General features: G+C 69.2%; 192 protein-coding genes and 21 pseudogenes (2 of these 213 cut by a window edge). 126 read left to right on the top strand and 87 right to left on the bottom strand.

Translation table 11 applies throughout. The features are described from left to right. Together OH735_RS02085 and OH735_RS02080 are read left to right on the top strand one after the other, a co-directional pair. Positions 1–91 (top strand): IS3 family transposase gene (locus OH735_RS02085; protein WP_406378924.1) (it extends 1,120 nt beyond the left edge of the window). Within the gene, positions 1–91 belong to an annotated coding region that runs on past the window's edge; the region does not span the whole gene. 51 nt (positions 92–142) lie between these two features. Further along, positions 143–1,015 (top strand): hypothetical protein, encoded by an 873-nt coding sequence (locus OH735_RS02080; RefSeq protein WP_406378923.1) that lies wholly within the window; start codon positions 143–145, stop codon positions 1,013–1,015. A 715-nt stretch (positions 1,016–1,730) separates the two neighbouring features. On the opposite strand, the gene OH735_RS02075 is transcribed toward OH735_RS02080, so the two are convergent. Continuing rightward, a complete protein-coding gene (locus OH735_RS02075) occupies positions 1,731–1,901 on the bottom strand; it encodes a hypothetical protein (RefSeq protein WP_406378921.1) in 171 nt (56 codons plus the stop codon). A gap of 118 nt (positions 1,902–2,019) precedes the next feature. After that, entirely contained in the window at positions 2,020–2,703 is a 684-nt protein-coding gene (locus OH735_RS02070; protein WP_406386370.1) for a maleylpyruvate isomerase N-terminal domain-containing protein, read from the bottom strand. 129 nt (positions 2,704–2,832) lie between these two features. On the opposite strand from OH735_RS02070, the gene OH735_RS02065 reads away from it, so the two are divergent. The 4 genes from OH735_RS02065 to OH735_RS02050 all read left to right on the top strand — a co-directional run bounded on the left by OH735_RS02065 (position 2,833) and on the right by OH735_RS02050 (position 5,574). Next, a complete protein-coding gene (locus OH735_RS02065) occupies positions 2,833–3,516 on the top strand; it encodes a hypothetical protein (protein ID WP_406378919.1) in 684 nt (227 codons plus the stop codon). Continuing rightward, positions 3,513–4,091, top strand: coding sequence for a hypothetical protein (locus OH735_RS02060; protein WP_406378918.1), 579 nt, complete (start codon positions 3,513–3,515; stop codon positions 4,089–4,091). Before OH735_RS02065 ends, OH735_RS02060 begins: the two co-directional genes overlap by 4 nt. Further along, a complete protein-coding gene (locus OH735_RS02055) occupies positions 3,995–4,933 on the top strand; it encodes a MerR family transcriptional regulator (protein ID WP_406378916.1) in 939 nt (312 codons plus the stop codon). Before OH735_RS02060 ends, OH735_RS02055 begins: the two co-directional genes overlap by 97 nt. A 74-nt stretch (positions 4,934–5,007) precedes the next feature. After that, on the top strand, positions 5,008–5,574 hold the full coding sequence (locus OH735_RS02050; protein ID WP_406386369.1) for a GNAT family N-acetyltransferase: 567 nt from the start codon (positions 5,008–5,010) through the stop codon (positions 5,572–5,574). A 324-nt stretch (positions 5,575–5,898) separates the two neighbouring features. Here OH735_RS02050 and OH735_RS02045 read toward each other — a convergent pair. Further along, positions 5,899–6,303: pseudogene (locus OH735_RS02045) on the bottom strand (M15 family metallopeptidase); the annotation flags it as partial. Between the two features lie 153 nt (positions 6,304–6,456). On the opposite strand from OH735_RS02045, the gene OH735_RS02040 reads away from it, so the two are divergent. The 3 genes and pseudogenes from OH735_RS02040 to OH735_RS02030 all read left to right on the top strand — a co-directional run bounded on the left by OH735_RS02040 (position 6,457) and on the right by OH735_RS02030 (position 8,196). Beyond that, positions 6,457–7,158, top strand: a complete 702-nt coding sequence (locus tag OH735_RS02040; protein WP_406386940.1) for a hypothetical protein — start codon at positions 6,457–6,459, stop codon at positions 7,156–7,158. A gap of 64 nt (positions 7,159–7,222) precedes the next feature. Then, a pseudogene (locus tag OH735_RS02035) lies at positions 7,223–7,448 on the top strand (IS701 family transposase); the annotation flags it as partial. Positions 7,449–7,668: 220 nt separating this feature from the next. Further along, positions 7,669–8,196: an SMI1/KNR4 family protein gene (locus OH735_RS02030; protein WP_406378915.1), complete on the top strand. Its 528-nt coding sequence runs from the start codon at positions 7,669–7,671 to the stop codon at positions 8,194–8,196. A gap of 85 nt (positions 8,197–8,281) precedes the next feature. Here OH735_RS02030 and OH735_RS02025 read toward each other — a convergent pair whose 3' ends face one another. Beyond that, on the bottom strand, positions 8,282–9,610 hold the full coding sequence (locus tag OH735_RS02025) for an FG-GAP and VCBS repeat-containing protein (protein WP_406378913.1): 1,329 nt from the start codon (positions 9,608–9,610) through the stop codon (positions 8,282–8,284). Positions 9,611–10,125: 515 nt separating this feature from the next. Here OH735_RS02025 and OH735_RS02020 point away from each other — a divergent pair. Next, positions 10,126–10,536, top strand: coding sequence for a RidA family protein (locus OH735_RS02020; protein WP_406378911.1), 411 nt, complete (start codon positions 10,126–10,128; stop codon positions 10,534–10,536). A gap of 188 nt (positions 10,537–10,724) precedes the next feature. Here OH735_RS02020 and OH735_RS02015 read toward each other — a convergent pair whose 3' ends face one another. The 3 genes from OH735_RS02015 to OH735_RS02005 form a co-directional block, all read right to left on the bottom strand. Then, positions 10,725–11,693: a LysR family transcriptional regulator gene (locus OH735_RS02015; protein WP_406378909.1), complete on the bottom strand. Its 969-nt coding sequence runs from the start codon at positions 11,691–11,693 to the stop codon at positions 10,725–10,727. A gap of 225 nt (positions 11,694–11,918) precedes the next feature. Then, the gene (locus OH735_RS02010; protein ID WP_406378907.1) at positions 11,919–12,713 is read right to left on the bottom strand and encodes a VOC family protein; all 795 of its coding nucleotides are present in this window, start codon (positions 12,711–12,713) and stop codon (positions 11,919–11,921) included. A 108-nt stretch (positions 12,714–12,821) separates the two neighbouring features. Then, positions 12,822–13,211 (bottom strand): DUF2267 domain-containing protein, encoded by a 390-nt coding sequence (locus OH735_RS02005; RefSeq protein WP_406386367.1) that lies wholly within the window; start codon positions 13,209–13,211, stop codon positions 12,822–12,824. Between the two features lie 355 nt (positions 13,212–13,566). Here OH735_RS02005 and OH735_RS02000 point away from each other — a divergent pair, with 355 nt between their 5' ends. Further along, the gene (locus tag OH735_RS02000) at positions 13,567–14,289 is read left to right on the top strand and encodes a hypothetical protein (protein ID WP_406378905.1); all 723 of its coding nucleotides are present in this window, start codon (positions 13,567–13,569) and stop codon (positions 14,287–14,289) included. Between the two features lie 84 nt (positions 14,290–14,373). Here the strand turns inward: OH735_RS02000 and OH735_RS01995 are convergent, their stop codons facing one another. Then, a complete protein-coding gene (locus tag OH735_RS01995; RefSeq protein ID WP_406378903.1) occupies positions 14,374–14,700 on the bottom strand; it encodes a CbiX/SirB N-terminal domain-containing protein in 327 nt (108 codons plus the stop codon). A gap of 207 nt (positions 14,701–14,907) precedes the next feature. Here OH735_RS01995 and OH735_RS01990 point away from each other — a divergent pair, with 207 nt between their 5' ends. The 7 genes from OH735_RS01990 (at position 14,908) to OH735_RS01960 (ending at position 24,653) form a co-directional block, all read left to right on the top strand. Then, the gene (locus tag OH735_RS01990; protein ID WP_406378901.1) at positions 14,908–16,422 is read left to right on the top strand and encodes an MFS transporter; all 1,515 of its coding nucleotides are present in this window, start codon (positions 14,908–14,910) and stop codon (positions 16,420–16,422) included. After that, complete coding sequence (locus OH735_RS01985) at positions 16,419–17,492, top strand: glutathione S-transferase family protein (protein WP_406378899.1); 1,074 nt, start codon at positions 16,419–16,421, stop codon at positions 17,490–17,492. Before OH735_RS01990 ends, OH735_RS01985 begins: the two co-directional genes overlap by 4 nt. 115 nt (positions 17,493–17,607) lie before the next feature. Beyond that, positions 17,608–19,827 carry an NADP-dependent isocitrate dehydrogenase gene (locus tag OH735_RS01980; protein ID WP_406378897.1) on the top strand — a complete coding sequence of 740 codons (2,220 nt, stop codon included), beginning with the start codon at positions 17,608–17,610 and terminating at the stop codon, positions 19,825–19,827. Positions 19,828–20,021: 194 nt separating this feature from the next. Then, entirely contained in the window at positions 20,022–20,759 is a 738-nt protein-coding gene (locus OH735_RS01975) for a glucose 1-dehydrogenase (protein WP_406378896.1), read from the top strand. A 327-nt stretch (positions 20,760–21,086) separates the two neighbouring features. Next, positions 21,087–22,787 carry a cytochrome c oxidase subunit I gene (ctaD, locus tag OH735_RS01970; protein ID WP_406378894.1) on the top strand — a complete coding sequence of 567 codons (1,701 nt, stop codon included), beginning with the start codon at positions 21,087–21,089 and terminating at the stop codon, positions 22,785–22,787. 29 nt (positions 22,788–22,816) lie between these two features. Further along, positions 22,817–23,158, top strand: a complete 342-nt coding sequence (locus tag OH735_RS01965; protein WP_406378892.1) for a hypothetical protein — start codon at positions 22,817–22,819, stop codon at positions 23,156–23,158. Positions 23,159–23,291: 133 nt separating this feature from the next. Then, positions 23,292–24,653: an NAD(P)/FAD-dependent oxidoreductase gene (locus tag OH735_RS01960; RefSeq protein WP_406378890.1), complete on the top strand. Its 1,362-nt coding sequence runs from the start codon at positions 23,292–23,294 to the stop codon at positions 24,651–24,653. Positions 24,654–24,760: 107 nt separating this feature from the next. Here the strand turns inward: OH735_RS01960 and OH735_RS01955 are convergent, their stop codons facing one another. Then, positions 24,761–25,759 (bottom strand): aldo/keto reductase family protein, encoded by a 999-nt coding sequence (locus OH735_RS01955; RefSeq protein WP_406378888.1) that lies wholly within the window; start codon positions 25,757–25,759, stop codon positions 24,761–24,763. A 135-nt stretch (positions 25,760–25,894) separates the two neighbouring features. On the opposite strand from OH735_RS01955, the gene OH735_RS01950 reads away from it, so the two are divergent. After that, positions 25,895–26,056: a toxin-antitoxin system HicB family antitoxin gene (locus tag OH735_RS01950; protein WP_406378886.1), complete on the top strand. Its 162-nt coding sequence runs from the start codon at positions 25,895–25,897 to the stop codon at positions 26,054–26,056. Next, the gene (locus OH735_RS01945; protein ID WP_406378884.1) at positions 26,053–27,261 is read left to right on the top strand and encodes an RNA-guided endonuclease InsQ/TnpB family protein; all 1,209 of its coding nucleotides are present in this window, start codon (positions 26,053–26,055) and stop codon (positions 27,259–27,261) included. The genes OH735_RS01950 and OH735_RS01945 overlap by 4 nt, the downstream gene beginning before the upstream one ends. Positions 27,262–27,374: 113 nt before the next feature. Here OH735_RS01945 and OH735_RS01940 read toward each other — a convergent pair whose 3' ends face one another. From OH735_RS01940 to mutA, 4 genes are read right to left on the bottom strand one after another with little or no spacing between them, the layout of a single operon-like run. Beyond that, positions 27,375–27,590, bottom strand: a complete 216-nt coding sequence (locus OH735_RS01940) for a hypothetical protein (RefSeq protein ID WP_406378883.1) — start codon at positions 27,588–27,590, stop codon at positions 27,375–27,377. 27 nt (positions 27,591–27,617) lie between these two features. Beyond that, positions 27,618–28,637 carry a methylmalonyl Co-A mutase-associated GTPase MeaB gene (gene meaB / locus OH735_RS01935; RefSeq protein WP_406378881.1) on the bottom strand — a complete coding sequence of 340 codons (1,020 nt, stop codon included), beginning with the start codon at positions 28,635–28,637 and terminating at the stop codon, positions 27,618–27,620. A gap of 12 nt (positions 28,638–28,649) precedes the next feature. Further along, positions 28,650–30,851 (bottom strand): methylmalonyl-CoA mutase, encoded by a 2,202-nt coding sequence (gene scpA, locus OH735_RS01930; RefSeq protein ID WP_406378879.1) that lies wholly within the window; start codon positions 30,849–30,851, stop codon positions 28,650–28,652. Next, the gene (mutA, locus tag OH735_RS01925; protein WP_406378877.1) at positions 30,851–32,716 is read right to left on the bottom strand and encodes a methylmalonyl-CoA mutase small subunit; all 1,866 of its coding nucleotides are present in this window, start codon (positions 32,714–32,716) and stop codon (positions 30,851–30,853) included. Before mutA ends, scpA begins: the two co-directional genes overlap by 1 nt. 207 nt (positions 32,717–32,923) lie before the next feature. Here mutA and OH735_RS01920 point away from each other — a divergent pair, with 207 nt between their 5' ends. The 6 genes from OH735_RS01920 (at position 32,924) to OH735_RS01895 (ending at position 38,585) form a co-directional block, all read left to right on the top strand. Continuing rightward, positions 32,924–33,319 carry a molybdopterin-binding protein gene (locus OH735_RS01920; protein WP_406378875.1) on the top strand — a complete coding sequence of 132 codons (396 nt, stop codon included), beginning with the start codon at positions 32,924–32,926 and terminating at the stop codon, positions 33,317–33,319. A 226-nt stretch (positions 33,320–33,545) separates the two neighbouring features. Continuing rightward, the gene (gene modA, locus OH735_RS01915; RefSeq protein ID WP_406378873.1) at positions 33,546–34,352 is read left to right on the top strand and encodes a molybdate ABC transporter substrate-binding protein; all 807 of its coding nucleotides are present in this window, start codon (positions 33,546–33,548) and stop codon (positions 34,350–34,352) included. 114 nt (positions 34,353–34,466) lie between these two features. Continuing rightward, positions 34,467–36,437 (top strand): ABC transporter permease, encoded by a 1,971-nt coding sequence (locus OH735_RS01910; protein WP_406378871.1) that lies wholly within the window; start codon positions 34,467–34,469, stop codon positions 36,435–36,437. Positions 36,438–36,720: 283 nt separating this feature from the next. Continuing rightward, entirely contained in the window at positions 36,721–37,518 is a 798-nt protein-coding gene (locus OH735_RS01905) for a tyrosine-protein phosphatase (protein ID WP_406378869.1), read from the top strand. Positions 37,519–37,604: 86 nt separating this feature from the next. Beyond that, positions 37,605–38,009, top strand: coding sequence for a DUF1992 domain-containing protein (locus tag OH735_RS01900; protein ID WP_406378867.1), 405 nt, complete (start codon positions 37,605–37,607; stop codon positions 38,007–38,009). Positions 38,010–38,093: 84 nt separating this feature from the next. Then, positions 38,094–38,585 carry a GNAT family N-acetyltransferase gene (locus tag OH735_RS01895; protein ID WP_406378865.1) on the top strand — a complete coding sequence of 164 codons (492 nt, stop codon included), beginning with the start codon at positions 38,094–38,096 and terminating at the stop codon, positions 38,583–38,585. Between the two features lie 71 nt (positions 38,586–38,656). Here the strand turns inward: OH735_RS01895 and OH735_RS01890 are convergent, their stop codons facing one another. After that, positions 38,657–39,046 (bottom strand): VOC family protein, encoded by a 390-nt coding sequence (locus OH735_RS01890; protein ID WP_406378863.1) that lies wholly within the window; start codon positions 39,044–39,046, stop codon positions 38,657–38,659. Positions 39,047–39,240: 194 nt separating this feature from the next. Here OH735_RS01890 and OH735_RS01885 point away from each other — a divergent pair, with 194 nt between their 5' ends. Next, entirely contained in the window at positions 39,241–39,756 is a 516-nt protein-coding gene (locus OH735_RS01885) for a DUF6328 family protein (RefSeq protein WP_406378862.1), read from the top strand. A 51-nt stretch (positions 39,757–39,807) separates the two neighbouring features. Here OH735_RS01885 and OH735_RS01880 read toward each other — a convergent pair whose 3' ends face one another. Further along, positions 39,808–40,635: a VOC family protein gene (locus OH735_RS01880; protein WP_406378860.1), complete on the bottom strand. Its 828-nt coding sequence runs from the start codon at positions 40,633–40,635 to the stop codon at positions 39,808–39,810. A 157-nt stretch (positions 40,636–40,792) separates the two neighbouring features. Next, positions 40,793–41,125: a DUF6479 family protein gene (locus tag OH735_RS01875; RefSeq protein ID WP_406378858.1), complete on the bottom strand. Its 333-nt coding sequence runs from the start codon at positions 41,123–41,125 to the stop codon at positions 40,793–40,795. Positions 41,126–41,340: 215 nt separating this feature from the next. Between OH735_RS01875 and OH735_RS01870 the strand changes: the two genes are divergently transcribed. The 7 genes from OH735_RS01870 to OH735_RS01840 all read left to right on the top strand — a co-directional run bounded on the left by OH735_RS01870 (position 41,341) and on the right by OH735_RS01840 (position 48,009). Continuing rightward, a complete protein-coding gene (locus tag OH735_RS01870; protein ID WP_406378856.1) occupies positions 41,341–41,547 on the top strand; it encodes a hypothetical protein in 207 nt (68 codons plus the stop codon). Continuing rightward, positions 41,544–41,960 (top strand): hypothetical protein, encoded by a 417-nt coding sequence (locus OH735_RS01865; protein WP_406378854.1) that lies wholly within the window; start codon positions 41,544–41,546, stop codon positions 41,958–41,960. The genes OH735_RS01870 and OH735_RS01865 overlap by 4 nt, the downstream gene beginning before the upstream one ends. 99 nt (positions 41,961–42,059) lie before the next feature. Beyond that, entirely contained in the window at positions 42,060–42,626 is a 567-nt protein-coding gene (locus OH735_RS01860; protein WP_406378852.1) for a 2Fe-2S iron-sulfur cluster-binding protein, read from the top strand. Next, on the top strand, positions 42,623–43,609 hold the full coding sequence (locus tag OH735_RS01855) for an FAD binding domain-containing protein (RefSeq protein WP_406378851.1): 987 nt from the start codon (positions 42,623–42,625) through the stop codon (positions 43,607–43,609). Before OH735_RS01860 ends, OH735_RS01855 begins: the two co-directional genes overlap by 4 nt. 43 nt (positions 43,610–43,652) lie before the next feature. Then, positions 43,653–45,752 (top strand): xanthine dehydrogenase family protein molybdopterin-binding subunit, encoded by a 2,100-nt coding sequence (locus tag OH735_RS01850; protein ID WP_406378849.1) that lies wholly within the window; start codon positions 43,653–43,655, stop codon positions 45,750–45,752. A gap of 173 nt (positions 45,753–45,925) precedes the next feature. After that, positions 45,926–46,435: an ATP-binding protein gene (locus OH735_RS01845; protein ID WP_406378848.1), complete on the top strand. Its 510-nt coding sequence runs from the start codon at positions 45,926–45,928 to the stop codon at positions 46,433–46,435. Positions 46,436–46,605: 170 nt separating this feature from the next. Next, positions 46,606–48,009: an NADP-dependent succinic semialdehyde dehydrogenase gene (locus tag OH735_RS01840; protein ID WP_406378846.1), complete on the top strand. Its 1,404-nt coding sequence runs from the start codon at positions 46,606–46,608 to the stop codon at positions 48,007–48,009. An 81-nt stretch (positions 48,010–48,090) separates the two neighbouring features. Here the strand turns inward: OH735_RS01840 and OH735_RS01835 are convergent, their stop codons facing one another. The 3 genes from OH735_RS01835 to OH735_RS01825 form a co-directional block, all read right to left on the bottom strand. After that, on the bottom strand, positions 48,091–48,414 hold the full coding sequence (locus OH735_RS01835; protein WP_406378845.1) for a plasmid stabilization protein: 324 nt from the start codon (positions 48,412–48,414) through the stop codon (positions 48,091–48,093). Between the two features lie 125 nt (positions 48,415–48,539). Continuing rightward, positions 48,540–48,710: a hypothetical protein gene (locus tag OH735_RS01830; protein WP_406386939.1), complete on the bottom strand. Its 171-nt coding sequence runs from the start codon at positions 48,708–48,710 to the stop codon at positions 48,540–48,542. A gap of 68 nt (positions 48,711–48,778) precedes the next feature. Continuing rightward, entirely contained in the window at positions 48,779–49,618 is an 840-nt protein-coding gene (locus OH735_RS01825) for an endonuclease I family protein (protein WP_406378843.1), read from the bottom strand. Between the two features lie 251 nt (positions 49,619–49,869). Here OH735_RS01825 and OH735_RS01820 point away from each other — a divergent pair, with 251 nt between their 5' ends. From OH735_RS01820 to OH735_RS01810, 3 genes are all read left to right on the top strand, one after another. Continuing rightward, complete coding sequence (locus OH735_RS01820) at positions 49,870–50,091, top strand: hypothetical protein (RefSeq protein WP_406378842.1); 222 nt, start codon at positions 49,870–49,872, stop codon at positions 50,089–50,091. A 74-nt stretch (positions 50,092–50,165) separates the two neighbouring features. Beyond that, positions 50,166–51,323, top strand: coding sequence for a methyltransferase (locus OH735_RS01815; protein WP_406378840.1), 1,158 nt, complete (start codon positions 50,166–50,168; stop codon positions 51,321–51,323). 102 nt (positions 51,324–51,425) lie between these two features. Further along, a complete protein-coding gene (locus OH735_RS01810) occupies positions 51,426–52,604 on the top strand; it encodes an acyl-CoA dehydrogenase family protein (protein WP_406378838.1) in 1,179 nt (392 codons plus the stop codon). 270 nt (positions 52,605–52,874) lie between these two features. Here the strand turns inward: OH735_RS01810 and OH735_RS01805 are convergent, their stop codons facing one another. The 4 genes from OH735_RS01805 to OH735_RS01790 all read right to left on the bottom strand — a co-directional run bounded on the left by OH735_RS01805 (position 52,875) and on the right by OH735_RS01790 (position 56,847). Continuing rightward, the gene (locus tag OH735_RS01805) at positions 52,875–53,006 is read right to left on the bottom strand and encodes a hypothetical protein (RefSeq protein WP_406378837.1); all 132 of its coding nucleotides are present in this window, start codon (positions 53,004–53,006) and stop codon (positions 52,875–52,877) included. A gap of 615 nt (positions 53,007–53,621) precedes the next feature. Then, complete coding sequence (locus OH735_RS01800) at positions 53,622–54,530, bottom strand: carbohydrate ABC transporter permease (protein ID WP_406378835.1); 909 nt, start codon at positions 54,528–54,530, stop codon at positions 53,622–53,624. Beyond that, entirely contained in the window at positions 54,527–55,543 is a 1,017-nt protein-coding gene (locus OH735_RS01795) for a carbohydrate ABC transporter permease (RefSeq protein WP_406378833.1), read from the bottom strand. Before OH735_RS01795 ends, OH735_RS01800 begins: the two co-directional genes overlap by 4 nt. Further along, positions 55,540–56,847, bottom strand: coding sequence for an ABC transporter substrate-binding protein (locus OH735_RS01790; protein WP_406378831.1), 1,308 nt, complete (start codon positions 56,845–56,847; stop codon positions 55,540–55,542). Before OH735_RS01790 ends, OH735_RS01795 begins: the two co-directional genes overlap by 4 nt. Positions 56,848–57,305: 458 nt before the next feature. Here OH735_RS01790 and OH735_RS01785 point away from each other — a divergent pair, with 458 nt between their 5' ends. From OH735_RS01785 to OH735_RS01775, 3 genes are all read left to right on the top strand, one after another. Next, the gene (locus OH735_RS01785) at positions 57,306–59,009 is read left to right on the top strand and encodes a class I mannose-6-phosphate isomerase (protein WP_406378830.1); all 1,704 of its coding nucleotides are present in this window, start codon (positions 57,306–57,308) and stop codon (positions 59,007–59,009) included. Beyond that, complete coding sequence (locus tag OH735_RS01780) at positions 59,006–59,953, top strand: ROK family protein (RefSeq protein ID WP_406378828.1); 948 nt, start codon at positions 59,006–59,008, stop codon at positions 59,951–59,953. Before OH735_RS01785 ends, OH735_RS01780 begins: the two co-directional genes overlap by 4 nt. A 311-nt stretch (positions 59,954–60,264) precedes the next feature. Then, positions 60,265–62,034, top strand: coding sequence for a glycoside hydrolase family 35 protein (locus OH735_RS01775; RefSeq protein WP_406378826.1), 1,770 nt, complete (start codon positions 60,265–60,267; stop codon positions 62,032–62,034). Positions 62,035–62,141: 107 nt separating this feature from the next. Here the strand turns inward: OH735_RS01775 and OH735_RS01770 are convergent, their stop codons facing one another. Then, positions 62,142–63,302 carry a Gfo/Idh/MocA family protein gene (locus OH735_RS01770; RefSeq protein ID WP_406386365.1) on the bottom strand — a complete coding sequence of 387 codons (1,161 nt, stop codon included), beginning with the start codon at positions 63,300–63,302 and terminating at the stop codon, positions 62,142–62,144. A 424-nt stretch (positions 63,303–63,726) separates the two neighbouring features. Between OH735_RS01770 and OH735_RS01765 the strand changes: the two genes are divergently transcribed. The 3 genes from OH735_RS01765 (at position 63,727) to OH735_RS01755 (ending at position 66,012) form a co-directional block, all read left to right on the top strand. Next, positions 63,727–64,503 carry a FadR/GntR family transcriptional regulator gene (locus tag OH735_RS01765; protein ID WP_406378824.1) on the top strand — a complete coding sequence of 259 codons (777 nt, stop codon included), beginning with the start codon at positions 63,727–63,729 and terminating at the stop codon, positions 64,501–64,503. A gap of 30 nt (positions 64,504–64,533) precedes the next feature. Next, positions 64,534–65,577 (top strand): enolase C-terminal domain-like protein, encoded by a 1,044-nt coding sequence (locus OH735_RS01760; RefSeq protein WP_406378822.1) that lies wholly within the window; start codon positions 64,534–64,536, stop codon positions 65,575–65,577. 105 nt (positions 65,578–65,682) lie between these two features. Continuing rightward, positions 65,683–66,012, top strand: coding sequence for an L-rhamnose mutarotase (locus OH735_RS01755; protein WP_406378820.1), 330 nt, complete (start codon positions 65,683–65,685; stop codon positions 66,010–66,012). 104 nt (positions 66,013–66,116) lie between these two features. Here the strand turns inward: OH735_RS01755 and OH735_RS01750 are convergent, their stop codons facing one another. The 6 genes from OH735_RS01750 to OH735_RS01725 form a co-directional block, all read right to left on the bottom strand. Then, on the bottom strand, positions 66,117–68,489 hold the full coding sequence (locus tag OH735_RS01750; RefSeq protein ID WP_406378818.1) for a hypothetical protein: 2,373 nt from the start codon (positions 68,487–68,489) through the stop codon (positions 66,117–66,119). Between the two features lie 41 nt (positions 68,490–68,530). After that, positions 68,531–69,508: an aldo/keto reductase gene (locus OH735_RS01745; protein ID WP_406378817.1), complete on the bottom strand. Its 978-nt coding sequence runs from the start codon at positions 69,506–69,508 to the stop codon at positions 68,531–68,533. A 92-nt stretch (positions 69,509–69,600) separates the two neighbouring features. Further along, positions 69,601–70,434 carry a carbohydrate ABC transporter permease gene (locus tag OH735_RS01740; protein ID WP_317862217.1) on the bottom strand — a complete coding sequence of 278 codons (834 nt, stop codon included), beginning with the start codon at positions 70,432–70,434 and terminating at the stop codon, positions 69,601–69,603. A 38-nt stretch (positions 70,435–70,472) separates the two neighbouring features. Beyond that, positions 70,473–71,471, bottom strand: coding sequence for a carbohydrate ABC transporter permease (locus OH735_RS01735; protein ID WP_406378815.1), 999 nt, complete (start codon positions 71,469–71,471; stop codon positions 70,473–70,475). Further along, on the bottom strand, positions 71,471–72,769 hold the full coding sequence (locus tag OH735_RS01730; RefSeq protein WP_406378813.1) for an ABC transporter substrate-binding protein: 1,299 nt from the start codon (positions 72,767–72,769) through the stop codon (positions 71,471–71,473). Before OH735_RS01730 ends, OH735_RS01735 begins: the two co-directional genes overlap by 1 nt. 452 nt (positions 72,770–73,221) lie before the next feature. After that, entirely contained in the window at positions 73,222–74,022 is an 801-nt protein-coding gene (locus tag OH735_RS01725) for a FadR/GntR family transcriptional regulator (RefSeq protein WP_037692222.1), read from the bottom strand. A 491-nt stretch (positions 74,023–74,513) separates the two neighbouring features. On the opposite strand from OH735_RS01725, the gene OH735_RS01720 reads away from it, so the two are divergent. The 5 genes and pseudogenes from OH735_RS01720 (at position 74,514) to OH735_RS01700 (ending at position 88,480) form a co-directional block, all read left to right on the top strand. Then, positions 74,514–76,838 (top strand): Ig domain-containing protein, encoded by a 2,325-nt coding sequence (locus tag OH735_RS01720; RefSeq protein WP_406378811.1) that lies wholly within the window; start codon positions 74,514–74,516, stop codon positions 76,836–76,838. A gap of 118 nt (positions 76,839–76,956) precedes the next feature. Next, entirely contained in the window at positions 76,957–79,323 is a 2,367-nt protein-coding gene (locus OH735_RS01715) for a discoidin domain-containing protein (protein ID WP_406378809.1), read from the top strand. 135 nt (positions 79,324–79,458) lie between these two features. Then, the gene (locus tag OH735_RS01710; protein WP_406378807.1) at positions 79,459–82,848 is read left to right on the top strand and encodes a putative Ig domain-containing protein; all 3,390 of its coding nucleotides are present in this window, start codon (positions 79,459–79,461) and stop codon (positions 82,846–82,848) included. A 127-nt stretch (positions 82,849–82,975) separates the two neighbouring features. Next, positions 82,976–85,357: an Ig domain-containing protein gene (locus OH735_RS01705; RefSeq protein WP_406378805.1), complete on the top strand. Its 2,382-nt coding sequence runs from the start codon at positions 82,976–82,978 to the stop codon at positions 85,355–85,357. Positions 85,358–85,944: 587 nt separating this feature from the next. Then, positions 85,945–88,480, top strand: a pseudogene (locus tag OH735_RS01700) (ATP-dependent Clp protease ATP-binding subunit). A gap of 24 nt (positions 88,481–88,504) precedes the next feature. Here OH735_RS01700 and OH735_RS01695 read toward each other — a convergent pair. After that, positions 88,505–89,512 (bottom strand): LysR substrate-binding domain-containing protein, encoded by a 1,008-nt coding sequence (locus tag OH735_RS01695; protein WP_406378803.1) that lies wholly within the window; start codon positions 89,510–89,512, stop codon positions 88,505–88,507. 361 nt (positions 89,513–89,873) lie between these two features. Here OH735_RS01695 and OH735_RS01690 point away from each other — a divergent pair, with 361 nt between their 5' ends. Genes OH735_RS01690 through OH735_RS01680 form a run of 3 tightly spaced genes read left to right on the top strand, consistent with a single transcriptional unit; the run spans position 89,874 to position 94,632 of the window. Next, positions 89,874–90,761: an oxygenase MpaB family protein gene (locus tag OH735_RS01690; protein ID WP_406378801.1), complete on the top strand. Its 888-nt coding sequence runs from the start codon at positions 89,874–89,876 to the stop codon at positions 90,759–90,761. Positions 90,762–90,788: 27 nt separating this feature from the next. Beyond that, the gene (locus OH735_RS01685) at positions 90,789–93,035 is read left to right on the top strand and encodes a tetratricopeptide repeat protein (RefSeq protein ID WP_406378799.1); all 2,247 of its coding nucleotides are present in this window, start codon (positions 90,789–90,791) and stop codon (positions 93,033–93,035) included. 52 nt (positions 93,036–93,087) lie between these two features. Next, the gene (locus OH735_RS01680; RefSeq protein WP_406378797.1) at positions 93,088–94,632 is read left to right on the top strand and encodes a phytoene desaturase family protein; all 1,545 of its coding nucleotides are present in this window, start codon (positions 93,088–93,090) and stop codon (positions 94,630–94,632) included. Positions 94,633–94,693: 61 nt separating this feature from the next. Here the strand turns inward: OH735_RS01680 and OH735_RS01675 are convergent, their stop codons facing one another. Beyond that, complete coding sequence (locus OH735_RS01675; protein WP_406378796.1) at positions 94,694–95,914, bottom strand: MFS transporter; 1,221 nt, start codon at positions 95,912–95,914, stop codon at positions 94,694–94,696. Between the two features lie 145 nt (positions 95,915–96,059). Here OH735_RS01675 and OH735_RS01670 point away from each other — a divergent pair, with 145 nt between their 5' ends. Then, positions 96,060–97,262, top strand: a complete 1,203-nt coding sequence (locus OH735_RS01670; protein ID WP_406378794.1) for an RNA-guided endonuclease InsQ/TnpB family protein — start codon at positions 96,060–96,062, stop codon at positions 97,260–97,262. A 141-nt stretch (positions 97,263–97,403) separates the two neighbouring features. Here the strand turns inward: OH735_RS01670 and OH735_RS01665 are convergent, their stop codons facing one another. Together OH735_RS01665 and OH735_RS01660 are read right to left on the bottom strand one after the other, a co-directional pair. Further along, entirely contained in the window at positions 97,404–98,279 is an 876-nt protein-coding gene (locus OH735_RS01665) for a phosphotransferase (protein ID WP_406378793.1), read from the bottom strand. 295 nt (positions 98,280–98,574) lie between these two features. Beyond that, on the bottom strand, positions 98,575–100,431 hold the full coding sequence (locus tag OH735_RS01660; RefSeq protein WP_406378791.1) for a serine hydrolase: 1,857 nt from the start codon (positions 100,429–100,431) through the stop codon (positions 98,575–98,577). Positions 100,432–100,623: 192 nt separating this feature from the next. On the opposite strand from OH735_RS01660, the gene OH735_RS01655 reads away from it, so the two are divergent. The 5 genes from OH735_RS01655 to OH735_RS01635 all read left to right on the top strand — a co-directional run bounded on the left by OH735_RS01655 (position 100,624) and on the right by OH735_RS01635 (position 107,074). Next, entirely contained in the window at positions 100,624–101,733 is a 1,110-nt protein-coding gene (locus OH735_RS01655; protein ID WP_406378789.1) for an NAD(P)H-dependent flavin oxidoreductase, read from the top strand. Further along, entirely contained in the window at positions 101,730–103,280 is a 1,551-nt protein-coding gene (locus OH735_RS01650; protein ID WP_406378788.1) for an acyl-CoA synthetase, read from the top strand. Before OH735_RS01655 ends, OH735_RS01650 begins: the two co-directional genes overlap by 4 nt. Before the next feature lie 469 nt (positions 103,281–103,749). Next, a complete protein-coding gene (locus OH735_RS01645; protein ID WP_406378786.1) occupies positions 103,750–103,890 on the top strand; it encodes a hypothetical protein in 141 nt (46 codons plus the stop codon). A gap of 245 nt (positions 103,891–104,135) precedes the next feature. Beyond that, on the top strand, positions 104,136–105,497 hold the full coding sequence (locus OH735_RS01640; protein WP_406386363.1) for an MFS transporter: 1,362 nt from the start codon (positions 104,136–104,138) through the stop codon (positions 105,495–105,497). A gap of 77 nt (positions 105,498–105,574) precedes the next feature. Beyond that, positions 105,575–107,074: an acyl-CoA synthetase gene (locus OH735_RS01635; protein WP_406378784.1), complete on the top strand. Its 1,500-nt coding sequence runs from the start codon at positions 105,575–105,577 to the stop codon at positions 107,072–107,074. A 134-nt stretch (positions 107,075–107,208) separates the two neighbouring features. Here the strand turns inward: OH735_RS01635 and paaK are convergent, their stop codons facing one another. Together paaK and OH735_RS01625 are read right to left on the bottom strand one after the other, a co-directional pair. Then, entirely contained in the window at positions 107,209–108,498 is a 1,290-nt protein-coding gene (paaK, locus tag OH735_RS01630) for a phenylacetate--CoA ligase PaaK (protein ID WP_406378782.1), read from the bottom strand. Between the two features lie 335 nt (positions 108,499–108,833). Continuing rightward, a complete protein-coding gene (locus OH735_RS01625; protein ID WP_406378780.1) occupies positions 108,834–110,537 on the bottom strand; it encodes an FAD-dependent monooxygenase in 1,704 nt (567 codons plus the stop codon). Between the two features lie 191 nt (positions 110,538–110,728). Between OH735_RS01625 and OH735_RS01620 the strand changes: the two genes are divergently transcribed. The 7 genes from OH735_RS01620 (at position 110,729) to OH735_RS01590 (ending at position 116,078) form a co-directional block, all read left to right on the top strand. After that, positions 110,729–111,850 (top strand): SchA/CurD-like domain-containing protein, encoded by a 1,122-nt coding sequence (locus tag OH735_RS01620; RefSeq protein WP_406378779.1) that lies wholly within the window; start codon positions 110,729–110,731, stop codon positions 111,848–111,850. Positions 111,851–111,926: 76 nt separating this feature from the next. Next, on the top strand, positions 111,927–112,397 hold the full coding sequence (locus OH735_RS01615; protein WP_389997512.1) for a cupin domain-containing protein: 471 nt from the start codon (positions 111,927–111,929) through the stop codon (positions 112,395–112,397). After that, positions 112,394–113,662: a beta-ketoacyl-[acyl-carrier-protein] synthase family protein gene (locus OH735_RS01610; RefSeq protein WP_406378777.1), complete on the top strand. Its 1,269-nt coding sequence runs from the start codon at positions 112,394–112,396 to the stop codon at positions 113,660–113,662. The genes OH735_RS01615 and OH735_RS01610 overlap by 4 nt, the downstream gene beginning before the upstream one ends. Beyond that, positions 113,659–114,909, top strand: coding sequence for a ketosynthase chain-length factor (locus OH735_RS01605; RefSeq protein WP_406378775.1), 1,251 nt, complete (start codon positions 113,659–113,661; stop codon positions 114,907–114,909). The genes OH735_RS01610 and OH735_RS01605 overlap by 4 nt, the downstream gene beginning before the upstream one ends. A gap of 15 nt (positions 114,910–114,924) precedes the next feature. Further along, complete coding sequence (locus tag OH735_RS01600; protein ID WP_406378773.1) at positions 114,925–115,182, top strand: phosphopantetheine-binding protein; 258 nt, start codon at positions 114,925–114,927, stop codon at positions 115,180–115,182. A 1-nt stretch (position 115,183) separates the two neighbouring features. Beyond that, positions 115,184–115,663, top strand: coding sequence for an SRPBCC family protein (locus tag OH735_RS01595; RefSeq protein WP_406378771.1), 480 nt, complete (start codon positions 115,184–115,186; stop codon positions 115,661–115,663). Positions 115,664–115,745: 82 nt separating this feature from the next. Then, entirely contained in the window at positions 115,746–116,078 is a 333-nt protein-coding gene (locus OH735_RS01590) for a TcmI family type II polyketide cyclase (RefSeq protein WP_406378769.1), read from the top strand. A 77-nt stretch (positions 116,079–116,155) separates the two neighbouring features. Here OH735_RS01590 and OH735_RS01585 read toward each other — a convergent pair whose 3' ends face one another. From OH735_RS01585 to OH735_RS01575, 3 genes are all read right to left on the bottom strand, one after another. Then, positions 116,156–117,244 carry a methyltransferase gene (locus OH735_RS01585; RefSeq protein WP_406378767.1) on the bottom strand — a complete coding sequence of 363 codons (1,089 nt, stop codon included), beginning with the start codon at positions 117,242–117,244 and terminating at the stop codon, positions 116,156–116,158. Between the two features lie 34 nt (positions 117,245–117,278). Continuing rightward, positions 117,279–118,346: a nitrous oxide reductase family maturation protein NosD gene (locus OH735_RS01580; RefSeq protein WP_406378765.1), complete on the bottom strand. Its 1,068-nt coding sequence runs from the start codon at positions 118,344–118,346 to the stop codon at positions 117,279–117,281. A 349-nt stretch (positions 118,347–118,695) separates the two neighbouring features. Further along, positions 118,696–120,324, bottom strand: coding sequence for an acyl-CoA synthetase (locus tag OH735_RS01575; RefSeq protein ID WP_406386362.1), 1,629 nt, complete (start codon positions 120,322–120,324; stop codon positions 118,696–118,698). A 167-nt stretch (positions 120,325–120,491) separates the two neighbouring features. Here OH735_RS01575 and OH735_RS01570 point away from each other — a divergent pair, with 167 nt between their 5' ends. The 8 genes and pseudogenes from OH735_RS01570 to OH735_RS01535 all read left to right on the top strand — a co-directional run. Beyond that, entirely contained in the window at positions 120,492–121,292 is an 801-nt protein-coding gene (locus tag OH735_RS01570) for a crotonase/enoyl-CoA hydratase family protein (protein WP_406378764.1), read from the top strand. Positions 121,293–121,307: 15 nt separating this feature from the next. Then, positions 121,308–122,252, top strand: a complete 945-nt coding sequence (locus OH735_RS01565) for a Zn-ribbon domain-containing OB-fold protein (protein ID WP_406378762.1) — start codon at positions 121,308–121,310, stop codon at positions 122,250–122,252. Continuing rightward, entirely contained in the window at positions 122,253–123,308 is a 1,056-nt protein-coding gene (locus OH735_RS01560; protein ID WP_406378760.1) for a thiolase domain-containing protein, read from the top strand. It abuts the gene before it with no gap. Next, positions 123,301–124,467, top strand: coding sequence for a thiolase domain-containing protein (locus OH735_RS01555; RefSeq protein WP_406378759.1), 1,167 nt, complete (start codon positions 123,301–123,303; stop codon positions 124,465–124,467). Before OH735_RS01560 ends, OH735_RS01555 begins: the two co-directional genes overlap by 8 nt. A 102-nt stretch (positions 124,468–124,569) precedes the next feature. Next, the gene (locus OH735_RS01550; protein WP_406378757.1) at positions 124,570–124,812 is read left to right on the top strand and encodes a DUF397 domain-containing protein; all 243 of its coding nucleotides are present in this window, start codon (positions 124,570–124,572) and stop codon (positions 124,810–124,812) included. A 512-nt stretch (positions 124,813–125,324) separates the two neighbouring features. Next, positions 125,325–125,726 (top strand): ACT domain-containing protein, encoded by a 402-nt coding sequence (locus OH735_RS01545; RefSeq protein ID WP_406386361.1) that lies wholly within the window; start codon positions 125,325–125,327, stop codon positions 125,724–125,726. 127 nt (positions 125,727–125,853) lie between these two features. Next, positions 125,854–126,354, top strand: coding sequence for a hypothetical protein (locus OH735_RS01540; protein WP_018550733.1), 501 nt, complete (start codon positions 125,854–125,856; stop codon positions 126,352–126,354). A gap of 46 nt (positions 126,355–126,400) precedes the next feature. Next, positions 126,401–127,180: pseudogene (locus tag OH735_RS01535) on the top strand (glycosyl hydrolase family 95 catalytic domain-containing protein); the annotation flags it as partial. Here the strand turns inward: OH735_RS01535 and OH735_RS01530 are convergent. Next, positions 127,156–129,369 carry a germacradienol/geosmin synthase gene (locus OH735_RS01530; RefSeq protein ID WP_406378756.1) on the bottom strand — a complete coding sequence of 738 codons (2,214 nt, stop codon included), beginning with the start codon at positions 129,367–129,369 and terminating at the stop codon, positions 127,156–127,158. The pseudogene OH735_RS01535 and the gene OH735_RS01530 overlap by 25 nt on opposite strands. Positions 129,370–129,753: 384 nt before the next feature. Between OH735_RS01530 and OH735_RS01525 the strand changes: the two genes are divergently transcribed. Both OH735_RS01525 and OH735_RS01520 read left to right on the top strand, forming a co-directional pair. Further along, a complete protein-coding gene (locus OH735_RS01525; RefSeq protein ID WP_406378754.1) occupies positions 129,754–131,085 on the top strand; it encodes an N-acetylmuramoyl-L-alanine amidase in 1,332 nt (443 codons plus the stop codon). Between the two features lie 239 nt (positions 131,086–131,324). Then, the gene (locus OH735_RS01520) at positions 131,325–132,425 is read left to right on the top strand and encodes a hypothetical protein (RefSeq protein WP_406378752.1); all 1,101 of its coding nucleotides are present in this window, start codon (positions 131,325–131,327) and stop codon (positions 132,423–132,425) included. A 66-nt stretch (positions 132,426–132,491) separates the two neighbouring features. On the opposite strand, the gene OH735_RS01515 is transcribed toward OH735_RS01520, so the two are convergent. The 3 genes and pseudogenes from OH735_RS01515 to OH735_RS01505 all read right to left on the bottom strand — a co-directional run. Beyond that, on the bottom strand, positions 132,492–132,794 hold the full coding sequence (locus OH735_RS01515) for a hypothetical protein (RefSeq protein ID WP_406378751.1): 303 nt from the start codon (positions 132,792–132,794) through the stop codon (positions 132,492–132,494). A gap of 662 nt (positions 132,795–133,456) precedes the next feature. Next, positions 133,457–133,924, bottom strand: a complete 468-nt coding sequence (locus OH735_RS01510; RefSeq protein WP_406386359.1) for a group II intron maturase-specific domain-containing protein — start codon at positions 133,922–133,924, stop codon at positions 133,457–133,459. Beyond that, a pseudogene (locus OH735_RS01505) lies at positions 133,901–134,050 on the bottom strand (group II intron reverse transcriptase/maturase); the annotation flags it as partial. The gene OH735_RS01510 and the pseudogene OH735_RS01505, both read right to left, overlap by 24 nt. Positions 134,051–134,143: 93 nt before the next feature. Between OH735_RS01505 and OH735_RS01500 the strand changes: the two are divergent. Continuing rightward, positions 134,144–134,266: a hypothetical protein gene (locus OH735_RS01500; RefSeq protein WP_406378750.1), complete on the top strand. Its 123-nt coding sequence runs from the start codon at positions 134,144–134,146 to the stop codon at positions 134,264–134,266. A 98-nt stretch (positions 134,267–134,364) separates the two neighbouring features. Here OH735_RS01500 and OH735_RS01495 read toward each other — a convergent pair whose 3' ends face one another. Beyond that, positions 134,365–134,949 carry a DinB family protein gene (locus OH735_RS01495; RefSeq protein ID WP_406378748.1) on the bottom strand — a complete coding sequence of 195 codons (585 nt, stop codon included), beginning with the start codon at positions 134,947–134,949 and terminating at the stop codon, positions 134,365–134,367. Positions 134,950–135,382: 433 nt separating this feature from the next. Here OH735_RS01495 and OH735_RS01490 point away from each other — a divergent pair, with 433 nt between their 5' ends. Then, positions 135,383–136,447 (top strand): IS30 family transposase, encoded by a 1,065-nt coding sequence (locus OH735_RS01490; RefSeq protein WP_406378747.1) that lies wholly within the window; start codon positions 135,383–135,385, stop codon positions 136,445–136,447. After that, positions 136,444–137,358 carry a recombinase family protein gene (locus OH735_RS01485; protein WP_406378746.1) on the top strand — a complete coding sequence of 305 codons (915 nt, stop codon included), beginning with the start codon at positions 136,444–136,446 and terminating at the stop codon, positions 137,356–137,358. Before OH735_RS01490 ends, OH735_RS01485 begins: the two co-directional genes overlap by 4 nt. A 190-nt stretch (positions 137,359–137,548) precedes the next feature. Here OH735_RS01485 and OH735_RS01480 read toward each other — a convergent pair whose 3' ends face one another. Next, complete coding sequence (locus OH735_RS01480) at positions 137,549–138,736, bottom strand: ROK family protein (RefSeq protein WP_406378744.1); 1,188 nt, start codon at positions 138,734–138,736, stop codon at positions 137,549–137,551. Between the two features lie 165 nt (positions 138,737–138,901). Here OH735_RS01480 and OH735_RS01475 point away from each other — a divergent pair, with 165 nt between their 5' ends. Genes OH735_RS01475 through OH735_RS01450 form a run of 6 tightly spaced genes read left to right on the top strand, consistent with a single transcriptional unit; the run spans position 138,902 to position 147,657 of the window. Further along, on the top strand, positions 138,902–140,389 hold the full coding sequence (locus OH735_RS01475; protein WP_406378742.1) for a sugar ABC transporter ATP-binding protein: 1,488 nt from the start codon (positions 138,902–138,904) through the stop codon (positions 140,387–140,389). After that, positions 140,386–141,402, top strand: a complete 1,017-nt coding sequence (locus tag OH735_RS01470) for an ABC transporter permease (RefSeq protein WP_406378741.1) — start codon at positions 140,386–140,388, stop codon at positions 141,400–141,402. Before OH735_RS01475 ends, OH735_RS01470 begins: the two co-directional genes overlap by 4 nt. Continuing rightward, positions 141,399–142,403: an ABC transporter permease gene (locus OH735_RS01465; protein ID WP_406378739.1), complete on the top strand. Its 1,005-nt coding sequence runs from the start codon at positions 141,399–141,401 to the stop codon at positions 142,401–142,403. Before OH735_RS01470 ends, OH735_RS01465 begins: the two co-directional genes overlap by 4 nt. After that, on the top strand, positions 142,400–143,617 hold the full coding sequence (locus OH735_RS01460; RefSeq protein ID WP_406378737.1) for a substrate-binding domain-containing protein: 1,218 nt from the start codon (positions 142,400–142,402) through the stop codon (positions 143,615–143,617). Before OH735_RS01465 ends, OH735_RS01460 begins: the two co-directional genes overlap by 4 nt. Beyond that, entirely contained in the window at positions 143,614–144,489 is an 876-nt protein-coding gene (locus OH735_RS01455) for a sugar phosphate isomerase/epimerase family protein (protein WP_406378735.1), read from the top strand. The genes OH735_RS01460 and OH735_RS01455 overlap by 4 nt, the downstream gene beginning before the upstream one ends. Before the next feature lie 51 nt (positions 144,490–144,540). Next, the gene (locus tag OH735_RS01450; RefSeq protein ID WP_406386358.1) at positions 144,541–147,657 is read left to right on the top strand and encodes a ThuA domain-containing protein; all 3,117 of its coding nucleotides are present in this window, start codon (positions 144,541–144,543) and stop codon (positions 147,655–147,657) included. Positions 147,658–147,723: 66 nt separating this feature from the next. Here OH735_RS01450 and OH735_RS01445 read toward each other — a convergent pair whose 3' ends face one another. Continuing rightward, entirely contained in the window at positions 147,724–148,860 is a 1,137-nt protein-coding gene (locus OH735_RS01445; RefSeq protein WP_406378733.1) for an aminoglycoside phosphotransferase family protein, read from the bottom strand. Positions 148,861–149,091: 231 nt separating this feature from the next. On the opposite strand from OH735_RS01445, the gene OH735_RS01440 reads away from it, so the two are divergent. After that, the gene (locus tag OH735_RS01440) at positions 149,092–150,591 is read left to right on the top strand and encodes a hypothetical protein (protein ID WP_406378731.1); all 1,500 of its coding nucleotides are present in this window, start codon (positions 149,092–149,094) and stop codon (positions 150,589–150,591) included. 162 nt (positions 150,592–150,753) lie between these two features. Here OH735_RS01440 and OH735_RS01435 read toward each other — a convergent pair whose 3' ends face one another. After that, a complete protein-coding gene (locus OH735_RS01435) occupies positions 150,754–152,199 on the bottom strand; it encodes a PP2C family protein-serine/threonine phosphatase (RefSeq protein ID WP_406378729.1) in 1,446 nt (481 codons plus the stop codon). A 344-nt stretch (positions 152,200–152,543) separates the two neighbouring features. On the opposite strand from OH735_RS01435, the gene rpmG reads away from it, so the two are divergent. Continuing rightward, positions 152,544–152,708 (top strand): 50S ribosomal protein L33, encoded by a 165-nt coding sequence (gene rpmG / locus OH735_RS01430; RefSeq protein ID WP_406378727.1) that lies wholly within the window; start codon positions 152,544–152,546, stop codon positions 152,706–152,708. A 184-nt stretch (positions 152,709–152,892) separates the two neighbouring features. Here rpmG and OH735_RS01425 read toward each other — a convergent pair whose 3' ends face one another. Beyond that, positions 152,893–153,495: a YoaK family protein gene (locus tag OH735_RS01425; protein ID WP_406386357.1), complete on the bottom strand. Its 603-nt coding sequence runs from the start codon at positions 153,493–153,495 to the stop codon at positions 152,893–152,895. A 90-nt stretch (positions 153,496–153,585) separates the two neighbouring features. Here OH735_RS01425 and OH735_RS01420 point away from each other — a divergent pair, with 90 nt between their 5' ends. From OH735_RS01420 to OH735_RS01410, 3 genes and pseudogenes are all read left to right on the top strand, one after another. After that, positions 153,586–154,365 carry a tyrosine-protein phosphatase gene (locus tag OH735_RS01420; protein WP_406378725.1) on the top strand — a complete coding sequence of 260 codons (780 nt, stop codon included), beginning with the start codon at positions 153,586–153,588 and terminating at the stop codon, positions 154,363–154,365. Positions 154,366–154,452: 87 nt separating this feature from the next. Beyond that, a complete protein-coding gene (locus OH735_RS01415; RefSeq protein WP_406378723.1) occupies positions 154,453–154,968 on the top strand; it encodes a DinB family protein in 516 nt (171 codons plus the stop codon). A gap of 167 nt (positions 154,969–155,135) precedes the next feature. Continuing rightward, positions 155,136–155,322: pseudogene (locus tag OH735_RS01410) on the top strand (chitin-binding protein); the annotation flags it as partial. Positions 155,323–155,791: 469 nt separating this feature from the next. Here the strand turns inward: OH735_RS01410 and OH735_RS01405 are convergent. Beyond that, complete coding sequence (locus OH735_RS01405; RefSeq protein ID WP_406378721.1) at positions 155,792–156,397, bottom strand: hypothetical protein; 606 nt, start codon at positions 156,395–156,397, stop codon at positions 155,792–155,794. 440 nt (positions 156,398–156,837) lie between these two features. On the opposite strand from OH735_RS01405, the pseudogene OH735_RS01400 reads away from it, so the two are divergent. The 4 genes and pseudogenes from OH735_RS01400 to OH735_RS01385 all read left to right on the top strand — a co-directional run. Beyond that, a pseudogene (locus OH735_RS01400) lies at positions 156,838–157,775 on the top strand (glycoside hydrolase family 2 TIM barrel-domain containing protein); the annotation flags it as partial. Between the two features lie 87 nt (positions 157,776–157,862). Then, positions 157,863–159,140: a beta-galactosidase domain 4-containing protein gene (locus OH735_RS01395; RefSeq protein ID WP_406386356.1), complete on the top strand. Its 1,278-nt coding sequence runs from the start codon at positions 157,863–157,865 to the stop codon at positions 159,138–159,140. Continuing rightward, the gene (locus OH735_RS01390) at positions 159,127–159,918 is read left to right on the top strand and encodes a PQQ-binding-like beta-propeller repeat protein (protein ID WP_406378719.1); all 792 of its coding nucleotides are present in this window, start codon (positions 159,127–159,129) and stop codon (positions 159,916–159,918) included. Before OH735_RS01395 ends, OH735_RS01390 begins: the two co-directional genes overlap by 14 nt. Positions 159,919–160,026: 108 nt before the next feature. Beyond that, positions 160,027–160,536 carry a GNAT family N-acetyltransferase; N-acetyltransferase gene (locus tag OH735_RS01385; protein ID WP_406378717.1) on the top strand — a complete coding sequence of 170 codons (510 nt, stop codon included), beginning with the start codon at positions 160,027–160,029 and terminating at the stop codon, positions 160,534–160,536. A 33-nt stretch (positions 160,537–160,569) separates the two neighbouring features. On the opposite strand, the pseudogene OH735_RS01380 reads toward OH735_RS01385, so the two are convergent. Beyond that, positions 160,570–160,800, bottom strand: a pseudogene (locus OH735_RS01380) (RNA polymerase subunit sigma-24); the annotation flags it as partial. A gap of 6 nt (positions 160,801–160,806) precedes the next feature. Here OH735_RS01380 and OH735_RS01375 point away from each other — a divergent pair. Continuing rightward, on the top strand, positions 160,807–161,205 hold the full coding sequence (locus OH735_RS01375) for a carboxymuconolactone decarboxylase family protein (RefSeq protein ID WP_406378716.1): 399 nt from the start codon (positions 160,807–160,809) through the stop codon (positions 161,203–161,205). A 487-nt stretch (positions 161,206–161,692) separates the two neighbouring features. Here the strand turns inward: OH735_RS01375 and OH735_RS01370 are convergent, their stop codons facing one another. Both OH735_RS01370 and OH735_RS01365 read right to left on the bottom strand, forming a co-directional pair. Then, positions 161,693–162,496, bottom strand: coding sequence for a methyltransferase domain-containing protein (locus tag OH735_RS01370; protein WP_406386355.1), 804 nt, complete (start codon positions 162,494–162,496; stop codon positions 161,693–161,695). Between the two features lie 45 nt (positions 162,497–162,541). Next, a pseudogene (locus tag OH735_RS01365) lies at positions 162,542–162,685 on the bottom strand (LysR family transcriptional regulator); the annotation flags it as partial. A 150-nt stretch (positions 162,686–162,835) separates the two neighbouring features. Here OH735_RS01365 and OH735_RS01360 point away from each other — a divergent pair. Beyond that, the gene (locus tag OH735_RS01360) at positions 162,836–164,080 is read left to right on the top strand and encodes an MFS transporter (RefSeq protein WP_406378714.1); all 1,245 of its coding nucleotides are present in this window, start codon (positions 162,836–162,838) and stop codon (positions 164,078–164,080) included. Here the strand turns inward: OH735_RS01360 and OH735_RS01355 are convergent. Further along, complete coding sequence (locus OH735_RS01355) at positions 164,073–164,372, bottom strand: hypothetical protein (protein WP_406378712.1); 300 nt, start codon at positions 164,370–164,372, stop codon at positions 164,073–164,075. The two genes, OH735_RS01360 and OH735_RS01355, sit on opposite strands and share 8 nt — an antisense overlap. A 259-nt stretch (positions 164,373–164,631) precedes the next feature. Between OH735_RS01355 and OH735_RS01350 the strand changes: the two genes are divergently transcribed. Continuing rightward, positions 164,632–165,060, top strand: a complete 429-nt coding sequence (locus OH735_RS01350; RefSeq protein ID WP_406378710.1) for an SRPBCC family protein — start codon at positions 164,632–164,634, stop codon at positions 165,058–165,060. Between the two features lie 351 nt (positions 165,061–165,411). Further along, on the top strand, positions 165,412–167,814 hold the full coding sequence (locus OH735_RS01345) for a discoidin domain-containing protein (protein ID WP_406378708.1): 2,403 nt from the start codon (positions 165,412–165,414) through the stop codon (positions 167,812–167,814). 273 nt (positions 167,815–168,087) lie between these two features. On the opposite strand, the pseudogene OH735_RS01340 reads toward OH735_RS01345, so the two are convergent. After that, positions 168,088–169,725: pseudogene (locus tag OH735_RS01340) on the bottom strand (glycosyl hydrolase); the annotation flags it as partial. 59 nt (positions 169,726–169,784) lie between these two features. Between OH735_RS01340 and OH735_RS01335 the strand changes: the two are divergent. Beyond that, on the top strand, positions 169,785–169,937 hold the full coding sequence (locus OH735_RS01335; RefSeq protein ID WP_406386937.1) for a hypothetical protein: 153 nt from the start codon (positions 169,785–169,787) through the stop codon (positions 169,935–169,937). A gap of 358 nt (positions 169,938–170,295) precedes the next feature. Here the strand turns inward: OH735_RS01335 and OH735_RS01330 are convergent, their stop codons facing one another. Continuing rightward, complete coding sequence (locus OH735_RS01330) at positions 170,296–170,925, bottom strand: TetR/AcrR family transcriptional regulator (protein WP_406378706.1); 630 nt, start codon at positions 170,923–170,925, stop codon at positions 170,296–170,298. A 138-nt stretch (positions 170,926–171,063) separates the two neighbouring features. Between OH735_RS01330 and OH735_RS01325 the strand changes: the two genes are divergently transcribed. Further along, entirely contained in the window at positions 171,064–171,909 is an 846-nt protein-coding gene (locus OH735_RS01325; RefSeq protein ID WP_406378704.1) for a class I SAM-dependent methyltransferase, read from the top strand. 205 nt (positions 171,910–172,114) lie between these two features. Here OH735_RS01325 and OH735_RS01320 read toward each other — a convergent pair. Both OH735_RS01320 and OH735_RS01315 read right to left on the bottom strand, forming a co-directional pair. After that, positions 172,115–172,421, bottom strand: a pseudogene (locus tag OH735_RS01320) (cation transporter dimerization domain-containing protein); the annotation flags it as partial. Between the two features lie 332 nt (positions 172,422–172,753). Then, positions 172,754–173,584, bottom strand: coding sequence for a DUF6597 domain-containing transcriptional factor (locus OH735_RS01315; protein WP_406378702.1), 831 nt, complete (start codon positions 173,582–173,584; stop codon positions 172,754–172,756). 46 nt (positions 173,585–173,630) lie between these two features. On the opposite strand from OH735_RS01315, the gene OH735_RS01310 reads away from it, so the two are divergent. Beyond that, positions 173,631–174,227, top strand: coding sequence for a TIGR03086 family metal-binding protein (locus OH735_RS01310; protein ID WP_406378700.1), 597 nt, complete (start codon positions 173,631–173,633; stop codon positions 174,225–174,227). A gap of 255 nt (positions 174,228–174,482) precedes the next feature. Here the strand turns inward: OH735_RS01310 and OH735_RS01305 are convergent. The 4 genes and pseudogenes from OH735_RS01305 to OH735_RS01290 form a co-directional block, all read right to left on the bottom strand. Beyond that, positions 174,483–174,653 (bottom strand): annotated as a pseudogene (locus OH735_RS01305) (IS256 family transposase); the annotation flags it as partial. Between the two features lie 116 nt (positions 174,654–174,769). Beyond that, positions 174,770–174,941: pseudogene (locus OH735_RS01300) on the bottom strand (transposase); the annotation flags it as partial. A gap of 151 nt (positions 174,942–175,092) precedes the next feature. Beyond that, positions 175,093–175,406 (bottom strand): annotated as a pseudogene (locus OH735_RS01295) (helix-turn-helix domain-containing protein); the annotation flags it as partial. Between the two features lie 73 nt (positions 175,407–175,479). Beyond that, complete coding sequence (locus tag OH735_RS01290) at positions 175,480–176,364, bottom strand: discoidin domain-containing protein (RefSeq protein WP_406378699.1); 885 nt, start codon at positions 176,362–176,364, stop codon at positions 175,480–175,482. A gap of 59 nt (positions 176,365–176,423) precedes the next feature. On the opposite strand from OH735_RS01290, the pseudogene OH735_RS01285 reads away from it, so the two are divergent. The 4 genes and pseudogenes from OH735_RS01285 to OH735_RS01270 all read left to right on the top strand — a co-directional run. Continuing rightward, a pseudogene (locus tag OH735_RS01285) lies at positions 176,424–176,705 on the top strand (ISAzo13 family transposase); the annotation flags it as partial. Positions 176,706–176,726: 21 nt separating this feature from the next. Beyond that, positions 176,727–176,819 (top strand): annotated as a pseudogene (locus tag OH735_RS01280) (IS5/IS1182 family transposase); the annotation flags it as partial. A gap of 296 nt (positions 176,820–177,115) precedes the next feature. Continuing rightward, positions 177,116–179,401, top strand: a complete 2,286-nt coding sequence (locus OH735_RS01275; RefSeq protein ID WP_406386354.1) for a family 20 glycosylhydrolase — start codon at positions 177,116–177,118, stop codon at positions 179,399–179,401. A gap of 213 nt (positions 179,402–179,614) precedes the next feature. Further along, entirely contained in the window at positions 179,615–179,989 is a 375-nt protein-coding gene (locus OH735_RS01270; RefSeq protein WP_406378698.1) for a hypothetical protein, read from the top strand. Between the two features lie 70 nt (positions 179,990–180,059). Here the strand turns inward: OH735_RS01270 and OH735_RS01265 are convergent, their stop codons facing one another. From OH735_RS01265 to OH735_RS01255, 3 genes are all read right to left on the bottom strand, one after another. Next, positions 180,060–180,743 carry an MMPL family transporter gene (locus tag OH735_RS01265; protein WP_406386353.1) on the bottom strand — a complete coding sequence of 228 codons (684 nt, stop codon included), beginning with the start codon at positions 180,741–180,743 and terminating at the stop codon, positions 180,060–180,062. After that, on the bottom strand, positions 180,665–181,414 hold the full coding sequence (locus tag OH735_RS01260; RefSeq protein ID WP_406378696.1) for a hypothetical protein: 750 nt from the start codon (positions 181,412–181,414) through the stop codon (positions 180,665–180,667). The genes OH735_RS01265 and OH735_RS01260 overlap by 79 nt, the downstream gene beginning before the upstream one ends. Before the next feature lie 95 nt (positions 181,415–181,509). After that, a complete protein-coding gene (locus OH735_RS01255; RefSeq protein ID WP_406378694.1) occupies positions 181,510–181,875 on the bottom strand; it encodes a DUF4277 domain-containing protein in 366 nt (121 codons plus the stop codon). A 188-nt stretch (positions 181,876–182,063) separates the two neighbouring features. Here OH735_RS01255 and OH735_RS01250 point away from each other — a divergent pair, with 188 nt between their 5' ends. Further along, positions 182,064–183,593, top strand: coding sequence for an FAD-dependent monooxygenase (locus OH735_RS01250; RefSeq protein ID WP_406378692.1), 1,530 nt, complete (start codon positions 182,064–182,066; stop codon positions 183,591–183,593). A 93-nt stretch (positions 183,594–183,686) separates the two neighbouring features. Here the strand turns inward: OH735_RS01250 and OH735_RS01245 are convergent, their stop codons facing one another. Both OH735_RS01245 and OH735_RS01240 read right to left on the bottom strand, forming a co-directional pair. After that, positions 183,687–184,022, bottom strand: coding sequence for a hypothetical protein (locus OH735_RS01245; protein WP_406378691.1), 336 nt, complete (start codon positions 184,020–184,022; stop codon positions 183,687–183,689). A 6-nt stretch (positions 184,023–184,028) separates the two neighbouring features. Beyond that, complete coding sequence (locus OH735_RS01240) at positions 184,029–190,253, bottom strand: DNRLRE domain-containing protein (protein WP_406378689.1); 6,225 nt, start codon at positions 190,251–190,253, stop codon at positions 184,029–184,031. Positions 190,254–190,890: 637 nt separating this feature from the next. On the opposite strand from OH735_RS01240, the gene OH735_RS01235 reads away from it, so the two are divergent. Then, entirely contained in the window at positions 190,891–191,820 is a 930-nt protein-coding gene (locus OH735_RS01235) for a transposase (protein WP_406378688.1), read from the top strand. 115 nt (positions 191,821–191,935) lie between these two features. On the opposite strand, the gene OH735_RS01230 is transcribed toward OH735_RS01235, so the two are convergent. Then, a complete protein-coding gene (locus OH735_RS01230) occupies positions 191,936–192,064 on the bottom strand; it encodes a hypothetical protein (protein ID WP_406378687.1) in 129 nt (42 codons plus the stop codon). 595 nt (positions 192,065–192,659) lie between these two features. Between OH735_RS01230 and OH735_RS01225 the strand changes: the two genes are divergently transcribed. After that, entirely contained in the window at positions 192,660–193,841 is a 1,182-nt protein-coding gene (locus tag OH735_RS01225; RefSeq protein ID WP_406378685.1) for an ice-binding family protein, read from the top strand. A 413-nt stretch (positions 193,842–194,254) separates the two neighbouring features. On the opposite strand, the gene OH735_RS01220 is transcribed toward OH735_RS01225, so the two are convergent. Next, entirely contained in the window at positions 194,255–194,470 is a 216-nt protein-coding gene (locus tag OH735_RS01220) for a hypothetical protein (RefSeq protein ID WP_406386936.1), read from the bottom strand. On the opposite strand from OH735_RS01220, the gene OH735_RS01215 reads away from it, so the two are divergent. Both OH735_RS01215 and OH735_RS01210 read left to right on the top strand, forming a co-directional pair. After that, entirely contained in the window at positions 194,429–195,250 is an 822-nt protein-coding gene (locus OH735_RS01215) for a helicase associated domain-containing protein (protein WP_406386351.1), read from the top strand. The two genes, OH735_RS01220 and OH735_RS01215, sit on opposite strands and share 42 nt — an antisense overlap. Before the next feature lie 29 nt (positions 195,251–195,279). Beyond that, positions 195,280–195,567 carry a hypothetical protein gene (locus tag OH735_RS01210; protein WP_406378683.1) on the top strand — a complete coding sequence of 96 codons (288 nt, stop codon included), beginning with the start codon at positions 195,280–195,282 and terminating at the stop codon, positions 195,565–195,567. Between the two features lie 210 nt (positions 195,568–195,777). Here the strand turns inward: OH735_RS01210 and OH735_RS01205 are convergent, their stop codons facing one another. Further along, positions 195,778–195,966: a hypothetical protein gene (locus OH735_RS01205; RefSeq protein WP_406378681.1), complete on the bottom strand. Its 189-nt coding sequence runs from the start codon at positions 195,964–195,966 to the stop codon at positions 195,778–195,780. A 550-nt stretch (positions 195,967–196,516) separates the two neighbouring features. Between OH735_RS01205 and OH735_RS01200 the strand changes: the two genes are divergently transcribed. Both OH735_RS01200 and OH735_RS01195 read left to right on the top strand, forming a co-directional pair. After that, positions 196,517–197,860: an endonuclease domain-containing protein gene (locus OH735_RS01200; RefSeq protein ID WP_406378679.1), complete on the top strand. Its 1,344-nt coding sequence runs from the start codon at positions 196,517–196,519 to the stop codon at positions 197,858–197,860. Between the two features lie 311 nt (positions 197,861–198,171). Further along, the gene (locus tag OH735_RS01195) at positions 198,172–199,524 is read left to right on the top strand and encodes a transposase family protein (RefSeq protein ID WP_406378677.1); all 1,353 of its coding nucleotides are present in this window, start codon (positions 198,172–198,174) and stop codon (positions 199,522–199,524) included. Between the two features lie 47 nt (positions 199,525–199,571). Here the strand turns inward: OH735_RS01195 and OH735_RS01190 are convergent, their stop codons facing one another. Next, positions 199,572–199,940 carry a VOC family protein gene (locus OH735_RS01190; protein WP_406378675.1) on the bottom strand — a complete coding sequence of 123 codons (369 nt, stop codon included), beginning with the start codon at positions 199,938–199,940 and terminating at the stop codon, positions 199,572–199,574. Between OH735_RS01190 and OH735_RS01185 the strand changes: the two genes are divergently transcribed. Next, positions 199,939–200,283 (top strand): hypothetical protein, encoded by a 345-nt coding sequence (locus tag OH735_RS01185; RefSeq protein WP_406378674.1) that lies wholly within the window; start codon positions 199,939–199,941, stop codon positions 200,281–200,283. The genes OH735_RS01190 and OH735_RS01185 overlap by 2 nt on opposite strands. On the opposite strand, the gene OH735_RS01180 is transcribed toward OH735_RS01185, so the two are convergent. Further along, entirely contained in the window at positions 200,273–200,575 is a 303-nt protein-coding gene (locus OH735_RS01180; RefSeq protein ID WP_406378672.1) for a hypothetical protein, read from the bottom strand. The two genes, OH735_RS01185 and OH735_RS01180, sit on opposite strands and share 11 nt — an antisense overlap. A 403-nt stretch (positions 200,576–200,978) precedes the next feature. Between OH735_RS01180 and OH735_RS01175 the strand changes: the two genes are divergently transcribed. Continuing rightward, entirely contained in the window at positions 200,979–202,670 is a 1,692-nt protein-coding gene (locus OH735_RS01175; protein ID WP_406378670.1) for a DUF885 domain-containing protein, read from the top strand. A 111-nt stretch (positions 202,671–202,781) separates the two neighbouring features. Here the strand turns inward: OH735_RS01175 and OH735_RS01170 are convergent, their stop codons facing one another. Further along, a complete protein-coding gene (locus tag OH735_RS01170; RefSeq protein ID WP_406378668.1) occupies positions 202,782–203,372 on the bottom strand; it encodes a putative immunity protein in 591 nt (196 codons plus the stop codon). Between the two features lie 109 nt (positions 203,373–203,481). On the opposite strand from OH735_RS01170, the gene OH735_RS01165 reads away from it, so the two are divergent. Further along, positions 203,482–203,670 carry a MerR family DNA-binding transcriptional regulator gene (locus OH735_RS01165; RefSeq protein ID WP_406378667.1) on the top strand — a complete coding sequence of 63 codons (189 nt, stop codon included), beginning with the start codon at positions 203,482–203,484 and terminating at the stop codon, positions 203,668–203,670. 284 nt (positions 203,671–203,954) lie between these two features. Here the strand turns inward: OH735_RS01165 and OH735_RS01160 are convergent, their stop codons facing one another. The 3 genes and pseudogenes from OH735_RS01160 to OH735_RS01150 all read right to left on the bottom strand — a co-directional run. Further along, on the bottom strand, positions 203,955–204,068 hold the full coding sequence (locus OH735_RS01160) for a DUF6207 family protein (protein ID WP_406378666.1): 114 nt from the start codon (positions 204,066–204,068) through the stop codon (positions 203,955–203,957). Positions 204,069–204,288: 220 nt separating this feature from the next. Then, complete coding sequence (locus OH735_RS01155; RefSeq protein ID WP_406378664.1) at positions 204,289–204,924, bottom strand: hypothetical protein; 636 nt, start codon at positions 204,922–204,924, stop codon at positions 204,289–204,291. A gap of 467 nt (positions 204,925–205,391) precedes the next feature. Then, a pseudogene (locus tag OH735_RS01150) lies at positions 205,392–205,919 on the bottom strand (integrase core domain-containing protein); the annotation flags it as partial. Between OH735_RS01150 and OH735_RS01145 the strand changes: the two are divergent. Then, positions 205,833–206,378 carry a cytochrome P450 gene (locus tag OH735_RS01145; RefSeq protein WP_406378662.1) on the top strand — a complete coding sequence of 182 codons (546 nt, stop codon included), beginning with the start codon at positions 205,833–205,835 and terminating at the stop codon, positions 206,376–206,378. The pseudogene OH735_RS01150 and the gene OH735_RS01145 sit on opposite strands and share 87 nt — an antisense overlap. 217 nt (positions 206,379–206,595) lie before the next feature. Here OH735_RS01145 and OH735_RS01140 read toward each other — a convergent pair whose 3' ends face one another. From OH735_RS01140 to OH735_RS01130, 3 genes are all read right to left on the bottom strand, one after another. Beyond that, positions 206,596–207,024, bottom strand: a complete 429-nt coding sequence (locus OH735_RS01140; RefSeq protein ID WP_406386350.1) for a relaxase domain-containing protein — start codon at positions 207,022–207,024, stop codon at positions 206,596–206,598. Between the two features lie 62 nt (positions 207,025–207,086). Beyond that, positions 207,087–207,914: an XRE family transcriptional regulator gene (locus OH735_RS01135; RefSeq protein WP_406378660.1), complete on the bottom strand. Its 828-nt coding sequence runs from the start codon at positions 207,912–207,914 to the stop codon at positions 207,087–207,089. A gap of 6 nt (positions 207,915–207,920) precedes the next feature. Further along, positions 207,921–208,208 carry a hypothetical protein gene (locus tag OH735_RS01130; RefSeq protein WP_406378658.1) on the bottom strand — a complete coding sequence of 96 codons (288 nt, stop codon included), beginning with the start codon at positions 208,206–208,208 and terminating at the stop codon, positions 207,921–207,923. Positions 208,209–208,756: 548 nt separating this feature from the next. Here OH735_RS01130 and OH735_RS01125 point away from each other — a divergent pair. Genes OH735_RS01125 through OH735_RS01115 form a run of 3 tightly spaced genes read left to right on the top strand, consistent with a single transcriptional unit; the run spans position 208,757 to position 211,157 of the window. After that, entirely contained in the window at positions 208,757–210,391 is a 1,635-nt protein-coding gene (locus OH735_RS01125; RefSeq protein WP_406378657.1) for a hypothetical protein, read from the top strand. Further along, positions 210,388–210,633, top strand: a complete 246-nt coding sequence (locus OH735_RS01120; protein WP_406378655.1) for a hypothetical protein — start codon at positions 210,388–210,390, stop codon at positions 210,631–210,633. The genes OH735_RS01125 and OH735_RS01120 overlap by 4 nt, the downstream gene beginning before the upstream one ends. Further along, on the top strand, positions 210,633–211,157 hold the full coding sequence (locus OH735_RS01115) for a hypothetical protein (protein ID WP_406386935.1): 525 nt from the start codon (positions 210,633–210,635) through the stop codon (positions 211,155–211,157). The genes OH735_RS01120 and OH735_RS01115 overlap by 1 nt, the downstream gene beginning before the upstream one ends. Here the strand turns inward: OH735_RS01115 and OH735_RS01110 are convergent. Beyond that, the gene (locus OH735_RS01110; protein WP_406378654.1) at positions 211,052–211,315 is read right to left on the bottom strand and encodes an integrase core domain-containing protein; all 264 of its coding nucleotides are present in this window, start codon (positions 211,313–211,315) and stop codon (positions 211,052–211,054) included. The two genes, OH735_RS01115 and OH735_RS01110, sit on opposite strands and share 106 nt — an antisense overlap. Further along, on the bottom strand, positions 211,312–211,569 hold the full coding sequence (locus OH735_RS01105; RefSeq protein WP_406378652.1) for a hypothetical protein: 258 nt from the start codon (positions 211,567–211,569) through the stop codon (positions 211,312–211,314). Before OH735_RS01105 ends, OH735_RS01110 begins: the two co-directional genes overlap by 4 nt. A 939-nt stretch (positions 211,570–212,508) precedes the next feature. Here OH735_RS01105 and OH735_RS01100 point away from each other — a divergent pair. Continuing rightward, complete coding sequence (locus tag OH735_RS01100; protein WP_406378651.1) at positions 212,509–214,560, top strand: phosphocholine-specific phospholipase C; 2,052 nt, start codon at positions 212,509–212,511, stop codon at positions 214,558–214,560. A gap of 122 nt (positions 214,561–214,682) precedes the next feature. Here the strand turns inward: OH735_RS01100 and OH735_RS01095 are convergent, their stop codons facing one another. Further along, a complete protein-coding gene (locus tag OH735_RS01095) occupies positions 214,683–216,017 on the bottom strand; it encodes a GH1 family beta-glucosidase (protein WP_406378649.1) in 1,335 nt (444 codons plus the stop codon). 61 nt (positions 216,018–216,078) lie between these two features. On the opposite strand from OH735_RS01095, the gene OH735_RS01090 reads away from it, so the two are divergent. After that, positions 216,079–216,702, top strand: coding sequence for a TetR/AcrR family transcriptional regulator (locus OH735_RS01090; RefSeq protein WP_266751471.1), 624 nt, complete (start codon positions 216,079–216,081; stop codon positions 216,700–216,702). A gap of 6 nt (positions 216,703–216,708) precedes the next feature. On the opposite strand, the gene OH735_RS01085 is transcribed toward OH735_RS01090, so the two are convergent. The 3 genes from OH735_RS01085 to OH735_RS01075 all read right to left on the bottom strand — a co-directional run bounded on the left by OH735_RS01085 (position 216,709) and on the right by OH735_RS01075 (position 222,356). Then, on the bottom strand, positions 216,709–218,007 hold the full coding sequence (locus OH735_RS01085; RefSeq protein WP_406378648.1) for an MFS transporter: 1,299 nt from the start codon (positions 218,005–218,007) through the stop codon (positions 216,709–216,711). Further along, complete coding sequence (locus OH735_RS01080) at positions 218,004–220,070, bottom strand: alpha-galactosidase (protein WP_406378646.1); 2,067 nt, start codon at positions 220,068–220,070, stop codon at positions 218,004–218,006. Before OH735_RS01080 ends, OH735_RS01085 begins: the two co-directional genes overlap by 4 nt. A gap of 150 nt (positions 220,071–220,220) precedes the next feature. Next, complete coding sequence (locus OH735_RS01075) at positions 220,221–222,356, bottom strand: discoidin domain-containing protein (RefSeq protein WP_406378644.1); 2,136 nt, start codon at positions 222,354–222,356, stop codon at positions 220,221–220,223. A 302-nt stretch (positions 222,357–222,658) separates the two neighbouring features. On the opposite strand from OH735_RS01075, the gene OH735_RS01070 reads away from it, so the two are divergent. Next, positions 222,659–223,003: a hypothetical protein gene (locus OH735_RS01070; protein WP_406386934.1), complete on the top strand. Its 345-nt coding sequence runs from the start codon at positions 222,659–222,661 to the stop codon at positions 223,001–223,003. Here the strand turns inward: OH735_RS01070 and OH735_RS01065 are convergent. Next, positions 222,937–223,212 (bottom strand): annotated as a pseudogene (locus OH735_RS01065) (transposase); the annotation flags it as partial. The gene OH735_RS01070 and the pseudogene OH735_RS01065 overlap by 67 nt on opposite strands. On the opposite strand from OH735_RS01065, the gene OH735_RS01060 reads away from it, so the two are divergent. Both OH735_RS01060 and OH735_RS01055 read left to right on the top strand, forming a co-directional pair. Continuing rightward, positions 223,154–223,783, top strand: coding sequence for a transposase (locus OH735_RS01060; RefSeq protein WP_406378642.1), 630 nt, complete (start codon positions 223,154–223,156; stop codon positions 223,781–223,783). The pseudogene OH735_RS01065 and the gene OH735_RS01060 sit on opposite strands and share 59 nt — an antisense overlap. Before the next feature lie 392 nt (positions 223,784–224,175). Continuing rightward, positions 224,176–225,000, top strand: a complete 825-nt coding sequence (locus OH735_RS01055) for an SAM-dependent methyltransferase (RefSeq protein WP_406378641.1) — start codon at positions 224,176–224,178, stop codon at positions 224,998–225,000. A gap of 314 nt (positions 225,001–225,314) precedes the next feature. On the opposite strand, the gene OH735_RS01050 is transcribed toward OH735_RS01055, so the two are convergent. Continuing rightward, positions 225,315–226,373 carry an aminoglycoside phosphotransferase family protein gene (locus OH735_RS01050; RefSeq protein WP_406378640.1) on the bottom strand — a complete coding sequence of 353 codons (1,059 nt, stop codon included), beginning with the start codon at positions 226,371–226,373 and terminating at the stop codon, positions 225,315–225,317. A gap of 211 nt (positions 226,374–226,584) precedes the next feature. On the opposite strand from OH735_RS01050, the pseudogene OH735_RS01045 reads away from it, so the two are divergent. Then, a pseudogene (locus OH735_RS01045) lies at positions 226,585–226,770 on the top strand (transposase); the annotation flags it as partial. Continuing rightward, positions 226,770–227,309, top strand: a pseudogene (locus OH735_RS01040) (transposase); the annotation flags it as partial. The pseudogenes OH735_RS01045 and OH735_RS01040, both read left to right, overlap by 1 nt. A gap of 29 nt (positions 227,310–227,338) precedes the next feature. On the opposite strand, the gene OH735_RS01035 reads toward OH735_RS01040, so the two are convergent. Next, entirely contained in the window at positions 227,339–228,499 is a 1,161-nt protein-coding gene (locus OH735_RS01035; protein ID WP_406378638.1) for an IS30 family transposase, read from the bottom strand. Positions 228,500–228,549: 50 nt separating this feature from the next. Between OH735_RS01035 and OH735_RS01030 the strand changes: the two are divergent. Then, a pseudogene (locus OH735_RS01030) lies at positions 228,550–229,296 on the top strand (IS256 family transposase); the annotation flags it as partial. Between the two features lie 227 nt (positions 229,297–229,523). Next, positions 229,524–230,686: the 5' portion of an alkaline phosphatase family protein gene (locus OH735_RS01025; RefSeq protein ID WP_406378636.1), read on the top strand. 880 nt of this gene lie beyond the right edge of the window; the window shows 1,163 of its 2,043 coding nt (coding positions 1–1,163); the start codon lies at positions 229,524–229,526; the stop codon falls past the right edge of the window.

Below are 230,686 nucleotides of genomic sequence, written 5' to 3'. Positions count from 1 at the left end.
ACGCCGGCATTCCCGGCTCGGCCAGCGATCACCGATCGCTTACGAGAACACCTTCCACTCAACATCAACTACCCTGACCCGAGCCGCATAGACGTGTTCAAGATCCGGGGTCAAGGCCCAGGGCCGGACCGCCGGCGAGAGCGTGAACCTGCCGAAGAGGGCGGTGCGGCTGCTGGAACAGTGGCTTGCACACTCTGCACTGCTGCGAAGCCACGCCGGTCCCGAGACTGCCCGTCAGTTGTGGCTGGGCGTCACCCGGCCCGGAACCGCGGGGACCTTCAGCGGTGCGATCCACCGCAACACCGTCAAAGCGTGGACCCTGCAGCGTGGCCTGACCGGCGATGACGGCAAGGTGTTGAAGATCCACCGGGGAAGAATCCGTACGACGCATCTGGCGATGCGCGACCGGCGGGCCTGGAACGGCCAAGGACGGGCGACCATCGACCCCAACCACAGCCCGCAGGTCGAGGGCGACCACTACCTGACCGCGACGACGCCGTCCCAGCAGCGGGCAGTGCACGCACTCGTTGAGGACGCCCAGCATGACCTGCTGCGAAGAGCCCACCCTCCGACCGTGGTCACGAACGAGGACGCCGCCGCCCTGGCCCGGGACTACCCGCAGCTGATCAACGCGCTCCAGCTCGACAACACGGTGATCGCCGAGCTGGTCGGCGGGGAACGCGATGTATTCACGGCGGCCTGCGCTGATCAGCTGTCCGGGCTGCACGGGCCGAAGGGCAAACCGTGCCCGGCCCGGCCATGGGTGTGTCTGCTCTGCCCACTGGCGGTTTTCGCGCCTCGCCATGTCCCCAATCTCCTGAGGCTGAAGGCGTTCTTCTCCCGGCAGTGGCAGCAGATGCCCGCTGCCCACTTCATGGCCGTGTTCGGCCCGTACTCCCAGCGGATCGGTCACGTCCTGGACCGGTTCGACCCGGCGGTGGTGGCGGATGCCGCCACAGCAGTCGGTGACCATGACGACGAGCTGTCACTGCGGCCCGAGGAGACGACACGATGACCATCCTGCATGCACTTACCAGCCCCACTGCGGCCGCCAGCTCGGTCTTCGCTGGCGTCGATGTCTGCCGCGAAGCCAGTCTCCCGCTGCCCGAGGGAGTACGGCGCCCCGCCTTCGAAGACGATCTGTGGGACCTGGCCGAGGTCGTCGGCCTCCCGATCTCGCTGGCACCTCAGCACCGGCGCTTCAACTTCGCTGCCATCAGCAATCCCCGCTGGCGGCTGGTCGCGAAGGAGCTGGTCATGGCCCTCCTCGCTCCCCATCATGAGGCGGTGGCCTCCCTGGCGCGGGCCTACCGGACTCCGCTGCACGTCAGCACCAGTCACGGTCGTCTCGCCGAACTCATCCGTTTCATGAAGTGGCTCCCCACACACGGTGTGACCAACCTCGAAGACCTGAACAGCAACGACTGCGACGCCTACCTGGCCCATCGCCGCTACGAGCGGGACGAGGACGACATCGTCGCCGGTGAGCGGGGCTCAAGCACCCGGCGGCTCGCCGCGCTGATTGTCACTGACCTGCTCAACTACCGGGAACTCTTCGCCGCCGATCGCGTCCCGGCGGACCTGCGGCCCTGGAGCGGGGCCGCACCCTCGGCGATCGCCGAGGACAACAGCGGTGTCGGGCAGAACAAGACCCCGCCGGTCTCCGACGCAGTGCTTCAGCCGATGCTGGCCGCCCCTACGCTCACCTCCGCGTCGAGTTCGAGCGACGCCTACAGGCCCTGCAGCAGGCCGGCGAGATCCCCGACCCGCGGGAAGCCCAGATCGCCCGCCTCAAAACGGAGGTCACGAAGCTCAAGGAACGGCTCGTCCAGTCGGAGAGCACCGTCGATGAACTCTCCGACTTCCGCATCCAGGCCCTGGCCCGGCTCGCCGCCCAGCATGAGGAGATCGTCCGGCTTCGCGCTGCTGCCGACGGAGCGAGTCGCGTCGCCCGGCTTCCCTCCGCGAGGACGGCTGTCATCGGGTCGTGCAGTTGATTGCGGGTCTGTGGTCGCGGCGTCAGCCCAGCGTGAGCCATCGAATGCCGAGCCGTTCGACCTGCGCGGTCTCCGCCGCGTCGAGCGGCTCGCGCCCGGTGACCTTGCGCAGGAACTTGGGCTGGTCCCAGTCGAGTTCGAGCGTCGCGGTCATCCGGTCCGGGCCGAGCAGCAGTTCCAGCACGGCATCTGCGGCCTGCGGGGTCAGCCACGGCTCGCGCCCCAGCGCTTCGGCCAGGTCCAGGCCATGGACGGCGACCTCGACCACCCGGGTGACCAGGAACTGTGACAGGAGCATCGCATCCTCGTGACGAGTACGCACGACGCGGTCCTCGGGCTCGGCGCGGCACAGCCGGTCCACCCGCTGCCAGGTCGCGGCGAAGTCGTCGGCGAGCGCGGCACCGCTGGCCTGCCTGGCCACGTGGTCTTGGGCCAAGGCAATGCGGGCCGTGTTCGTCTGCGGGGCGAAACGGTCGTCGGGCCGGTAGTACTCCACCGCGGACACCTCAGCCTTGTCCGGCGGCGGAGCATCCAGCATGCCCGGCAACCATGCGATCACCACTCGGACATGCCCCAACAGCTCTCGCACGGACCATGGTTCACACCGTGTCGGAAGATCCCACTCCGCCTCCGACAGACCTGCAACCGCCCGAGAGACCTCCCCGGCTTCGAGGCGAAACGCTTCCAGCACCCGGCCCTGATCCATGGTGATCAAGCTACCAACGGCTTCCACCCAGCAAACCAAGGAGTGATCTGCATCACTGCGAGACGATGGAAACGCAACACCGCCGACCATGAGCGTCGCGAACCCGCTCCCGAAGGGAGCACCTACTCAATGGCAACACGGACACCACCGCGCACGGCTTCTGCGGACACAAGCCGCACCCTTGCATGGCACATCGCCCGCCGACCTGGCGGGCTCGTCGCGCTCGCGATCCAGTACGGCCACATGCGCACCGTCCTCGACGCCCGTACGTCCAGCGGCTACGGCAGCCGCAGCCGCCGCGGCATCCACAGCGTCCTCGACGTCGAGACCGCCCTGGCCGCTGCCGACACCGCGGCGCGGCTGCGGGACCGCCTCGCCGCCGGCGAGAAGATTTCCGGGCCCGCCGCCCGACGAGCCCTCACCGCAGCGGTCCAGGGACCACGCTTCGAAGGCCGTACCATCACCCAGAAGTTCGCCAAACAGGCCGCCGACTACCTGGCACGCGACGGCCTGGTTCTCTTCGACAACCCAGACGCTTTCCTGATCTGCGTCTTCAAGCGCGATAACGCGCTCTGCGAACCAGGCCCCAACGCAACCGCACCGAACCAGTTCGACTGCCGCCCCGGCTGCGGGAACGCCGTCCGCCTCGACAGGCACGCGAACGAACTACTGGAAGAAGCCGACCGCATCAACCAACTCGCGGCCCACGCCCCTCAGCCGCTAGCCAGGCGCCTTCGCGCCACCGCTGAGCGGCACCGCGCCACTACCGACACTCACCACGCCACCGCTCAGCCCGCCGAGGACCTGACATGACCGAGCAATCCACCGACGAGCGCGCACGCATCCGCGCAGCCATCGACCGGCTCCTCACCGGCCGGCCCACAGCCTCCAACGGCGCGCTGACCATCGTTGCTCTCGCTGCCGAGGCCGGTGTCCACCGCATGGCCCTTCAGAAACGCCATGTCGACCTGAAGCACGAGTTCTACGAGCGCGTCCGCGCCGAGACGAAGCAACTCCCCGAATCGGAGAAGCGGCTCCGCGAGACCGTGTCCGACCTCAAAGAGTCTGTTGCCGCGCAGAAGGCCGAAATCATGGCACTCCGGCACCAAGTCACCCAGCTTGCGCTCGCGAACGCCGTACTCACCCGCGGGGCCGGCATCCGGAGAATCGCCCGGAAGAGGCCCTGGACAATGTCGTCCGTCTCGACCGCGTTCATCCTGCTTCTGACTGATCCCCTGGGGCAGGCAAGACGGCTTGAGTCTCCCGTAGGGGGAGACATAAAGGTGGGGACATGGACGGCACCACGCTCTACTCGATCGGCGAGCTCGCTCGGCGGACCGGTCTCACGGTCAAGACCATTCGGTTCTACTCCGATCGCGGAATCGTGAAGCCGACGGAACGCAACCCGGCCGGCTACCGCCTCTACGACACCAACGCCCTCGCACGCCTGGCCTTCGTGCGGACCCTGCGTGAGCTGGGACTGGACCTTCCCACGATCCGCAAGGTCGTGGACCGGGAGCTCTCGCTTCCCGAAGTCGCCGCGGCGCACGCCGACGCACTGGCCGTGCAGATCGGCGTCCTGCGTCTGCGGCGCGCGGTGCTGACGGCAGTGGCCGAGCGCGGGTCTACCCCTGAGGAGACAGAACTCATGCACCAGCTGGCACAGCTCTCCGAGGATGAACGCCGACGTCTGATCGGAGATTTCCTCGATGCTGTTTTTGGTGGTCTCGACACCGCCCCCGCATTCGCGGGGGTTATACGTTCGATGACCCCCGAACTCCCTGATAACCCCGAGGCCGAGCAAGTTCAGGCGTGGGTGGAGCTGGCCGAGCTGTCCCTGGATCCGGACTTCCGTGCCGGACTGCGCCGGATCGCAGAGGACCAGGTCGCCGAACAGGCCCACGACGGCGTTCCGGGGCCTCGCCGTGACGCGGTGGCAGTCATTCGCGACCAGGTCGGCCCGGCCCTGGCCGTCGGCATCGCCCCCGCCTCGCCCGAGGCCGATCCGATCGTCGCGGCGTTCACGGCGCACTACGCCCATATCCTCGGCCTCCCCGACAACGCCGAACTTCGCCACCGGCTGTCGACTCGGCTGGAGAGCGTGAACGACCCTCGCAGGGAGCGGTATCTCCGGCTCCTCGCGGTCGTCAACGGCTGGCCGGCCCCGGAGAGTCTGGCGCCCGCGTTCGACTGGTCCGTCGAGGCCCTGCGCGTCCGGGCACAGCGATGACTGGCCGGCCACAAGGCGGCATGGCCCAGCCATGGTCGGCGTCGGGCGAGCACACCGCCGCACGTGATCGGCCAGTGCATACCCCCGTCGTCCTTCAGACAGCCGCGACAACGACCTCTCCCGCTCTCATTCTTCGCCCCTGGTGCATGGAGGACGTTGCCGCATTGGTCGAGGTGTTCCGGGATCCCGTACTGCGCCACTGGACGAGCCACGTCGTGGAGAACGAAGCCGACGGGGCACGGTGGGTATGGGCCCAACAGCGAGGATGGGCAGCCGGGAACCGCTTTGGCTTCGCGGTCTGCGAGACACAACCCAGCTCTGTTCGCGAACAGTTGGTGGGTAATGTGGTCCTCAAGGAGGTCACCTCCGGCAAACCAGCGGCCGAGGTGGGCTACTGGACCGCGGCGCACGCGCGCGGAAGGGGAGTGGCCCCCCGCGCTCTGGAGACACTCACTAGCTGGGCCTTCGGCACCTTCGAAGCCGACGGGCTGGAGCGTCTGGAACTCCTCCACCAAGTCGGCAACCTGGCATCGTGTCAGGTTGCGCGAAAGAGTCGGTACGACTTTGACAGTGTCCTGCCAGCGGCGCCTCCTTCTTTCCCCCACGAAGGCCACCTGCACACACGGCACACGAGCGCCTGAGATCCCCCACTCTGCTGCTTCGGCGAATCAGAGGAGGACGCCCACGCCGTGCGGAGCCTCGAGGCGCACGACGAGATGACTGTGTTCGAAGCGAGCTCCGATGCCGCCCAGGACAACGAGGCGGGACACAGTCACAATCCTCCCGCGGGAGCAATGCTCGGATGCCTGCGGATCTTGCCCTCGGGTCGAAGTTCAACCGGTGCACCAGACCCGATCACGAATGGACTGTTACGGAGTTGCCCGCGACTACCGTCATCCGTCCGCCCCTTCAAGGCACCTGCTACTGACACCCAAAGTCTGAACACAAGAACTTGACTGGGAACACCACTCGGTGCCGTAGTTGATCAAGCCTGCGGCGGACAGCGCGCGGCCCAACGTGGCCCGGTTCGTGCGGGCCCGGTCGCTGAGGCCGGGGGCGTCGGTGTAGCAGGCGCCGTCGGACTCCCCCGGGGAGGCGTTGACGCGCGTGCCCATGTCCAGCTCGCGGCCGAGGTGGTCGATCAGCGCCACGTCGACGGCCGCGCCGGCGGAGTGCGGTGAGATCTCCGGAGGCGAGACGAAGCGGCTGGCGGCCTCCCGGAGCTCGGCGGCCTGCCAGTCCGGATGGGCGCGGGCCAGCTCGTCGGAGTACTCCTCGAAGTACCGCCGCTGCAGGGCCGGCGGCCGGAAGCCCTCGACGAACAGCAACCGCACGCCGGTGGGCAGCAGCGACTGCGCGTGCAGCAGCCGGGGGTGGTCAGCGACCAGGTGATGTCGCGGGAGTGTCTGCTCGATACCCCACTGCCCGGTGGCACGGCTTGCGCCGGGGGAACCGCGGCCCTGGGCGGGCTCGTGTCCTAGTACGGGTGGAAGAGAAACCGGGCGAGGTTTGCGGGGGGAATCATGCAGATTATCGAGGTGACCGGTTATGCCGTTCGATCTGCTGTGATCACCATGAGGCGGACAGGAACGCCACTTGAGTTTGTGATCTTCCCGATGCTGCATGTGGCTTCGCCGACGTTCTACTCCCAGGTCCGCATCAGGCTCAGGGAATGCGACCTCATTGTCATCGAGGGAATCCGAGGGAAGTCGGTCGGAGTGAGTGCCCTCACGCTCGCTTACCGGTTCACCCCACGCCGGCGGCGCAACGGCCTGCAGGAGCAGCGCGAGGAGCTGCTGCTCCCCGAGGACGTGCCGGTTATCAACCCTGATGTGACCGCGGCGGAGGCGATCGCGGACCTGAAGACGCTGCCGCGGTGGACGTACCTGCTGCTCATGGTCGCGGCTCCCGTGATGGGCCTGGTGTTCGCGCTGCGCGGTCCGCGCGCCTTCCTCGATGAGGACCTGGTAGTTGAGGATCTGCCGTCGACGCTGCGGGCGGAGCTGATGGCCGACGATCCTGTGGAGCACGCGATGACCGGTCGGCGCGATCAGCAGTTGCTCGACGCGCTCGGCGAAATCCACGCGGAGCGCGGCGACGAGCCGATCCGGGTGGCCATCGTCTACGGGGCCGGCCACGTCCCGGCGATCGTGTCGGGGCTGGGGGATCGTTACGGGTACCGGCCACGCGAAGCGGAATGGCTCACCGTCCTTATCCCGGCGTAGACCGCCTGGCGAATCCGGTTGGGTGCAGATCTTGTGGGTGCCTCGTTGGGTGATTCGGAGGGCGCTGCCACAGCAACGCTGGAAGCGCCTGTCGGGCGGGCAGGGCGCGCACGGGGAACGGATCTACGACTGGGGCCCGCGTTGCGATCCGCCCCTGCTGGGAAGAGGGATTCGGGCACTGGGTCCTGGCCCGCCGCAGTGTCAGCGACCCTACCGAGATCGCTTACTACGTCTGCTACGGACCGGCCACCTCCCGACTGAAAGACCTGGTCAGGGTGGCCGCCGCGAGGCACTGTCACGTTGACTGACCGGGTGGGATGATCTTCTGGTTGGGCATTAAGCCTTCTGAGCGCTCGGATGAATCGGCATCTTGAAGATGGCGATGCTGGGACGACCCGCCGTCTGTGAGGGAGGCGGGCCGTGGGGTGGGGGCGGCCACCCAAGGCTGACAGAGAGGGGAGCGCTCTGCCCTGTGAGCGAGGCCGGTTGCCGTGTCGCTAGCCTGTGTGAGTGACGCCTACCGATGATCGACAGTTCCCCGCCGCGCTCGCCGCTGCGATGGCCGTACCGTTTGACTACGCGGGCGGCGACGGGGTCGACTTCGAGCCTTTCGGGGCTTTCCTGTCCGCTGAGGAGACCACCGACTGGTTCCGGGCATGGACCGGCAACGGTGAACTGGACGGCGTCGGCTTCCGCGTCTTCGGCCAGGATGGCGCGGGCGGGTATGCGGCGTTCTGGCTGATCCGCCCGAGTCGGCCACTGGCCGATCAACCCGTTGTTTTCCTCGGGTCCGAGGGGGAGACGGGCGTTGTGGCGCGTGATCTGGGCGACTTTCTGTGGCTGCTGGCAGGCGGCTTCGGCCCCTGGGAGGCGGCCACCTCCTATGGGCCTGACTGGATCCCGCGCCCCAACCGCGATCTGACGGCCATCGCTGAACAGTTCGCACCGGGCCGGCATCGGTCCGCCGCTACCGTGATCGACCTGGCCGCCCAGGAGTTCCCCGAATTCGATGACACCATCATGGAGCTCTGCCGCTGAGTGCCTGGGCACTCACCTTCGCCGCATAATGCTCTACCGGCCGGTAGAGCAGTAGCCCCGTGCCCGGTAGCGGCGGCCGGCTGTTTCAGTGGCCGAATTCGGAGCTGCTGTTCCCCGGCGCCGGCTTCAGTCCCAGATCTGCGGGCCCGATGAGCGTCGGCCTGGAGGTGCTGATGCCGGACGGGCCGCCGCGCAGAACCCGCACCGTGTCGTCGGCCCCGCTCGCGTACCACGTGCCGACCGCCAGTTCGGCCGCGCCGTCGCCGTTCAGGTCCTGGATCGCCAGTATGGGCCGCATCGGGAGGCCGGACAGGCTCTTCGCGTTCTTGCCGGTCAGGCCCGTCGGTCCGCCGCGCAGCACCACGGTCACCATCTTGTTGCCCTTGGCCGGGGCGCTGAAGGCGACGTCGGCGTAACCGTCGCCGTTCACGTCACCCGTCGTCGGTGCGTAACCGAAGTCGCATTGGGAGGAGACCGGTTTGCCCGGCAGCCCGGGTGTCTTCTCGTTGATCGTCGTGGGCTTCAGGCTGGTGCTCTGTCCGCTCTTTCCGCCATACGCGACCATCAGCCGGCTGCCGCCCTCGGGCGTGGCTACGTCGCCGATGATTTCGCAGGTGAGGCTGACGATCACATCGGCGAAGCCGTCCTTGTTCACGTCGGACGTGAGGGTGGTCGAGCCGTACATGTCCTTGCCGCGCGCGTCCTTGAGGCGCGGACCCTTCTTCAGTACGCCGTTGGCCGCTCCGCGGTACACAACGGTGGCGCGGGGGGTCGGCATCTCGTCCGCGAACACGTGCGACCAGGTGACCACCAGATCGTCCGTGCCGTCGCCGTTCACGTCGCCGACCCCGGTGGGCCGGGGGGTGTAGTACGACGGCTTGTCTGGGGTGAGGTCGAGCGTCTTCGTACGGGCGGGCTTGCCCGTCCGGGTGAACGGGCCGAACCGGACCATCGCCTTGGAGTCCGTGCTCCTGCTCGTGACGAGGTCGGCGTGGCCGTCGCCGTCGAAGTCGCCGGCGACCGGCCTGGCGCCGGTCAGCCTGGCCGCTCCGGAGAGCTTCTTCTTTCCGCCCCAGACCACGAAGACCGTATTGCTGCCGGCCTGCGTGATGAGGTCGCTGTGGCCGTCGCCGTCGAGGTCGGCCGAGATGGCACCGCTGCCGAAGCGGCCGCCGGTGCCCGCCTTGCCGAGGTCGAGGCTGTCCTGGGTGATCACCTGGTGGCGCTGGGTGTCGGGTCCGGCCGTCGAGCCGTGCACCACGGCCGCGTAGCCGGCGGCGTACTTGCCGTTGACCGTGGCCGAGGTATCGGTGATGACGAGATCCTCTTTCCCGTCGCCGTCGAAGTCGGCGTGGGCCCCGGCGGTGTCGGGGTCGGCCGCAGGCCGCTTCGTGGTTGTGGGGGGCTGCGTCACGCTCGGTGAGACGGTGGAGTCGGGTACGACCCCGGGGGCCCCGCAGGCGGCTGCCGCGGTCAGGGCCAGGGTGGTGACAAGTCGTTTCCGCACGTGGAGTTGGACCGGGGCCGCCCCCGAATGGTTGTGCGGGCGGTCAGGCGGACCGTACGGTGGTGCCCACGCCGGTACGGGGCACAGCCGCCCTGCCGCCCTGCCGCCCTGCCGCCCTGCCGTCCGGCCGTTCCGGGACCGGCACGGGCCACGGACCCTCGGCGCCCAGGTCCGCCGTCACCCGCTTCCGCAGCCGGCGGTCCCGCCGCCACTGCCTGCCGCGCTCCCGGCCTCAGCTGTTCACCGCAGCCCCCGCACACCCGCTCCCGGACACCACGCCGGCGTAGGGCCCGAGGCCACCCGTCAATGCAGTTTAGGAACAGGAACTGATCTTGTTTTTTAACTTTGGGCCGCTGCAGAGTGCCTGCCGGTGGGTGGAATTGAGGTGCATGCTGGCATGCGTACTGGTCAGACTCGCAGGCATGACTGAGAAGATCACTCGTATCAACCCCGAGCAGTTGCATCAGACGCCTGGCTACCACCATGTCACCGTGGTTGAGGCCGGCCGCACGGCCCATCTTGCGGGGCAGTGTCCGCTTGATGGAAATGGTGCCCTTGTCGGAGCCGGCTCCTTTGAGACACAGGTCGACCAGGTTGTGGCGAACGCGTCCGTTGCTCTCGCAGCCGTGAGCGCTCAGCCGCAACATGTAGTGCGGTCAGTGATCTACGTGCGGAGCGACGACAGGGACGTCCTGGGGGCTGTGTGGGATCGGCTCATCGACTCTGCCATCGGCCCGGCGTTCACCACCGCCAGCACGTTGCTGGGCGTCACCCAGTTGGGCTTTTCCGGACAACTCGTCGAGGTGGATCTCACCGTGGCGCTGCCTGACTGAGTCTGCTCGCCGACAGGTCTCCAACGACGTCTCGAACTGGGAAGCAATGCTGGGTATTCGTCGTACGTGGGGGCGGCCTTCGTCTGATCCTGTGCTCCGACCAAGGTGCACGTGACCACGACGAAGGCCGTGAGGGTGAGTCTGCTGTCTGATGCTGTCCGGAGGGAAGCGTTCGCTGGAAGTGACCGTTAGCGGCGGGTGTGTTCGATGTTTCCGTCGCTGCGGCGTGGTGTCGTTGCCCAGGATGGTAGCCAGACTGTCTCGGGGAGCGGTGCCAGGCTTCGGAAGTGGTTGATGATTGCCTGGAGTCCTGGGTGTGGGTTCGCTCGGGGGAAGATGAGCGAGAGCGGGTATGCGAGCGTCGGATTCACGATCGGGATGCGGCGTAGGTCGTGGTTCGTCGGCCAGATGTACCGGTCTCGCGAGCCTACGAGGGTTGCCACGTCTGCGGAGTCCGCAAGGATGTCGAGGAGTACCTCATTGCCGAAGTTCGGGCCCGCGGCGTCAATGCGGAGGTCGAACTCGGTGGCGAGCTGATCGTAGAACTCTGCCCATTCGCTTCGCGGCGCGATGCCCGGCACCCAGATCCGGTGCCGGCGCAGCTGGGATGGTGTCAGTGTTCGTGCGGAGGCGAGCGGGTGCCTCGGGCCGACGAGGAGTTCCAGCGGGGAGTCGAACGCGTGGATCATTTGCACGTCGCGCGGCAGTGTGGCCGGATCGGTGACCGAGCGGAACGAGGCGTCGATATCGCCTGTTTGGACGGCGGTGACCGCCACGCGCGGGTCGTTGACCCTGAGGGTCACCACGTCGAGGTCGGTTTCGGGATGCGACCGCCAATAGTCGTGCAGGACGACGGCCTGCGCGGATCGCAAGCCGAGAACGTCGATCCGAAGGGCCCGCGAGCCCGGTCTGATCGCGGTGATGGCGCGATCGACATCCGTGATGATGTTCCGGGCGTGCGCGAGGAAAACTTGGCCGTCAAGTGTCAGCTCGACCCCTCGGGCGGTGCGGGTGAACAACCGGACGTCGAGTTCGCGCTCGAGGGTTGCGATCCGCTTCGACACGGCCTGTTGCGTTACGCCGAGCTCGTCGGCCGCGTGTTGCAGCTGTCCGAGCTCGGCCGCGCGGACGAACGATCGCACCGCCTCCGTATCCATTGATCCAGCATAAATGTGCACAACTGATGGTTGTGGCTCGCCCGGGAGTCGGTTGTTTGATGCCGTGACGGTGCGGCCGGAGTGATTCGGAGACCCGAACATCGTTGATCCGCACGAGCACGATCACATCAGCCTCCGACAGCCGGCGGCAGCGCCCACCGTGGCGCAGCTGTGGCGGACGCGGCAGCATGCGCGGGCGGGTCCGTTCGTTATGGCGGGTCCGTATTACGTCTCCGGTCGCTCTACCTCGGACACGGTGAAGAGACCGCCGTCCGGGTCGCGAATGACGTACGCGGTCTTCGGGGAACCGGCGTGCGCGGAGGCGACCGGTGAGAACTCGCCCCCGGCGGCGTTCGCCGCCGCCGCGGTCCGCTCGATGTCCGGGACGTGGAAGTCCACGATCCAACGGGGCCGGATCTTCGGGTCCGGGGCGGATTCGTCGCCCCCGCCGCGCAGGGTGACGACCGTACGCCCGGCGACCTGGACGAAGACATGGTCCTGCGCGTAGTCGACCATGCAGCCGCCGGGCGGTCTGGCCCAGCCGAAGACCGCTGTGTAGAAGACGGCGGCCTCGAAGGCGTCACGCGTCTGCAGATCCAGCCGGGCGGGAGCGCCGCCGTACCCGACCGACCAGGCCAGGGCGGGGCCCTGCCAGAAACCGAAGACGGCCCCGTCGCGGTCGGTGGCGAGCGCTGCTCGCCCCTCGCCCAGGTCCAGCGGCCCGTTCTCGAGGGTCGCGCCACGCTCCTTGACCCGGTCCGCCGTCTCATCGGCGTGCTTCACGGCGAAGTACGGCGTCCAGACCGTGGGCGGGCCGCTGCAGGGGCAGCGCGATCCGACCCCGGCAACGGGTTTGCCGTTCGCCGTGGCCACCGAGAAATCGCTGCCGAGGTCGCTGTCACGGAAGTCCCAGTCCATGACCGACGCGTAGAAGGTCTGTGCGGCAGGCAGATCGTGTGTCATCAGGTTCACCCAGCACGGTGCGCCGGTCACCGGCGTGATCCGTTCGAAGGCCGACATTCGATGCTCCTTCCGGTCGACGCGCCGTCCGCGCGGTGGGCGCCGGGGCGTTTCCGGCGACCGGTGGCGCCTTCGGACGACCAGGGCGTACCGGTCACCACCGGCCTCTCAGCCGGACACGGGGCGACCGAAGAGGACGTCGTATCCGGGGGGAAGCTGCAACAGGACGCGGTGCAGGAGATCCTCGTCGCAGGCGTCGGCCACCACGCTGAGAACGGCGCTGGTGTCCCAGGCGGCGGTCTGCTCGGTGGCGCCCTCGACCCACGCGGCGGTGGCGCGTAGGAACCGTTCGGGGGTGAGTGGTTCGGCGGCCTGCAGCGGGTTGAGCAGGATCAGCGCGAACGTTTCGGGGAGCCGGGCGGCCAGCTCGCTCCGCTCCTTGCCGACCAGATGTGCCCCGAGCAGCGCCAGGACTACGCGAGCGGCCCGTTCCGCTTCCTGGGGCGTGGGATAGGCGCCCCGTTCCTGGACCGTTTCGAGGAACGCCTGCCATCGCATGTGCGTCAACGCAGGTCCCTTCCCGTGGACCACGGGCGGAGTGCGGGGCGAGGAAGGGGGAAGGGGCGTGTACCCCGCCCTCCGCGGTCCATCGATCCAACGTGTCAGGCGGTGATCCGCTTGTCGGAGCCGGTACTCCGGATCGGTCGTGATCCGGGCCCCGGGCGGGCCGGCCTCCCGGGTGAGCCGATCGGGTTCGCGGAGGGGCCGGTGCGCATCAGCATCACGGATCACCTTCAGGGCAAGTCCGGACAATCTCGTCATACCCCCAACTCGGTTGTAGCATGTCATCCAAAGGATGACAAGTGTGATGTCATGCGAACGATGACACGCATGCGTCCGGGAGGGCTGGTCCGTGACCGAAGTCGACGCGCATGCCTCAGCCGAGATCCCCGGCACCGCCGGTGTTCCGGCCTCGCTCCTCGCTGCTGTCACCGCGCTCGGCACGATCGACGCCGTCCTGCGGCAGGCCTGCACGCCCGACGGCCCGGAACCCGCAGCCGTCGCGCCCGAGCGCGCGGACGCGCTGGACGCACTCCTGCTGCTCCGGGACGTACGCCGGCGGCTCGCGGTATGGGAGCCGTCGCTCATCGAGGTCGCCCGCGACGCCGGAGCCAGCTGGGCCGAGATCGCCCAGCCGCTCGGCGTCACGAGCCGGCAGGCCGCCGAACGCCGCTATCTGCGGCTGCGTACCGGCCCGCTGGGCACCACCGGCGAACAACGGGTACAGGCCACCCGCGACCGCCGCGCCGCCAACCGCACGGTCGCCGCCTGGGCGCGGGACAACGCGGCGGACCTGCGTCGGCTCGCCGGCCGGATCACCTCCCTCGCCGGCCTTCCCGAGCGGGCCGCCGCAGCCGTCGACGAGCTGAACGACGCCCTCGGCGGCGACGACCCCGCCCGTCTCATCGGGCCGCTCGCCAACGCGCGCTTCCACCTGGAGGACCATCGCGACCTCGCCGACCGCGTCGACCGCCTCGTCGAGCAGGTCGACAACCTGCGCAGGCACACCGCCAGCCAGCGGCGCGGAGTGACCATGCCCCCGGAGCGGCAGAATCCGGGGACCGCGCGACGGTGAGTCCACGGGTCCGGCGTACGCGGCCACGCGGCAGCCAGGCGCCCGGCCGGTCCGTCACAGGAAAGGACGGGCGGTACTTCTGCGTTACGCCGTGCCCCCGGCCGCCTCGTCGAAGCGTTTCAGTACCAGCCGCGCCACGTCCGGGTGCGCGCCGAGCGGCGCTGAGGTGAGGCAGCCGCCGGCTCGCCCCGCGCGAGGGGCGAAGTGGCCCGGGGCCATCAGGAAGCGGGCCACCGCCACCCGGCGGTGGCCCGCCACGCGCAGGGACTCCACCGCGTCGGCCGGAGTCGGCGTACTCGCACAGAGGTAGGCGGGTACGACCGGGTGCCCGAGCCGCTGCCGGAGCAGGCCGGTCATCAGCACGGTGTCCGCACCGGCCGCCGGATCGGTGGACCCGGCGGCCGTGAGCACGACGGCATCCGACCCGGACCGTGTCCGCGACCACCCCGCCTCGGCGAGCTTGTCGCCGAGAGCGGCGGCGAGCAGCGGGTCCGGGCCGAGCGCCGGCCGTGCACCGCGACGTGCGAGGCGGGGGAGACCGCCGTCCGATGCCGGAAAATCCGCCGTCGCGGCCCTGCCGGGATGAGTATCGGGCCGCTTCGTCCTAGGGTGCGAGCCATGGCAGAGAGTGCAGCTCACCAGGGTGCTGCGGGGTGGGGTGATCACTCTGCCGCCGGCCCCGGCACCCCCGACCCGCGCCGATGGCAGGCGCTCACGGTGTGTCTGATCGCAGGGTTCATGACCCTGCTGGACGTATCCATCGTCAACGTCGCCCTGCCGTCGATCAGGGAAGGGCTCCACACCCCGGAGTCCGACCTGCAATGGGTCCTCTCCGGCTACGCACTCGCCTTCGGTCTGTTCCTGATCCCCGCCGGACGGCTCGGTGACGCGCGGGGGCGCCGCGTGGTGTTCATGGTCGGGCTGGCCCTCTTCACCCTGGCGTCGGCGGCCTGCGGAGCCTCCCAGTCCAGTCTCTGGCTGGTCGTCGCCCGGCTGGTCCAGGGCCTCGCCGGAGGCATGATCTCGCCGCAGATCTCCGCGCTGATCCAGCAGATGTTCTCCGGCCAGGAGCGTGGCCGGGCCTTCGGCATGTTCGGCACCGTGGTCGGCATCTCCACCGCCGTGGGCCCGCTGTCGGGCGGGCTGCTGATCCAGGCGGCCGGGGCCCAGGAGGGCTGGCGCTGGGTGTTCTACGTCAATCTGCCGCTCGGGGCCGTCTGCCTCCTCCTGGCCCGGCGGCTGCTCCCGGACACCCCCTCGGCCGGCCGGGTGCGACTGCGTGATCTGGACCCCCTCGGGGTCCTGTTGCTCGGCGCGGGCGTACTGGCGCTGCTGCTGCCGTTCGTCCAGGCACAGCAGTGGCCGGGCGACCGGAAATGGCTGCTGGTCCCGGTGGCCGCGGCGCTGCTCGCCGCCTTCATCGGCTGGGAGTCCCGGTGCGGCAGGCGCGGCACGCAACCCGTCGTCGACCTGTCGCTCTTCCGGGTCCGCTCCTACTGGCTCGGCTGCCTGCTGATCCTGCTGTACTTCTGCGGATTCACCGCGATCTTCTTCATCACCACGCTCTACCTGCAGAACGGACTGCACTACTCCGCCCTGCAGGCCGGGATCGCCATCACGCCCTTCGCGCTGGGCTCGGCCGTCGCGGCGGGCCCGGGCGGCCGGTGGGTCGGCCGGCTGGGACGGCCCCTCGTCGTGGCCGGGCTGATCACGGTGACCGTGGGGCTGGCGGGCACCGCGCTCGCCGTGCACCTGGTGCCGGGGCGGGGCGCGGGATGGGCGATGGCGGCCCCGCTGCTGCTGGCCGGCCTGGGCAGCGGCCTGGTCATCTCCCCGAACCAGGCGCTGACCCTGTCCGAAGTGCCGGTGGCCACGGCCGGGAGCGCCGGCGGCACCCTCCAGACCGGCCAGCGCGTCGGTTCGGCGATCGGGATCGCGGCGGTCGGCTCGGTGTTCTTCGCCCAGCTCGGCGGCGACGGGTGGGCCACCGCGTACGACCACGGACTGGTCGTCGCGGTCGCCTTCATCGTGGCCGCCCTGCTCATCGCACTGGCAGACGTGTTCGGGGAACGCCGGGGCAGGGGCCGTCCACAACGACACGTCCGCATTCCATCCGCAGGGAGAACGCCATGAAGGACGGCGAGCCGAGCGAAACCACCGGCACAGACACCCTCGGCACGGAGCCCGACATCGCGCCCGACGGCAACGCGACGTACGGGCACAAGGCATTCAAACGCTCCAGGAGCCACTTCGCGGACCGGATCACCGCCGACGGCCGCGACGGCTGGCCCATCGAGGCCGGCCGTTACCGGCTGGTCGTCAGCCGCGCCTGCCCGTGGGCGAGCCGCGCACTCGTGTCCCGGCGCCTCCTCGGACTGGAGGGAGCGCTCTCGCTGGCCGTCGCCGATCCGATCCAGGACGACCGCAGCTGGCGCTTCACCCTGGACGAGGGCGGCCGGGACCCGGTGCTCGGCATCAGGTACCTCAGCGAGGCGTACGACGCGCGGGAACGGGACTACCCCGGCGGCGTCAGCGTGCCCGCGATCGTCGACGTACCCAGCGGCAGACTCGTCACCAACGACTTCCAGCAGATCACGCTGGACTTCGCGACAGAGTGGACCGCGCTGCACAGGCAGGGCGCCCCCGATCTGTATCCCGAAGCCCTGCGCGACGAGATCGACGAGGTCATGGAGGGCGTCTACCGCGATGTGAACAACGGCGTGTACCGCGCGGGCTTCGCCGCGGAGCAGTCCGACTACGAAGCCGCGTACGAGGATGTGTTCCGCCGCCTGGACCTGGTGTCCGAGCGGCTCGCGGACCGGCGCTACCTCGTCGGCGAAACCCTCACCGAGGCGGACATCAGGCTGTTCACCACGCTGGTGCGCTTCGACGCCGTCTATCATGGACACTTCAAGTGTAACCGCTCGAAACTGGCCGAGGACCGGGTCCTGTGGGCGTACGCCAGGGACCTCTACCAGACCCCCGGATTCGGTGACACGGTCGACTTCCACCACATCAAGCAGCACTACTACCGGGTCCATACCGGCATCAACCCCACCGGCATCGTGCCCGTCGGCCCCGAGCTGTCCGGCTGGCTGACCCCGCATCACCGGGAGGAGCTGGGCGGCCGTCCGTTCGGCGACGGCACCCCGCCCGGGCCGGTGACGCCCGGCGAGGAGGTCCCGCCGTCGGGGCGTCCCTGAACCGGGCACCCGCGGCGGCTCCCGTCGAACCAGGGGGCAGGGCCCTGTCGAGTCGGCAGCGACCACGAGATATCTTGATGTCAAGCAATGTTGCAGACGTGGAGCGGAGCACAGGGTGACTGACTCGACCATCATCTATACACACACCGACGAGGCCCCGGCCCTGGCGACGTATTCGTTCTTGCCCGTCGTCCAGGCCTACGCCTCCACGGCCGGGGTCAATGTCGAGAGCCGTGACATCTCGCTGGCCGGGCGCATCATCGCCGGCTTCCCCGAGCGTCTCCAGGAGAGCCAGCGCATCGACGACGCGCTCGCCGAGCTCGGTGCGCTGGCCAAGACGCCCGAGGCCAACATCATCAAGCTGCCGAACATCTCGGCCTCGATCCCGCAGCTGAAGGCTGCCATCGCCGAGCTCCAGGCGCAGGGCTACGCGCTTCCGGACTACCCGGACGACCCGCAGACCGATGAGGACAAGGACGTCCGCGCGCGCTACGACAAGGTCAAGGGCAGCGCGGTGAACCCCGTGCTGCGCGAGGGCAACTCCGACCGCCGCGCCCCCGCCTCGGTCAAGAACTACGCCAAGACGCACCCGCACCGCATGGGCGCCTGGTCGGCCGACTCGAAGACGAACGTCGCGACCATGGGCGTCGACGACTTCCGCTCCACCGAAAAGTCCACGGTCATCGCCGAGGCCGGTTCGCTGCGCATCGAGCTCGCCGGTGACGACGGCAGCACCACCGTGCTCCGCGAGTCGGTGCCGGTGCTCGCGGGCGAGGTCGTCGACGCGGCGGTCATGCGCGTCGCGGCCCTGCGCGAGTTCTTCACCGCGCAGGTCGCCCGCGCCAAGGCCGAGGGCGTGCTGTTCTCCGTCCACCTCAAGGCCACCATGATGAAGGTCTCCGACCCGATCATCTTCGGCCACGTGGTCCGCGCCTTCTTCCCGAACACCTTCGCCAAGTACGGCGATGTGCTCGCCGCGGCCGGCCTCTCCCCGAACGACGGCCTCGGCGCCATCCTCACGGGCCTGAACTCCGTGCCCCAGGGCGCCGAGGTCAAGGCGTCCTTCGAGGCCGAGCTCGCCGAAGGCCCCGCGCTGGCCATGGTCGACTCCGACAAGGGCATCACCAACCTGCACGTACCTAGCGATGTCATCGTCGACGCCTCCATGCCGGCCATGATCCGCACCTCCGGTCACATGTGGGGCCCGGACGGCAAGGAGGCCGACACCCTCGCGGTGCTCCCCGACAGCAGCTACGCGGGTGTCTACCAGGTCGTCATCGACGACTGCCGCGCCAACGGCGCCTTCGACCCGTCGACCATGGGCTCCGTGCCGAACGTCGGTCTGATGGCGCAGAAGGCCGAGGAGTACGGCAGCCACGACAAGACCTTCGAGATCCCCACCACCGGTACGGTGCGGGTCGTCGACGGCAGCGGCAACGTCGTGCTGGAGCAGGCCGTGGGCGCCGGCGACATCTTCCGCATGTGCCAGGCCAAGGACCTGCCGATCCAGGACTGGGTCAAGCTCGCCGTCACCCGCGCCCGCGCCACGGGCGCCCCGGCCGTGTTCTGGCTCGACGAGGACCGCGCCCACGACGCGCAGCTGATCGCCAAGGTCAAGACGTACCTCGCCGACCACGACACCGACGGCCTGCAGATCGAGATCATGTCGCCGGAGAAGGCGACCGCGTTCTCGCTGGAGCGCATCCGCCGCGGCGAGGACACGATCTCCGTCACCGGCAACGTGCTGCGCGACTACCTGACCGACCTGTTCCCGATCCTCGAACTGGGCACGAGCGCGAAGATGCTCTCCGTCGTCCCGCTCATGAACGGCGGCGGCCTGTTCGAGACCGGCGCAGGCGGTTCCGCGCCCAAGCACGTCCAGCAGCTCGTCAAGGAGAACTACCTGCGCTGGGACAGCCTGGGCGAGTTCTTCGCGCTCGCTGCCAGCTTCGAGCACCTGGCGAAGACCACGGGCAACGCGCGTGCCCAGGTCCTCGCCGACACGCTCGACCGCGCGACCGGCACCTTCCTCAACGAGGACAAGTCGCCGAGCCGCAAGCTGGGCGGCATCGACAACCGCGGCAGCCACTTCTACCTGGCCCTCTACTGGGCCCAGGAGCTGGCGGCGCAGACCGACGACGCGCAGCTGGCGCAGGCGTTCGCCGGCCTGGCGAAGACGCTGAGTGAGCAGGAGCAGACCATCGTCGACGAGCTGATCGTGGTGCAGGGCTCGCCGGCCGACATCGGCGGCTACTACCAGCCCGACCCGGCCAAGGCGGCGGCCGTCATGCGTCCGTCGGCGACGTTCACCCAGGCCATCGCCGGCCTGCGCTGACAAGACCGGTACGGGAGTGGGGCGTCTGGGCGCCCCACCTCTCGCCCCTCGCTCCTTCCGCCCCGGTCGGCATCACGCCCGGCCGGGGCGGTCGCGTACGCAGCGGTTCGTTCTCCGAGTAATCGCGTACGACGAGCCGCCGCGCCGGTAGGTTCGAACGACCGGATCAACTGCTCGTCGAGAGGGGAGAGACCGTGCCGGCAGGCAAGAACGCGGTGGTCACCGGAGGATCGCGGGGTATCGGCCGCGCGATCGTCGAGCGCCTGTGCCGCGACGGGGCGCACGTCGTCTTCAACTACGCCACCAGCGACGACGCGGCCGAGGAGGTCGTCCGCACGGTGCGGGACAACGGCGGCACGGCCACGGCCATCCGTCTCGACCTCGCGGACCCGGACGGGGCCCGGCAGCTGATGGAAGCCGCCGAGGAGCGGCTGGACGGACTCGACATCCTGGTCAACAACGCCGCACTGTGCCTCCCCCCGTCCCTCATCGCGGACACCGACCCGGAGGTGTTCGACCGCGTGATGACGGTCAACACCAGAGCGGTCTTCATGACGATCCGCCACGCGGCGGTGCGGATGCGCGACGGCGGCCGCATCGTGAACATCTCCACCGCGAACACCGTGCGGCCGGGACCCGGCATCTCCGCGTACGCCGCCAGCAAGGGCGCCGTCGAACAGCTCACCGCCATCGCCGCCCACGAGCTCGGAGCACGCGGGATCACGGTCAACACCGTCTCGCCCGGCGCGACCGACACCGAGCTGCTGCGCGGCACCAACCAGCCGGAGGCGCTCGAAGCAGTCGCGGGCATGACCCCCCTCGGCCGACTGGGCGAACCCGCGGACGTGGCCGATGTGGTTGCCTTCCTGGTCGGCCACGACGGCCGGTGGATCACCGGCCAGAACGTACGCGCGACGGGCGGGCTGGCCTGAGATACGTCGGGGCGCCTGGACCGGTCACCGGTCCGGGCGTTCACCTTCGTACCTGGTAACAACGTTGCCCGGTACGACAGTTCGGGCTGCCCCGGAGCGCGCGCAGGCGAGCGGGGGCGTGCGGGGCGGAGGCCCGGACCGGAGGACGCCCTGACGAGTGAAAGTCACGTGACGGCGGGCGCAGGGCCGCACAGAGGGGCCCCGCGGCTGATTTGCTGCACCTGGAATCTGGCGTGACGCGCGCGGGAGCGGCCGGTCGGCCGGTGGAGGCGGTGCCCCTGGCGGGTGCGCGGTCCACTCGCGAATGACAATCGAAGGAGCGTCCCAGTGACGACGACGGGCACAACAGGGGCAGCCGACGAAGAAGAGACGTACGCGAACGAGATTCCGGTACGCGCCAAGCAACCGGGCAACGTCGTCATCAAGTGGCTGACCACCACGGACCACAAGACGATCGGCACGCTCTACCTCGTCACGTCATTCGCCTTCTTCGTCGTCGGTGGTGCGCTGGCCCTGGTCATGCGTGCGGAGCTGGCCCGTCCCGGGCTCCAGATCATTTCGAGCGAGCAGTTCAACCAGGCGTTCACGATCCACGGCACGATCATGCTGCTGATGTTCGCCACCCCCCTGTTCGCGGGCTTCACGAACTGGATCATGCCGCTCCAGATCGGTGCGCCCGATGTGGCGTTCCCGCGGCTGAACATGTTCGCGTACTGGGCGTACCTCTTCGGCTCGATCATCGTCGTGGCCGGCTTCCTCACCCCGCAGGGCGCGGCCGACTTCGGCTGGTTCGCCTACTCCCCGCTGACCGACGCGGTCCGCTCGCCAGGCATCGGCAGCGACATGTGGATCATGGGCCTGGCCTTCTCCGGCTTCGGTACGATCCTCGGTTCGGTCAACTTCATCACCACGATCATCTGCATGCGCGCCCCCGGCATGACGATGTTCCGCATGCCGATCTTCGTCTGGAACGTCCTGCTGACCGCCCTGCTCGTCCTACTGGCCTTCCCGGTCCTCGCCGCGGCCCTGCTGGTGCTGGAGGCCGACCGCAAGTTCGGTGCGCACGTCTTCGACCCGGCCAACGGCGGCGCGCTGCTCTGGCAGCACCTCTTCTGGTTCTTCGGCCACCCGGAGGTGTACATCATCGCCTTGCCGTTCTTCGGGATCGTCACCGAGATCCTTCCGGTCTTCAGCCGCAAGCCGGTCTTCGGCTATCTCGGTCTGATCGGGGCGACGATCTCCATCGCGGCCCTCTCGGCGACCGTGTGGGCGCACCACATGTTCGTCACCGGCGGTGTGCTGTTGCCGTTCTTCTCGTTCATGACCTTCCTCATCGCGGTACCGACCGGTGTGAAGTTCTTCAACTGGATCGGCACGATGTGGAAGGGGTCGCTGTCCTTCGAGACACCGATGCTCTGGTCGATCGGCTTCCTGGTCACCTTCCTCTTCGGTGGTCTGACCGGTGTGATCCTGGCGTCGCCCCCGCTGGACTTCCATGTCTCGGACTCGTACTTCGTCGTCGCGCACTTCCACTACGTCGTCTTCGGCACCGTGGTCTTCGCGATGTTCGCGGGATTCCACTTCTGGTGGCCGAAGTTCACGGGCAAGATGCTGGACGAGCGGCTCGGCAAGATCACGTTCTGGACGCTGTTCGTGGGCTTCCACGGCACGTTCCTGGTGCAGCACTGGCTCGGTGCCGAGGGCATGCCGCGCCGCTACGCGGACTACCTCGACGCCGACGGCTTCACCGCGCTGAACACGATTTCGACGATCTCCTCGTTCGTGCTCGGCCTGTCGATGCTGCCGTTCTTCTACAACGTGTGGAAGACCGCCAAGTACGGCAAGAAGATCGAGGTCGACGACCCGTGGGGCTACGGCCGTTCGCTGGAGTGGGCGACGTCCTGCCCGCCGCCGCGGCACAACTTCCTCACCCTGCCGCGGATCCGTTCCGAATCCCCGGCGTTCGACCTGCACCACCCCGCGGTACGGGCCCTCGACGAAGCCGTCCACCGTGACCAGCAGGCGTGAGCACAGCGGTACCCGGAGAGGAGGAGCGCGTGGACCCCGACAAGGACACCGCCCGCGGTCTGGCACAGCTGGAGGGCTACCTGCTGTGGAACGCCGAGGTCGAGGAGGCACGACGACGGGCGGGCCGCTTCACCGACGAGCTGCCCTGGCTCACCACGGCACAGCGCGAGGACGTGCAGCGGGTCTACACCGCGGACCACATCGCCGCGTCACGGGCCATGCTCTGCCGGATCTGTGCCCGCGCCGCCGAACTGCGCGATGAATACGAAGCGCGCTACCGCAGGCTGCGGGCGCGCTGTGTGGCCGTCGGCGTCGTGCTCGCCGGCGCGGTCGGCGGCACCTGTACTGCGGTCACTCTCCTGGTGCGCTGACCCCGGTGACATCGTCCGTCCGCCGTCCTCAGCAGGCGAAGTCGGACGCGGCTCGTGAAGATGAGAGAGGACGGGCGCGTGCGACGGGGCAGGCGAACGGACGACCGTGCAGGCCCGAGAAGGGACGAATACCGTGGCACGACCCAGGATTCTCGTTGTCGGCGCCGGATTCGCGGGGGTGGAATGCGTACGCCGCCTGGAGCGCGGCCTCATCCCCGGCGAGGCGGAGATCGCGCTCGTCGCCCCGTTCTCGTACCAGCTCTACTTGCCGCTGCTGCCCCAGGTGGCGGCGGGTGTGCTCACCCCGCAGTCGGTCGCGGTGTCACTGCGCCGCAGCCGCAAACACCGCACCCGGATCATCCCGGGCGGATCCATCGGAGTGGACCCCAAGGCGAAGATCTGCGTCATTCGCAAGATCACCGACGAGATCGTCTACGAGCCGTACGACTACCTCGTCCTCAGCCCCGGGAGCGTCACCCGTACCTTCGACATCCCCGGCCTGCTCGACCACGCCTGCGGCATGAAGACGCTCGCCGAGGCGGCGTACGTACGCGATCATGTGATCGCGCAACTCGACCTCGCGGACGCCAGCCACGACGAGAACGAGCGCGCCTCGCGCCTGCAGTTCGTGGTCGTCGGCGGTGGCTACGCCGGCACGGAGACGGCCGCGTGCCTGCAGCGCCTCACCACGAACGCGCTCACGCAGTACCCGCGGCTCGACCCGAAGCTGATCAAGTGGCATCTCATCGACATCGCCCCGAAACTGATGCCCGAACTCGGGGACAAGCTCGGCCGGAGCGCCCTGGAGGTGCTGCGCGGACGCGGCATCGACGTGTCGCTCGGGGTGTCCATCGCCGAGGCCGGACCGGAGAGGGTGACCTTCACCGACGGCCGGGTCGTGCCCTGCCGCACCCTGATCTGGACGGCGGGAGTCGCCGCGAGCCCGCTGGTCTCCACCTTCGACGCGGAGACGGTACGCGGCCGGCTGGCCGTGACGCCCGAGATGGTCCTGCCGGGCTTCGACGGCATCTTCGCGCTCGGTGACTGCGCGGCCGTACCGGACCTGAGCAAGGGCGGCGGCGCGGTCTGCCCGCCCACCGCGCAGCACGCCATGCGCCAGGGCCGCAGGCTCGCCGACAACCTCATCGCCACGCTGCGGCACCAGCCGCTCAAGCCGTACGTCCACAAGGACCTCGGCCTCGTCGTGGACCTCGGCGGCAAGGACGCGGTCTCCAAACCGATCGGCTTCGAAATGCATGGAGTCGCCGCCCAGGCCGTCGCCCGCGGCTACCACTGGTCGGCGCTGCGCACCAATGTGGCCAAGGTGCGGGTGATGACCAACTGGATGCTCAACGCCATCGCGGGCGACGACTTCGTACGCACCGGATTCCAGGACCGGAATCCGGCCAAGCTGCGTGACTTCGAGTACACGGACTCCTACCTCACCCCGGCACAGGTCCGCGAGCACACCGCCTCGCTGCACACCCGCACCTGACCCGAAACCGCTCGGCAGGACACGGCGTATGCCCTGGCCGAAGACATCGGAAACGGCCACCGGCTCCGGGCCGGGGCAGCAATGCGCGCACTTCCCGGCCGGCTGGATCAGCGGTTGCCCTCGTGCCCGGTCGTCAGCCCCGGGTCCAGTTCCGCCACCGGTTCCAGGATGTCGTCGATGCTCTTCAGCAGTTCCGCGTCGAGTGTCACACCCGCCGCTCCGACGTTCTCCGTCACCTGCTCGGGCCGGGAGGCGCCGATGATCGCGGCGGAGACGTTGGGGTTCTGCAGTACCCAGGCGACCGCGAGCTGGGCGAGACTCAGACCGGCCTGGTCGGCGAGCGGCCGCAGCTGCTGCACGCGCTCCAGCACGTCGTCGCGGAGCCAGCCGGCGACCATGTTCGCGCCGCCCTTGTCGTCCGTCGCCCGGGAGCCCGCCGGGAGCGGCGCGCCGGGCTTGTACTTGCCCGTGAGGGCGCCCTGCGCGACCGGCGACCAGACGATCTGACCGATGCCCAGCTCCTCCGACGCGGGCACCACTTCGCTCTCGATGACCCGCCACAGCGCCGAGTACTGCGGCTGGTTGGAGATCAGCGGGACGTGGAGCTCGCGGGCCAGTCCGTGGCCTTCCCGGAGCTGGTCGGCCGTCCATTCCGAAACGCCGATGTACAGGGCCTTGCCGGAGCGGACGACGTCGGCGAACGCCTCCATGGTCTCTTCCAGCGGCGTCGAGTGGTCGTAGCGGTGCGCCTGGTACAGGTCCACGTAGTCCGTCTGCAGGCGGCGCAGCGAGTTGTCGATGGACTCCATGATGTGCTTGCGGCCGAGCCCCCGGTCGTTGTGGCCGGGACCGGTCGGGAAGTACACCTTGGTGAACACCTCCAGTCCCTCGCGGCGCTCGTTCCTGAGCGCCCGGCCCAGGACGGCTTCGGCCCGCGTCTGCGCATAGACGTCCGCCGTGTCGAAAGTGGTGATCCCGGCGTCGAGCGCGGCACGGATACAGGCGACCGCCGCGTCCTCCTCCACCTGGGAGCCGTGGGTGAGCCAGTTTCCGTAGGCGATCTCACTGATGGTCAGGCCGCTGCGGCCGAGTCGGCGGAATTCCATCAGACTCCTTTCGAGGGGGACCACCGGCTTCAGCCGGTGGGTGGGGCGGGGGGAATCGAATCCGCGACCGTGCTGCGGAGCAGCGCGGAGTGGTCTTGAGCCTGACTTAACGTCATGTATGGTAGCATTTTGGTTGTGGCTAGAGGTGATCGCCGGGAGTCGCTGAATCTGCGTGTCCCCCCGGAGCTGAAGCGACAGGTCGAGGAGTACGCCGACGAGGCGGGCATCTCGATCAACGCTGCGGCGTGTGTTCTCCTCGCCGATGCCCTGCGTCATGAGCGGAGGCGCCAGAGGTGATCCGTACCTACAAGTTCCTTCTGCGCCCCACTGTCGGACAGGAAGCCGCGCTGCGGGCCATGCTCGCCGATCACTGCTCCCTGTACAACGGCGCGCTTCAGGAACGGCGGGACGCCTACCGGCACAGCTCGAAGACCGGCATCAAGTACGGGGACCAGTCGGCGCAGCTCAAGGAGATCCGGGCGTTCGACCCCGGGCGTCAGGGCCGCTGGTCCTTCTCTTCGCAGCAGGCCACGCTTCGGCGCCTGGACAAGGCATTCCAGGCGTTCTTCCGCCGCGTGAAGGCCGGTCTCACACCCGGATACCCCAGGTTCAAAGGCGTCGGCCACTTCGACACCGTCGTCTTCCCCAAGGACGGCGACGGCTGCCGGTGGGACTCCACCCCGCACGACCGTCAGACCCGTGTACGCCTGCAAGGCGTCGGACACGTCCGCGTGCACCAGCACCGGCTGGTCAAGGGCCGCGTGAAGACGATCAGCATCAAGCGGGAAGGCGACCGCTGGTACGTGGTCCTCTCGTGCGGCGGGGTGCCCGTCGAGCCGCTGTCGGCCACTGGTGCGGTCCTCGGTATCGACATGGGCGTCATCCACTTCCTGACCACCTCCGACGGCGAGCACATCACCAACCCCCGCTTCCTCGAAATGGCGGCCGGAGAACTGGCCGAGGCGCAACGGCACCTGGCGACGTTCCCCAAGCGCACCAAGCGGCGCACGAAGGCGCACCGAGCCGCCGCACGGAGGGTCGCCAAGATCCACGCGAAGATCCGGCGCCAGCGCCTGGACCACGCCCACAAGACCGCACGCACCCTCGTACGCGACCACGACACGATCGCGCATGAACGGCTGAACACCGTAGTCATGACCCGCACCCCCAAGCCGAAACCCGACCCCGAACAGCCCGGCGTCTTCCTCCCGAACCAGCGAGCCGCAAAGGCTGGACTGAATCGATCGATCCTCGACACGGGTTGGGGGGTGTTCCTCGCGATCCTCACCAACAAGGCTGAAAGCGCCGGTCGGACCGTCATCGCAGTGGCCCCCCGCAACACCTCCCGCACCTGCCCGTCCTGTGGGCATGTCGCCAAGGAGAACCGCGTCACCCAAGCGAAGTTCCAGTGCACGACATGCGGCTTCACCGCGAACGCGGACCACGTCGGCGCGCTGAACGTCCTCAACAGGGCCGGGCTGGCCCTCTGCGACGTGGCCTAGCCACCGACGCAGGAAGCCCGCGCGTTCACGCGTGGGTGGAGTCACGTGCCTGCTCTCCCTGTGCTCGTGGGCCACGGATCATGCGAGGGCGTCCAGGCTATTGCGTCGTCCGGCTAGGCTCGGACAGGCTCAGGCATCCGGGACGGTGCGGTGAACGTACGGAGGAAGGCCGCGTTGTCCGGAGTGCTCCGGATGCGGTCCAGGAGCGTGTGGAGCGCGGTCTGCGGATCCCTGGAGTGCAGCGCGTGCCGCAGTCCGCACACCACTCTCAACTCGGTTTCCGGGACGATGAGTTCCTCGCCCCGGTTGCCGGATGCCTGGATGTTCACGGCCGGACGGGTGCCGTCGAACCGTCGTCACCCGTCAGCCCGCGGGGCCTCCGCCGCCGAGGCCGTGCCCCGGAACGCGCCCAGGATCTGCTCGGCCGCCAGCGTGGCCGTCAACTCGCCGTCCCGTACCCGCTGTTCCAGCCCCGGGGCGAGCGTGCGCACTTCCGGATGGGCACGCAGACTCTCCAGCAGCTCGTCCCGCACCATCGTCCAGGTCCAGTCGACCTGCTGGGCACGCCGCTTCGCCGCGAGGCGCCCGGTCGATTCGAGCAGCGCACGGTGCTGCTCAAGCCGCTCCCACAGGGTGTCGAGGCCGGTCGATTCCCGGGCGCTGCAGGTGAGGACCGGGGGTGTCCACGCCGCGTCCACCGGGTGCATCAGCCGCAGCGCGCCCGCCAGTTCGCGTGCGGCCGCACGCGCGTCGCGCTCGTGCGGGCCGTCCGCCTTGTTGACGGCGATGGCGTCCGCCAACTCCAGGACGCCCTTCTTTATGCCCTGGAGCTGATCGCCGGTACGCGCCAGTGTCAGCAGCAGGAACGTGTCGACCATATTGGCGACCGCCGTCTCCGACTGGCCGACGCCGACCGTCTCCACCAGCACCACGTGGTATCCCGCGGCCTCCATCACCACGATGGACTCCCGGGTCGCCTTGGCGACCCCGCCGAGCGTCCCCGCGGTGGGGGAGGGGCGTACGAACGCCGCGGGGTCCACCGCGAGGCGCTCCATCCTGGTCTTGTCGCCCAGGATGGAGCCGCCGGTACGGCTGGAGGACGGATCGACGGCCAGCACCGCGACCCGGTGGCCGAGCCCGGTGAGCATCGTGCCGAGGGCGTCGATGAACGTGGACTTCCCGACCCCGGGCACGCCGCTGACGCCGATGCGCCGGGCCCGGCCGGAGTGCGGCAGCAGCTCGCGCAGCAACTCCTGGGCCAGCGCCCGGTGATCGGGACGGGTGGACTCGACGAGAGTGATGGCGCGCGCGATGTACGCCCGCTTTCCGTCGAGCACGCCCTTCGCGTAGCTGTCGATGTCGATCTTCGGAGCCATCGGTTCAGCGGCTCACAGCTCGTGGCCGAGCGCGGCACCGAGCCGCGTCACCAGGTCGTACGCGGCATCCGGGATCACGGTGCCGGGCGGGAACACGGCCGCGGCCCCCGCCTCGTGCAGCGCCTGGACGTCCTGCGGCGGAATCACCCCGCCCACCACGATCATGATGTCGTCGCGGCCCTCGGCGGCGAGCTCCTCGCGGAGCGCCGGGACGAGCGTGAGGTGCCCGGCGGCCAGCGAGGAGACGCCCACGATGTGCACGTCCGCCTCCACCGCCTGCCGCGCCACCTCGGCGGGCGTCTGGAACAGCGGGCCGACGTCGACGTCGAAGCCCAGGTCGGCGAAGGCCGTCGAGATCACCTTCTGGCCGCGGTCGTGGCCGTCCTGCCCCATTTTGGCGACCAGGATGCGCGGACGACGCCCCTCGGCCTCCTCGAACTGCTCCACCAGCGCCCGGGTACGGTCCACGGAGGGGGACTCACCTGCTTCGTTGCGGTACACACCGGAGATCGTACGGATCTGGCCGGCGTGCCTCCCGTACACCTTCTCCAAGGCGTCCGAGATCTCGCCCACGGTCGCCATCGCGCGTGCCGCGTCGACGGCGAGTGCCAGCAGATTGCCGTCGAGGCCGGGTCCGGGATCCCGCCCGGCCGCCGCGGTCAGCGCGCGCAGCGCCTCCTGGCAGGCCGACTCGTCGCGCTCCTCGCGCAGCCGACGCAGCTTCTCGATCTGCTGGGTGCGCACCGAGGAGTTGTCGACCTTGAGCACATCGATCTGTTCGTCGGTCTCCACCCGGTACTTGTTGACCCCGATCACCGGCTGGCGTCCGGAGTCGATCCGCGCCTGCGTACGGGCCGCGGCCTCCTCGACCCGGAGCTTGGGGATGCCCGCGTCGATGGCCCGCGCCATGCCGCCCGCCGCCTCGACCTCCTCGATGTGCTGCCATGCCCGCCGCGCCAGGTCGTACGTCAGCTTCTCCACGTACGCGCTGCCGCCCCACGGGTCGATGACCCGGCCGGTGCCCGACTCCTGCTGGAGCAGCAGCTGGGTGTTCCGGGCGATGCGCGCCGAGAAGTCCGTCGGCAGGGCGAGCGCCTCGTCGAGCGCGTTGGTGTGCAGCGACTGGGTGTGGCCCTGGGTCGCGGCCATCGCCTCCACGCAGGTCCGGGTGACGTTGTTGAACACGTCCTGCGCGGTCAGCGACCACCCGGACGTCTGTGAATGGGTGCGCAGGGACAGCGACTTGGCATTCTTCGGCTCGAACTCCCGGACCAGCTTGGCCCACAGCAGGCGGGCCGCCCGCAACTTCGCGATCTCCATGAAGAAGTTCATGCCGATCGCCCAGAAGAACGACAGCCGCGGCGCGAACGCGTCCACGTCGAGACCGGCGTCCCGCCCGGCCCGCAGATACTCCACCCCGTCCGCCAGGGTGTACGCCAGCTCCAGATCGGCGGTCGCACCCGCCTCCTGGATGTGATAGCCGGAGATGGAGATCGAGTTGTAGCGCGGCATCTTCTGCGAGGTGTACGCGAAGATGTCGGAGATGATCCGCATCGAGGGCTTCGGCGGATAGATGTATGTGTTGCGGACCATGAACTCCTTCAGAATGTCGTTCTGAATGGTCCCGGCCAGCTTCTCGGGCGGCACGCCCTGTTCCTCGGCGGCGACGATGTACAGCGCCAGTACGGGGAGCACCGCGCCGTTCATCGTCATCGACACCGACATCCGGTCCAGCGGGATGCCGTCGAAGAGCTGGCGCATGTCGTAGATCGAGTCGATCGCCACACCCGCCATGCCGACGTCGCCGGTCACCCGCGGGTGGTCGCTGTCGTAGCCCCGGTGGGTCGGCAGGTCGAAGGCGACGGAGAGACCCTTCTGCCCGGCCGCGAGATTGCGGCGGTAGAAGGCGTTGGACTCCTCGGCGGTGGAGAACCCGGCGTACTGCCGGATCGTCCAGGGCTGGTTGACGTACATCGTCGGGTACGGGCCCCGCAGATACGGGGCGATGCCCGGATACGTACCGAGGAAGTCGAGTCCCTCCAGGTCACGGCCGGTGTACAGCGGCTTGACCGTGATGCCTTCCGGGGTCTCCCACAGCAGATCGCCGTCGGAACTGCCGGAGGACTCCTTCACACAATCGCGCCACTGGTCCTCGGACACCTCGGCGGCGCCGCCCGGTCCGAGCCCGATGTCGGAGAAGTCAGGGATACGCATTACGCCACACCCATACTGTCGAGAACGGAGGAGAGCACGGCCACCACATCGGAGCCCGCGAAGACGTACTCGTCGACACCGGTGTACCCGCCGGGCCGGCCGGCGAGGAACACCCGCAGGGCGCCCGCCGAGCCCAGTGCTTCGGCGACCGCCCCGGCCTGCTCGGCGTAGAGCGCGTCGCTGGAACAGAGGCACGCCACGGTGGCCCCGCTCGCCCTGAACGCGTCGGCGGCCGTCGCCGCGTCGATCGCGGCCGGGTCGTGGACCGGCTCGATTCCGCCCGCCTGGAACAGGTTCGAGGCGAACGACGCCCGCGCCGTGTGCGCCGCGGCCGGGCCGAGCGCGGCGAGGAACACCCGCGGCCGCTGTCCGGTCGCCGCGAGATGGGCGTCCGACCGGGCGCGCAGCGCCTCGAACGCCTCGTCACGACGGACCCTGGGCAGACCGCCCGACGCCGGGGCGGACACCTCGGCGGGGGCCGCCTCGCGTTCCACCGGGCGCTCCGCCAGCTGCGGGAACTCACTGACCCCGGTGACCGGCTCCTTGCGCCGCGCCAGATCCTTGCTGCGGGCCGCCCACGTCGCCGCGAGCCGTTCCCCGATCATTCCCGAGCGCAGGGCGGCCGCCTGGCCGCCCGAGCGCTCGATCTCCTGGAAGAACGCCCAGGCGGCTTCGGCGAGTTCGGCGGTGAGCCGCTCCACGTACCAGGAACCGCCCGCCGGGTCGATCACCCGGGCCAGATACGACTCCTCCAGCAGGATCGTCGACGTATTACGGGCGATGCGCCGGGCGAAGGCGTCCGGCAGACCCAGGGCGTGATCGAACGGCAGCACGGTGACGGAGTCGGCCCCGCCGACCCCCGCGCCCAGGCAGGCCAGCGTCGTCCGCAGCATGTTCACCCACGGGTCGCGCCGCGTCATCATCACCGACGACGTCACCGCGTGCTGGCGCTGCGCCCCGGCACCGGCAGCCCCGCAGACCTCGGCGACCCGGGCCCACAGCCGCCGCGCGGCCCGCAGCTTGGCGATGGTCAGGAACTGATCGGCCGTCGCCGCGTACCGGAACTCCAGCTGGGCACACGCCTCTTCGACGCCGAGCCCGGCCTCCGTCAGTGCCCGCAGATAGGCGACCCCGGTCGCCAGCGAAGCACCCAGCTCCTCGGCGGCCGAGCCGCCGGCCTCGTGGTACGGCAGGGCGTCGACGGTCAGCGCCCGCAGGCCGGGATACTCCCGGGCGCATCGCCCGGCCCAGTGGACCGCCGCCGTGAGGTCGGGCCCGGCGCCGCTGCGGGCGGCTTGCCCGAGCGGGTCGGCACCGAGGTTGCCGCGCGCGGCCTGCGCATCGACGCCCCGCTCCGCGTAGAGCCGGAGCAACTCCGTGGCCGCTGCGTCGAGTTCACTTCCCGCGTCGAGCGAAACGGGAGCGAGATCCAGCAGGACGCCGTCCAGCGCCGCCGCCAGAGCATCCACCGGAATGCCGCCCGCTTTGCCCACGGTCAGCCACAACGAGGTGACGCCGTTCTCCAGATCGGCGAGCACAGCCTCGTTGAGGCGGGCGGCATCCGGCAGGGTGTGCCGCTGCCGTACGTCCCAGCCGCCCGCCGCGTTGCCCTCGGCCTTGCCGCCGCGAGTGAAGGGGGCGAAGCCCGGATATCCGGCATTGGGCGCGCTGTCGCGCGAGGTGTAGAGGGGGCGGGTGATGAGCCCGTCCTCCACCGTGGTGGACAGTGCTTCCTCGGCGGCCGAACCCGCAACATCCTTGCCCGACTTGCGCAGCACGCCTTCTACAAGGCTCTGCCACTGTTCGTGGGCGGGGTGAGGGAATTCCGCGGCCAATGAAAACCCGTCGGCAGGCTGGACCGTCATGGCCCAGATGCTAGGTCAGGTCTCGGACGAGCAGCAGGGGCTCCGTCTGTGACCTTGCCCTCCCCGAACGCACTTGATCCTTCACACAGGGTCGCGTAGCCGACCCGGATGCGGACCTTGGTGCTTCCTCCAATGAGCCTGGCATTTGCTCCATGAATCATCCGGATGGATTGCAGCTGCCAGATCAATCGGAATATCTTGTGGCACATGCAGTCCTACACAATCGGGCAGGCAGCGCGTCTGCTGGGGGTCAGCCCCGACACGGCCCGCCGCTGGGCGGACGCCGGACGGGTCGCGACCCACCGCGACGAAGGCGGCCGCCGACTCATCGACAGCCGGGATCTGGCCGCGTTCTCCATCGAGATCGGCCAGGGCGGGGGAGGCGAGGACGACCCCTCGTACACGTCGGCCCGCAACGCCTTCCCGGGCATCGTCACCGCAGTGAAGCTCGGCGATGTCGCGGCCCAGGTCGAGATCCAGGCGGGCCCGCACCGGCTGGTGTCGTTGCTCACCCGGGAGGCCGTCGAGGAACTCGGACTGGAGGTCGGCATGCAGGCCACCGCTCGCGTGAAGTCCACCAACGTGCACATCGACCGCGTCTGATCGCGCCTCACCCACGACGCGCCTCACCCACGGCGCGCGTCACCTACGACGTGCATCACCTACGACGCGCGTCACCCACGACTCGCCTCACCCACGGCGCGCGTCACCTACGACGTGCATCACCTACGACGCGCGTCACCCACGACTCGCCTCACCCACGGCGCGCGTCACCTACGACGTGCATCACCTACGACGCGCGCATCAACTTCAAGGAGCCCCCGGCACCATGACGACCACCCTCACCAGGCGCCGCGCCGCCGCCGCGATCGTGACCGCCGCGCTGCTGGTCCCACTCGCCGCGTGCGGCAGCGGTGACGACACGGGGAAGGACTCCACCGGGAAGTCCGCGGCGTCGTCCGGCACCCCCGGGGCACGGCTGACGGTGCTGGCCGCGGCCTCGCTCACCGACGTGTTCAAGACCGCGGGCGCCGCGTATGAGAAGGAACACCCCGGCACGAAGGTGACGTTCTCCTTCGCCGGCTCCCAGGAACTCGCCGCCCAGGTCAAGCAGGGCGCCCCCGCCGACGCCCTGGTCACCGCGGACACCAAGACGATGGACGGGCTGAAGTCCGACACCGACACCCCCACCGTCATCGCCAAGAATCGCCTCGTCATCGCCACCGGGGAGGGCAACCCGGAGAAGATCGCGAGCTTGAAGGACCTGACGAACCCCGACCTCAAGGTCGTCCTGGCCGCACTCGAGGTTCCGGTCGGCCGGTACAGCAAGCAGGTCCTCGACGCCCAGAAGCTCAGTGTCAAGGCGGTCTCCCAGGAGCCCAGCGTCCGCGCCGTCCTCAGCAAGGTCGAGCTGGGTGAGGCCGACGCCGGCATCGTCTACAAGACGGACGCCGCCACGGCCACCGGCAAGGTCGACGCCATCGACATCCCCGACGCGCAGAACGCCGTCGCCTCCTACCCGGCGGCGACGCTGCGGCAGTCCAAGAACGCCGAGGCCGCCACGGCGTTCGTGAAGTGGCTGAGCACCCCCGAGGCGCAGAAGATCCTGCAGGCCGCGGGCTTCCAGCAGCCTTAGGCCCTGACCGGCACGCCGTACACACCGCACAGGGGCTCCCCGGCCGGGGGGACGGGGAGCCCCTGTGCGGCCGAACCAGTTCCACACGTACCGACCGATGACCCAGGGAATCCGATGAGAGCACTCCACAGCCGGGTGCCCGGCGCGCGTACCCCCGTCGCCCTGGCCCTCCCCGCGCTGCTCGCCGTCGCGTTCCTGCTGATGCCGCTGATCGGCATCCTGGCCCGCACCTCCTGGGCCGACCTGGGCACCCATCTGACCAGCCCGGGAGTCACCCAGGCGCTCCAACTGTCGCTGCTCGTCTCGTTCTGGGCCCTGGGCCTCTCGCTGCTGCTCGGGGTGCCCCTGGCCTGGCTGCTGGCCCGGGTCGACTTCCCCGGCAAGGCGCTCGTCCGCTCGCTGGTCCTGCTGCCGATGGTGCTGCCGCCCACCGTCGGAGGCGTGGCGCTCCTCCTCGGCTTCGGCCGCCGGGGCCTGCTCGGCCCCTGGCTGGAGAGCACCTTCGGGATCACCCTGCCGTTCCACACCTCCGGCGCGGTGGTCGCGGCGACCTTCGTCGCGATGCCGTTCCTCGTCATCAGCCTCGAAGGCGCACTGGCCGGTCTGCGCGCCTCGTACGAGGAGACCGCGGCCTCCCTGGGCGCCTCACCGGTCCGGGTATTCTTCACGGTCACCCTCCCGATGGTCGCCCCCGGTCTCGCCGCCGGGGCCGCACTCACCTGGGCGCGGGCGCTCGGCGAGTTCGGCGCGACCATCACGTTCGCGGGCAACCTGCCCGGCACCACCCAGACGCTGCCACTCCAGGTCTACCTGCTGCTCCAGGACTCCCCGGAGGCCGCCACCTCCGTCTCGCTCCTGCTCCTCGCCATCGCCATGGCCGTGCTCATCGCACTGCGCGGGCGCTGGACCGGCACACCGCGCGACCGCGCACGCGCCCCCGGGCGCGCCGCGGACGACCTGGCGGCGATGGACGGCACGGACAGCACGGGCCCGGCCGGCGCCCCGACCGTCCGGCCGGGCCGCGAAGCGCCTCCCGTCCCGCAGGAGACCCGGTCGCTGCACGCCGAGGTCACCGGCTTCACCCGGCTGATCCTCGACGCGGCGCCCGGCACCACCATCGCCGTCGTCGGACCCAACGGCGCGGGCAAGACGACCCTGCTGCGCGCCCTCCTCGGCCTCACCCCGCGCGCCCGGGCCCGGCTGCGCCTCGGCGACACCGACGTCACCGCACTGCCCCCGCACCGCCGCCAGGTCGCCTGGGTGCCGCAGGACGGTGCGCTCTTCCCGCACCTGAGCGCGCTGACGAACACGGCGTACGGACTCCGCGCCCACGGCGTCCCCCGGGCCGAGGCCCGGCGCGAGGCACAGGAGTGGCTCGACCGGCTGGGTGTCGGCGGTCTCGCCCACCGCAGGCCCGCCCAGCTCTCCGGCGGCCAGGCCCAGCGCGTGGCCCTGGCCCGGGCGCTTGCCGCCCGCCCCTGGCTGCTGCTGCTCGACGAGCCGCTAGCCGCCCTCGACCAGACCACCCGCGCCCACGTTCGGCACACCCTGCGCACCCATCTCGCCGGCTTCGGCGGCGTCTGCCTGATCGTCACCCACGACCCCGTCGAAGCGGTCTCACTGGCCGACCGGGTGCTGGTGCTCGACGAGGGCCGCATCCTCCAGTACGCGGCACCGGCCGAGGTGACCCGGCATCCGCGCTCGCCCTGGGTCGCCCGGATGCTCGGCCGCAACGCCTGGCCCGGTACCGCCGCCGCCGACGGCACCCTCGGCCTCGCCGACGGGGGCCGGCTGGTCGTCGCGGACTCCCTCGCCGAGGGGACGGCCGCCCTCGCGATCATCGCGCCGGAAGCGGTCTCCGTGCACGAGGACAGGCCCGGCGGAAGCCCCCGTAACGTCTGGCCCGGCACGGTCCGTGAGCTCACCGCCGTGGGCAGCAGGCTGCGGGTGGTGATCGCCTCGGAGGAGGTTCCGGACCTGGTCGCCGAGATCACCCCGGAAGCGGCGACCGAGCTGGGCCTCAGCGAGGGCACGGCCGTGTGGACCGGCGTCAAGGCGACCGAGGTCACTGTCGTCACCCTGTGACCCATCACCGGGAATCATGTGGTCAAAAACCCAATGGCCGCCGCGTCCTCGCGCGCGGTCAATTCTTCCGGGTCGCGGAGAGAAACGGAGAGAACTGGAGGGAAGAGGTGGCGATTTCACATTCTCGCTATCTCCTTCTCCTTCGGTGTCCTCTATCCGCGTCCCTGCGGCGTTTTACTTTGTCGAATTCCCGGCAGCGTGCGACGTTTGACCCGGTCGGCTGACGAATCAATCCAGCTGGCGAATCCATTCGGATACGTGTCGGGAAAAGGGGAAGTTCATCGTGCAGACCGCCAGGGCCGTCCCGGCATCCACCATCGTCAATCTGCGCGATCTGGGCGGCATCTCCCTGGGCCGCGGCTGCCAGGTCCGGCCGGGCACCGTACTGCGCTCCGGTCAGCTCAGCGGGCTGGACGCGGCTCGGGACATGGCGGTGGCCGAGCTCGGCATCCGCACCGTCGTCGATCTGCGGACCGCCGACGAGCGCACGGCGGCCCCCGACCGGCTGCCTCCGGGTGCACGGCTCTTCGTCGCCGACGTGCTCGGCGACAACCCGGGCGTGGCGCCCGCCCGGCTGCGCGCGCTGCTCGCCGACCCGGTCGAGGCGGAGCAGTTGCTGGGCAGCGGGAAGGCCGAGGAGATGTTCGCCGAGACCTACCGCCAGATGGTGCTCTCGCCGGGGGCCGCCGCCGCATACCGGGCCTTCGTCGAGACGGCCGCCGACGACCGGGCCCGCCCGGTGCTCTTCCACTGCACGGCCGGCAAGGACCGTACCGGCTGGGCCACGGCGCTGCTGCTGATGATGCTCGGTGCGGAACGCGATGTGGTGCGGGCCGAGTTCCTCGCGGTGAATCCGGTCGTACGGGTCGCCTACGCCCCGTACGTACAGGGCTTCCTGGACGCGGGCGGCGACCCGGAGATCGCCTCCGCGATCATCGAGGTCCGCCCCCGCTATCTCGACATGGCGCTGGACGCCATGGACGAGCGGTGGGGCGGGCTCGACGGGTACGTGCGCGACGGACTGAGGATTCCCGAGGCTGCGGTGGAGCGGCTGCGCGGCGGACTCACGATGTCCACCTGAGCCCGTGCGGCGTGCGCGGCGGGCGCTGCCGGGGGCCTGGGTATGGTGAAAGGGCCGGAATGCGAATCCGCCGAGAGGGGCGCACGTTGACCGAACGCAAACCTGCGGGCGTCAGCTTCGAATCATGGGTCGACAAGCAGATCCGCGAGTCCGAGCAGCGCGGTGATTTCTCACAGTTGCCGGGATTCGGGAAGCCTCTCGAATCCCTCGACGCCCCGTACGACGAGACCTGGTGGATCAAGCGGAAGATGCAGCGGGAGGGGGTGTCGGTGCTCCCGCCGGCCCTGGCGCTGCGCAAGGAGGCGGAGGACGTGCGTGAGGCCGTGTCCCGGGCGCGGACCGAGGCCGACGTGCGGCGCATGCTGGCCGAGGTCAACGAGAAGATCCGGGCAGCCGTTCGGCGGCCGCCGCCCGGGCCCCTGCTGAACCTCAAGCCGTTCGACATCGACGCCGTGGTCGAGGAGTGGCGCGTGGCCCGGCGCTCGGCGTAGCCCCGCGCCGGGAGCTCGGAGGCAAGGGCCCCGCAGCGACCGGGTACGTACCGGGCGCGCAACCTGATGCGTAATACTCCCTCTATGAGATCGAGCATTACGCGCACGAGTGGCGGTGCGCGTCGCGAGAATGTACGGATCAGGCGCGCGACCGCACAGGACGCCCGGCGGCTCACCCGGTTGGTCAGGAACTCCCGCGCCTACGAGGGCCATTACGCCGCCATGGTCGCCGGATACCGGGTGGGGCCCGACTACATCGAGACCCACCGGGTCTTCGCGGCCGTCGAGGCAGGCACCGACCGGCTCCTCGGCTTCTACGCCTTGATCCTCGACCCGCCGGAACTCGACCTCATGTTCGTCGCCGACGACGCACAGGGCCTCGGTATCGGGCGGACGCTCGTCACGCATCTGCGCGAGGAGGCGCGGCGCACCGGCCTGACCGGCGTCCGTATCGTCTCGCATCCGCCCGCCGAGGGCTTCTACCGGAGCGTGGGCGCCCGGCGCACCGGCACCCTCGCTGCCAACCCGCCCGCGGTGATGTGGGACCGGCCCGAACTGGTGCTGCCGGTCGGCTGAACCGTCGCCGGAAGGGTTCGGCCCGAACCCGTGCCCGGATTCCGGCCGAACCCCCTTTCCCGTACGCCGGGTTACGAGGGGAAGCCCCCGTACGGACGCGTGATGATCTCCATGGCGTGACCAGCGGGATCGAGGAAGTACACACCCCGGCCGCCGTCATTGTGGTTGATCTCGCCCGGATGCTTCCGATGCGGGTCCGCGTAGTAGGTGAGCCCGAGCTCCTTGATACGGGCGTACGCCCTGTCGAACTCGGGCTCCGAAACGAGGAAGGCGTAATGCTGCAGGGCGATCGACGCTTCGGGAACGGTCGCGAAGTCCAGGGTGACGCCGTTCGCGGTGGCGACCGGGACGAACGGGCCCCATTCCGTGCCGACTTCCAGGCCCAGTACGTCCGCGAGGAACTCGGCGGACTCTCGGTTGTCCCGGGCGGAAACGATGGTGTGATTCAACTCGACTGACACTGTGGAATGCCTCCAACAGGCATCTCACGAGCACCTCCACGCCTCACCCGGCCGGTGACCGACGCGCGATGCCGTACTCAAAATCCTAGATGCGTCCGGACGGCTCGTCGAGGGCACGGCATGATCGCCGTGAGGTCTACGGTGGTTGAGGCGGGACAGGCGATGCACTTCGCGCATCGGGACGGAGGCTCACAGTGACCTCGACATCCCACGGTCCCGGCGGCCGGGACCCCGACACGGGCCGCGACGAGACGCCCGAGGAACGGGCGGACCGGCGGTGGGGGGAACTGCTCCAGGAACTACGGGTCGCCCAGACGGGCGTCCAGATCCTGTTCGGCTTCCTGCTCGCCGTCGTCTTCCAGCCGCGCTTCGCCGAGCTGTCGGACGCCGACCGCACCATCTACGTGGTCACCGTGATGCTGGGCTCCGCCACCGCCGCCGCCCTGATCGGGCCCGTGTCGTACCACCGGCTGGTCACCGGACGGCGGCTCAAGCCGCAGACGGTCACCTGGGCGTCCCGGCTGACCGTGCTCGGACTGGTCCTGCTGCTGTGCACCATGTGCTCCAGCCTGCTGCTGATCCTGCGGGTGGCCCTGCACAACTCCCTCGCCCTGTGGCTCGTCGGCGGCATGGCGCTGTGGTTCCTGATCTGCTGGTTCGTGTTCCCGGCCCGGGCGCTGGCCCGATCCTCGCGCGATCGCGACAAATGACCACCGCACGGGGCGGCCCTTTACGGGGCGGCGCTGTACCGGGCGGGTGGATCAGCCCGCATCGGCCGCCGTGGGGTCCCGGACGTCCGTAACCGTGAAGAGCCCGCCGTCCGGGTCCAGCAGGGTCGCCTCGCTGCCCTGCCCCAGCGGACGCTGTTCGACCAGGCTGCCGCCGTGCTGCCGTGCCGCCTCGACCGTGGCCGCCACATCGGCGACGGGGAAATGGACCTGCCAGTGCGGACGGACCAGCGGATCGGGTGCCGCCTCCACTGCTCCGGAGCTGATCCGGGCGAGTTGGCGCCCGTTGCAGTCGACGATGACCTCGTCCTTCTCGTACGACACCTCGCAGCCCCCGGGGCGACCGCTCGCCCAGTCGAGCACCCCGCCGTAGAAGATCGCCGCGTCGAAGGCGTTCCTCGTGTGCAGCCGCAGCCAGGCGTGCGAGTAACCGTCCGGCGCCGGGGGCGAGGTCGCGGGCTCGGTCCGCTCCCAGATGCCGAACACCGCGCCGTCGAGATCGGCCGCCAGCGCCCCGCGCCCCTTGCCGAGGGCGAGCGGCCCCACCGCGACCGTGCCGCTGCGCTCACGGATCCGTGAGGCCGCCGCGTCGGCGTCCGGGACGGCGAAGTAGGGCGTCCAGGCAACGGCCACCCGGTAGGCGGTCGCCACCGCGCCGATGCCGGCGACCGGCACGTCCCCGCGGCGTGCGACGGAGAATTCCTGCCCCAGCTTGCCCGGCCGGAAGGTCCAGCCCAGCACGGCGCCGTAGAACTCCTGCGCCGATCCCAGGTCGCGGGTCATGAGATTGACCCAGCAGGGCGCTGCGGATCCGGTCAGCGGTGCCGGCATCGACGCCGCCCCGGGATGGCTTCCGGTCATGGTTCTAACTGCCTTCATCGGTTCTGCGGCCTGCGCGTGCCGGTGGCCGTCGGAGCCTCACCAGCCTCACCGCGGGCAGCCACTCCCGCAACACGCGGCCGCGCCGCGCACTCCGCTGCGGCGCGGCGCCGGGACCGGCATCCCGGCCGCCGGGAGGTCAGTCCCGCTGCTCGTCCGTGTCGCGATGGATGGGCTCGTTCCCGCGGTCACCGAGCTCGTAGGGGGACAGCCCCCGGCCATTGGGCGGGAAGCTGTCGTCGGCGTGGACATCGCGTTGCTCGACGTGGCTCCGGTGGTCCGGCCGCGGTGGCTGGTCCTCGGGCCGGGGCGGCGGCGGCTCCTGGGCCCGGCGCTTCTTGCCCAGCCAGAAGCCGCCGATCAGCATGGCCACGACCGCCACTCCGACAATGCCCATCACCGCACCGACGGCGCCGCGCCCGTCGGCGAGGGTGAGGGCCAGTGAACTGAGGTCTGCGTTCGATACGTCCATGCCTCCCGGATACCCCGAGGGGCAGGCATCACTCGGTAATGACTGCGAATTCATGTTTTAAGTGGATATGAACCTAAAAGTGTTTCGGTGGTGCGGGGCGCCCGGCGGGCCGGGTCCGGCGCCTCTCCCCGTCCGCCGGCCGGCGGCCTCGTGTCGCCGTCACCTGGCAGTGGGGCGAGCCTGGAGAGGATCGCCGAATTCGCCGGAGGGAAGCGATGGGAGTGCCGAATTTGCTCAGCCGGTGGCCGCAGGACGACGGCTCGACCGCCTGCGGCTGCTGGATCTACTGCGGGGTGTACGCGGACCGCACACGCTTCGGGATCTTCGCCGCGGGCATCGCCTTGGCCGAGGACCCCGTCTACACCGTCGGCCCCCAGCGCGGGGTCGCACCACACAACGCCGAGCGGAAGGAGCCGCGGTGAACACCATCAAGGAGAGGAAGCCGGAGGAGAGCCTGCACGGACAGGAGGTCACGGTCGTCATCAGCGGGTGCGACACGGGTGACGCGCGGATGGTCTTCGACGCGCTGCGGGCCGCTTTCACCACTGACCGGGCCTCGGTCGACGTACCGAGGAAGCTCGCGGAGAGGCGCCCCACGGCATGGGTGGCGACCGTCGACGTCACCGAGGAGCGGGTGATCTCCGGACCGCTCGCACTCGGCGCACCCGTGAAGATCGATGTGCAGGGCGGCTACTGGGCGGTCGAACGGCTCCGGCGGAGCCTGGCGCACGCCTTCGACGTACGCGTCGTCGGGACGGTCTCCGGAGACCAGGAGGAAGAGGTACGCCTGCGCCTGGAAAGCCACCTGAGCCACCGGAGCAACGGGAGCCGATAGGCCGGCGGGCCACCGCCCGGCGACGGAGCAATGAAGCGGGAAGGCAGGACACGTCTGGTAGAAAACGGACAAAAGGCCACCTCTGAAAGGTGCGAGTGAGTGGACCCCTCTCGCGGGCGGGACGACGGTGCGCGACAGCCGGGAGCAACCGGTGACCGCTCCACCCTGACCCTGCACATCAACGGAACCGAGCAGACCCTGACGCTCGATCACCGCACCACGGTCCTGGACACTCTGCGCGAACATCTCGACCTCACCGGAGCGAAGAAGGGTTGCGACCACGGACAGTGCGGGGCGTGCACCGTCATCGTCGACGGGCGGCGCGCCAACAGCTGCCTGCTGTTCGCCGTCGCCCACGACGGCGCCCGCATCACCACCGTCGAGGGCCTCGCCGACGGGGACCGGCTCCACCCCGTCCAGGAAGCCTTCCTGGACCGCGACGCCCTGCAGTGCGGCTACTGCACCCCCGGCCAGATCTGCTCGGCCGTCGGCATGCTCGGCGAGGCAGCGGACGGCTTCCCGTCCCATGTCACCGCGCGCACCGCGCCCGTATCCACCCCGGTGCCGCTCGACGCCCTTGAGATCCGCGAGCGGATGAGCGGCAACCTGTGCCGCTGCGGCGCCTACCCCCGTATCGTCGAGGCGATCGAGGACGTGGCGCCGTGAAACCTTTCTCCTACCTGCGCGCCCGGTCCGCCGAGGAAGCGGTCCGCGAGAGCAGCGCCCACCCCGGTGCCGCATTCCTCGGCGGCGGCACCAACCTCGTCGACCTGATGAAGCTCGGTGTGGAAACCCCCGGCCTGCTCATCGACATCAGCCGACTGCCCCTGGACCGGGTGGCCGACAGCGACGACGGCGGGCTGCGCATCGGCGCGACCGTACGCAACAGCGACCTGGCCGCCCATCCCGCGGTACGCACCCGCTACCCCGTCCTGTCGCAGGCCCTGCTGTCCGGCGCCTCCGGGCAGCTCCGCAACACCGCCACGACCGGCGGCAACCTGCTGCAGCGCACCCGCTGCCCGTACTTCCAGGACACGTCCAAACCGTGCAACAAACGGGAACCCGGCACCGGCTGCCCCGCCCGTGAAGGCGCCCACCGCGACCTCGCCGTGCTCGGCAACTCCGAGCACTGCGTCGCCACCCACCCGTCCGACATGGCCGTCGCCCTGGCCGCCCTCGACGCCACCGTCCACCTGCACGGGGCGGACGGTGAACGGACCGTGCCCGCCACTGAATTCCACCGCCTGCCGGGCGACACCCCCCACCTGGACACCGAGATCAGAACGGGCGAACTCATCACCGAGGTGGTCCTCCCACCGCGCCCCGACGGTGCCGGATCCCTCTACCGCAAGGCCCGCGACCGCGCCTCGTTCGCCTTCGCCCTGGCATCCGTCGCCGCGGTACTGGGCGTCCGTGACGGCCGTATCGCGCATGCGGCGCTGGCCTTCGGCGGGCTCGCCCACCGACCCTGGCGCGCACGCACCGCGGAAGACGTGCTCCGGGGCGCGCCGGCCACCGACGAGACCTTCGCCCGCGCCGTGGACGCCGAACTCGCCGCGGCCCGGCCCCTGCGCGACAACGCGTTCAAGGTGGGCCTCGCCCGCAGCCTGGCCGTCGGCGCGCTGGCCGAACTCGCCGCCGACAGCTGAGCCACCGCAGATTACGCCGACCAGCAGACGTGAGGACCCCGTCATGAGCCAGGCCCCTCCGCCCCTGGGCACCCCCGTCGTCCGCCGCGAGGGCCGGGACAAGGTCACGGGCACCGCCCGCTACGCCGCAGAGCACACCCCGCCGGGCTGTCTGTACGGCTGGCCCGTCCCCGCCACCATCGCCCGCGGCCGCGTCCGCGCCATCCACACCGACGAGGCGTTGGCCGTGCCGGGCGTGTGCGCCGTCCTCACCCACGAGAACGCCCCGAGGCTGAAGCAGCTCGACGACCCGATCCTCGCCGTCCTCCAGGACGACCGGGTTCCGCACCGGGGCTGGCACATCGCGCTCGTGGTGGCCGACACGCTCGACCGGGCCCGCGCCGGGGCCGAGGCGCTGCGGATCTCCTACGAGCCCACCGGGCACGACGTCCTGCTGACCGAGGACCATCCCGGCCTGTACACCCCGAAGATCGTCAACGGCGACTACCCCGCCGTCCGCGAACGCGGCGACGCCGACCGGGCCTTCGTCACCGCACCCGTCCAGGTCGACGTCACCTACACCCTCGGCGCCCTGCACAACCACCCCATGGAGCCGCACGCGTCCACCGCGCAGTGGACGGACGACGGCGGGCTGACCGTCATCGACGCCAGCCAGGGCTCCACCAAGGTCCGCGACAGCCTCGCCATCGCGTTCGGACTCCGCCCGCAGCAGGTCACCGTGGTCTCCGAACACGTCGGCGGCGGCTTCGGCTCCAAGGGCACGCCGCGCCCGCAGACCGTCCTCGCCGCCATGGCCGCACGCCACACCGGGCACCCCGTCAAGATCGCCCTGCCCCGCCGCCAGATGGCCGCCGTGGTCGGTCACCGCGCACCCACCGTGCAGCACATCCGGCTCGGCGCCGAACTCGACGGCACCCTCACCTCGGTCACCCACGAGGTCGTCACCCAGACCTCCACCATCAAGGAGTTCGTCGAGCAGGCAGCCGTACCGACCCGGATCATGTACGGATCCGACCACAGCCGTACCGCCCATCGGGTGACCGCCCTGGACGTGCCGAGCCCCTCCTGGATGCGCGCACCGGGCGAGACCCCGGGCCTGTACGCGCTGGAATCCGCCATGGACGAACTCGCCTCGGCCCTCGGCATGGACCCCGTAGAACTGCGGTTGCGCAACGACCCGGTGACCGAACCCGACTCCGGTCGCCCGTTCAGCAGCCGCGGCCTCGCGGCCTGCCTGGAGAAGGGCGCCGCACGCTTCGGCTGGTACGAGCGCGATGCCCGCCCCGCGGTCCGCGAAGAGGGACCGCTGCTGCTCGGTACGGGCGTCGCCGCCGCCACGTACCCCGTGTACATCCTGGCCTCCAGCGCCTCGGCGCACGCGGCACCCGACGGCTCGTACCTCATCCGGGTCAACGCCACCGACATCGGCACCGGCGCCCGCACCGTACTGGCGCAGATCGCCGCCTCCGTGCTGGAAACCCCGGTCGAGAACGTCCGGATCGACATCGGCAACAGCGAACTGCCCGACGCCCCGCTGGCCGGCGGCTCCTCGGGCACGGCCTCCTGGGGCTGGTCCGTGCACAAGGCGGCCACGGACCTCCGGCGGCAACTGCGCGAGCGAACCGGCCCGTTGCCCGCCGGGGGACTGACCGCCTTCGCGGACACCGAACAGGAGACGTCGGCGCGATCCCCTTACGCCCGGCACGCGTTCGGGGCGCACTTCGCCGAGGTCGCCGTCGACTCCCGCACCGGAGAAGTGCGGGTGCGGCGGATGCTCGGCGTCTTCGCCGCCGGGCGCATCCTCAACCCCCGTACCGCACGCTCCCAGTTCACCGGCGGCATGACCATGGGAATCGGCATGGCCCTGACCGAGTCCAGCACCATGGACCCCGCCTTCGGCGACTTCACCGAGAACGATCTGGCCTCCTACCATGTGCCGGTCTGCGCCGACGTGCCGGACATCGAGGTGGACTGGATCGACGAGATCGACCCGCATCTCAACCCGATGGGCAGCAAGGGCATCGGCGAGATCGGCATCGTCGGTGCCGCGGCGGCCGTCGGCAACGCGGTGCGGCACGCCACCGGTGTCCGGTTGCGCAGCCTCCCGATCACCCCGGACACCTTGCTGCCGTATCTGCTGTGAACTGGGCGGATCCTTTCCGTACGGCCGGCCCGCCATCTCCTGTGTTGCGCAACCGGCTCTGCCGAGTCACCCTGTGGAGTGACCCAGAAGTGACATCTGCTCACTCTTCGTGTTCGGGGGTCGTTGGTTCAATGAGGCGAAGTCAGTGGGCCTCGATGTGAGGAGCCTCGACGATGACCGTTCCACTCGACCGGCACTACTCGGTCGAACTCCAGGTTTCGGCAGAGCGTGTGTGTCAGCTGCGGCGAATAATCGCAGCGCACCTACGCCACTGGAGTCTCGAACTCCACATCCGGCCGGTGTGCCGGGGTGTGAAGGAGCTGCTGACCAATGTCCACCGGCATGTCGGTGACAACAACAACTGTGTCGTCGAACTCCGCTGGTCGGGGCGGCATCTCACGGTCTCCGTCGCCGACAACGGCGCCGAGATGCCGCGGCTGCTCAGCACCGGCGGCGGTCTCAGCCGCGTCATGGCGCTGAGCGACAGCTGGGGCACCTGCCGGACGGCCGAGGGCAAGGTCGTCTGGTTCACCCGGTACGCGAAGGAGCCGCGCACCGTCGAGCTGGTGCCGACGGCGCCGCTGCCCGGGGTGCTGGAGTCCCGCCGCCCGCCGGCCGCCGTCCCGGAGGTGGCCGTTCCCGAAGCGACGGCGGCGTCCGATACCGCCCCCGCCCTCGTCTGAGGCGGGCGGCCCACCCTCGTACCCGCTGAGCGTTTCACCCTCCCGGCGCGGCCGGCGTGCACACCGCACGCACGGTCCGCGCCGGGAGGGTATCCGCCCGGCAGGGCCCGCATTGCGGCACGGCGCACGGCGCGGCACGGTCGAAGTACCGAGGCAAGGAGAGCAGAGCCATGCCCATCGCGACGGTCAACCCCGCGAACGGTGAAACCCTCAGAACGTTCGACGCGCTCGCGGAGGCCGAGATCGAGCAGAAGCTCGACGCCGCCGTGACCGCGTTCCGGCAGTACCGCACCACGGGATTCGGTGAACGGGCCCACCTGCTGAACGCGGCCGCGGGCCACCTCGAGGAGGACCAGCAGGACATCGCGCGCACCATGACCACCGAAATGGGCAAACCCGTCAAGGCGGCCCGCGCGGAGGCCGCCAAATGCGTGAAGGCGATGCGCTGGTACGCGGCCCAGGCCGAGGAACTCCTCGCGGACGAGCACCCGTCGGCGGCCGATGTGCGGGACTCCGGCGCGTCCCGGGCCTATGTCCATTACCGACCATTGGGCGCGGTCCTCGCCGTGATGCCGTGGAATTTCCCGCTCTGGCAGGTCGTCCGGTTCGCCGCACCCGCCCTGATGGCCGGGAACGTCGGGCTGCTCAAGCATGCGTCCAACGTCCCGCAGACGGCGATGTACCTGGAGGGCCTGTTCCGCCGGGCCGGATACCCGGCGGGATGCTTCCAGACCCTGCTGGTGGGATCCGGAGCGGTCGAGTCGATCCTGCGCGACCGCCGGGTCGCCGCCGCCACCCTCACCGGCAGTGAACCGGCCGGGCGCTCGGTCGCGTCCATCGCCGGCGACGAGGTGAAGCACACCGTCATGGAGTTGGGCGGCAGCGACCCGTACCTCGTCCTGCCGTCGGCGGACGTCGCCAGGGCCGCCCGTACGGCCGTGACCGCCCGGGTGCAGAACAACGGCCAGTCCTGCATCGCCGCCAAACGGTTCATCGTGCACACGGACGTGTACGACGAGTTCGCCGAGCGGTTCACCGTGGGCATGCGCGATCTGACCGTCGGCGACCCGCTCCAGGAGGCCACCGATGTCGGCCCCCTCTCCAGCGAACAGGGCCGCGCCGACCTGGAGGAGCTGGTGGACGACGCGGTGCGGCAGGGAGCGCGCGTGCTGTGCGGCGGCAGCCGGCCCGACGGCCTGGGGCCGGAGCTGGAGCGCGGCTGGTTCTACGCCCCCACCGTCCTCACCGGGATCACGCCCGCCATGCGCATCCACCGCGAGGAGACCTTCGGCCCCGTCGCCACGCTCTACCGCGTCGAAGGGCTCGACGAAGCCGTGGAACTCGCCAACGACAGCCCCTTCGGCCTCAGCTCCAACGTCTGGACCCGCGACGCGGAGGAGGCCGGCCGCTGCGTGCGCGATCTGGAGGCGGGCGGTGTCTTCTTCAACGGCATGACGGCGTCGCACCCCGCGCTGCCCTTCGGCGGAGTGAAGCGCTCCGGCTACGGACGCGAACTCGCCGGCCACGGCATCCGCGAGTTCTGCAACGCGACCACGGTCTGGTACGGCCCCTAGGGTCTTTTCGTCTGGATCACGCCCCTTCGCACGCTCCGGGCCCGGAACGGGCTGACACCGCTCCGGGCCCGGTCTGCGGGCTCAGCGGCCGAGCGCTCGTTCCAGCTCGGCCTTCGTCATGTGCGACCGCCCGTGGACGTTCTTCTTCTTCGCCTCTTCGTAGAGCTGCTCGCGTGTCGGCCCCCCGGCTCCGCTGTGGGAGCGCAGACCGCCGCGCCGGGAGGACGACATGTCCTCGATGGAGGTGCGGCTCGCGGTCTTCGACTCACCGGCGCGGGCGCGCTCCTTGTTGACGGTACGGGCCGCGATCTCTTCGGCCCGGTCCTCGCTGACCCCGCGCTCCTGAGCGCTCTCCTTGATGTGTTCGTACTGCCGTTCCCGTTTGGGGTTGGATCCGTGTGGCATGGTGCGATCACTCCTCTCGCCGGGGTCCGATCGGGGTTCTCTCCAGTGTCCCAGCGGCCTTGGAGCCCCGCACGCCTGTCGCGTTCCGGTGCGGCGAACGGCGGGTTGCCCGGCCGGACCGTCAGTCAGCACGCCAACAGCAGCAAGGCGGCCGGAGTCAAGACGTTCCCCCGGATCGCGCAGGCCGAGCGGGGCTGACGGCCGAACCGGCGGACCGAATCGCCCTGCTCCCCGGCGACGGGGAGCAGGGCGAGCATGCGGACCTTCGGCCCGCTCGCCTCTCGTGCGAAGGCCATGACCTGCTACGCGAGCGGCCAGGCCGGCTGCAACGGCGGGCGAGGAGCCTGCTCGCGGCCGGGCCCGGCTACCAGATCGACTTGACCCACTCCGGGTGATCGATGAACGGGTTCCGGTTGTGCTGGTACCGGTCGAATATGACGTCGTTGCGCCGCTTCTCGAAGCTGTCCGGCGGGTCCTCCTGGCTCCACGCCTTCAGTACCGAGAGGCGGCCGATGTACGGTGCGGAACCGTTGGACACCTTGTCGTTGGGTTCGAGGTCGGGGAAGGCGTCGTCGCCCTCGTAGCGCACCGCCATGTACAGGATCATGCGGGCCACGTCGCCCTTGACCGCGTCGCGCGGTTCGAAGGAGTCGCTGTCGGTGTAGTTGCCCGGTGCGCCGCTGACCGCGCTGCCGCCGTTGTCGAAGTCCTTGTTGCCGCGGATGGAATTGACGGTGACATCCGCCGGGCGCAGGTGGTGGATGTCGGTGCCGGGGCCGGTGGCGGTGCCGAAGTCGCCGTGGGACTTGGCCCAGACGTGTTCGCGGTTCCACTGGCCGACCGAGCCGCCGTTGTCGCTCTTGGGCTTGGAGCGTCCGGTGTAGAGGAGGATCACGTTCGAGGGGTTGGCGGGGTCCTCGTCCGTGTTCTTGAGGGCGTCCCAGACCTGGCTGTAGGAGATCTTGGTCTGGTTGCTGATGATCGTGTGCAGCGCGCTCTTGAGCGCGGTTCCGGACTTGCCGAGCGCGTCCTCGTAGTACGTGTCGTCGAGGGTCCGGAGCGGTGTCGTGGTGACGGGCGCTGCCTCGGGTGCGGTTGCCCGGGCTGTGGCGGCCGGTGCGGCGGCCGCGGTGCCGGCGAGTACCGCGAACGCGGCCAGGGTCGCCAGCAAGGGGCGCCGGTAGTGCAGGTGACGACGGGACATGTGGGGTGTCCTCTCCGAAAATGCGGGCACCACGAAGCCGCCGCAGGGTGGGGGCGGCGCCGCGGTGGTCGTGTGGTACGTGGTCAGCGGGAGCCTTCCACACGCACCGTGACCCTGGTGTGAACGCTGTGTACTTATCATGTGCAGGTCAAGTGAGGGCTGTATCCGTGGCGCCGGGAGCGGATCGCGGGTGCATCGGATGCGGCGGGCCGGGCGCGGGGCGAGAATGACCGAAAGGACGAGGAGGCGGCATGAGTGACGAGCCCGAATCCGTATCCGCAGCCGCAGGAGTCACTCCCACGCTGCGGGGAGTGACTCCCGACAGCCTCTTGCACACCGGCGGGAGCGACCATCCGTCGGCAGAGGACCTGGTACTCGCCTCCGGGCGGGACCTGACCCCGAAGAATCTTCAGTGGGCGGAGCGCAGGCTCGCCCAGGAGGGCCGGTCCGCGATCGACAAGGCACTGCCGTAGTCCGCGGCCAGGCGGTCCGGGTGGCGCGGGGAGTGTGTGGGCACTCCCCGCGGCTCGGCTAGCCTGGGTGCACAATGAACCGTTTGACGACGTCAGGGGCCGGGTACGATCTGGCCCGCTTCCCCGAGAACCCGCGCGACCCGTTCCGCGCCTGGGACGCTGCCGATGAGTATCTGCTGCGGCGGCTGGAGGGGAGCGACGGGTCGGAACCGGTCGGCCTGTCGGGCACCGTGGTCGTGGTGGGCGACCGCTGGGGCGCCCTGAGCACGGTGCTGGCCGCGCACCGCCCCGTACAGATCACCGACTCCTACCTGGCGCAGCGCGCCACCCGCGCGAACCTGGAACGCAACGGCACGGCCGCGGACGCCGTACGTCTCCTGTCGGCCAGGGACACCCCGCCGGACCGGATCGACGTCCTGCTGGTACGCGTCCCCAAGAGCCTCGCGCTCCTGGAGGACCAGCTCCACCGGCTCGCGCCGGCCGTTCACGCGGGCACCGTCGTCATCGCAACCGGCATGGTCAAGGAGATCCACACCTCCACCCTCAAGCTCTTCGAGCGGATCATCGGCCCGACCCGTACCTCCCTCGCGGTCAAGAAGGCCCGGCTCATCTTCTGCACCCCAAACCCGGCCCTGCCCCGTACGCCCAGCCCCTGGCCGTACCGCTACGAACTGCCCGGGGACGTCGGTCCGGTCTCCGGCCGGACCGTCACCAACCACGCCGGGATCTTCTGCGCCGAGCGCCTCGACATCGGCACCCGCTTCTTCCTCGGCCACCTCCCCGCGCGCACCGGCCCCGACCGGATCGTCGACCTCGGCTGCGGAAACGGCGTCGTCGGACTGTCCGCCGCGCTCGCCAACCCCGAAGCGACGGTCACCTTCGTCGACGAGTCGTACCAGGCGGTCGCCTCCGCCGAGGAGACCTTCCGGACCAACACCGCCCCGGACGCCACGGCAGAGTTCCTGGTCGGCGACGGGCTGACACAGCTGCCGCCCGCCAGTGTGGACCTGGTCCTCAACAACCCGCCGTTCCACTCCCACCAGGCCACCACCGACGCGACGGCCCGCACCATGTTCCACACGGCGCGCGCCGCACTGCGGCCGGGCGGTGAGCTGTGGGTCGTCGGAAACCGGCACCTCGGCTACCACACCCAGCTGCGCCGGACCTTCGGCAACTGCACCACGGTCGCGGGCAACCCGAAGTTCGTCGTCCTGCGCGCCGTCAAGCGCTGACGCTTGCCGGGGGCGCTTTGGCCCTTCCGGATTCTTGCAACACGTTCTACTGTGTGCGCCGCCGCACACGGGCGACGCGACCGCGAGACTCCTGGAGGGGCCGTGCACCTCGAATACACGCCTGAACAGCAGCAGTTGCGCGCCGAACTGCGTACGTACTTCGCCGGCCTGGTCCCCGACAACGCCTACGCGCGCCATGCCGACCCCGCCGTACAGAAACGCTTCTACCGGGAGACGATCCGGCGCCTGGGCACCGACGGCTGGCTCGGCGTCGGCTGGCCGACGGAGTACGGCGGCCGCGGACTGTCCCCGATGGAACAGTTCATCTTCTTCGACGAGGCCGCCCAGGCGGGCGTACCGCTTCCGCTGATGGCCCTCAACACCGTCGGCCCGACGATCATGCAGTTCGGCACCGACGAGCAGAAGGCCTATTTCCTGCCGAAGGTCCTCGCCGGCGAGATCGACTTCGCGATCGGCTACAGCGAACCCGACGCGGGCACGGACCTCGCCGCGCTCAAGACCCGCGCCGTACGCGACGGCGACGACTACGTCGTGAACGGGCAGAAGATCTGGACCACCAACGGCGACACCGCGGACTGGGTCTGGCTCGCCGTCCGCACCGACCCGGACGAGCCCCCGCACAAGGGCATCACCATGCTGCTCGTCCCGACGAGCGACCCCGGCTACTCCTGCACCCTGATCAACACCCTCGCCTCGCACGACACCACCGCCAGCTACTACGAGAACATCCGCGTCCCCGTCTCGCGCCGCGTCGGCGAGGAGAACAAGGGCTGGCGGCTGATCACCAATCAGCTCAACCACGAACGCGTCACCCTCGCTGCCCACGGCACCATGGCCGTCCGCGCCCTCCACAACGTCCAGCGCTGGGCGGCGGACACCGCACTCGCCGATGGCCGCCGCGTCGTCGACCTCGGCTGGGTCCGCACCCTCCTCGCCCGCACCCACACCAGGCTCGACGCCATGAAGCTCCTCAACTGGCAGATGGTGTCCGCGGTCCAGAACGGAACCCTCACTCCGCAGGACGCCTCCGCCGTCAAGGTCTACGGCTCCGAGGCCCGCCGCGACGCCTACGCCTGGCTGATGGAGGTCGTCGGCTCGGCCGGACCGCTCAAGGAAGGGTCGGCGGGCGCCGTACTCCACGGCGAACTCGAACGCGGATACCGGTCCGCCGTCATCTTCACCTTCGGCGGCGGCAACAATGAGATCCAACGGGAAATCATCTCGTGGATCGGCCTGGGGATGCCGCGCGTACGACGGTGAGCGGCTGTGACGAGGATTCATAGTTGGCACAGGAGAGGCATGGTTGGCACCGGCTGCAGCCGGCAGTCATCGGGATGCCGGCTCCGACGGGAAGGACGTGCCGCGACCACGGCAGGGCACCACGAAGGTTCGGACTGAGGGGATGCCCCACGTGGTGGTGTGAGCTGCGGCACGACGTCTCTTCGGGGGCGCCGATCTGTCGCGGTGGCTGGTTCCTGACGGTCTGTCGGAACTTGGCGTTCCGTTGCTGTCGTCGTTCAACTCCCGCCCTCAGGGCGGCGGAACCGCGCGGCTGGACGAGCGGGTCGGATTAACGGCGGTGGTGTACATGCCGACCAGCGGGGGTGCCTGGCGGCCCCTGCTGGAGACGTCCGGGATGTCGCCCGCGACGGCGCACCTCATGGGCCAAGGCGGGGCTGTGGCGCGGATCGAACCGGGCGGTCCTGGACGAACTCGGCGGCCAGGCTGAGCTCGACTGGACATATGCGATCGTTGACGCCGCCTCGGAGCGGGCGAAAGAGGGCGTTCGCTGACCGGGCCGCCCCCGGTCGCTCGCGGCAAGCAGGGCAGCGGACTGCATCTGCTGGCCGAGCTTCAGGGCGTCCCGCTCAGCGCCGCCATGACCGGCGCCAACATGCACGAGAGCCTCGCCCTCAAGTCGCCGGCCTGCGGCATACCCCCCCCATCCGCTCCCGACGCGGAACCCGTCGACGACGCCCGGCCGAACTCCGCGCGGACAAGGCTTACTTCTCCGCCGAGCATCTGGCCTGGCCGCGCGAGCGGGGAGTCGTCCCACGCATCGCACGGTCGGGCACCAAGTCCGGCGAACAGCTCGGCCGGCACCGCTGGAGGACCGAGCGGTCCATCGCCCGGCTCTTCGGCCACCGGCGCCTCACCATCCGGCACGAGCGATCCGGCTCCCACTTCCACGCCTTCCTCGAGTGGGCCACTGCCCTCACATGCTGAGAGAAGTCCGCAACACTCGCCACAGCTGATCAGCACGGAACTGTCCGCGCGTCAGCTCTTGAGGCTTCCGGCGGACAGCCCCGAGCGCCAGAACCGCTGGAGGGCGAGGAAGGCGATACAGAGGGGGACCACCGACACCAGGGAGCCCGTGACGACGATGTCGTACCAGGGCTGGTCCCGAAGCTGGCTGTTCCAGAAGTAGAGACCCAGGGTGAGCGGCCAGCGTGAGTCGTCGGCGAGCATCATCAGTGGCAGGAAGAAGTTGTTCCAGATCCCCACGAACTGGAACAGGCAGATGGTGACCAGCGCGGGCGACATCAGCCGCAGGGCGATGGTGAAGAAGATCCGGAGTTCTCCCGCACCGTCGACCCGGGCGGCGTCGGTGAGTTCGTCGGGCACGGAGGCTTCGGCGTAGACGCGGGCGAGGTAGACCCCGAAGGGGGTGACGGCGCTCGGGATCAGCACCGACCAGTACGTGTTGACGAGGCCGGTCGACGAGGCGAGCAGATACAGCGGGAGGGCGAGCAGCGGCGGGGGGATGAGCACCGCGCCGAGGATCACGGCGAAGACACTCTCCCGGCCTTTGAAGGGATATTTGGCCAGGGCGTATCCGGCCATCGCGGCGAACAGGGTGGCCACCAGGGCCCCAGCCCCGCAGTACAGAAGGCTGTTGAGGAGCCAGCGGCCGAAGATACCGTCGCTGTGCCGGAAGACCTTCGTGAGGTTGTCGGCGAGGTGGAAGTGCGAGCCGAACCAGAAGCCGTTGCTGCCGAACAGGTCGCCGTTGGATTTCGTCGCCGAGACGATCAGCCACCAGATCGGCAGCAGGAAGTAGCCCGCGATCGCGAACAGCAGCACGGTGGTGCTCAGTCGGGCGGCCGAGGTGCCGCGACGGCGGGCGGGCGGCGCTGTCCGCCCGGTGTCGGACCTGCGGTGTCGGGCTGTGGGCTGCGTGCTCATCGCGATCCTCGTGTGCTCAGGCGCAGGAAGCCGTAGGACAGGGCGAATGTGGCAAGGGCCAGGACCACCGCGACGGCCGCGGCGAAGTTGTAGTCGTTGAGGCCGAAGGCAGCCTGGTAGGAGAGCATCACCGGGGTGTAGTTGCTGCTGATCGCGGCGGTCATGGGGCGCAGCACCATCGGTTCGCCGAACAACTGCAGCGTGCCGATGATGGAGAAGACGCCGGTCAGGGTGAGGGCCGGGCGCACCAGTGGCACCTTGATGTGCCAGGCGATCCGGAATCCGGAGCATCCGTCCAGCTCGGCGGCCTCGTACAGCTCCTTGGGGACGGACTGCAGCGAGGTGTAGATGATCAGCATGTTGTAGCCGGTCCAGGACCAGGTGACGATGTTGCCGATCGAGAAGAGGATCACGTCGTGGGAGAGGAAGTCGACGTCTGCGCCGATGCTCCTGCCGACGTCGTTCAACGGACTGATGCCGGGCATGTAGAGGAAGGCCCACAGCACCGCCGCGATCACACCTGGGATCGCGAACGGCAGGAAGTACGTCACGCGGAAGAAGCGCTTGAACCGTGCTACTTGGGAGTCGAGGAGCAGGGCGAGGAGCAGGGCGAGACCCAGCATCACCGGCACCTGGACGAGGCCGAAGACCAGGACCCTGCCCACGCCCTTCAGGAACGTGCTGTCGGTGAGCACCCTCGTGTAGTTGTCCAGGCCGGCGAAGACGGTGCGCGGCGCCCCGAAGCCGAGCCCGGAGCGCTCCACCCGGAACAGGCTCTGATGGACGGCGTACCCGATCGGGATGACGAACACGGCCAGGAACAGGACGCCGAACGGGGCGAGCAGCACGGCGGCGGAGCGGTTGCGCCGGGCGGCGAGCCTGCTGCCGGAGCGGCCGCGCGACGGCCGCCGCTCCCGGCCCGGGGCACCGGTGAGCCGGTCCGGACCGTGATCGCCCGACGGCGCCGGCAGGTCCGCGACCGGCACCGGAGGGGAGTCCGCATCGCGGGTCATCTGACCTTCACGCCCTTGGACTTGATCGCCGCGAGCGTCTTCTTCTGTACGTTGTCGAACGCGTCGAACAGCGTGCCGGAACCGGCGTAGGCGTTGGCGGTCGCCTCGTCCAGATCGACACCGAACTGCGACTGCGTGGGACCCCACTGCCAGCTCGTGTCCGTGTGCTGGGCGGCTTCGCCGAACACCTTGTAGATGTTCTGGCCGCCGTAGTAGTCCACGCCCTTGTTCACTTCGGGCAGCTCGAGTCCGGCGGTGGCGGCCGGGTAGATGCCGGTCTTCGTGATCAGGTTCTTGAGGCTGTCGGGGTCGGTGCTCATCCAGGTGGCGAACTCGACTGTCTCGTCCTTGTGCTGACAGCCCTTGAGCACAGCCGTGCTGCCGCCGCCGTCGTTGCCGAACTTCTTCTCCCCGGCGGTCCACTGCGGCATCGGGGCGACGGCGAACTTGCCCTTGGCCTTGGGGGCGTTCTGGGCGATCAGCGGGTTCAGCCAGACCGCGCCGATCGCCGTGGCCACCTTGCCGGACTGCAGGCCGCTCCACCACGCGGGGCTGTAGCCCTGGTCCGTGGCCACCAGCTTCTTGTCCACCAACTGCTGCCAGTAGTCGGCGAGTTGCCGGGACTGGTCGTCGTTGACGCCGACGTGCCACGCGTCGCCCTCGGTGCCGAACCACCTGGCGCCCTTCTGCCAGGCCAGGCCGGACAGGGTGATCGCCCGCAGGTTCACGATGTGGGCCTCGGGGTCGGCCTTGTGCAGCTTCTCGGCCGCCTTGGCGTACTCGTCCCAGGTCGTCGGCACCGCGATGCCGTACTTCTTGAAGACGTCCTTGCGGTAGTACATGGCCATCGGGCCCGTGTCGACCGGGATGCCGTAGGTCCTGCCCGCGACGGTGACCTGGTTCCACGTCCACGGAACGAACTTGTCCTTCGCGGCACCGGCCTCCTGGGAGACGTCCTCCAGGGCGCCCTCGAGCAGGAACGTGGGTATGGACTCGAAGCCGATCTGTGCCAGACAGGGGGCGTTGCCCGCCTTCACCGCCGAGAGCATCTTGTCGTAGCCGCCCTGGCCACCGGACGGCAGCTTCTTGAAGGTGACCTTGATGTTCTTGTGGGTGGCGTTGAACAGCTCGGCCGACTTGTCGTAGCCGGGGGCCCAGCCCCAGAACTCCAGGTGGACGGTGCCGCCGGCGGCCTTGTCGGTGCCGCTCCCTCCGCACGCCGCCGCTGTCAGGACCAGGGCGGCCGCGGACAAACTCCCGAGTACGGCGCGCCTTCTGGAGCGCGCGGCCAACTTAGCAAGCATTTATGTGCACCTTCCCGTTGCGAAGAACTGGAAATTGCTCAGATTCTTGGGCACGTTGAACGTGAGGAGCCTGGTGCTGCCCTCGAAGGTCGAGGGGTGGGGCTGTAGTTTCCCGAGGCGCTGAGGTCCGGTACTTGTATCCACCGCGAGGCGAAGCTCAGTATTTGTGGGGCGCTCCGTGACGTCAAGACCATAGATCGGATACATTTCATCCGTGGAGGTCCGTAGCTCAGAAATAACGGATGGACATTGAACCGGCTGCGAGCCTGCCTTCATCGCCGCGTCGGCCGTGATCCCGCCGTCGCACTGCGGTCCGGTCCCGATCATGGCGCGGTCGGCGCCTGCGCCGCTTGGCCGCGGCGTCACGCCGAGTGCGGTGCTCCCGGCCCTCGTCGCAGGAGCGGCCTGAGCCGCACGATCAGCAAGCCCTACCGAGAGACAGAAAGGCTGACACCGTCATGTCGGAAGTTCGCGGCTATGAAGCCGAACCGTGTTACAGCATCTCCGCAGAGGTGGGCGCCGGGTACCGGGAGGCGGTCGCCGGACTCGCCCCGGGTCTTGTCCTCGCCGTCGACGGCCCGGTGGCCGTGGACTGGGAGGCGGTTGCCGCCGGGATCTGTGAGGCGCTGGCCGCCCGCGCCGTCGCGACCAAACAGACCGACCTGCGCGAGCACTTCGCGCCCTGGCCGGACGTCCTTGCCCTGACCGCCTCCGCGGTACTGGAGGACGACCCGGACTTCGCCCCGCTGTCCCGGGCCGGGCTCGCCGACTTCTTCACGGGGCTGCCGGAGCCCGGGGCCGCCGACGACACCGTAACGGTCGTCTTCGGACCGGGCGCGGCCCTGGTGCCGCACGACCGGCTCTGGTACGCGGACCTGCCCAAGCGGTACGCCGAGGCCCAGATCACCGGCGGGACCGGCCGCAACCTGGGGCAGCCCGCCGGCACCGGGGCGGGCACGACCCGTCGGCTCTTCTACATCGACTGGCCCGTCCTTGACCGGCACCGCGACACCCTCGTCTCCGGCGTCGACCTGTGGCTGGACACCCAGGACGCGCAGGCCCCGTCCTGGCTGGAGGGCGCCGTCCTGCGCGCCGCCCTCGCAGATCTGGCCGGGCGGCCCTTCCGTACCCGCCCCACCTTCAACACCACGTCCTGGGGCGGACACTGGGCCCAGGAGCAGCTCGGCTTCAACCAGGAGGGGGCCAACACCGCGCTGGGCTACGAGCTCATCGCTCCCGAGAGCGGGATTCTGGTGGGTACGCCGGACGGTCCGCGGGTCGAGGTCCCCCTGCAGGCACTGGTCGCCTCGCACCCCGAGGAGATCCTCGGCGACGACGTGCACGCGAGGTTCGGCACCTCGTTCCCGATCCGCTTCGACTACCTCGACACCGTCGGCGGCGGCAACCTCTCCGTCCACTGCCACCCGCAGTCGGACTACATGCGCCGCGTATTCGGATGGCCGTACACCCAGCACGAGACCTACTACATGATGCTCGGCGGGCCCGGCCGGCAGGTTTTCCTGGGGCTGCGCCAAAACGCCGACCTCGCGGCCTTCCGACACGAGGCGGACCGGGCGTTCCACGACGGCGTGCCGTTCGACATCGAACAGTACGTCCAGACCTTCCCGGCCGATCCGCACCAGATCTTCCTCATCCCGGGCGGCACCCCGCACGGCAGCGGCGAGGGCAATGTCGTACTCGAGATCAGCGCGACGCCGTACCTGTACAGCCTTCGCCTCTACGACTGGCTGCGCAAGGACAGCGAAGGCAGGCAGCGGCCGGTCCACGTCGGCCACGCGTTCGAAAACCTGGACCCGGACCGGTCGGGGGAAGCCGTGGCCAGGGACCTGGTCCCCAGGCCGCGCACCCTGCGCTCGGGCGACGGCTGGCACGAGGACGTCATCGGCCGCCTCCCGGAGATGTTCTTCGAGGTCCGGCGGATCGCACTGGTGCCGGACACCGTCGCGGACGACGACACGGACCACCGCTTCCACGTCCTCAACGTCGTGGAGGGCGACGGAATCCTCCTGGAGACCAGTGGCGGCCACCGCCATGTGCTGGCGTACGCCGAGACACTGACCGTGCCCGCCGCGGTCGGCGCCTACCGGGTGCGGGCCCTCGGCGGGGGACCGGTGCGCTATGTGAAGGCGCTGGTGCGGTGAGCCCCGCCGACGAGGCCACCGTCTCGGTCCTCGAGGTCGGCGGCACCCATGTGACCGCGGCCGGTGTCGACATCCGCGCCCGCGGCCTCCGGTCCGGCCGCTCGTTCCGTGAGGCGGTGGACAGTAACGGCAGTGCCGAGGAGATCCTGTCGGCCCTCGTCCGCTGCGCCGACCGGCTGTCCGGCCTCGGCGCGGGCCCATGGGCCGTGGCACTGCCCGGTCCGTTCGACTACGAGCGCGGGATCGGGCGGTTCGAAGGAGTCGGCAAGTTCGAAGCCCTGCGGGGGGTCGATCTGCGGGCCGCCCTGACAGCGTCACTGCCCGGCGCCACCGCGCTCAGCTTCTGCAACGACGCGGAAGCGTTCGTGCTCGGCGAGTGGTGGGCCGGGGCGGCGCGCGGGCACCGCGCCGTCGCCGGTATCACGCTCGGGACCGGTGTGGGTTCCTGCTTCCTGCGCGACGGCCGGATACTGCGGCACGGCCCCGGGGTCCCTCCCGAAGGCTGGGTCCACAACCTGCGGTACGCGGGCGGACCCCTGGAGGAGACGGTGTCCCGGCGTGCCCTACGGCGGGCCTACGCACGGGCGACCGGCGCGGCGCCGCCCGACGTCCGGGAGATCGTCCGGCGGGCGCGGCAGGGGGACCGGGCCGCGGCGGAGGTGTTCACCGAGACGTTCCGTGCCCTGGGAAGGGTGCTCGGGCCACTGCTCGCCGCCTTCGAACCGACGGTTCTGGTGGTCGGGGGCGCCATCGCGGGGGCCTGGGACCTCCTGGCCGAACCGCTGCGCTCAGGGCTCGCCGAGGCCGATCCGGTCCGCAACCGACGCGTCGTCATCACCCCGGCGCACCGGCCGGACGAGGCCCCGCTGCTCGGCGCGGCCTACCTGGCCGGGGTGTGCGGCCGGCCGGGCGACCGCACCGCTCCGCTCGGAGACTCCCGCTGACACCGGCCCGGCACGTGCGGGACCCGGAGGAAGCCGGATGACGGACGAGAAGAAAGGTCTCACCCCGGTGCCCTCCTCACTTCATCATCGGCGGCGCATCAGCACGCCGCCGGCCCCGCCCCGCATGCCCCTCGGCCCCCGGCCACCGTCCCGCGGGCGGCGGCACGACGCTGAGCGGCTTCCCGCTGTACGGCCGGCACCACTTCGCGCACGTCGGCCGGACCCCTTTCCGCCTTCTTCCGGGGATTGCGCAGAGCGGATCCCCCGACGAGGCCTCGTCCATCCACACCCCCGACCCTCTGGGAACAGCTGTGACCCCTCCCCGTTCCACCGCCGAACTGACCGTGACCGAGCGCAGCTTCCTGCGCGCGGGACGCCCCCACCAGATCGTCTCCGCCGCCATCCACTACTTCCGGGTCCACCCCGAACTGTGGGAGGACCGGCTGCTGCGGCTGCGCGCCATGGGCGTCAACACCGTCGAGACCTGCATCGCCTGGAATCTGCACCAGCCGACTCCCGGGCAGACCGACTTCTCCGGACAGGCCGATGTCGCCCGCTTCCTGCGCACCGCCGCCCGGCTCGACCTGGACGTGATCGTGCGACCCGGCCCCTACATCTGCGCCGAGTGGGAGTTCGGCGGCCTCCCCGCATGGCTGCTGGCCGACCCCGGGCTGCGGCTGCGCCGGACCGACGACCGCTATCTGGCCGCCGTGGACGCCTGGTTCGACCAGCTGATCCCAGTCCTGCGCCCCCTGCTCGCCGGCCGGGGCGGGCCGGTGATCGCCGTCCAGGTCGAGAACGAGTACGGCAGTTACGGCCATGACACCCCCTACCTCGACCATCTGCGGCAGGGTCTGATCCGACGCGGCGGGGACTGCCCGCTGTTCACCGCCGACGGAGCCACTGACGGCGTACTGCGCGGGGGCATGCTGCCCGGCACCCTGGCGACCGCGACCTTCGGCTCGCAGCCCGAGGAGTCACTGGCGACCTTGCGCCGCCACCAGCCGACCGGCCCGCTGATGTGCTCCGAGTACTGGCACGGCTGGTTCGACCACTGGGGCGAGCACCACCACGTACGGAACGCGGACGAGGCCGCCGGGGAGCTGGGCCGGATGCTGGCTCAGGGCGCCTCGGTCAACCTCTACATGGGCCACGGCGGCACGAACTTCGGATGGTGGAACGGAGCCAACCACAACGAGACCGACTACCAGCCCACCTGCACCAGCTACGACTATGACGCTCCGGTCGGTGAGGCCGGAGAGCTGACCGAGAAGTTCCACGCGTTCCGCGCGGTGATCGAGCGGCACCGTGGCCCGATCCCGTACGCGATACCCGCGACACCGGACCGGCTCGCCCGGCAGACGGGACGGCCGAACGGTGCGGTGGCGCTGGCGGACTGCCTCGACGTGCTCTCCACTCCTCGGCAGCGGCTCTCACCGGAACCGATGGAGGTGCTGGGCCAGTCACTGGGGCTGATCCACTACCGCACTTGGCTCCGTGGCTCCTTCCCCGACTCGACCCTGCGCGTGCACGGCCTCGCGGACCGGGCCCAGGTGTTCCTCGACGGAGTGCCGCTGGGCGTCCTGGAGCGGACAGGGTCGCTCGACGCGCTGCCGATCAACGTCCCCGACACCGGTGCCGAACTCGACCTGCTGGTGGAGAACATGGGACGGATCAACTACGGCCCCTTGCTGGAGGATCGCAAGGGCATCAGCGGCGGCGTCCGGATCGACGGCCAGTACCAGTTCGACTGGGAGATCCGTCCCCTCCCGCTGACCGATCTGGCAGGCCTGCGGTTCGGGGCCGCCGAACAGGTCGAGGGCCCGGCCTTTCACCGTGCGACGCTGGAGGTACCGGAACCGGCCGACGGTTTCCTGGCCCTGCCTGGCTGGACCAAGGGCCAGGTGTGGCTGAACGGCTTCGCCCTCGGCCGTTACTGGGACCGCGGACCCCAGCGCACCCTGTACGCTCCCGCCCCGGTGTGGCGGGTCGGCCGAAATGAACTCGTGATCCTGGAACTGCACCGGCCGGGCGAGCGGATCGAGCTCTGCGACGCCCCGGATCTGGGCCCGACCGACTGACCTCCGGACTGCCAAGTGGCTCCGGTCCGTGGTCTTTCCGGACCGGAGCCACCTGAAGCGAGTCCCGGAGGGCCGACGGGATTCCGCCGGCCCTCCGCCTGCCTGAATCAGCTCTGGCCGTGCCCGAAGTACGCGGCCAACTCCCGGTCCGGGGCCGCGACCTCGACGGCCCGGCCGCCGTCCCGCAACGACATGGTGGCCGCGTAGCCGGCGGCCACCGCTTCGCGGGCCGCGACGGGCGAGGTCACGGTGGCTCCGCCGTCCCGTACGAACCGCAGGAATTCCGCCATCAGCACGGGATCGGCGCCCCCGTGCGTGCCGGTCGGTGTGTGCACGGGCACCACCAGATCGGCCTCGGCGCGGCCGTCGGAGCGGCGGTTCCACACGTGGACCTCCGCTCCCTCCGAGTCGCCGAAGTTCTCCAGGCGCCCTTCGGCGCCGATCACCGTGTAGTTGCGCCAGTAGTCGGGGGTGTAGTGACACTGCTGGTAGCTCGCGAGAACTCCGTTGTCCAGCTGCATCTGCATCATGCTCAGGTCCTCCACGTCCACCACCGGGTGGAGACCGGTCTGGCTGAGCGGCGGCCAGTTCTCCGTCGACAGCCACTCGGTCATCCGCTCCCCGCTGCGGTCGCGGTGTGAGTCGATGTCCCCGTAGACCGTCAGCCCGCCCATGGCGTTCACCCGCCGGGTGTAGCCGCCGGCCAGCCAATGGATGACATCAATGTCGTGCGCGCCCTTCTGCAGCAGCAGGCCGGTGGTGAGGCGTCGGTCCGCGTGCCAGTCCTTGAAGTAGAAGTCCCCGCCGTGGCCGACGAAATGGCGGCACCAGACGGCCTTGACCTCGCCGATCGCCCCCTTGACGATCAGTTCACGCATGGCCACCACGACCGGCATGTGGCGCATGTTGTGGCCCACGTACAGCGGGGTCCGATACCGGTGGGAGGCCGCGAGCAGCCGGTCACACCCCTCGGTGGTGATCGCCATCGGTTTGTCCAGGAACACCGGTACACCGGCCTGAAGGAAGTCCAGGCCGATCTCCTCGTGCGTGTGGTCCGGAGTCAGCACCAGCACGCCGTCGAGTCCCGCGTCGAGCAGCTCGTGGTGATCCGCAGTGGTCCGCACCTGGGTGCCGAATCGCTGTTCGGCGCGCGTCAGCAACTGTCGGTCGCGGTCGCAGGCGGCGGCCACCAGTGAGCCCGATCCGGTCCGGTGGGCCAGGTCGCTGCGATTACCCAGGCCGATGACGCCGAGCCTGATGTCGTCCAAGGTGTTTGCCCTTTCAGAAGGTTTCGACCCCAGCAGGGCGAGGACGACCGGATGATAGATCTGGAACATATCCGGTTGCATGGTGAGATTGTCTTGATTCTGAGGGGGTCGGGATGGTGCTGACCGCCAGGGCGGCCGCGCTCTCGGGGGTGCTGCGGCCGGGCGGAGAAGGATGTTGCCCCGGTGAGAGGTGGGGTGAGGCGGTCGGTGCGCGACGGAACGAGTCTGAGCTCACCGGATCCTGGCGTCAAGAGTTTGAATGTGATTCACTGACCCCGGATTGGCTGATGTATCAGAAACATATTGCAAATGGTGCGTCTCTGCGTCGCTCGGCGAGCTCACGCCCGACGTGGACCGCCGTACTGTCCGGACCGCCGTGACATGGATCGACGGAGAAGTGGATCGACGCGAAAGGGGAGCGCCGTTGACCAGCGCAGCCCGCAGCACCGCACCCGCGCCGCAACCCCCGGGCGACGGGGCCGGTTACCGTCCCGGCTACGAGGTCGCGGCCGAACGCATCCTCGAGTACCTCGTCCTGGCCGGCCTGGGGCCCGGCGCCCGGCTGCCCACCGAGCAGGACCTGGCCGACCGGGTGGGGATGAGTCGGACCGTGGTCCGCGAGGCGGTGAAGATCCTCTCCGCGCTGGGCCGGCTGTCCGTGCACAAGGGCCGCGGCATCTACGTCGCCCAGCCCGACCAGTCCTCCTGGCAACACTCCCTGACCCATTTCCTGCCCGCCGATCTGCGTCAGGTCGACGAACTCTTCGAATTCCGGCGCCACTTGGAAACCACCACCGCCCGCCTGGCCGCCGAACGCGCCACCCCCGCCCAGGTCAAAGCCGTCCGCGCGGCCGCCAATCAGTCCACCCGGGCCGCCCGGCAGGACGACATCGACGCCTTCAGCCACGCCGACGACACCTTCCACACCGCCATCGCCACAGCCACCAACAACGCCTTCTTCGCCGCCACCATCGACACCCTGCGTCGCCTGCAACACCAGGTCACCGCCATAGGACTGGCCGGCCTCGCGGGCGGCTCCCTGCGCGATGCCGCCGCCCAGCACGAAGCCATCGCCCACGCCGTCGCCACCGGCGAACCCACGCACGCGCACACCCTCATGGCCCACCACATCGACCGGACCACCCACCAGTTCCAACGAGAGATCCGGCACCGCATCGCCCCGGGCCACCCCAACGCCTGAACCCCACACCACCACCCATGAAGGACACCCATGCGAATCACCGACGTGACTGTGGAACTGGTCGATCTGCCCGCTCAGCCGCCCTTCCGGTGGCGGGCAGGGCTGCCCGGTTCGGAACCGGCGGTCGTGGGCGGGATCCTGCGGGTCCACACGGACGAAGGCCTGGTGGGCGAGGCGCACACGAGACGTGGGCTGATCGTCGCCGATCTGGTGAACCGCCGTATACGTGAGGACCTGCTCGGCCGCGACCCGCTGATGCGCGAGCTGCTGTGGCACCGCCTGTGGGAGCTGGACCGCATAGAGGAGCTCCCCATCTACGCGCTCGGCCTGGTCGACGTAGCGCTGTGGGACCTGGCCGGCCTCGCGGCCGGGCAGCCGGTCCACCGGCTGCTCGGCCCCTACCGCGAGGCCATCCCCGCCTACGCGAGCACGGTCACCTTCGGCAGCGTCGAGGAGTACCTCGATGTGGCCGACCAGTGTCTGGAGCTCGGCTACTCCGCCATCAAGCTGCACGCGTGGGGAGACCCGCGAGCCGACGCGGACCTGTGCCAGAAGCTGCGGGCCCACGTCGGTGACGACGTCCCACTCATGTACGACGGCTCGGCCGGGTTCGACCTCGCGGACTCGGTGTACCTCGGCCGCGCACTGTCCGAGGCGGACTACCTGTGGTACGAGGAGCCGATGCGCGAGTTCAGCGTGACCGCCCACCGGTGGCTGGCAGAACAGGTCGACATTCCGCTGCTGGTCGCGGAGACCTCCGACGGCGCGCATTTCAACGCTGGTGACTTCATCATGGCGGGCGCGGCGAGCCGGGTCCGCACCAGCGCGCAGCTCAAAGGCGGGATCACCGGAGCCCTGCGCATCGCGCACCTGGCCGAGAGCTACAACCTGCGGGCCGAGGTGCACGGCAGCGGAGTGGTCAACGCCCACCTGTGCATGGCGATCCCCAACACCACCTACTACGAGTCCCTCGTGTACACCAACCCCGCACAGCGCGAGCCGGCGGTCGGCGCCGACGGGCTGGTGCGGGCGCCGACGGCCCCCGGCATCGGCTTCGATCAGCCGGGCTGGTGACGACTTCCGATCGAACCGACAGGGCGGCTCCGGCACGTTCTTGATGATGACTCAGGTTCGTCTCAACTTCTCAACGCCTCAGCGCCTCGTGGAAGGAGCCACACCATGCCCGTGCAACGCTACGCCTCGGTCATACGTCTGCGTGGGGAACTCGAGGCGGAATACCGCGCCTTGCACGCGGCGGCCTGGCCCGAGGTCCTCGCGACCCTCAAGCGCGCCCACATCGGCAACTACTCGATCTTCCTGCGTGACGGGCTTCTTTTCAGCTACCTCGAGTACAGCGGCGAGGACTACGCGGCCGACACCGCGCTCATCGCCGAGTGCCCGGTCACTCGGGACTGGTGGGCCCGTACCGACCCCTGCCAGCAGCCACTGGACAGCGTCGGCGACGGCGAGTGGTGGGCACCTGCCGAAGAGGTCTTCCATCTCGAGTGACATCAGGGGCAAACGGCGGAGGGGGCGGACGCAGCTGCGTCCGCCCCCTCCGCCGTTTGCCTGCCGCGGGTCACAGACCGTAGACGGGGACAGGCTCAGCCGGATCAGGCCTGACGTGCGACCTTGCCCTTCCTCGTGATCCGCACAGTGACCGCCCCGCCCGCCGGGACTTCGACCTCCGGCCAGTCGAGGAAAGCCGTGTACCCAAGGGGGCGAGCCGCTTGGCGGGCCGTTTCCGCCAGTACCGACACCTGTGCCGCGTAGGCCGTGTTGTTGGTCAAGCGGACTACGGCTGCCTGATGGCTCTCGCTGACATGCTCGGCCTCTACATGATCAAAGGGAATGAGAATTCCTTCCCCGGGCCGGACGTAGATCCCGGGAAGTTCGAGTGCCATCAAGACACCATTGGTCTCGGTCCATGAGTTTCTCGTCCTGATGAAATCACCGACGGCATCCTTACCCTCGGCATCGCTGGGCTGGATCCGCTCCATGCTCGAACCGATGAGGTAGTCGGTGGTTATGTGCCCTGGCATGTTGACGGCCTCGGCATGCGCATGCTGGATATCGCTGATGAGCTCAGCGTACTTCTTGTCCCCAGTAGCTCGATACAGCTTGAACAGGTGGTCGGCGGAGGACGTACAGACACCGGGTGCGGCATGTTTGTTCTGGCTGCTTGCCCAAACGGCGCCCGCCATCCTTCCCTCCAGCCGCGCGATATCACTGCCTACCGGAAACAGCGGATCGTACGCAAGAGTCCAGGACGAGCACAGAGCAGCCTGGACCTTCGCGCGATTCAGCCATATCTTCTTTCCGGTGTACTGGTACAGCGCCATGAATGACTCCAGGAGACCAAACGCTGTTTCGGAGTCAGCATCCTGTGAAATATCCGCGCACGCTCCGCTGGTGAATCCACGGGACTTGACGTCACGCTCATAGTAGAATTCGGCTGCTTCCTCGGCCACGGCCAACCAGTCCGGACGGTGGAAGTATTCAGCCGCCAGGGCGAGCCCGGCCGGAGCGATGGCGCCGGCCGTCGAGTTGTACACGGCGATTTCGCCTGTTTCGGGCACGATGTACTGACCGAATTCTCCGTGCTTTCGCCAGGCGTGGGTGAATGCTTCGGCCAGACCACCTGCGGCCAGTTCCCAGGATTCCTTGACGGTGTCGCCGTGCTCTTGCGCCTTCAGAAGCATCACATGCTTGATCAGCCAGAAGAGCACGTCTCCGTTCTTGCGTACCATCGCCTGCACCGCCGGAAAGTCGGGGTGGGCCTTCTCTGAGAGGATCTCACCATCTTCGCTGATGAAGCCGTAGAAGAATCCGCTCCGCCCCTTCATGCGGGAACAGATGAAGTCAAGCTCATCGGAGACCCTGCCCCGTTCCGTTGGGTCATTCAGAGCCAACATGGGGTAAGTGTTGATCATTCCGCTCACCCAACCCAGTTGAAAGTGCCTGGAGTTTTCTGGAAGGTAGTAGCGGCCCGCCTTGGTCTCTGTGAAATTGCCTCGACAGATGTTGGTGCCGAGCTCCGCCAGCTTACTCATCGGAAGGAGGTTGCGAGGCATGGTGGGGCCGGTGAGCGACTTTCGCACATCCATGAATTTTTGCAGGACTGCCGGAATTCCGTCGGCATCGAATGTGAAAACCTGGAAGCGAATCGAAACCGCGGCACCGGGAGCCCAGTCCGACGCCCTGTCATCGCTCGTCCGGAAATCGCCGAAACCGGCCACCTGCCGGCGCACAACCGGTGCCGAGATGCTGAATTCACAGCTTTCCCTGCCTGCACTCTCCTCAATCGAGAGTCCACTGTTGCCCAGGCGGGTTCCCTGCTCGGTGAGGACGATCCATCCCTTTTTGAACTTGGGCGAGAAGAAGCTCATCGCCGGGGCGGCAGTACTGAACGTCGCCAGCTCGATCCGCGAAGGCGCCGCGGCATCGACGGCCAGTCGCGGGTTGTTCGATATCGTCAGCGGCGTCTGTGGGTTGTAGTACATGTCGGCCGGATAGTCCGGATTGTATCCGTTGCCGATGGCGCGATAGCGATTGCCGTTGTAGATGATTCCGGGAATCATCACGTAGTTGGCGGTCTCCCAGCTCTCGAATGGGAAATCAACGGAGATTGCGGTCTGTTCCGCCGTCCCCTTCTCCAGGGTGCAGGTCAGGGCGACCTCCCACCCGTGACCATCGGGTACCCGCCGCGTATCCCACTTCAGTTGCCACTGTCGCGGTCCGTCGGTCAGCAGGTCGCCGTCGAATTGCTGGGCCCGGCGCAGCGTCGTGCCGTCATATTCCCGAATCGACACCAGGAGGGAGCCGTGCAACTCGCGCAGAGCACGGCTGAGTTCCGCAGCCTGGCCACTGGCTCCGGCAACCCCTGCGCCGAGTGGTTGGGCTCGCGAGACGGTGGGTTCGAGAGCGATCTTCGCTCCGACTCCGGCGGCCGCCAACAAAGAAAGGCAGTTTCTCCTGTCAAGCATTCTGCAACCATCCTTGTGTGCGTGTTCCAGCGAATTGAGCTTCAGGTCGATGTCGGTACAGGCACCGGCGCGCCCGGTGGCAGCAGACCCTGGGCACGCAGGGCGAGCCACATCTCCTCGGGGACGGGGTGGCTGATCATCGCGGTGGCATCCGTCACCTCGGCGGCGCTGCGTGCCCCGAGCAACACACCGGCGACCGCCGGGTGCTCCAGCGGGAATTGCAGGGCGGCAGCCCGCAGCGGAACCCCGAAGGTCTCGCACAGCGTGCGCAGAGCCAGCGCCCGGTCCAGCAGGTGTGCCGGGGCCGGTGCGTAGTCGAAGGTCGCGCCCGGCTGGGGATCGGCGAGGAGGCCCGAGTTGAACACCCCGCCGACCAGCACGGACACTCCGCGTTGCGCCGCCAGCGGCAGCAGTGCGGCCAGAGCGCTCTGGTCGAGCAGGGAGTAGCGGCCGGCCAGCAGGACCACGTCGATGTCGGATTCGCGGACGAAGCGTGTCGGCATCGCGGTCTGATTCATGCCGACGCCGATCGCGCCGACCATGCCCTCGGCACGCATCCGCTCCAGCTCGGGGTAGGCGCAGTCGAAGGCCTCGCGCTCGTGGCTGTCCGGGTCGTGCAGGTAGACGGTGTCCACGCGATCCAGGCCGAGCCGGGCGAGGCTCTCCTCGACGCTGGTGCGTACACCGCGGGCGCTGAAGTCCCACACTCGTTCGTGGGTGGCCGGGACGGCGAAGCCGTTCGCCAGGTCGTCGCCGGGCAGCCCGGCGCGTGCGCGCAGCAGGCGGCCGACCTTGGTGGACAGCGTGAACTGCGCACGTGGCCGAGTGCGCAGTGCGTCCCCCAGCCGGCGCTCGGACAGGCCGAGTCCGTAGTGCGGAGCGGTGTCGAACGCGCGGATGCCGCAGGCCCAGGCTGTCTCGACGGTGGCGGCCGCGTCCTCGTCGCTGACCGGATGGAACAGGTTGCCCAATGCGGCTGCTCCCAGGGTGAGTTGACCGACCCGTGTGGTGGTGCGCATGAGTTCAGGTGTGCCTCTCGTTCGGGACCCGGTCGCACGGCATGGGACAACCGGGGCGGGGGATTGCGCGGACCCGCCCCGGTGCCGGCCGGTCAACCCTTCGTCGCTCCTCCTGTGAGGCCCTTGACGAACTGCTTCTGGAAGGCCAGGTAGAAGACGAGAATGGGCAGTGTCGCCAGGAACATGAAGGCGAAGACCGAGCCGAAGTCCGCCTGGTGTTCGCCGATGGCACGGTAGATGCCGACGGTCACTGTGGTGCCTGCCGCCGGGCCCAGGACGATCAGCGGGTTGAGGAAGTCGTTCCAGATCCAGACGCCGAGGAAGATCACCACGCTGGCCGAGGCCGGCCGCATCAGCGGGAAGACCACCTGCCAGAAGGCGCGGAACGCTCCGGCGCCGTCGATCGCCGCGGCTTCTTCGAGCTCTCGGGGGATCGTCTTGGCGAAGCCCGCGAAGACGAACACCCCGAACGGCATGTAGTAGCCGACGTACGCCAGGACCAGTCCGGGCACGCTGCTCATCAGCCCCAGCGTGCGCAGGACTTCGGTGATCGGGGTGAGAATCACCGCGGGTGGCACCATGAGACCGCAGAGCAGGACGACCATGATGACCTTGGACAGGAAGCCGGTCGACCGGGCCAGGTAGTGGCCGAGCATGGCGGAGATCGCGGTGATGACGAGGATGGAGATCACGGTGACCTCCGTGCTGTTGACCAGCCCGTACCAGAAGAGGTGGTCAGGGCGCGACAGCACGCTCTGGATGTTGTCCAGGGTCGGTGGGACCGGGAGGCCGACCGGGTTCGACACGATCGCCGAACCGTCCTTGAACACGTTGACCAGCACGAGGTAGATCGGCAGGAAGAACAGCAGGCCGGCGAGGAGCGCGACGACCGGACGTATCCACGCCCTTGTTCCACCCCTGTTCATGCTCGCGTTCAGGTCCGGGTTCATCTTCGTGTTCGTGCTCATGCGGACACCTCGCGTTTCTGCAGCCACCCGAGCGCGATCACGGAGACGGTCGCGACCAGGATCAGCATCGCCACGGCCATCGCGGAGGCGTAGCCGACGTGGTTGCCGTTGAACGCGGTCTGGATCACCTGGAAGGCGAGGGTGGATGTGGTGCCGGGGCCGGGGCCGCCGTTGGTGAGCACCTGGATCTGGTCGTAGGCCTTGAATCCGCCGATCAGTGACATGACCGTGTTGATGGTGACGGCGGGTGCCAGCATTGGCCAGGTGACGTGGCGGAACCGCATCAGTGGTCCGCAGCCGTCGATGGCCGCCGCTTCGTGCAACTCCTGTGGGATGCCCTGCAGTCCGGCCAGGTAGATCACCACGCAGAAGCCGAGCCCCTGCCAGGCGATGACCCACGAGACCGTGTAGAGGGCGAGGCTCGGGTCGGAGAGCCAGCCCGGCGGATGGCTCACCCCCAGCTGTCTCAGCATGGAGTTGAGCAGGCCGTCGTCGACGAGGATCGCCTGCCAGATGACGCTGACCACCACGGCGCTCAGCACGACCGGTAAGAAGAACACGCTGCGCAGAGCGTTGTACAGCCAGCCGCGCCGGTCGAGCAGCAGGGCGATCGCCAGGCCGCCGGCGTTGGTCACCAGCGTCACGATCACGGTGATGACGACGGTGTTCTGCAGTGCTTTGAGGAAATCGCCGTCGGAGAACAGGCTCGTGAGGTTGGACAGGCCCACCCACCGGGTCGGCGGGTTGAAGGGGTTCTTGTTGGTGAGGCTGTAGCCGGCGGTCATGCCGATCGGCACCAGGACGAGGGCCAGGTAGGCGAGTAGTCCGGGAGCCGCGAAGAGAGCGAAGCGGCCCGGTCCGCCGTTCGGCCGGAAGCGCCGGGACGGTCGCGACGGCCGCCGCGCGGGGGTGTCCTGTGATCGGATCGCTGCCGTGTCATGCGCCTCGGGCGCGGCAGCGGAACCCTCCGGCCGAGTCAGGGTACGTATGCGCATTATCGGGTGGCCTTGTCCCACTGCTCGTCCATGTAGGCACCGAACTGGCGGGCTGTCATGCGGCCGCCGAGGAGATTCTGGACGCCGGCCGCGGCCTTGTCGGCCAGGCCGGGCGGCAGGGAACCGTCACCGGTCTCCTGGGAGAACGAGTTGACGATCCCGTCGTCCTTCTGGGCCTGCCGATACGCCGCTACGGTCTTCTTGTAGACGGGACCCATGGTGCTGGGCGGGCTGTAGCCCTTGATGTCGATGATGAGCCCGTCGGCCTTGACGGCGGCGTCCAGGTTCTTCTGGTCCTCCATGAAGGCATTGGCCCACTTCTTGGCCAGGGGAACATCGGACGCCTTGGAGCTCACCGTCATCCCGCCGCCTAGGACGCCCGGGAGTGCCGGGGCCCCTTGGTCCGTGGGCCATGCGAAGACGCCCGTGTCGAAGTCCGGCTTCTTCGCGTCGGCCGAGGCGGAGAACCAGCTGCCCATCGGATACATCGCGCCCTTTCCGTCACGGAAGGCCTGTTCGGTGTCCGCGTAGGAGCGGGAAAGGCCGGCGCGGTCGATGTATCCCTTGTCCGCTAGGCCGGCGACCTTCTGGGCGGCGGCGACGAACGCCGGGTCGGTGAACTTGACCTTGTCCTTGGTGCGCTGGGACAGCCAATCCGGCGTCTTCTTGTAGACGTCGGTGGCCACCGTGCAGATCAGCGGGAACATGTCGGCCCAGGAATCCTTGCCGCCACCGCCGACCACGAAGGGGTTGATGCCCTTCTTCTTCAACTTGGCGCTGTCGTCGAGCAGTTCACGGTAGGTGTGGGGCGGTGTGTCGATTCCGGCGGCCGCGAAGTCCTTCTTGTTGTAGTAAACGAGCGTCGTCTGGGCGGCGTAGGGCAGCTGGTAGACCTTGCCGTCATAGGTGTTGGCGCGGGGGTTCTCGTACGTCGCGAGTTCCTTGTCCGTCCACGGTGACAGCTTGCCCGCCTCGGCGAATCCGGCGGGGTTCAGGCCGATCATGACGTCCGGGAACTGACCCGTGCTGTCGAGCTGCTTCGCGTACCCGGTGCGGTCGGCGCTGGGCGACACGAGCTTCTTGATCGTCACCCCGGGCACCTTCGCCGAGGCGCGGGCAATCGCGGCGTCCCAGTACTTCGCGTCCAGGTTGGGCGTTTCGAAGGTGAGGAAGGTCAGGGTGACCTTGTCGCCGTCGCCCTTGGACGCACTCGTACCGGAACTGCCGGCCGTGCACCCGGTCAGGAGGAGAGCACCTGCGAGGGCGGCGGTTCTCGTGAGTATCGGATTGCGCATCATGTCCAACTTCCCCTACCCGTCGTTGTCCGGGGGGCGGTACCGAGTCGCTGTCTTGTTCGTACCGAGACGAGAGAGGGAATCCCGCTGCCGACCGTCCACCGAATCCGTCACATGGTCCAGACTCTTCCCAGAGTCCTGCTGCTCTCGGGGGCGACCGCTTCCCCTCAGCGTTCGCCCGTCAGGGCACCTTGGGGTATGGAAGTCCGCGCGCGACGGCATGTCAAGAGATGAGACGGAGTTATTCCCTGAACCAGGGAGGCAATAGATCTGATACATGCCGTTAGAGTTTCGCCGGCCCTACGGATTCGCTTCGCGGGAACGAGACGCGTCGGTGGCGCGGTTCACGACCTCGGCATGCTTCGACCGCCCCGTCGCCCCGTCATCCGGTCGTTTCCGGTGTGGGCGGCGGGGCGGGGCGGCGGGGCGCTACTGATCGAGGCTGTCGTCCGCGGTCACGCCCCGTCCCGGCCGGCAGGAGCGGCGGGAGCGGCGAAAATGCGATTGCGGATCTCTCGCTGGACCTGGAGTTCCGTCGTGTCGATATGGCGGGCCATCAGGGCGGCGGCCTGTTCCTGCTCACCGGCCCCGATCGCTTCCAGGATCGCCAGGTGCTGCTCCGCGGCCCCGGCGAGTGATCCCGGTGCGGAGTCGGCCAGGGCCACGATGGTGACCTGTCGCTGCAGCCGCTGGATCGCGTCGACCAGGCTGGAGAGGAACGCGTTCCCCGCTGCCGCGCCGATCGCCTGATGGAACTCCGCATCGGCCCGGCCGAACGACTCGTGGTCGTCGCGCTCGGCGGCCTCCGCCGAGCGCTGCGCCGCCTCGCGGATCGCCCTGAGCTGAACCGGTGTGGCCCGCGCGGCCGCGAGCCCGCTGGTCTCGGCCTCGGTGAAGCGCCGGAACTCGAACAGTTCACCGACGCGGCTCGGGTCGGTCGGCAGGAACCGGGAGAACGTGTCGGACCACAGGTCGTTCCTGGGATGCGCCACGAAGATGCCGCGCCCCTTCTCCACCGAGAGCCTCCCGAGGGCCGAGAGGATCTTGACGCCCTCTCGCACCACCGTCCTGCTCATGTCCACTTCGGCCGCCAGATCCTTCTCCGTCGGCAGCCGGTCGCCGGGCCCCATCCCCTGCCGGGCGACGTACTCCAGGATGCGCTCCGCCGCGACCTCGTAGCCGGGGCGGTAGGGAGCCGCCTCAGTCTCCGTCTCCGATGCCGCGGACGCGGACGCGGGCCGGGAAGATCCAGTCATGTTGCTCCATGTATCCGATGCATGCCGTCACGAAATACCAAGTGCTGGGCCCCCAAGATACCTCCCGGGCCGCCCGTACAGGGGTGCCCGGACCGCCCTACGGAGCACCCGCGCCATCGGGAATAGATCCGAACTAAGCCTTGACGGCCACTTCCGTGCCGTGCACGCTAGACCGCACTTGTGCTGCGGTAGTTACACAGGAGAAGCAAGCGCACTTCCCTGCACGGGCAGGCCTATGGACTCTCCGGTTCACGGCCGTCCGCCGATCCCGCTCCTCGGAACAGCGCGAACCATCTTCGTTGAAGAATACGAACTATCCAGGTGACTTCGTTCGTCGCTCGACGTTTGCCGGCCTTGCGCCCCTATGAGCTGTTCGCGGGCAGTTGATCAGCGATCCCGCGCGTCATCGAGAGTCACTTCACCTAGGAGGACATGTGGACAGGCGTCGCTTTCTGGTTGCCAGCGGCTTGAGTTCGGCCACGGCCGTGGCCATGGCCGCCGGACCCGCGCATGCCGCGCGAACAGCCAGGACCAAGATGTCCTCGTCGCTGCGGATCGGGGCGGGCTTCCTGTCGGTGGGCATCAGCGGCTCCGGGTACGTGGACAGCCTGGTGGACCTGCGTGACGGCACCGACCACCTGGCCAAGGACACCCCTGTGCCGCTGGTCAGCGTGGTGGCCGACGGCAAGCACGTGGTTCCCGCGAAGGTGCGGGTCGTGTCGAGTGACCGGGCGTACCACCGGCAGGTCCTGGAGTTCGTCGGCGAGAGCGTGACGATCCAGGTAGAGGCCGTCGGGTTTCCCACGCATTCCACACTTGAAGTCGTCGGCCTGACGGCCGCCTCGGGTGTGGATGTGCAGACGCTGCTGTGGGGTCCGCTGCCGACGACGCTCGACGACACCATCGGCGAGACGGTCGGTGTGGTCGCCGACTCCGATTTCGTCATGGGGGTCCGGCCGCTGAACGACAAGACGGTGGGCGGGTGGCCGAACGAGCATCTGGCGTACGGGTTCGGTCCTGACCTCGTATGGAATCCGTACGGCCTGCAGACCGGTGTGAAGGACGAGTGGCTGGCGAGCAACGTCGCCGCGAAGACCACGTGGGGCAGCGTCCTGCGCGCCACCACCTACGACTACAGCAAGGCACGGGTCCGGCAGCGCACCAACGGTTACGAGATCCCGCTCGGCCCGCTGCCCGCGCCCGAGGGCCGGATCGTCGGGTCGAAGATCGCCCTGTTCGGCAGTGCGCCGGATCTCGCCCTGACCGTGCTCAGCCAGATCGCCAAGGAGCACGACCAGGCGTACCCCACCCTGGACGGCCAGTGGCAGAAGGCGGCCCAGCGCACCTCGCAGACCCACTTCTGGGTCCACGACCTCAACACGGGCACCGTCACAGCGGCCGCCAAGCTTGCCGCGCAGGCCGGGGTGCGGAACATCTACGCCATCAGCGGCAACGGGCCGTGGGTGTCGCACGGGCACTACCAGTTCAACGGCTCCTTCGGCGGATCGGACGCTGCGGCCGCCCAGTTGGTGGCCGCCGCGGCGAAGGAGGGCATCGAGGTCGGGGTGCACACCCTGTCCACCTTCATCGACGCCAACGACCCGTACATGAAGGCGCCGGCCGATCCACGGCTCGCGGTGGGCGGCTCCGCCCGGCTCACCCGCCCGCTGGCCGGGTCGGACACCACGCTGTACGTGGATGCCAACGGCCTGCTGGCCTCCGGCGTCGACGGTCAACGGATGCGCATCGGCGACGAGTTCATCACCTACGGCTCCGTCACCAAGGTCAGCAACACCGAATGGCAGGTCAGCGGCCTGAGCCGGGCACAGTGGTCCTCGGTCGCCAAGGACTACCCGGCCGGTGCCACCGTCGCCCGGCTCATCCAGAACGGCTACGGCGGCGCGCTGGCCGGTCTGCCGATCACCGACGAGATCGCGACCCGGCTGGCCACCGCCTACAACACAAGCGGCGTCCACGCCACGTCCTACGACGGGCTGGAAGGCACCGGCTACAACGGCTGGGGCGGCTACGGCTTCGCACGGCTCGTCAACGGCGTCCACCGGCAGGTCACCACCAAGAACTTCATCACCGAGTGCAGCAACCTCGCGTCGAACACCTGGGACGCCCAGTCCAGGGCGAGCTGGGGTGAGATCGGCCCCACGAGCTACGCCCAGATCATCCGCAGCAACACCTTCTACCGGGCGAACTACCTGCCCGGGATGATGGGCCAGCAGGGGCTCTCGGGCGGCGACGCCCTGCAGAAGATCGAGGACACCCTGGCGCACGCGGCATCCCTCGACGCCGGCATCAACTTCGAGACCAGCGTGAGCAGCCTCCAGTCCGGGCAGAACACCGCCGTGCTGCTCGCCGCCGTCCGGATGTGGGAGTCCGCGCGCGCATCCGGCGCGTTCACTGCCGAGCAGAAGAAGCAACTGGGCGTCGCGAGCAGGCACTGGCACCTGAGCGAGGTCACGCCGGACGCCGAGTGGACGCTGCAGGAGATGGACACGTCCGGTCAGCCGATCGGTGACCCGCAGTCGATCAAGGCCCCGACGCCGGGCTTCGCCACCTCGGAGCCGACGGACGCCCGGGTCGGAAAGCTGTACGCCTTCAAGGTGACCTCGACGACTCCGCGGACCATCCGCTACGAGGTCACCGACGGCCGGCTCCCGCGCGGCCTGACCCTCAACCAGGACACCGGTGGCATCACCGGAATCCCGACCGCCACCGGCACCAGCAATTTCACCATCACAGCAAGGAACGGCGGGATCATCGCCGACGCGAAGACCACCTACAAGATGACGACCCGGCCGTGACCGCTGCCGTGCCGTGCCCCGGCCTCGGTCGGGCACGGCACGGCCGGCACCTGCTCCCCGTCGCGTCACCCGCACGAACCTCCAGGAACGAATCCATCGAGAACGCTTGGAGTTTCACATGAGAGTGCGTCCAAGACAGCTGCTGTGCCTTCTCGCGCTAATGGTCTCCTTGCTCGCCCTCGCGGCTCCCGCCACACCGGCGAGCGCCGCCCCCGACCCGGTCAACGCAGAACCCGCAGTGGTGCCCGCCCTCCAGAAGTGGCAGGGCCGCACCGGATTCTTCGAGCTGAGCCGGCACAGCCGCATCGTGTTCGCCGGAGCGCACCGCGACCGTCTCCGCGATCAACTCGCCAACCTCCCCGACGAGATCGAGCAGGTCACGGGGCGCAAGCCGGCCCTGTCGCCGCGCCACCCGCACAGCGGCGACATCGTGCTTTCGGTCGATCCCACCCTGCCCGAAGCGGTGGACAGCACCCGGTTCAAGGAAGAGGGCTACACCTTCACGGTCTCCGGCGAGAACGTGCGGATCACCGCGCCGACCGCGAAGGGCGTCTTCTACGGCACCCGTACGCTCCTGCAGATCCTGCTGCTCGACGACGGCCGTGACTCCGTCCCCGTGGGCACCGCCGTGGACTGGCCGAACTACAAGGTGCGGGGCTTCACGCTGGATGTCGGGCGGCGCTTCTTCACCGCGGACTTCATCCGCGACTACATCCGCCTCATGGGCTGGTTCAAGCTCAACGAGTTCCAGATCCACCTCAACGACAACGGGTTCAAGGGCGACCGGCCCTGGAGCGAGGCCCAGGCCGGCTTCCGGCTCAAGACCGACAACCCCGCGCTGTCCGGCCTGGCCTCGAAGGACGGGGCGTACGATCGGCACGACTGGGACTCCTTCGAGGACACCGCCGCCGCCAACGGCGTCACCCTCGTCCCCGAGTTCGACGCCCCCGCCCATTCGCTCGCGTTCATCCGGTTCAAGCCGTCCCTGGGCCTCAACAACGGCGATTCCGACCACCTGGACCTGTCCGAGCCGGAGACCACCGCGTTCATGAAGTCGGTGTTCGACGAGTTCACGCCGTGGTTCCGCGGCCCGGACGTGCACTTCGGCGCCGACGAATACCGGTCGGACAAGCCCCGCTACAAGAGCTACTTCAACGAGATCGCCGCCCACATCCGCACGCTCGGCAAGCATCCGCGCGCCTGGGGCAGCCTGTCCCTGATGACGTCCAACACCGAGGGCTTCGACCGCGACGTCACCCTCAACAGCTGGAACAACTCGTGGTACGGCCCGCAGGCCGCCGAGAAGGACGGCTATTCGTTCATCAACACCAACGACGCCCTGCTCTACATCGTCCCGTTCGCGAGCTACTACCACGGCCACGGCCTGGACGGTAAGTACCTCTACGACAACTGGGAACCCAACGTCTTCCCCGACGGCCAGAGCGTCGCACCGAAGGACCCCCAACTCCTCGGCGCCATGTCCTCGGTGTGGAACGACCTGACCAAGTCCAGCTACACCGAACTCGACGTGCACGAGCTGGTCGAGCCCACCTTCGGCGTCCTCGCGCAGAAGATATGGAGCGGCGCCAACTCGGGTGTCCCGTACAGCGATTTCATGTCGGCCGTGCGCAAGCTCGGCGTGGGTACGGGGCTGACCGAGGTCGCCACGACACTCGCCACCCCGGCCAACAGTGAGCTGAGTGCGGGCAAGCCGGCGTCCGCGTCCGCGGGCACGGCCGACGCGGCGTTCGACGGGGTGAGCACCACCAAGTGGCAGAGCGGCCCGGGAGATCACGCCTGGCTCCGCGTGGACTTTGGCCGCCCCCAGACCGTCACCAAGGCCGACCTGGACTGGGCGCCCGCACACGGCCGTGACTACGCGATCCAGGTGTCCGGCGACGGCACGACCTGGACCACGGTCGCCCGCCGCACGGACCGCGCGTCCGCGGGATCCGACACGCTCACCTTCGAGCCGGTCACCGCCCGGTACGTGCGTCTCGTCGGCACCGAAGCGGCCCGCAAGCAGGACGGCTTCGCGCTGTGGAGCATGCGCGTCTTCGACGCAGCGGATCTGGCGCTGCACCGGCCGACCACCGCGTCGTCGTCCGAAGTGCCCAGCCTGGGACCGGAGAACGCCACCGACGGTGACCCGGTGAGCCGCTGGGCCAGCACCTACCGTGACGGCGAATGGATTCAGGTGGACCTGGGCCAGGTACAGACGGTCCGCCGCGTCCTGCTCGACTGGGAGACGGCGTCCGGAAAGGACTACGACATCCAGGTCTCCGACGACGGGACGAACTGGAAGACAGCCGCCGCCGTCCGGGACAAGCCCGCAGGCGCCCGCGTGGACGACCTCACCTTCGCTCCCGTGTCGGGCCGGTACATCCGCATGCAGGGCATCAAGCGCACGTCGTCCTTCGGCTATTCGCTCCGGCGCCTCGAGGTCCGGGCCGCGAGCCCGGCGACGAACCTGCTGCGCCGCTGAGCCGCGGTGCCGGCCGGTGACGGCGCCGGTCGGCACCACTGCACAACCTCTACCGAGCACGGAGTAGTCGCGCTAATGAGAGAGGGCCACTCGACAGTGAGTAACAGCTATAGAAAGATCGCTTCCTTCTTGGGGGTGGTGATCGTCGCATCACTCCTGTTCGGTGTATCCGCAACGAAAAAGGCGTCCGCGCAGCAGGTGCCCGGGAACGCTCAGTTCATCAACTCCTGGCTGGTCTCGGGCCCATTCGATTCGCCGGTGGTCGACAAGCAATATGAATGTGAAGCCGATGGCTCGAAGACCCCGGTCGACGGGAAGGCGGAGATCACTCCGAAGGTCGGCGATTCATTGAGCTTCGGCAACGAAAGCAGAAAGTGGGAGTACTTCGACGACCGCATCTATAACCGGAACTACGACGACTACCAGGATCTTTACGGGTATTACTCCGTCAAGAAGGGTGTCGATACGAGGAACAAGTACGTGTATGCACACACGTACGTCTACAGCCCGGTCGAGCAGCAGGCATATCTCAATGTCGGTGCGAGCGGTTCGTACCGGCTGTATGCGAACGACAGCTGCCTGACGAACCCGAGCACCCCGGTGGAGGTGCAAAAGGATCTGACGAAGCAAGCCGTCCAGCTGCACGCAGGCTGGAACAAGCTGATGATTCAGATCAAGCACACCTACACGGAGAACGTGAATTCAAACGGTGTGCCGATAGCCAAGGATCAGAACGTCGCCTTTCTCGGGTTCTACGGCCGGGTGGCGGACCAGAACGGCAACAAGATCGATGGCCTGATCAATTCCGTGACAGGGTCGTCGGGGAGTCTGCAGATCGTGTCGCAAGGACTTTCGACCGACGATGCGATCCACGCTCCGCTTCCGAAGAACAGCATGCCCACCGGCTACAAGGAATGGCCGTACGTCTGGAACAAGTCGGCGTCCAACAACAAGTACGGCGTCAGCGCTTCGGCTTTCCAGTTCATGGCTGCCGGTGGCGCGCCGGGCTATACCTGGAAGATCATCGAAGGGAAGTTGCCTGATGGCCTGGCGCTGAACCCTGATGGCTCCATCGCGGATGGACTGGTCGACGGGAAAGTCGATCTGAACAGCACCAAAGGCATCGTTGGCGTCAACACCGAACCAGGCGACTACCACTTCACCGTCCAGGTGGCCGACAAGGAAGGGAGTACTGCCTCAAAAGACTTCACCATCACGGTGAAGGAACGTCCGAACAAGTGGTTCGAGGAGGGCAGGGTCAGCGCACTGACTCATTCCACCCCGACGTACAACTACTTCGTGGATCCCAACTACTCCGTTGATCAATGGGCAGCGAGAGCGAAGCACGAAGGACACTCGCTGGTTTCGGTCGAATCCCTGCAGCAGAACTACTTCTGGCCGTCAAAATTTGCCGATCCGAAGCACATCAGGGCGGAGTACCTCCCCAAGGACGAGAACGGCAAAGTAGTGGACGGGTTGAAGCCGTATGAACAGGCAGTAAAGCGGTACGGCATGAAATTCGGCCTGTACTACGCTACCGAGGGCGGCGGCTTGCAGCATTACTCCACTGATGTGTTCGTGCAGAATGTGGAGGATCTTATCAAGCGTTACTCTCCGGACTACCTGTACTTCGATGGCCCACAGGCAATGCCCAATGCCAACTACGACGCGATGTACAGCGCGGTACGCGACCACAGCGATGAGATCATCGTGGACTCAAATGCCCAGGGGGCAGAGTACGGTGATCCGGATGTGAGAACAAGCGAGGCGTCGGGCATCTACGCCAATACGGGGAAGGACCATCTTCTCAAGCGGACCCCCATGGAACCGTGGAAGATGATCCACACCAAGAACATGCTCTCCCCGTACTACGGAAAGCGCGACGACTTCAGGCAGGTCACCAAAGAGATGGTGATGAATGCCGGTCGGGGCTATGTCGACAACAATGATCAATCGGTTCTCGACAGCCGGGGACCGAACTGGGACTCTCCCCAGGAAATCGCCACGAGATACCCGAAGGCCGTCCAGGAGTTCATCGACGTAAGAGAGAACCTCACCAACTGGTTCGCTCCGGATCACGGTCCGGAGAGACACGAGTCCACGACGGGCACGGCGCCGTACTTCCTGGCGGACGCCGGCTACGAAGACGATGGACGAGGAAACTACGAGAAGTTCGCTTTCCCCAACAGCACGACCGGCCCGCAATGGGGATATGCGACCGCCAGGGACAACAACATCTATCTGCACATCGTGAAGGGGCCGGACGGCAAGAAGGGCTTCGACGCGATCACCGACAAGCCCCTGACCATTCGTCCGGTCAAGGATCGGGTGAAGTCGGTGAGATGGCTGAACAGCGACGTCCCGGTCACGTCGTTCAGTCAGAAGGGCGACAGCCTGACCATCGACCTGGCCGATGTGAAGGAAGACCCGATCGACACGATCGTCAAGATCGTGACGGACAATCCTGAGCGCAAGTACAAGCTGACCGACATCGACGTCACCGGTGAGCAGTTGGCGCCGAAGGTGCTGAAGGTCAAGGCCGAGGGCTACATGGCGTATCCCGCACTGAAAGCCAAGCTTTCGGGCGTTACCTACAGCAGCGCGAACCCTGAGACAGCGAAGGTTCGCCCCGGTGGAATCGTGCATCCGGTGTCGGACGGCACGACGAGCATCACGGTCCGAGGCACTTATGAGGGCGTGACCAAGCAGGGCGTGCTGAAGGTGACGGTCAAGGATGGCCTCGTCCATGCCGCCGGCATGCTCGGTGCGTCGTTGTCGGTGGAAGGGAAAGAGGCCTACGGCGAGTTCGGCCTGAACGACGGGCTCACGTACGAGATACAAGGCGGGTCGACCTCGGGCGGGCCCATCGGATTGGACGCGGCTCAGATCGAATGGCATGGCGGAATCGTCGATCTGGCCGGCGGTGACAAATACAAGCCGGTCGCCATCAAGGAAGTGGACACGTTCACGTTCAAGGGGAACAAGATCATCACCCCACAGGTCGAGGCACCCACGAGAGGGGTCGTCTGGGCAGACGTGACACTGGACGGTAGGACCTACCGAACAAACAGGGTCTTCATGGGCCTGCTGCCGTACCGGAACCTCGCAAAGGGCGCCGAAATCACGGCCGGCCAGGGGCAGGATGCGTTGTCGAACCTCACCGACGGCAGGCTCGTCGATGGCGACCACTTCGATCAGTCGAAGTGGTCGGTGCCAGGAAGCGAAAAGGCTTGGATTCAATTCAAGCTGCCCGCGAAGTCGGATATCGCGAACATCGACATCAACTTCAACACGCTGGATCAGAAGTACCTCAATACGCCCAGGACAATCAAGATCCAAACCAGTGTCGACGGCGTGACCTGGACTGACACCACTGGTGTCGACGGCCCGACGGGTACTGCCTATTTCGGGTTCAACAACCAGTACCCCCTCACCGCGCAGGCCCAGTACGTGAAGTTGGCGTTCGACGACGGCTCGAACGGGTCGACGACCGACCTGCTCGAGGTAGCCATCAACGGGAGATAGGCGACATGGAGACCGGCCGGCGTCGTGGCCTTCATCGGTGACGACGCCGGCCGACACCACTGCACAACCGATTGCACCCTCCACGTAGAACACGAGACATATCGACACATGCCGATTTGGAGGAATCGTGGACAGAAGAAACTTCCTGATCGCCGGCGGCGTCAGTTCGCTGGCGCTGATCGCGACACCGGCCCTCGCTCAGCCGGCAGCAGCAGGGCCGGCGTTCACGGAACAGGCCGGCCGCCCGTTGCGGATCAGGGCGGGATTCCTGTCGTTGGGTCTCGACCCGACGGGCCGGGTCGTCGAACTGAAGGACATACGCACGGGAACCGACCATCTGTCGGCGGGCAAGTCGCTCCCCCTGGTGTCCGTCGTCCTGGGCGACGGAGAGCAGGACGTCCCCACCCAGGTGAAGGTCTCCCGGCGGGACCGGCACGTGCTGGTGTTCAGCGGCGGCCGGGCGACGGTCGAGGTCGAGGTCGTCAACCACGCGACGTACGCGACGCTTGAGGTCGTCGGTCTGGACGCCCCGCCGGGCGTGGACGTGCGGACCCTGCTGTGGGGGCCGCTGACCACCAGCGTCACCGACACCGTCGGCGAGGCCGTCGGTGTGGTCCGCGACAGCGGCTTCGCCCTCGGCATCACCCCGCTCAACGACAAGACCGTCGGCGGCTGGCCCAAGGAGTTCGACGCGTACGGGTTCGGCTCGGAGGTGAAGTCGAAGCCGTACGGGGAGGCCGGAACGCAGAACGAGTGGGGCGCCGCGGCGAAGACGTCGTGGGGCAGCATTCTGCGCGCCTACTCCTACGACTACAGCACCGTACGGACCCGCGAGGACGGCATCCGGATCGGTCCGCTGCCGGGCTTCGAAGGCCGGATCCTCGGATCGAAACTGGCTGTGTACGGCAGCACCCCTGATCTCGTGCTCACCGTGCTCAGCCAGATCGCGCAGGGCGAGCACCTGCCGTACCCGACCATCGACGGGCAGTGGCAGAAGACGGCCCGGGCGACCCGGCAGCCGTTCCTGGCTCTGTCGTCCCTCGGCACCTCGAACCTCTCCGACGCCATGAGGTTCGCGAAGCAGGCGGGCATCAAGAACGTCTACTCCGTGCAGGGCGCCGCCGGTCCCTGGAAGTCGACGGGGCACTACCAGTTCAACAGCGGCTTCGGCGGCTCGGACGCCGCCGCGGCTCAACTGGTGGCGACCGCCGCCGCGGGCGGCATGCGGGTCGGCGTGCACACCCTGTCCAACTTCATCCAGGCCAATGACCCGTACATCTCTCCCGCACCGGCCGACAAGCGGTTCACGGTCGGCGCGACCGTGAAGCTGACCCGCGCTCTGGCCGCGTCGGACACGACCCTGTACGCCGACGGAGACTCCGGCGGCGGCGGCGGCGGTCACGTCATCGGCCGACGGCTGCGCATCGGCGACGAGTTCCTCACATACTCCGGTGTGACGCAGGCCGGCGCCGGCGAGTGGCAGTTCACCGGCGTCAGTCGGGCGCAGTGGGGATCGGCCGCGGCGGCCCACCCCGCCGGGGCCGACGCCACCCGGGTCAGCGAGAACCAGTACGGCGGAGCGCGAGGCGACCTGCCGGTCATCGACGAGATCGCCACCCGTCTTGCCACCATGGCCAACACCACCGGTGTGCGGAGCATCTCCTACGACGGACTGGAGGAGGTGTCCTGGAGCGGCTGGCGCGGCCAGGGCTTCGCTCACCTGGTCAACGGGATCTACCGCCGGCTCGACTCCCGGGACGGCTTCATCTGCGAGGCCTCCAACCCGTCGTCCAACTCGTGGTTCGCCCAGTCGCGGATCAGCTGGGGCGGCATCGGCTGGTCCGATTCCAACTACGCGCAGGTGACCAGGAACAACAACTTCTACCGGGCCAACTTCCTGCCCGCCATGGGCGGTTCACTGCCGATCGGCGGGGGCACGAGCACGCTCGGCGTCGAGCACAACCTGGCCCTCGGCGCGTCGATCGGCGCGAACTTCGGCTGGTTCGAGACGAGCACGGACAGTCTCGCCAAGGGATCCAACACCGCGGCGGTCCTCACCGCGGTACGGATCTGGAACTCCGCCATCGAGGCCGGCGCCTTCACGCCTGCCCAGCAGCAGCTCATGACCGACGAGAAGAAGAACTGGCACCTGAGCGAGATGACGGATGGGAAGGAGTGGTCGCTGCAGGAGCTGGACTCGTCCGGCAGTCCGGTCGGCCAGGCTCAGCCGGTGCAGGCGCCGAAGCCCGGTTTCACGACACCGGAGCCGGCCGACGGCCGCGTGGGTGAGCTGTACGCGTTCAAGGTCACCTCCAGCTCGCCCCGGACGGTCCGGTACGAGGTCACATCCGGCGCGCTGCCCGCCGGACTGAGCCTGAACAAGGACACCGGCGGCATCACCGGAGTCCCCACCGCCCCGGGCACCAAGCGGTTCACGATCACCGCGCGCAACAACGGCATCATGCCCGACGCGGAGGTCACGTACAGCCTGCAGGTCACTCGCGGCTGACAACGGCCTCGGTCGGTCCATGACCGCTGAAAACAGTCAGGGCCACGACGGAAGTGTGACGACACGCCTCAGCGCTTCCCTTCGACGGCGTCCAGAGAGATGTCGTGGCCCTGACTCGCCTGGTTCTTGTACACCGACACCGTGATCGTGACGGGGCCGCACCGTCGATACTGATCCGCGTCATTGCCTGGTACGGGCCGAGCAGTGCGCGCAGGGCGATCTGCCGGCCGGTGATGTGCACACCTGCGGCATGACTGGGGAAGCGCCACCTGCCTCGGACCCGGCGGACTCCACAGGGGCAGATGTGCGCCTTATGCCCCGGTTTCGGGTCAGGAACATCAGCTAGTGCCATGTATCGATCCTCGTCACAGCGGTCGCGGCGAAGAACCGACGGAGTCCGGCCTGTGCAGTCGTCGACAGCCCGCATTCCGGCTCTGCCGACGGCCGGACGTCCACGCCGTCCCGGTGAGCGATTCCTGCCGATGCCGTCCCGCTCGTCGGGCTGCGCCGACAGCGCCATTCCGTTTGGGGAGCGGTGGACATCGAGTTTGAGTGTGAAGGACCCCCTTCGCACATCAGGAGCTCACATGTCGGTGGCGTTCGGTTCACCCTTCGGTTCGGCCGATCCGTTCAGCGATCTACTGAATCGATTCTTCGGGATGTCGCCCGGAACGTCACCCCCAGCCGTGCAGCGCGTACCCATTGGGCGGCTCCTGACGGAGTCGTCGCACGAACTCCTCAACACGGCCGCGCGAAAGGCGGCCGAGGACGGAACTTCCGACCTCGACACGGAGCATCTGCTGTGGGCGGCCACACAGGTCGATCCGGCACGAAGGCTGCTGTCCCAGGCGGGGGGTGGACCCCGAAGCGCTCGCGGCTCACATCGCCGAAGTGCTCCCCCGGGAGTCCGGCGAGCCGTCCGCGGAGCCGGGACTCACGCCGGCGGCGAAGCGCACCCTCGCCGCCGCCTACGCGGATTCGCAGGCGGCAGGGGTTTCCTACATCGGCCCCGAGCACATCCTCGGCGCGCTCCTCGGCGACCCCGAATCCGGTGCCACCCGATTCCTGCGCGCGGAGGACCTGGACGTGCAGAGGCTGCGCGGCCTCACGGAGCGGGCGGCCCGCGCGACGGGTGGTGCTCCCGCTGCCGGGAAGCAGCCGTCCACGACCCTGGACGAGTACGGCAGGGACCTGACCGAGGAAGCGAAGGCGGGGAAGCTCGATCCGGTGGTCGGCCGGGCCGAGGAGATCGAGCAGACCGTCGAAATCCTCTCGCGGCGCTCCAAGAACAACCCCGTGCTCATCGGGGAGCCCGGGGTCGGGAAGACCGCCATCGTGGAGGGACTGGCCCAGCGCATCGTGTCGGGCGAAGTGCCCGACACACTGAAGGACAAGCGGGTCGTCGCCCTGGACCTGTCCGGCATGGTGGCCGGCGCGCAGTACCGCGGACAGTTCGAGGAGCGCCTGAAGAAGGTCATCGAGGACGTCCAGGAGGCGAGCGGCGACATCGTCCTCTTCATCGACGAACTGCATACCGTCGTCGGCGCCGGTGCGACGGGCGAGGGCTCCATGGACGCGGGCAACATGCTCAAGCCCGCACTCGCACGCGGCGAACTCCACGTGGTGGGAGCGACGACGATCGACGAGTACCGCAAGCACGTCGAGAAGGACGCCGCTCTCGAACGTCGCTTCCAACCCGTCCTGATCCCGGAGCCGACGGTCGAGGAGACGGTCCAGATCCTCGAAGGGCTGCGGGACGCCTACGAGGCCCACCACCAGGTCCGCTTCGCCGACGGGGCCCTGGCGGCAGCGGCGGAACTCTCCGACCGCTACATCAGCGACCGGTTCCTGCCCGACAAGGCCATCGACCTGATGGACCAGGCGGGCGCCCGTGTGCGGCTGCGCAGTGCGAGCCGTTCCACCGAGATCGTCAGCCGCGAGGACCGCCTCGCGAAGTTGCGACGGGAGAAGGACCAGGCCGTCGCGGGAGAGGAGTTCGAGAAGGCCTCCGAACTGAAGCAGCAGATCGCCGAGGTGGAGGGCGAGCTCGCGGGAATCGAGGAGCGCCGAGAAGGCGTCGTCTCGGTCACGGCTGCCGACATCGCCGGAATCGTCTCCCGCCGCACGGGGATTCCGGTCTCCCAGCTCACCGCCAGCGAGAAGGAGAGGCTCCTCAAGCTCGAAAAGGAGATGCACGCCAGGATCGTCGGCCAGAACGAGGCGGTCACCGCCGTATCCGAAGCCGTGCGCCGGAATCGAGCGGGCATGGGAGACCCGAACCGCCCTGTCGGTTCGTTCCTCTTCCTGGGGCCGACGGGTGTGGGCAAGACCGAACTCGCCAAGACACTGGCCGAGTTGCTGTTCGGCGACGAGAACCGCATGATCCGGTTCGACATGAGCGAGTTCCAGGAGAAGCACACCGTGGCCCGGCTCGTCGGGGCGCCCCCCGGATACATCGGATACGAAGAGGCCGGCCAGCTCACCGAGAAGGTTCGGCGCCACCCGTACAGCGTGGTGCTGTTCGACGAAGTGGAGAAGGCACACCCCGACGTCTTCAACACCCTGCTCCAGATCCTCGACGACGGTCGTCTCACGGACGGACAGGGCCGCACGGTCGACTTCCGCCACTGCGTGGTCATCATGACGTCCAACATCGGCGCCCATCGCATCCTCGCCCACAAGGGCGACGCGGCCGAGCTCAAGGACGAGCTGATGGAGGACCTTCGGGGACGATTCCTGCCCGAGTTCCTCAACCGCATCGACGACATCATCGTCTTCCACAGTCTCACCGAGGAAGACCTGTCGGAGATCATCGAGCACCTCCTGCGCCGGAGCAAGCACCGCGTCCACGCGCAGGGCATGACGCTGGAGGTCACCGAAGCGGCGAAGAAGCTGCTGGTCGCCCATGGCTACCAGCCGCAGTTCGGTGCCCGTCCGCTGCGCCGCACGATCCAGACGGAACTCGACAACCGCGTCGCCTCACTGCTGCTCGGCGACGAGGCCGGGCCCGGAGACACGATCGTTGCCGATGTGCTGGACAACTCGCTCCACTGCACGGTGCGCAGGGACCCCTCCGACGGCAGTGCGGACCACGAGGACACGGCGAGCACCGGCGCGGCTTGAGGGTCGTGGCGCGGTCCGGCCCGCCTACTGCGGCGCGGGATCCCCGGGGAGGCGTTCCAGTGCGGCGGCGACGCCGGCGTGCCGGGCGACCTCCGTGAGGGCGCCTGCCATGACCGAACCCGGCTCGCGGGCGGCGGTCACCAAACCGACCGGCACGGTCCCGGAGGGCTCGACCATCGGCACCGCCCGCATGCCGTGCGGCACGCCGAAGACGTGCAGCCAGGCGTGCGGCACGATACTGGCCCACCGGCCCGTCCGGACACGGGCGAAGAGCGTGGCCACGGAATCGGTCTCGCCCCTGGGCGACGGACGCGCCCAGGCCTCGGCGAACAACTCGTCCAGCACCCGGCGCCCCTGCATGGCCTCGGTCAGCAGGCAGAGCGGCAGCGCGGACGCCTGCGCCCACGACGCCGCCGTCCGATGGGCGAGGCTGTCGGCGGCATCGGTCAGCAGCACATAGCGCTCCTCGTACAGCGGGACCGCCTGGAAGCTCTCCGAAAGACCTTTGTGCAGATACGTGATTCCGGCGTCGATCTCGAAGTTCTGCAGCTGCCGGAGAATGTCCTGCGACTGCAGGTCCGCCACGATTTCCACGGTGACCAGGGGGTGCGCCACGCAGAACGGGCCGGTCAGCAGGGCGACGGCGCCCGTCGCGGTCGGCACCGAGCCGATCCGCGCCCGGCCGCTCAGCCCGGTGCGCAGGGCCCCGGCCTCGTCCTTGAGGGCATCACGGTCGGCCAGCAGCCGCTGCGCCCGCACCACGATGCGTTCGCCCTCGGGTGTGAGGCCCTCGTGCGTGCGGCCGCGCCGGACCAGTGGCACGTCGAGCTCTTCCTCAAGCTCGACCCGCTTGCGGGTCATCTCCCAGGTGACGTGCTTGATCCCGCTCTCGCAGATGTCCAGATGCAGACCCTTGGTGTCGTCCGGCCACGCGCATCCGGGGCAGTCGAAGCCGGTGTTCTCATGGTTCATCCGCATGATCGCCCGTGGGCCGTCCACCAGCGCGCCCTCGCGTACCAGGAGTCGGGTCACGCTCTTGGCTGCGCCCCAGGCGGCGGCAGGATGGTGGTAGGGGCGGAACTCTGGATTCCGCTCGGGAGCGGGCCCTGCTCCCTTCCATCATTCGGGTACAAGGCGATAGAGGGCACTTTCCTGGCGCGCTATGCCGGGCGGCCCACGCGCGCCATTCGGTTCCCGGACGTATCCGCTCCGGGCGGTCCCGGCAGCCGTTCCCGGGCGGGCGGACGGCGTCCCCCGCAGCCCGGGGGACCGGTGGAACGGCGGGAATCGTGCGCCGCGGTGGCGCAGGGGGCCGCGATACCATCGAGGATGAACTCCGGCCCGATCGGGGCCGGTTGTCGGCCTCGTGCGGACGGTGGGAGGTACGGGCGACATGGTGGACGCCGACCCGGGGCTCTTCGGACCCGAATCCGTCACCTGGCAGCTGCACGGCGACCCGATGATGTGGGTCGCCGGAGTGCGCGCGCTCTACCTCCAGGCGCTGCACCCGCGCGCCGTACGCGGCGTCATGCAGAACTCCGACTTCCGCGAGGACGCCTGGGGGCGGCTGATGCGCACGGCCGGCTTCGTCGGAACGATCACCTACGGCACCACCGAAGCGGCCGAGAAGGCGGGCGCCCGGGTCCGCCGGATCCACCGGCTCCTCAAGGCCACCGACCCGGCGACCGGGGAGACGTACGGCGTCGACGAACCCGAGCTGCTGCTGTGGGTGCACTGCGCCGAGGTCGACTCATACCTCCAGGTCGAACGCCGCTCCGGCTTCCCGCTCACCGAAGCCCAGGCCGACCGCTACGTCGACGAGCACCGCCACAGCGCCCGGCTCGTCGGCCTCGACCCCGCCGACGTACCGGCCACCACCGCGCAGCTCGCCGCCTACTTCGAACGGGTGCGGCCACAACTCGCCGCGTCCCCCGAGGCATTGGACGTCGACGACTTCCTGCGCCGGCCACCCGTCCACGCACTGCTCGTACCGGCGCGCGCACTGCTGTGGCGGCGCGTCGCGGCACTCGCCTACCAGTCACTGCCCCCGTACGCCCATGAGCTCTACGGCAGACCCGTGGGGCCCGCGCGCACCGTCGACCGGCGGCTGCGCACCACCGGAACCGCTCTGCGCTGCATTCCGTCCCGGCTCCGCTGGAAACTCCCGCCCGGTCACATTCTCAACGCGATGGCCCGACTCGGTCCTGGCAGCCGCCCCACCCCGTACAAACTGCGCAGCCGGGCGGCCATACTGGACGGGCCGGGGAGGGCACCGAGGTAGGCGAAGCTACGGGGGCGAGCGCAGGCGATGGCGGACACCAAGCTGATCCAGAGCCGGTACCGACTGCTCGAACTGATCGGGCGCGGCGGAATGGGCGAGGTGTGGCGCGCCCGCGACGAGTCGCTCGGCCGCCACGTGGCCGTCAAATGCCTCAAGCCGATGGGGCCCCGGCACGACCGGTCCTTCACCCGCATCCTGCGCGAACGCTTCCGCCGCGAGGCCCGCGTCGCCGCCGCGCTCCAGCACCGCGGCGTCACCGTCGTCCATGACTTCGGTGAGCACGAGGGCGTCCTCTACCTGGTGATGGAACTCCTCGACGGCCGCAACCTCAGCCAGCTCCTGGAGGACAACAAACAGCACCCGCTGCCGGTGCCCGACATCGTCGACATCGCCGAACAGGTCGCCGACGCCCTCGGCTACACCCACCAGCAGGGCATCGTGCACCGCGACCTCAAGCCCGCCAACATCATGCGCCTCACCGACGGCACGGTGAAGATCTGCGACTTCGGCATCGCCAGGCTCGGCCACGACATCGGCTTCACCTCCCGCCTCACCGGCACGGGCATCGCCATGGGCACCCCGCACTACATGTCGCCGGAACAGATCAGCGGCGGCCACGTCGACCACCGCAGCGACTTGTACTCCCTGGGCTGCGTCCTGTACGAGATCGCCACCGGAGCACCGCCGTTCGACCTCGACGACGCCTGGGCCGTCCTCGTCGGACACCGCGACACCCAGCCCGAACCCCTGCGCACCCACCGGGCCGAACTGCCCGGATTCTTCGACCGCGTCGTCCTGGAACTGCTGGCCAAGACCCCCGAGGAGCGGCCCGTCGACGCGGGCGACCTGCGGCAGCGGATCGCCGTCGGCCGCACCGGCGAGCAGCCGCAGCTCCAGCCCACCGGGCAGGTACGGCTCGCGCCGCCCGTTCCCGTCGTACGGCCCGGGCAGCAGCTGCCGGCCTGGACCCGCTCCATGACCACCGGCCACAAGGCGACCGGCGCCCGCCCCGGGCTCGCCCCGCCCGACCACTGCGCGGGCCTCACCGGCGAGTGGACCACCGGCACCGACCTGCGGCACATCACCGGAGAGCTGCCGCTGCCCAGGGCCGAGCGGCCGACCCCGTCCCCGGAACTGCTCTCCGTCCTCGCCAGCCGGCACAGCGCGGGCCTCAACCTGGGCCGGCTCGGGCACTGGGAGGAAGCCGGCGAGGTGCACCGCGCGGTCGCCGCCGAACGCGAGCACGCGCTGGGCCCCGACCATCCCGACACGCTCTCCAGCCGGTACGAGGTGGCCTTCACCCTCAGCCGCACCGGGCGCGCCTGTGACGCGCTGCGGGAGTTCGGCCGCGTCGCCCAGGGCCGGGAACGCGCCCTGGGCCCCGACCATCCGGAGACCCTCGCGGCCCGCCAGGAGATGGCGTACGTCCTCGGCCGGCTCGGCCGGCACTTCGAGGCCCACCAGGTGTACGCGGCGGTCCTCGCCTCCCGGGAACGGACGATGGGCCCCGACCACCTCGACAGCCTGCGCTGCCGCCACAACCTCGCCTTCAACCTCAGCAGGCTCGGCCGCCTGGAGGACTCCTACCGGATGGCCAGGGACGTGGCATCGGCCCGCAGCCGCCTGCTGGGCGCCGACCACCCCGACACCCTGGTCACGCTCTACGAAGTGGCGTACACGCTCGGCCGGCTGGGGCGCTGGACGGAGGCCCTGCAGACCTACCGGGACGTCGCCCGCGCCCGGGCCCGGGCGCTCGGCGCCGACCATCCCGACACCCTGTCCGCCCGCTACGAGATCGGCATCAGCCTCGGCCGCCTGGGCCGCAGCGCGGAGGCCCTGGAGCTGTACCGCGCCCTCGTCGACGACCGGACCAGGGCGGGCGGTCCCACCGACCCCGAGACGCTCCGCGCCCGCCACGGCCTCGGCGTCAACCTGGGGCGCCTCGCCCGCTGGGAGGAGGCGCTCGCCGAGGCGCGCGACGTGACCGCGATCCGCGCACGCGTCCTGGGTGCCGACCACCCGGACACCCTGGTCAGCCGCCGGGAGATCGCCGTCGGCCTCGGCTGGCTCGGCCGCTGGGCCGACGCCCTGACCGTCTACCGTGAGGTCGCCGAGGCCCGCGAACGGGTCCTGGGCGCCGACCACCCCGACACCCTCGCCGCCCGCAACGACGAGGCGCACTGCCTGGAGCAGGTCGGCCGGGGAGCGGAGGCCGTCGAGCTGTACCGCAGGGTCGCCGCCCTGCGCCGAGGGCGGGACGCGCCGACGGGCTGACCCGCCACCACCGCCTCTGGTCAGGGGATCACATCCCGTGTTACCAAGGGCCATGCACGCACCCGACAGCTATGACGCGGTGATCGTGGGCGGTGGCCACAACGGTCTCGTCGCCGCCGCCTACCTCGCCCGCGCCGGACAGTCCGTCCTGGTCCTGGAACGCCTGGCCACCACCGGGGGAGCGGCCGTCTCCACCCGCCCCTTCGACGGGGTCGACGCCCGCCTGTCGCGCTACTCGTACCTCGTGTCCCTGCTGCCGCGGAAGATCGTCCGCGATCTCGGCCTGGACTTCGCCGTACGCAAGCGGACCGTCTCGTCGTACACCCCGACCGTGCGCGGTGGCCGTGCCACCGGACTGCTCGTCGGCGGGGACCGCACCCGGGACTCCTTCGCCGCGCTCACCGGATCGAACCGGGAGTACGAGGCGTGGCAGCGCTTCTACGGCATGACGCGACGTGTCGCGGAGCGGGTCTTCCCGACGCTCACCGAACCGCTGCCCACCCGGGACGCGCTGCGCGCGCGGATCGGTGACAAGGAGGCCTGGCAGGCGCTCTTCGAGGAGCCCATCGGTGTCGCCGTCGAGGAGAACTTCCGCGACGACCTCGTACGCGGAGTCGTTCTCACCGACGCCCTGATCGGCACCTTCGCCGACGCGCACGAACCGTCCCTGCTCCAGAACCGCTGCTTCCTCTACCACGTCATCGGCGGCGGTACCGGAGACTGGGACGTCCCCGTCGGCGGCATGGGCGCCCTCACCGACGCCCTCGCCCGGGCCGCCCTCGCGGCCGGGGCACAGATCCGCGTACGGCACGAGGCGACCCGGATCGACACCGACGGGACAACGGCCGCGATCACCGTCCGCTCACCCGACGCGGAACACGTCGTCACCGCCCGCCGGGTCCTCGTCAACGCCTCACCGCAGGCGCTCGCCGCGCTCCTCGGTGACGAACCGCCCGCCCCGGCCGAGGGCGCGCAGCTGAAGGTGAACATGCTGCTCACCCGGCTGCCCCGACTGCGTGACCGCTCCGTCGACCCCCGCGAGGCGTTCGCCGGCACGTTCCACATCGCCGAGGGGTACGGGCAACTCGCCGACGCCTACCGGGACGCGGCGGCGGGCCGGCTGCCCTCCGCCCCGCCGTCCGAGATCTACTGCCACTCACTGACCGACCCGTCGATCCTCGGACCCGGCCTCGCCGCGCGCGGCTACCAGACCCTCACCCTCTTCGGGCTGCACACCCCCGCCCGGCTGTTCGCCGCCGACAACGCGGCGACGCGCGCCGAACTGCTCACGGCCACGCTCGCCGAACTCGACGCGCACCTGGACGAGCCGGTCACCGACTGCCTGGCACGCGACGAGAACGGCGAACCGTGCATCGAGGCGAAGACCCCGCTCGACCTCGAACAGGACCTTCGGCTGCCCGGTGGCCACATCTTCCACCGGGACCTCGCGTTCCCGTACGCCACCGAATCCACTGGCCGGTGGGGCGTGGAGACGGCGCACGCCAATGTGCTGCTGTGCGGGGCGGGCGCCGTACGCGGCGGCGGGGTCAGCGGGGTTCCCGGCCACAACGCCGCGATGGCGGCGCTGGGCCGGTGACCGTCGCCGGGGCACTCGCCCGCGCCGCGAAGTCGACGGCGAGGCCTACGCGCGCGAACGCTCAGACGCGATTGACGCGGTACACATCCCGTACGCAGAGGTTGAGGACCGTCGTGGCCACGATGGCACCGGCGCAGACCAGGAGCACGGACCGGTCGGCCCAGGCATGTGCGGCGAACGCGGTGACGAGGTAGCCGAGCGGGATCGCGATGCGTTCCCCGACCCCGTTGAACGAGCTCATGCGCCCCAACTCCTCCTGGGGCACATGTTGTTGGAGTGCGGTGGCCCATGCCACGATGGCGACATCCAGCCCGATGCCGGCGAGCACGGCACTGAGCATCACCCAGGGCAGGGTCAGGCCCGTGCCCAGCGCCAGCAGTGGCAGGCAGAGAGCGCAGCCGGTGATGACGGCAACGGCCAGCAGACGGTACGGCTTCCAGCGCAGGCACACCAGCGTCCCCGCCAGCAGACCGAACGCGAACGCGCCCTGGACGAGCCCCCAGGAACGCGCCCCCTCGTAGTGCTCCTTGGCGACGACCGGGCCGAGGAGCTGAAAGCCTGCCAGCCAGGCGGCGACCACGACCGTCCCGGCCGCGGTGTACGTCCACAGCCAGGTGCGGGAGCGGAATCCGGACCACCCCGCCCGCAGGTCGGCCAGCGCACTCCCCGTCGTGACCGGCGCGCCCAGCCGCAGCCCGAGCATCAGGAGCGCCGCGACCAGGAAGGTGAACGCATCCCACGACAGGGCCCATGCCGGACCGCCGACCGCGACGATCAGCCCGCCGACGACGGGCCCGAGCACCTTGACGGCATTGTTCGGCAGCCGGACCAGCGCATTGGCCTGCTGGAGGTGCTCCGCCGCGACGAGTTGTCCCACCACACCCGTCGCGGCCGGGCCGGTGAAGGCCACGGCGATCCCCGACACGAAGCCGCACGCGGCGATCGAAACGGTCGTCGCCTGATGCGTGGCCACCAGCAGGGCGAGCATCCCCTGCGCGGCCGCGGACAGGAGGTTGCCCAGGAACAGGATCCGGCTGCGCGACAGGCGGTCCGCGAGGACGCCGCCCGCGATGGTGAGGACGATCGTCGGGACCGAGTTCGTGGCCAGCACGATGCCGAGCGACCCGGCCCCTCCTCCCTGTCCGATCACCGCGTAGGCGAGCGCGAGAGGAGCCATCGCGGACCCGGTGGCCGAGACGAGATTGGCGAGAACGAATCGTCGGAAAGCGGCAACACGCAGTGGTTTCAAGGGAGGTGCCGGCAGTTCGACAGCGGACTTCATCTGATTCCTCCGTGGATACTCCGCCCTTCAGGGCGGAGAGGAAACGGACTCCTGCGGAGCAGGGCAAGGGCTGCGATTCGCCGCCAGGGCGGATCACAGTGCTCTGACCCGCAGATTTGACCTTTACGTGCGGTCGCATTAGTTTGTGAGCGTGACCACGAACCGCGTGAAGCGGGCGTTCAAATACCGCTTCTATCCGACGGATGCGCAGGCAGCTGAGCTGTCGCGCACGTTCGGATGCGTGCGGAAGGTCTACAACCTGGCGCTTGCGGCCCGCACGGAGGCGTGGACGCGGCAGGAGCGGGTCAACTACAACCAGACCTCGGCCCTGCTGACGGCGTGGAAGAAAACCGAGGAACTGGCCTTCCTCAACGACGTGTCGTCGGTGCCGTTGCAGCAGACGCTGCGGCACTTGCAGACCGCGTTCACTAACTTCTTCAGCAAGCGGGCCAAGTACCCGCGCTTCAAGGCCCGCAAGAAGTCCCGCAAGTCCGCCGAGTACACCACCAGCGGTTTCCGCTTCCGGGACGGCAGGCTGACTCTGGCGAAGATGGCCGAGCCGCTGGACATCGTGTGGTCGCGCCCGCTCCCGGAGGGGGCGAAGCCGTCCACTGTGACGGTTTCCCAGGACAGCGCCGGTCGCTGGTTCGTCTCCATGCTGTGTGACGACCCCACCGTCAAGCTGCTCCCCGCCACGGATGCGGCGGTCGGTGTCGATGTCGGTCTGAACCACCTCCTGACGCTGTCCACCGGTGAGAAGATCGCTAACCCGAGGCATGAGCGCACGGACCGTGCCCGGCTCGCGAAGGCCCAACGCGCCCTTGCGTGCAAGGCCAAGGGTGACGGCGCCAACCGCAGGAAGGCCCGGCTGAAGGTCGCGAAGATCCACGCCCGGATCGCCGACCGGCGCCGTGACGGCCTGCACAAGCTGACCACTCGGCTCGTTCGTGAAAACCAAACGATCGTGATCGAGGACCTGACCGTGCGCAACATGGTCAAGAACCGGAGCCTGGCCCGCGCCATCAGCGACGCGGCATGGGCCGAGTTCCGCAGCCTGCTGGAGTACAAAGCCCAGTGGCATGGGCGGGAAGTGATCGCGGTCGACCGCTTCTTCCCCTCCTCCAAGCTGTGCTCCGTCTGCGGCACCTTGCAGGACAAGATGCTGCTGCACGTCCGTACCTGGACGTGCGCCTGCGGCACGACCCACGACCGGGACGTGAACGCCGCACGCAACCTGCTGGCCGCCGGACGGGCGGTGTCGGCCTGTGGAGCTGGTGTAAGACCTCAACGGAGAACTCCGGGCGGGCAGTCGGCGATGAAACAGGAAGTCTCACGGCGCGAGCCGTAGGAATCTCCCTCCTTCAGGAGGGAGAGCGTCAAGATCCTCCTGTGATCGGCACAGCGAGCACCCTAGCTCCCGCCCTCGGGAGCGTTCGCAGCGGTAGGCGTACGGCCCCGTCCCGCCCGCCAGGCCCGGTGCCCGGGGCGGTCAGAGGCGTTGCTCGGCCAGGTCGAGCCAGTGCCCGACGTCGCCGGGGGCGAAGTGCCTGATGGCCCAGTCGGCCATGCGCAGACTCATATGGGCCCAGGAGGGACGCAGGACGTCCTCGGGCAGGCCGTCCAGGAGGTCGTCGAGGCGTTTCGTGACGTCCGGTGCCTGCTTGTTGGCGTGCAGCCCGAAGCGCAGGGTGACCAGATCGAAACGGCGGTCCCCTCGGCCGGCGCCGTCCCAGTCGATGACGCCGGTGACCGAGCCGTCGACGGCGAGCAGGTTGCCCGGGTGGAAGTCCTGGTGCACGACGTCGTGCCCGGACAGGTGGTGCGGGTGGTCGGCCCCGACCGACCTGATCCGCCGCTCCAGGTCACCGCTGCGCCGGCTGTGTCGGCGCAGCGGCTCGTGATGACAGTAACCGGGGCCGTCGTCGAGCAGATACAGGTTCATCGACGGGACATCCGTACGTCCGGTCAGCAGCCCCGCCTGCGACTCGTTGAGGGTGAGTGCCTGATCCAGCCCACGGTGGTCCAGGCGCCGCGTCGGCGTGCCCGGCAGGAGCTCCTGGACCAGTGCCACCGCGTGACCCACCTGGACCGCCAACTCCGTCGACGGGCACGGATACCCCCGAGCGCGCAGCACCTCGCACACCGCCAGCGGTCCGGCCCGCAGGTCCTCGATGCGGGTGTCCGGCCGCGATTTCAGCACGGAACGGTGACCGTCGGGCCACCGCACGTACGCGGCACCGACCTCCCCTCCGGAACAGGGTCCCTCCACGACCAGCCGGACACCTGCCTCGGCATACAGTGCCGCTGTCAGCCGGTCGGCATCCAGTCGTTCGGTGCGTGTCCAGGTCTGCGGAGATGCGGTCATCGGAGCATTCTCCGCTGCCGGGCCTCCGCCTCCAGGAGGGGGTGCCGCCGACGCACTACTGCCTCGGAGTTGTCCGGCCGCTGTGACCGTGCCGGGAAAGGGGGACGGCCCTTCCCCGGCACGGCCGGTCAACGGTTCGACGGCCCGCTACGGCCCGTCGGTCCCGCTACGGCCCGTCGGTCCCGCTACGGCCCGTCGGTCCCGCTACGGCCCGGCGGGCCCGTCAGGTCCGGCACGACCTGACTCGGTCCGCCACGACCTGACTCGGTCCGCTGCGGTACGCTCCCGGTCCGTCTCAGTCCGACGAAGCCGTCCACCCCAGCGCCTCGATGCGCGCGGCGTCGCCGTCCCGACTCTCGTCGAAGACCGTCCGATCGCCGTCCTCGACCCGGACCGCGTCCACGTACACCCCGCGCCCGGCGTACAGCCGGTCCGTGGCGTACCGCCACCGCAGCCGCACCTCCTTGCCGCGCCACGCGGCGAGGTCCGCGTCGAGACGGTGCCACACCCGGCCGGACCAGCCGGAGACCGAACCCGTCGGACGGGGTTCGGGCTCGGGCTCCGGGTGGTGGTCACCGGCCATCGGTACGGTGGTGAACGGCACCGGCTGCCAGGTCGCCCCGGCATCCGCCGACGCCTCCAGGTGGAGGAAGTCGGACCCGGGCTCGGTGTCCCACCAGAGGGCCGAACTCAGCCGGGCCCGCGAGGACGTCGGACGCAGCGCGGGCAGGGTGAGCGTGGCGTTGGTGGCGCTCGCCAGTCCCGAGAACCACGCCGTACGTCCCCGGACGGGACGGACCGCGACGGCGCGCGCCATCTGGTTGGCGGCGGCAACGCGCGGCGCGCTGCCGGAGCGCCAACTGCGCACCGGGTGCACCGAGTTGCCGAGGACGATCAGGAACGAGTCGGTGGTCGGGTCCAGGACCAGGCTGGTTCCGGTGAAACCGGTGTGGCCCGCCGTGCGTGGGGTGGCCATGGCCCCCATGTACCAGTGCTGGTAGAGCTCGAAACCCAGACCGTGCGCATCTCCGGGGAACGCGGTGTTGAAGTCCGTGAACAGCAGGTCCACCGAGTCCGCGGAGAGGATCCTCGCCCGGCCGTAGACCCCGCCGTTGAGCAGCGTACGGGCCAGGATCGCGAGGTCCCAGGCGCAGGAGAAGACACCGGCGTGGCCCGCCACGCCGTCCAGGCTGTACGCGTTCTCGTCGTGCACCTGGCCCCAGACCAGCCCGCGGTTCAGGCCGGACCAGGGGAGCCGGGCGTCCTCGGTCGCGGCGATCTTCGGCTTCCAGGAGGCCGGTGGGTTGTAGCGCGTGCGCTGCATGCCGAGCGGAGCGGTGATCTCCTCGCGGAGCAGGACGTCCTCGGTGCGGCCGGTGATCTTCTCCAGGACCAGTTGCAGCGAGATCAGATTGAGGTCGGAGTAGAGGTACACCGTGCCGGGCGGGTTGGCAGGCACCTCGTTCCACAGCAGCTCCAGCTTCCCCTCCCGGGTCGGAGCCTTGTACAGCGGAATCCAGGCACGGAAGCCCGAGGTGTGCGTGAGGAGCTGACGGATGGTGATGTCCTGCTTGCCGCCGCCGGCGAAATCGGGCAGATACGAGGCGACCTTCGCCTCCAGTTCCAGCTTGCCGCGCTCGATCTGCTGCACGGCCAGGATCGAGGTGAACAGCTTGGACACCGAAGCCAGGTCGAAGACGGTGTCCTCGGCCATGGCGATCTGCTGATCGGGCGGGAACTCCACCCCCGTATCGGTCTTCTCGTCGTACGCCGCGTAGCGCACGGCCTTGCCGATCGGGTGGTGCAGAGCCACCGTGCCGCCCCGCCCGGCGAGCAGTACCGCACCGGCGTACCAGGGGTGCTTGGGGGAATCGGAGAGGAACTTCTCCGCATCGGCGACCAATTGGTCCAGCGGCCCCTGCAACAGCCCGGCGCGGGCGGCGGATCCGCGCCGCAGCGTCGGCCGGCCCTGCGCGGACGCCGCGTCCGTCCCGGTCCCTGCGCGCATACCCGACGACTCCGCCTCCGACTCCATGGCCGACGCCCGCTCCGCGAACGGAATCGGCGCCAGGGCGAGTGCTCCGCCCAGAGCCAGCATCCCACCGCCCAGCCTGCGCCGGCTGATCCCTCTCCCGGCCGCGTCCTCGGACATCCGGAACCCCTTCCTGCCGTTACCTGCCGCGTGAAAGTAACTTTCGAAGTCGTGTCCGGCAGTGAAACTTCCTGCCGAAGCAGAGATTACTGTCACCACTGCCGTCGCGGGGGCCCCCGGCGTCACAAAGAATCTGACACTGCATCAGAAAATCTCTTCCCTCGCCTGTCCGACTGCGGCATCCTGCGGCCCATGGAGACGGAGCTGAGCAAGAAACTGGGAGTCGAGCACGCCATCTTCGGCTTCACGCCGTTCCCCGCGGTGGCCGCGGCCATCACCCGGGCCGGCGGATTCGGCGTACTCGGCGCGGTCCGCTACACCGCCCCCGGCGACCTGGCACGCGACCTCGACTGGATGCAGGAGCACACCGACGGAAAGCCGTACGGCCTCGACGTCGTCATGCCCGCGAAGAAGGTGGAAGGGGTGACCGAGGCCGACGTCGAGGCGATGATCCCGGCCGGACACCGCCAGTTCGTCCAGGACACCCTGGCCAGGCACGGCGTACCGGAGCTGGCGGAGGGCGAGGCGTCCGGCTGGCGCATCACCGGATGGATGGAGGAAGTCGCCCGCAACCAGCTCGACGTCGCCTTCGACTACCCCATCAAACTCCTGGCCAACGCCCTCGGCTCACCGCCCGCCGACGTCGTCCGACGCGCCCACGACCAGGACGTCCTCGTCGCCGCGCTCGCCGGAAGCGCCAAGCACGCCCGCCACCATGCGGACGCGGGCATCGACATCGTCGTCGCCCAGGGATACGAGGCGGGCGGCCACACCGGCGAGATCGCCTCCATGGTCCTGGTCCCGGACGTGGTCGACGCGGTGGGCCCGCTCCCCGTCCTCGCCGCCGGCGGCATCGGCAGCGGCGAGCAGATCGCCGCCGGGCTCGCCCTCGGCGCCCAGGGCGTCTGGCTCGGCTCCCTCTGGCTGACGACCGAGGAGGCCGACCTCCACTCCCGCGCGCTGACCCGCAAGCTCCTTGCCGCGGGCTCCGGCGACACCGTCCGCTCCCGCGCGCTCACCGGCAAACCCGCACGCCAGCTCCGTACCGAATGGACCGACGCCTGGGACGACCCGGCAGGACCCGGCACCCTGCCCATGCCGCTCCAGGGGCTGCTGGTGGCCGACGCCGTCTCCCGCATCCAGAAGTACGAGACCGGCGCGCTGCTCGGCACCCCCGTCGGCCAGATCGTCGGCCGGATGAACAGCGAGCGCAGCGTGCAGGCCGTATTCGACGACCTGACCCGCGGCTTCGAACGTGCCTTGGACCGGATCAACCGCATCGCCGGACGGAGCGCCTCATGACCCCGCCCCCCAACGGCTTCTGGGCGCAGGCCGCCGCCGACCTCGGCCGTACGGTCCTGACCGCCCCCGACGGCGAGAGCTGGACGGCGGGCCGGCTGCACGCCGCGGCCAACCGCCTGGTCCACGGACTGCGCGCGGCCGGGCTCCGGCAGGGCGACGCCTTCGCGGTCGTCCTGCCCAACGGCGTCGAGTTCTTCACCGCGTACCTCGCGGCCACCCAGGCCGGCTTCTATCTCGTACCCGTCAACCACCACTTCGTCGGACCCGAGATCGCCTGGATCGTCTCGGACTCCGGCGCCAAGGTGCTCATCGCCCACGAGCGGTTCGCGCAGGCGGCGGCCGAGGCGGCCGACGAGGCGAAGCTCCCGGTCGGCCAACGCTATGCGGTGGGCACGGTCGACGGATTCCGCCCGTACGCCGAACTGCTCGAAGGACAGCCCGATGCGCCCCCCGAGGCCCGCACCCTCGGCTGGGTCATGAACTACACCTCCGGCACCACCGGCCGGCCGCGCGGCATCCGCCGTCCGCTCTCCGGCAAGCTTCCCGAGGAGAGCCATCTCGGCGGATTCCTCGGCATCTTCGGCATCAAACCCTTCGACGGCAACGTCCATCTGGTCTGCTCGCCGCTCTACCACACGGCCGTCCTCCAGTTTGCGGGCGCGTCCCTGCACATCGGGCATCCGCTGGTCCTGATGGACAAGTGGACGCCCGAGGAAATGCTGCGGCTCATCGACACCCACCGCTGCACCCACACGCACATGGTCCCGACCCAGTTCCACCGCCTGCTCGCCCTCCCCGACGACGTGAAGCGGGGCTACGACGTCACGGCCATGCGGCACGCCATCCACGGTGCGGCGCCCTGCCCCGACCACGTCAAACGCGCCATGATCGACTGGTGGGGGAGGTGCGTCGAGGAGTACTACGCGGCCAGCGAGGGCGGTGGCGCCTTCGCCACCGCCGAGGACTGGCTGAAGAAGCCGGGCACCGTGGGCAGGGCCTGGCCGATCAGTGAACTCGCCGTCTTCGACGACCACGGCGACCGCCTGCCGCCCGGCGAACTCGGCACCGTCTACATGAAGATGAACACCGGCGGTTTCAGCTACCACAAGGACGAGACCAAGACGAGGAAGAACCGCATCGGCGACTTCTTCACCGTCGGCGACCTGGGCATCCTCGACGAGGACGGCTACCTCTTCCTCCGCGACCGCAAGATCGACATGATCATCTCCGGCGGTGTCAACATCTACCCCGCCGAGATCGAGGGCGCCCTTCTCAGCCACCCCGCGGTCGCCGACGCGGCCGTCTTCGGCATTCCGCATCCCGACTGGGGCGAGGAGGTCAAGGCGGTCGTCGAACCGGCCCCGGGACACGGGACGGGGGAAGCGCTCGCCGCCGGCATCCTGTGCCACTGCGAACACCTTCTCGCCGGGTACAAGCGGCCCCGGAGCATCGACTTCATCGCGGAGATGCCCCGCGACCCCAACGGCAAGCTGTACAAACGACGGCTGCGCGACCCGTACTGGGAAGGGCACCACCGGGCCGTGTGAGACCACCGGGCCGGTGCACCGCGGCTGAGACGCGGGCGGGCACCGGGGGCCGTGGCCCGGGGTACCGCTGCGCGAGCGGCCCTTGCCGACGGAACGCCGCCCACGGGATCATGACGCCCCAGGGAGAATCAGCTGTCGGACGTACCGGCGTCCGGCACGACCGGGACCATTTCGGGGGAGTCGTGATCATTGCCGTCGTGTATCTCGTCGTCGCCGTGGGCGCGGCCGTGTTCTACGGGGGGATCCTGGACCGTCAGCTCCAGGGACCGCGGCTGCGGGCCGCCTGGGCGGACGGCCCACCGCACAGGCCCGGTGCACGGCCCTGCGTACGGAGGAGGGCCAGGACGCCGAGGGAGCCCCCGTCGTCCGCGGCTACGCCACCCTGGAGTTCCGTACGGCCGACGGCCGCACCGTCGGCTTCGAGGAACGGCAGGCACGCCTCACCCCGGCCGAGGGGGAGTTCCTGACGGTGTACTACAGCGCGCGGAACCCGGAGGCCGCGACCCCCCGGGCCCCGTCGTTCGTTCCGCGCCACGCCAGGGCCCTGACCGCCGCCGTGGGCAGCGTGTTCGCGGTTATCTCGGCGACCGTCCTGGCCCTGGTCCTCTGAGCGTCGCCGCCGTGGTGCGTCCAACGGCATGCGGGACGGCGAACGGGCCCTGACCTGCCGTCGGTCCGTGCCCGCGTCTCGCACGACGGCCCGAAAAAACGAGTGGTGAGCGGAGCCGGGTCCCCGTACCTTGTGCGCCCGTGACTGATGTCCCCAAGCACTCGACCACCGAACCGGCCGCGCCGTCCACGGACCGGGACGCGTCCGTCTCCTGGGAGTCGACGGAGAAGACCGGCCGTCCGCCGGTGCGATCCGAAACCGATGAGGGACTGTTCTCCAGAAGGTACGTGGCCGCGACCGCCAGTTTCTCCGCGGTGATGTTCCTGACCGGACTCGCGGCGCTGGCCGTGGTGCCGACCCTGCCGACGGCCGCACGGGATCTGGACGGGGTGTCGCTCTTCCCGCTGGTGGCGGGATGCTTCGTGGCCGCCGGCCTGCTGGGCGGGGTCCTGGGCGGCCATTGGGCGGACCGGTCCGGCGCACGACGTCCGCTGGCGGCGGGCATGGTGCTGGCGGTGGTCACCCTGCTGGTCTCGGCGGCGAGCACCTCCATCTGGCAACTGGCCGTCGGCCGCTTCCTGGACGGACTCGCGAGCGGGATGGTGGCGGTGGCGATCAACACCGCCATCGGGCAGGCCTACCCCGACCGACTGCGGCCGCGCGTCCTGGCGTTGATGAGTGCCTGCTGGGTCGTCCCGTCGCTGGTCGGTCCGCCACTGGCCGGGGTGGTGGCCGAATGGTGGTCCTGGCGGGCGGTGTTCTTCGGTCTGGCCGCGCTGACCGTGCTGCCGGCCCTGGCCGTGGTGGCCGTGCTGCGCGGCCGTTCCTGGCCGGCGACCCCCGCGCCGTCGGGGGACGGGCAGCCGCGCCCCGCGCTGATGGTGGCGACGGCGGTGAGCGTGGGTGCGGCGGTGGGGCAGTACGGCGTCGCGGGCTGGGATCCGCGCCATCTGCTGTTCGTGACGGGAGGGTTCGCCCTGCTGGTCGTGTTCGCGCCCCGGCTGCTGCCGCAGGGCACCTGGCGTGCCGCGCGCGGCCTGCCGGCCACGGTGCTGCTGCGCGGCATCAGTTCGGGGGTGTTCTTCACACTGGAGGCACTCGTGCCCCTGCTGCTCGTCACCGAGCGGGGCGTGCGTCCCGTGTCGATCGGCCTGGCCTTCACGGGGGCCGCCGTGGCCTGGGCCGCCTCTTCCTGGGTGCAGGGCCGCCTGGAGCGCCGCCCCCGGCACCACTTGGTCGTGGCCGGTGCGCTGGTACTGACCGCGGCGGTCGCTGTCGCCGCCGTCGGGACACTGCCCGGGGTGCCCGCCGTCATCGCCGCGTCGGCCATGATCGTCGCGGCCGTCGGCATGGGCCTGCTCGCACCGTCCCTCACCGTGCTGTCGCTCTCGCACGCCCCGGCCGGGCGGCAGGGCTATGCCAGCAGCGCGATGCAGACCAACCAGAACCTCGGCCAGATCATGGTTCTGGGGGTCTCCTCCGCCCTGTTCAACGCCTGCCTGAGCGCCGGTGCGACCGGCCACGCCGGCTACGGCGCCGCCTTCGTCCTGCTGCTCGCGCCCTGTGTCCTGGCCGCCCTGTTCGCCACCCGTACCCGCAGTGCCTGAACGCCCCCCACCGTCCTACGCCCCCGACAGGCACCCGGACCCTTGACCACCGCGTTCCGGCCGCACAGGATCACGCCATGACAGGTGTACGGAGCAGCACAGTCGACGGCGTCGTGGCGCGCAGCGCCCGGCGAACCCCCGAGCGGACCGCCCTGCGGTACGCGGACCGGACCTGGACCTACGCGGAACTCGACGCCGCCGTCAGCACCGGGGCAGCGGTCCTCACCGGCGAGCACGGGCTGCGCCCCGGCGACCGCGTCGCCTCTTACGCGCACAACTCCGACGCGTATCTGATCGGCTTTCTCGCCTGTGCCCGTGCGGGCCTGGTCCATGTGCCGGTCAACCAGAACCTCACCGGCGACGACCTCACGTACCTCCTCGAACAGTCCGGCAGCACCCTCGTCCTCACCGACCCGGACCTCGCCGGCCGTATTCCGGCCGCGTTCCCGGTACGCGTGCTGCGCGACGCGCCGGGCTCGTTCCTCGACGCCACCGCCACCCCGCGCCCCTTCACCCCGGAGCGGGAACCGGCCGCGGAAGATCTCGTGCAACTGCTCTACACCTCGGGCACCACCGCGCTCCCCAAGGGCGCGATGATGACCCACGGCGCGCTCGTCCACGAGTACGTCAGCGCGATCACGGCGCTCGACCTGCGCGCCACCGACCTGCCCGTCCACTCACTGCCGCTCTACCACTCCGCGCAGATGCACGTGTTCCTGCTGCCCGCTCTCGCGGTCGGCGCACAGAACATCATCCTCGACGCACCCGACGCGGACCGGATCTTCGACCTCGTCGAAACGGGGCAGGCCGACAGCGTCTTCGCCCCGCCCACCGTATGGATCGGCATCTCTCAGCACCCCGGATTCACCACCCGGGACCTCGACGGACTGCGCAAGGCGTACTACGGCGCGTCGATCATGCCCGTACCCGTACTGGAACGGCTCCGCGACCGGCTGCCCGCGCTCGCCTTCTACAACTGCTTCGGGCAGAGCGAGATCGGACCGCTCGCCACCGTCCTCGGACCGGACGAGCACGAGGGCCGGATGGACTCCTGCGGCAGGCCCGTCCTCTTCGTCGAGGCCCGGGTCGTCGACGAGGACGGCAAGGAGGTCCCCGACGGCACGGCCGGTGAAGTGGTCTACCGCTCGCCCCAGTTGTGCGACGGCTACTGGGACAAGCCCGAGGAGACCGCAGAGGCGTTCCGCGACGGCTGGTTCCACTCCGGTGATCTGGCCGTGCGCGACGCGGAGGGCTTCCTCACCGTCGTCGACCGGGTGAAGGACGTCATCAACTCCGGTGGTGTCCTCGTCGCCTCCCGCCAGGTCGAGGACGCCCTCTACACCCATCCCGCAGTCGCCGAGGTCGCGGTCGTCGGCCTGCCCGACGACCGCTGGATCGAGGCCGTCACGGCCGTCGTCGTCCTGCGCGGCGAAGCGACACCGGCCGAACTCATCGGCCACGCCCGCGAGCGGCTCGCCCCTTTCAAGGCCCCGAAGCAGGTCCTGTTCGTGGCCGAACTGCCCCGCAACGCGAGCGGAAAGATCCTCAAGCGGGAACTGCGCGACCGGTTCGCGTAGGGGATCCTGCACGTGTCGTGCGGGGCACCCGCCGACGTGGCGGTCCGGCCCCGGCAGCACGCCACCGGAGCGAACGGGCCGCGCCGTTGCGGCACGTGTCCCACTCCCCGGCACGAACCGGACCAGAAGGCGCCCTATCGGTCGCCGCGCTCGTCCACGATCCGCTTGATCTTGCCGACCGACCTCTCCAGCGTCCCGGGGTCGACGATCTCGACCCCGACCGACACCCCGATCCCGTCCTTGACGGCCGCCGTGATCGACACCGCGGCGGCCGTCCGCTGCTCCGTCGTGGCCCCCGCCCGGGCCTCCACCCGTACGGTCAGGGCGTCGAGGCGGCCCTCGCGGGTCAGCCGCAGCTGGAAGTGCGGTGCGAGCCCCGGCGTACGCAGCACGATCTCCTCGATCTGGCTCGGGAAGAGATTCACCCCGCGCAGGATCACCAGATCGTCGCTGCGCCCCGTCACCTTCTGCATCCGCCGGAACACCCGCGCCGTGCCCGGCAGCAGCCGGGTCAGGTCCCTCGTCCGGTAACGGATCACCGGCATGGCTTCCTTGGTGAGCGAGGTGAACACCAGCTCGCCCTCCTCGCCCTCCGGCAGCACCTCACCGGTGAACGGGTCGACGACCTCCGGATAGAAGTGGTCCTCCCAGATGTGCAGCCCGTCCTTGGTCTCCACGCACTCCTGCGCGACACCGGGCCCCATCACCTCCGACAGTCCGTAGATGTCGACCGCGTCGATCGCGAACCTCTCCTCGATCTCGCGCCGCATCTCCTCCGTCCACGGCTCGGCACCGAAGATCCCGACCTTCAGGGAGGTCGTCCGCGGATCGACGCCCTGCCGCTCGAACTCGTCGAGAAGCGTCAGCATGTACGACGGGGTCACCATGATGATCTCGGGCCGGAAGTCCTGGATCAGCTGGACCTGACGGGCCGTCATGCCTCCGGAGGCGGGAATGACCGTGCAGCCGAGCCGTTCCGCTCCGTAGTGCGCACCCAGGCCGCCGGTGAACAGCCCGTATCCGTAAGCGACATGGACCTTCTGCCCGGGGCGGCCGCCGGCCGCCCTGATCGAGCGGGCGACCATGTCCGCCCAGGTGTCCAGGTCCCGCTCGGTGTAACCGACGACGGTCGGCCGGCCGGTCGTCCCGCTGGACGCGTGGATCCTGCGCACGCGCTCCTCGGGGACGGCGAACATGCCGAAGGGGTAGTTGTCGCGTAGATCGGCCTTGGTCGTGAAGGGGAAGCGGGCAAGATCGGCGAGCGTACGGCAGTCGTCCGGGCGCAGACCTGCCTTGTCGAACGCGGCCCGGTAATGGCCGACGTTCTCGTACGCGTGGTGCAGCGTGGCCCGCAACCGCTCCAGCTGGAGTGCCTCCAGCTCGTCCCGGCCTATTCGTTCCGCCGCGTCCAGCAGAGGCATCATCCGGATTTCCCCTTCCGAGCAGTCGACCGATCGTTCGGTCGACCTTTCGGTAGTAGTAATTCAGGATGTTCCGTCTCCTGGCAAGAGGGGTGGCGCACACCATCCCTCCCGGCAACTCTCCGTGACGTGGATACGTGGCGTATGTGCCGGTCTTCCACGCGTACGACGGGACCGGTCCCGTCGTACGCCATCGACCTGCGTGGCACCGGGGGCTCCGCGGTGCCGGACGACCCGGCACCCGGGCCGTCATCATCGACGTCACCGGCCGGGACCGGGCGGCACACGGCTCGCGTACCGGGTGCGGGGTGATCCGTTCCCCGACGGCTACCGGGCGCTCACGACCGGTGCAGCAGCGAGGTCAGGACCTCCCGGAGCGTGGCCTCGGCATCGGCCACCGGCCCCGTCGACCGCCAGGCCACGAAGCCGTCGGGACGCACCAGGACCGCGCCTTCGGGGGTCGTACCGTGGAGCTCCGCCCAGTCGGCCCCGTTCTCCGGTTCCAGATCGGCTCCCGGGCCGATGCCGTAAGCCTGAAGTCGTACCGACAGCCCGTCGGCGACCCGGGCCGCCGCCCGCCGCCACACCAGGTCCTCACCGTCCGTGAGCAGCACGAAGGTGTGCTCGTACAGATCCAGCGTGGACTTGCGCTCACCGTCCTGACGGACCCACAGATGCGGTGAGCGGCTGCCTGGTTGACCGTTCAGCTGCATTCCCTGCGGCACCACCGGCTGTCCCGGATCGGCGCCCAGCACGGCACCACGGACATAGCGGTAGCCCAGTGCCACGGTGAGCATCCCGCCCTGCTTCCCGCCGCCCACACCTGGCGCCGCGGCGTATCCCGGGTGGCTGTGCTCGCTGGAACGCGCCGAGGCCCGCGCGCTCGTCGCCTGCGCCACCGGCAGCCGCTCCGCCTCGTAGGTGTCCAGCAGACCCGGGCCCGCCTCGCCCTTCAGCACGGCGGCGAGCTTCCACGCCAGGTTGTGCGCGTCCTGGATACCGGTGTTGGAGCCGAACGCCCCGGTGGGCGACATCTCGTGGGCCGAGTCCCCGGCGAGGAAGACCCTGCCGGACGAGTACCGCTCCGCGACCCGCTCCGCGGCGTGCCACGGGGCCCTGCCGGTGATCTCGATGTCGATCCCCGGAGCACCGACCGCCGTACGGATGTGCTCGGCGACCCGCTCGTCGGTGAAGTCCTCGAGGGTTTCCCCGAGTTGGGGCTGCCACGGCGCGTGGAACACCCACTCCTTCTCATTGTCGACCGGCAACAGGGCACCGTCCGCTGCGGGGTTGGTCAGATAGCAGACGATGAAGCGCCGGTCGCCCAGCACATCGGCGAGCTGCCGGGAACGGAAGGTGATGCTCACGTTGTGGAAGAGGTCGCCGGGCCCCGTACGGCCGATGCGCAGCTGCTCACGGATGGGGCTGCGCGGCCCGTCGGCCGCGACGAGGTAGTCGGCGCGCACACTGATGTGCTCCCCGGTTTCCCGGTTCTTGAGTGCCGCGTCCACCCCCGACCCGTCCTGGTCGAAGCTCTGCATCTCGGTGGAGAACCGCAGGTCACCGCCCTGTTTGCGGGCCAGCTCCACCAGTACGGGTTCCAGGTCGTTCTGGCTGCACAGGCACCAGCCGCTCGGGCTGAAACGGGCGAGCCCGCCGCCCGGGTCGATCTCCTTGAACAGCCACTCCTGGTCGTCGCCGGTGAGCGAACCGGCCTGCAGAATCCCGTGATTGTCGGCGAGTACCGACGCTGCTTCCCGGATGCCCGGCTCGGCACCCGCCGTACGGAACACCTCCATCGTGCGCACGTTGTTGCCGCGTCCGCGCGGGTGGGTCGAGGTGGACCGGTGCTTCTCGACCAGCAGGTGCTCAATGCCGAGCCGGCCGAGGAAAAGTGAGGTGGACAGGCCCACCAGGGAGCCGCCCACGATGAGGACCGGTACGCGAATGTCGACGTTCTCGTTCATCAGTTGCTCCAGCTCGGACGCTGTTCGGTTGCCTTGTTCCATGCCCTCGCCGGAGCGGTTCGGACGGTCGCTCACCTGAACGGTTCATAAATCTCGCGCCACCCGGACCAGCGTTTCACGATCGGTCACGGAGACGATGCCCGCGGTCACGGGGGCGGACCGCTCACATCCGCCGGGAGAGTCCCTGCTCCGAACCACTCGCCAACCGACGGTCGACGGCATGCCACCGGGCTTGTCCACGACACCGTCTCGAAGGAGACCGAAAGATGACCACCACCCTCTCGGAACGGATCTCCCAGTCCGCCTTCGACGGTTCCAGGCTGCGGGTCGTCCTGCTGCTGGACCTGTACGACGGGGCCCAGAAGGAGTTCCTGGAGGCGTATGAGCACCTGCGTAATCAGGTGGCATCCGTCCCCGGGCACATCAGCGACCAGCTGTGCCAGTCCATCGAAAACCCCTCGCAGTGGCTGATCACGAGCGAATGGGAGAGCGCACCGCCGTTCCTCGCCTGGGTGAACAGCGAGGAGCATGTGGCGACGGTGCAGCCGCTGCACAACTGCGTGCGCGACACCCGTTCGCTGCGCTTCAGCGTCCTGCGGGAGACCGGGAAGTCGTTCGAGATGGCGCCCGAGACGGCCAAGGGCAGGCTGCAGGCGTCGCCCCGTCTCGGCGACGGGGTGGTGCGCCACGCGCTGACTTTCACCGTCAAGCCCGGCACCGAGGACATCGTGGCGAAGATCCTGGCCGACTACGACTCCCCGAATGCTCGTGTCGACGAAGACACCCGATTGCGCCGCACTTCGCTCTTCATGCACGGAAACCGCGTGGTGCGGGCGGTCGAGGTCGAGGGCGACCTCCTCGCGGCCCTGCGCCACGTCGCCCGGCAGCCCGAGGTCAGGGCCGTCGAAGAGGCCATCAACCCGTATCTGGAGCAGGACCGGGACCTCAGCGACCCGGACTCCGCCCGGATGTTCTTCACCCGGGCGGCGCTCCCCACCGTCCATCACGTCACCGCTGGCCGGCACAAGGCCGAGGACGTCCGCCGGCACGCGCTCTTCTACCAGGCCAAGGAGGGCTGCGGCATGGCACTCGCCCGGCTGCTCGCCGGCCACGACGAGGAGGCCGCCGACGACCCCGCGAGCATCATCGACAGCAGCACCATCTTCCAGCGCGACGACGTCGTCGTCCGCCTCCTCGAAGCAATCGAACCGATCGACGCGCAGTCCGCTCAGGCGGTCGGCATCGACGGCCCCGGCAAGGTGGCCAGGCTCGGACGTCTCCTCGACGGCGGCGCGAAGGCCGTGCCCACGAACGACCAGGGGATCTCGCACTTCCTCGCAGAGTCCGAGATGACCCTGATCACCGATCGGCGGGCCATGGAGTCCTGAACCGCGCATCCGCACCCTGGGGGGTTCTCGCTCAACCCGTCAATACAACGCGCAATGCGCCAGGAGGAAAGCAGTCATGACCATGCACCGGCCACGCATCGTGGACCTCAGCGAGACGCAGCCCAACCGCAGGCGCGGAGGCGACCTTCGTGCCATGCTCACGCCGACAGCGGTGGGAGCCACCAGCGGCTTCATGGGGCTGGCCATCGTTCAGCCCGGCGACCGCATCGGCGAGCACTACCACCCGTACTCCGAGGAATTCGTGTACGTCGTGAACGGTCTCCTGGAGGTGGATCTGGATGGTGAACCGCACAGGATGCGGCCCGACCAGGGCCTGCTGATCCCTCCCCATGTACGCCACCGGTTCCGCAACGTCGGCGACGTCGAGGCACGCATGGTCTTCCATCTCGGCCCGCTCGCCCCGCGCCCGGAACTCGGCCACGTCGACACCGAGCACACCGAGTCCGCCGAGCACGCCCCGTCCGCCGAGCACACACGGTCCGCCGGACGCGTCGCGCCGCCGGAACGAACGGAGGCCGCCTCATGACCCGCCGCGTGGGGGTCACCGGTGTCGGCGTCGTGGCCCCCGGCGGCATCGGCGCACCGGCCTTCTGGGACCTCCTCGCGAACGGACGCACCGCGACCCGTGGCATCACGCTCTTCGACCCGGCCGGCTTCCGGTCCCGGATCGCCGCCGAGTGCGACTTCGACCCGGCAGCGCACGGACTGGACGCGGACCAGGTCGCCAGGTCCGACCGGTACGTCCAGTTCGCGATGGTGGCCGCCAGGGAGGCCCTCGGCGACGCGGGACTCGACCCGGAGAAGGTGGACCCCTGGCGCATGGGGGTGTCGCTGGGCACCGCGGTCGGCGGCACCACCCGACTGGAGCACGACTACGTCGCCGTCAGTGGCAGCGGCGCCCGCTGGGACGTCGACCACCGGCCGGCCGGCCCGCACCTGGAGCGGGCCTTCTCACCCAGCTCCCTCGCCTCGGCGGTGGCCGAACAGGTCGGCGCGCACGGCCCGGTGCAGACCGTCTCCACGGGCTGCACCTCCGGCCTGGACGCGATCGGGTACGCCTTCCAGTCCATCGAGGAGGGCCGCGTCGACGTCTGCGTCGCCGGGGCGTCCGACTCACCGATCACCCCGATCACGGTGGCGTGCTTCGACGCGATCAAGGCCACCTCGGCGAACAACGACGATCCGGAGCACGCCTCCCGGCCGTTCGACTCCCGCCGCGACGGCTTCGTCATGGGCGAGGGCGGAGCGGTGCTCGTCCTGGAGGAGCTGGAGCACGCCCGCGCCCGCGGCGCGACCGTCTACTGCGAGATCTCGGGCTATGCCACCTTCGGCAACGCCTACCACATGACCGGGCTGACCCCCGAGGGGCTGGAGATGGCCGAGGCGATCAACCGGGCGCTCGGTCACGCCCGGATAGACGGCTCGCAGATCGACTACGTCAACGCACACGGCTCGGGCACCAAGCAGAACGACCGGCACGAGACTGCGGCCGTGAAGCGGGCACTGGGCGCGCACGCCTACGACGTACCGATGAGTTCCATCAAGTCCATGGTCGGCCACTCGCTGGGGGCGATCGGGGCCATAGAGATCGCGGCCTGCGTACTCGCCCTGGTCCACCAGACGGTACCGCCGACCGCGAACTACGAGAGCCCGGACCCGGAGTGCGACCTCGACTACGTGCCGCGCACCGCACGTCCCCTGAAGCTGCGCAGCGTCCTCTCGGTCGGCAGTGGATTCGGTGGCTTCCAGTCCGCGGTGGCCCTGACGAGAACAGGTGGGAGGACACCATGAGAACCCGAAAAGCCCGGCGCACCGTCGTCACCGGCATCGGTGTCGTCGCCCCCAACGGAACCAACACCGAGGCCTTCTGGAAGAGGACGCACGAAGGGATCAGCGTCCTCGACCGGGTGACCCGCGAGGGGTGCGAGCACCTTCCGCTGCGGGTCGCGGGCGAGGTGCGGGGCTTCGAGGCGGTCGAGCTGATCGAAGAGCGCTTCATCGTCCAGACCGACCGGTTCACGCACTTCGCGATGGCCGCCGCGGACATCGCTCTGGACGACGCCCGACTGGGCCGCGCCGACTACGAGAACTCACCGTTCGACGTCGGCGTGGTGACCGCTGCCGGGTCCGGCGGCGGCGAATTCGGTCAGCGTGAACTCCAACGGCTGTGGGGACAGGGATCCAGCTACGTGGGCCCGTACCAGTCCATCGCCTGGTTCTATGCCGCCAGCACCGGCCAGATCTCGATCCGCGGCGGTTTCAAGGGGCCCTGCGCGGTCGTGGCCAGCGACGAGGCGGGCGGCCTGGACGCGCTCGCGCACGCCGCCCGGTCGATCCGCGGTGGGGCCGAAGCGGTGGTGGTCGGCGCGGCCGAGGCACCGCTGGCGCCCTACTCGGTCGTCTGCCAGCTCGGATACCAGGACCTGAGCTGCTGCGACGACCCCGCCCGCGCCTACCGGCCGTTCACCTCGGAAGCCTGCGGATTCGTGCCGGCCGAGGGCGGCGCCATGCTGGTGGTCGAGGAGGAGCAGTCGGCGCGCCGGCGCGGGGCCCGGGTAAGGGCCGAACTCGCCGGGCACGCCGCCACGTTCACCGGCGCGTCCAGGTGGGAGGAGTCCCGGGAGGGCCTCGCCCAGGCGATCACCGGCGCCCTGCGGGAGGCCGACTGCGCGCCGGACGAGATCGACGTCGTCTTCGCGGACGCCCTCGGCGTACCGGCGGCCGATCGCGCGGAAGCGCTCGCGATCGCCGACGCACTCGGCGCGCACGGCCGGCAGGTACCGGTGACGGCGCCCAAGACCGGCATCGGGCGCGCCTACTGCGGGGCGCCGGTGCTGGATGCGGCCGCGGCGGTGCTCTCCATGGAGCACGCGCTGATACCGCCCACGCCGAACGTCTTCGAGGTGTGCCATGACCTCGATGTCGTCACCGGCTGTGCGCGCCCCGCCGAGCTGCGGACGGCGCTGGTGCTCAGCCGCGGGCTCATGGGCTCGAACGCGGCGATGGTGCTGCGGCGCTCCACCGACACCCAATCGTGAGAAGGAGAAGTCCTCATGACCGATCGACTGACCTACGCGGAACTCGCCGTCCTGATGAAGAAGGGCGCCGGACTCACCGTGGACCCGCGCGACATGGAGAAGCGCCCCGGGTCCGCCTTCGACGAGTTCGGCCTCGACTCGCTGGGCCTGCTCGGCATCGTGGGCGTGCTGGAGAACCGGCACGGCCGACCGCTGCCGACCGACGCCGACCGCTGCAAGACCCCCCAGGAATTCCTGGACCTCGTCAACAACACCCTCATGCAAGGAGCCTGACGTGCCTGGACGCACCGAGAACGAGATCACCATCGCCGCCCCCCTGGACCTCGTCTGGGACGTGACCAACGATCTGGAGAACTGGCCGCGGCTGTTCAGCGAGTACGCCGCGGTCGAGGTCATCGAACGGGACGGCGACAGGACGAAGTTCCGCCTGACCATGCACCCCGACGAGAACGACAAGGTGTGGAGCTGGGTCTCCGAGCGGACCGTCGACCGCGCCGGCCGCACGGTCCAGGCCCGCCGGGTCGAGCCGGGCCCGTTCCAGCACATGAACATCCGGTGGGAGTACTCCGAGGTCCCCGGCGGTACGAAGATGCGCTGGACCCAGGAATTCGCGATGCGGCCCGACGCACCCGTCGACGACGCGTGGATGACCGACAACATCAACCGCAACTCCAAGGTCCAGATGGAGCTCATCCGGGACAAGATCGAGCAGCGTGCCCGGGAGCGCCGTACCGCCTCGGTATCGGCCCGCTGATCCGCCGTCCGCCCGCCCCACGCGGCCCGGCACCCCGCCGTCCGGCCGGGTGCCGGGCCGGGAACCAGAAAGGCATCCCACGATGCACCACGCTCTGATCGTCGCCCGGATGGCGCCGGGTTCGGCACCGGACATCGCCGAGTTGTTCGCGGCCTCCGACAGCACCGAACTGCCGCACCTCGTCGGCGTCACCAGGCGCAAGCTGTTCCAGTTCGGCGACGTCTACCTCCACCTGATCGAATCGGAACGCCCGCCGGGCCCCGAGATCGCCAAGGTGACGGAGCACCCGGAGTTCAAGAACATCAGCGAAAAGCTCACCGCATACGTGAGCGCGTACGACCCGGAGACCTGGCGCAGCCCCAAGGACGCCATGGCCCACGAGTTCTACCGGTGGGAGCGCGGCACCCCCGCTTGAGAACCGCTCGAGACGGAAAATCGCCCCGGTTCCGGCCGACTGGCCGGAACCGGGGCGATTTTCCGTCGTCCGCGGAATCAGTCGGGTACCACGCATTCGAAGGCGTGCAGGTAGGCGTTGACCGGCACGACGTCGCCGATAAGCAGACCGGCTTCGGAGATCCGGGTGACCAGGCTCTCCCTCGTGTGCTTCGCGCCGCCGACATTGAGGAGCAGCAGCAGGTCCATCGCGGTGGTGAACCGCATCGAGGGGGTGTCGTCGACGAGGTTCTCGATGACGACGACCCTGGCTCCCGGGCGGGCCGCGGCGATGACATTGCGCAGGGTCCTGCGCGTGCTGTCGTCGTCCCACTCCAGGATGTTCTTGATGATGTAGAGATCGGCCTCGACCGGGATGGCCTCGCGGCAGTCGCCGGCCACGATCCGGGTCCGGTCGACGAGAGGCCCCTCGTCCCGCAGCCGGGCGTCGGCCCGCGCCACCACACCGGGCAGATCCATCAGGGTGCCGTGGAGCGACGGGTGCTTCTCCAGCAGGCTCGCCAGTACGTGCCCCTGGCCGCCGCCGATGTCGGCGACCGCGGACACCCCGGTGAGGTCGAGGAGTTCGGCGACGTCCAGCGCGGACTGCATGCTGGAGGTCGTCATGGCCTGGTTGAAGACCTGGGCCGACTCGTGGGCATCCTGGTGGAGGTAGTCGAAGAAGCCCTTGCCGTGGACCTTTGCGAAGACGCTCCGGCCGGTACGCACCGCGTCGTCGAGGCGCGGCCAGACGTCCCAGGTCCAGGGCTCGGTGCACCACAGCGAGATGGAGCGCAGGCTGTTCGGGTCGTCCTCGCGCAGCAGGCGGGACATCTCGGTATGGGCGAAGTATCCGTCCGGGGTCTCGGTGAAGATCCCGTAGCAGGACAGGGCGCGCAGCAGCCGGCGCAGTGGCACCGGCTCGGCCTTCACCAGTGCGGCGAGCTCCTGCGCGGTCGCGGGTGTCTCGCCCAGTGCGTCGGCGACGCCCAGCCGGGCCGCGGCGCGCACCGCGGCGGCCCTGGCCGCCCCGAACACGATCTCGCGCAGCTGCATGGCCGGCTGAGGGGGTGCGACGGGGTGCGGGACGGCGACGTGGACGTGGGTCGATGCGGACGTGGGTGCGGGAGTGGGACTCACAGTGGTCATGCGGTATCGCTTCTCCTCGTGCGGGGTGCGCCGATCAGCACATCCCGGCCGGTGTGGACTTCGTGCAGACGTTTGCGGTGAACGTGTTGCCCTTGCCGGTGTCCCCGTTGGCCAGGTCGGCCGGCTTGTTGCCGAGCGCCACGTTGCCGCTGATGGTGTGGCCGGTGTTCTTTGTGCCCACGAAGCTCTTGAACAGCACGATGCCGCCCGAGAGCGGCGTGGCGCCGACGTTGTTGCTGATCGTGTTCGAGCGGACCCGGGTGTCCGCGGCGCCGGTGAGCACGATGCCGGAACCCTGGATGGCGGGCAGCCGTTCGGTCTTGGCGCAGTACTTGTTGTTGTCGTTGATCTGGTTGGACTGGATCGTCATGGCTCCGGCCTGCGGCCTGCCCTCGTCGCCCACGACGAACACACCGCTGCAGTTGGCGGTGAAGGTGTTGTTGTGGACCGAAAGGTTCCTGACGCGCCTGGCGGTGAAGCCGATCCGGTTGTCCGTGAGCGTGTTGTCCTGGAGCTCGGTGCCCCGGGTGTCGGTGGCGCCGCCCTCCTCGTCGACCGTGTTCGCGACGAAGATGCCGGCGTCGCCGTTGGCGCGGGCGATGTTGCCCGTGAACACACCACGGGTCGAGCGCTCCTGGGCGATGCCCCAGACGCCGTTGTGCTCGGAGATCACCCGCCGCACGGACAGCCGGTCCGTCCAGGAGGCCCAGACGCCGTTCTTCTTGAAGCCGGAGACGGTCAGCGAGTCGACGCTCACGCCGTCGACGGTCCGGCCCGCCCGGCCCAGGACGCAGACTCCGCTGCCGGTCTTCGCACAGGCGTCGACGGAGTGCGGGTTCTTCCCCGCCGGCCGGATCACGGTCCGGTCGCCGTAGCCGCGCAGGGTGAGGTTCGGTTTGGTGATCAGGACGGTCTCCCGGTACGTGCCGGGCATGACGACGACGGTGTCACCCGCCCGAGCGGCGTCCACCGCCTTCTGGATCGACTGGCCGGGCCGCACCACATGGGCGCTCGTGGCTGCTGCGGAGGGCATTGCCGCGCCGAGGCCGGCGGCGGAGACGACCGCGACCGGGACGAGGCTCTTGATGTGTCGTTTCCTCATGAGCCGAAGCTATGGGCGATTTCCCCCCTTTGCCACATAGGGTGAGCTGACGGGTACCCGGCGTTCCCGAATGGCTCAGAGCGACCGGCACATGGGGCCGCCCGTCAATTGCCGGTCGGTCTTACGCCCGGGCACGTCGTGTGGCGCAGGCGGGTGGACGCGCGGCGGCGCGCCCGGGTGATCCGGACCGGCGCCGTCGCGGCCTTGCGCGGGTGACCGGTCCGGCCGCCGTTCGCGTGTTTCCCGGGAATCCCGTCAGGCAGCCGTTCGGGTGTTCCCAGGGAATCTTGTCCGGCCGCCGTTCGGGTGCCCCTTCGTCCTCGGGCCCGCGGTGCCCGGCCGCTCGCTCTCAGCCCTCGGGGGTGCGCCGGGGCGCGACGACCGAGCGGGCCCACCGGTAGTCGGCCTTGCCGCTCGGCGAGCGCTGGATCTGCCCGGTGATCACCAGTCGGCGGGGGATCTTGTAGCCGGCCAGACGCGTCCGGCAGTGCGCCTGGACGTCGTCCAGCGAGGGCTCGGCCGCCCCCTCGCGCAGCTGCACCACCGCCGCGACATGGTTTCCCCACCGCTCGTCCGGCACCCCGGCGACCAGCGCGTCGTACACATCCGGATGGGCCTTCAGTGCCTCCTCGACCTCCTCGGGATACACCTTCTCGCCCCCGGTGTTGATGCACTGCGAGCCCCGGCCCAGGACCGTGACGATGCCGTCCGCGTCGACGGTCGCCATGTCGCCGAGCAGCACCCAGCGCTGACCGTCCCTGCTGAAGAACGTCTCCGCGGTCTTTCGCGGGTCGTTGTAGTACCCGAGCGGTACGTGGCCTCGCTGGGCGATCCGCCCGGGCTCACCCGGAGCCACCGGCTCGTACGTCACCGGATCGACCACCGCCGTACGGGAGTTGACCTGAAGCCGGAAGCCCTTCTCCGGACCCGAGTCGGCCGTCGCCGTACCGTTGAACCCGGACTCCGACGAGCCGAAGTTGTTCAGCAGCATCACCGTCGGCACCAGCGCCTGGAACTCCGCGCGCACCGAGTCCGACATGATCGCACCCGAGCTGGAGACGGAGAACAGCGACGAGCAGTCGGTGCCCTTCAGCGGCCCGCGCAGCGCGTCGATCAACGGGCGCAGCATCGCGTCGCCCACCAGGGACACACTGGTGACCTTCTCCTTCTCGATCGTACGGAGCACCTCCTCCGGTACGAACTTGCGGTGCACGACGACCCGTTGTCCGAAGTTGAAACCGATGAACGCGGTGAGCGTGGAAGTGCCGTGCATCAGCGGGGGAGTGGGGAAGAAGGTGATCCCGTCGCCACCGGCGGCCACCCGCTCGGCCAGTTCCTGCGGGGTCTTCACCGGATCACCGGTCGGCGCACCGCCGCCGAGGCCGGAGAAGAAGAGATCCTCCTGACGCCACATCACGCCCTTGGGCATTCCGGTGGTGCCGCCGGTGTAGATGATGAACTGGTCGTCGGCCGAGCGTGGCGGAAAGCCGCGCTCCGGGCTCCCGGCCGCCTCGGCGTCCTTGAACGCCACGGCATCCGGACCGTGTACGCCTGTCACCCACGCCCCCACCCGGATCAGGTGACGGAGCGTCGGAGCCTTCGGTGCGGCGGCCGCGACCCGGACGTCGAACTCGGCGTCGAAGACCAGCGCCACGAGATCCGCGTCCCGGTAGAGGTAGGCCAACTCCTCTTCGACATAGCGGTAATTGACATTCACCGGAACGATGCGGGCCTTGAGGCAGGCCAGCACCGTCTGGAGATACTCGACGCCGTTGTAGAGGTGCAGCCCGAGATGCCGGCCCGGAGCGACGCCCGCCTCGATCAGATGGTGCGCGATGCGGTTGGCCGCCGCGTCCAGCTCCGCGTACGTCAGCCGGCGCTCCGCACCGGTACCGGGATGGTCGAGGTAGACGAGCGCCTCGCGTTCCGGGACCGCGTCGACGACCGACTCGAACAGGTCGGCAAGGTTGTAGTCCACCATTCCTCCTGACCCCGGATGCTGACTGGCCCGGCGGTCATTAGAGCGCCGGGAGGCGCAAGTGGGAAGAGGGGCCGCCGAAGAAATCTGACTGGCTGTCAGAAAACTATTGAACTGGACCCCCTCCTACTGCAACCTGTTCTAGGTCTTGAGACGGGAGGCAGGCAATGGGTGGTACGGAACACCTCACCGTGCGGCGCGAGGGCGCCACGCTGGTGCTCACCTTGAACAGGCCGGAGGCGAAGAACGCCCTCTCGCTGCCGATGCTGGTGGGGCTGTACGACGGCTGGCTGGCGGCGGACGAGGACGACACGGTCCGCTCCGTCGTCCTCACCGGCGCGGGCGGCTGCTTCTGCGCGGGCATGGACCTCAAAGCCCTGGCGGGCAAGGGGATGGCGGGCGAGCAGTACCGCGACCGGATGACCGCCGATCCCGATCTGCACTGGAAGGCGATGCTGCGCCACCACCGCCCCCGCAAACCGGTCATCGCCGCCGTCGAGGGCCACTGCGTCGCGGGCGGCACGGAGATCCTCCAGGGAACCGACATCCGGATCGCCGGGGCGGGCGCCACCTTCGGGCTCTTCGAGGTCAAGCGCGGCCTCTTCCCCATCGGCGGGTCGACGGTACGGCTGCCGCGCCAGATCGCCCGCACCCACGCGCTCGAAATGCTCCTCACCGGACGCCCGTACAGCGCCGAGGAGGCCGCCGCCATCGGACTGATCGGCCGGGTCGTCCCCGACGGCACCGCCCTGGAACAAGCCCTCGAAGTCGCCGAGCGGATCAACGCCTGCGGGCCGCTCGCCGTCGAAGCCGTCAAGGCGTCCGTGTACGAGACCGCCGAGCTGACCGAGACCGAGGGGCTCGCCGCGGAGCTGAAACGCGGCTGGCCGATCTTCGCCACCGACGACGCCAAGGAAGGCGCCCGCGCCTTCGCCGAGAAGCGCCCGCCCGCCTACCGGCGAGCCTGAGCCAAGGAGGCAACCGTGCCCGACATCCTCAGCGCACCGCTGGTGGTCGAATTCCCCTTCACCCGCTCCCTCGGACCGGTCCAGAGCGCCTTCCTCACCGGGCTGCGCGCACGCACCGTCCTCGGCGTCCGGACCGGCGACGGAAAAATCCTCGTCCCGCCCGTCGAGTACGACCCCGTCACCGCGCAGGAGCTCCGCGAGCTGACCGAGGTCGCCGCCACCGGCACGGTCACCACCTGGGCCTGGAACCCCGCCCCGCGCCGCGGCCAGCCCCTCGGCACCCCCTTCGCCTGGGTTCTCGTCCGGCTCGACGGCGCCGACACCGCCCTGCTGCACGCCCTGGACGCGCCCGGCCCGGAAGCCGTCCGCACCGGCATGCGGGTACGGATCCGCTGGGCCCCCGAACGGACCGGCGCCATCACGGACATCGCCTGCTTCGAACCGTACGACGACGGCAGGACCGGCCGATCCGTCCCGCACAGCGGCGAGTTCGACGACCCCGTCACCGGCATCGTCACCCCCGCCCGCCTCGACTACCGCTACACCCCCGGCCGCGCCCAGAGCGCCTACCTCGGCGCTCTCTTTGCGCAACGCGTCGTCGGGGAGCGCTGCCCGTCCTGCACCAAGGTGTACGTGCCGCCCCGCGGCGCCTGCCCCACCTGCGGGGTCGCCACCGCCGAACAGGTCGAGGTCGGACCGCGCGGCACGGTGACCACGTACTGCATCGTCAACATCAAGGCGAAGAATCTCGACATCGAAGTCCCCTACGTCTACGCGCACATCGCCCTCGACGGCGCCGACCTCGCACTGCACGCGCGGATCGGCGGAATCCCGTACGACCAGGTACGCATGGGTCTGCGGGTCGAACCCGTCTGGACCGAGGGCGAACGGCACCCCGACCACTACCGGCCGACCGGCGAACCGGACGCCGACTACGACGTGTACAAGGAGTTGCTGTAGATGCGAGACGTGGCGATCGTCGCCTTCGCGCAGACGGACCACCGCAGGCGCACCGACGAACTCTCCGAAGTCGAGATGCTGATGCCCGTCCTCCACCAGGTCCTCGACGCGACCGGTCTGCGGGCGAGCGACATCGGCTTCACCTGCTCCGGCTCCAGCGACTACCTCGCGGGCCGCGCCTTCTCCTTCACCATGGCGCTCGACGGCGTCGGCGCGTACCCGCCGATCTCCGAGTCCCACGTGGAGATGGACGGCGCCTGGGCGCTGTACGAGGCCTGGGTGAAGATCCGGACGGGCCAGGCCGACACCGCCCTCGTCTACTCGTACGGAAAGTCCTCGCCCGGCTCGGTGCGCGACGTGCTCACCCGCCAGCTCGACCCGTACTACGTCGGCCCGCTCTGGCCGGACTCCGTCGCCCTCGCCGCGCTCCAGGCGCAGGCGCTGATCGACGCGGGCGACACCGACGAGGCCGCCCTCGCCTCGATCGCCGCCCGCAGCCGCGCCGCCGCCGTGGACAACCCGCACGCCCAGCTCGCCGGCCCGGTACCGGCCGGCGAGTACGTCGTACAGCCGCTGCGCACGGGGGACTGCCCGCCGGTCGGCGACGGCGCTGCTGCCGTGATCCTCGCCGCCGACGACACCGCACGGGCCCTGTGCGCCCGCCCCGCCTGGATCCGCGGGATCGACCACCGCATCGAGGCCCACAGCCTCGGCGTCCGCGAGCTGACCGAATCACCCTCCACCCGGCTCGCCGCGACCCGCGCCGGGGCCTTCGAACGGCCCGTGGACACCGCGGAGTTGCATGCCCCGTTCACCTCCCAGGAGGTGGTGCTGCGCAAGGCGCTCCGGCTCGACGACAGCGTCACCGCCGTCAACCCGTCCGGCGGCGCGCTCGCCGCCAACCCCGTCATGGCCGCCGGACTGATCCGCCTCGGCGAGGCCGCGGCCCGCATCCACCGCGGCGAGTCCGACCGGGCGCTCGCCCACGCCACCTCCGGGCCCTGTCTGCAGCAGAACCTGGTCGCCGTACTCGAAGGGGAGAGCGCTCATGTCTGAGGAGCCCGTGGCCGTCGTCGGCATCGGCCAGACGAAACACGTCTCCGCCCGCCGGGACGTCTCCCTCGCCGGACTCGTCCGCGAGGCCGCCGTCCGCGCGCTGGAGGACGCCGGACTGACCTGGGCGGACATCGACGCCGTCGTCATCGGCAAGGCACCCGACTTCTTCGAGGGCCTGATGATGCCGGAGCTCTACCTCGCCGACGCCCTCGGCGCGGTCGGTAAACCCATGCTCCGGGTGCACACCGCGGGCTCGGTCGGCGGTTCCACCGCACTCGTCGCCGCCAACCTGGTCTCCGCACGGGTGCACCGCACCGTCCTCACGCTCGCCTTCGAGAAGCAGTCCGAATCCAATGCCATGTGGGGCCTCTCGCTGCCGATCCCGTTCCAGCAGCCGCTGCTGGCCGGAGCGGGCGGCTTCTTCGCCCCGCACGTCCGGGCGTACATGCGCCGCACCGGGGCGCCCGACACGATCGGCTCGCTCGTCGCGTACAAGGACCGCCGCAACGCGCTCAGGAACCCGTACGCGCACATCCAGGACCCGGACATCACCCTGGAGAAGGTCCAGTCCGCCCCGATGCTCTGGGACCCCATCCGCTACTCGGAGACCTGCCCGTCCTCCGACGGGGCCTGCGCGATGATCCTCACCGACCGTGCCGGAGCGGACCGTTCGCCGCACCCGCCCGCCTGGGTCCACGGCGGCGCGATGCGCAGCGAACCCATACTCTTCGCGGGCAAGGACTTCGTGTCGCCGCGGGCGGGCAAGGACTGCGCCGCCGATGTGTACCGGCAGGCGGGGATCAGCGACCCGCGACGGGAGATCGACGCCGTCGAGATGTACGTGCCGTTCTCCTGGTACGAGCCCATGTGGCTGGAGAACCTCGGCTTCGCCGAGGAGGGCGAGGGCTGGAAACTCACCGAATCCGGCGTCACCGGACTCGACGGCGACCTGCCGGTGAATCCCTCGGGCGGGGTGCTCTCCACCAATCCCATCGGCGCCTCCGGCATGATCCGCTTCGCCGAAGCCGCGCTGCAGGTACGGGGCCAGGCGGGCGAGCACCAGGTGGCGGGGGCGCGAAAGGCGCTCGGCCACGCCTACGGCGGCGGGGCGCAGTTCTTCTCCATGTGGCTGGTCGGAGCCGAGCCTCCCACCGGCTGACCACGGGCCGTCCCGGGCCGCAGGGAGTCCGTCACGCGGCCTGTCCCGGGCGGCCCGGGGTGGCTACGATTTGGCCCGGGACGACAAGTGGGAGGAGCCGATGTGGCGGAGAGCACCACGACGCGACAGCCCTTCGCGGGCTGGGACAAGCCGGACCTGGATCTCAGCAACGCGGACTGGCGGTCGGGCAGTCAGGGCGCGGGCGATGTCCAGATCGCCTTCGTCGAGGGATTCATCGCGATGCGCAACGCCGGCAAACCCGGCAGCCCTCCGCTGATCTTCACCCCGGCCGAATGGCGGGCCTTCGTGGTGAACGCCCGCGACGGGGAATTCGACCTCGCCTGAGCGTCGTAGGAACCTCGCCCGAGCGGCGTGGAAGCTTCGCCTGAGCGTCGTAGGAACCTCGCCCGAGCGGCGTGGAAGCTTCGCCTGAGCGTCGTAGGAACCTCGCCCGAGCGGCGTGGAAGCTTCGCCTGAGCGTCGTAGGAACCTCGCCCGAGCGGCGTGGAAGCTTCGCCTGAGCGTCGTAGGAACCTCGCCCGAGCGGCGTGGAAGCTTCGCCCGAGCGTAGTAGGAACCTCGCCCGAGCGGCGTGGAAGCTTCGCCCGAGCGGCGTGGAATCCTCTCCTGAGCATCGTGGAAGCCTCGCCTCAGCGTCGTAGGAGAAGCCGTATGGTTGCTGCGCGCCGCCGTCCGGGCGCTCTACGCGTCCGCCGTCCGCCCCGGTGAGCCCGGCCCCGCGGAAGGGAACGCGCTCAAGGAACACCCTCGCCGGTGGTCGTGCGTACTGTCGTGCGGCAACCGCGCCCGGGGCGCCCGTCACCATGAGTGGCACCGCACCCAGTAGCGTGGTGATCATGATCGGCGAGCGCGACCTTCGGACCCTGCTGAGCGGTATGCGGCCGCAACTGAACCCCGGCCGCTACGTCTTCACGACCGTGCCGGGCGAAGCCGTGCCCACCCGGGTGACTCCGGTCGTCACCGTCACCGAACCCGAGGGCGTGACCCTCGTCCTGCCGGAGGCGGAGGCCGACGAGGCGGGGCTGACGCACGAATACACCGCGGGCTGGATCACGCTGCGTGTCCACTCGTCCCTGGACGCGGTCGGACTCACCGCTGCCGTGTCCCTGGCGCTCGCCGACGTGGGGCTGAGCTGCAACGTGGTCGCCGGCTTCCACCACGACCATCTCTTCGTCCCGTACGACCGGGCGGCCGAAGCCGTCGACGTGCTGGAAACCCTGGCCGCCGAATCGGCCTGAGGCGCCGCCGCGGCGCCCCCGGAGCCGGACCCGGGGGCCCGCCGGAGCCCGGCCGGCGGACCCGCGGGCGCCCCCGCCTGCGCGGACCCGGCTCCGCAACGTGAGCCCGGACACGTAACATGTCTGCATGTCCTTCCTCCGCCGCCGTAGCGCCGCCACACCCGCGGGCCCCGACTTCGACGTCCTGGCCATGGACCCGGGAGACTGGCCCGGAAATCTCGGCGCCGGTCTGCTGCCCGCGCCCGACGGGAGCTGTCAGGGCGTCTTCCTGCGCTACGACCTGTTCGGCGGCCGCGGCCCCGCGATGATCATCGGCAATCTCCCGGAAGGCTCGCCCGCCCGCGAGACCGAGGAGGGGCAGGTCCCGTTCGAGGTCGCCCAGCTGCTGCTCGCGCTGGAGAACGACGAACCGGTCGAGGTCACCGGCACCGAGGACATGCCCGTGATGCAGGGCGACAACCTGCTGATCGTCCGCCGCGTCAAGCTCTCCGAGAGCCGGATCTCCTGCGTCCAGTTCGACCGCAGCGACGGCGTGCTCGTGACCATCGCCAGCTGGGACCGGCCGATCACCGATGATCTGTACACCCTGCTGAAGCCCTTGCCCGCCGAGCTGTTCCAGCAGGGCTGAACCGCCCCCTCGCCGGCCGCCCCGATGCGTTGGGCGGTCGCGGGACACTCCCAGCTACTCTCCCGAGCACGGCGACTTCACCGCCGGTGCCGCGATGTCCCAGCAGATCGTCCACGACCTCCTGACCAACACCCTGGAGGCCGCCCGCACCCTCGGCGACGCACCCGCCTTCCGCAGCCGCCTGGAAACGGCCCTCGACCGGCTCGACCCCGGGCTGCGGATCGGGTCCTGGGGCCAGCTCCAGGAATGGAAGGCCGACCGGGACGACCCGGCCGACACCCACCGTCACGTTTCGCACCTCTTCGGCCTCCACCCCGGCCGTCAGATCGAGCCCGGCAACGAGTGGGCCGAAGCGGCCAAGGTCTCCCTCGGCGCCCGCGGCGACGGCGGCACCGGCTGGTCCAAGGCATGGAAGATCAACTTCTGGGCGCGGCTGCGCGACGGCGACCACGCCCACAAGATGCTCGCCGAACAGCTGAAGAACTCCACCCTGCCCAACCTCTGGGACACCCATCCGCCGTTCCAGATCGACGGCAACTTCGGTGCCACCTCGGGCATCGCCGAGATGCTGATGCAGAGCCAGCACGACGCCGTCGAGATCCTCCCGGCCCTCCCGGCGAGCTGGCCGGACGGATCGGTACGCGGTCTGCGCGCCCGGGGTGGCTTCACCGTCGACATCGAATGGGCAGCGGGGCAGGCCCGCCGTGTGGTGATCACGGCGAGCCGCAGCCGCGAAGTGACCGTCCGCAGCACGCTGTTCGCGAGCGGCGAGAAGGTCTTCAAGGCACGCGCGGGCGGGCGCTACACGCTGGTCGCCGAAGGCTGAGCGAACAGCGCGGTCACCCGCGCCGCCGAGACGCCGAGCCCCGTGGGACCGCTGAGGTGCCACGGGGTGCCGGTGCCCCGCCGCAGATCCTGCTCGCGGTAGCGCCGGCAGTCCCGGTGCCAGATCAGGATCCCCGCGATCCAGTGCTTGAGCTCCAGTACATACCCGGCCAGGATCTCCCGCGCCTGGGCGTCCAGCCCGAAGTCGTCGTACAGCACCGGGAGTTCCTGCTCGGCGACATGCAGGAACTGCCGCAGTCGCGATTTCATCAGATCGTGCACGATCGCCACCCCGGTCGGATAGTCCACCCCGAAGAAGTTCTGCACGACCAGGACGCCGTTGTGCACCTCACCCTCGTACTCGATTTCCTTCTGGTACGAGAACAGGTCGTTGAGCAGGCACGCGTAGTCCGACGCCGCGTTCTCCAGCGAGCGCAGCGGACCGTTGTGGTAGATCTCCTCCGGCACCTTCCTGCCGTGGCCCAGTCGGCACAGACTCATGGTGAGGTCGGAGCCGAACGTCTTGCGCCGCATCTCGATGTAGTCCACCGGGTCCGGAATGCGGTTCTGCACCTGGTTCGACAGCTCCCACACCCAGCTCGCGGTCATCTCCTCGACGGCCGTCCGGAAGGCGCGGCGCCCGCTCGCGTCCATCGGTGCCGAGGTTTTCGCCCAGAGATCCGCCAGCCCCCGCTCCAGTGCGTTGACCGGCTCGGGCGTCCCGGAACCATCCAGCGGCATGAACAGCGACAGCCGTTCGTTGGCGAGCTTGGCCCCCGCCAGGTCACGCGCCCGCCCGTGCACCACCGGGAACCAGTCGTCGCCGTACGTTCCCCAGGCCAGCCACTGCGAGGACAGATCCAGCTCGTCCGGTGTCGCGTCCGGGTGCAGTCCCGCCGCGCACAGCGGCAGGTCGGTCGCGACCAGCCGCTCCTCGTCCCAGATGTGCGAACCCGGCACTCCCGGCTGCGCCTGGAGGATTCCCGTGCGCCGGGCCCAGTCGACGATCCGCACCCGCGCCCCGTCCAGATGCGGGCTGAGCGTCGTACCGAAGGGCAGCTCGAAATCGGGCAGCAGGGACGGGCCGACATGCTGGTACGGCACATGGGTGTGGCTGCGCAGCCGGGCCGACTCCGAGCGGGGGGTCCGCCGGATCGAGGCCGCCGCCATGCCGAAACCGAGAGCGGTTTCATCGGCCCCGCCGCCGTTCATGTAGCGGCTGGAACGCATGTGCCACTCATGACCGCCCGACTGCCAGTCCTGCAACCCCTTGACGTACGCCAGAACCGCCGCGGTGTCCGCCGGATCGAGCCCCTTCTCGGCGCAGAGCGGACCGAGTTCGGTGAGCGCCGTGTTCTCGAACTGCTGCAGCCGCGACGTCAGCAGGTCGTTCACCGCGTCGGCGGCCTCCTGCGTGGAGCAGCCGAGGAAGTGCTCAAGGACCAGCACACCATTGCTGTTCTCACCCTCGTCCTCGACCTCCCGCTGGTACGAGAAGAGGTCGTTGCGCAGATGGACGCCGTCGGAGAAGGCGTCCCGCAGCACGCGCAGCGCACGCTCCCCGGCCACCGACTCCGGGACCTCCGCGCCCGCCGCGTACTCCACGAGACCCGCCGACCACGGGGCGCCGCCCACCTTGCGGCGCATCTCGATGTACTCGACGGGGTTCGCGATGCGCCCCTCGGTGATGTTGGCGAGCTCCCACAGCGACTCGTTGAGCAGGTTCTTCGTAGCCTCGGCGAACCGGATCCGCCAGGCGTCGGACATGCTCGGCACCGTCCGCGTCCACAGATCGGCCAGACCCGCCTCGACCGGATTGGTCGGCTCCGGCATCGGAGCCCCTCGGTCCATCGGCATGAACGCCGGCAACCGGTCCAGATACCGCTTCCCGCCCTCACGGTCGGGGGTGCGCTTGAACAGCTCCAGGAAGTAGTCGTCGAAGAAGAAGACCCACACGTACCAGTCCGTGACCAGCGAGAGCGCCTCGGACGAGCAGTCGGGGTGGGTGTACGCGCACAGCAGCGCGTAGTCGTGGGAGTCGAGGTCCTTCTCCTCCCAGATACCCGAACCCTCCAGCATCCCTATGCTGCGCGCCCACTTCTTGGTGTGCGTTCGCGCCGCGTCGACATGGGCATTGAGCCGCGCCGGATACGGAACGTAGAAGTCCGGCAGGGTGAAGGGCTGAGCCATGTGCGTCCGGCCTTTCATAGATCTCCGTGCGTACGCCGCACGGACCGGTGGTGTCCGCGCGAGCACTACCCTTCGGCCGTTCGGGGCACGCACATCCAGAATTAGTCACACAAAAAGTGCGCTCGTTCGTGGTGCGCCACCGCATTCCGCGGGCCGGCCGGCGGTTCGTAGAACCCGGGTAACGAGGCGCCGCCAACGGCCGGTTGCTACTTTCCGGCCGCAGGTCAGACACCCTGCCAGTGGTCTGGTCCACTGGCTCGACGCACGGCCCCCACGGAACCCTTGACGCGCCATCACCTCAGGTCAGAGAGTGACCGCGCACGGCGGAACAATGAGATCGGATCACGCACGGCTCCATCACGCACGGCTCCAAGAAGGGTTGTCATGACGTCCAAGCAGAGGACCGGACTCGCACTCGCGCTGACCACGGTCGGTGCACTGAGCATGGCACTGCTCAGTCCCGCGGCGCAGGCCGGCGCGGACGGGGTGCGGCCGGAATGCCCGCGCGGCCTCGAATGCGACTGGGTACCGGCGGCCTACCAGCAGACGGGTGCCCCGGCCGACAAGGAGACGTACGGGAACTACGACACCTCGGACCGGCCGCACACCAACAAGATCAGATTCATTGTTCTGCACGACACCGAGGAAGACTTCGACACCACCCTGAAGATCTTCCAGAACCCGCTGAGACAGGCATCGGCCCACTACGTGGTGCGCTCGGACGACGGCCATGTCACGCAGATGGTCAAGGGCAAGGACGTCGCCTGGCAGGCGGGCAACTGGTACGTCAACAGCCACTCCATCGGCATCGAACAGGAGGGCGTCGCCGTCGAGGGCGCCCAGTGGTACACCCCCGAGATGTACCGCTCGACCGCCAAACTGGTGCGCTACCTCGCCGCCAAGTACGACATCCCGCTCGATCGCCAGCACATCATCGGCCACGACGGTGTGCCGCCCACCAGCGCCGCGGGCACCAAGAACATGCACTGGGACCCGGGCACGTACTGGGACTGGAACCACTTCATGACGCTGCTCGGCAAGCCCACCGTGCCGAGCGCCCCGAAGAGCAGCGAACTCATCACCGTCAGCCCGGACTTCAAGCAGAACAAGCAGGCCTTCCGCGACTGCGAGAAGGGCGTCGACCTGCCGGTCCAGGGCTCCAGCGCCGTCCCGCTGCACACCGCACCGTCCGCCGACGCGCCGCTCTTCTCCGACCCGGGCCTGCACACCAACGGCTCGCCCGGCACGAACTGCGCCGCCGACTGGGGCAGCAAGATCAGCGCCACCCAGCAGGCCGTAGTCGCGGACCACGCCCCCGGCTGGACGGCGATCTGGTGGTACGGCCAGAAGGCCTGGTTCCAGACCCCGGCCCACACCCGGACCACCACGCCCACCTCCGGCTACGTGGTCAAGCCGAAGGCCGACCGTACGGAGGTGCCGGTGTACGGAGTGGCGTACCCGGAGAAGTCCGAGTACCCCGCGGACTTCGCGGACCGGCGGGTGGGCTCGCCACTGCAGTACACCATCAAGGCCGGCCAGTCCTACCCCGGCGGCGGTGAGGCACCCACGGGCTTCTTCTACGCCCCGACGATCGACGCCTCGAACCCGCTCGACCACACGTACTTCCAGGGCAAGGAGAAGTACGTGACGGTGCAGATCGGTCACCGGGTCGCCTTCGTGAAGGCGTCCGACGTGGACATCGTGCGCGCGCACTGAGACCGGCCTCGGGACTGGTGGGCTCGCATGTTGAGGTGTCGCGTATTTAATGACTGCGGAGGAGTTCAGTCACTCAGCGTGTGCTTCGCTCTCTGATGCGGCTGCGATGTGGCGACTTGAGAAAGGGTGGCGCGCCCACACCCTCCACCTAGCCAGCCTCGCTGTCAGCGTTCTGTGTCATTATGCGGACGCGTCCCAGGGGAGCGGGCCGCGGTCTACTGATTGCCAGGGGGTTGGGGATGGGCGCGGGTAGGGAGCCGGACGGCTTGTCCAGGTCCGACGAGGAGTGGGAGCGGTTTCTGCGCGAGTCGATGGCGGGTGCCGCCGACTCGCCCAAGGAGCCGTCGGCGCGGGCCCGCGACGTGGCGAAGCGGCTGCGCGCGGAGCCCGGCCGCGGCCTGGAGGGCTGGCGCAGCTACACGCCCGCGCGGCCCAAGCGGCGCACGGGCTGGTACGTGGTCGGACTGCTGGCCTCGCTGGTGCTGCTCGTGGTGGCGCTCGCGCCGGGGCGGATAGTGAACCTGTTCGCCGGCGACGACCCTGACTCCCCGCCGCTGGCGGCCGAGACCGCCCGCCCGACCCAGGCACCCCCGGCGGAGGCGGCCCAACGCCCCACCAGGGACAAGCCGTTCCGCGGTTCGCCGGCGGCGAGCTGGGCGAGCGGAGCGGCGGGGATCACCGTGCCGAAGGCCGGGGCGGTCGGCTGGATGAGCGCGGCCGACGTCGAGCGGGCCCTCGCCCGCAGCCGGGACTTCCTCGTCGCGTCCGGCCTGGACCGCGGGGTGCTGCGGGGCGAGCGCCCCGAGACGGCGATTGCACTGATCAACCCGCACCAGAAGGACGTCCAAGACCTTCTGAAAACCGCTTTCCGAACCCCGAGCGAGAAGAACGACCCCCTCCTCCTCTTCAGCCGCTTCCAGCCCTCCCGCACCCACCTGGTCGGCGACGTCGTGAAGACCCGGGGCCGGCTCACCTACCGGGAGGGCGAGCGCGGCGCGCTCCAGGTGACCGCCGACGTCACCTTCGTCTACCCGGTCACCCGCGCGGACGCGGGCGGCGACGACGAGATCGTGCGCACGATCGTCCGGCGCGAGCTGGTCCTGAGCTGGGACGACCCTGACAAGGTGATCACCGAGCCGGGTACGTTCTCGATCGTCTCGTACAAATACGACATGACCAACGGTGGCTGCGGCGCCCTCACGGGCTACTTCACCCCGCCCTTCGGCACGGACCGCCGGGCGGACGAGGCCGGCACGGAGGTCGACCCGTACGACCGCAGCGCGCCGGTCGGGCAGGGCGAGTCCTCTGGGGACGAGTGCGGGAGGGCGACGCGGTCCTAGAGCGGCCTTGACTGGTGGCTCGCATGTTGAGGCGTCGCGTATTCCTCGTTGAGTTCGGTCCTGATGTCACCGTGTGTGGTCGCCGGGGGCGTATCGGCTCCAGGTTCCTCCGGCCTCGGTGACCAGGCGGGTGGCTGTCTTGTCGTGATAGCCAAGCGCCTTCGCGATGACGGGAGCCGGGGCCTGGAGGATGAGTTGGCGGATCGCGGAGGTCCTGCCGCGCTGTGGCGGGACGCCGATCTTCCGCAGATGGACTTGGAGGCTGACCGGGTTCATCGGCTGTCCGGGCTGGCGGCCGGGGAAGAGCCACTGTGAGCTTCTGCTGCTGGCGTAGGGCAGGTGCTCGCACGACTGGACGTATGCCCGCATGAGGTCGCGACGGGCTCGGGAAGCGGAGACGGCGGGTCTCCCAGCCGGACGGTGACGGTGGCCCCGTCGTCGATGACGTCGTCGACAGTGAGGCGGACGATGCGGGTGACGGGTTGCGCGTAGAGGAGAACGAGCGTGGCGGCGACCCGGGCCCGCAGGGGCAGGGAGTCGTCGTTGAGGGTCCGCCGGAGAATGGCGAGTCGGCGATGCTGGTGCAGTGGCGCTTGGTCCTGGTTGATGACCTGGGGTGGCAGGGTGAGGCGGGGCATCCGGCTTGTCTTCATGCACCGTCGCAGGAACGTCTGGGCCGGGCGCCGGGTGGCCAGCTTCTCGGTGTGCCAGGCGTCGAGGTCGGCCTGCTGGCACTGTTGGATGGTGCGGCCTCGGTCAGCGAGCCAGGCGAGGAAGGCGCCGGCCTGGGTGATCTCTTGTTTCGCCTGGCTGGTCTGGGAGCGTCCCAGGGGCCCCTTCTCGGCCTTGCTCCGCAGGGGGCTGATTGAACGCCGTCACTTCGCCTGGTGACGACTCCCAGAGTCGTTGATCGTCCTCGCTGAGTAGGCCCGGAGCGCGGTGCCGGGATTGCTCCCGGTCCGTTTCTCCGGACCTCTCGCCGAACCCGCCGTGCGTCTCTCAACGCAACGGGCTCTCCACGGTCTCTGCCGTCAGACGGGTTTCGCAGGCTGCCATGGGTTGGGGATCGTGCTGGCCCGGTATCGGTAACGGCTGACCGTCACTGATGCGATCCGGAACAGCTCAACCCCGTCCGCCGCGATCGGAAGCCACCGCCCGGTGGGGGTGGTGAACCGGCGGCGGACATCGCCCCAACTCCATCGGTGACGTTCCCGCAGCATGCGGATAAGACGCCACCACACGAAGGCGTCGAGCCTGTCGAAGACATGCTTGGCGACAGCGTGCTTGAAGTAGTTGGCCCAACCGCGCATGATCTGAGTGAGTCTCTTCAGCACGGCGGCGAGATCCTGCTGCGATGTCCTGCCTGTCGAAGCACGGACCTTCGCCTTCAGCGACCGGATGGGCCGGTCGGCGATGAAGGTGTAGACGTGCCACTTGGTCGTTCCTCCCTTGCGTTTCCACTGGATGCGGAAGCCCAGGAAGTCGAACCCATCGCTCATATGCGTGATCCGGGTCTTTGCCTGCGACAGGCGCAATCCCAGAGGTTCAAGCACGTCAGCGACTTCTTCGCGCAGTGCCGTGGTGTCGGCCTCGGTGCCATGCACCAGGACGACGCAGTCGTCCGCGTAGCGGACGACCCGTCACGTGGGTTGACCTTTGCGGCGCCGGTAGGCGCGTTTGCCTTCGGTGGCCATCGCCCCACCTGGTCCCCGGGGCCCGTGCAGGTGCTCGTCGAGCGCCGACAGAGCGATGTTCGTCACCGCCTCGACCCCGGCCGCCGGCGCCCGCTGCGCGACCCGGACGCGCCCGAGCTGGACGAGGACGACGAAGGCGTGGACTGAACGCCCACATCGGGTGACGCGGGCATATCAGGTGGCCGGGGTGCTCGGAAATCGCAAGCGCCGGTAGGGGAGCTGATGTCAGGCTGCCTGGTGTCTAACTAAGCCTTGATTGGTGCGGCCGTCCTGGCGGCCTGCTCGATCTTCGCGCAGTAGGCTGCACGGGCTTCCTCGTCGATCTGCTTCTCGTGTTCGGCGCGCAACCCGGTCCGGCCGTCGAGGCCCTCGCGCAGGATATCGGCGTGCCCGGCATGCCGGATGGACTCGCCGAGGACATGGACCATGACGGCGAACAGGTTCGTGTCGGCATAAGGCTCCGGCCACCACGGCACGTGGCCGGGGGCGTCGAGGGGAAGCTCGTTGATCGTCGCGTCCGAGTGTTCCCATGTGCGCCGGTAGAACCCGATGATCTGATCGCGGGTCTCGTCCTCGGTCGCCCACAGATCGCTGCCGTTGGAGTCCTGCCACCGGGGCAGCGGTTCCGGGGAAGGGCGGTCGAAGACCTCGCCGAAGTACCTGGCCTCGACGCTGGCCACGTGTTTGACCAGGCCGAGGAGGTTGGTCCCGGTCGCTGTCAAAGGTCGGCGGGCGTCGTATTCGGACAAGCCGTCGAGTTTCCAGAGCAGCGCCTTGCGGTCCCGCCGCAGTCTCCCGTGCAGGTTGTCTTTCGCGAATTCATCGATCATGCGGCATGAGCCTGCCATGGGCTGCTCGTGGTCTCAAGATCCCGTACATGGTCCGCAACGACTGGCAGAGCCGAGGCCTAGCCATGGCCGCCGTTGTTCACGCTCACGGACAGCACTGCCTCGGGGCGAAGAGCGGGCGCCGTCGCCGGCCTCTGGCGGCCGCGAGGGCGTAGGGCCGAACGGGGTGGCGGGAAACGGGCAGGCTGGACACCCTCACCAGGGTTCGACCCTGCGACCGAGGATCGAAGCCTGCTCGCCTTTCGTCAAACGATGGCACCCTCAAGTGATCAACGCACCACCCACGGATGATCATGTGATCATGGAGGCACAGGTGCGTGACTACGGGTTTTCGCCGGCACAACAGGATGAGATCTGGAGACGCTGGCGCGAGGGGCAGTCGTTCAGCTTGATCGGGCGGGCGCTCGGGGCACCGATGCAACACGCCCGTCGGTTCCTGTACCAGAGCGGTGGCGTCCGCCTCACCCCTCCGACACGATCAGAGCGCCATCTGCGCGGCAGTGAGCGCGAAGAGATATCCCGCGGCATCGCCGCTGGAGAATCGGCCCGGCAGGTGGCCAAGCGGCTGGGCAGATCCCCTTCGACCGTCTCCCGCGAGATCGCCCGCAACGGCGGCCGGGACCGCTACCGAGCCGCCTCAGCCGATGCGGCCGCCTACGAACGCGGGCGCCGGCCCAAGCAGGCCACGCTCGCCCAACGGCCCGCTCTACGCGCCCTGGTGGAGGCCAAGCTGGCTCTGTGCTGGTCACCCGAGCAGATCGCAGGATGGCTGCGACGCCAGTTTCCTGGTGACGCCTCCATGCAGATCTCTCACGAAGCGATCTATCTCTCGCTCTATGACCCTCGCCGACGCCAGGCGATCGATCGCAGCCTCACCCAGCGACTGCGGTCAGCCAGGCCCATGCGTCGTCCGAAGATCGCCCGCAGGCCCACAGGGCGGGGCATCATCCGCGGCATGGTGTCCATCACCGCCCGCCCCGCCGAGGTCGAGGACCGCAAGGTTCCCGGCCATTGGGAGGGCGACCTCGTGATGGGCACCATGCCCTCGGCCGTCGCTACGCTCGTCGAGCGCACCAGCCGCTACACGGCCATCGTTGCGCTGCCGGACGGCATCAAGGCTGAGCAGGTCACTCCACACCTCACCAGGAGTCTCCTCGGCATCCAGCCCCAGCTACGACGAACGCTCACCTGGGACCGGGGCCGGGAGATGGTCGAGCACCAGGCCATCACAGCCGAGACCGGGATGCCGATCTACCTCTGCAAGCCGCGCAGCCCGTGGCAGCGCGGCACCAACGAGAACACCAACCGACTGCTTCGGCAGTACCTCCCCAAGGGCACGGATCTCCGCACGTTCAGCCAGGCCGACCTGGACGCCATCGCCCACGAGCTCAACCATCGTCCGCGCAAGACCCACGGCTATCGCACTCCGGCAGAGGTCTACGCTGGCCTCCTGAACAGCGGTGATGCGCTGACCGCTTGAGCTCGCCGGTCTCGACCGACCAGCAGTCGACCTCCCGGCAGAACCTCGTCCTGGACGAGGCCGGGATCGAGGACCCGGTCGTCTTCGAGGAGGACCCGGGAACCTCCAGCCGCCTCCACCCCCTTCAGCGCCCGAAGTTCCGCGAACTGCTCACCTACGCGCGGCCGGGCGACACCGTGCACATCTCCGAGATGTTCCGCCTCGTACGCGGCACCGGGCACATCCTCGACGTGCTCGACGTCCTCCACCGCGACCAGGTGGCGCTGCGCATCCACGACGGCGCGTTCTCCGCGATGGACCCCACCGCCCGTCACCCGCGCACCGGGGAGTTGCTGTCCACCGTGAAGTTCATGGTGCAGACCCTCGCCGCCGCCGGCGAACTCCAGCGCGACCTCCAGCGCGAGCTGACCTACGACGGACTGCGAGCCGCCGAGGCCAAGGGCAGCAAGGGCGGGCGCCGCCCCGCCGTGGCGGCCGAGAAGACCGACGACGTCCGCACCGCGTACCTGGAGGGCCGCTCGATCACTGCCCTCGCCCGCGACCACCGCGTCAGCCGCGACGCGATCCGCACGGCGGTCGCCGACCTCATGCCCGACCACAACGCCATCTCGCAGGAGGACACCCCCGCTCCGGAACTGCCGGTCACCCTCGACATGCCGGGCAAGGTCGCGGACTTCCTCCGCGCGTCCGACCTGGAGCCCGCCGAGCGGGCCGCGCTCGACCAAGGGGTGACCGTACGGCGCGGCCAGGGCTACAGCCTGCGCATCACGGCCGTGCCAGGGGTCCACCGCCAGCTACTCGCCCGCTGCCAACCGCTCGACGGCGGCCAGGGTGTCCCTACCGTCCCTGCCCAGCGCAAAGCCCGGCGCGAGTACGAGAACCGCGTCACCGGCCTCGGAGTTCCGGACTGAACAAGATCACCGGCTTAGCGTTAACCGCTGTACCGATGTTCCCCGAGGCCGGAGAAAGCGGGCGTGCCCTGTGCCCCTCCGTGTGCGGCATCCGCGCGCGGAGGGGCACTTGACCGTCCGCGCGCGGCGCGGGTCCGTCCGGGCCCGTCAGCCCGTCACCTGCTTGCCGGCGAGCGTCGGCCCGCGGCCTTCAGCCCGCCACCTGCCGGTTCACCTGCGCGGGAGAGAGCGCGTGTTCGATCGCGAGGATGCCCGCTCCCACCGCGGCCGCGTTCTCGCCCGTACGGCTCGGCTCGATCCGCAGCAGATGCGTGGCCAGCGGATGCGAGCGCCGGTAGACGGCCTCCCGTACTCCCGCGAGCAGCTGGTCGTGGACGGCGGCCAGCGCGCCCCCCATCACCACCGTGTCCGGGTTGAAGAAGTTCACCAGCCCCGCAAGGACCTCGCCGACCGCCCGGCCTGCCTCCCGCACCATCCGTACGGCATCCCGGTTCCCGGACTGCACCAGCCGCACCACATCACTTCCCGATGCCGCGTGCAGCCCCAGCCCGACCAGTTTCGCCGCCAGTGACGCACCGCCCGCGACGGCCTCCAGGCACCCCGAATTGCCGCACCGGCACGGATCGTCGAGGTCCGCGACCCGGATATGGCCGATGTCGCCCGCGCATCCCTGCGCACCCCGGTGCAGCTGCCCGTCGGCGACGATCCCACAGCCGATCCCCGTGCCGACCTTGATGTACAACAGGTAGCGGCAGTCCGGGAAGGCGCGGCGCTGCTCGGCCAGCGCCATCACGTTCACATCGTTGTCGACCAGGGCCCGCACCCCGAACCGGGCGGCGAAGAACTCCGGGATCGGATACTGGTGCCAGCCCGGCATGATCGGCGGATCGACAGGGCGGCCGGTCGAGAACTCCACCGGGGCCGGCACCCCGACCCCGATGGACCGCAGCGTCTCCGGCTCCCGGTGCGCCTCCTTGAGCAGGGTGCGTACCGTCCGCTCCACGTGCCGCAGAACGGAGTCCGGGCCGTCGGCGATGGACAGCGGTTCCTCCTGCACCGCCAAGGTGGCGCCGCCGATGTCCATCAGCGCCACTCGGCAGTGCGAGGCCCCCAGATCCACCCCGGCCACCGCGTGTTCACGGGTGCGCAGCGCCAGCCGGCGCGGCGGGCGGCCACCGGTGGAACCGCCGTCGGCGTCCTCGTCCACCAGGCCGTGCGCGATCAGCGCGTCCACCCGCTGGGAGACCGTCGAACGGGCCATTCCGGTGATCCGGGCGATGTCGGCACGGGTCGCCACCGCACCCGAACTGATCAACGCGAGCACCTCGCCCGGCGAGTGCGAGGCGGCAGCGGATATGCGATCCGACGGCGAAGACATGACAGTCACCCTAAGGACGACTTCCGCTGCTCACAAGGCATCACCTGTTCGGTCATCGACCTAAGTCCATGCCAAGTAGCCTGAAAACAAAGGTGCTTGAGCTCTTGACAGTCCTAAGGTGTGTCACGACTCTGCTGTGCAGGCCGCTGAGCGAGGAGCCACTCGATGCTGACGATGCACGGTGTGTCCAAAAGTTTTCTCGGGGTGCGTGTGCTCCACGAGGTGGGGCTCGATCTCGAAGCCGGTGAAGTGCATGCCCTGGTGGGGGAGAACGGCGCGGGAAAGTCGACTCTGATGAAGATCCTCGCGGGCGAGCACGTACCCGACGCGGGGAGCGTCACCATCGACGGCACCGCGTACTCCTTCAGCCACCCGGCGCAGGCCCAGGCCGCCGGGATCGGCATCGTCCACCAGGAGTTGGCGCTGCTCCCGCACCGCACCGTCGCCGAGAACGTCTTCCTGGGCCGCGAACCGACCCGGTACGGACTCGTCGACCGGCGCGCCATGGAACGGCGCACCGCCGAACTCCTCGCCGAGATGGACGAGACCGGCATCACCCCGCGGACCCCCGTCCACGAGCTGTCGGTGGCACGCCGGCAGACCGTGGAGATCGTCAAGGCCCTCGCCTCCGACGTCCGGATCCTGGTGATGGACGAACCCACCGCCGCCCTCGCCGACCACGAGGTGGCACAACTCGCTTCGTTAATAAGGCGCCTGACCGACCGTGGGCTCGGCATCCTGTACATCTCGCATCGGCTCCGCGAGGTCTTCGCACTCTCGCAGCGCATCACCGTCCTCAAGGACGGCCGCCGCGTCGCCACCCTCACCACCCGTGACACCGACGCCGACACGGTCGTACGCGCCATGGTCGGACGGGAACTCGGCGCCTACTACCCGCCCAGGGCCCGTCCCGGCGAGACCGGCGCGGTGCGGCTCACCGTGAGCCGCGGCGGCAACGCCCGGATCTCCGGCATCGATCTCACCCTGCGGGCGGGCGAAATCGTCGGCGTCGCAGGACTCCAGGGCTCCGGCCGCACCTCCCTCGCCCGGGCCCTCTTCGGCGCCGAGCCCTTCACCACGGGCACCATGACCGTCGACGGAACACCGCTGCGCCCGACCCGCCCCCGGGACGCCGTCCGGGCCGGAATCGCCCTGGTCACCGAGGACCGCAAGGCCGAGGGCCTCGCCCTGCGCCAGTCCGTGACCGACAACGCGCTGCTCGTGACCCGGGCCGTGCCCGCCCGCGGCGAAGCGCCCGCCGACCGCGACGTGGGCGCGCTGCTGGAACGCGTACGCCTCCGGGCACCCGGCGGCAACCAGCAGGTCCAGTACCTGTCCGGTGGCAATCAGCAGAAGGTCGTCATCGCCAAATGGCTCGCCGCCCGCCCCCGGATCCTCCTCTTCGACGAACCGACCCGAGGCGTCGACGTCGGCGCCAAGGCCGCCATTCACACCCTCGTACGGGAACTGGCCCACGAGGGCCTCGCCGTACTGATCATCTCCTCCGAACTGCCCGAGCTGATCGGCATGAGCGACCGCGTCCTCGTCATGTCCGAAGGCCGCCTCGCCGGCGAACTCCCCGCCGGCGCCACGGAAGAGGCCATCATGCGCATCGCCACCGGCGGCGACCGTACCCGGGAGGGAGCCGCATGACCGCACTGCGGCCCGACCTGAAGACCCGGCCCCGCACCGGCTCGCGGCGGATCGCCGGGCTGCGCCCCGCCGGCCCCGTGGCAGGAGTCTGGCTCGCCGCGCTCGCCGTCACGGTTCTCGGCTGGATCGTCGTCGCGGTCCGCGGCGGGGACTTCCTCACCGTCACCAACGTGGTGACGATTCTGCAGAACTGCGTCGCCCTCGGCCTCGTCGCCGTCGGCCAGTCCGCCGTCATCCTCACCGGATCACTCGACCTCTCCGTCGCCTACCTCATCAGCCTGGGCACCCTCGTCGCCGCGGAGACGATGGAGAGCGGCAGCGTCCTCGTCGCCGTCCTCGCCGTCCTCGCGCTCTGCGCCGCCGTCGGACTGGCCAACGGACTCGTCGTCACCGGCCTCAAGGTCAACGCCTTCATCGCGACCCTCGGCACCGCCTTCATCCTGCGCGGCTGGATCGAGGACAACTACACCGGCCCGGCGGGCAAGGTCCCCGCCTCCTTCCAGCACCTCGGCTACGACCGGATCGGCCCCGTCCCCGTCTCCCTCCTCCTGCTCCTCGCCCTCGCCGCCGCCCTCTGGCTGATCACCCGCCGGACCCGGCTCGGCCACCACATGTACGCGACCGGCGGTGACGAACACGTCGCCCGGCTCTCCGGGGTCCATACCCGGCGCACCGTCATCGCCGCGCACGTCCTGTGTTCACTCTGTGTCGGCGCCGCGGCTCTCTTCCTCGCCGCCCGGCTCGGCGCCGGAGCACCCTGGGCCGGCACGGAAGCCCGCTACGACCTGGAGTCCATCGCCGCCGTCGTGCTCGGCGGCACCGCACTCGCCGGGGGCCGCGGGGGAGTGGCGGGCACCCTCGGCGGCGTCCTCGTCCTCTCCGTGCTCGACAGCGTCTTCAACCAGTTGGCCGTCGACCCGTTCTTCAAGAACGTCGTCCGCGGCGTCGTCATCATCGCGGCCGTCGCCCTCTACGCGCGAGGCCGCCGCACCTCGCAGGAGAGGACCGCATGACCACCGCACAGGCGCCCGCGGCCCGCCGTGCCGTACGCGCCCTCACCACCGGCACACCCGTCTACGTCCTGCTCGCGGTGCTCCTCGCCGCACTCGCCCTCACCGACCCGGGCTTCTACGAACCCGACCGCTTCCTCGCCTTCGTCAAACGCGCCGCACCCCTCGTCATCCTCGCGGCGGGCCAGTACCTCGTCATCGTCTGCGGTGAGTTCGACCTGTCCGTCGGAGCGATCGTCACCGCCGGGGTGGTCGTCGCCGCCGAACTGTACGGCTCGTTCCCGGGCGCGCCCTGGCTGCTCGTCAGCGCGGTCCTGCTGCTCGCCGGAGCCCTCGCCGGCCTCGTCAGCGGACTGATCACCACCCTGCTGCGCGTGCCGTCGTTCATCACCACGCTCGGCATGATGCTGATCCTCGAAGGCGCAGTCTTCTTCTGGACCGGCGGTTCCCCGCACGGCGCGCTGCCCGCGGCCTTCCGCCGGATCGGGCGCGGCACCGCGTTCGGCTGGCTGCCCTGGGCCGTCCTCGCCTGCCTCGTCGCGGGCCTCCTGGCCGTACGCCTGATGCGTTCCGGTTTCGGCCGCACGCTCCTCGCCACCGGCGACAGCGAACGCGCCGCCGCCCTGGCCGGAGTCCGGGTCGCGCGGGCTCGCACCATCGCCTTCGTCCTCTCCGGCGTCGCGGCGGCGCTCGCCGCCATACTCGTCGCCGGGTTCTCCGGCGTCTCGGCGCAGGCCGGCCGCGGCTACGAGTTCGAGGCGATCACCGCCGTCGTCCTGGGCGGCGTGGTGCTCGGCGGCGGGCGAGGGTCCGTCGTCGCGGCGATGGCCGGAGCCTTCTCGCTCCAGGCACTGTTCACCCTGCTCAACCTCCAGGGCGTCTCCGGCGCCCTGGAATCGACCGTACAAGGCGTCATCGTCATCGCCGCCGTCGCCCTCGGCGCAGCCGACTGGTCCCGGCTGCGCCGCCGCGGCACCGAGCCCCCGGGAGCGAAAACCTCATGAGCACCCGAAAGATCCGGCACACCCTCGTGTCCGTCGCCGCCCTGCTCGGCGCGGCCCTGCTCGCAGGCTGCACGAGCGACGCACCCCCCGACGCGCCCGCGGCCGCAGCAGGCGGCAGCTCGGGCGACCCCGGCACCGGCAAGCAGTCGAAATTCTTCGACCGGGCGGAGTACGACCGCCAGCTCGCCCTCGCCGGGGAGACCCCGCAGGGACCCGCCGGCAAACCGTGGGAGCAGATGCTCCGGCCACAGCTCATCGACACCACGCAGTACAGGAAGAAGAACGGCGCCGACGGCATCCACCTCTGCTTCTCCAACGCGGGAGTCTTCAACCCGTGGCGCCAGGTCGGCCTGAAGAACCTGCGGGCCGAGGCCGGACTCCACAAGGAGATCACCGACTTCACCGTGCTCGACGCACAGGGCAAGGACGACAAGCAGATCTCCGACATCCAGGAACTCACCGGCCAGGGCTGCGACGCACTGATCGTCTCCCCGAACACCACCGCCACCCTCACCCCCGCCGTCGAGCAGGCCTGCAAGAAGGTGCCCGTGATCGTCTTCGACCGGGGCGTCGAGACGGACTGCGCCGTCACCTTCATCAACCCGATCGGCGGTTACGGATACGGGGCGGCCGGCGCGGACTTCCTCGTCGAGAAGGTGAAACCCCAGGGGAAGATCCTCGCCCTGCGGATCTCCCCCGGCGTCGATGTGCTGGAGACCCGCTGGTCGGCGGCGAAGGTCGCCTTCGACAAGAGCGGACTCGACGTCGTGGACGTGAAGTTCACCGACGGCGACCCGGCCAGGACGAAGGCGATCGTCACCGACGCGATCACCCGCAACGGCGACATCGACGGCGTCTGGATGGACTCCGGAGCCACCGCCGTCGCCGCTGTCGAAGCCTTCGAGGACGCCGGCAAGGACGTACCGCCCATCACCGGCGAGGACCAGCAGGACTTCCTCCAGGCGTGGAAGGAGAAGAAACTCACCGCGATCGCCCCGTCGTACCCCACCTTCCAGTGGCGAACGCCCGTCATCGCCGCGCTGAAGATCCTCAAGGGCGAGCAGGTCCCGAAGGAGTGGAAGCTTCCGCAGCCCACCGTCACCCAGGACACCCTCGACCAGTACCTCGAGCCCGGCATGCCGCCCCTGCACTACGCGATGTGCGGCTGCGAGAATCTCCCGGGCTTCCCGGAGAAGTGGGGAGGCAAGAAGTGAGTGCCGCCGCGTTACCGCTCGGCGCGAATCCGTGGATCTGGCACTCGCCGGTGACGTACGAAGCACTCGGCGACGTTCTGCCGCGCCTGTCCGCATGGGGTTTCGACTGCGTAGAGATCCCCCTGGAGCACGAACGCGACTGGGCACCGGCATCCGTCGCCAAGCTCCTCGACGCGTCCGGGCTCGCCCCCGCCGCGGTGATCGCCGTCATGCCCCCCGGGCGCAACCTGGTCCGCGCCGATCCGCAGACCGTCCGGGTCACCCAGGACTACCTGCACCGTTGCGTCGACGTGGCCAGGGCCCTGAACGCCCCCACCGTCGCGGGGCCCGTGTACACGGCGGTCGGCCGCACCTGGCGGATGAACCGCGTCGAACGCGCCGCGGCCTACGAGGAGTTACGGGAGAACCTCGCCCCGGTCGTCGATCACGCGCACGCCGACGGGGTGCGCATCGCCGTGGAACCGCTCAACCGGTACGAGACGAGTCTGCTCAACACCGTCGACCAGACCCTCGAAGCCCTGACCGGGCTCCCCGAGGACACCATCGGCCTCGCGCTCGACGTGTACCACCAGAACATCGAGGAACGCTCCCTGCCCGACGCCGTACGCCGCGCCGCGGGCCGCATCGTCCACGTGCAGGTCTGCGCCAACGACCGGGGCACCCCCGGCGCCGACTCCCTCGACTGGCCCGGCTTCCTCACCGCACTCACCACGAGCGGCTACCGCGGACCGCTCTGCATCGAATCGTTCACCGCGCACAACGATGCCATCGCGGTCGCCGCCTCCGTCTGGCGACCGCTCGCCGGCACGCAGGACACCCTCGCGACCGACGGCCTGGCCTTTCTTCGCCACGCCCTCGAAACCACCCCCTGAACCCGCTCGTCCACGACCCGCAGAGAGGACCCGCACGTGAGCCACCATCCGATACGATGTCATGCTCGTGACATACGATATACGTTCATAGCGCTGGTCAGCGCACTGCTCCTCGCACTGACCGCGCTGCCCGCGACCGCAGCCACCACCGGCAAGGCCCCCGCCTTCCGCGCCCTGCTCTTCACCCGCGCGGTCGGCTATGTGCACGGATCCATCCCCGCCGGCATCCAGATGTTCAAGGAGGAGGCGGCCGCCAACAACTTCGAAGTCGTCGAGACCGCCGATCCCGCGGTCTTCGACACCGCCAGGCTCAAGGACTTCGACGTCATCGTCATGCTGCAGAACTCCGGCATGGTCTGGGACACCGACGCCCAGCGCGAAGCGATGCAGACGTACGTACGGGGCGGTGGCGGCGTCGTCGCCATCCACAACACCCTCGACATGGGCATCGAGGACACCTTCCCCTGGTGGGACGAGGCCATCAACGGCGGCGTCCACATGCCCGCCCACTCACCCGGAGTCCTTCAGGGCACCGCCAAGGTCGCCGACCGCGTCCACCCCTCGACCGCGGGACTCCCGGAACGCTGGGAGCGCCCCGAGGAGTGGTACAACTTCGACCGGAACCCCCGGGGCGACGTCCACGTCCTGGTCACCGCCGACGAGACCACGTACAACCCCGGCGGCTCCGCCATGGGCGCCGACCACCCCATCTCCTGGTGCCGCAACACCGAGGGCGGCAGGGTCTGGGCGACCGCCATGGGCCACGACACCGCCTCGTACAGCGAAGCCGCCTTCCGCGCCCACGTCCTCGGCGGCGTCAAATGGGCCGCGGGCAACAAGCCCGGCGACTGCGGCGGCACCGTCTGGAGCGGCTACGAGAAGGTCACCCTCGACGACAACACCGCCGACCCGATGGAACTCGACGTCGCCGACGACGGCCGCGTCTTCTACATCCAGCGCAGCGGCGAAGTGAACATCTACGACCCGGCGGCCCACGCCACCACCACCGCCGGGAAGCTCGACGTCTACACCGGCGGCGAGGACGGCCTGGTCGGCATGGAACTCGACCCCGACTTCAGGAAGAACCACTGGATCTACCTCTACTACGCCCCCGCGGGTACCACCGAGGACGTCAACCGGCTCTCCCGCTTCACGGTCAAGGGCAACGTCCTCGACCGCGCCAGTGAGAAGAAGCTCATCGACGTCCCCGCCTACCGCGACCGCACCTTCCCCGAGCCCGGACACACCGGTGGCGCCGTCGAGTTCGGCCCCGACCGCACGCTCTACCTCGGCGTCGGCGACGACACCCCGCCCAACCTCGACCCGAACTGGCAGGGGTACGCCCCGCTCGACTGGCGCGAGGGCAAGCAGATGCTCGACGCCGCCCGCACCGCCGGCAACACCAACGACCTGCGCGGCAAGATCCTGCGCATCAAACCGAAGGACAACGGCGGCTACACCATCCCCAAGGGCAACCTCTTCGCCCCCGGATCAGCCGGGACCCGCCCCGAGATCTACGCGATGGGCTTCCGCAACCCGTTCCGCTTCACCGTCGACCCCAAGACCGGGTACGTCCACGCCTCCGACTACGGCCCCGACCGCGGACTGCCCACCACCGACCGCGGTCCCGAAGGGCTCGTCGAGTACAACGTCATCAAGAAGGCCGGAAACTTCGGCTGGCCGTTCTGCCACGGCAACAACCAGGCCTACGCCCCGTACAACCCCGACACCAAGGAAGTCGGACCCAAGTTCGACTGCGCCAACCCGGTCAACCCCTCACCCAACAACACCGGTCTGACCGCACTCCCGCCGATCCAGCAGCCGGAGATCTGGTACGGCTACGGGCCGTCGACGGAGTTTCCCGAGGTCGGCAGCGGAGGCTCGGCCCCGATGAGCGGCCCCGTCTACCACTACGACGCGAAGAACCCGTCCGCCACGAAGTTCCCCGCCTACTTCGAGGGCGCGAGCTTCTTCTACGAGTGGTCGCGCAACTACGTCAAGGAAATCCGCTTCGACAAGGACCAGAAAGTCCTCAAGATCAACGACTTCCTCTCCTCCCAGAAGTTCAACAAGCCGATGGACATGACGTTCGGCCCCGACGGCTCGCTCTACGTCCTCGAATGGGGCAGTTCCTTCGGCGGCGGCAACAACGACTCCGGGCTCTACCGCATCGACTACGCCCAGGGACAGCGCGCACCGGTCGCCAAGGCCGCCGCCTCCGTCACCGACGGCCCCGTACCGCTGAACGTCGACTTCTCCAGCACGGGCAGCAACGACCCCGACGGCGACCCGCTCAGCTACGCCTGGGACTTCGACGGCGACGGTACGTACGACTCCACCGACGCGAACCCCAGCCACACCTACACGGCCAAGGGCAATTTCGCCGCCCAGCTCAAGGTCACCGACTCCACCGGAAAGTCCGGCTACGCCAACATCCCCGTCACGGCCGGCAACACCACACCCCAGGTGACCATCGACTTCCCGGTCAACGGCAAACTCATCGAGTTCGGCGACAAGATCCCGTACAAGGTCACGGTCACCGATCCGGAAGACGGCCCGGTCGACTGCTCCAATGTCACCGTCAACCCGGCGCTCGGACATGACGACCACGAACACCCGACCACCGACATCCCCGGCTGCGAAGGCACCGTGGACACCGGGGACCTCGGCGGCCATCCCGAAGGCGCGGACCTCACCTACGTACTCAACGCCAAATACACCGACAAGGGTGGCGACGGCGTCTCCGCTCTCACCGGCTACGGCCGCGCCGTGCTGCAGCCGAAGCACAAGCAGGCGGAGTACTACGACGCCCAGTCCGGCACCCGGATCGTCGCCCAGGCAGGCGCCGAGAACGGCAAACGGATCGGCGACGTCTCCAACGGAGACTGGGTCGCCTTCGACCCGATGAGCGTCGAAGGCATCGGTACGGTCGGCTACCGACTGTCCTCACCGTACGGGGTCGGCGCGATCGAACTGCGCGCGGACGCCCCCGACGGCCCGCTGCTCGCCACCACCCCGGTCCCGAACACGGGTGGCTGGGACAACTATCAGGCCACCCCGGCCGTACCCGTCCAGGAACTGAAGGGAACCCACAAGCTGTACCTCGTCTTCACGTCCCCGCAGAACAACTCGTTCGACGTGGACGCGGTCGACTTCAAGAGTCCCTGACACATGGGCGCGCTGCGGGTCCGGTGTGTAGGCACCGGACCCGCAGCGCGCGTCCCCCGGGCAGGGTCAGCGAGTGCCGACCGCGGCACGTACGGCCCGGCGGGCCATCGCGCAGTCGTCGTGCAGCCGGCGCAGCAGCAGCCGCTGCTCCTCGCTCGACGAGAGCACGCCCGGCCGGTCCTGACCGGCGCCCGGGGGCACCGGCTCGCGCATGGCCCGCTGGACAGCCGCCTCGTACGTACGGATCTCCCGCGTCAGTACCAGCATCAGGTTGACCAGGAACGCATCCCGCTGGGCGGGCCCCTTGGCCTGGGCCAGCTGGCTGATCTGACGCCGCGCCGCCGGAGCGTCGCCCAGGACCGCCCACAGCGTCGCCAGGTCGTAGCCCGGCAGATACCAGCCCGCGTGCTCCCAGTCCACCAGGACCGGACCCGTGGGCGACAGCAGGATGTTGGAGAGCAGCGCGTCACCGTGACAGAACTGCCCCATGCCCTGACGGCCGCCCGCGTGCGCCAGGCCGTGCAGCAGCTTCTGCAGGTCGCCCAGATCGCGGTCGGTGAACAGCCCCAGCTCGTGGTACCGGGCGATCCGCGAGGCGTAGTCCAGCGGTGCGTCGAAGAGCCCGGGCGCCGGCCGCCAGGCATTGACCCGGCTGATCGCGCCCAGCGCGGCCCGGACATCGGCGCGGGGCGGGGCCTCCGACGGATGCCGGGTCAGGGCCGCCACCCGGCCGGGCATCCGCTCGATCACCAGCGTGCAGTTCTCCGGGTCGGCCGCGATGAGCCGAGGCACCCGCACCGGCGGGCGGTGCCGGACGAACGCACGGTATGCCGCTATTTCGTGGCGGAACCGCTCAGACCACGCGGGGGAGTGGTCCAGTAAACACTTGGCGACCGCGGTCGCACGACCGGTGGAGCCGACGAGGAGCACCGAGCGGCCGCTGCGACGCAACACCTGCACCGGGTTGAACTCGGGGCAGATCCGCTGGACGGAGGCGATCGCCATCCTCAGCTGGGCGCCCTGCGGCCCGGAGAGGTCCAGTCGCCCGCTGAGCGGCGGCCCGCCCAGCCCCGCCGGCCGCCGCGGCCGGACCGTGCCGGGCGGCGGGGGAGCGGCAAGCGGGGCGAGGTACGGCCCGCCGCCCGCCCCCAGGGGACGAAGCGGCCGGGGCGGGGCGGTCACGGAGGACGATGCTGTGTACATGGGCGAGACAGATCCCTTCGTGCGCCGACAAGTTGCGTGCACCGCCCCGGCCGGCGGCCGTTCGGCACCCTGGGGAGTACCTAGGGCTGCCGGGCGGGGTGGCGCATTCCTACCTGACACCGGCGCGCCGGTGGCAGACCATCTGGCGGACCCTGGCGAACCATGGCGAATACTCGCAAGGCACCTGACAGGGGGTTACTGTCAACACAGCCGAGAACCTGGGGGCTTGACGTGACCGGAGAACCCAACACCCGCCTGTGCGACCTGTTCGGCCTCGCCGGCTGGTCCAAGGGCGAACTCGCGAGAATGGTGAACCGGCAGGCGGCGGCCATGGGCCACCCGCAGCTGGCCACCGACACCTCGCGGGTGAGGCGTTGGATCGACATGGGGGAGTCCCCCCGCGATCCCGTGCCCAAAGTGCTGGCTGCCCTGTTCACCGAGCGGCTCGGTCGTGTCGTGACCATCGAGGACCTCGGGTTCGGCCGGCGCGGGCGTGTGGGAAAACGGCGGGAGGTCGGGACGCAGCACAATCCCGACGGACTTCCCTGGGCGCCCGAACGGACGGCAGCGGTCCTCACCGATTTCACGGGAATGGACCTCATGCTCAACCGACGAGGCTTGGTGAGCGCGGGCGCCGCGCTCGCCGCAGGATCGACCATCACCGGCCCCATGCACGACTGGCTGCACACCGACCCTGTACTGGCGGCCGATGCTCCAAGGACCGACGACCCGCTGTACGCCGACCCGGCCGGTTTCGACCGGTACGAGGCCGCGCCCATCGGCTCGGAGGAGATCGAGGCGCTCGAACGCTCCGTCGAGGTGTTCCGCGCCTGGGACGCCTCCCGGGGCGGCGGACTCCAGCGCAAGGCTGTGGTGGGCCAGCTCAACGAGGTGGGCGGGATGCTCGCCTACCGTCACCCCGAGCATCTGCAGCGCCGCCTCTGGGGCGTCGCCGCCAACCTCGCGGTCCTCGCGGGATGGATGTCCCACGACATCGGCCTCGAACCCACCGCCCAGAAGTACTTCGTCATCGCGGCGCACGCGGCGCGCGAGGGCGGCGACCGCCCGCGCGCGGGCGAGGCGCTCTCCAGGGCGGCCCGTCAGATGGTCCACCTGGGCCGTCCCGACGACGCCCTGGACCTGATGAAGCTCGCCAAGTCGGGTTCCGGGGACATGGTCCTGCCGCGCACCCAGGCGATGCTGCACACCATCGAGGCCTGGGCACAGGCGTCCATGGGCCGCGGCCAGGCGATGCGGCGCACGCTCGGCAAGGCCGAGGAACTCTTCGTCTCGGACAAGAGCGATGTGCCGCCTCCCAGTTGGATGCAGATGTTCGACGAGGCGGATCTGCACGGCATGCAGGCCCTGGCGTTCCGTACGCTCGCCGAACACGAACCGTCGGCGGCGAGCGTGGCTCAACGCCATGCCAGGCAAGCGCTGGAGCTGCGGGCCAACGGACGCCAGCGGTCCAAGATCTTCGACTACATCTCGCTGGCTTCGGCATGCTTCATCGCCGACGATCCCGAGCAGGCCGACCGCTACGCACGGCTCGCCCTGGTGTCGATGGGGGAGACCTCCTCGCACCGCACCTGGGACCGGTTGCGCGAGATGTACCGGCTGACGGGCCAGTTCGCGGGCTACGCGAAGATCGAGGACCTGCGCGAGGAGATCAAGCTCTCCCTGCCGCAGAGCTCCATCATCAAGCAGCGCAGGCGCTCGTCCGAGATCTGACACGAGGGCGCCGCGGCGACGGGGCGCCGGTCAACAACTGCCCTGTCACGGACCGCTGTCGGAGCATCGGTTGTCGGAGCGCCGGCCATCGAAGCGCCGTACCTGCAGGCGGCTCGTCCCTCTGCGTACCGCGTCGCCGCACGCCTTGCGTGCCGCTGTGTCTTACGCCCCGATGCGGGCGATCAGCACGCACGCGTCGTCGAGGCGCTCGCTGCCGCCGAATTCCGTGACGACCGTCCGTACGCACTCCTGGGCCGTACGGGCCTGCGCGAAGTGCGGTGCGAGAGCGAGCAGTGCGTCCGGGCCTGCACCCCGGTCGCGGTGACGGTTCAGGCCGTCGGTGTGCAGCACCAGCACATCACCGGCCAGCAGGCGCACTTCGTCCTGCTCGTACGCGACCCCGGAGGTCGCGCCGAGCAGGACTCCGTCCGGTGGCAGCAGCGGGCGCCCTTCGCCGTCGCGGAACAGCAGCGGTGCGGGGTGCCCCGCCTGTGCCCAGGCGAGGATGCCGGTGGACGGATCGAATCGACAGCACACCGCGCTGCCGAGAGCGGGCTGGACGGCGGATTCCAGCAGCTGATTGAGATGCCCCATCAGGGGCCCCGGCTCGATGCCGGCCACGGCCATCCCGCGCAGCGCGCCCAGCAGCATTGCCATGGCCGAGGTGGCCTGGATGCCGTGGCCGGTCAGATCGCCGACCGTGAGCACGGTCCTGCCGTCCGGCAGTTCCAGCGCGTCGTACCAGTCACCGCCGATCAGGGAACTCGACGCCGACGGAAGGTAGTGGGCCGCGATGTCCAGCGCGCGCGCTCCCTTCGAGGGCAGCTGCAGCGAGCCCCGCCACGGGGGGAGCACGGCCTCCTGGAGTTCGACCGCCATCCGGTGCTCGGTCCGCGCCATGTGCTGCCGACGCCGCAGCGAATCGCGGCTCCGGCGCACCATTTGCTGGCTGCCCCGCAGTTCGCTGACATCGCGCAGGACCGCCCACATGGAGGCGGTGCACCCGTCGGTGTCGAGGACGGGCTCGCCCATCATGTGGAGCGTACGCATCCGGCCGTCGGTCCGCAGGATGCGGAATTCGCCGTCTATCGGCTTGCCGTCGACCAGGCAGTCCGTCACCAGAGAGGTGAGCAGGGGCTGGTCCTCGGGCAGGACCACGGACGGAAGGTCGTCCAGCGAGAGGGGCCGTGCGTCGTGCGACCTGCCGAAGATCTGGAACAGCTCCTCGGACCAGGTGACTTCGTCGGTCAGCAGATTCCACTCCGCGCTGCCCACCCTGCCGATCAGCGCACCGGACTCCGGCTGGTCGACGGCCATGTCCCAGACGTCCTGCGCCGAACTCCCCGGGGGCTGTTCCGGCGCCTTTGACGGGATGCCCTCCTTGAGCTGTCCCAGCTGTGTACCAAGATCGTCGAGGTGATGGACCGCCAGCTCGCAGAGCGCGCGCTGCCAGCGCATCTGCGGGTCTTCCTCGTCGATCAGCACCGCCTCCCGCCGCACGGCATCCACATCGCCACGCAGCCGACGGGCCCGGTTGATCAGGGCGTCGACGGCATGGTGCTCGGGTGACTCAGGGGCGGGGCGGTCCGCAGACAGATGGGACGGCATCTCGTACTCCGATACAGGCGCGGCACGACCAGGTCTGAAAGGTGGACCGTAGACGACTGTTGCACAGGCTGCGGGGGGCCGTAAGGGATTTGGCAACACTCGATGCGTCGTTGCTTCTGGCATATGCCACAGGCTGCGCAGAGCGCCGGTCCGTCGAACGGCCTTGCTGTCGACGGACGTTGACTCAAGTAACCCGGCGCGCGCGGACGCCCACGCGCCCGCGTGCGCTGGATTACGAGCGGGCGGGAATGCGGCGGCGCCCCCTCGCGTTACAGGGGTCAGAACGATAACGATACCCATTCCCATGAGGGGGGTGGGGTCGGCGAGGGAGTCTGGAGGCACCCATGGCCCGCAGTGAAACCCGCCCCGTCGTGACGCTCCGGTCTACGGCCGGAACGGGGCAGAGCTATGTGACGCGCAAGAGTCGCCGGAACAACCCCGACCGGCTGGTTCTGCGCAAGTTCGACGCCGTCGCGGGGAGGCACGTCCTCTTCCGTGAGGAACGCTGAGCCCAGTCGCCGCCGCGGCGCTGGGACGGCGGCGGTCCGGACGCCGCGCCGGGGCTTCCCCTCGCCCCGGACGCGGCGGCGGTATTCCTGTCCGGTACCTGCTGCGCGCTGCGGGCACCGGCGGCTGCGCCTGTGCCTGTGCCCTGGGTGTCGCACCGGTCAAGGACTGCCGGGACGGGTACGGTCAGCCCCGGCGCAGCCTCCGGGGCGCAGTCTCGGCCAGCAGCGCACCGAGCGCCGGAACCACGGCCACCAGGGCAGCGGCGCCCGGCCACAGTCGTACCGCCAGCGCGGTCACGGACGCGCCCGCCACGACCGCGATCAGCCGGCCGGCCACCCGGATGTCCTCCTGGTTCCACGACCGAAGCGTCGCGCGGCCGACGAGAGACGTCAGAGTGCCGGTGAAGTAGTTGGTGGGCGTGGCGAGGACCCGCCCCTGGATCCCCATGGCCACGGAAATGAGTACCAGCAGCCCCAGCCGGTCCCCGTACGAGGTGATCAGATCCAGCGCCCACAGCACAGCCCCCGTCGCGAGCAGCACCACCTCGATCAGCAGCATCACCGGCAGCGGCCACCGCAACCGTTCGCTCATCCGCGCACCGCACACGACACCGACGCCGTACGAAGCGAGCGCGGTGATCACGCGCAGGGCCACCCCGTGCTCCCCGACACCGGCCGCGGAAGCGCCCAGCAGCACCAGATTCCCGGTCATCACCCCGGCGAAGACCTGACCGACACAGATGAACGCGAACGCATCGGCCGCGCCGGAAGCAGCCGACAGAAGCAGCAGGGACCAGTCGTCCCGCGGAACGCGCCCGACGGGGAGAACAGGAGTAGACACGCCTGCATTCTCGGCGCTGCCTTAAGGTTCTGCAGCGTGAAAAGACACGTGGCGCTCGATCGACTGCACAACTTCCGTGATGTGGGCGGATATCGCGGAGAAAATGGCCGTCCGGTCCGCTGGGGGCGGCTCTACCGGTCCGACTCGCTGGGCAAGCTCGGGAGCATGGACTGGGACCGTTTTCTGGCCCTCGGTGTCCGTACGGTCATCGACCTGCGCTACGACTGGGAGATCGCGGCCCAGGGACGAGTGCCCGACGCGCCGGGACTGCGATACCACCACCTCAGCATCGAGCACCGGCCCTACGACCAGGCGGCACTCGGCCCGGACGTGGAGACCGGACGCTTCCTGGCCGACCGCTATGCGGAGGTCGCGCACGACGGAGTCGCGGAACTCCGCCTCGCCCTGGATGTGCTCGCGGCCGAGGACAGCGGGCCCGTCGTCTTCCACTGCGCATCGGGCAAGGACCGCACCGGGCTGCTCGCCGCACTCGTTCTGTCCCTGCTGGGTGTGGCCGAGGACGACATCATCGCCGACTTCACCCTCACCGAGCTCGCCAGCGAACGGCTCCTGGCCGACTGGCGGGCGGACCACGACGGTCAGCAGCCTGTCTGGCCCGGGTACGGCCGGGCGCCCGCCGACATCATGCGGCTCTTTCTGGCGGATCTCACCGCGACCCACGGCTCCGTCCGCGCCTACGCGGCCGAACTCCTGGGTTTCGACGAGGAATTGCTGGCCGCACTGCGCGAGAACATCCTCGAACCCGTGGGCGAAGGCCGACCGGCCGAGCGCGCCACGGCCGTGGGGAGTGTCTGAAACCGGCGCGCGGGCGTGCGCCGGTCACGCCGGCGTCCGAGCGAAAAGCCCTGTCCCTGTCCGGCGGGCACGAGGCAGGATCGAGGGATGACATGGACAGCACCCGATGTTGAGCGCATGCCCGGTTCGCTCGTGGCCGGTGAGCGCGAGATGCTCACCGGATACCTCGCCTGGTTCCGCGGCACCTTGTTGCACAAGTGCGCCGGTCTGACCGGGAAGCAACTCGCCGAACAGACGGTTTCGCCGTCGAACCTCACACTCCTCGGACTGATCCGCCACATGGCCAAGGTGGAACGCGTCTGGTTCCGGCAGCGGTTCGCCGGTCAGACGCTCGACCCGATGTACGACCCCGAGAAGGGCAAGGACGCAGACTTCGAGGACGTGGACCCGTCCCGAGCCGCCGAGGACTACGCGCGCCTGGTCGAGGAATGCCAACTGGCGGACGAGATCGTCGCGGATGCCTCGATGGACGACACCTTCACCCATGGCGGCGAGGTGTACTCGCTCCGCATGGTCCACGTCCACATGATCGCGGAGTACGCCCGCCACTGCGGCCACGCCGACCTGTTGCGGGAGCGTACGGACGGTGTGACGGGCGGGTGATGCGGCACTGACGACCGCCCGTCCACGAGGACGTTGTGGCCGGGACCTGATCGGCCGCTGCGACGTCTCGGCCCGGGACCGCCGGTGCGCGGTCCCGGTGCTCCGAGGAGGCGTCGTCGGCGGTGGAGGTGGGTCAGCGCCGGCACCCTTGACGAGGACCTGTAGATGAACTCGACGACGACTCCAAGGTGTGGAAGGTTACCCCGGTGAGCAGGACCACGTCCTTCCAGTGGATTCTGGCGGCCCATCACGCCACGAGCAAGTGGCAGCACTTCTTCGGTGGGCATCGCGGTGTGGAACATCGCGGACACCGCCAACGCGTTCTGCGCCTGCATCGATGTGAACGTCGGCTGACCGGGGAGTCCTGGCCGGTGCCGCTCTCCCGGGGGGCGTCGTCCGCCCCAGTGCATCGGCCGGTGCCCGACAGGCAGAACCGGCCCTCGGATCCGGGGGCCGGTCATGTGTGCCGAACGCGCCGTCGGTATCGCCCGGCTCTGCCCGGTTGAAGCCGACAGGCGGAGCAACCGCGGAAGCCGCCGGTCCGAGATGGCCGACCACCGTCCGCACGTCACCACCGCACCTCGGTCATCCAGGTGTTGGCCGCCGAGGTGCGGGCATCGAGGTGGCGTGGTGGGGGGGGGTGGGGCGGGCTTCTGGGTGGCTGGGTCGTGGGCGGCGTCTGCCGCGCCGGTGCCACGTTGTTGCCGGCCGGACGGCCGGGTGTGCCGAGGATCGTTGGCCGTGTACGGCATGTGGGAGGTTCGGGGTGGAACCCCGGCCCGATTCCGGCGGGCCGGGGCTCTACGTCAACCGATTGACTCGGTCAGTAGTCTCGGTCACCACCGCGGTCGCGGTCGCCGAAGTGGTGGTCGATCACGCGGAAGCTGCCCACGACGCCGTTCTTGACCCACACGCCGCCCCGGACGTGGCCGGGGAAGACGCCGTCGCTGGAGCTGTGGGGTCCGACGGTGGCGATGGGGGCGCCGTTGTCGCAGGTGGCGCCGCGGAAGACCTCGATGGTCCGGCGGCTGTCGTTACGGATGTTGAGGCTCTTGGAACCGAGGCCGCTGACGACGGTGATGCAGCCACCGCGCTCGTCGGAGTAGGTCCGCTCGTTGATGTGGATGCGGCCCTCGTAGTGGCGGCGGCCTTCGTTGTGGCCACGACCCTCCTCGTTGCCCCTGCCCTCGTTGCCCCTGCCCTCATTGCCCTCATCGCCCCCATTGCCCTTGCCGCCGCCACCGTCGCCGCCTTCGAGGGCTGTGACGGGGGCGGGAGCTTGCTGGACGGCCGGGGCGGCCTGCTGCTGGACGACGGGGGCGGCCTGGGCCGGCTCGGAGGTGGCGGCCGACGCGTAGGTGATGCCGGTGGCGGCCAGGGCCGCGGCGGCCGCGACAGCGGCCGTAACAACGGTGGAACGGGTAGCCATGTCACTTTCTCCTGTCTCAGAGGGATCGGCTGAGCAGCCGACCCGTGATTGAACGTACTGACGCTCCCCATACCTGTCATATCGGACGGGTTGGGTGCAGGTGTCGGAGCATCGATCGGGGTACGCAATGTACGCCATATGCTATTTTCATATAATCTTAGACAAAGTGAACTAGTCGCTGAATTCAGGGCACTTGAGATGTCGTTAGCCTGTCCAGGCGACTTGCTGAAACCGGATCACCCAGGCGATGGCGTGTCATTCGTTGACACGGCCCGCACAGCAGTTCCACGCCACCACCCCGAACGCCCGTCGGCCGCATCCTGCCCCGTCCTGGCTGCTCAGGCGGGCTGTGCCCCGTCACCGCAGAACCCAACACTCCAGTCGGCGGAGCCCGAAGCCCGAGGTCTTGACCTGGCGCCCTGATGTTGTGTTTGGGTTGAATGGGGTACAGGTCGATCGATCGCCGTGGGCTCGGTGACCCCGTTCGTCAGCCGCAGCAGCGCCCGCGACCCGTTCGGAGCCAGGTCTCTGTCCGGCGCCAAGCGGACGTGACGCGATCTGCGCGAGCACGGACGAGCCCTGCCGACGGACGTGTCCGTGGCGGGCTTCGACGACACCACAGCCGCGTCACCGGACGGACCCTCACGCACGAGACGATGCTCACCGACGTGCTGCTGATGAAACGGCATCACATCAACGCCGTCAGGACGAGCCACTACCCGCCGGATGCGGCCTTCCTCGACGTGTGCGACGAGTACGGGCTCTGGGTCATCGACGAATGCGACCTGGAGGCGCACGGCTTCTCGAAGAATGACTGGCGGGGCAATCCCGGTGCCGACCCGGCCTGGCGGGTGGCGCTGCTCGACCGGGCCGAGCGGATGGTGGAAAGGGACAAGAACCATCCCAGCGTCGTGATCTGGTCGCTGGGCAACGAGTCGGGCACCGGGGCGAACCTGGAGGCCATGGCCGCATGGATCCGCGACCGGGACCCGGACCGCCTCATCCACTATGAGGGCGACTGGGACAACTGTGTGTGCACCGACCTGTATTCGCTGATGTACCCGGACCACTCCACAGTGGCGGCGATCGCCTGCGGTCAGGAACCGCTGACCGGCGACCCCGCGAACGACGCTCGGCGGCGCGCCATGCCGTTGCTGCTGTGCGAGTACGGGCATGCCATGGGCAACGGCCCCGGCGGACTGCGGAGTACCAGGAGCTGTTCGAAGCGCATCCGCGACTGGCCGGAGGCTTTGTCTGGGAGTGGATCGACCACGGCATCGCACGGCGAGACACCGACGGAACCCTGTACCACGCCTACGGCGGGGACTTCGGGGAGCCCGTCCACGACGGCAACTTCGTCATCGACGGGCTGCTGTTCCCGGACCGCACCCCCTCGCCCGGACTGCTGGAGTACGCGAAGGTCATCGATCCGGTCAGGGTCGACGCCGGACCGGGCCGGGGCATCGTGGTCCGCAACCTGCACCACACCCGTGACACCGGTTATCTCAGGTGGACTTGGCGCCTGGAAGCCGACGGTGTCCCCGTGGCCGATGGCGAGTGGGACGTATCCGTGGTCGTGCCCGGCGCGCAGGACCGTGCCGACTGGCCCGACTCCCTGGCCAAGGCCGTCGACACGGCTGGGCGAGGAGAGCACTGGCTGACCGTGAGCGCCGAACTCGCCGCGGACGAACCCTGGGCCGACGTGGGTCACACCGTCACCTGGACCCAGATCGGTCCGGTCGCCGACAGCACGTCGCAGACCGTTCAGCCGGACGCCTCACCGCGACGCGGAGACGGCGGCCGGCTCCCGGTGCCGCGCCGCGACGGCGACACGATCACGCTGGGCGCCGCCCGGTTCGACGCCATCACCGGAACTCTGGTCCGCCTCGGTGAACTGCCCGTGTACGGGCCCCGGGCCGATGTGTGGCGGGCGCCGATCGACAACGACCGGGTCTCACCGCTGGGTGCGGCATGGCAGCAGGCCGGACTGGACCGCCTCCGGCACAAGGTCCTGCAGGTCGAGACCGACGACGACGGAATCACCGTACGGACCAGGATGTCCCCGGCGGGATCGGACCTCGGCCTGCTCGCCGACTACCACTGGAGTGCCCAGGACGGGAACTGCCTTGTGCTGACCGTCGACACCGCGCCGTTGGGTCCGTGGCCCGTCCCGCTGCCCAGACTCGGCGTCGCAATGACCGTGCCGGGCGAGTTCGACCGCGTCACCTGGTTCGGCCTCGGACCCGGTGAGGCCTACCGGGACAGCGACAGTGCGGTACGGGTCGGACGGTACGAGAGCACCGTCGAAGCCATGCAGACCCCTTACGTGCGCCCGCAGGAGAACGGCAACCGGAGACACCTCAGGTGGGCCCGCCTCACCCGCTCCCGCCTCGGCGGGGACGGCACGGAAGGCACGGACGGCTCGGGCGGCACGCGTGGCACCGGCGGCACCCCGTCACGTCCCGCCGGATACGGCACCTGCGGCATCGAGATCACCGGCAGCCCGTGGTTCGACCTGACCGTGAAACCCTGGTCCACACAGACTGTGCAGAGCGCGGACCACACCGTCGGCCCGGAGCCCGACGGCCTCGTCCACCTCGACATCGACCTCGAACACCGCGGCCTCGGCAGCGGCTCGTGCGGACCTTCCGTCCAGCCACGGCACCATCTGGCCGCGGTTGCGGCCCGCTTCACGCTCCGGATCAGGCCCGTCGAAGCGGAGGCCGACGATGGCGTCGGGTGATCCGCGGGAGCTCGGCGGCTGTGCGGTAGCACCCTCACAGCGCCAGGTCGCCGAGGTCGGCGACGGCCGGCCGGTGGTCGCCGACGGCCTGATCCGCCTCGTCCACCCCCCGGCCAACCTGCTGCGCGACGCCTCCCGGATCCGAGCGCTGGACGCGGCGACCGGCGAGGAGCGCCGGCAGCGGCGGTTGCCCGACGGGTCGGCCGCCGCGGCGGCCGTCGCCGACGGCCGGGTCTACGTGCAGGGCGCGCGGGCCCAGTCGACCGCCTTCGACGCGGTGAGCGGCGAGGAGCTGTGGCACCAGGGCTCCACCGCGAGCCAGTTGAGCTGCTGCACCCCGAGCGTCGCGCACGGCATGGTCTGCGCGGGCACCGGCGCCGGGCAGCTGCACGGCCACACCCGCGCGATGGAGCGTGTCGCGACGGCCCTCGTGGACGGCACGCCCGTCGCCGTCCCACCGCCGGGTGCGACCCCCGCCCGAGGCTCTGGGACCTCACGACGGGCCGGGAGCGCGGCGAGCCGCTGTACGGTCACCGCCGCCGGATCGCGGACCTGGCCGTCACCACGCTCGACGGCCGGACCGTCGCCGTCACCGGCGGCGACGACGCCACCGTGCGCGCCTGGGACCCGCACACCCAAACCCGGATTCGCCGCGCCCTGCGCTTCCCCTTACCGGGTACACAGCGTGACCCCGGTCGACGGCGGCGCACTGCTGGTCGGCTTCGCCGACGAGCCGGCCCTGTTGCCGCGGGCAGCTCTCTCGGACGCTCCCTGCTGACCAGGCGTTCGCTGCAGCCGTCGCCGGCCATGAGGTCCGCCCCCCAACGGTCCATTTGGCATGATCGCGGGAGTAGCAAGAGATAAGCAGAGCAGAGGAGCACCACGGATGCTGCTACGTGATGTCGAGTTCGGTGACGTCGACGCTTACGTCCGGATGCGATGCGATCCGGCCATGATGGTCGATCTCGGCGGCCCATTGCCCCGCGGGGGCATGGAGTCGAAGGTCCAACGCGATGTTCAACGGGCGGCGGCCGGCACGGACTTGACAAAGATGATCGTGCTCGACGAAGCCGAACCGGCAGTGGTCGCGGGAACCGTGACCTTGTGGCCCCACGACACCGACACCGAACGCATCAGCGAGATCGGCTGGATGGTGCTGCCGGAGTTTCAGGGGCGGGGACTCGGCAAGCAGGGCGTGCGCATGCTGCTCGAGTTGGCCCGGGACAACGACCGGTGGGGGCTCGTACACGCGTTTCCGGCAACGACGAACGCCGCGTCGAACGGCATCTGCCGCTCCCTCGGCTTCAGCTACCTGGGCGAGCAGGACATGACCTTCGCCGGGCGGTCCCTGCGTACCAACCACTGGACCATCCACCCTCGCACGCAACTGACCTGAAACGAGACCACGATTCATCCGGAGGCCCCGGGCTCAGCGGTGCAGCGTGGTCTCCCGCTGCATGTGCGACAGTTTCTCGGGATTGCGCACGGTGTAGAACCCGGTGATGAGGCCGTCGTCCATGCGCACCGCCACAACGGTGTCGATCGCGCCGTCGAGTTGGAGAATCAGCGCCGGGCAGGCATTGACCTGTGCCGGCCGCAGTGACGCCGCGGTGATCCTGCCCAGCCCGGCGGCCAGCAGGCGGCCCACCGCGGGACGGCCTGCTTGATGCCACTGCCGAAGTCCACTCGGGAGCTGGTGTCGCTGCGCGCCAGCCAGATCAACGGCTGCGGTTGGTGCATCGACGCGCACACCAAGGAGGCCGCAGCCGCCGGTGAATCCGCTGTCCGGCTCAACCTGGTTGCCGCCTGGCGCGAGTCCACCGTGTTCACCGAGGCCGAGCAGGCCGCGCTGGCACTCGCCGAAGAGGGCACCCGGCTCGCCGACGCCCACCACGGCGTGTCCGACGGGACCTGGGCCCGGGTACGCAAGCACTACGACGACGACCAGATCGCCGCACTGGTCGCCTTGGTCGCCCTGATCAACGCGGCCAACCGGCTCGCCGTGATCGTGCACCAGCAGGGCGGTTCCTACGAGCCCGGCATGTTCGCCGCCGCGCTCAACTGATCGGCAGACGAATCCGGCCCGGCCCGGGATCATTCGATCCGGGCCGGGCCCGCATGTCCGGGCGCGGCTCCTGCCAGGAGTATCCCCCGAGGGCATCCGCGGCGGCGGGTGCGGCGATGCGCCGCCCGGTCAGGCGTCCACGCGGCGCTTGGCGAGCCAGGAGACGGCCGGCGCGGCGCCGTGCTCCAGGTGACCAACGCCGTGCTCTCCACCGGCGGCCTGTTCGCTCCCGCCGTCACGGATTCCTGGTCGGCTCCGCAGCGACCACCGCGCTGGGCTTCACGCACGCCTTTGTGCTCACCGCCCTGCTGCTGGTGACCGTGGGCGGCCTCTCGACGGTCCTCATCAACCAGCAGCGGGACCGTGCCAAGTTCGGCTTCGCCGACTGGGTGCGCCGCCGGGGCGGGTGTCCTGCGACTGGTGCGCCGATACGGAGCGAAGCGGTTCGGATGGACGGCGGATGCGTGCGACAGGCGATCGGGGAGGGCTACGGGCGGCGTCCCCACGCGGAGATCATCGGGGCGGTGGCAAGGTCGAGGCGCCCGGTGGCGACGTTCGCCAGGTGGCGGTCGATCTCGCTGTCGGTGGCAAGCCCTTCCGCCACCAGGAGGCGGCGGATCTGCCGTACGGTCGCGGCCTCGAGGACGGCACAGGCCGGCGAGGTGATCGGGAAGTACGCGTCGGCCTGAACGTCCTCGAGACCGGCCTCACGCAGCAGCCGGGGCAGGGTTCGTCCGTAGGTGAGGTCCGCGCCGCGCGCCGCCATCAAGGCGCGGAAACCGGATCGCAGCCGGTTCGCGAGCCGCTGTTCGGGACCGGACTCGTCGGGACACAACAGTGGCTGCAACCCCGGGTCGGCATCCTCCAGGAGCAGCCGGCCCCCGGGCCGCAGCGCCTGGATCATCCGGCGCAGCGCCTCGGTGCGGTCGGTGACGTGCACCAGGACCAGCCGGGCGTGGACGAGGTCGAACCCGCCGGGCGGCGGCGGGTCGGCCGCCACGTCGTGCCGCAGCACCTCGATCACGCCACCGTCGACGTCTCGGGTCCAGGACACGTCGATGTCGGTGGCGATCACCTCTCCCGTGGGGCCGACTCGCTCGGCCAGCCCGAGGGGTACGGACGGACCGCCGGCACCGACCTCCCAGCAGCGCATGCCGGCGCCGATCCCGAGCTGGTCGACATGCCGGAACGTCACCGGATCGAACAACTCGCTGAGGGCGCCGAAGCGGATCCCTGCCTCCGATTGCTGGTTGTCCAGCAGGTAGCCGTGGTCCGTGCCGTATTCAGCCATGTGGCGATTCTGCAACGTCTGTCCTTCGATGATGGGCTTCGCTCCGCGCACGGTGCGGGTGAACAGCTGCACGCGAAGGCTCTTCTCCAGGGTCGCGATGCGTTTGGAGACAGCCTGCTGGGTGATCGGCAATTCGGCGGCGGTGTCCTGGAACCGCCCGGCATCCGCGGTGGCCACGAAGGTGCGCACAGCATCGAGATCCACGCCGACGATGGTATCGACACAACGAATGGTTGTGCCTTCCTGGCAGACCGGTTGTTTGATCTCGCCATCTGCTCCCCGCTTTGATGCCGATGGGCAGCGTGTGGTTGTCCCGGACCGGCGAGAGGTGCATGGGGCATGGCGGGTAGGAGGGCGCTGGGGAGGCGCTTCGGGTGGTTGTGGGCGGCGTTCGCGGTCAGCTCGTACGGCACGGGGCTCGGGTTCGGTGCGTTTTCCCTGATCGCGGTGCTCGTACTGCACAGCGGGCCGGCCCAGGTGGCGGCGCTGGCTGCTGCGGGACGGGCGGTGGGGGCCGTGGTGGCGGTGCCGCTCGGCCCGTGGGTGGAGTTCCGCCGTAAACGGCCGGTCATGATGACGATGGACCTGACCCGGTTCGCGGCACTGATGAGCATTCCCGCCGCGTTCGCGCTCGGTTGGCTCAGCTTCGCCCAACTCCTCGTCGTATCCGTCGTCGTCGCCGCGGCCGACATCGCCTTCAAGGCGGCCGGCGGTGCGTATCTGAAGGAACTCGTGCCGCGGGAGGACCTGCTCGTCGCGAACAGTCGGTTCGAGTCCACGTCATGGACCGCGACCATGGTCGGACCGCCGCTCGGCGGGGCCGCGATCGGACTGTTCGGCCCGGTGTCGACCCTGGTCGCCGACGCGGTCAGCTACCTGCTCTCGGCACTGGGCATCCGCGCCATCGGCGGGAACGAGCCGTCCCCCGCGCGGACCGAAGCACCGCGGCTGCGAGCACGCGATCTGCTCGAAGGCTGGCACCACATCCTCACCCACCCCACGCTGCGCCCGCTGTTCGTCAACGCGATCGTGGTCAACGGCCTGATCATGGCCTCCCAGCCGCTGCTTGCCGTACTCCTGCTGGACCGCCTCGGGTTCGCACCCTGGCAGTACGGTCTCGTGTTCGCGGCTCCTTGCATCGGTGGCCTCGTCGGCTCACGCTTCGCGCACCGGCTCGTGGCGCGGTTCGGGCAGCACAAGGTGATCGTCACCGCCGGGATGCTGCGTGCGTGCTGGCCTCTCGGACTGGCGTTCGTCCAGCCCGGTGTCCCCGGGATCGCCCTCATCATCGCTGTCCAACTCGGTCTGGTGACCTGCTGCGGCGTGTTCAATCCGGTACTCGCCACCTACCGGCTCGACCACACCGACCCCGACAGGGTCGCCCGGACCCTGGCCGCCTGGTCGATCAGCAGCAGCACTGCCATCGCGGCCCTGACCGCCCTGTGGGGGTTGCTCGCCGCCGTCACCGGCCCCCGCACTGCGATCGCAGCCGCCGGAGTTCTCCTCCTGGCAACTCCGCTGCTCATTCCGCGCCGCGAGAACGCGCCCCGGAACACGAAGGAACAGGCCGCAAGCCTCACCTGATGCGCTGCGGGGCGCGGGTTGACCGGCGGTGGAGGACGGGTTCGTGTGCGCCGCCGGTGCCGGCCATCCGCAGCGGCGCCCACATGTCGAAGCCGAAGGACGCCATCTCGGCTTCGAGGCGCTGGGCCCCGGCAGCGTTGCCGCTGTTGCCGAGCCAGAAGTCGAAGACGTTGCGCCGTCCCTCCAGCCACCGCTCCGGGTCCTGGATCGCCCGCAGATCGCGGACGAAGTCCTCACGCGGGAGCCTGGTTCTGAAGGGTCTGCCCGGACCAGTGATGGGGCGACTCGTCACCGACCGACGCGGCCGGTGACGGGTCGGCCGGTGACCGTAACGGTCGATGGGCTGCCGGTTCCGGACGGCGTACGCAACCCGGACCCGCCGCAGATCGCCGGAGTGTCCCGTCCGCCCCGCTGTACGCCACCGCACGCACGGAGCTCGACCGGATCGCGGAAACGCGAGCCAGAACCGGCCTGGGTGGCCGCGGAGCGGGCAGCAGAGCAGGCTGGAAGTACCAATGGCCCGGACGGCCGGGCCGGGAAGCGAGGCTCCAATGAGTAGGCTCGAAGAACAGGTCGATCTCGATGTCCCGGCGCAGGAGGTCTGGGCGCAGCTGCACCGCATCGATGAGTATCCGCAGTTCATGGAGGGTGTGAAGAGCGCCGCCGTGCAGGGCAGCAGCCGAGCCCATCTCGATGTCCGGATCGGGGACGAAGAGCAGGTTTTCGAGCCCCGTATCGCCGATCGCGGCAAGGGGCAGGTGATGGACCTGACGGTGGACAGCCCAGAGCTGAAAGCCGCCTTCGCCGTGAATCCGCTGGACGACCAGCACACCCAGCTGCAAGTCAGGCTGGAGTACGACCCGGACACCGTGCGGGCGACCTTCGGCGGCCCGAAGGGATTCGCGCAGGTCCACGCGATCGAGGAGACGGTCCGGACCGACCTGGAGAAGTTCAAGGACCTGGTGGAGAGCCGGCACTGATCCTGACGTGCTGATCGTGCTCGGGTAAGGACCGTGTGCCTCACAGCGGTGGTTTTCACCGTCGACGGGCGGGCCTGCGGTGGGACTCCTGGTTCCCGGCGCTTCCGCCTGCCTGCCGACGGGTGGCCGCTGCTGTTCGGTCCCAAGGTCTGCCTCTCGGAGGTGGCGAGTAACCCATTTCTTGCATATCAAGCCAAGGTTTGCCCTCGGCCTGCAAACAGTTGCTCCTATAGCGCTGATTCCTGGCAAAATCAATCATCAGCGGCCTCTTGTTCTATGGGACGGTAAGTGGTGTAGTCCACTGCTGACAGGAGTCATCCCGCTCCCCATGACGTCCTCGGAGGACTACGCATGGACAAGAGACCAGTCGATCCGCCCCTGTCCCGCCGAAATCTGATGGCCGCGGTCGCCGCGACCACCGCGGTGACGGCGCTGCCCGTGGCGACGGCTATTCCCTCGCAGGCCGCCAACCGGCAGGGCCCGGCCGCTGACCGGCAAGGCCCGGCCGCTGACCCGGTCAATCCCCGCCCCTTCGTCGTGCCCGCCCTTCAGGAGTGGGACGGCGGGACGGGCGCGTACCGGCTCACCGCCGATTCGCGTGTGGTGGTCCATCCGCACGATGCGGCGCAGTTGTTGCCGCTCGCACGGCAGGTGACCCAGGAGATCGCCGCTGTCACAGGGGTCGAACTGGCCGCGCCACGCGCCACCCGCGGCACGGACAAGGGGAGCATCCTCCTGCGGCTCGACCCCGGTGCCCGGCACGACCGGGGCGGCGACCGGTACACACAAGAGGGCTACACCCTTCAGGTCACCAAGGACACGGTCGCCGTCACCGCACCCGCGTACAGCGGCGTCTACTACGGGACCCGCTCCCTCCTGCAGATACTGCTCCGCGACGAGACACGCTCCCACGTACCGGCCGGCACGGCCCAGGACTGGCCCAACTACCGCCTACGGGGCTTCATGCTGGACGTCGGGCGGCGCTTCTTCACCCCCGGCTTCATCCGCGACTACGTGCGGATCATGGGCTGGTTCAAGCTGAACGACCTCCAACTGCACCTCAGCGACAACGAGATCAGGCCGCCCCAGGGAGATTGGAGCATGGCCTACGACGCCTTCCGGCTCCGTAGCGACAAGCCCGAATGGGCGGGTCTCGCCGCCTCCGACGGTTCATATACTCGTGCCGACTGGGACTCTTTCGAGGACACCGCCGCGCTGCACGCCGTACAGCTGACCCCCGAGATCGATGCCCCGGCGCATTCCCGGTCCTTCGTGCGCTTCCGCCCCGACATCGGGCTCGGCGGCCCCAACAGTGACCACCTCGACCTCGGAAACCCCGACACCATGCCCTTCATGAAGAAGGTCTTCAACGAGTTCGTCCCGTGGTTCCGCAGCCCCGAAGTGCACTTCGGAGCCGACGAGTACACCGGCCCCGAGGAGCAGTACCGCACGTACTTCAACGGCATGTCCGCCCACCTGCGAAGCCTCGGCAAGCACCCGCGCGCCTGGGGCAGCCTGTCCGAGATGACGACCGGCGACACCAGCGCCTACGACCGGGACGTCACCATCCACAGCTGGAACAACGGCTGGTACGGGCCACGGGCGGCCAAGGCGGCCGGATACGAGATCATCAACACCAACGACGCCCTGCTCTACACCGTGCCGTTCGCGACGTACTACCACCCGCTGGGCCTCGACGGCCGGTACCTGTACGACAGTTGGGAACCGCACGTCTTCCCTGGCGCGGAGAGCCTGCCCCCTGAGGATCCACAGCTGCGCGGCGCCATGTCGGCCGTCTGGAACGACCTCGTGCACGCCTCGTACACCCAGCAGGACGTCCACGGACTGGTCGAGAAGACCTTCGGTATCCTCGGGCAGAAGATGTGGAGCGGGACCGCGGCGGCCCTGTCGTACAGCACTTTCACCGCCCAACTCCGGCGTGGTGCACTCGGACCCGGGCTGACCACCGTCACCCCGACCCTCGCCGAGCCCGAGCAGATCTCCTTCGGCGCAGCTGCTACCGCTTCCTCGGGGCCGAACGCCGGACATGTCACGGACGGCGACCCGGTCACCCGGTGGACGAGCCGCAGCGAACCTGGCGGGCCGTGGCTGAGCATTGACCTCGAAGAGGTGCGTGACGTGCAACGGGTTGTGCTCGACTGGGGCCCTGAGCACGGCCGTTCCTACGATGTGGAGATCTCCGACGAAGGACGGGTGTGGCGCACGGTCGCGAGTCGACGACAGCGTGATCGTCCCGGCCAGGACGAGCTGAGCTTCGAAGCCGACCGGGCGCGCTACGTCCGCCTTCGTGGGCACGAAACCGGCGCCGTCCGGTGGACCCTCTGGTCCGTGCAGGTCTTCGACGTCCCCGACAGGGCCCGGGGGAGGGCAACCACAGCGTCCTCCACGGAGACTCCGGCTCTCGCGGCGGCCAACGCGACCGACGGGGATCCCGGCACCCGTTGGGCCTCGAAGTACACCGACAACGAGTGGATCGCGGTCGACCTGGGATCTCTTCTGCCCGTGAGCCGGATCGTGCTCGACTGGGAGACGGCAGCCGGGCGCGACTACGACGTCCAGGTCTCCGACGACGGCCTTCAGTGGCGCACGGTCGTCGAACGCCGCGGCAGAGCCACGGCAGGTGTCGATACGGTGTACCTCCCGCAGCCCGTCACCACCCGCCACGTACGTGTGCAGGGCATCAAGCGGCAGACGACGTACGGCTATTCGCTGTACCGCTTCGACGTGCGCTGATTCAGTCCCGGAGAGAACTGGAGAGAACTGGAGAGAACTGGAGAGAACCGGAGAGAACCGGAGAGAAACGGCGGAACGGGTCCGGGACAGCTGTTCTACGCAGCGATCCCGGTGCGTACGTCCTTCTCGAGGGCCTGGCCGGTGTTGAACGATGCGGCACGGCAGTCGCATCACGCGTGCCCGCCGTTTCGGACGGGCCGAGCGGACAACGGGACGAACACACCCGGCCGGGCCTGTGACGGGCCCGGCCGGGATGGTGGCATGTTTGCGTGATCAGTCCGGCTGACGCGTCGAGAGCGCTCGGCTGTCGGCGACGGCGCGACCGTACGGAACAAGTCGCACCGGGCCGACGAGTCCGTAGTTCTGCCGCTTGGCGGCCCCGAACACCGGTGCGTTGGAGACCCGCAACCGGTTGAGGAGCGAGGTGGCGACCTCCACTTCGATGGTGTTCGTGCCGCGGCGAAGCCAGGGGCCGATGTCGACGACGGTCGTCAGCTGGTCCGCGGGCGGCAGAGCCTGTCCGTTGACCGTGACCCGGTAGGTGTCGAATACTTCGCCCAGCTCCAGCCGGGCACCATGACCGCCGGTCCAGGCGGCTCCCAGCTTCACCGTGGTGCGGTACCGGCCCACGCCCGACGAATCGACCAGCTCCGGGATCTCCGGCCACGGCTTGAGCCCGTCGAGTTCGATGGTCCGCCGGGTCTTGACGGTGCTCGACGCGGTGGCGCCCGGCGTCCAGTCCTCGGCCGTCAGTGTCCAACGGGTGAGCGGCATGGGCTCGGCGACGTCCTTGATGGTGGCGCTGACGGTGGCGCCGCCCTGGAAGGTGGTGGTGTAGGTGCCCGGCCGGGTGTCGCGGATCTCCAGTCGGCCGTCGTGGGTGAGCAGGACCTCGGACGCCTGGCTGGACATCGCGTTCCAACGGGGCGCGGGGCCAGGCGTCCACTTGCCGGGACGTGCCGTCGCGATGATCGTCGTGGCTCCGGGCGCCAGCGCGATGTGGAGCCGGATCCGCCTGTCGTCGAGCCGCGTGTAGGTGGTGAGCGGTTCGATGGTGCCGGTCCAGGCGTCCAGCCGATAGGGGACGACATCCGGCCTGCGGGTGGTGAGCGTGACGTCGTGGCTGATGGGTGCGCCGGTCGAGCCCTTCTTGCTGACCGCGTCGTTGGCGAAGAAGTAGTAGTCGGCCTCCGTGTCGGCCCGGTGAGCGTGCAGAAGCATCGACGACTGCGCGTACTCGACTTCGCGCTTCAGTCCCAGTGCGGCGATGGCCTGCGGGACGTCGGGACGGTCGGGGACGTTGAACACGCTGGGCTGCGCCAGCAGTTCGGCGATCAGCCGCAGCAGGCGCTCGTTGTCGCCCGACTTCGGCAGTCCGGGCACATGCCCGTCCTTCCAGTCGCCGATGACGATGATTGGAAGGCCCTTCCTGGCGTAGCCGACGAGCTTCTCCGCGACATCGAGTTGCAGCGTGTGCTCACGGAGAATCATCACGTCGCCGTCGACGAGGAGCGCCTGGTACGCCGGGCCGTCCGGTGCGAACCGGCCGTCGCGCACGACGGCGCTGGGAAGGGAGAGCAGGCGCGGGCTGAGGAACAGGTGCGTCCAGCCGACCGGTACGCCGTCGCCGGTGAACCAGGACGCACCGAGCCCGGAACCGGCGTAGCCCTTCTGCCACAGCACGCCGATATCGACCTTGTTGACCCCGGTCTGCAGAACCTGTTGCGTACGGCTCAGGTAGCCGGCGATATCGGCCGCATGACCCCAGGTGGGCTGGCGGGGCCCCCAGGCCTCGCCGTAGCCGGCACCGCCGTTGTACGGCGAGAAGGCGGCGAATCCGGGCCACGCGGCCCCCGGGGCGTCGGCGTATGCGAACCCGTGGAACACGGCCTGGTTGACGCCGGCCGCGTACTGGGTGACGAGCTTCCTGAGCGTGGCGTTCCAGGTGGTCGCGTAGGCGCCGCCCGCGGTTGTTCTACGCCCAGCGCACGCTCCTCAAGCGCGAGGTGCTGCCCGAGCACGTGGCCAACGCGGTCTTCGCCCTCACCGGCGGCGACCTGACCCACACCACCGGGCTCCACATCCCCGTGGACGCGGGCGTCGCGGCAGCCTTCCTGCGCTGACCCGGTCCCGCCCTGATGCCGGTGCGACCGACGTGGCGGCATCAGGGCGTCCCACGGGCCGGCGGGGGCGAAGCCGTACGGGCGCTCTTCCCCCGCCCGGAACTCCTGATGCACGTCGCACTGTTCGTCTGAAGCAACTCCCCCTCGGTCAGCGCCCGATCGGGCCCAGGTGCGATGCGTCGTCCGGGGCCACCGGTGCGAGGTGACCGGCCTCGTCCAGCGGGGTGGAACGGTGTGCAGGTCTGTCTGCCGGGCCGGTCCGTCCATCAGCTGCCGTCGCGTCCACACCGGCGGACGGCCCCGCTTGACGCCCTGCGGGAACAACGGTGCCCCGGTGATCGCAGAGCTTGATCAGCTGTCAGCACAGGTCCTGGGCGGCCGTGGTGCCGTTGGGACCGGCCCCGGCGGCGCCTGCGAGAAGGGCGACCAGTCGTTCCACTTGGTCGCAGGGGTCCGGTGCGCCGGCCCAGCTCGTCATCAATAGGTGGTGGACGGTTCCGACGAGTGCGAGCGCCAGTGAGGTGGTGTCGGCATCGTCCGCGAGGCGTCCAAGCCGCTGTTCGGCGCCTAGGTAAGCGGTGATCGAGTCCTGGATTGCCATGAAGCCGGGTGCACCGGCCTCCAGTGCCTGGCGTACCCGAGTGGCGGCGGCGGGGCGGGTGAGGGCCAGGCCGGAGACCGTCGGACCTGCGGACGTCAGGAGCGCGAGCGCGACCGTGACGAGGTTCTCGGTCACAGTCGCCTGGCCTGCTCGCCCGGCAAGCTCCCCGGCCTGCCGTGCGGTGCGCGCAAACCGGTCCAGGACCAGCTCGGCGACGAATTCGTCCAGTCCGCTGAAGTGGGCGTGCAACAGCCCCTTGGCGCACCCCGCCTCGCCGGTGATCGCACGGCCTGTCAGGGCGACTGGGCCCTCGCGGGCCAGGACCCGCTCCGCGGCGGCGAACAGCCGCTCGCGAACGTCGGGGGTCGCTACTCCACGCGGTGACATGGGACCTCTCCTGGTACGGGATTGCGGCACACCCCGGTGCAAGAAGGGGATTGCCGGAATGGGCATCCGCCCATACTGTTTGGGCGGATGCCCATTCTAGGCATGGCAGGCCCCTCGCCCACCAGCAGGAGGTACCGGATGCAACACATCGTCAACACCGAGCAGGCGCAGGCATGGAACGGTTACGAGGGCACCCACTGGGCCCGGAACCAGGACCGCTGGGACGCCGTGAACGCGGGCTTCAACGAACCCCTGCTCGCCGCCGCCGCGATCAGGGAACAGAACCACGTCCTGGACATCGGCTGCGGAGCCGGCTGCACGACCCGCCTGGCCGCATCCCAGGCGCTCAACGGACGGGTCGTGGGCCTGGACCTGTCGGCGCCGATGCTGGAGCGCGCCCGCGAGTCAGCGCAACGCGAGAACGTCGGCAATGTGTCCTTCGAGCAAGGAGACGCCCAGGTCCACGCTTTCGAGCCGGGCTCGTTCGACGTCATCATCAGCCGTTACGGGGTGATGTTCTTCGCCGACCCCGTCGGCGCCTTCACCAACATCGGACAGGCCCTGCGCCCCGGCGGTCGTATGGCGTTCATCTGCGGCGCAGACGCCGAGGGCAACGAATGGCTCCAGGCCATTGCGACGCTGGGCGACATCCTGCCCGTCGGAGGCTTCGGCGCGCCGGGAAGTCCGGGAATGTTCTCCCTTGCGGACCCGGACCTCACCAGTGAAGTGCTGTCCGCCGCCGGGTTCACGCACATCACCGCGGCACGCGTAGAGGCTCAGGGGATGTGGGGACAGGACGCCGACGACGCGGCCGCCTTCCTGCTGGGCTCCGGTCCCGGGCGCCACCTGACGAGCCAGGTCGACCAGGAGGCCCAGGACCGCGCCCGCCAGGCACTCACGGACATCCTGCGCCCCCACGAGGAGAACGGCGCGGTGCGACTGCGCAGCACCGCCTGGCTGGTCACCGCCAACCGCCCGAAGTAACCCGGCTCGGCCGGCCGGCTCGACCGGTCGCGGCACCTAGCCCATTTGGGAGGCCGAAGTGCGGCCGTTGTTTCCGCGAGTGCTTGGTCGAGACGGTCGCGGTTCTGATCCGCAGCGGCTATGTCCGGTGGTGGCATCGGCTTTTGGGTGAGACCACCGCCGGGCCGGTTCAGCGTCGCACGAGGCACTGGCAGCGGGCGTCGACTCAGACGTGGGCGTGGTGGTGGGCCAGGGAGGCGTGCGGGTCGATGCCGTCGTGGGTGGTGGCAGGGTCGGTATGGACGAGGGCGGTGGTCAGCCGGGGTCTCGGCCTCGACGGCGAGACGGTGCGCGTCACGGACGCTGAGGTCATCGGCGACGACGATGGCGACCTCGGTCCGCAGCTGATGGCCGATCCGCCGCATCCGCAGCTCGCCCACGTCCACGATCCCGTTCACCTCGTGCAGGGCGCGTTCGGCGGTGTCGACCAGGGCGGGATCAACCGCGTCCATCAGGCGGCGGAACACTTCCCGGATCCGTACCGGGAGGTGCTGCGCAAGCTGGCAGAGCCGGCCCGGCGTGAGGGTGGGTGGAGCGGGTGGCGCATCCCGGACAGGGCCGCGGTCTTCCGGGCGCGGAAGAATCCCCGGGGCGCTCCCTTGCGTGAGCTGTTGGCGCAGGTGGGCCATGGCGTGACGGATGAGGCGACCCCGGGGGTGTTCTGGCGGGGACTGTGGCTGATGACCCTTGACGGCACCACGCTCGAGGTCGCCGACACCGCGGCCAGCGAGGGGACGTTGGGCCGGCCGACGGCCCGGACAGACGGACCGTCGACCAATTGCCAAGACTTGTGGATCGGTTGAAATTATTCATGCCGCGCCGGCCTGAAGTCGTTCCGGCGTCGCGCTGAACTCGCGTACTGCGCAGGGGAGGTGCCTATGCATGCGGTGAAGTCGCGGATGAAGTGTGCTTGGTCGGCGTAGCCGAGTTCGGCGGCGAGAGCAGACCAGTCCTCCGGGTCCATGGCCGCGCGTGCGGCGGCTTCCTGAATGCGGGCTCGCCGGATCACCCACTTGGGTCCGATGCCGACGTACTCGGCGAACGTTCGCTGGAGCTGGCGCGTGCTCATGCCGGCGATCGCGGCGAGCTGGGAGACCCGTAGAACTGAAGGGTCGGCGCTGATGGTTTCGACCAGCCTCGCGGCCTTGTCGATGGCAGGGTCAGGAGTGGGTCGGCACCCGCGCACGAGCGTGGCTGCCAGTTCGAGCGCGGTGGGCACGCAGGGTTCGGCGATGATGGCGTCTGCTGCTGCCCGCGCCGCCGGGCCGAAGATTTCTTCGATGTCCAGGACTCGGTCGGTAAGGGTGGACACGGGGGCGGTGAGGAACGGGCGGAAGCCGCCGGGCCGGAATCGCAGGCCAAGTACCCGGCCGGTGCCAGAGATCTCTCGGGTGAACGTGTCGCTGACGATGCCTGTGATCTGGGCCTGACCGCCGGTGGTGAAGGTGAGGTGGACCACCGGGTGGGTGAGGACTTGCTGCCTGTGTGGTTCGGTCAGGTCCCAGTGGAGGATCCAGTAACCGTCCACGAACGGGGTCAGGTCCGCCGGAGCCGGCTCGTGGGCGAGCCGGAACCGCTCAGCCGCGGTGTGCGGGTCGAGGATGGCCCGCTGTCGCGTTTGTTCAATACCCGTCATCGTCGTCCTGTCTACTATGCCTGATGGCAAGTGGGGAAGGGATGGTATGGAGACGAGATCTGTGATGGCCCGGGCCTCGGAAGCGGCGGTGGACATCGTGCGCGGGATCGGGCCGGACGAGTTCGGCGTAAGCACACCGTGCCCGGAGCTGAAGGTCGGGGCACTCCTGAATCACCTGATCTTCTGGACCAGCGTGCGGGGGCACGCCGCGGGACTGAAGCAGCCTCCACAGGCCCGGCCGGATGAGGTGGCGGAGGGCCATGACTTCACCGCGGAGCCGGATTGGGCCGAGGTGTATGCCGCCCGGTCGGCGGCGACCGCCGCCGTCTGGAGCGATCCTCGGGCGTGGGTCGGCGAGACGGCGCTGACCGGGAGCGGGCGGATGCCGGCCCGTTTCGTCGGTGGGATCGTGCTGGGCGAGTGGCTGCTGCACGGCTGGGACCTGGCGGTGGCGACCGGGCAGAAGCTGAACGTGGACGAGGAACTCGCGGCGGCGCTCTACGAGGACATCGCCGGGAAGGCTGAGATGGCCAGGCAGTACGGGGTGTTCGGCCCCGAAGTCAGCGTGCCTACGACTGCGCCGCTGTTTGACCGCGCTCTGGGACTGGCGGGCCGCGACCCGTCGTGGAAACGCCGAGCCTGACCGCAAGTGAACGCACGTGTGGGCCGTTGCCGTCCCTGGCGCCCGGGGATCGGATCGGAGCTTTGGTGGTGCGGATATGGAGAACCGCCCCCAGGTGCTCCACACACATGGAGCGGGTGGAGAGCAGGTGGGCGCTGGGCGACAGCCGGTCGGCCGGCAAACGCGCCACCGTGCTCTTTCCCGCGCCGCGCGGGAAGGTGAGGACGATCACCTTGCCGGGCGTAGGAAGCGACGCCGCAGTGTTGGGCGGCTGGTTCATAGGGCGATCTCCTCACGGCGTTCGGCCAGGTGACCGCCTTCGAAGCGGGCTCCGGCGCGGACGAGGTCAACGAGGTGGGGTGCGGTGATCGCGCGCCGGCGGGCCTGGGCGGATTCGGCGAGCGTGAAGACCATGGCGAGTGCGACGGCCGGGCTGCCCGCGCCGCGGGGGCAGGTGCGCTGACCTGGGGCGATATGCCCTGGGCGCCCGGCAGCGTGCCGGTCACAACCATCCGCGGCGCTGTGCCTGCAGGGCCATCTGGAAGCGGGGCTGCCCGCGCCGCGGCCCGATTCGCGGGTTGAGCGCGTCGAAGAAGGGACCAGATGCTTTCGACGGGGTTGGGGTCGGGTGCGTAGGGCGGCAGACAGGGGCTGGTCAGCCAGTCCCGCGAGGCAGCGAACTCCTGGAATCCGGCGGCCTGATGGATCCAGGTTGTCCCACACGAGCACGAGCGGCTCGGGGCCCAGGATGACATGTGGGCCACGACCTACCGGGAGCGGCCGATGAGCAACGCCGGGGCCTTCATTCCCCGGTGACCGGGTTCCCGTCGGCGTGGGTGCCGTTGTCGTGAGCGGGAGCGCCGAGTCGTTCAATTGAGGCTGGCGGCGTTGACGCGTTCCGGCGAAGCTCCCACGTCGACGGTGACCGGCAAAGCCGATGCGCGATCTCGCGGACCTCACGTCCTGAGCACGCCATACGGCGATGTCCTGGCGCTCTGAGAACGACAGATAGTGTCCAGACACCGTCGGCGAAAGGGCCGGTCTCACGCCCCCGGCGTGGCGAAACCACCGTGTTTCGACCGCGGGCGACACCCCGACTTCGGCCGCCGCTTCCTCTGACCGACCCCCTCGGGCGATCGCAGCCCAAAACCGGACGCGATCCTCACGCCAGGCGACCGTCGGCCGCCCCGGCGACGGCATCTGCGGGGGACCGCCGCAACGGTCGGCGCCGCACCCGCCCCTGAACGGGGAAGCGCGGCGCCGGTGCCGGGCCTCAGGAAGTGCGGAGGACGGTCAGTTCGGCGGCGGCAGCGAACTGCTGGCCGTTCACGGCGCTGAGCGCGGTGAAGCGGACGTAGCGGGCCTGCTGCGCGGCGAAGGTCACCTCCTTCTCGCTCTTCGAGCCGCTGAAGGTGCCGGCGAAGACCTGATGGAACGTCACGTTGTCGTCGCTGACCTCGACTGTGAAGCGGGCCACGTCACCGTTGGCGCCGCCGTCCTGGCGCGGCAGGTAGCGCAGGCCCGCGATGGGCTGGGCGGTGCCGAGGTCCAGGGTCAGCTGGTGCGGCATCGTGGCGACGGAGGGGGTGTAGGCGGTGTGCCACTTGGTGGCCGGGTTGCCGTCGATGGCGTTGGCGGCACGGCCGTTCTCGGCGGCGGTCTCCTGGCTGTCCACGGAGGCGACGGTGATGCCGGCCCGGTCTATCGGGACCTGGCCGCCGAGGCCCGGCTTGATCGTCGCGTTGCCGGTGGCGTAGGACTCGCCCTTGTCGGTGGTCAGGTGGGCGGTGTACGGATAGGCGTCGGCGATCGCCGTGTCCGGTACGGTCACCGGGACGGTCACCGAGACCTGCTCCCCGCTGCCAACCGCGGGCACCTTCACCTCCGGCGCGCTCCAGTCGGCCGGAAGGTCGAGCCGGAGGGTGCCGCCGTTCAGCCGGTTCGGCTCCTGGTTGGTGACGACCACGGTGAAGTCGCTGGTCCGGCCGGTCGGCAGCGACTGCGGCGGGGTCACGGCGAGCGGGACGCAGACGCCGTTCAGCCAGTCGCTGCCGAAGCGGGCGAAGGTGATCTTCTCGTACGGGTGGGCCATGCCGCGCTCGTAGAGCAGGCCGACGGAGCCCCGGTCGGCGGGTGTCCAGCGCCAGTACTCGGGCACCGCGGGGGCGCGTATTTCAATTACTGCTCGGTGTACGGGTGTTGGCGGGACAATGAGGTGTGACTGCGGGTACGGCCGCTCGGGCTTCAGTTGTGGCTTTGAGGGCGAAGTTCGATCAGTTCCTTCCCCATCTTGATGAGCGACGCCGTCGGATCTACCTGGCCAGCGAGGCCGCCGCGCTTGGCCACGGCGGGATCACGCTGGTGGCGGCCGCTTCTGGCGCAAGTGCGGCCACCATCGCACGCGGAATCGCCGAGCTGTCCAGGCGCCCTTTGCCAGCCGGGCGGATCCGGGCTCCAGGAGCCGGCCGTAAGCCGGTGACGGTCACCGACCCCGGCGTAGAGGCTTTCTCAGCCGCTCTCCGCTACGAACGCTACCCCCGCAACTACCTGGCCTTCCTCGGCCTCGCCGCAGCCCTCTGCTGCTACAAACGCCTCCTCAAGCTCACCACATAGGACACGGTCTTAAAGTCTCAAAGTAGTGACCCCCCAAGGGGCTTGGGCGGTGTGTCGGTCCTGCACGCTGGCCCCGCTTGTCAGTCCTGCATGCTGCCCCCCTCTTGACCGTGGTGCTCGCACGGGCCACACTCCCATCAACTCTAAACCGGTCTAGACCAGTTGATGGAGGCATCATGTCAAAATCTGGTCGTCGTGCCGTCCCTCGTCACCAGGGGCCGACGAAGTTGCGAATATCGGGACTCGCCGGCTGCCTCGCAGCCCTGACGGCATGCTCGGTGCTGGTGTCGCCCGCAATGGCGAGTGAGGCAGGCGCGAAACCTAGTGTTTCGACTACGCCTGCGGGGGCCCAAAGCGACGCCGCCGACCCACGCACGACCCTGCTGCCGGTTCCGCAGAACTGGGAGCCCGCAGGGGGGAAGCTCACCCTGGCGAACACGACCAGGGTCGTGATCGATCCGGCCACTGCCGGCCGCTGGACCGTTGTCTCGGGCATGACGACAGAATCCGACCCCATTGTGTCGACCCGGCCGCTGCGCGAGGTCGCACGGTATGCCGCTCGAGATATCGAGGCCCGCACGGGTGTCCGCTTGCCCCTCACCCAAGCGAACAGTGCGAACGACAACGGCATCCAGGTGGCCCTCGATGCGGCTCTCGCACCCGAGGTCGGCCCCGAGGGGTACCGGCTGGAGATCGGTCGGACGGTGCGGCTCACCGCGCCCACGGCCAGTGGCATCTATTACGGGTCGCGCAGCCTGATCCAACTGCTGGTCGGGAGCGCCGACCAACGCACTCTGCCCACCGGTGTCCTCACTGACCGCGCCAACACCACCATGCGCATGAACACGATCGACGTGTCCCGTGAGTACTGGGAGCCTCGCGCCGTGGCCGACGTCATCCGACAGATGGGGTACCTCAAACAGAACTACCTGGTGCTTCACGTCGATGACGCCGAGGGTTTCCGACTCAACAGCCCCAAGTACCCCGGGCTGGCCGAGCCAGGCTTCAGCTACGACCGGGCTGACATCGAGAGTCTCGACCGGATCGCCCGGGAGAACAACGTGACCCTCGTTCCAGGTTTCGAGCTGCCGGCCCACGTCTCACCCAAGTCGGCCTACTTCCACGTCGGCATGGCAGACGGCCCGCGTGAGGTCGAACCAGGGTTCGGTGAGCGCGACACGGGCGCGACTCCGCAGAACACCTGCCAGGGCTACAGCTACAGCCACCTGACCGACGACTTCACGTTCAACCTCATGAACCCGAAGGCCCTCAAGGTCTCCCAAGAGATGCTCGAGGAGTTCCTCCCCTGGTTCTCCTCGCCATGGGTCCACCTCGGTGGTGACGAGATGCCCCCGAACATGAACAGCTGCCCCGCTCTGCGGGACTACGTGGCCAAATCGAACGGCAAGTACGCCACGACGGCCGATGTCGAGATGGAGTTCATCAATGAGGTGAATGACCACGTTCGGGCCAAGGGCCGCACCTCGGTGGTCTACAACGGCTCCGAGGCGTCGGCGCGCAACATCCCGCTCGACACCAACGTCATGGTCATGGACTGGACCGGCAGTGGAACCGCCGCCCACCTGAAGCCCTACGACAAGATCGTCGCTGACAGCAGCTTCCTCTACCTGGTGCCGGCCCGTTCAGGCCGCCCCAACCCGCAGCGCATCGCCCAGACGTGGACCACACCCACCGACCCGAAGATCCTCGGGTGGGGCATGCACGTCTGGGGTGACGACTTGGGCTGGGCTGAAGGCCAGTGGCTCGAGTCGCTGTCGATCACGCCAAGAGGTCGGGTCGCAGACCGGCAGTGGAACACCCGCCCGCGCACCCAGACGGAGTACGCGGCATACGAGGCCACCATGCAGACCATCGGTACCGCACCGGGATACACGGGCTTCCTGCAGCCCAACGCCACCACGAACGCCCGACCGATCCACCAGTACGTCATGGATCCGGAGTTCCCCCGTGGCACCTATGACGCACACACGTCGAACAACCGACGCGGAATCATCGACCGATGCGACCTCAGCGGGATGACCCCGCTGTTCGTCTCGACGCGCTCAGCCACCGACCCGGACAAGGGCCAGGTGAAGGTCATCGACTCCGGCGGCTACTGGCTCGGGGCCTCCAACCTGACCGGACCCTGGTCGGTCACCGGCACCGTCAAGGTGAGCGGAACGGTGACTCTGCTCGGCCAGGTCGACTCCACGAACCGGGTCACCCTGAGCCCGACCGACGTCACCGTGCGCTGGAACGGTGTGACCCAGAGCTTTGGTCGTGGCCTCGGGTCAGGGCAGTGGGCCGACTTCGCTCTCACCAGCGACGGCTCGACCGTCACTCTGTATCTCGACGGTGAGCGCGTCGGCACCGTCACCAGTGAGCTGACGCTGCCCCGCTCGCGGATGTTCTACGGCGCGTCCGGCACGACTCTCGCCGCCCTGGACATCTACGCGCAGCGCCTCACGGCCGATCAGGTGTCCTCCGTGCGGACGCAGCGTCCCGAGGCTGTTTGTGCGACCTACCCCGCGGCGCCGACACTGCCCGCGCCTCGGCCTGCCGGACCACCGACACGTAGCTGAGGAGGGCCCTACTGCTCATCGCTCAGGATCTCGCCCGTCCTCGACAGTCCCGCAACGAAGATCGCGACGACGAGCCACGAGCGTGAACATCTCCTGAGTCCGCATCGGTGTGCCGAAATCGAAACAGGGCGGCTAGACCACGGCGCTCCGCGGCGACCTGGCGGTGGTCGGCACTGTACGTCATCGAGGTCACGTAATGTAACCTGCGAGGCCGTGACCGGTCTGCCGACCCCCGCCGACCACGTGCTGGCCCAGTTCCCAGGAATGGGGCCGAAGGCCGGACGGCTCCTGCGTCTCGGGGAACAGTGGAAGTGCTGGGTGCTGTGCGATCGCGACCCGGTGTACGGCTGGACGGACGGTCGGGTCGCCCTGACCGGCGACGCCGGGGACTTCCCGCAGCGCCTCGTCGATCACAACCGCGCCCGCGCTCCCCGTACCGCCAGGGCGCAGCAGGTGGCGCGGGCGATGGGCCGTGAGGTGTACCACCCGGCGGGAGTGGCCGCCAAGGAGCGCAACGCGGAGATCGGTTCCCTGTCGGAGGCCGAGCTCTACGGGAAGGTCGCCTGGCTGCACGATGGGACGCCCTGAACCCGGGCACACCGTACGACGGTTCGGCTCCCCGCCCCTCCAGGGGCAGGGAGGCCGAACCGTCGTACGGTCAACGGAGTCGGGCGTCGCCCGCCGTCTGCGCGTCCGGGGCCGGTGCGGCCTGCCGGGCGTCGGGTCCGGTGCCTTCCTCGGGACCGCCCTCGATATCGATGCGCGGCAGCACGCGGTCGAGTTGGCCCGGCAGCCACCAGGCGGTGCGGCCGAGGAGCGCCATGAGCGCGGGCACGATGGTCATCCGGACGACGAGCGCGTCGAAGAACACGGCCGCGGCGAGCGACAGGCCGAACGCCTGCAGCATCGTCGACTCCGACAGGACGAAGCCGCTGAAGACGCTGATCGTGATCAGTACTGCGGCGGTGACCACGCGGGCGCTGTGGGCGAAGCCCTTCACGACCGCCTCCCGGGGCCGGCCGTGCCGCACGTAGTCCTCCCGCATCCGGCTGACCAGGAATACCTCGTAGTCCATGGCAAGGCCGAAGACGAGGCCGATGATGATGACGGGCAGCAGGTTGACGATCAGGCCGGGTGCCGAGACGCCCAGTACGTCGACGGCCCAGCCCCACTGGAAGACCGCGACCATCGTACCGAAGGTGGCGGCGAGGCTGAGTAGGAAGCCCAGGGCCGCTTTCAGCGGCACCAGGATCGACCGGAACATCACCATGAGCAGCAGGAAGGCGAGTCCGACGACGACCGCCAGGTACGGCAGCAGGGTGTCCGCGATGTGCTGGGAGATGTCGATGTTGAGCGCGGTCGTGCCGGTGACGGCGATCGCGGATCCGGTGTCGCGGCGCACGTCCTCCGGTCGCGGATGTCGCTCACCAGGTCCTCGGTGGCGGCGCTGGCCGGGGAGCTCTTCGGGGTCACCATCATGACCGCGGTGTCGCCGGCCTCGTTGGTCACCGGCGGGGAGACGGCCTCGACGTCGGGCAGGGAGGAGATGCTTTCGTTCACCTGCTCCGCGGCCGTCTTGGGGTCGCCGCCACCCTTGGCGTCCACCACGATCGTCAACGGGCCGTTGTGGCCCGGGCCGAAGCCCGCGGACACCAGGTCGTAGGCTTTGCGCTGAGTGGTGTCGGTGGGCTCGGTGCCGTCGTCCGGCAGGCCGAGCCGGATGTCGGCGGCGGGCAGAGCGAGGACGACGAGCGCCGCGGAGGCCGCCACCAGGAAGAGCACCGGCTTGCGCGCCACGAGCCGGACCCAGCGCAGGCCAAGGGCCGGCTTGCCGGAGCCATTGTCGCTTTCGTCGAGCGGCTTTCGGGAGGTGTCGGAGGCCGTCGCGGCGGCGGGACCCTCCGGCTCCGTGGTCTGCCGTTCGGCGCGGGCCCGGCGTCCGAGCACCCGCAGGCCGACGAAGCCGAGCAGGGCGGGCAGCAGGGTCAGCGCGACGAGCACGGCGACGGCCACGGTGAGCGCCGCGGCGACACCGATCTGCGTCAGGATCGGGATGCCCGTGCACGGATGAGGTTATCGGCAAGGGCAACCATGGACAGACATGCTGGTCATGTCCCAGTGCAGCCTCGACACGTCGATCCCGAACTCGGCGATCGCCCGGGCGCCGACCGTCCCCGCGATTCTGTCCAGCTTCGGCGCGATCGCGTCCAGGGCCCGGGCCAGACGGTCGTCGTTGAGTAGAGCCGGCTCGATACGAACACCTCCTCCACCGCCCAGGTACGGGCCCAGTCACCGACCCGCACCAGCGGCGCGGGCGAGGTCAGCCGGTTGACCACGAGCGCCTCGATCACTTGCCCGTGGGTCAGTTGCGCGCTCGCGCCACCCGGACACACCTCGTCGACGATCCCGGCGACATCCAGCCGGCGCAGAAACTCGGCAGCGACAGGCAGAGCGCCCAGACGCTTCTCCACCACGGACGTCACCACCACATCAAGGCGCTGACGCTGAGACCGAGGCCTCGAGGGCCGGGAAGTCATCGACAGACCCGGACCAACGTCACACCACCGGCCCGGGACACTCCCGGGCCGGACACACCATACGAATCAACGACCCGCGAAGTACGGGACTAGAGTCGATTCTGCGGGGAGGCGGCGGTCGGGCGGTGAGAGGGGCTGTGGTGGCGGCGGGCGCGGTTGTGGTGGGTGCGGGGCCGACAGGGCTCGCCCTGGCGTGTGGGCTGCGGGCGGCAGGAGTGAGCGTCAGGCTGATCGACCGGGCTGAGCGGCCGGCGACCTCGTCACGCGCCCTCGGCCTACAACCGCGGGGTGCGGAAGTCCTCGACCGGCTCGGCGCTCTGGGGGGACTGCCGGAGCGCTCGGTCCGGGTGAAGGAGGTTGTCACCCACGTCAACGGCGAACTCCTGGCACGTCTGCGGGCCGACCGGCCCGCGACTTCGGTGAGGCCCGTCCTGATCACTTCGCAGGCGGAGGTGGAAGCCGGGCTGAGACGCCGCCTGCGGGAGCTGGGCGGCGACGTCGAATGGGGAAAGGAGCTTCTCGCCGCCGACCAGGATGCACATGGCATCACTGCCCGGCTCTCGGGCGAGGTGGTGCGCGCGGAGTGGCTCATCGGCTGCGACGGCGCGCACAGCCGGGTGCGCAGGCTGGCCGGCATAGCCTTTCCCGGTGCGCCCGTGGCAGAGGGGTTCCTGCTCGCGGATGTGCGGGCGGAGCTGCCCCTGCCGCGAGACGTGGTGTCGACATGGCTGCGCAAGGACGAGATGTTCGGGATCTTCCCGCTGCCGGGCGATGACCTCTGGCGTCTTGTGGCGTCGTCCCCGGAAGGTGGCGTCGGCGCGGAACAGGACTTCGCCGTGCTGACCCGGCTGCTGCGGGACCGCTCAGGCATCGCACCCCCCGCGGCACCGGAGCCGCTGTGGACGTCCGCGTTCCGCGCTCAGCGTCGTCTGGCGACGGACTACCGGCGAGGTCGGTTCCTGCTGGCCGGAGATGCCGCCCACGTACACAGCCCGTTCGGTGGGCAGGGTATGAACACCGGGCTGGGGGACGCCGAGAACCTGGCCTGGAAGCTCGCTCTGGTGATGTCGGGCCGGGCCGGTGAGCGGCTGCTGGACACCTACGGGGCCGAAAGGCGCCCCGTGGCGCGGGAGGTGGTGGCGATGACGAGCGGCGCCACACGCCTGTTGGTCTCGCCGAGCGCACCGGCGCAGGCCGTACGCGATCACGCTCTGGTGCCGTTGCTGAACCGGCAGAGGGTGCAGCGGCTGCTCTGGGAGAAGACCTCGCAGCTCGGCGTCGGTTACCGCGGAGGGCCGCTGGCCGGTCGTTCGCCGGTGCGGTTCGCCGCGGCGGTCCCGCGTGCCGGGGACCGGGTGCCGGATGTGCTGTGCAACGGGCCGGACGGCACCCGGACCCGGCTGTACGCGGCGCTAGGCGGCACTTGGGCGCTGGTTGCCCCCGCGGGGACCGCGTCCACGTTCGTAGAGGCCGCCCGCCGCCATCTGGGAGGGGCGGACGCCGTCGTCGCGCTCACCTTCTCCGCAGACGGGCGGAAGATCATGCTGGTACGTCCTGACGGTCACCTTGGCTGGTCCGGCGGGTCCTCGGCCTCGCTGGAGTCGTGGCTGGCCCGCGCGGTAGCGGGCGGCCGGCCCCGGACACCGTTCCGCTAGGGCAGGAGGCGGCGGCCGGGGCGGCTGTGCGGAAGTGGCGGTCCTCCGGTTTCCCGGAGGACCGCCACGTCGTTCGCTAGCTGTCGCCGCCCGTCACACCATCGCGAACAGTGAGGCGCTCAGGAACGAGATCATCCCACCGATGAACAGGGCCGCTGCGGCGAAGTTCACCGTGGCACGGAGCGGCAGGCGGCTGGCCAGCCCCTGCGCCAGCACCAGCAGCGAGATGATGGCGGGCAGCGCCGCCAGGGCCAGCATGGTGAAGCCCGTTTCCGCCGATCCGGTGCCGACGGCGCCGGACTCCTGCACCAGCTGCACGCCGTTGAACGTGAGCGGTAGCACCGCGACGAACCAGGGAACCGCGGCCATGGCCGTGATGACCAGGCCGTACAGCACCGGCCGCGAACGGTCGTGGACTGATGTGTTCATGATGGATCACCATACTCCGTAGAGGCTCGTGTAGAACGAGATGTTGCTGGCGAAGAGGGCGAACCCTGTCCTCGCAGCGATCTTGTTCGCCGTTGAGCAGTAGGTGTTGTTATCGCACTTCGTCTTGTTGGGCCCCCATGCCTTGGCCTTCATGTAGACCATGCCCCAGCTCTTGGAGAAGGTGAATCGCAGCCGCTTTCCGGGGCCCTCGAAGTGCCCCTTCAGGGAGAGGAACTGGAAGTAGGTCGACGTCAGCTTCTCCACCTTGACCGGCCCCAGCACGGGCTTGAGGTTGCAGCGCTCGCCCCTGTTGAGCGTGGCGCCGCAGCCGCTGAGCGGGAAGACCCAGAAGTGATTGCGGATCCACTTGAAGACGGTTTTGGCGGAGCTGAAGTAGCCACCGAGGTTGTACGAGAACGAATAGGAGTAGGCACCCGTCAGGTCCGTGCAGGAGACAGGGTTTCCACGGCAGTACTCGTAGTCGTTGTCGTTGCCCCCGTACACCGGGTCGGCCTGGAGGAATCGGCCTGAGGTGGGCTGGTAGAGGCGCACCCCCATGAGCGTGATCCCGCTGAGTGTGCCGCTGTCGCGTTGGTAGGCGCCCAGCCATCCGTAGGCGGCGGACACCGTGCCGTCGAGCACGTTGCCGAACTCGTCGAAGCGCTGGACAGTCGGTACGGCAGCGGGATCCAGCGGGAGCTGGACCGCCACGTCCCCGTGCAGATTGGCGAGTTGGAGAACCACTCCGCCGGTGGCCGTCGTGATCGCGCCGAGCGCACCGCCCGCGTCGGACACGTTGCGGCTGACCGAGCCTGCGGAGGCCTTGGTCCAGCTGGGACTGTCGCAGTCGCAGCCGTAGTGGTTCGTCGTGGTAGCCGTCGTGGACCAGTTGCCGGCCTCGTCACGGGTCTGATCCGTGGTGAGGGCCAGGCGGCCGGCCGCGTCCAGCGACCAGGTGGTCCGCCGGGAGCCGACGGTCTCACTGTGCACGAGGTCGTTGGCGAAGTACGTCAGCCGGCTGTCGTCGACGGACGTCGTGCGGCCGAACTCGTCGTAGGCCACACCCGGTGCGACGAGCCGGTCGGCGCTGTCGTAGCTGTGCGACGTGGTGGTGACCACCGCGTCGTCGGTCGTGCTGTCACAGTCGTCGGTGGTGGTCTTCAGCGCGGTCCGATTGCTGGCGGCGTCGAGAGTGTAGGCGCGGATCGTGCAGCCGGTGGCCGTGGTGTCGGTGGCGCGGGCGAGGCGTCCGGCCGCGTCGTAGCCGAAGGTGGTGTCGGTGGTCGAGCCGTCGGTCTGTGTGTGTCCGATCTGTTCGCCGTGGACGGTGTAGCGGGCGTTGTCCGAGAGGATGGTGCTGCCCTCGGCGTCGGAGTAGACGCGTCCTGTCTCGTCTCCGGAGGTGTTCGTGGTGACGGTGAGTGTGGAACCGCCCGGCAGAGTCTGGGAGGTGAGGGTGCCGTCGGCGTCGTAGGAGGCGGTGAAGGTTCCGGCGACCGAGTCGGTGAGGGTCTTCCGGTTTCCGGCAAGGTCGTAGGTCGACGTCCGGGTGGAGGGGACCGAGTCGGTGACCTTCACCGGTCGGTCGAGGATGTCGTACGCGGTTGCGGTGCGGTTGCCCGCGCCGTCGTCGTACGAGGTCGGGCGCCCCAGCGTGTCGTAGGCGTAGGCGATGGTCCGACCGCCGGAGGTGCGGGTGGCCACCTGCCCGTTGGCGGGGTCGTAGGCGACCGTGGTGTCGGGCAGTGCCTGTCCGGCGCCCCCCGTGACAGCCGTCTTCACCGGCCGGCCGGCGTTGTCCTTGGTGATCGTGGTGGTGCGGGTCTGGCCGTTGGCGGTCTCCGTCTTGGTGGCGAGCTGGGTCCAACGGTCGTAGGTATAGACCGTGGTCGGCTTCTCGGCGGGGTTGCCACCGTTGCCGGTGACGGCGGCGGCTGGAGCGGTCCGGCAGACCAGACCCGCCCACTCCGGCCGACCGGCGCAGCTCCCGGTGCCGCCGGCGGTGTAGTACGTGTACCGGATGGTTCCGGAGTCCGATCCGCTGGACCGCGCGGTGCGAGTGGCGGACACCTTCCCGTCGGCGCCGTACTCGGTGACCAGGCCGGTGGTGTCGTCGCCGCCGGTCGCCTTCGTCTGGCCCGTGGCCCAGTCGTAGGAGGCCGTCAGCGTGCGGACGTCGCCGTCCTTGGTGTAGCCCTCGACGAAGGCGCCGGTACGGGTGGTGGTCACCAGGTCCGCCAGCTTGGCGTCGGAGGGGCGGTTCTCGTCGTAGCTGTACGCCTTGTGTAGTCGGGCGGGCACGGTTGTGCCCGCCGTCAGGGTGGAATCGGCGGTGGAGCCGGTCAGGTCCCGGGTGAGGACGACCTCGTGGAGAGGCCCGTACTCGTGCAGCAGCCGGTTGCCGTCCGCGGAATACTCGGAGACCGCGGAGAGCCGCTGAGCCCGCTCGGCCGTGGACAGGTGCGTGAGACCGAGCGTCGCGAGCCTGTCGGCCGCGTCGTTCGCGGTTCCCAGCGCCAGGTTGCGGTTCTCGCCGGTCAGCTCGGAGAGGGTGTTGCCGAACGCGTCGTACTGGGTGGCGGTGAGGGAGTCACCGGGGTTGGCGGTGTTGGTCTCCTGCCCGCCGGCGTTGACGTACGTGATCGTCGCAGCGTCGTACGCGTCGGACGTGAGGTCGCCCCCGTTGTGGGAGGAAGGAACGGAACCGGGCGGGAACACCGCTGTGGCGTCCGTCGGAGCCTCCTTCTGGCCCCAGGCGGCCACCGACGCGGAGTCCATGGTGCGCGGTGCCTTGGCGCCGGTCAGCGGCACATCGTAGACGAGGCTGGTGACGGCGGTTCCCGAAACCTGGCTGTCCGAGCCGGAGGCGAGTGCCGGGCGCGAAGCCGTCAGCAGCATGCCTGCGCCGGCCGTCGCAGCCGATCCGGTCGTGCCGTAGACGAAGGTCCACGGGGCCCGGCCCGGTTCCGTCAGGGTCTCGATCCGGCCATCGGCGTTGTAGGTGTACGCCGTCTTGAGAGCCGGGCTGATCTGCGGGTCCCACACGGTGCGCAGGCGCCCGGAGGTGTCGTAGGCGTACGACGTCAGGGTCTCGGCCGTCGCCTGTGTGGCGCCGGGGCTGGTGGCCCACAGCCTGACGTTGCTGACCCGGTTCTTGTAGTCGCCCAGGGTGCTGCCCGCTGCGGTGGTGGCGTCGGCGTAGACGAACTCCAGGACGCGGCAGCCCCGTGCGGACGGCTCGGCCTGGCAGGTCGACGCGGCGACCGCGGGGGTCGGGGAGATGATGTACTTCGGCCGCGCCAGCGTCTCGCCGCCGGTGACCACCGACTCGGAGGCGACGGTCACCGCGGAATCCGCCACCGCGGCCGCGGTGGAGGACAGGGACCAGGTGGCGGATCCGGCCGTCGCCTTGGCGAAGACCGTGGTGTTCGCGTCGGTGTCGGTGAGGGTGAACTTCGTCCCGGACAGGGTGCCCGTCAGCTTCAGGGCGTCATGGCCCGGCTGAGCCGCCCATCCGCCGCCCGCGGTGCTGGTGAAGGCGATGGTGCTCCCGTCCGCGTTCAGCACCTCGAGGGAGGTGCTCGACGTCGCCCGGATCTGAGTGAAGGACGTGCTCTGCGAGGCGACGGACGAGGTCCACCCGGGTCCGAAGATCTCCGCCTGGCCTTCGGTGTCCGTCGCGTTGGTCCGTGAGGAGAAGACGCGGCCCACGGTCGTGTCGAGCGCCGAGGCGTCCGTGGCGGACAGGGTGAAGTCCCCGGTCAGCTGGTTCACGGAGCCGGGCCCCACCGGAGCGCTGGGAGCGTTGCCCGCATCGCGGTCGAGGGTGACCTCCACCGTCTGGGACTGTCCGGTGGCGGTGCCGTCCGTGAAGGCCGCACGCAGTTCGATCACGCCGTCCTCGGCGAGGGTGGAGACCACGTTCCAGACCAGTTGGGGGGCAGCGCCACCGGTGACCGGTACGGGCCACGCGGACACGGCGTCACCGGACGCGGTGACGGCACCGGCCGGAACGGTGCGCCAGGAGTCCGTCTCACCTCGCCGGTACTGCCAGGTCACGCCCGTGTAGGAAGGGAGCCCCCTGGCCGCCAGCGTCAGCCGTCGGGCCGTCTCGTCGCCGTCGGACGGTGACAGGATCGCGGCCCCGTCGCTGCCCACGCCGAAGGAGTAGGCGGTCGTGGTGGAGAGATTCCCGCCGGAGTCCACGGTTCGGGCGTAGAGCGTGTGCCAGCCGTCGCCCGGTGCGATCGAGATGGTGAGCTCGTCGCCGCCGGTGCCCTTGACGGTGTCCAGCTTCCGGTTCGGCGTTCCGGCGTCGTCCAGGCCCCAGTGATAGCCGGCGCCGTCGGTGGAGACGGTGTCCAGGGTGCAGGTCACCGCGCCGGCCGCCTTGGGGGTCCAGCCGTTCTGCTCATAGACGTCGCAGGAGACGGCAGGTGCTGCGGGCTTTGCCGTGTTCAGCACGAACACCGTGTAGCCGGACCAGGCGCCGTAGTCGGCCCCGTCGTACGCCCGTACCCGGTAGCGCAGGTGCTTGCCCGCCGGCAGCGCACTGGCCGACGGTACGGTCAGCTTGGCCACCGAGCCCGAGGCCACCGCGGGACTTGTGCCCGTGTACGCGTAGGTGGTGTCCGCGGACGCCGGATCGGCCGTGATCTCGAACTGGGCCCTGGTATTCGCACCGTCGGGGTCGGTGACCTTCGCCGACAGCGTTGGCGTCAGGGAGGTGACGTACCGCTTCCCGTTGTAGGCGTTGAGCTGCGAAGGGGAGATGGAGAGCGAACTCGGCAGAGCCGGGTAGGAGTTGTACGTCACGGTCAGGTGCGGCTCGGTGGATCCGTCCCCGGAGACGTAGTTGGCGGACCGGAAGCGACGCCACGTCAGGGAGTCGGTCTCCGAAGCGCCCGCGACCCGGAGGCCGTAGTTGGCGGAGCCGTCGGCCCAGGCCTGCACGATGGCGTCGATGTCGAAGTTCATCGTGCCGGCGGGGCAGGCCGGGTCGTAGCCGAGGGCCGCCTTGTTGGTCACGGCACCGGTGGCCGTCGTGGAGGGCTGAGCGCCCCAGGTGACGGATGAGGACGACCAGGACGAGGTGACGCGGCGCACCTGCGTGCCAGCCCCGGTCGTCTGGCACGTCGAGGAGTAGTACGAGTACAGCGCCAGGTTGGTGTCCGTGATCCGCTTGCCCTTGAACTTCGACACGTCGAACATCAGGTACGAGCGGGCCTTCGTCGTACCGCCGTCGTACGTACCCGACTTGAGTTCGGTCGAGGAGACCTGGGAGTCGGGGTAGTTGGTCGCCACCCAGGTGTCGGTGGTGGCCGCCAGCGTGGACGTCGGGTCGACGGTGACCGGGTAGGTCAGGTCCCGCTCGAAGTAGTCGGCTCCGGGGGAGAGGACGAGGGTCTGGGACCCGTCGGCCGCGGTCTCGATCTCCGTGTCGACCGGTGCCTGGTGACGGGACTCGCCGGAGGCGTCGTCCCGGGAGGAGTCCCACATCATCGGGGCCGGCGCCTCGGCCACCAGTTTGCCGTCGCGGTCCTTGAGCAGCAGACGCCCGGAGTCGGCCTGCGACAGCTTCAGCCCGTCCAGCTTGAGGGGGATACGGTACTCAGGGGCCCGGCTCGGTGCCTTGCCCAGCACGACGTTCTGAGAGAAGCCCTGGGACAGGGCGGTGACGGTCAGGGTCTGGCCGTCACCGAGGTCGTAGGCGGCGGTGTCGCCCTTGACGTCGGGCGTGGGGAGCGATTCGCCCCAGCCCATCTCAAACGACTTGTCGCCCTTGGAGACCGAGGCCAGTGCCGTGTCACCACCGTCCGACACCTTGATGTCGGCCACTGTCACGGCGGGCTCCAGGGAGGAGCCGGTGTCGAGCAGCGATGTGTCGATGTTCCGCCACGTGCCGCCCACCTTCGTCCGGATCGGTCCGGCGTACGTCGTGGTCTGCAACTCACCGCTGGGCAGCGCGTAGGTGGTCGAGGTCGCGGTGCGCTCCGGGGCCACCTCGATCCTCCGATCCTGAAGCCGCGCCATCAGCAGTGCCGTTGCCACGGAATCCGCGGAGTTCGCTGCTGCGCTCGGAGCGGGCTTCTTGGGCACAGCCTGGTCCGCGTCGGCGGCCGGGCCGGCGAACGCGGTACCGGTGGCGACCGACAGCAGCGCGGTTTCCGCCAGCAGCACGGCGGCCAGGGACAGGGCTATGCGTCCCGTGGCCGTCGGTCTGTGTCGCATCCGATGGCGAAACGTTCCGCCTTCAGTGCTCGATCTCACTGTTTCTCCTTGAGGAGTGCACACTCTGCGCATGGACTGTCCATGTCATGAGCCTCATGATCATAAGGCGCGATCTTCATGATGGAATCGTGAAGGTCGGTGCTGGACCTCTCCCCACCGAGATGGCGTTGGAGTTCGCCGATCACACCGTCCGTCACGGGCGTGCGTGCGGGGACAGCGGAACGCGGTGGAGCGGGGGCCGGCGCTCCATCAGCGGCCGGTCCCCGCTTCCGCGCGGCTCCCTCGGTCGGGAAGGGGCTAGCGGTGTTTTGTTAGACCGGGGAGTAGAGATCGAGTGGGTGGCCTGCGCCGACGGCGTTGATCAGGGCTTGAAGTTCGGGTGGCGGGGGTGCGTTGCTCCAGGCTCGCCAGCACCGTTGGAGGGTGGTCCAGGGGTCGAGCCAGGCCCGGACGGCGCGAATCGCCTGCGGCCAGCTGGCCGGTTGGGGCTGGTGGGGTCTGCTGGAGCCCCCTCTCAGCCGGCCCCACCGCTGCGCGGCAGATCGCCACAGACGGATACCGGCTGCTCGAGGCAGTCTTCGCACCCACAGCGCCGGGCTGGCTGCGGGAGGTCCCCGCCGTCGTCGTCCTGCGGACGGTGTGGCTGCAGCAGTTCGGCCGCACAGTGACCGACGGGATCGAGGAGGTGGCATGGCGGGGCAAGGAGGATTGCCCGCCCAGCAGAGCCAGGGTCACCTCGCCCTACGACGTAGATTCCCGCTATGCCGTCAAGCGCGGCTCGGGCTGGGACGGTTACAAGGTCCATCTCAGCGAGACCTGCGACGACCCCGCTGAGGTCGGGCGCCCGCACGTGATCACCCACGTCATCACCACCGATGCCACGGTCCACGACGCGGCGGTCGTCGAGCAGATCCACGATCGCCTCGACGACAAGGGCCTGCTGCCATCCGAGCACCTCCTGGACTCCGGCTACGTCTCCGCCGAACTGCTGCTGACCTCACCGGCGGAACGCGGTGTCGAAGTCGTTGGTCCGGTCAGGCCCAACAGCACCCGCCAGGCTGTCCAGGCCGCCGGCTACGGCAAAATATTCTTCACCATCGACTGGGACGCCCGGCAGGCGACATGCCCGAACGGAGCGAACAGCAGGTACTGGACTGAGGGTTACGACCACAGCGGCCGTCTGGCGGTCCGGATCCGCTTCGCCACCCAGACATGCGCGCCCTGCCCGGTGCGCGACCAGTGCACCCGCTCGACCCAGTACGGCCGGCAACTCACCGTCCGCCCCCAGGACCAAGACATCCTCCTCGAACGCGTCCGGGCTGAGCAGGACACCGAGGAGTGGAGGGCCCGCTACGCGGCCCGCGCGGGAGTCGAAGGCACCATCCACCAGGCCGTTGCTACCACCGGAGCCCGCCGCACCCGCTGCACCAGCCTGGCGAAGACGCGCCTGGCCCACATCTTCATGGCCACCGCCATCAACTTGATCCGACTCGACGCTTGGTGGTACGGAACTGCACTCGCACCGACGCGCACTTCCCACCTCGCAGCCCTCGACCTCGCCGCGTGAGATCAATTGGGCAACAGGGTCATCGAGGTCGAGTACAACCGCACCCGCCTGCGCAAGCACCCCGAGTACGGCTACGTCACCCCAATCGAGACCAGAGCTCTGGCGACGCAAGACCTCACTCCCGCAGCATAAACACCCGCTGTCCAAGCCCAGGGTGGAACTTCACCTGGACGGCCCGGTGCTGGTCGGGCTCCTGGTCGGGGCGGGCGTGCCGGGCGCCGGCTGGTGGTCGGTGTGCCGTCATCGTCGTGGCTCCTTCGCTCGGACCGCCCCAGGGTGGGGCGGTGACCGAGGGAGCAGCGTGCACGGGCACCCCTTGACCGCAGTCTGACGGCGGCCGGTAACGAGCGTGGTCCAGGAGGAACGCGGCCGTGAACGGCGCGGTGGCGGATCTGGACAAGGGGCCATGGTCGGGCTCGTGGTCGGGCCGACCACGGTGGACAGGGGGGGAGCCGGGGCGCTGGGCCGAAGGTGTTACGCGCGACCGCTGGTGGCGTGACGGTGCGACAGGTGATGGGCACTCACCCTCGCGCCTCCTGGCTTTATCGCCGTCATATGTTCGCATGGTTCCGCACTTGGAGAAGTCTGCGTGATGATTCGTCGCTGTGGGTTCGCTGCGTGTTCTGCGGTCTCCCGCTCCAGCGGACTCGGTGCTCAGGTGGGCGTTCGTCACCTGATGGGCAGCGGCTACGGGTCGGCAGACGCAATCCACCCCGAAACAGGAAGGACCACCTCCAATGGCTGTGGATGCCACTCCGTCTGCCTTCTCGGAAGACGGGCGCAAGCGAGTCCGACGCAGGCGTATCTGGCGCAGGGCGTCCTTCGCCGTGCTGTCCGGTGTGACTCTGCTGAGCACGACCACGTTCTTCACCACCGCCGCGTATGCAGCGGAGGCTCCGGTGGGACTGGGGACCGGCATCAGTTACGCCGTGCTGGCCGGCTCAACGGTTACCAACACGGTCACCACTACCGTTCTCAACGGAGACCTCGGGCTCAGCCCAGGGAGTTCTGTGACGAACTTCCCGCCTGGTCTCGTCTTCGGCGCTCAGAACGTAGCCAACGGTCCCGCTCTCACGGCAAAGAACGACCTGGGCATCGCCTACAACGACGCGGCGGGTCGCACTCCGACAGGGGACGTGACGGGCGTCGACCTCGGAGGACAGACGTTTACGACTGGCGTCTACAACTCCACAAGCTCAATGGCCCTCACTGGGGCCGTCACCCTCGACGGAGGGGGGAACTCCGGCGCCGTCTTCATCTTCCAGGCGGCATCGACCTTGATCACAAGCTCGGCGAGCAGCGTCAGACTTGTCAATGGGGCTCAGGCCTGCAACGTGTTCTGGCAGGTGGGCAGCTCCGCCACGATCGGGACGTTCTCCAATTTCAAGGGCAGCATCCTGGCCTCGGAGTCCATCACGGTACAGAACGGCACGGAGATCCAGGGCCGGGCCCTGGCGCGTACTAGCGCGGTCACCCTGGACAACAACACCATCACCGTGCCGTCCTGCGTCGGGGCGCCCGGGCCGACCGGGCCCACTGGACCGACGGGCGGAACTGGTCCGACGGGCGGTACCGGGCCCACTGGACCGACGGGCGGAACTGGTCCGACGGGCGGTACCGGGCCCACTGGACCGACGGGCGGAACTGGTCCGACGGGCGGTACCGGGCCCACTGGACCGACGGGCGGAACTGGTCCGACGGGCGGTACCGGACCTACTGGTCCGACGGGCGGTACCGGACCTACTGGTCCGACGGGCGGAACTGGTCCGACGGGCGGTACCGGACCTACTGGTCCGACCGGCGGTACTGGTCCGACGGGCGGCACCGGACCTACTGGTCCGGCAGGACCTACTGGTGGTGGCAAGGGTGACCACGGTGGTGGCAAGGGTGACCACGGTGGCGGCAAGGGCAAGGACAAGGACAACCACGGCAAGGACAAGGACAAGGACAAGGGCAAGGGCAAGGGCAAGGGCAACCACGGCAAGGGCAAGGGCAAGGGCAAGGGCAACCACGGTAGATAGGCTCGCGACCATCTGGCCGACACGCGGTCAAGGGCTGAACTGGCGCGCAGACCGGTGGGCGGCTCGGTGGGAGCAGAGGCTCCAGGCGTGCCAGGATCCCGGCGGTCGCCGCTCCTGAGCTCCTGCTGCGAACGCCTGCGCGGCGAGCTCCGTGACGTTGGTTTCGGCGACGCACACCGCTGTGACCGACCGATTCCGCGCCTCTACCGCGCCTGTGAGGTCCTTGAGCAGCTGCGTCCAGTCCATGGCCGGCACAACGCCCGTGGCGGAAGAGAGTGACGGGCTGTGATGATCCGGGGATCTACCTCCCAGCTCGCTTCCCAGGAACGCGCCCACGAGGGAGAACAAGGGGTCAACCTCCCAGGCATCCCCGACAGATAGAACATCTCGCCCCCCAGGCACCTCCCAGATCATCAAGGGAGCTGGGAGGTTTCACAACGTGAACCTCTCAGCTTCACACCCGGCTTGCTCCGGCGTAGGTCGATGGCCTGGGCGAGGAAGTCGGCGAGCTGGGCGGTGGCGTGCGGGTTGATCTGGGCGAGCCGGGCGACGAACGCCAGCTGGTCGACGCCGATGGCCGGGGCAAGGTGTGCGAGCGCGGACAGCAGCGCGGCGTGCGCGGGCGTCACCTATTCGAACAAACCGCCACCGTAGTCCTCGCAGGCACAGCTTCTATTGCCCTGGTCTGGTCCCACTTCGACGTCGCCTGGGAGGAGGGCCTGAGCGCCGCCCGGGGGTGGGCTGCCGAAAGCGGGCACCTCTTGGCCCCGCTCGATGCCGCCCACCAGGGCTACAAGGTGGGGATCTGGCTGAAGAACGCCCGCGCCGCCGCCCGGCGTGCCCTGGACCTCGAACAGCGCCAGGCCGAAGGGCTACCGGTGGAGTCCTGGGCCGGCGCCCTGTCAGAGGAACGGCGCGAGCAGCTCGAGGAGATCGACCCCTCCTGGTGCCCGGCCTGGCCGGTGGAATGGCAGCGCACCTTCCACCTCACCCGCCTCCACCTGGAGGAGATCGGCGGCGAACTGCCCACCGAGCCCGGCGTCGTCGTACACCGCGGCGAGGACCTCGGGCGGTGGGTACGGGCGCAGCGGCTGGGCTGGGAGAAGCTGACCGGGGTACAGCAGTGGATGTGCGAACAAGTCCTCGGCATCGAACCCGCCACCGAGGACGAAAAGCCCAAGCCCCGCACCAGCCAGGCACAAAAGTGGGCGCTGCACCTCGCCGCCGCCCGGCAGTTCTTCGAGCGCGAGGGGCACCTGAAGGTCCCGCGCAAGCACGTCGAGACGATCGCCGTGGGTGAGGACGGCGGCGAGGACCAGGAGCAGCGGGACGTGGACCTGAAGCTTGGTGCGTGGGTCGGGAACCAGAGATCCCGGGCCGCATCGCTGACACCCGAGCGGATCGAGTAGCTGTCCGAGGTCGGGATGCGGTGGTCGTGATGGGCGTCGTCATCACCGCGGTTGCCGCGCTCGCGGCCGGCTATCTGCTCGGACGGCTGCGCCCGTGGCAGCGTGCGGGCGACTGGACGGCCGACCAGGTCCGCTTCACCGGGGCGTGGGTCCGGGGCGGCACCGGCCGCCAGGCCGTCGTCGCCCTGGTCCACGTCGTCACCGCGCCGCGCACCAGCTGGCGCATCATGCGCGCCCCGGCCACGGAGACGCGGGCGCCGACGCCCGTACGCGATCCGGACTGGGGCGCCAACCGCCCCCAGGGAGAGCGCGAGTAGAGGGAAGGTCGCCCACTCCCGACACCACCGCCAGCAGGTCGCAACCGATGAGCCGCCACGCGGAGGGCTGGGCACGACGGCTCATCGGCGGAGGCGTTCGTCAGACGGTGGTGGCCAGCCAGCCGACCTGCTCCGTTGTGTGCTTGCCGTCGCTCATGACGCTGGCGTTCACCCTGACCTCGTTCAGCCGGATCAGGAACCCCGTCTCGGTCACGTCGTGGACTCGCCGGGCGTGTCCGGACCGTTGAACGTCTGTGTCAACGGCAGCACGATGACCTCGGACCCCCTCGGGAACGGAGTCGGGAAGGTGACCCGAGTGAAGGTCGAGGTGTTGCCCCCCGACGTCTCGATCGCGCTGTCAGAGCTGAGGCTGATCTTGCCGGTCTGGATCATGGCCATGGCCTACTCCTGTGCTTGAGCCTCTCGGGCGGCCGTCCGACAGCCGACGGAGATCTGTCCATGTAGGCGCCGATAATTCTGCTTTCATCCTGATGAGTGATCGACCTTCAGCCGTCGCCATCCACACGCCGCTGACAGGGCTTCTGAAACAGGTACTCAGGGCGCACTGCATGGCGCCCGCGCTGCTATCTCTCGTGATCAAGCACGGGCCTCAAGATCCGCAACTGCCGCCCAAAACGGCAGACAAACGCCGCCCCTGGACGTGAACGAAGCCACACCGGGCGGTATACGTGCAGGTCGCGTACTGACACGAAAACGAGAGATCGCAGCGATGTGAGATCGGAGTGGTCGTGATGTGTGAGGCGTACGACGGGTACCAGGCAGCGGGCCGGCTGAAGGTGCCGGTTGCGGCCTGGCGGTGGGCGGCGGCCTCGAACCTGGTCCCGGTCGCCAATGCCGGAGTGGGTCTGTGGTCGCGCGCGGTCGTCGAGGCCACAGATGCGGAGGCGATGCGGGCGGCGCTGCGGAGACCGGCCGTTAGCCTGTCGGTATGTCAGAGCGTGTCATGCCCGGTCGCACGGACGGCCTGATCACCCTGGGTGCCGCGGACGCTCTGTGGGTCGATTTGACGGCCGACAGTGCTGTGCCGACGGCTTCTGGGGCATTCACCTGCTCTCCTGCCCATGCCCGGGTGGGGTACGTCCTGCTCGGCGGCCATGCGGTGGCGACGGTGAGGTCGAGCGGCGGTCAGTTGAGTGTTCCGGAGGCTGAGGTGCGCCGGGCGGCCGCGGAACTGAACGCGGTTGGGATGGATCGGCAAGACCTCGTCCGCATCGGTCCGTTTCGTGGGGCGCCGAGGCAGGAGTGCAACGAGGAAACGCCGCTGCGTTGGCGCCGGCGCATCACGGGGGAACTGCAGGAGCTGGGCGGCCCCGAGCGGGCAGCACCACGTGAAGACGCCCGGCCGTACCACCTGGCGGGGATCGACTGGCGACAGATACTCGTGGAGCAGACCCGCGACGGGACGCAGCGCACGTGGTGGCTGCCGCGCGCTGTGGTCAGGCTGCTCGACGCGGCCGAGCACGCCGAAACGCAGTGGGTGCAAGCCGCGTGGACCCGCCAGGCAAGCGCAGCCGTCACCGAGCCGCCCTCCCACCCCCGGCAGGCCCGAGACGCCGGCGGTCGGCAGACGACGAGCCCCGAGGGCCCCACCGCCGCACTGCGCCCGTACAACAAAGAGCTGGAAGGCCAGCTGTACTCGGTGCTCAGCAGGAAGCCCGGTACCTCCCGCAGGGTGGCTGGGTGGGCGTGCGCCGTCTGCCGCACTGCGCCCGCCGCCGTCCTCGACCACTGCCACGAACACGGCTACGTCCGCGCCCCCGTCTGCCAGTCCTGCAACACACAGGAACGCCCCGACCACCTGTACAGCAACGACATCCGCGTGGCGAACCGCTACACACGCCTCTTCCACACCGACACCGACGACTGGCTCCGCCACTGGCACCGCTGCCCCGGCTGCCGCGCACGCACCACCCTGCCACTGCCGCACCTCGCCGCATGGACCGCCCACACAGCCTGCCGATCGCTGCGTCCGACCCACCGCGCCCCCCGCGGGCGCAAGCCCTGCGGTGTCCTGCGCGTGTCCTGGACGGGCAGTCAGAAGGCGCCCCGTTCCTGCCTGCTCACTGTCGCCGTCGACTTCTGCCCCTCCGGCGAGCACCGTGTCCTGGCGCGAGTCCCCTACCGCGAAGCCGCCGAGCGGTTTCGCGCCTGGTTGGCCGAGACGGCCCCTGCCGTGGCCGCCGCGGCCGGTCCTGACCGCCTGGACGGCCTCCCTGCCCAGTTCCGGCCAGTCATCGCGGACACCAGCGGCGAGGGCCTAGCACTGTTTTGAGCGAGCACCGGGAGACCGGACACCCCAACGTCACCTCGCAGCTGCTGGCCCCCGACACGCTCACCCCGCACGCCCCACCGAAATGCGCAGCAGAGTTGCCGCGATGCGCAAAGCCGCCCGCCAGTTCGGGTGGAAGGCCAACATCATTGAAGCTCCGCCATCTTGAAGTGGCTGGTCAGCGGGGTGGCGTGACCTCGTTTCGGGGTGCTCGTGCTGGTCGTGGGCGGCAGTCTGGGGTGTAGATCGTCTGGCGGGACTGGGTTTGTGGATTCCCGTCCGTCGTCGCGGGTGCCGTTCCTACGCTCCTGCCCATGATGGATCCCGAGGTGTTGGAGCGGATCGCCGCGCGGCGTGCGGAGCTGGATGGACTCGAAGAGCAGCTGGTCAAGCAGCTGTCGGAGGTACGAGCTGAGCGCGATGAGCTGGCCGTGGCCGAGCGGGTATGGCAGCGGATGAGCGAGCTGCTCGCCGACGAGCGCACGGAGGTCGGGTCGCCGGTGGTCCAGGTGGCAGGTCGGGCGGTACGGCTGGTCCCGGACCGTGGGCCGGGGGTGGCTGAGTCCGCACTGCCGGCGGAGTACCAGCGCATCCTGACCGCGGTGCGGCAGGCCGCCGGCCCGGTCTCCACCCGGCAGATCGGCGAGGTGCTGGGCTTGGAGGTGGGCGTACGGGGCAGCTGGAGCCGTTGCGCGGGAAGCTCACGAAGCTGGCCGACCGCGGTTGGCTGCACAAACGACCCGACGGGAAGTTCACCACCCGCCCGTGACCGGTCCGCACGGCGATCGGGGCGTAACCAAGGTGCCCCCGGCGGCTGTTGGAATTGTGTGACGAAAACCGAAGAGCACGCCGGAGACACGGTTTCCCTGGTCTACCAGTGCCGCCTGCCGCTGTCCACGCACACCCTGCACTACCTCACCGACCTGCTGCGACGCCATCTCAAAGCGATACGGTCGAGGTGGCGGGCGCTGCCGCCCGGGAGGATCGCGGTGATCGTCTTGGCCGTGCTGCGGCACGATCAGCGCCTGGCCGACATGGCCGGCGGCAACGACATCTCCGCCACCACCATCCGGCGCTGGCGCGACGAGCTGATCCACCTGCTGGCCGCGAAGGCCCCTCGCCTGGACCGCGCCCTGAAGAAGATCGCCCGGAGGGGCGGCGAGGTCGTCCTGATCGACGGCACCCTCATCCCCACCCAGCGCCGTACCGGAGAGGCGAACCGCCCGAATTACTCCGGCAAGCATCGCCGCCACGGCCTGCACGTCCTCGCGCTGACCGACGAGCGGGGCCGTCTGGTGTGGATATCGGCCGCCCGGCCCGGCCGCACCCACGACATCACCGCCGCCCGCCGCGACCGCATCCTTGCCCACCTGCGTGCTGCCGGCCTCGGCGCCCTGGCCGGCCTGGGTTTCCTTGGCCTGGACGACGACGGGGACGATCCCGTGGTCGTCACCGGCTTCAAGGCCACCCGCGCCCGCAGGCTCTCATCCGCCGAGAAGGAGGCCAACCGGGTCCTGGCCGCCGGACGCGTCCCCGTCGAACGCGGCTTTGCCCACCTGAAGAACTGGCGGATCCTCACCAAGCTCCGTACTGACCCCGCCCGCGCCACCCACCTGTTTCGCGCGCTGCTCGTCCTGACGAACATCGAGGCCACTACCGACAATTGATCTCTACCGCGGGTAGCCCACGATCAGCACATGCCCCCGGAACAGCGTCACCGGGCCGGGATCGGCTGAGTGAGGTTCACCGGATTGCCGTCGGGGTCCTGGATGTGGGCGACGCGCTGTCCCCACGGCATGTCGTTGGGGCCGCCGCGGACCGAGCCGCCCAGCGCCTCCACCCGGCCGAGCGTCTCGTCGACGTCGTCGACACCGATGCTGAGCAGGATCCGCGGCGCCGCCCCAGTCCCCGGGTTCTCCTTGGCCACCAGCCCGAGGTCGGTGTCGCCGATGCGCAAGCCGAGGTAGAAGGCCGGGCCTTCTGCCGGTACCCGGAAGATCTCCTCAGCGCCGAACAATTTCGTATAGAAGCCGAGCAGAACGTCCTGGTCGGCAGTCACGATCACTGGCTGGATGGTGGACATGGCACTCCTGTCGAGAACGGTCGTGTCGCTGGGTAGACCGTTCGAGGACGGTGAACTCATCGGCGAAACCACCCCGCCGGACGATCTACAACACAGACTGCCGCCCACGACCAGCACGAGCACCCCGAAACCAGGTCACGCCACCCCGCTGACCAGCCACTTCAAGATGGCGGAGCTTCATTGGGAGAACGGCACACAGCACGGCACCATGGTCGTCGTCCAGGACGTACGCGAGGTGCCCGAAGAGCACCAGGTCGTTCTCAACGACGCCATGAACGACCGGATTTGGTGCCGCGCTGCACAAGACACCTCACGTTGCTATGCCGTCAAGTTCACGGGATGAGTCCTCCGAACACGGCGCGGTCGTAGAGCCGCTGGTGCCACTCGTTGGCGCCCGGTCCGGGCTCGGTGGTCAGGACGGGGTTCGGGCCGGTCTCGATGAGGTGCAGGAGCGTCCAGGCGACGCCGTAGCAGTCGTCCGGGCCGAAGCAGGAGACGAGGGCCCGGGCTTCCTCGTCCGTGACCGGTTTCGGGATCGCGTTGAGTTGCTGGACACGCCTGTCGATCTCTTCTTCGTCCGCGTCCCAGTCGGGGAGCGGGCCGTCGGCGACGAACGCCAGGAGTTCAGGTCTCACGCAGGAATACACCCGGGTCGCACGGCAGTCTGTGAGAGGGGCTCGCTTCCGCATCCCGGCAAATCTGGCGTGATGGGGGCGCAGGGTGAGGTCTGTCCCTGGTTGCCGGTGGCCGCGACGAACAGCCCGCGACCCCATCCGGACACGGCGTCAGCTCCCGCTCCAGCGCACCGACCGCGTCCAGCACGGGGGACAGGTCAGCGGACCCAGGCCGCAGATCTGGTTCCTTTCCCCGGACCGCCTCGAAAGCGTTGACGATCCAGCCGCTCGCCTCCAATGACCACATGAGCTGGGGCGCGACTGCAGCCGGGAGATGCTTGCCGACCACCGCCTCTGCCCGGTGTAGCCCTTGAGGGTTTGGGCGTTGTGAAGGCTGGGTTCGATGGTAGGTCAGGATGTCTGTATGGCAGATGAATTGATCACCCCGCGCAGTATTGCTGACGGCTATCTCGACCGGGTGGCCGCACATAATCCGGTGGTCTCCGCGTGGCTGGGTCTGAACCGGGGTGACTACCGGCAACCGGACCTCTCGCCGGATGGCTTCGAGGCTCATGCCGAGTTCGCTCGCCGTAGTCTGGCCGCGCTCGGTGCCGCTCCTGTGTCGGGCGATCCCGCTGAACAGGCTTGTGCCCGGCTGCTGCGAGAACGTCTCACGGCCGAGCTCGCGATGCATGACACCGGCGAGAACTTCCGGCAGTTGCGCACTGTGGGTGCGCATGTCGACCAGGTACGGACGATCTTTGCTTTCATGCCGACTACCACCGATGAGGACTGGGCAGCGGTGGCCGGGCGGCTGCGTAACGTTCCCGGCGCGCTGGACGGTTACCGGGCCACCCTCACCGAGGGGATCTCCCGTGGCCTGCTCGCTGCTCCCCGGCAGGCCGCCGGGGTGATCGGCCAGCTCGGCGACTGGACCGGGGAGGCTGGCGGACAGCATGCGGGCAGCGGCGCGGGCTGGTTCGCGGACTTCGTCGCGGATGGTACCGAGCGGCTGCGCTCCGAGCTGGACGCCGCCGCCCGCCAAGCCACCACTGCCGTCTTTGAGTTCCGCGAGTGGCTGCGCGATACCTACGTCCCCGCTACGGCGGACACCCCGGACGCCGTCGGCCGAGAGCGCTATCTGCGCGCCGCCCGCTACAACACCGGTGCCGAGCTTGATCTGGACGAGGCTTATGCCTGGGCCTGGGACGAGTTCCACCGGACGCTCGCCGAGATGCGCGTCGAAGCCGAGCGCGTCCTGCCCGGCTCCACTCTCCTTGAGGCCATGCACCACCTGGACGAGCACGGCCACGCGGTCAAGGGCGAGGAGGCCGTTCGCGACTGGTTGCAGCAGCTGATGGACGAGGCGAGCGCTGCCCTCGACGGCAGCCACTTCGATCTTTCCGGCCCGATCCGCAAGGTCGAGTCCCGGATTGCGCCCGCGGGCAGCGCCTCCGGGCCCTACTACCAGGGCCCGAGCCTCGACTTCAGCCGCCCCGGACGCACCTATCTGCCGACCCTTGGCCAGGACACCTTTCCGACCTGGCAGCTCGTCAGCATCTGGTACCACGAAGGCGTCCCCGGCCACCATCTCCAGCTCGCTCAGTGGGTCGCGGTCGCCGACCGGCTCAGCCGCTACCAGGTCACCGAGGGCATGGTCAGCGCGAACATCGAGGGTTGGGCCCTGTATGCCGAGCGTTTCATGGACGACCTGGGCTTCTTCTTTGAACCCGGGCGCCGTCTCGGCTTCCTGGACGGGCAGATGCTGCGGACCATCCGGGTGATCGTCGACATCGGTATGCATCTCGAACTCGCCATTCCCGCCGACTCGGGTTTTCACCCTGGTGAGCGCTGGACCCCGGCGCTCGCCACGGAGTTCATGGCCACCTACAACGGCAGCCCGGCTGCCCGCCGTAACGGCGAGATCGACCGCTACCTCGGCTGGCCGGGGCAGGCCATCGGCTACAAGCTCGGCGAACGCGCCTGGCTCCAGGGCCGTGCGGCCGCGAAGCGCCGCCATGGTGCCGCCTTCGACCTCAAGGCCTGGCACATGAAGGCTCTTTCCCAGGGCTCGTTCGGGCTCGACGACCTGGTCGATAATCTCGCGGCGCTGTAGTCCCGGAACCACACGAGGCAGCCCATAGAGCGAGGAGACGGTGATCCGCATCAGTGAGAGTCCCACCACGGCGGATCGTCACGAAGCGAGGATCGCGGACCTTCGGGAGGATCATGACGTGCACTCCCTCCCGCGCACATCGGCGCCACTCGCTGCGGTGTGCCCTGGCGGCCGGTCAGCCGCCTGGTGCAGGGAATGATCCAGAGTACTCATCAGCCGGGCGACACGACTGCTGTCGCTTCTCGCGGGCGGGTTGCGGCAGAACACATCGATGAGCACCGGTGTCGCACGCTGCCGCGACCGTTCCAGCAGGGCATCCCCGATCGCGGGATCACCGCCCGCCCCCATCTCCCCGATGCGCGCAGCGCTTGCGCAGGCCCGCAGGATGTGGCCGTGGCCGGCCTGGGCGATGGGGTGCAAGTATGCGGCCGACGCGGCGTCGCCGGCGGATCGCGCGGCCAGTCGCGCGGCTTCGGAGGGCGCGGACCGGGCGGCTCGATGAGCGTCGAGCGAAGTGACGCGCTGCAATTTCGTCCTGTTGGCACCGTTGATGAACGCCCAGGCCGCGTCGATCGCCGCACGGGGGCGCGGATCATCGGGAACAGCCTGCTCAAAGACCGACAGGACGTCCTCTGCGTGCCGAACCACGTAACGCGCCACGACGCGCAGTTCGTCCATCGTCAGATCGAAGCCTCCGGACACGGTGTGCGTGCTCCGTGCCATGTCCTTGGATCGTATTCTTGAACGCTCGATGCAGACTCTGCGACGAATCCTCCGCTTACCCGCGTCGGAACCCTCAATCGGAGGTCACATGCGGCCCGTGGACCTGGCTCGTCGCCATCGCCTGTCCACGCAGGCGGTCCGCAACCACGAGGACGCCGGCATCATCCCGTCGGCCCACCGCAGCCGGACGGGGTACAGGGACTGCACCGCCACTGATGCCGCCGGCCTCGCGGCCTACCTGGCGCCCGTCCCTGCCTTCGGCTGCTCGACCAGCTGACGCATCATGCATGCCGTCACCGGCGGCCAGCTCGACGAAGCACTCACTGCGCAGACAGACTGTCCTCCTGCTCGGCGGTGACGGAGCGCGCAGGAGAGCGGAGCTGTGCCCGTTCCCACCTCACCCGCCACGCGCCCGGTGGCTGACTGGTCCGGGCTCCGGCTTGGTGCCTGGTGAAGGTGGTCGGTTTACTCGACAGGGAGCCGCCGGGTGTCCGTGTACGTGCGTGCTTTGGCTCCTGGTTCACCGGGCACTTTCCGTTCGGGCCCGGTCCCTGATGTGGCCTACTGCTGTTCGGGTGAGGTCATGACTGCGTGGGTGGTTGCTTCGTCGGCTGTGGTGATGTCGAGGGCGACGAGTCCGGGTTTGCTGAGGTGCTGTGAGTGGATCGGTTGCATGCCGGTTCGGCTGTGCACCGTCCTCGTCGATGCTTCTGTGCGCCTTTGCGGTCCCGGGCTGGATGTTCCGAGTAGGGATATCGTTGGGTCGGGGGCCGGACGGGAATCCCGGCCCGATTACGGCGGGCCGGGATTCTGTGTTGTGTGCCTGGCCGGAGGGCCCCGGCCCGATTACGGCGGGCTGGGGTTCTGCGGCATGCGTATCAGGCGGTTGCTGGGTTTAGTAGTCGCCGAAGTCGCCGAAGTCGCCGAAGTCGCCGCCCTCGCCCCTCTCACCGTGGTGGCGCTTGACGACGCGGAAGCTGGCGATGACTCCGTTCTTGACCTTCACGCCGCCATTCATCTCCTCGTGGTGCTTCTTCCCGTGGTCCTCGCCCTTCTCGAAGTTCTCGTCCTCGTCCTTGCCCGGGCGGACGTTGTTGGCGGAGCTGCGGGGGCCGACGGTGGCGATGGGGGCGCCGTTGTCGCACACGGCTCCGCGGAAGACCTCGACCTCGTTGCGGCTTTCGTTGCGGATGTTGAAGCTCTTGGCGCCCAGGCCGCTGACGACGGTGATGCAGCCGTCGGGGCGGCCGGAGTATTCGCGCTCGTTGATGTGGATCCGGCCCTCGTAATGGCGCCTGCCCTCGCGCTCGTTGCCTCCGCGCTCGTTGCCCCGGCGCTCGTTGCCTTCGTTGCCCTTGCCGTTGTTGCCGCCTTCCCCGCCCATGAGTGTCTGGGCGGGGACGGAGGCCGTGGTCACCTGGGCCTGGGCCTGGGGGGCGGGGACGGCGGTGGCGTAGGTGATGCCGGTCGCGGTCAGTACTGCGGCGGTCGCGACGGCCGTGGCGATCGCGTGGGAACGGGTCATGATCATGTCGCTTGTTCTCCTTCTTAGACCTCAGAGACAGTCCCGCTGTGACAGCCGGTGCGATTGAACGTACTAACACCCCCTATTGCTGTCATATCGAGCAAATCGGGAGCCCTGGTTTGTGGGGCTGATCGGGTATGCAGAACTCCTCTACGCCGCTTCGAAAGAGATCTGACTGACCGTCAAATTTGATGGGAGCGTGGGAGATTGAAAGGCCATTAGCCCTTGCAGGTGATCTTCTGACGTCTACTCACCCGCTGTGGCGGTGGGGCGCCGGGAAGTGTCGGCAAGTCGCTGCTTGACATGTGGCCTGTCATAGGTTCCAGGGGGCCGCATGAACGGTGGCTGTCCGACGAACGTGACCGCGCAGGGCAGGGCTCGTCCAGGCCGGACGGTGACCAATGCCGGCGGGCACGGCCTGCCCGCCGCGGCCTGGGCCGACCGTGTGCCGTTCAGAAACTCATCGCTGCTGGTCAAGCCGCGTATCTGTACTCGTTGATGACGCCGCCGAGTACTCGGGTGCGGAGGAGTCGGTGCGCGGTCAAGTCGGTCGAGGGCGCCGGGTGCTCCTGGGCGAGGGGAGGAAGTTGTCCCCGGGCCTGGTGGGGGCGATGGCCGTTGTACTGGAAGGCGTAGACGTCGAGCACGCGTCGAGCGTGGGCTTCGTTCAGGATCAGCAGGTGGTCAAGGGCCTCGCGCCGGAGTGTCCCGATGACCCTTTCGCAGTGCGTGTTCATCCGTGGGACCCGCGGCGCCGTCTTCAGGGTCTCGATGCCCTCGGACGCGAAGACCGCGTCGAAGGGCTCGGTGTACTTGCGGTCCCGGTCGCGGACCAAGAAGCGCAGCGACTCCAAGCGCAGGCCCAGGTCGACGGCGAGGCTGCGGGCTTGCTGGACCGTCCACTGCGCGGTCGGATGCGCGGTCACACCAGCGATGTGCAGGCGGCGCGTGCCGTGCTCGAGGAAGACCAGCGCGTAGACCCGGCGAAGATCAACCGCGTCATCCGGGAGACGCTGCGGCTGCACCACACCGGGTGGCTCGTCACCCGTCGCACCGTCACCCAGACACGCCTGGGGCCATGGTCGCTCCCCGCCGGCACGGAACTCGCCTACTGCCAGCACGTCCTGCACCGCGACCCCGCCCTGTTTCCCGACCCCCTCAGCTTCAACCCGGACCGCTGGCTGGAGGACGCGCAGGCCAAGGCGTTCACCCCGGGGGCGTATCTCCCCTTCGGGGCAGGCAAACACAAGTGCATCGGCGACCGGTTCGCCCTCACCGAGCTGGTCACCGCCATCGCGACGATCGTCCGGCGCCTACGGTTCGAACTCCCGCCGAACCAGACAGTCCGGCCCGTGGCCGAGGCAACCGTGCGGCCCAGCACACTGCTGATGACCGTGCACCAGCGAAACGCCCCCGCAGAGCAGAAGCAATGCTCAAGACCTGTGGATCGGCCTCGGTAGGGGTGCCTCGCGGAACGCGGAGGGCGTACCCGCTTGAGTCGCTGCGGGTGAGGCCGGTCTCCGGGTGGAACACGATCGCGGCGAGGTCGGCGGGCGGTGGGGTCGCGGCCGGTGTCGGATCCGTCGACGGTGGGGCCGCTGTCCGGGCCGGGCGGTCCGGGGCGGCGGCCGCGACCAGGGCGTCGACGTCGGCCCCGGCCTGCAGGGCGCGCCGGCGTCAGCTCCCGCGCATCGTCGTCGCGTCGGCCCCGTGCTTGGCGCGGAGCGTCTCGGCTGCCGCACGGTCGAGCTCCTGGCGCCCGGCCTCGTCCCTGGCGAGTTCCACGATGCTGCCGTGGCGCCGGGAGAGCAGGTCGTGCACCGGTTCGGGGATCCCCGCGACCTTCCACACCCCGGTGCGCTCGGCCTGCTGCCGGCGCACACCGAACCGGGCGTGGGTGAGGGCGCGGACCCTGCCCTGGAAGTACGCGTCGGCGACGGCCGCGTGCCGATGCAGGTCTTGGCCGGAGTTCCCGATCGAGCGCCACTCGCTGTCCTCGCACAAGCCCATGTCGGCGATCGTCACGTGGACGTGGAGGTGCGGGTCGCCGGGCATCCCGTCACCCATCGGTCGGGCCGACTGGTGTTCCACCGACCACGCGAGCAGCCCGCCGGCACGGTCGGGCCGTCACTGCTGCCTGCGCGCCCGCCCGAACGAAGGGCACCGGCTCATCCGACGAGCACCCTCAGGGCCTCCTCCGTCGCCCGGTCGTCGGGAAGGTAGGCCAGCAGATGGTGGCCCGGCTCGTCGACGGCGGCGAGCTTGACGTACCGCAGCTGGAGATCACCAGCCACCGGGTGCCGGAAATGGCGTACTGAGGGATGGAACGCCGAGGTCTCCCGACGGCCGTACCAGCGTGCCGCGTCCGGGTCGGCAAGGAGCTCCTCGGTGATCTCGGCATACCGGCCGTCCTCTGGATGTCGGGCCACCTTCGCCCGGAACTGGTCGAGCAGACTCCGCGCCTCCGGCTCCCAACTGGCCAGCAGCGTACGGGCCGGCGGCCAGCGGAACACCAGCCACAGCAGATTGCGCTGCCTGGGCGCCAACCGCGCCAGGTCGGTGAGCAGCGCCGTGTACCCCGAGTTCCACGCCAGCAGGTCCCAGTGCGGGTCGAGCACCACGGCCGGGTTCGGTCCCAGCGACTCCACCAGCGACAGCAGATTCCGCGACACCCACCCCGGCGACTGCTCGGACGGCGCGGCGTGCTCCACGAACGACATCACATGCGCGGTCTCGTCAGGGTCGAGGCGCAACGCCCGCGCCACCGACCGCAGCCCCACCCCGGCGGCCACCGCCGCCCGCGCCGGGCGGCGGTGCGCCTCGCGCGCGAGGTGATCCACCCAGTCGGCCAGTTCGTCGGCGTCGAGGGCGTGGGTGTGGCCGAGATGGCAGCCCGCCGCCGTCACCGCGACCAGCAGCAGTCCCGGCAGGAGCACCGTAGTGACCCAGCGGCTGCTGACGTGCTTGCCGACCTCGGAAAGGATGCCGGTCACCATTACGTGTCACGCCGTCGGTGTCATCGCCGCGCCGAAGGCATGGCACACGGGCGTGTGCCCTTGCGCGTCGCGCCCGGCCGTACGGTCGCACTTGCCGAGCGGACACCCGTAACGGCCCGCGCTCACCGTGGGCGTGCTCGGGGCGCCCGGAAAGCCGGCCATGTTCAGGACGCTGCGGCCCGACCGGCTCCGTGCTATCTCGGCGTCCGCGTCCTGCAGCCACTTGCGCACCGCCCGCTGGGCGGAGCCGCCGTCGCGGACCCTGGCCGCGTCGCGCTCGAGGCGCTCGACCACACCGGTCGCCCGCGCCTGCTCCCGCAGCCCCGGCAGGCGCGCGCACCACAGTGCCAGGGCTCGGCGTCCGCCAGTTCCTCCGCTGCCACCCAACCTCCCGCGTCCGCCCGCTCGTTGGCTGCTCAGCGGCGAGACTACCCGGCCGGACAGCACCGGGCACGCCGTCTGGCCCACCTCGCACGGCCGTGGCTATCGTGACGGTGAGAGCGAAAGGGGCGACGCGGCATGCAGTGGCGGCGAGGGAGCAGTCCGGAGCAGAGGATCGAGCACGCCGTCCGGGAATATGTGCGCACGGACCGTACCGCCGAAGTCGATAGCTCCCAACTTACTGCAGATGCTGAGCAGTTGCTGCACGAGGTTGCCACCGAGCCGGAGCGCTCCGAGAGCAGGCGGCGTGTGTTGCAGATCACCGGATGGCTCTGTCTGGCTCGCAGAGGTGACCTCTCCTGGCAGCAGGACCCCCGGATCTCCCCACCACCGTCACGCTGCTCGGCCTGCTGCACGCCATCAACCCGGACCTGGTCAGCGACCAACTGTGGGAGCTGTCCGTGGAGTTCGGCGCCAACCCGGAAAGCCGGGTGCAGAGCGCCGCAGAGCTGCTGGTGGGTGCGAAGCGCGCCAGCACCGATCCGCTGATCGCACTCACCGCCCTGGACCGCGCCCTGGAGGACCTGCCGGTGGACCGTCCTCAGATCGCGGACTACCACCTGCTGGCCGCCTCCGGGTGGCTCGAGTTCCACGGGCTGACTGGGAACGGTGCCGCCCTGGTCAGGGCCGTCGCCCGGGGGCGTGGGACGCTGGTCCTGATCGGACCCGAGGACCCCCGACGCGTCGACGTCCTGCGGGTCGTGTGCGCGAGCCTGACCAGGCTCCTCGAACAGCAGGAGACCGCCGAGATCGCCGCGGTCGCCGCGGAGATGTGCCGCAAGCTCCTGTCCGTCGTCCCGGTCGGCGGAAAGGACCACTCCGGTGCCGAACTCTCGCTGAGCAGCATCCTGTTGCGCCGGTTCGAGTACACGCAGGCGGCGGCCGACCTCGACGAGGCCGTGGACCTCCTGCGCGTCGGCACGGAGCGGGAACGGCGGGCCGGTGGCACACGCCCCGAGCTGCTGCACAACCTCGCCGTCGCCCTGCACGAGCGCTACCGGCTCACGCGCGCCGTCGAGGACCTCGAAGAGGCGATACGGGTCCTTGACGCGGCCGTACAGCTGGCCGCCCGGCACAACCGCGCGCTGGCGTCGTCCCTGCACGCGGACCTGCGGGTGCTGGAGGGGCAGCGCGCCTTGGCGCCGCGGCGGTCCGCACCGTGCCCGGCCCCGCCGACGGCGCAGAGCCGCCTGGAGGAAGGCAACCGGCTGATCGAGCGGTGGAAGGCGGACGACGATCGGCTCTGCCGCGACCGCGCCATCGAACTGCTGGGTCCGGCGCTGCGGGAGCTGCCCGAGGACCATCCCGATCTGGCGGTGTGCAGCGGGTACCTGGGCTACGCACTGCTGAGGCGCTACCGGTACGGGGGACTCGACCCGGCGGACCTTGCCGCCGCCGAGGAGGCGATCCACCGGGCGGTGTGGACATGCCGGCCGGACAGCCCGAATCTGGCGGGATGCCTCACCCTGCAGGCCGAGGCGGCATACTGCCGGTTCCAGTGCTCCTTCGCCACGGAGGACCTGGACGCCGCCATCGCCGCGCTGCGCCGACTGCTGTCGCTCGCCCCGCCGTCCGAGCGGGACTACTGGCAGGCGCTGCACAACCTCGGCTCGCATCTGGCCGTCCGGTACGACAGCACCGGTGCGCTGTCCGACGCGGACGAGGCGGTCGAGCTGCTGCGGCGCTCCCTGAGCGTGGCAGGTCCCTCTGCGGAGGACCCCGCTACACCGCTCTGCGCCTGGGCGAGACCCTCCTCCAGCGCGCCCACGACACCGAGGCGCCGCACGACCTCGACGAGGCCCGCGACAGCCTGTCGACGACCCTGCGGCTGCTGCCACCCGACGATCCGCGACGCGACCGGGCACAACAGCTGCTGGACACTGCGGTCCAACGCCGGGAGGAAGAGTGCAGGGCGTACCGGGAAACCGTCCTGCCCGTGCTACGCCGTGCGACATTCGACTCGGGCCCCGACGACCGGCCCACGGTGCCGCCCGAGGCGGCGGCGCAGGAATACCGGGCTGTACAGCAGTACATGACCGTCCTCACCGAGGCGCGGCAGAGATTCGAACTAACCGGAGACGTATCGGCGCTCGAGGCCGGCGTCGCCACTGGCCGCCGCCTCCTCGCCGGGCTGCCCGCCCACCACCCGGAGCGCGCGCCGGCCGTCACCGTGCCGCCCCGGGGCAGGACGCCGGGGAACAACTGCGGCAGCTCGCCCAGGAGCGGGAGGAACTGCTCGGCACGGTTCGTCGGCTACCCGGGTTCGAACACTTCCTGATGCCCCTGCCCTTCTCTGCTCTGTCCGGGGCGACGGCCGCCGGACCGCTCGTCATCGTCAACGTAAGCCGGTACCGGTGCGACGCGCTCGTCGTGACGCCGGGCAGGGTCGCACTGATCCCGCTGCCCGGCCTGACCGCGGACGAGGCACAGCACCGTACGGAGCGGTATCTGGCAGCACTGGACAGGCTGAGCCCCGGAGCGTCCGCCGGCCCGAGCCAGCAGACCGTGATGGCCACGCTGGAATGGCTGTGGGACACGGTCGCCGCCCCAGTCCTCGATTCCCCGGCGATGGCCGCCTGGCGAGACCGGCGCGTCTGGTGGTGCCCCACCGGACCGCTGACCCTGCTCCCGGTGCACGCCGCTGGCTATCACGACCCCGACGACGGCCGCGGGCACGATGCCGTCATCGGCGCAGGTCAAGCGGAGTACCGGTACTCGTTGATAGCACCGCCGAGGATGTGGGTGCGCAGGAGTCTGCGGCCGTCGAGGCCGTGGACGGTGGCTGGCGGCCCGGAGGCGTGAAAGGGCCGTTGATCTCGGGCCCGATGAGGTCGATGCGTGTTGTAGTGCCGTTCGAAGTCGGCAAGGACTTGCCGGGCGTGGGCCTCATTCATGAGCAAGAGGTGGTCGAGCGCCTCGCGGCGGACGGTGCCGATCACCCGCTCGCAGTGCGCGTTCATCCGAGGCGCCCGTGGCGCGCTGAACAGCACCTGCATGTCCTCGGCTTCGAAGACGGCGTCGAAGGGCTGGTCGTACCTGCGCGGTCGCGCAGCACGAAGCGCAGGGACTCCATGCGCGTGTCGAGTTGGTCGGCGAGATTGCGGGCCTGCTGCGTCGCCCAGGCTCGGGTGGGGCGGGCGGTGACGCCGGTGATGTGCAGTTGGCGGGTGCCGTGTTCCAGGAACGCCATGGCGTACAGGCGCTCTCCGAGCATGGTGTCCACGTGGAAGAAGTCGGCCGCGGTGATCCCTTGGGCTGGGTGGTCAGGAACTCGCGCCAGCTGGGACCGGACCGGCGTGGAGCCGGGTCGATGCCCGCGGCGTTCAGGATCCCCCAGACCGTGGACGGTGCGATCGGATGGCCCAGCCGGGCCAGTTCGCCCTGGATCCTTCGGTGCCCCCACCGGGGATTCTCGCCGGCCAGGCGCAGCACCAGCTTCCTGAGCGCGGCCACAGTCGGGGGTCGGCCGGTACGGCTGCGGCGGGCGGAGTAGTCCCACTTCTTGGCGATCAGCTTGCGGTGCCAGGCCAGCACGGTGCCGGGGGTGACGGGGAAGACGCCGGCCCAGCGGCGCCGCGGTATCAGCGAGGACAGCGCGGAGAACCAGAACCGGTCGGCCGACTCGTAGCGGACCGGGCCCTTGAGCTGACGGCGCAGGACAGTGTTCTCATGCCTCAGCACCAACAACTCGGCGTCCTTGGCAGTGTCCCGGCGCAGCAGGACAGCCGGTATGACAGCATCGTGCGAGCAGCACGGTACAACAGCGACACGATCATCCGGACAGGGTCCCAGCCACCACCGACATCCACGGACATTGCTGCTCACCTGCAGCGATGGCTTTACGAGCCCCACACGGGCGATGGCAGCGTTCCGACGGATTCAGTGGAGTCCCACGCTGTCGTTAGGTGGGAGGTTCGGGGTGGCGAGGACGTTCCCGATGCGCTTGCACGGAGCGCAAGCCGATCCGAGGGCAGTGGAACGGGACTTGTGACACGACGTGCGGCGACGGGCTGACGTCCCGCACACCATCCGTCCACATTTTGCACGACCGTCACCTCAGCCCACTTTCCTCAAGCCCGGGTCCTCTTGAATACTCCGTCTGCCCCTCTTCGTGGACGGACATCACCGAAGCAACAGGAGGATCCCCACAGCCATGACCGAAATCAATCGGCGTCGCTTCCTTCAAATCGCCGGAGCCACCACGGGGTTCGCCGCCCTGTCCGGCTCCATCGACCGCGCAGCCGCCATCCCCGCGGCGCGCCGCAGCGGAACCGTCCAGGACATCGAACACATCGTCGTTCTCATGCAGGAGAACCGTTCCTTCGACCATTACTTCGGGTCGATGAAGGGCGTCCGGGGCTTCGGAGACCCCCGCCCGGTGACGCTGCCCAGCGGTAAACCGGTATGGAACCAGGCAATCGTCGGCATAGAAACCCTGCCGTACCACCCGGACGCCGACGACCTCGGCATGCAGTTCATCGCGGGCCTCGATCACGACTGGGCCGGCGGCCACACCGCGTTCAACAACGGCAAGTACGACAAGTGGATACTCGCCAAGGGTGCCGGCACCATGGCGCACCTGACACGGGACGACATCCCGTTCCACTACGCCCTCGCCGACAAGTTCACCGTCTGCGACGACTACCACTGCTCGTTCATGGGTGCGACCGACCCGAACCGCTACTACATGCTCTCCGGCCACGTCGGCAACGACGGCACCGGCGGCGGCCCGGTCCTCGGTAACCAGGAGGCCGGCTACGGCTGGACGACGTACGCCGAGCGCCTTGAGAAGGCGGGCATCTCCTGGAAGGTGTACCAGGACATCGGCGACGGTCTCGACGCGGCCGGCGGCTGGGGCTGGACCGACGACGCGTACCGCGGCAACTACGGCGACAACTCCCTGCTGTATTTCAACAACTACCGCAATGCCAAGCCCGGCGACCCTCTGTACGAAAAGGCCCGCACCGGCACGAACGCCAAGGCGGGAGACGGATACTTCGACATCCTCAAAGCCGACGTCAAGGCCGCCAGGCTGCCGCAGATCTCCTGGATCGCCGCCCCCGAAGCGTTCTCCGAACACCCCAACTGGCCAGCGAACTACGGCGCTTGGTACATCTCGCACGTCCTTGACGCACTCACCTCGAACCCCGACGTATGGAGCAGGACCGCCCTTTTCATTACATACGACGAGAACGACGGCTACTTCGACCACGTCGTGCCGCCCTACCCGCCGGCCTCCGCCGGTCAAGGCCTGTCCACCGTCGACACCACACTCGACCACTACAAGGGCAGCATCGGATACGCCGCAGGCCCCTACGGCCTCGGACAGCGCGTCCCCATGATCGTGGTCTCGCCATGGTCCACCGGCGGATACGTCTGCTCCGAGACCTTCGACCACACCTCGATCCTGCGCTTCATGGAGAACCGGTTCGGAGTGAAGGAAACCAACATCTCGCCATGGCGGCGCGCCATCTGCGGTGACCTCACATCCGCCTTCGACTTCTCCCTCAAGATCACGGACCCGGCTGACCTGCCGGACACCGCGGGCTACGCCCCGCCGGACCGCGACCGCCACAACAGCTACGTACCGAAGCCGCCCGCCCAGGGCACGCTGCCCCGGCAAGAGGCCGGGGCGCGGCCGAGCCGCCCGCTCTCCTACGCTCCCTACGTCGACGGGGCCGCAGACCTCACGACCGGCAAGTACAAGCTGACGTTCAGCGCGGGGGACCAGGCGGGCGCCGCCTTCCAGGTGCGCTCCCAGAAGCGCACCGACGGCCCCTGGACGTACACGGCGGCAGCCGGGAAGCCCGTTTCGGACAGCTGGAACTCGGTTTACTCCGGCGGCAGTTACGACCTCACGGCCCACGGCCCGAACGGCTTCCTGCGCACCTTCAAGGGCAACAACAAAGCCGCCGAGCCGGAGGTGACGGCACGCCACGACGCCGGCAACCTGAAGCTCACCCTGACCAACCCGTCGACCGCCGACGCGCACCTCGCCGTGACCAACGCGTACGGCGGCGGGCGCCAAACCTACACGGTCCGCGCCGGCGCCACCGTCGTGCAGAGCATCGACCTGCGCGCCACCAAGCGCTGGTACGACCTGACGGTCGTGGTCGAGGGCAACGCCGGATACCTGCGGCGCCTGGCCGGGCACGTTGAGAACGGTCAGGTCGGCGTGAGTGACCCGGGCATCGCAACCGTGTGAGACCCGTGCCCCTCCGTCCGGTGGACGGAGGGGCACACACCCGGAGCATGACGAGGCGTCAGCGTGACGTGCCGGAGCTCACCACCCCGCGAGTACGCAATCCGCGACGCCCGGCGGGCGACTCAACCGCGCTGAGCGCGGATGAGGTCGCGGTACCACGCGAAGGACGCCTTCGGGGTGCGGACCTGGGTGTCGTGGTCGACGTGGACGAGACCGAAGCGCTGGTGGAAGCCCTCGGCCCATTCGAAGTTGTCCATCAGGGTCCAGGTGAAGTAGCCGCCCACGTCCACGCCCTGGGCCACGGCGGTGTCGACGGCCTGGAGGTGGGTGTCCAAGTAGTCGATGCGGTCGAGGTCGAGGACGGTGCCGTCCGCGTTGACGACGTCCTCGGTCGAGCAGCCGTTCTCCGTGATGTAGACCGGCGGGAGTGCCGGGTAGCGCTCCTTGAGGCCGACGAGCAGTTCCCGTAGGCCGTCGGGGACGACGGGCCAGTCGAAGGAGGTGCGGCGGTAGCCGTCGATGGGGGCCTCTTCGAACGGCAGTCCCTCGGACGTCGGCGCCTGGATCCGGGTCGGGTTGTAGTAGTTGATGCCGAGCGCGCTCAAGGGGGCCGAGATCAGTTCGAGATCGCCGTCCCGCACGGAGCCGCCGAGGGGCGTGTCCGCGCCGAAGTCCGACAGGTCCGGGTAGGTGCCCGTGAGGATCGGGTCGTTGAACAGGCGGTTGTGCAGGTTGTCATAGGCTCGCGCGGCGGCGTGGTCGGCGGGGGAGTCCGAAGCGGCCCAGACCGGGGTGCAGTTGTTGGCGATCATCACTTGGAGGCCGCGCGCCCGCAGCTCCCTCAGCGCAAGGCCATGGCCGAGCAGTTGATGGTGGGCGACCGGCAGACAGTCCAGGAACAGGGTGCGGCCCGGTGCGTGAGTGCCGAGACCGTAGCCCCAGACCATGTGGATGAACGGCTCGTTGAGTGTGATCCACTTCTGGACGCGGTCGCCCAGCCTGTCGGCCATGATGGCGGCGTACTCGGCGAAGCGGTGCGCGGTGTCGCGGTTCAGCCAGCCGCCGCTGTCCTCCAGGCCCTGCGGGAGGTCCCAGTGGAACAGGGTCGGGACAGGTTCGATGCCGCGTGCAAGCAGGCCGTCGACCAGCCGGTCATAGAAGTCCAGACCCCGGGGATTGACCTCGCCTGTGCCGGTCGGCTGGATCCGGGGCCAGGCGATGGAGAAGCGGTAGCCGGTGAGGCCCGCCTCGGCCATCAGCGCGATGTCCTCCTCGTACCGGTGGTAGTGGTCGCAGGCCACGTCACCGGTGTGCCCGTCGCGGATTGTGCCTGGCCGCGCAGTGAAGGTGTCCCATACCGAGGGTCCGCGGCCGTCCTCCTTGGTGGCGCCCTCGATCTGATACGACGCCGTCGAGGCGCCCCAGATGAAGTCCGCGGGGAGATGGTCCAGTGTCACGTCTAACCTCCTGAAACATGAGCAGGGCTCACGTTAACCCGCTCGATGGGATGATGGAAGCGTGAATCAAGATCGCACCGCAGGGACGCTGCGCCGGCTGCCGGTCCAGAAGCGCAGCGCCGAACGCTTCGAACGGCTGCTGGACGCTTGCGCCGAACTCCTGGACGAGGTCGGCTATGCAGGGCTGACCACCAAGGAGGTGGCCCGCAGGGCCGAAGTGCCCATCGGCACCCTTTACCAGTTCTTCTCCGACAGGGAGGGGCTGATCGGTGCGCTCGCCGCCCGCAATCTGGAGTCCTTCCTGGGGCGGGTCGCGGACCGGCTGGAGCAAGAGGAGCCCGAGGGCATCTCGGGCATCGTGGATGTGACCGTCGACGAGTTCGTCACCATGCGCCGGACGATCACCGGTTTCGGCGTGGTCGACTTCGGCGCGGTGGGACAGGACCACATCCTGGAGCCGACCCTGGACAACAACACCGCGGTCGCTGGAAGGCTGCGCTCACTGACCGCCTCCCTGATAGGGGTCCAGGACGACGCCGAATTCGAGATCGCGGTGCGGGTGGCCCTGGAGTGCGCCGACAGCGTGCTGCAACTCGCCTTCCGTATCGATCCGCTGGGCGACGCCCAGCTGATCGCTGAGTGCAAACGAGTCCTCAACAGCTATCTGAACGATCGACGCCGGTGACCGGCCCTAGCGGACGGCCTTGACCTTCCAGACCAATACCGCGCCCAGCGCGGACATGGCCGCCGAGCAGAGGAACAGCGAGCTGTAGCCTCCCGGACCGCCGAGCACGACCGAGGCGATCGGGGGGACGAGGACGTAGGGCAGGGAGGTCATCAGGTTGGCCAGGGCCATGTCCTTGCCGCGGTCCGCCGAGGCGGGGAGCACCTCGGTGACCAGGGCGGTGTCGACGGCCAGATACACGCCGTAGCCCAGGCCCAGGATGACGGCCGCGACCAGCGTCATGGTCCACGTGGGCGACAGCGCGAGCGGGACCGCGGCGACGGCCATCGTAACGCCGCCGAGGAAGACCAGCATGCGCCGCTTGCCCAGCTTGTCGGAGAGCCAGCCGCTGAGGACGACCGTAGAGATCGTGGCCAGGCAATTGATGCCGATCACGATGAGCAGACCGTCCTCGGTGGACTGGCCGGGGAACAACTTCTCGTAGTGCAGTACGTCGTCCAGGAAGTACGGCAGGTAGAGCGTGCCCATGCCGTAGCCGAGACCCATGATGAAGCGGGAGCTCATCGCCCAGACGAAGTCGGGGTGCGCGCGCGGGCTGATCCGGTAGCCGTCCAGGAAGGTGCGCAGCGAGAACGGCTCGCGGTGCCGGCGGGGCAGCGGCGGATCCTTCATGGTGGTCGCGAACAGCAGGATCAGGAGCGGCAGTGCGGCCATCAGCAGGTACTGCGAGGCGAAGCCCGTGACCAGACCGATCAGCAGCCCGCCCGCGATCAGGGCGCCCGCCTGCGGGACCATGGCCCAGCCCAGCACGGCGCCGCGCTGGGCGACCGGGACCTGGTCGGGCACCACCGGGGAGAGTCCGGCGCCGATGATCATGAACGAGGCGGACAGCACGAGGGAGCCGAGCGCGACCCCGACGACCGTCGTCTGGAGGCCGGCGAAGACCAGCGTCGCCATGCAGACGAGCGAGCCCACGAGCAGCCACGGCCGGCGGCGGCCGAACCGGCTGGTGGTGCGGTCGCTGAGCGCGCCGGCCAGCGGCGCGATGACGATGCCCGAGATCGCGCCCATCATGCTGACCCAGGCGTAGCTGCCGACCTTCCCCGCCGGGTCGATCTGGGCGATCTGCTCAGGCATCAGGAACGTGGTCGGTACCTGCATCGGGATGAACACCCCGACGTTGGCCAGGACGTACAGGGCGACCCAGCCGGGGCCGACCCGGCGGACGGGCTCGGCGAGGGCCTCGGGACGCTCGGACAGCCGGCTGCGCTCGGGGTGATCGGGCAGCTCGGGGGCAAGGCTCATCGGGACACTCTCTTGAGGTGGACGAGCTCGCTCGTCCAGTCGAAGGACAGCAGCGGCGGGAGACCGTGGCTGAGCAGGACGTCGCCCTCGTGGACGGCGCCGGTGGTCTCATCCCGGTAGCGGGCGTCGGGGTCGAGGCCCTTCAGCCGGGTGCGGGCGACCGAGCGGATCAGCGCGGACGGCTGGAACTGGAAGACGACGACCTCGTCCTCGGTGAGGTACTGCACTGCGTCGTGCTCCAGGCGGTACTGGACGCCGCCGTGCACCACGGGCCGGATCCGCTTGTACTGCTCGACCAGCATGCGGGCCCAGGCCAGATCCTCCTCGCTCCAGTTCCGCAGGTCGCCGCCGATGCCCAGCGCCCCGGCCATCGAGACATGGAAGCGGTACCGGACCGAGGTCGGGCGGGCGCTGAAGCTGTGCGGGCTGTCGGTGACCCAGGCGCCCATGGTCCGGGCGGGCAGCAGCTGGCCGTGGCCGTGCTGGATCGCGACCCGGTCGGCGGCGTCGGTGTTGTCCGACGTCCAGACCTGGTCGGCGCGGGCCAGCACGCCCAGGTCGGCCCGGCCGCCGCCGCCCGCGCACGATTCCAGGTACAGCCCGGGACGGGCGGTACGCAGCCGGTCCATCACCTCGTAGACGCCGCGCGTGTGCTCGATCCACACCCGGTCGGGGTCGGCGGCCCCAGGCTGCCCTGCCTCGCTGAAGGGCCGGTTCATGTCCCATTTGAGGAAGACCACGTCCAGCTCGGTGACGGTCCTGACCAGCCAGTCGACCGCCCATTCCCGGACGTCGCGGCGGGCGAAGTTCAGCACATGCTGGTGGCGGCGCCGGGTGCGGGTACGGCCGTCCTGGCAGAGGATCCAGTCGGGGTGCGCACGGTAGAGGTCGCTGTCGGGGTTGACCGCCTCGGGCTCGACCCACAGGCCGAAGCCCATGCCCAGCGTGCGGACGTGGTCGGCGAGCGGGCCCAGACCATACGGGAAGCGGTCGGGGTTGGGCCACCAGTCGCCGAGCCCGGCCATGTCGCTGGTGCGGGCGCCGAACCAGGCGTCGTCCACGACGAAGACCTCGACGCCGAGACCCGCGGCCAGGCCGGCCAGCTCGGTCTGCTGCTTCTCGCTGATGTCGAACTCGGTCGCCTCCCACGAGTTGAAGATCAAAGGGCGTTCGGCGGGACGGGCGGGCAGCACCTCGCGTTCGACGTATGCGTGCCAGCGGCGGCTGGCGCCGCCGAAGCCGTCGGGGGCATACAGCCCGGTGAAGACCGGGGTCTCCAGACGCTCGCCGGCGGTCAGCCTCCAGACCAGGCCCTCGTGGCCGAACCCGCCCGTCCAGGAGGCGCGGCCGTAGGTGTCGCGGCGCAGGGTGATCCGGCGACTGCCGCTCCAGGCCAGGGCCGCGCTCCAGACCTCGCCGTGCTCCTCGGCGGCGTCCTGCGCGTCGAGCATCAGCCATGGCCATGGCCCGGCGTGCTGTCCCGTGATGCCGAGGCGGCTGGTGAACACGGTCTCCCCGACGGGCACCTGGTCGCGCCGGAGTTGGAACTCCCGGCCCCATTCCCCCACCACATGACTGACCCGGTAGTCGTCGCGGGCGGGCAGCGTCCAGGCGGCGGAGTCGAACCGCAGGACGTCAACCGGCTCGTCAGCGGTGAGGACGGCCCAGCGCTCGATCTGGTCATGGCCGTCCCGGAGCCGGTAGTGCAGGTCGAGACCGAGGGAGCGGACACGGTCGGTGAAGGAGAGCGTGAGCAGGTCGTCCTCGACCGTGTGCGAGAGGAACCGCCACTCGAAGCCACGGACACCGTCGTCGAACCGGACGGTCAGCGACGGCGCCCCGAACCGCAGGCCGCCCTCGACCACGTACTCCTCACCCCCAGGGTCGTCGCCGCCGGGGTCCTCGTCGGGCAGGTCGGCCGCGATCACGACGGCCTGCTCCGGGGTCAGCGGCCGGCCCCAGTGCACGTGCCGGGGGACGTCGTCGGCGTCCAGCCGGAAGGCGTACGAGGTGCCAGGGGTGCTCAGGAGCCAGAGGCGGGCTTCGGAGTGGTGAGTGATCACGAAAATCCTCAAACGTGAGTAGGGCTCATGTTCTGTTCATACGTTAGGCATGCGAGCCCGCAACGCCAAGCCCCTGACGGGGGCTATCGAATTTCGCGGCGTGTGGTTCCCTGCGCTCTGCGCGGCTCGGTCGGCGAACGCGCCGGAAAGTCAGCCGGGGCCGGCCGGATCAGGAGAGCTGATTCGGCCGGCCCCGGCCCTGGACACCGCCTCACGGGTGCGCCAGTTGGCGTAGACGCCGACCTCGCGAAGTGAGTAGCCCCACTGGGTGCCGCGCTCCAGCCCTTTGATCCGTATGTAGCGCGCCGGAGTTCCGGCGAAACGCGCCGTGTCCAGGCCACCGTCACCGGCGGTCGTGGACCAGACCGTCTTCCAGGCCGTGCCGTCATCCGACAGCTCGACGCGGTACGACTTCGCGTACGCCGCCTCCCAGTCGAGGGTGACACGCTCGACCGGCTTCGAGGATCCGAGGTCGATCCGCAGCCACTGGTCGTTGTTCCACTCGCTGGCCCAGCGGGTGCCGTTGTCGCCGTCCACGGCCTTGCCGGGCGCGAAGCTGACGAACGGGTTCCACCATTGCGACGAGGACGCCGAGGCGGTGGCGCCCGAGGCCAGGTTCGCCCCGGACGTGTGCCGCTCGGTGTTGCCCCAGGTGCGGAGGTAGGACTCGGCGCCCGAGAAGAGGTCATCCACGACCCCCTGGCCGCCGACGATCCGGATGTCCTCGATCCAGTCCGGGACCATGCCGTAGTGCGCGGCGCCATCGGTGTTGAAGTCCCATGTGCGTTCGCCGGCGGTCTGCTTGTCGATCACCGAGCCGCCGTCCGTGCTGCGGAAGGGGTACTTGACCGGGTTCGGGGTGTCCCCGCCCCGCGGGGCGGGCCAGCCGCCGACACCGTTCATGTCGGTGCCGTAGCCGTAGCCGACCTTGTACTTCTCGCGCAGCGCGTCCGTGCGCTCGGCCTCCGCGCTGAACGCCTCGGAGCCGCTCATGTACTGGGCGGCGAACCCGCCGAGCTTGTAGAGCCGCTCGGTCCAGCCCAGGTCCATCCAGCTGTGCGAGGAGATGGCGCCCGGGTACGACTCGGACTCCAGGATGTCGAAGGCCTGATCCGCGGCCTTGACACTCATGTGGTCGAGCTCCAGCATCATGTGACGTTCCATCATGCCGCGCACCGCGTACGCACCCAGGCCGGTCAGCCCGCGGGTGTTGCACTGCGCGTCCGAGGCGTACGAGGGGACGGCCACCCCCGCCGGCAGCTGCTTCTCCGCCCCGGGTGCCTTCGCGTTGCCGATGGGGTTGTCGTGCTGCGGGCCGCGGCAGGTCTCAGTCTTCCAGAAGGTGCCGGTCGACAGGAACTGGCCCACGTTGATGGCCGTACCGAGGGCGCCGGAGTCGTAGCGCACCCCGCACAGGGCGTTGTCGAACTTGTGACACAGGAACATGCTGCGCACGCCCAGTTGGTGCAGCTCGTCCAGGCCGCGGTCGATGTCCTCCTTGCTGCACTGCGCGACGTCCAGGATCTGCTTGCAGCCGAACGGCTCGGAGGTCTCGACCCCCAGGACGACGGCCAGCTTGCCCTGCTTGATGACCTCGCGGGCCTGCGCGCTGTCGGTGACAATCCGGAACCAGCCCTTGCCCGGGCCGCCGTACATCTTGTCGATGAATGCCTGCATGTCGTACGTCTTCTGCGCCTCAAGACGGATGGCGGTCATCTCGTCGCAGCTGCGGTCCTTGAAGAAGTAGACCGAGCAGATCACGCCGTTGGTGACCAGGTCGTTGACCAGCACCCGCTGGCCGCCGCGCCAGGCCCGCTCGATCCAGGCGTAGTAGTTCTGTTGGTGGGTCAGCGAGTCGTGGGCGGGCCAGTCCTTGAACGTGGGCCACCCGTTGGGGTCGTGCTTCCCGTCGCCCTTGGTGATGAAGTCGAAGACGGCGCCCGTGCCGTCGGGGTAGTGCTCGGGGCAGTCCTTGAGCGCGTCGGCGACGCCCTGCTCCGAGAACGGCTTGCCGCAGATCAGCCGGCCGCCGAAGCCCTCGTTGGACATGATGTGGTCGTGGGCGTCGACGAAGCCCCTTACACGCCCCTGGGCGTCGGCGCCCTTGAAGGGCTCGCCCGTGACGCCGATCTGCGCGTCGGGTGCGGGCCGGGCGGTCGGATCCCACCAGTTGGGCTCCGCCGCGGAGCTGGGCATCGGGCCGAGTGTCAGGGTCATCACGGCGAGGAGCAGGGACACCACCGTGAGGGATCTGAGTCTGCGGTACGGAGGTTGAACCATGGTCATCGCGTAGATCCTTAAATGTGAGCGGGACTCATGTTCTGCTCATAACTTAGGGATACGAGCCCGCAACGCCAAGCCCCTGACGGGGTCATCGTCGGGAAATGAGGAAGAGCACCCCACCGGAAACGGGGTGCTCGCACGCCTGCTGTCGAGATCACGGAGCGCACGGGTGCCTCGGACATGACGGGCGCGTACGCAGGCACCTGCGGGGACGGGCGTGACTGCGGCGCGGGCAGCCGCTGCGCCGTGACCCATCGTCCGAGGTCTTCGCCCTACACGAGCCGGGTGTAGTGCAGCCTGTGCTCTTGACCTGCGGCATCACGGCGCGCATCCTGCCGGCCGGGCCCGGCGCCCGCAGCCTCGCCGAGTTCTTCGCCAGCATCGACGAGAAGCTCGACCCGGCAGCCGCACCGGCACCGAGGACCCAGCGCAGTGATCGTGACGTGCTCAACCTGCTGACCAAGCGCGCCAAGGTTCTCCACCTCGGACCGGCGAACTACTGCTGGTTCACCGACCCGTTCCGGGCGCTCTGCCTCAGGCTCGCCGGCACACCTACCGCAGACCGGCCGCTGATCGGGATGTGGACCTGGCAGCGCAGAAGTTCATGGATGACCTGGTCGGTCCCGTCGTCCCGCCAGGCGGCGAAATAGTAGTACGTCGCGCTCTTCGGCGGCAGATCGTGCGGGAGGTAGGCCCACTGGCAGCCGGTCCGACCCTGATAGAGGATCGCGTTCACGATCTCCCGCATCGCATAGGCGCCCTGGTGACCGCTGACCGAACGGTGCCGACCCTTCCACGCGGTGATCACCGGCCAGGTGGACGATCTGTCACAGCGAATCACCGCCAAACTCGCCCAGATCTCCTTACCGGAAGCGGACGTAGCTGGCGGCCAGCCACGCGGCACCCCGGGCGAAACCGGCGAGGTCGGCCTGCTGCCCTTGGTCGAGCGTTTTGACGAGGGCCCCGGGACAGGACGGACGGCAGCCGAGGTGATCCTGGCCGAACTCGGCCCGAACATGCGGGTCTTCCCGACCTCCGGCCACCTGGTCTCATGGGCCAAGCTGGCACCCCGCACAATCCAGTCCGGCGGTACGAATACCTCGGGGCCCACCGGACACGGCAACCCGTGGCTCAAGGGGGTCATCGGCGAGGCCGCAATGGCCGCAGCCCGAACCGACACCTTCCTCGGGGCCCGCTACCGCAGACTCGTCAAACACCGGGGCCACAAGAAAGCGGTCGTCGCCGTGGCCCGATCGATGCTGGTCATCGTCTGGCACCTCATCAACGACCCGACCGCCCGCTTCGAAGACCTCGGACCCGATCACCACCAACGACTGGTCAATCCCGTCCGCAAGACCCGAGATCTCGTCCGCCAACTCGAAGCACTCGGACACGCCGTTACCCTTGCCCCCGGCGAAGCCGAAGCCTGAACAACACACCCGTCCACTCGCAGACCACCCGCTCAGCAAACACTGAACGGTCACTGCCACCTGCCTAGCTGATCCTCTATTTTCCGTTCAGAGGGCCACGGCAGCGCGCATGACCTCTGGCCACTCCAACGGCATGTGCCGCGTGGCTCCCGACGTCTCCGTCGGCACGTTCTCGGTCTTTCCCGGTTCTCGTCGACGGGCCGGTACCACCCGATTGAGGTGCTGCCCTCTCAGCCTCGCAGCACTGGGCAGGGGGAGCCCCGCGGGTCGTTCCACAAACAGGACCCGCAGTGCCACGGCTCACGCTCGAGGGTTGCGATCTCGAGGTGCAACTCGCTTAGGTAGGCTTCGCGTTGACCTTGAAGTGAGCTTGACTCTAAAGAGGAGACCCCGTGGCCGAGCAGTCGACGCCTTCCGATGTGTCCCAGCAACTCGACAGGATCAACACCACGCAGCCGCATACGGCCCGGATCTGGAACTACTGGCTGGGCGGCAAGGATAATTACCCGGTCGACCAAGCAGCTGGTGACCAGATCCGCCAGCTGCACCCGGGCATTGGCGACTACGCTCAGGCGGATCGGCTGTTCCTCGGGCGCGCGGTGCGGTACTTGGTTGCCGACTGCGGGATCCGGCAGTTCCTCGACATAGGTACCGGCCTGCCGACGGCCGACAACACCCACGAGGTCGCCCAGCGGCTGGCGCCGGAATCCCGCATCGTCTACGTCGACAACGACCCCCTGGTGCTCGCCCACGCGCGTGCCCTGCTCACCAGCACACCCGAGGGGAAGACCAACTACCTCGACGAGGACCTGCGCAACGTCGACGTCATCTTGGAACACGCGGCGAAGACACTGGATTTCAGTGAGCCTGTCGCACTTATCCTCCTCGGAGTGGTGATTTTCCTCGAGGACGACGCCGAGGCGTGCGGCATCGTCAGCCGCCTGATGGATGCGCTGCCGTCCGGAAGCCACCTGGTCCTCTCTCACACGATCAAGGATCCGGCAATGCCCGATGTGGACGCGGCAGTGGCGTTCTGGAACGAGCACGGCACCCCGAAGCTCACCCAACGCACTCCTGGCCAGGTCACTCGGTTCTTCGAAGGTCTGGAACTCCTCGACCCCGGAGTGGTGTCGTGCAACCGCTGGCGCCCCGAGACGGGTGCCACCGGCATGCCGGACGAGGTGGCGATGTTCGGCGGAGTCGCACGCAAGCCATAGTGGTCAGCTCCGGAAGCCCTTCGGAGGATTGATCAGGCTGCCAGGGCAACGGAGGATTCTTGACACCTCCCCGGACGTCGGGCCGGACAGCCCATGGACCCCGCCACCCTCGGCAAGCGACTCGCCGCCGTGGGCATCCCCACTCTCCGCGGCCGGACTGCCACTCTGCGGCAGCTCGTCCTCCAGGCGCCACCCTCGGTCGTTGCGGGGATGCTCGGCTACCACGCCGTCCACACCGAGGCCGTCGCCGCCCAAGTCGGAGGAACCTGGAAGAAGTACGCCCCCGCGACCACACCCAGTGATCACACAGGCTGTCAGTACCAGGGCCGTGTGCTCTGCGTGGGCAGTGCGCGCAGTGTGGGCCATCGTTCCAACAGGCGTACGGCCAGAGCCGCGCTGAGGTGACCGAGTGCGTGCAAATAATCGTGGTCGCGGGTCAGGTCGGCGACCACACCAAGTCGGTGGACGAGGCGTTCTCGGGCGGAAACGTAGCCCCACTCGAAGTCCTCCGCAGCTACCCGTGCGAGGTGGTCGACGGACTCGCGGTGGGCGCGTTCGACGAGTGCGTCGCCACGGATCAGCCAACCGGCGCAGGCGTCGGCAAGATCGCCGGGAACGTCCCTGCCGGTGAGGCCGCGCCAGGCGGCACGGTAGACGGCCTCGGCTTCCGCGAGCGGCGCGGCCGTGACCGACATTGCGCACCAGCAGGTCGGGAAACCGATGCGGAAGTAGGCGAGTTCGACCAGGCCGTTGCCCAGCGACGCCTGCTCGAAGTCGACGAAGTGGACGCCGGCGGCGGTGCGCAGGTCGTTGCCAGGGCAGGGGTCTCCGTGCAGCAGCGCATTGTGGGGCGCTGGGTCGAGCCGGTCGATCAGGCCGGCGAGTTCGTTCGGCACTCCGGGTGGGACGGGGACGTCAAGTGCCTTGGCGAGTGCGAGGAAGGACTCGGCGTCGGCGGCCGTCGGTCCGGACCAGGCGGGGAGCCTTCCCGTGTCGGCCGGCCCGGTGAGCGCGTGCAGCCGGGCGAGAGACTCGGCGTAGCCGGGCATCCAGTCGTCGGCCGCGCCGAGGTCTTCCAGGTGTTCCAGGACCATCACGCGTGACGCCGCGTCCGTTCCGAGCAGTGCGGGCGCGACAGTCGGCCGGGTCGCCCGTGCGGCGAGCCGCAACGCGGTGACCTCCCGCGCATAGCGCGCATCCCCGTCGGGCCCGGTTCCACCTCCGTCGGCGATCTGTTTGACGATCACCCGGCTACCACCGCGCAGCTCGACCCGCCACACCCGGGAGCGCGGGCTGCTGTCCAGGAGCGTGGCCTCCGTGGGGGAGCCCAACGCGGAACGCAGCTCGTCGCTGATCGGCACCCGGGTCGGCATGATGGTCAGCATAGGGCCTTCCGCAGCACGGTGTACGGACACTTCGCCAAGGACACCACTGTTGTCCCGCCGGCCAACGAACACCAGCAGCTGACCCTTCGCTCTGCGAGGTACCTGGCGGTGTGGTTGGTGGCTGGTTGGTCGGGAGGGTTGTTGGGCGTGTTCGTGTTGAGGGGCTGCAGTTGGGGGGTGTTGGAGCTCGTGTGTCGACACCGGCCTGCAGGTCTACTTCGCCGACCCGCACAGCCCCTGGCAACGGGGCACCAACGAGAACACGAACGGACTCCTTCGCCAGTACTTCCCAAAGGGCACGGACCTGTCGCGGTGGGAAGCCGAGGAGCTGGCCGTGGGTCTGTACGGTGATCGGTGTAACTCCCGAGCAGGAAGCGGAAGTTGATGACCGAGTTGAGTGTGGCCGAGTCGGGTGCCGGGGAGGTGGCCGGGGTGCTGGCCGTGGGTGCGGATGACCGGCTGATCGAGCAGTTGATCGCGGGTGCTCAGGCGGGTGGGTTGCGGCTGACGGGCGAGGGCGGTCTGCTGCAGCAGCTGACGAAGCGGGTCCTGGAGTCCGCCCTGGAGGGCGAGCTGACCGATCACCTGGGGCACGGACCCGGGGAACGGGCCGAGGGAGGCCGGGAGAACTACCGCAACGGGCGGCGTACGAAGACGGTGACGACCGAGGTCGGGCCGGTGGAGATCGAGGTGCCCCGGGACCGCAACGGCACGTTCGAGCCGGTGCTGGTGAAGAAGCGGCAGCGACGGCTGACCGGTGTGGACGAGATGGTGCTGTCACTGTCCGCGAAGGGGCTGACGCACGGGGAGATCTCCGCGCACCTGGCCGAGGTCTACGGCGCAAGCGTGTCGAAACAGACGATCTCCACGATCACCGACAGCGTGGTCGCCGGCATGCTCGAGTGGCAGAACCGCCCGCTGGACGCTGGGCGGTTTCCATCGGTGGTTGCGAATCACCTGGTCAATGGGCCTGCGAGGCATTCTCGCATGGCCTCGACAGGGGTCCTGTCGCCGAGCACGATGCGGGGGCGATGGTTGAGCTGGCGGGCAACGTCGCGAAGGTCTCGGGCGGTGTGGACAGACAGGTCGGTGCGCTTGGGAAAGTACTGCCGCAGCAGGCCGTTCATGTTCTCGTTCGTGCCACGCTGCCAGGGACTGTGTGGGTCGCAGAAGTAGATCCGGAAGCCGGTCAGGGCTTCGATGTCCTCGTGCAGAGTCAGCTCGCGTCCCTGGTCCCATGTGAGCGTCCGCTTCAGTTGCGGTGGGATGTGGGCGGTCTGCGTGACCAGCGCGTTGCGGACCTGCGGGGCCTTCCAGCCGTGAGGCAGGTGGATCAGGTGGACGTAGCGGGTGGTGCGCTCGACCAGGGTGCCGATCGCCGAGTTCTGTCCGCGACCGATGATGAGGTCGCCCTCCCAATGCCCGGGAATCGTGCGGTCGTTGACCTCTGCAGGGCGCTGATGGATCAGCGTCATGTTTTTGATCTTGTTCAGGGTGGGGACGCCTCGGCGCTGCCGCTTGCGGCGGGTGCGGCCGGTGCGGAGCTTGGCGTCACGCCGGCCGAGGAGGCCGGCGAACAGGGCCCGGTAGATCGTCTCCGGGCAGGCCCGCATCGCCGCGTCATTCGTGTATTCGCGGGCCAGGTAGCGCGCGATCTGCTGCGGAGGCCACTTCTCGGTCAGCTTCTCGCGCACCAGTGTCCGTAGCGGCTCGCTGCTGCGGATCTTCTCCTCTTTCGGGTGGTGACGTCGCAGCAGGGCCTGGTTGTGGGCCCACCAGGGGTGGTAGCTGCCGTCCGGTTTGGCGTTGCGCTTGATCTCCCGGTAGACGGTCTGAAAGCTCTTGCCGATCGACGCGGCGATCTCTTTCACGGTTTGCTTGGCGTGCAGCCCGTCAGCGATGGCGATGCGGTCGTTCTGCGTGAGGAAGCGCGGGGATATCGAGCCGGGGTCAGGGACGATCATGCATCCAGCTTCGATGAACCAGTTCGAGCCGCAGCTGGCGGAGACCCCGACTACCCGGGCGGCAGCCGCACCCTTATAGCCCTCTCTCAACAGCTCGAAGTACCGCTTCTTCACCGCGGTCGGCATCTTATTGGGGGCGTACCGGGGCATCCGAACGCTCTCCTTCTGGGGCGTTCGCAATCACCGATAGAACTCAAGCTGTCTACCCGGTCGTCTTCATCGACTGCGTGCACGTCAAAGTGCGGGACGGGCAGGTCGCGAACCGGCCCGTCTACATGGCGCTCGCCGTCACGGCCGAGGGCACCCGGGACGTCCTCGGGCTGTGGATCGGCGACGGGGGCGAGGGAGCCAAGTACTGGCTCCAGGTCCTCACCGGGATCAAGAACAGGGGTGTGAGAGATGTCCTGATGCTGGTCTGTGACGGGCTCACCGGGCTCCCGGATGCGGTGAACACCGTGTGGCCTGCGACGATCGTGCAGACGTGTGTGGTTCACCTCCTGAGGAACAGCTTCCGTTACGCGGGCCGCCAGGACTGGGAGAAGCTCGCCAAGGCCCTCAGGCCCGTCTACACCGCCCCTACCGAGGACGCCGCGACGGAACGATTCCTGGAGTTCTCCGAGGAATGGGGCGGCAAATATCCCGGGATCGTCAGGCTGTGGGAACGGGCCTGGGCCGAGTTCGTCCCCTTCCTCCAGTTCGACGTCGAGATCCGCAAGATCGTCTGCACGACCAACGCGATCGAGTCCGTGAACGCGCGCATCCGCAAGGCGGTCCGGGCACGTGGACATTTCCCCACCGAGCAGGCCGCGCTGAAGTGCGTCTATCTCGCGGTGATGAGCCTGGACCCGACCGGCACCGGCGCGAAACGCTGGACCCGACGCTGGAAGCCGGCCCTCCAGGCATTCGACATCGCCTTCGACGGCCGCCTCACCGCGGCCCAGCAGTAACAACCAACCCACGAGTTACACCACTCGCTGGACACACCCCTTTGAAACTGCCCTGGTGTTGGAGAGAAGTTCACTGACCGTTACTGGGGCAGATGCAGCGTACGGCTACGCTCCTGGCTGCCATGAATGGACGCGAAAGCACAACACATGCACCACTGTTTACGTTTCCGGTGGTCTTGGCCGCGATGTCGGCCCGTGTGCTGTCGCACTAACAAGGAAGCACCAGCATGCGCATACCGCGCCCAAGCATCCGTGGCCTGATGGCCTCGGCCCTGCTGGCATGCATCGCCCTTCCCGGTACCGTCTCCGCGGCCGCGGCGACCCCGGATGCCGGGTCTTCGGACGTCAAGTCTTCGGTTGTCGTGGGATCCCCCTCGGTTCCCAAGCCTGACCACGTGGTCATGGTGATGATGGAGAACAAGGGCTACGACGACATCCTCCGGAACCCGTCCACGAAGCCTCAGGACCAGGTGCCGTACATCAAGTCCCTGGAGGCCCAGGGCGCGTCGTTCACCAATTCGTACGGTGTCACGCACCCGAGCCTGCCCAACTACTACGCGCTGCTGTCCGCCTCGGACATCGTGAAGTCCAGCGACTGGCCGGCTCCGCAGTCCGTCGACACCGACAACCTGCCCAACCAGCTGGTGACCCACGGGTACAGCTTCGCGAACTACGCCAACCAGGGCCTGCCCACGCAGTGGCTCCGCTACAAGAACATCCCGGGCACCCCGGGCAATCTGAACCCGATGGACAAGCGGCAGGAGGAGTTCCCGACCACGCCGGACGGGTTCGCCAAGCTGCCCACCGTCTCCTTCTACGTGGGCAACGGCCAGCAGAGCATGCATGACGGGACCCTCGCGCAGGGCGACGCCTTCGTCAAGAACACCTTCGACTCATACATCCAGTGGGCCAAGACGCACAACAGCCTGTTCGTGCTGACCTGGGACGAGGACGACTTCACCCCCGCCAACCACATCCCGACCATCATGGTCGGGCCGATGGCCAGGGCCGGCGAGTACGACCAGAAGATCAACCACTACAACGTGCTGCGCACGCTGCTGGACATGTACGGCCTGGACCACATCAACCACACAGCCGACGCGGACGTCTCCACGATCAGCGACGTGTGGGACACGTCGAAGACCGCGCGCCTGCGCGGCATGGCCGGGCGATGCCTGGAGAACCACCAGACCGATCCGGCGGAGCCGGGCTCGCTCGGCCTGTGGCACTGCGAAGCCGCCGCCAACCAGCAGTGGATCAGGCACGCGGACGGCACGATCCGCCAGTCCGACAAGTGCCTTGCCGCCACCGCGAACGGGAAGACCGAGCTCGCCGACTGCGACGGCACCCCCGCGCAGAACTGGCAGCCCAAAGCCGATGGTTCCCTGCT

The sequence above is a fragment of the Streptomyces sp. NBC_01618 genome, assembly GCF_045209435.1.
Taxonomy (GTDB): Bacteria; Actinomycetota; Actinomycetes; order Streptomycetales; family Streptomycetaceae; genus Streptomyces.
This window is presented reverse-complemented; position numbering and strand designations above follow the sequence as displayed.

What these genes read in the sequence shown, in the direction of transcription:
- OH735_RS01735 (WP_406378815.1), bottom strand. Translation starts at nt 71,471, where the DNA reads ATGCGCATACGTACCCTGACTCGGCCGGAGGGTTCCGCTGCCGCGCCC.
- OH735_RS01100 (WP_406378651.1), top strand. Translation starts at nt 212,509, where the DNA reads ATGACCGAAATCAATCGGCGTCGCTTCCTTCAAATCGCCGGAGCCACC.
- OH735_RS01230 (WP_406378687.1), bottom strand. Translation starts at nt 192,064, where the DNA reads ATGACGGCACACCGACCACCAGCCGGCGCCCGGCACGCCCGCCCCGAC.
- OH735_RS01240 (WP_406378689.1), bottom strand. Translation starts at nt 190,253, where the DNA reads ATGCGACACAGACCGACGGCCACGGGACGCATAGCCCTGTCCCTGGCC.
- OH735_RS01075 (WP_406378644.1), bottom strand. Translation starts at nt 222,356, where the DNA reads ATGACCATGGTTCAACCTCCGTACCGCAGACTCAGATCCCTCACGGTG.
- OH735_RS01655 (WP_406378789.1), top strand. Translation starts at nt 100,624, where the DNA reads ATGGAGACGGAGCTGAGCAAGAAACTGGGAGTCGAGCACGCCATCTTC.
- OH735_RS01985 (WP_406378899.1), top strand. Translation starts at nt 16,419, where the DNA reads ATGAAGGACGGCGAGCCGAGCGAAACCACCGGCACAGACACCCTCGGC.
- OH735_RS01635 (WP_406378784.1), top strand. Translation starts at nt 105,575, where the DNA reads ATGACAGGTGTACGGAGCAGCACAGTCGACGGCGTCGTGGCGCGCAGC.
- OH735_RS01570 (WP_406378764.1), top strand. Translation starts at nt 120,492, where the DNA reads ATGGGTGGTACGGAACACCTCACCGTGCGGCGCGAGGGCGCCACGCTG.
- OH735_RS01445 (WP_406378733.1), bottom strand. Translation starts at nt 148,860, where the DNA reads ATGTACACAGCATCGTCCTCCGTGACCGCCCCGCCCCGGCCGCTTCGT.
- OH735_RS01880 (WP_406378860.1), bottom strand. Translation starts at nt 40,635, where the DNA reads ATGACCGGAAGCCATCCCGGGGCGGCGTCGATGCCGGCACCGCTGACC.
- OH735_RS01165 (WP_406378667.1), top strand. Translation starts at nt 203,482, where the DNA reads ATGCGGCCCGTGGACCTGGCTCGTCGCCATCGCCTGTCCACGCAGGCG.
- OH735_RS01360 (WP_406378714.1), top strand. Translation starts at nt 162,836, where the DNA reads ATGGCGGGTAGGAGGGCGCTGGGGAGGCGCTTCGGGTGGTTGTGGGCG.
- OH735_RS01920 (WP_406378875.1), top strand. Translation starts at nt 32,924, where the DNA reads ATGCAGTCCTACACAATCGGGCAGGCAGCGCGTCTGCTGGGGGTCAGC.
- OH735_RS01200 (WP_406378679.1), top strand. Translation starts at nt 196,517, where the DNA reads ATGTCAGAGCGTGTCATGCCCGGTCGCACGGACGGCCTGATCACCCTG.
- OH735_RS01815 (WP_406378840.1), top strand. Translation starts at nt 50,166, where the DNA reads ATGAACCGTTTGACGACGTCAGGGGCCGGGTACGATCTGGCCCGCTTC.
- OH735_RS01460 (WP_406378737.1), top strand. Translation starts at nt 142,400, where the DNA reads ATGAGCACCCGAAAGATCCGGCACACCCTCGTGTCCGTCGCCGCCCTG.
- OH735_RS01415 (WP_406378723.1), top strand. Translation starts at nt 154,453, where the DNA reads ATGACATGGACAGCACCCGATGTTGAGCGCATGCCCGGTTCGCTCGTG.
- OH735_RS01315 (WP_406378702.1), bottom strand. Translation starts at nt 173,584, where the DNA reads ATGACGGGTATTGAACAAACGCGACAGCGGGCCATCCTCGACCCGCAC.
- OH735_RS01990 (WP_406378901.1), top strand. Translation starts at nt 14,908, where the DNA reads ATGGCAGAGAGTGCAGCTCACCAGGGTGCTGCGGGGTGGGGTGATCAC.
- OH735_RS01755 (WP_406378820.1), top strand. Translation starts at nt 65,683, where the DNA reads ATGCCCGTGCAACGCTACGCCTCGGTCATACGTCTGCGTGGGGAACTC.
- OH735_RS01785 (WP_406378830.1), top strand. Translation starts at nt 57,306, where the DNA reads ATGTCGGAAGTTCGCGGCTATGAAGCCGAACCGTGTTACAGCATCTCC.
- OH735_RS01750 (WP_406378818.1), bottom strand. Translation starts at nt 68,489, where the DNA reads ATGCTTGACAGGAGAAACTGCCTTTCTTTGTTGGCGGCCGCCGGAGTC.
- OH735_RS01840 (WP_406378846.1), top strand. Translation starts at nt 46,606, where the DNA reads ATGCCCATCGCGACGGTCAACCCCGCGAACGGTGAAACCCTCAGAACG.
- OH735_RS01435 (WP_406378729.1), bottom strand. Translation starts at nt 152,199, where the DNA reads ATGCCGTCCCATCTGTCTGCGGACCGCCCCGCCCCTGAGTCACCCGAG.
- OH735_RS01330 (WP_406378706.1), bottom strand. Translation starts at nt 170,925, where the DNA reads ATGTCACCGCGTGGAGTAGCGACCCCCGACGTTCGCGAGCGGCTGTTC.
- OH735_RS01790 (WP_406378831.1), bottom strand. Translation starts at nt 56,847, where the DNA reads ATGCTTGCTAAGTTGGCCGCGCGCTCCAGAAGGCGCGCCGTACTCGGG.
- OH735_RS01685 (WP_406378799.1), top strand. Translation starts at nt 90,789, where the DNA reads ATGGCGGACACCAAGCTGATCCAGAGCCGGTACCGACTGCTCGAACTG.
- OH735_RS01615 (WP_389997512.1), top strand. Translation starts at nt 111,927, where the DNA reads ATGACCATGCACCGGCCACGCATCGTGGACCTCAGCGAGACGCAGCCC.
- OH735_RS01560 (WP_406378760.1), top strand. Translation starts at nt 122,253, where the DNA reads ATGCGAGACGTGGCGATCGTCGCCTTCGCGCAGACGGACCACCGCAGG.
- scpA (WP_406378879.1), bottom strand. Translation starts at nt 30,851, where the DNA reads ATGCGTATCCCTGACTTCTCCGACATCGGGCTCGGACCGGGCGGCGCC.
- OH735_RS01730 (WP_406378813.1), bottom strand. Translation starts at nt 72,769, where the DNA reads ATGATGCGCAATCCGATACTCACGAGAACCGCCGCCCTCGCAGGTGCT.
- OH735_RS01210 (WP_406378683.1), top strand. Translation starts at nt 195,280, where the DNA reads ATGGGCGTCGTCATCACCGCGGTTGCCGCGCTCGCGGCCGGCTATCTG.
- OH735_RS01875 (WP_406378858.1), bottom strand. Translation starts at nt 41,125, where the DNA reads ATGGACGTATCGAACGCAGACCTCAGTTCACTGGCCCTCACCCTCGCC.
- OH735_RS01470 (WP_406378741.1), top strand. Translation starts at nt 140,386, where the DNA reads ATGACCGCACTGCGGCCCGACCTGAAGACCCGGCCCCGCACCGGCTCG.
- OH735_RS01245 (WP_406378691.1), bottom strand. Translation starts at nt 184,022, where the DNA reads ATGAACACATCAGTCCACGACCGTTCGCGGCCGGTGCTGTACGGCCTG.
- OH735_RS01820 (WP_406378842.1), top strand. Translation starts at nt 49,870, where the DNA reads ATGAGTGACGAGCCCGAATCCGTATCCGCAGCCGCAGGAGTCACTCCC.
- OH735_RS02055 (WP_406378916.1), top strand. Translation starts at nt 3,995, where the DNA reads ATGGACGGCACCACGCTCTACTCGATCGGCGAGCTCGCTCGGCGGACC.
- OH735_RS02005 (WP_406386367.1), bottom strand. Translation starts at nt 13,211, where the DNA reads ATGCGATGGCAGGCGTTCCTCGAAACGGTCCAGGAACGGGGCGCCTAT.
- OH735_RS01375 (WP_406378716.1), top strand. Translation starts at nt 160,807, where the DNA reads ATGCCACTGCCGAAGTCCACTCGGGAGCTGGTGTCGCTGCGCGCCAGC.
- OH735_RS01525 (WP_406378754.1), top strand. Translation starts at nt 129,754, where the DNA reads ATGACGTCCAAGCAGAGGACCGGACTCGCACTCGCGCTGACCACGGTC.
- OH735_RS01390 (WP_406378719.1), top strand. Translation starts at nt 159,127, where the DNA reads ATGGCGTCGGGTGATCCGCGGGAGCTCGGCGGCTGTGCGGTAGCACCC.
- OH735_RS01110 (WP_406378654.1), bottom strand. Translation starts at nt 211,315, where the DNA reads ATGAACGCGCACTGCGAGCGGGTGATCGGCACCGTCCGCCGCGAGGCG.
- OH735_RS01275 (WP_406386354.1), top strand. Translation starts at nt 177,116, where the DNA reads ATGGCGAGTGAGGCAGGCGCGAAACCTAGTGTTTCGACTACGCCTGCG.
- OH735_RS01120 (WP_406378655.1), top strand. Translation starts at nt 210,388, where the DNA reads ATGACCGTCCTCACCGAGGCGCGGCAGAGATTCGAACTAACCGGAGAC.
- OH735_RS01590 (WP_406378769.1), top strand. Translation starts at nt 115,746, where the DNA reads ATGCACCACGCTCTGATCGTCGCCCGGATGGCGCCGGGTTCGGCACCG.
- OH735_RS01830 (WP_406386939.1), bottom strand. Translation starts at nt 48,710, where the DNA reads ATGGCCTTCGCACGAGAGGCGAGCGGGCCGAAGGTCCGCATGCTCGCC.
- OH735_RS01745 (WP_406378817.1), bottom strand. Translation starts at nt 69,508, where the DNA reads ATGCGCACCACCACACGGGTCGGTCAACTCACCCTGGGAGCAGCCGCA.
- OH735_RS01660 (WP_406378791.1), bottom strand. Translation starts at nt 100,431, where the DNA reads ATGTCCGAGGACGCGGCCGGGAGAGGGATCAGCCGGCGCAGGCTGGGC.
- OH735_RS01105 (WP_406378652.1), bottom strand. Translation starts at nt 211,569, where the DNA reads ATGCTCGGAGAGCGCCTGTACGCCATGGCGTTCCTGGAACACGGCACC.
- OH735_RS01145 (WP_406378662.1), top strand. Translation starts at nt 205,833, where the DNA reads ATGCGCGGTCACACCAGCGATGTGCAGGCGGCGCGTGCCGTGCTCGAG.
- OH735_RS01495 (WP_406378748.1), bottom strand. Translation starts at nt 134,949, where the DNA reads ATGATCGATGAATTCGCGAAAGACAACCTGCACGGGAGACTGCGGCGG.
- OH735_RS01795 (WP_406378833.1), bottom strand. Translation starts at nt 55,543, where the DNA reads ATGACCCGCGATGCGGACTCCCCTCCGGTGCCGGTCGCGGACCTGCCG.
- OH735_RS01345 (WP_406378708.1), top strand. Translation starts at nt 165,412, where the DNA reads ATGGACAAGAGACCAGTCGATCCGCCCCTGTCCCGCCGAAATCTGATG.
- OH735_RS01195 (WP_406378677.1), top strand. Translation starts at nt 198,172, where the DNA reads ATGATGGATCCCGAGGTGTTGGAGCGGATCGCCGCGCGGCGTGCGGAG.
- OH735_RS01845 (WP_406378848.1), top strand. Translation starts at nt 45,926, where the DNA reads ATGACCGTTCCACTCGACCGGCACTACTCGGTCGAACTCCAGGTTTCG.
- OH735_RS01475 (WP_406378742.1), top strand. Translation starts at nt 138,902, where the DNA reads ATGCTGACGATGCACGGTGTGTCCAAAAGTTTTCTCGGGGTGCGTGTG.
- OH735_RS01115 (WP_406386935.1), top strand. Translation starts at nt 210,633, where the DNA reads ATGCCCCTGCCCTTCTCTGCTCTGTCCGGGGCGACGGCCGCCGGACCG.
- OH735_RS01135 (WP_406378660.1), bottom strand. Translation starts at nt 207,914, where the DNA reads ATGGTGACCGGCATCCTTTCCGAGGTCGGCAAGCACGTCAGCAGCCGC.
- rpmG (WP_406378727.1), top strand. Translation starts at nt 152,544, where the DNA reads ATGGCCCGCAGTGAAACCCGCCCCGTCGTGACGCTCCGGTCTACGGCC.
- modA (WP_406378873.1), top strand. Translation starts at nt 33,546, where the DNA reads ATGACGACCACCCTCACCAGGCGCCGCGCCGCCGCCGCGATCGTGACC.
- OH735_RS02020 (WP_406378911.1), top strand. Translation starts at nt 10,126, where the DNA reads ATGACTGAGAAGATCACTCGTATCAACCCCGAGCAGTTGCATCAGACG.
- OH735_RS01370 (WP_406386355.1), bottom strand. Translation starts at nt 162,496, where the DNA reads ATGGCTGAATACGGCACGGACCACGGCTACCTGCTGGACAACCAGCAA.
- OH735_RS01310 (WP_406378700.1), top strand. Translation starts at nt 173,631, where the DNA reads ATGGAGACGAGATCTGTGATGGCCCGGGCCTCGGAAGCGGCGGTGGAC.
- OH735_RS01480 (WP_406378744.1), bottom strand. Translation starts at nt 138,736, where the DNA reads ATGTCTTCGCCGTCGGATCGCATATCCGCTGCCGCCTCGCACTCGCCG.
- OH735_RS01405 (WP_406378721.1), bottom strand. Translation starts at nt 156,397, where the DNA reads ATGGCTACCCGTTCCACCGTTGTTACGGCCGCTGTCGCGGCCGCCGCG.
- OH735_RS01325 (WP_406378704.1), top strand. Translation starts at nt 171,064, where the DNA reads ATGCAACACATCGTCAACACCGAGCAGGCGCAGGCATGGAACGGTTAC.
- OH735_RS01895 (WP_406378865.1), top strand. Translation starts at nt 38,094, where the DNA reads ATGAGATCGAGCATTACGCGCACGAGTGGCGGTGCGCGTCGCGAGAAT.
- OH735_RS02075 (WP_406378921.1), bottom strand. Translation starts at nt 1,901, where the DNA reads ATGCTGGGCGGCGAGCCGGGCCAGGGCCTGGATGCGGAAGTCGGAGAG.
- OH735_RS01725 (WP_037692222.1), bottom strand. Translation starts at nt 74,022, where the DNA reads ATGACTGGATCTTCCCGGCCCGCGTCCGCGTCCGCGGCATCGGAGACG.
- meaB (WP_406378881.1), bottom strand. Translation starts at nt 28,637, where the DNA reads ATGGCTCCGAAGATCGACATCGACAGCTACGCGAAGGGCGTGCTCGAC.
- OH735_RS01160 (WP_406378666.1), bottom strand. Translation starts at nt 204,068, where the DNA reads ATGCAACCGATCCACTCACAGCACCTCAGCAAACCCGGACTCGTCGCC.
- OH735_RS01740 (WP_317862217.1), bottom strand. Translation starts at nt 70,434, where the DNA reads ATGAACAGGGGTGGAACAAGGGCGTGGATACGTCCGGTCGTCGCGCTC.
- OH735_RS02070 (WP_406386370.1), bottom strand. Translation starts at nt 2,703, where the DNA reads ATGGATCAGGGCCGGGTGCTGGAAGCGTTTCGCCTCGAAGCCGGGGAG.
- OH735_RS01585 (WP_406378767.1), bottom strand. Translation starts at nt 117,244, where the DNA reads ATGACCACTGTGAGTCCCACTCCCGCACCCACGTCCGCATCGACCCAC.
- OH735_RS01555 (WP_406378759.1), top strand. Translation starts at nt 123,301, where the DNA reads ATGTCTGAGGAGCCCGTGGCCGTCGTCGGCATCGGCCAGACGAAACAC.
- OH735_RS01205 (WP_406378681.1), bottom strand. Translation starts at nt 195,966, where the DNA reads ATGGCCATGATCCAGACCGGCAAGATCAGCCTCAGCTCTGACAGCGCG.
- OH735_RS01650 (WP_406378788.1), top strand. Translation starts at nt 101,730, where the DNA reads ATGACCCCGCCCCCCAACGGCTTCTGGGCGCAGGCCGCCGCCGACCTC.
- OH735_RS01610 (WP_406378777.1), top strand. Translation starts at nt 112,394, where the DNA reads ATGACCCGCCGCGTGGGGGTCACCGGTGTCGGCGTCGTGGCCCCCGGC.
- OH735_RS01680 (WP_406378797.1), top strand. Translation starts at nt 93,088, where the DNA reads ATGCACGCACCCGACAGCTATGACGCGGTGATCGTGGGCGGTGGCCAC.
- OH735_RS01825 (WP_406378843.1), bottom strand. Translation starts at nt 49,618, where the DNA reads ATGTCCCGTCGTCACCTGCACTACCGGCGCCCCTTGCTGGCGACCCTG.
- OH735_RS01870 (WP_406378856.1), top strand. Translation starts at nt 41,341, where the DNA reads ATGGGAGTGCCGAATTTGCTCAGCCGGTGGCCGCAGGACGACGGCTCG.
- OH735_RS01580 (WP_406378765.1), bottom strand. Translation starts at nt 118,346, where the DNA reads ATGAGGAAACGACACATCAAGAGCCTCGTCCCGGTCGCGGTCGTCTCC.
- OH735_RS01540 (WP_018550733.1), top strand. Translation starts at nt 125,854, where the DNA reads ATGTCCTTCCTCCGCCGCCGTAGCGCCGCCACACCCGCGGGCCCCGAC.
- OH735_RS02060 (WP_406378918.1), top strand. Translation starts at nt 3,513, where the DNA reads ATGACCGAGCAATCCACCGACGAGCGCGCACGCATCCGCGCAGCCATC.
- mutA (WP_406378877.1), bottom strand. Translation starts at nt 32,716, where the DNA reads ATGACGGTCCAGCCTGCCGACGGGTTTTCATTGGCCGCGGAATTCCCT.
- OH735_RS01515 (WP_406378751.1), bottom strand. Translation starts at nt 132,794, where the DNA reads ATGCGGGCATACGTCCAGTCGTGCGAGCACCTGCCCTACGCCAGCAGC.
- OH735_RS01175 (WP_406378670.1), top strand. Translation starts at nt 200,979, where the DNA reads ATGGCAGATGAATTGATCACCCCGCGCAGTATTGCTGACGGCTATCTC.
- OH735_RS02010 (WP_406378907.1), bottom strand. Translation starts at nt 12,713, where the DNA reads ATGTCGGCCTTCGAACGGATCACGCCGGTGACCGGCGCACCGTGCTGG.
- OH735_RS01465 (WP_406378739.1), top strand. Translation starts at nt 141,399, where the DNA reads ATGACCACCGCACAGGCGCCCGCGGCCCGCCGTGCCGTACGCGCCCTC.
- OH735_RS01720 (WP_406378811.1), top strand. Translation starts at nt 74,514, where the DNA reads ATGGCCGCCGGACCCGCGCATGCCGCGCGAACAGCCAGGACCAAGATG.
- OH735_RS01605 (WP_406378775.1), top strand. Translation starts at nt 113,659, where the DNA reads ATGAGAACCCGAAAAGCCCGGCGCACCGTCGTCACCGGCATCGGTGTC.
- OH735_RS02015 (WP_406378909.1), bottom strand. Translation starts at nt 11,693, where the DNA reads ATGGATACGGAGGCGGTGCGATCGTTCGTCCGCGCGGCCGAGCTCGGA.
- OH735_RS01085 (WP_406378648.1), bottom strand. Translation starts at nt 218,007, where the DNA reads ATGAGCCTTGCCCCCGAGCTGCCCGATCACCCCGAGCGCAGCCGGCTG.
- OH735_RS01385 (WP_406378717.1), top strand. Translation starts at nt 160,027, where the DNA reads ATGCTGCTACGTGATGTCGAGTTCGGTGACGTCGACGCTTACGTCCGG.
- OH735_RS01545 (WP_406386361.1), top strand. Translation starts at nt 125,325, where the DNA reads ATGATCGGCGAGCGCGACCTTCGGACCCTGCTGAGCGGTATGCGGCCG.
- OH735_RS01600 (WP_406378773.1), top strand. Translation starts at nt 114,925, where the DNA reads ATGACCGATCGACTGACCTACGCGGAACTCGCCGTCCTGATGAAGAAG.
- OH735_RS01910 (WP_406378871.1), top strand. Translation starts at nt 34,467, where the DNA reads ATGAGAGCACTCCACAGCCGGGTGCCCGGCGCGCGTACCCCCGTCGCC.
- OH735_RS01155 (WP_406378664.1), bottom strand. Translation starts at nt 204,924, where the DNA reads ATGATCATGACCCGTTCCCACGCGATCGCCACGGCCGTCGCGACCGCC.
- OH735_RS01190 (WP_406378675.1), bottom strand. Translation starts at nt 199,940, where the DNA reads ATGTCCACCATCCAGCCAGTGATCGTGACTGCCGACCAGGACGTTCTG.
- OH735_RS02040 (WP_406386940.1), top strand. Translation starts at nt 6,457, where the DNA reads ATGCAGATTATCGAGGTGACCGGTTATGCCGTTCGATCTGCTGTGATC.
- OH735_RS01675 (WP_406378796.1), bottom strand. Translation starts at nt 95,914, where the DNA reads ATGAAGTCCGCTGTCGAACTGCCGGCACCTCCCTTGAAACCACTGCGT.
- OH735_RS01665 (WP_406378793.1), bottom strand. Translation starts at nt 98,279, where the DNA reads ATGACCGCATCTCCGCAGACCTGGACACGCACCGAACGACTGGATGCC.
- OH735_RS01800 (WP_406378835.1), bottom strand. Translation starts at nt 54,530, where the DNA reads ATGAGCACGCAGCCCACAGCCCGACACCGCAGGTCCGACACCGGGCGG.
- OH735_RS01835 (WP_406378845.1), bottom strand. Translation starts at nt 48,414, where the DNA reads ATGCCACACGGATCCAACCCCAAACGGGAACGGCAGTACGAACACATC.
- OH735_RS01490 (WP_406378747.1), top strand. Translation starts at nt 135,383, where the DNA reads ATGCAACACGCCCGTCGGTTCCTGTACCAGAGCGGTGGCGTCCGCCTC.
- OH735_RS01185 (WP_406378674.1), top strand. Translation starts at nt 199,939, where the DNA reads ATGGCACTCCTGTCGAGAACGGTCGTGTCGCTGGGTAGACCGTTCGAG.
- OH735_RS01520 (WP_406378752.1), top strand. Translation starts at nt 131,325, where the DNA reads ATGGGCGCGGGTAGGGAGCCGGACGGCTTGTCCAGGTCCGACGAGGAG.
- OH735_RS01620 (WP_406378779.1), top strand. Translation starts at nt 110,729, where the DNA reads ATGACCACCACCCTCTCGGAACGGATCTCCCAGTCCGCCTTCGACGGT.
- OH735_RS01530 (WP_406378756.1), bottom strand. Translation starts at nt 129,369, where the DNA reads ATGGCTCAGCCCTTCACCCTGCCGGACTTCTACGTTCCGTATCCGGCG.
- OH735_RS01715 (WP_406378809.1), top strand. Translation starts at nt 76,957, where the DNA reads ATGAGAGTGCGTCCAAGACAGCTGCTGTGCCTTCTCGCGCTAATGGTC.
- OH735_RS01850 (WP_406378849.1), top strand. Translation starts at nt 43,653, where the DNA reads ATGAGCCAGGCCCCTCCGCCCCTGGGCACCCCCGTCGTCCGCCGCGAG.
- OH735_RS01690 (WP_406378801.1), top strand. Translation starts at nt 89,874, where the DNA reads ATGGTGGACGCCGACCCGGGGCTCTTCGGACCCGAATCCGTCACCTGG.
- OH735_RS01035 (WP_406378638.1), bottom strand. Translation starts at nt 228,499, where the DNA reads ATGCCCCGGTACGCCCCCAATAAGATGCCGACCGCGGTGAAGAAGCGG.
- OH735_RS01510 (WP_406386359.1), bottom strand. Translation starts at nt 133,924, where the DNA reads ATGAGCGATGGGTTCGACTTCCTGGGCTTCCGCATCCAGTGGAAACGC.
- OH735_RS01805 (WP_406378837.1), bottom strand. Translation starts at nt 53,006, where the DNA reads ATGAGGTGCGCCGTCGCGGGCGACATCCCGGACGTCTCCAGCAGGGGC.
- paaK (WP_406378782.1), bottom strand. Translation starts at nt 108,498, where the DNA reads ATGATGCCTCTGCTGGACGCGGCGGAACGAATAGGCCGGGACGAGCTG.
- OH735_RS02065 (WP_406378919.1), top strand. Translation starts at nt 2,833, where the DNA reads ATGGCAACACGGACACCACCGCGCACGGCTTCTGCGGACACAAGCCGC.
- OH735_RS01050 (WP_406378640.1), bottom strand. Translation starts at nt 226,373, where the DNA reads ATGCCGACCCGGGTGCCGATCAGCGACGAGCTGCGTTCCGCGTTGGGC.
- OH735_RS01350 (WP_406378710.1), top strand. Translation starts at nt 164,632, where the DNA reads ATGAGTAGGCTCGAAGAACAGGTCGATCTCGATGTCCCGGCGCAGGAG.
- OH735_RS01955 (WP_406378888.1), bottom strand. Translation starts at nt 25,759, where the DNA reads ATGGAATTCCGCCGACTCGGCCGCAGCGGCCTGACCATCAGTGAGATC.
- OH735_RS01760 (WP_406378822.1), top strand. Translation starts at nt 64,534, where the DNA reads ATGCGAATCACCGACGTGACTGTGGAACTGGTCGATCTGCCCGCTCAG.